Annotated in this window: 194 protein-coding genes, 1 tRNA gene, 1 rRNA gene and 4 pseudogenes; 111 read left to right on the top strand and 89 right to left on the bottom strand. The window is 71.4% G+C overall.

Going from position 1 to position 216,019, the window contains the following annotated elements; translation table 11 throughout:
- The first annotated feature begins 91 nt into the window (after positions 1-91).
- From rrf to IQ210_RS37045, 3 genes are all read left to right on the top strand, one after another.
- Positions 92-208, top strand: a 5S ribosomal RNA gene (gene rrf, locus IQ210_RS37035).
- A gap of 157 nt (positions 209-365) precedes the next feature.
- Positions 366-1,628 carry a hypothetical protein gene (locus IQ210_RS37040; protein ID WP_322657675.1) on the top strand — a complete coding sequence of 421 codons (1,263 nt, stop codon included), beginning with the start codon at positions 366-368 and terminating at the stop codon, positions 1,626-1,628.
- Positions 1,565-2,380, top strand: coding sequence for a tetratricopeptide repeat protein (locus tag IQ210_RS37045; protein WP_228049198.1), 816 nt, complete (start codon positions 1,565-1,567; stop codon positions 2,378-2,380). The genes IQ210_RS37040 and IQ210_RS37045 overlap by 64 nt, the downstream gene beginning before the upstream one ends.
- 55 nt (positions 2,381-2,435) lie before the next feature.
- Here the strand turns inward: IQ210_RS37045 and IQ210_RS37050 are convergent, their stop codons facing one another.
- Positions 2,436-3,728, bottom strand: coding sequence for a DUF1015 domain-containing protein (locus IQ210_RS37050; protein ID WP_194083626.1), 1,293 nt, complete (start codon positions 3,726-3,728; stop codon positions 2,436-2,438).
- Positions 3,729-3,800: 72 nt separating this feature from the next.
- Here IQ210_RS37050 and IQ210_RS37055 point away from each other — a divergent pair, with 72 nt between their 5' ends.
- The 4 genes from IQ210_RS37055 (at position 3,801) to IQ210_RS37070 (ending at position 7,865) form a co-directional block, all read left to right on the top strand.
- Entirely contained in the window at positions 3,801-4,829 is a 1,029-nt protein-coding gene (locus IQ210_RS37055) for an HAD hydrolase-like protein (RefSeq protein ID WP_194083627.1), read from the top strand.
- A gap of 68 nt (positions 4,830-4,897) precedes the next feature.
- Positions 4,898-5,941 (top strand): FecCD family ABC transporter permease, encoded by a 1,044-nt coding sequence (locus IQ210_RS37060; protein ID WP_194083628.1) that lies wholly within the window; start codon positions 4,898-4,900, stop codon positions 5,939-5,941.
- Positions 5,938-7,002 carry a FecCD family ABC transporter permease gene (locus tag IQ210_RS37065; RefSeq protein ID WP_194083629.1) on the top strand — a complete coding sequence of 355 codons (1,065 nt, stop codon included), beginning with the start codon at positions 5,938-5,940 and terminating at the stop codon, positions 7,000-7,002. The genes IQ210_RS37060 and IQ210_RS37065 overlap by 4 nt, the downstream gene beginning before the upstream one ends.
- Positions 6,999-7,865, top strand: coding sequence for an ABC transporter ATP-binding protein (locus IQ210_RS37070; RefSeq protein ID WP_194083630.1), 867 nt, complete (start codon positions 6,999-7,001; stop codon positions 7,863-7,865). The genes IQ210_RS37065 and IQ210_RS37070 overlap by 4 nt, the downstream gene beginning before the upstream one ends.
- Here IQ210_RS37070 and IQ210_RS37075 read toward each other — a convergent pair.
- Positions 7,849-8,196 (bottom strand): SCP2 sterol-binding domain-containing protein, encoded by a 348-nt coding sequence (locus IQ210_RS37075; RefSeq protein ID WP_097262188.1) that lies wholly within the window; start codon positions 8,194-8,196, stop codon positions 7,849-7,851. The genes IQ210_RS37070 and IQ210_RS37075 overlap by 17 nt on opposite strands.
- Before the next feature lie 42 nt (positions 8,197-8,238).
- Here IQ210_RS37075 and IQ210_RS37080 point away from each other — a divergent pair, with 42 nt between their 5' ends.
- The 5 genes from IQ210_RS37080 to IQ210_RS37100 all read left to right on the top strand — a co-directional run bounded on the left by IQ210_RS37080 (position 8,239) and on the right by IQ210_RS37100 (position 13,499).
- Positions 8,239-8,538, top strand: a complete 300-nt coding sequence (locus tag IQ210_RS37080; RefSeq protein ID WP_194083631.1) for a hypothetical protein — start codon at positions 8,239-8,241, stop codon at positions 8,536-8,538.
- A 7-nt stretch (positions 8,539-8,545) separates the two neighbouring features.
- A complete protein-coding gene (locus IQ210_RS37085) occupies positions 8,546-9,361 on the top strand; it encodes a TlyA family RNA methyltransferase (RefSeq protein ID WP_194083632.1) in 816 nt (271 codons plus the stop codon).
- Positions 9,358-10,263: an NAD kinase gene (locus tag IQ210_RS37090; RefSeq protein ID WP_079312609.1), complete on the top strand. Its 906-nt coding sequence runs from the start codon at positions 9,358-9,360 to the stop codon at positions 10,261-10,263. The genes IQ210_RS37085 and IQ210_RS37090 overlap by 4 nt, the downstream gene beginning before the upstream one ends.
- A gap of 159 nt (positions 10,264-10,422) precedes the next feature.
- A complete protein-coding gene (gene recN, locus IQ210_RS37095) occupies positions 10,423-12,141 on the top strand; it encodes a DNA repair protein RecN (protein WP_194083807.1) in 1,719 nt (572 codons plus the stop codon).
- A 221-nt stretch (positions 12,142-12,362) separates the two neighbouring features.
- Positions 12,363-13,499, top strand: a complete 1,137-nt coding sequence (locus tag IQ210_RS37100) for a glycosyltransferase family 4 protein (RefSeq protein WP_194083633.1) — start codon at positions 12,363-12,365, stop codon at positions 13,497-13,499.
- Here the strand turns inward: IQ210_RS37100 and IQ210_RS37105 are convergent.
- On the bottom strand, positions 13,496-15,124 hold the full coding sequence (locus IQ210_RS37105; RefSeq protein ID WP_194083634.1) for a PucR family transcriptional regulator: 1,629 nt from the start codon (positions 15,122-15,124) through the stop codon (positions 13,496-13,498). The two genes, IQ210_RS37100 and IQ210_RS37105, sit on opposite strands and share 4 nt — an antisense overlap.
- Before the next feature lie 223 nt (positions 15,125-15,347).
- Here IQ210_RS37105 and IQ210_RS37110 point away from each other — a divergent pair, with 223 nt between their 5' ends.
- Genes IQ210_RS37110 through IQ210_RS37120 form a run of 3 tightly spaced genes read left to right on the top strand, consistent with a single transcriptional unit; the run spans position 15,348 to position 19,604 of the window.
- Positions 15,348-16,865 (top strand): APC family permease, encoded by a 1,518-nt coding sequence (locus IQ210_RS37110; protein ID WP_194083635.1) that lies wholly within the window; start codon positions 15,348-15,350, stop codon positions 16,863-16,865.
- 14 nt (positions 16,866-16,879) lie between these two features.
- Positions 16,880-18,472 carry a flavin monoamine oxidase family protein gene (locus IQ210_RS37115; protein WP_322657599.1) on the top strand — a complete coding sequence of 531 codons (1,593 nt, stop codon included), beginning with the start codon at positions 16,880-16,882 and terminating at the stop codon, positions 18,470-18,472.
- A gap of 25 nt (positions 18,473-18,497) precedes the next feature.
- Positions 18,498-19,604, top strand: a complete 1,107-nt coding sequence (locus tag IQ210_RS37120) for an LLM class flavin-dependent oxidoreductase (protein ID WP_194083636.1) — start codon at positions 18,498-18,500, stop codon at positions 19,602-19,604.
- Here IQ210_RS37120 and IQ210_RS37125 read toward each other — a convergent pair.
- The 4 genes and pseudogenes from IQ210_RS37125 to IQ210_RS37140 all read right to left on the bottom strand — a co-directional run bounded on the left by IQ210_RS37125 (position 19,591) and on the right by IQ210_RS37140 (position 23,949).
- Positions 19,591-20,985, bottom strand: a complete 1,395-nt coding sequence (locus IQ210_RS37125; protein WP_194083637.1) for an FAD-binding oxidoreductase — start codon at positions 20,983-20,985, stop codon at positions 19,591-19,593. The two genes, IQ210_RS37120 and IQ210_RS37125, sit on opposite strands and share 14 nt — an antisense overlap.
- A gap of 101 nt (positions 20,986-21,086) precedes the next feature.
- On the bottom strand, positions 21,087-22,232 hold the full coding sequence (locus IQ210_RS37130) for an ArgE/DapE family deacylase (protein ID WP_194083638.1): 1,146 nt from the start codon (positions 22,230-22,232) through the stop codon (positions 21,087-21,089).
- Positions 22,233-22,308: 76 nt separating this feature from the next.
- On the bottom strand, positions 22,309-22,923 hold the full coding sequence (locus tag IQ210_RS37135) for a LysE family translocator (RefSeq protein ID WP_194083639.1): 615 nt from the start codon (positions 22,921-22,923) through the stop codon (positions 22,309-22,311).
- Positions 22,917-23,949 (bottom strand): annotated as a pseudogene (locus tag IQ210_RS37140) (pyridoxal-phosphate dependent enzyme). The gene IQ210_RS37135 and the pseudogene IQ210_RS37140 overlap by 7 nt, the downstream one beginning before the upstream one ends.
- Before the next feature lie 93 nt (positions 23,950-24,042).
- On the opposite strand from IQ210_RS37140, the gene IQ210_RS37145 reads away from it, so the two are divergent.
- Positions 24,043-24,921 (top strand): LysR family transcriptional regulator, encoded by an 879-nt coding sequence (locus tag IQ210_RS37145; protein ID WP_194083641.1) that lies wholly within the window; start codon positions 24,043-24,045, stop codon positions 24,919-24,921.
- Between the two features lie 6 nt (positions 24,922-24,927).
- Here the strand turns inward: IQ210_RS37145 and IQ210_RS37150 are convergent, their stop codons facing one another.
- Positions 24,928-26,730 (bottom strand): glycoside hydrolase family 15 protein, encoded by a 1,803-nt coding sequence (locus tag IQ210_RS37150; RefSeq protein WP_194083809.1) that lies wholly within the window; start codon positions 26,728-26,730, stop codon positions 24,928-24,930.
- A 510-nt stretch (positions 26,731-27,240) separates the two neighbouring features.
- Between IQ210_RS37150 and IQ210_RS37155 the strand changes: the two genes are divergently transcribed.
- The 12 genes and pseudogenes from IQ210_RS37155 to IQ210_RS37210 all read left to right on the top strand — a co-directional run.
- The gene (locus tag IQ210_RS37155) at positions 27,241-28,890 is read left to right on the top strand and encodes a CTP synthase (RefSeq protein WP_194083810.1); all 1,650 of its coding nucleotides are present in this window, start codon (positions 27,241-27,243) and stop codon (positions 28,888-28,890) included.
- Positions 28,891-28,975: 85 nt separating this feature from the next.
- On the top strand, positions 28,976-29,602 hold the full coding sequence (locus IQ210_RS37160; protein ID WP_079310588.1) for an NUDIX domain-containing protein: 627 nt from the start codon (positions 28,976-28,978) through the stop codon (positions 29,600-29,602).
- Between the two features lie 149 nt (positions 29,603-29,751).
- Positions 29,752-31,812 (top strand): tetratricopeptide repeat protein, encoded by a 2,061-nt coding sequence (locus IQ210_RS37165; protein ID WP_194083642.1) that lies wholly within the window; start codon positions 29,752-29,754, stop codon positions 31,810-31,812.
- A 144-nt stretch (positions 31,813-31,956) separates the two neighbouring features.
- Positions 31,957-33,072, top strand: coding sequence for an alanine dehydrogenase (gene ald / locus IQ210_RS37170; RefSeq protein ID WP_194083811.1), 1,116 nt, complete (start codon positions 31,957-31,959; stop codon positions 33,070-33,072).
- A gap of 412 nt (positions 33,073-33,484) precedes the next feature.
- Positions 33,485-34,621 (top strand): ParA family protein, encoded by a 1,137-nt coding sequence (locus IQ210_RS37175; protein ID WP_059196697.1) that lies wholly within the window; start codon positions 33,485-33,487, stop codon positions 34,619-34,621.
- Entirely contained in the window at positions 34,606-35,181 is a 576-nt protein-coding gene (locus tag IQ210_RS37180) for a hypothetical protein (protein WP_194083643.1), read from the top strand. Before IQ210_RS37175 ends, IQ210_RS37180 begins: the two co-directional genes overlap by 16 nt.
- 18 nt (positions 35,182-35,199) lie before the next feature.
- On the top strand, positions 35,200-36,180 hold the full coding sequence (locus IQ210_RS37185) for a segregation and condensation protein A (RefSeq protein WP_194083644.1): 981 nt from the start codon (positions 35,200-35,202) through the stop codon (positions 36,178-36,180).
- Positions 36,177-36,827, top strand: a complete 651-nt coding sequence (gene scpB / locus IQ210_RS37190; protein ID WP_194083645.1) for an SMC-Scp complex subunit ScpB — start codon at positions 36,177-36,179, stop codon at positions 36,825-36,827. The genes IQ210_RS37185 and scpB overlap by 4 nt, the downstream gene beginning before the upstream one ends.
- A gap of 11 nt (positions 36,828-36,838) precedes the next feature.
- Positions 36,839-37,957, top strand: coding sequence for a pseudouridine synthase (locus tag IQ210_RS37195; protein ID WP_194083646.1), 1,119 nt, complete (start codon positions 36,839-36,841; stop codon positions 37,955-37,957).
- 76 nt (positions 37,958-38,033) lie between these two features.
- The gene (locus tag IQ210_RS37200) at positions 38,034-38,993 is read left to right on the top strand and encodes a sigma-70 family RNA polymerase sigma factor (RefSeq protein ID WP_194083647.1); all 960 of its coding nucleotides are present in this window, start codon (positions 38,034-38,036) and stop codon (positions 38,991-38,993) included.
- On the top strand, positions 38,990-39,535 hold the full coding sequence (locus tag IQ210_RS37205; protein WP_194083648.1) for a TIGR03086 family metal-binding protein: 546 nt from the start codon (positions 38,990-38,992) through the stop codon (positions 39,533-39,535). The genes IQ210_RS37200 and IQ210_RS37205 overlap by 4 nt, the downstream gene beginning before the upstream one ends.
- Positions 39,536-39,579: 44 nt before the next feature.
- Positions 39,580-40,920 (top strand): annotated as a pseudogene (locus tag IQ210_RS37210) (DHA2 family efflux MFS transporter permease subunit); the annotation flags it as partial.
- Here IQ210_RS37210 and IQ210_RS47580 read toward each other — a convergent pair.
- Positions 40,887-41,879: a DUF72 domain-containing protein gene (locus IQ210_RS47580; protein ID WP_228049216.1), complete on the bottom strand. Its 993-nt coding sequence runs from the start codon at positions 41,877-41,879 to the stop codon at positions 40,887-40,889. The pseudogene IQ210_RS37210 and the gene IQ210_RS47580 overlap by 34 nt on opposite strands.
- Positions 41,880-41,953: 74 nt before the next feature.
- Between IQ210_RS47580 and IQ210_RS37215 the strand changes: the two genes are divergently transcribed.
- Both IQ210_RS37215 and IQ210_RS37220 read left to right on the top strand, forming a co-directional pair.
- Entirely contained in the window at positions 41,954-42,679 is a 726-nt protein-coding gene (locus IQ210_RS37215; RefSeq protein ID WP_194083650.1) for an NUDIX hydrolase, read from the top strand.
- Positions 42,676-43,695 carry an ADP-ribosylglycohydrolase family protein gene (locus tag IQ210_RS37220; RefSeq protein WP_194083651.1) on the top strand — a complete coding sequence of 340 codons (1,020 nt, stop codon included), beginning with the start codon at positions 42,676-42,678 and terminating at the stop codon, positions 43,693-43,695. The genes IQ210_RS37215 and IQ210_RS37220 overlap by 4 nt, the downstream gene beginning before the upstream one ends.
- Here IQ210_RS37220 and IQ210_RS37225 read toward each other — a convergent pair.
- From IQ210_RS37225 to IQ210_RS37235, 3 genes are read right to left on the bottom strand one after another with little or no spacing between them, the layout of a single operon-like run.
- A complete protein-coding gene (locus tag IQ210_RS37225; protein WP_194083652.1) occupies positions 43,692-44,105 on the bottom strand; it encodes a Rieske (2Fe-2S) protein in 414 nt (137 codons plus the stop codon). The genes IQ210_RS37220 and IQ210_RS37225 overlap by 4 nt on opposite strands.
- Positions 44,102-44,686, bottom strand: a complete 585-nt coding sequence (locus tag IQ210_RS37230; protein WP_194083653.1) for a DUF6529 family protein — start codon at positions 44,684-44,686, stop codon at positions 44,102-44,104. Before IQ210_RS37230 ends, IQ210_RS37225 begins: the two co-directional genes overlap by 4 nt.
- Positions 44,687-44,716: 30 nt before the next feature.
- A complete protein-coding gene (locus tag IQ210_RS37235; RefSeq protein WP_194083654.1) occupies positions 44,717-45,373 on the bottom strand; it encodes a hypothetical protein in 657 nt (218 codons plus the stop codon).
- Positions 45,374-45,525: 152 nt separating this feature from the next.
- Between IQ210_RS37235 and IQ210_RS37240 the strand changes: the two genes are divergently transcribed.
- From IQ210_RS37240 to der, 6 genes are all read left to right on the top strand, one after another.
- Positions 45,526-45,930: a YidB family protein gene (locus tag IQ210_RS37240; RefSeq protein WP_194083655.1), complete on the top strand. Its 405-nt coding sequence runs from the start codon at positions 45,526-45,528 to the stop codon at positions 45,928-45,930.
- Positions 45,931-46,057: 127 nt separating this feature from the next.
- The gene (gene aroH / locus IQ210_RS37245; protein ID WP_194083656.1) at positions 46,058-46,426 is read left to right on the top strand and encodes a chorismate mutase; all 369 of its coding nucleotides are present in this window, start codon (positions 46,058-46,060) and stop codon (positions 46,424-46,426) included.
- Positions 46,423-47,508 carry a prephenate dehydrogenase gene (locus IQ210_RS37250; protein ID WP_194083657.1) on the top strand — a complete coding sequence of 362 codons (1,086 nt, stop codon included), beginning with the start codon at positions 46,423-46,425 and terminating at the stop codon, positions 47,506-47,508. Before aroH ends, IQ210_RS37250 begins: the two co-directional genes overlap by 4 nt.
- A gap of 109 nt (positions 47,509-47,617) precedes the next feature.
- Positions 47,618-48,304 (top strand): (d)CMP kinase, encoded by a 687-nt coding sequence (gene cmk / locus IQ210_RS37255; RefSeq protein WP_194083658.1) that lies wholly within the window; start codon positions 47,618-47,620, stop codon positions 48,302-48,304.
- Between the two features lie 53 nt (positions 48,305-48,357).
- The gene (locus IQ210_RS37260) at positions 48,358-48,945 is read left to right on the top strand and encodes a lysophospholipid acyltransferase family protein (RefSeq protein WP_228049226.1); all 588 of its coding nucleotides are present in this window, start codon (positions 48,358-48,360) and stop codon (positions 48,943-48,945) included.
- An 80-nt stretch (positions 48,946-49,025) separates the two neighbouring features.
- Positions 49,026-50,507, top strand: a complete 1,482-nt coding sequence (gene der / locus IQ210_RS37265) for a ribosome biogenesis GTPase Der (RefSeq protein WP_194083660.1) — start codon at positions 49,026-49,028, stop codon at positions 50,505-50,507.
- A 62-nt stretch (positions 50,508-50,569) separates the two neighbouring features.
- On the opposite strand, the gene IQ210_RS37270 is transcribed toward der, so the two are convergent.
- Together IQ210_RS37270 and IQ210_RS37275 are read right to left on the bottom strand one after the other, a co-directional pair.
- Entirely contained in the window at positions 50,570-50,962 is a 393-nt protein-coding gene (locus tag IQ210_RS37270) for a hypothetical protein (protein ID WP_194083661.1), read from the bottom strand.
- 65 nt (positions 50,963-51,027) lie between these two features.
- On the bottom strand, positions 51,028-51,810 hold the full coding sequence (locus tag IQ210_RS37275) for a hypothetical protein (RefSeq protein ID WP_194083662.1): 783 nt from the start codon (positions 51,808-51,810) through the stop codon (positions 51,028-51,030).
- A gap of 419 nt (positions 51,811-52,229) precedes the next feature.
- Here IQ210_RS37275 and IQ210_RS37280 point away from each other — a divergent pair, with 419 nt between their 5' ends.
- Together IQ210_RS37280 and IQ210_RS37285 are read left to right on the top strand one after the other, a co-directional pair.
- Positions 52,230-52,856: a LysM peptidoglycan-binding domain-containing protein gene (locus tag IQ210_RS37280; protein WP_194083663.1), complete on the top strand. Its 627-nt coding sequence runs from the start codon at positions 52,230-52,232 to the stop codon at positions 52,854-52,856.
- 119 nt (positions 52,857-52,975) lie between these two features.
- Positions 52,976-53,608, top strand: coding sequence for a LysM peptidoglycan-binding domain-containing protein (locus tag IQ210_RS37285; protein WP_194083664.1), 633 nt, complete (start codon positions 52,976-52,978; stop codon positions 53,606-53,608).
- Here the strand turns inward: IQ210_RS37285 and IQ210_RS37290 are convergent.
- From IQ210_RS37290 to IQ210_RS37300, 3 genes are read right to left on the bottom strand one after another with little or no spacing between them, the layout of a single operon-like run.
- Positions 53,508-54,233 carry an ATP-binding cassette domain-containing protein gene (locus tag IQ210_RS37290; RefSeq protein ID WP_194083665.1) on the bottom strand — a complete coding sequence of 242 codons (726 nt, stop codon included), beginning with the start codon at positions 54,231-54,233 and terminating at the stop codon, positions 53,508-53,510. The two genes, IQ210_RS37285 and IQ210_RS37290, sit on opposite strands and share 101 nt — an antisense overlap.
- Positions 54,230-56,971: an ABC transporter permease subunit gene (locus IQ210_RS37295; RefSeq protein WP_194083666.1), complete on the bottom strand. Its 2,742-nt coding sequence runs from the start codon at positions 56,969-56,971 to the stop codon at positions 54,230-54,232. The genes IQ210_RS37290 and IQ210_RS37295 overlap by 4 nt, the downstream gene beginning before the upstream one ends.
- A 13-nt stretch (positions 56,972-56,984) precedes the next feature.
- On the bottom strand, positions 56,985-57,452 hold the full coding sequence (locus tag IQ210_RS37300; protein ID WP_194083667.1) for a hypothetical protein: 468 nt from the start codon (positions 57,450-57,452) through the stop codon (positions 56,985-56,987).
- A 123-nt stretch (positions 57,453-57,575) separates the two neighbouring features.
- Between IQ210_RS37300 and IQ210_RS37305 the strand changes: the two genes are divergently transcribed.
- From IQ210_RS37305 to IQ210_RS37320, 4 genes and pseudogenes are all read left to right on the top strand, one after another.
- Positions 57,576-58,127, top strand: a complete 552-nt coding sequence (locus tag IQ210_RS37305) for a hypothetical protein (protein WP_194083668.1) — start codon at positions 57,576-57,578, stop codon at positions 58,125-58,127.
- A complete protein-coding gene (locus tag IQ210_RS37310) occupies positions 58,096-59,397 on the top strand; it encodes an ABC transporter substrate-binding protein (protein ID WP_194083669.1) in 1,302 nt (433 codons plus the stop codon). Before IQ210_RS37305 ends, IQ210_RS37310 begins: the two co-directional genes overlap by 32 nt.
- Positions 59,398-59,508: 111 nt before the next feature.
- A pseudogene (locus IQ210_RS37315) lies at positions 59,509-59,853 on the top strand (hypothetical protein); the annotation flags it as partial.
- A 60-nt stretch (positions 59,854-59,913) separates the two neighbouring features.
- The gene (locus IQ210_RS37320; RefSeq protein WP_194083671.1) at positions 59,914-60,954 is read left to right on the top strand and encodes a helix-turn-helix transcriptional regulator; all 1,041 of its coding nucleotides are present in this window, start codon (positions 59,914-59,916) and stop codon (positions 60,952-60,954) included.
- Here IQ210_RS37320 and ctaD read toward each other — a convergent pair.
- Positions 60,953-62,524: pseudogene (gene ctaD, locus IQ210_RS37325) on the bottom strand (aa3-type cytochrome oxidase subunit I); the annotation flags it as partial. The gene IQ210_RS37320 and the pseudogene ctaD overlap by 2 nt on opposite strands.
- A gap of 394 nt (positions 62,525-62,918) precedes the next feature.
- Between ctaD and IQ210_RS37330 the strand changes: the two are divergent.
- Positions 62,919-63,134: an I78 family peptidase inhibitor gene (locus tag IQ210_RS37330; protein ID WP_194083672.1), complete on the top strand. Its 216-nt coding sequence runs from the start codon at positions 62,919-62,921 to the stop codon at positions 63,132-63,134.
- Between the two features lie 103 nt (positions 63,135-63,237).
- Here IQ210_RS37330 and IQ210_RS37335 read toward each other — a convergent pair whose 3' ends face one another.
- Both IQ210_RS37335 and IQ210_RS37340 read right to left on the bottom strand, forming a co-directional pair.
- On the bottom strand, positions 63,238-64,233 hold the full coding sequence (locus IQ210_RS37335; protein WP_194083673.1) for a phosphatase PAP2 family protein: 996 nt from the start codon (positions 64,231-64,233) through the stop codon (positions 63,238-63,240).
- A 238-nt stretch (positions 64,234-64,471) separates the two neighbouring features.
- Positions 64,472-65,725, bottom strand: coding sequence for a mannosyltransferase family protein (locus tag IQ210_RS37340; RefSeq protein WP_194083674.1), 1,254 nt, complete (start codon positions 65,723-65,725; stop codon positions 64,472-64,474).
- A gap of 260 nt (positions 65,726-65,985) precedes the next feature.
- Here IQ210_RS37340 and IQ210_RS37345 point away from each other — a divergent pair, with 260 nt between their 5' ends.
- Both IQ210_RS37345 and IQ210_RS37350 read left to right on the top strand, forming a co-directional pair.
- On the top strand, positions 65,986-67,581 hold the full coding sequence (locus IQ210_RS37345; RefSeq protein ID WP_194083675.1) for an MFS transporter: 1,596 nt from the start codon (positions 65,986-65,988) through the stop codon (positions 67,579-67,581).
- A 175-nt stretch (positions 67,582-67,756) separates the two neighbouring features.
- Entirely contained in the window at positions 67,757-68,947 is a 1,191-nt protein-coding gene (locus IQ210_RS37350; protein WP_194083676.1) for an acyl-CoA dehydrogenase family protein, read from the top strand.
- Between the two features lie 36 nt (positions 68,948-68,983).
- Here IQ210_RS37350 and IQ210_RS37355 read toward each other — a convergent pair whose 3' ends face one another.
- Positions 68,984-69,424, bottom strand: a complete 441-nt coding sequence (locus IQ210_RS37355) for a cell division protein SepF (RefSeq protein ID WP_079312542.1) — start codon at positions 69,422-69,424, stop codon at positions 68,984-68,986.
- A 299-nt stretch (positions 69,425-69,723) separates the two neighbouring features.
- Between IQ210_RS37355 and IQ210_RS37360 the strand changes: the two genes are divergently transcribed.
- Positions 69,724-70,899, top strand: a complete 1,176-nt coding sequence (locus IQ210_RS37360) for a DUF5685 family protein (RefSeq protein ID WP_194083677.1) — start codon at positions 69,724-69,726, stop codon at positions 70,897-70,899.
- A 15-nt stretch (positions 70,900-70,914) separates the two neighbouring features.
- Here the strand turns inward: IQ210_RS37360 and IQ210_RS37365 are convergent, their stop codons facing one another.
- Complete coding sequence (locus tag IQ210_RS37365) at positions 70,915-71,859, bottom strand: ABC transporter substrate-binding protein (protein ID WP_194083678.1); 945 nt, start codon at positions 71,857-71,859, stop codon at positions 70,915-70,917.
- A gap of 378 nt (positions 71,860-72,237) precedes the next feature.
- Between IQ210_RS37365 and IQ210_RS37370 the strand changes: the two genes are divergently transcribed.
- The 9 genes from IQ210_RS37370 (at position 72,238) to IQ210_RS37410 (ending at position 82,227) form a co-directional block, all read left to right on the top strand.
- Positions 72,238-73,095, top strand: a complete 858-nt coding sequence (locus tag IQ210_RS37370) for an amino acid ABC transporter permease (RefSeq protein ID WP_194083679.1) — start codon at positions 72,238-72,240, stop codon at positions 73,093-73,095.
- Positions 73,092-74,867, top strand: coding sequence for an FAD/NAD(P)-binding protein (locus IQ210_RS37375; RefSeq protein WP_194083680.1), 1,776 nt, complete (start codon positions 73,092-73,094; stop codon positions 74,865-74,867). The genes IQ210_RS37370 and IQ210_RS37375 overlap by 4 nt, the downstream gene beginning before the upstream one ends.
- Positions 74,868-74,937: 70 nt before the next feature.
- Positions 74,938-75,699: an amino acid ABC transporter ATP-binding protein gene (locus IQ210_RS37380; protein ID WP_322657623.1), complete on the top strand. Its 762-nt coding sequence runs from the start codon at positions 74,938-74,940 to the stop codon at positions 75,697-75,699.
- Positions 75,699-76,748 (top strand): LLM class flavin-dependent oxidoreductase, encoded by a 1,050-nt coding sequence (locus tag IQ210_RS37385; protein ID WP_194083681.1) that lies wholly within the window; start codon positions 75,699-75,701, stop codon positions 76,746-76,748. The genes IQ210_RS37380 and IQ210_RS37385 overlap by 1 nt, the downstream gene beginning before the upstream one ends.
- Complete coding sequence (locus IQ210_RS37390; RefSeq protein WP_194083682.1) at positions 76,745-78,037, top strand: NtaA/DmoA family FMN-dependent monooxygenase; 1,293 nt, start codon at positions 76,745-76,747, stop codon at positions 78,035-78,037. The genes IQ210_RS37385 and IQ210_RS37390 overlap by 4 nt, the downstream gene beginning before the upstream one ends.
- A 5-nt stretch (positions 78,038-78,042) precedes the next feature.
- A complete protein-coding gene (locus IQ210_RS37395) occupies positions 78,043-78,810 on the top strand; it encodes a DUF1684 domain-containing protein (protein ID WP_194083683.1) in 768 nt (255 codons plus the stop codon).
- Between the two features lie 211 nt (positions 78,811-79,021).
- Positions 79,022-79,924, top strand: coding sequence for a S1 family peptidase (locus tag IQ210_RS37400; RefSeq protein ID WP_194083684.1), 903 nt, complete (start codon positions 79,022-79,024; stop codon positions 79,922-79,924).
- 129 nt (positions 79,925-80,053) lie between these two features.
- The gene (locus IQ210_RS37405) at positions 80,054-80,911 is read left to right on the top strand and encodes a slipin family protein (RefSeq protein WP_194083813.1); all 858 of its coding nucleotides are present in this window, start codon (positions 80,054-80,056) and stop codon (positions 80,909-80,911) included.
- 233 nt (positions 80,912-81,144) lie between these two features.
- Positions 81,145-82,227: a S1 family peptidase gene (locus IQ210_RS37410; RefSeq protein WP_194083685.1), complete on the top strand. Its 1,083-nt coding sequence runs from the start codon at positions 81,145-81,147 to the stop codon at positions 82,225-82,227.
- A gap of 155 nt (positions 82,228-82,382) precedes the next feature.
- Here the strand turns inward: IQ210_RS37410 and IQ210_RS37415 are convergent, their stop codons facing one another.
- Positions 82,383-83,432 carry an ABC-2 transporter permease gene (locus IQ210_RS37415; protein ID WP_194083686.1) on the bottom strand — a complete coding sequence of 350 codons (1,050 nt, stop codon included), beginning with the start codon at positions 83,430-83,432 and terminating at the stop codon, positions 82,383-82,385.
- Positions 83,433-83,565: 133 nt separating this feature from the next.
- Here IQ210_RS37415 and IQ210_RS37420 point away from each other — a divergent pair, with 133 nt between their 5' ends.
- Positions 83,566-86,976 carry a DNA polymerase III subunit alpha gene (locus IQ210_RS37420; RefSeq protein WP_194083687.1) on the top strand — a complete coding sequence of 1,137 codons (3,411 nt, stop codon included), beginning with the start codon at positions 83,566-83,568 and terminating at the stop codon, positions 86,974-86,976.
- Complete coding sequence (locus IQ210_RS37425; protein ID WP_194083688.1) at positions 86,973-87,941, top strand: DNA polymerase Y family protein; 969 nt, start codon at positions 86,973-86,975, stop codon at positions 87,939-87,941. The genes IQ210_RS37420 and IQ210_RS37425 overlap by 4 nt, the downstream gene beginning before the upstream one ends.
- Positions 87,942-87,959: 18 nt before the next feature.
- On the opposite strand, the gene IQ210_RS37430 is transcribed toward IQ210_RS37425, so the two are convergent.
- Positions 87,960-88,334: a cupin domain-containing protein gene (locus IQ210_RS37430; protein WP_194083689.1), complete on the bottom strand. Its 375-nt coding sequence runs from the start codon at positions 88,332-88,334 to the stop codon at positions 87,960-87,962.
- 95 nt (positions 88,335-88,429) lie between these two features.
- Here IQ210_RS37430 and IQ210_RS37435 point away from each other — a divergent pair, with 95 nt between their 5' ends.
- Both IQ210_RS37435 and IQ210_RS37440 read left to right on the top strand, forming a co-directional pair.
- On the top strand, positions 88,430-88,873 hold the full coding sequence (locus tag IQ210_RS37435) for a MarR family winged helix-turn-helix transcriptional regulator (protein ID WP_194083690.1): 444 nt from the start codon (positions 88,430-88,432) through the stop codon (positions 88,871-88,873).
- Between the two features lie 172 nt (positions 88,874-89,045).
- Complete coding sequence (locus tag IQ210_RS37440) at positions 89,046-89,906, top strand: esterase/lipase family protein (RefSeq protein WP_194083691.1); 861 nt, start codon at positions 89,046-89,048, stop codon at positions 89,904-89,906.
- A 55-nt stretch (positions 89,907-89,961) separates the two neighbouring features.
- On the opposite strand, the gene IQ210_RS37445 is transcribed toward IQ210_RS37440, so the two are convergent.
- Positions 89,962-90,936, bottom strand: coding sequence for a lytic polysaccharide monooxygenase auxiliary activity family 9 protein (locus IQ210_RS37445; protein ID WP_194083692.1), 975 nt, complete (start codon positions 90,934-90,936; stop codon positions 89,962-89,964).
- 140 nt (positions 90,937-91,076) lie between these two features.
- Here IQ210_RS37445 and IQ210_RS37450 point away from each other — a divergent pair, with 140 nt between their 5' ends.
- Entirely contained in the window at positions 91,077-91,526 is a 450-nt protein-coding gene (locus IQ210_RS37450) for a GNAT family N-acetyltransferase (RefSeq protein ID WP_194083693.1), read from the top strand.
- A 12-nt stretch (positions 91,527-91,538) separates the two neighbouring features.
- On the opposite strand, the gene IQ210_RS48040 is transcribed toward IQ210_RS37450, so the two are convergent.
- Complete coding sequence (locus IQ210_RS48040; RefSeq protein WP_020139373.1) at positions 91,539-91,673, bottom strand: hypothetical protein; 135 nt, start codon at positions 91,671-91,673, stop codon at positions 91,539-91,541.
- Between the two features lie 173 nt (positions 91,674-91,846).
- On the opposite strand from IQ210_RS48040, the gene IQ210_RS37455 reads away from it, so the two are divergent.
- A complete protein-coding gene (locus tag IQ210_RS37455) occupies positions 91,847-92,473 on the top strand; it encodes a class I SAM-dependent methyltransferase (RefSeq protein WP_194083694.1) in 627 nt (208 codons plus the stop codon).
- A gap of 22 nt (positions 92,474-92,495) precedes the next feature.
- Here the strand turns inward: IQ210_RS37455 and IQ210_RS37460 are convergent, their stop codons facing one another.
- Both IQ210_RS37460 and IQ210_RS37465 read right to left on the bottom strand, forming a co-directional pair.
- Positions 92,496-92,999 (bottom strand): DUF402 domain-containing protein, encoded by a 504-nt coding sequence (locus IQ210_RS37460; RefSeq protein WP_194083695.1) that lies wholly within the window; start codon positions 92,997-92,999, stop codon positions 92,496-92,498.
- On the bottom strand, positions 92,980-93,909 hold the full coding sequence (locus tag IQ210_RS37465; RefSeq protein WP_194083696.1) for a GNAT family N-acetyltransferase: 930 nt from the start codon (positions 93,907-93,909) through the stop codon (positions 92,980-92,982). The genes IQ210_RS37460 and IQ210_RS37465 overlap by 20 nt, the downstream gene beginning before the upstream one ends.
- A 72-nt stretch (positions 93,910-93,981) precedes the next feature.
- On the opposite strand from IQ210_RS37465, the gene IQ210_RS37470 reads away from it, so the two are divergent.
- Entirely contained in the window at positions 93,982-94,350 is a 369-nt protein-coding gene (locus tag IQ210_RS37470; RefSeq protein ID WP_194083697.1) for a GntR family transcriptional regulator, read from the top strand.
- Positions 94,351-94,353: 3 nt separating this feature from the next.
- Here IQ210_RS37470 and IQ210_RS37475 read toward each other — a convergent pair whose 3' ends face one another.
- Both IQ210_RS37475 and IQ210_RS37480 read right to left on the bottom strand, forming a co-directional pair.
- The gene (locus tag IQ210_RS37475) at positions 94,354-95,076 is read right to left on the bottom strand and encodes a DUF72 domain-containing protein (RefSeq protein ID WP_194083698.1); all 723 of its coding nucleotides are present in this window, start codon (positions 95,074-95,076) and stop codon (positions 94,354-94,356) included.
- Positions 95,077-95,092: 16 nt separating this feature from the next.
- The gene (locus IQ210_RS37480; protein WP_194083699.1) at positions 95,093-96,187 is read right to left on the bottom strand and encodes a DUF5925 domain-containing protein; all 1,095 of its coding nucleotides are present in this window, start codon (positions 96,185-96,187) and stop codon (positions 95,093-95,095) included.
- Positions 96,188-96,345: 158 nt separating this feature from the next.
- On the opposite strand from IQ210_RS37480, the gene IQ210_RS37485 reads away from it, so the two are divergent.
- Positions 96,346-97,767, top strand: a complete 1,422-nt coding sequence (locus tag IQ210_RS37485; RefSeq protein ID WP_194083700.1) for a GH39 family glycosyl hydrolase — start codon at positions 96,346-96,348, stop codon at positions 97,765-97,767.
- 78 nt (positions 97,768-97,845) lie between these two features.
- Here IQ210_RS37485 and IQ210_RS37490 read toward each other — a convergent pair whose 3' ends face one another.
- The 7 genes from IQ210_RS37490 to IQ210_RS37520 all read right to left on the bottom strand — a co-directional run bounded on the left by IQ210_RS37490 (position 97,846) and on the right by IQ210_RS37520 (position 107,569).
- Positions 97,846-101,694: a lipopolysaccharide biosynthesis protein gene (locus IQ210_RS37490; RefSeq protein ID WP_194083701.1), complete on the bottom strand. Its 3,849-nt coding sequence runs from the start codon at positions 101,692-101,694 to the stop codon at positions 97,846-97,848.
- Positions 101,687-102,478: a polysaccharide deacetylase family protein gene (locus tag IQ210_RS37495; protein WP_194083702.1), complete on the bottom strand. Its 792-nt coding sequence runs from the start codon at positions 102,476-102,478 to the stop codon at positions 101,687-101,689. The genes IQ210_RS37490 and IQ210_RS37495 overlap by 8 nt, the downstream gene beginning before the upstream one ends.
- A complete protein-coding gene (locus tag IQ210_RS37500; protein ID WP_194083703.1) occupies positions 102,475-103,461 on the bottom strand; it encodes a glycosyltransferase in 987 nt (328 codons plus the stop codon). Before IQ210_RS37500 ends, IQ210_RS37495 begins: the two co-directional genes overlap by 4 nt.
- Entirely contained in the window at positions 103,458-104,279 is an 822-nt protein-coding gene (locus IQ210_RS37505; RefSeq protein WP_194083704.1) for a glycosyltransferase family 2 protein, read from the bottom strand. The genes IQ210_RS37500 and IQ210_RS37505 overlap by 4 nt, the downstream gene beginning before the upstream one ends.
- Positions 104,280-104,654: 375 nt before the next feature.
- Positions 104,655-105,752: a GNAT family N-acetyltransferase gene (locus IQ210_RS37510; protein WP_194083705.1), complete on the bottom strand. Its 1,098-nt coding sequence runs from the start codon at positions 105,750-105,752 to the stop codon at positions 104,655-104,657.
- A 1-nt stretch (position 105,753) separates the two neighbouring features.
- Positions 105,754-106,191 carry a hypothetical protein gene (locus IQ210_RS37515; RefSeq protein ID WP_228049186.1) on the bottom strand — a complete coding sequence of 146 codons (438 nt, stop codon included), beginning with the start codon at positions 106,189-106,191 and terminating at the stop codon, positions 105,754-105,756.
- Between the two features lie 166 nt (positions 106,192-106,357).
- On the bottom strand, positions 106,358-107,569 hold the full coding sequence (locus IQ210_RS37520) for a S8 family peptidase (protein WP_194083706.1): 1,212 nt from the start codon (positions 107,567-107,569) through the stop codon (positions 106,358-106,360).
- 316 nt (positions 107,570-107,885) lie between these two features.
- Between IQ210_RS37520 and IQ210_RS37525 the strand changes: the two genes are divergently transcribed.
- Positions 107,886-108,680, top strand: a complete 795-nt coding sequence (locus IQ210_RS37525; RefSeq protein ID WP_194083707.1) for an SGNH/GDSL hydrolase family protein — start codon at positions 107,886-107,888, stop codon at positions 108,678-108,680.
- A gap of 20 nt (positions 108,681-108,700) precedes the next feature.
- On the opposite strand, the gene IQ210_RS37530 is transcribed toward IQ210_RS37525, so the two are convergent.
- The 4 genes from IQ210_RS37530 to IQ210_RS37545 all read right to left on the bottom strand — a co-directional run bounded on the left by IQ210_RS37530 (position 108,701) and on the right by IQ210_RS37545 (position 115,036).
- On the bottom strand, positions 108,701-110,287 hold the full coding sequence (locus tag IQ210_RS37530) for a serine/threonine-protein kinase (RefSeq protein ID WP_194083708.1): 1,587 nt from the start codon (positions 110,285-110,287) through the stop codon (positions 108,701-108,703).
- 75 nt (positions 110,288-110,362) lie between these two features.
- On the bottom strand, positions 110,363-111,967 hold the full coding sequence (locus tag IQ210_RS37535) for a nickel/cobalt transporter (protein ID WP_194083709.1): 1,605 nt from the start codon (positions 111,965-111,967) through the stop codon (positions 110,363-110,365).
- The gene (locus IQ210_RS37540) at positions 111,964-113,340 is read right to left on the bottom strand and encodes a tetratricopeptide repeat protein (RefSeq protein ID WP_194083710.1); all 1,377 of its coding nucleotides are present in this window, start codon (positions 113,338-113,340) and stop codon (positions 111,964-111,966) included. Before IQ210_RS37540 ends, IQ210_RS37535 begins: the two co-directional genes overlap by 4 nt.
- A gap of 163 nt (positions 113,341-113,503) precedes the next feature.
- Entirely contained in the window at positions 113,504-115,036 is a 1,533-nt protein-coding gene (locus IQ210_RS37545; RefSeq protein ID WP_194083711.1) for a DUF4331 domain-containing protein, read from the bottom strand.
- Between the two features lie 209 nt (positions 115,037-115,245).
- On the opposite strand from IQ210_RS37545, the gene IQ210_RS37550 reads away from it, so the two are divergent.
- From IQ210_RS37550 to IQ210_RS37560, 3 genes are all read left to right on the top strand, one after another.
- Entirely contained in the window at positions 115,246-115,788 is a 543-nt protein-coding gene (locus tag IQ210_RS37550; RefSeq protein ID WP_194083712.1) for a sigma-70 family RNA polymerase sigma factor, read from the top strand.
- Entirely contained in the window at positions 115,785-116,627 is an 843-nt protein-coding gene (locus tag IQ210_RS37555; protein WP_194083713.1) for an anti-sigma factor, read from the top strand. The genes IQ210_RS37550 and IQ210_RS37555 overlap by 4 nt, the downstream gene beginning before the upstream one ends.
- A 126-nt stretch (positions 116,628-116,753) precedes the next feature.
- Positions 116,754-117,023, top strand: a complete 270-nt coding sequence (locus IQ210_RS37560; RefSeq protein ID WP_194083715.1) for a hypothetical protein — start codon at positions 116,754-116,756, stop codon at positions 117,021-117,023.
- 235 nt (positions 117,024-117,258) lie between these two features.
- On the opposite strand, the gene IQ210_RS37565 is transcribed toward IQ210_RS37560, so the two are convergent.
- Positions 117,259-118,041: an ABC transporter permease gene (locus IQ210_RS37565; protein ID WP_194083716.1), complete on the bottom strand. Its 783-nt coding sequence runs from the start codon at positions 118,039-118,041 to the stop codon at positions 117,259-117,261.
- Positions 118,038-118,982: an ATP-binding cassette domain-containing protein gene (locus IQ210_RS37570; RefSeq protein ID WP_194083717.1), complete on the bottom strand. Its 945-nt coding sequence runs from the start codon at positions 118,980-118,982 to the stop codon at positions 118,038-118,040. Before IQ210_RS37570 ends, IQ210_RS37565 begins: the two co-directional genes overlap by 4 nt.
- A 63-nt stretch (positions 118,983-119,045) precedes the next feature.
- Here IQ210_RS37570 and IQ210_RS37575 point away from each other — a divergent pair, with 63 nt between their 5' ends.
- Positions 119,046-119,762: a TetR/AcrR family transcriptional regulator gene (locus IQ210_RS37575; RefSeq protein WP_194083718.1), complete on the top strand. Its 717-nt coding sequence runs from the start codon at positions 119,046-119,048 to the stop codon at positions 119,760-119,762.
- Here IQ210_RS37575 and IQ210_RS37580 read toward each other — a convergent pair.
- Genes IQ210_RS37580 through hmgA form a run of 3 tightly spaced genes read right to left on the bottom strand, consistent with a single transcriptional unit; the run spans position 119,759 to position 123,033 of the window.
- Positions 119,759-120,913 carry a type ISP restriction/modification enzyme gene (locus IQ210_RS37580; RefSeq protein WP_194083719.1) on the bottom strand — a complete coding sequence of 385 codons (1,155 nt, stop codon included), beginning with the start codon at positions 120,911-120,913 and terminating at the stop codon, positions 119,759-119,761. The two genes, IQ210_RS37575 and IQ210_RS37580, sit on opposite strands and share 4 nt — an antisense overlap.
- A 26-nt stretch (positions 120,914-120,939) precedes the next feature.
- Positions 120,940-121,689 (bottom strand): GntR family transcriptional regulator, encoded by a 750-nt coding sequence (locus IQ210_RS37585; protein ID WP_194083720.1) that lies wholly within the window; start codon positions 121,687-121,689, stop codon positions 120,940-120,942.
- A gap of 27 nt (positions 121,690-121,716) precedes the next feature.
- A complete protein-coding gene (hmgA, locus tag IQ210_RS37590) occupies positions 121,717-123,033 on the bottom strand; it encodes a homogentisate 1,2-dioxygenase (RefSeq protein WP_194083722.1) in 1,317 nt (438 codons plus the stop codon).
- 150 nt (positions 123,034-123,183) lie between these two features.
- Here hmgA and IQ210_RS37595 point away from each other — a divergent pair, with 150 nt between their 5' ends.
- The 12 genes from IQ210_RS37595 (at position 123,184) to IQ210_RS37650 (ending at position 137,298) form a co-directional block, all read left to right on the top strand.
- Positions 123,184-123,789 carry a DUF4249 domain-containing protein gene (locus IQ210_RS37595; protein WP_194083723.1) on the top strand — a complete coding sequence of 202 codons (606 nt, stop codon included), beginning with the start codon at positions 123,184-123,186 and terminating at the stop codon, positions 123,787-123,789.
- The gene (locus tag IQ210_RS37600) at positions 123,786-124,406 is read left to right on the top strand and encodes a TetR/AcrR family transcriptional regulator (RefSeq protein WP_194083724.1); all 621 of its coding nucleotides are present in this window, start codon (positions 123,786-123,788) and stop codon (positions 124,404-124,406) included. The genes IQ210_RS37595 and IQ210_RS37600 overlap by 4 nt, the downstream gene beginning before the upstream one ends.
- A 94-nt stretch (positions 124,407-124,500) precedes the next feature.
- A complete protein-coding gene (locus IQ210_RS37605; protein WP_194083725.1) occupies positions 124,501-126,732 on the top strand; it encodes a molybdopterin oxidoreductase family protein in 2,232 nt (743 codons plus the stop codon).
- A 122-nt stretch (positions 126,733-126,854) separates the two neighbouring features.
- Positions 126,855-128,255 (top strand): CitMHS family transporter, encoded by a 1,401-nt coding sequence (locus IQ210_RS37610; RefSeq protein WP_194083726.1) that lies wholly within the window; start codon positions 126,855-126,857, stop codon positions 128,253-128,255.
- A gap of 25 nt (positions 128,256-128,280) precedes the next feature.
- Positions 128,281-129,510: an MFS transporter gene (locus tag IQ210_RS37615; RefSeq protein ID WP_194083727.1), complete on the top strand. Its 1,230-nt coding sequence runs from the start codon at positions 128,281-128,283 to the stop codon at positions 129,508-129,510.
- 102 nt (positions 129,511-129,612) lie between these two features.
- The gene (locus tag IQ210_RS37620) at positions 129,613-130,251 is read left to right on the top strand and encodes a hypothetical protein (RefSeq protein ID WP_194083728.1); all 639 of its coding nucleotides are present in this window, start codon (positions 129,613-129,615) and stop codon (positions 130,249-130,251) included.
- The gene (locus IQ210_RS37625) at positions 130,241-131,218 is read left to right on the top strand and encodes a class F sortase (RefSeq protein WP_194083729.1); all 978 of its coding nucleotides are present in this window, start codon (positions 130,241-130,243) and stop codon (positions 131,216-131,218) included. Before IQ210_RS37620 ends, IQ210_RS37625 begins: the two co-directional genes overlap by 11 nt.
- Before the next feature lie 172 nt (positions 131,219-131,390).
- Complete coding sequence (locus IQ210_RS37630) at positions 131,391-132,731, top strand: ABC transporter ATP-binding protein (RefSeq protein WP_194083730.1); 1,341 nt, start codon at positions 131,391-131,393, stop codon at positions 132,729-132,731.
- Positions 132,732-132,784: 53 nt separating this feature from the next.
- Positions 132,785-133,228: a DUF3574 domain-containing protein gene (locus IQ210_RS37635; RefSeq protein ID WP_194083731.1), complete on the top strand. Its 444-nt coding sequence runs from the start codon at positions 132,785-132,787 to the stop codon at positions 133,226-133,228.
- A gap of 99 nt (positions 133,229-133,327) precedes the next feature.
- Positions 133,328-134,716, top strand: coding sequence for an aldehyde dehydrogenase family protein (locus tag IQ210_RS37640; protein WP_194083732.1), 1,389 nt, complete (start codon positions 133,328-133,330; stop codon positions 134,714-134,716).
- A gap of 11 nt (positions 134,717-134,727) precedes the next feature.
- A complete protein-coding gene (locus IQ210_RS37645; protein WP_194083733.1) occupies positions 134,728-135,807 on the top strand; it encodes a Zn-dependent alcohol dehydrogenase in 1,080 nt (359 codons plus the stop codon).
- A 168-nt stretch (positions 135,808-135,975) separates the two neighbouring features.
- Positions 135,976-137,298, top strand: a complete 1,323-nt coding sequence (locus IQ210_RS37650) for an MFS transporter (RefSeq protein ID WP_194083734.1) — start codon at positions 135,976-135,978, stop codon at positions 137,296-137,298.
- Here the strand turns inward: IQ210_RS37650 and IQ210_RS37655 are convergent.
- The 3 genes from IQ210_RS37655 to IQ210_RS37665 form a co-directional block, all read right to left on the bottom strand.
- Entirely contained in the window at positions 137,290-138,213 is a 924-nt protein-coding gene (locus IQ210_RS37655; RefSeq protein ID WP_194083735.1) for a DMT family transporter, read from the bottom strand. The two genes, IQ210_RS37650 and IQ210_RS37655, sit on opposite strands and share 9 nt — an antisense overlap.
- Positions 138,214-138,322: 109 nt before the next feature.
- The gene (locus tag IQ210_RS37660; RefSeq protein WP_194083738.1) at positions 138,323-139,057 is read right to left on the bottom strand and encodes an ArsR/SmtB family transcription factor; all 735 of its coding nucleotides are present in this window, start codon (positions 139,055-139,057) and stop codon (positions 138,323-138,325) included.
- A 34-nt stretch (positions 139,058-139,091) separates the two neighbouring features.
- Positions 139,092-139,733, bottom strand: coding sequence for a TetR/AcrR family transcriptional regulator (locus IQ210_RS37665; RefSeq protein ID WP_194083740.1), 642 nt, complete (start codon positions 139,731-139,733; stop codon positions 139,092-139,094).
- An 89-nt stretch (positions 139,734-139,822) separates the two neighbouring features.
- On the opposite strand from IQ210_RS37665, the gene IQ210_RS37670 reads away from it, so the two are divergent.
- From IQ210_RS37670 to IQ210_RS37680, 3 genes are all read left to right on the top strand, one after another.
- On the top strand, positions 139,823-140,974 hold the full coding sequence (locus tag IQ210_RS37670; RefSeq protein ID WP_194083815.1) for an acyl-CoA dehydrogenase family protein: 1,152 nt from the start codon (positions 139,823-139,825) through the stop codon (positions 140,972-140,974).
- 79 nt (positions 140,975-141,053) lie between these two features.
- Positions 141,054-141,341 carry a YiaA/YiaB family inner membrane protein gene (locus IQ210_RS37675; protein ID WP_059196614.1) on the top strand — a complete coding sequence of 96 codons (288 nt, stop codon included), beginning with the start codon at positions 141,054-141,056 and terminating at the stop codon, positions 141,339-141,341.
- 96 nt (positions 141,342-141,437) lie between these two features.
- On the top strand, positions 141,438-142,061 hold the full coding sequence (locus tag IQ210_RS37680) for a TetR/AcrR family transcriptional regulator (protein ID WP_194083741.1): 624 nt from the start codon (positions 141,438-141,440) through the stop codon (positions 142,059-142,061).
- Between the two features lie 22 nt (positions 142,062-142,083).
- Here IQ210_RS37680 and IQ210_RS37685 read toward each other — a convergent pair whose 3' ends face one another.
- Positions 142,084-142,545, bottom strand: coding sequence for a MaoC family dehydratase (locus IQ210_RS37685; RefSeq protein WP_194083742.1), 462 nt, complete (start codon positions 142,543-142,545; stop codon positions 142,084-142,086).
- A gap of 90 nt (positions 142,546-142,635) precedes the next feature.
- Here IQ210_RS37685 and soxR point away from each other — a divergent pair, with 90 nt between their 5' ends.
- The gene (gene soxR, locus IQ210_RS37690; protein ID WP_194083743.1) at positions 142,636-143,121 is read left to right on the top strand and encodes a redox-sensitive transcriptional activator SoxR; all 486 of its coding nucleotides are present in this window, start codon (positions 142,636-142,638) and stop codon (positions 143,119-143,121) included.
- 115 nt (positions 143,122-143,236) lie between these two features.
- Here the strand turns inward: soxR and IQ210_RS37695 are convergent, their stop codons facing one another.
- The 3 genes from IQ210_RS37695 to IQ210_RS37705 all read right to left on the bottom strand — a co-directional run bounded on the left by IQ210_RS37695 (position 143,237) and on the right by IQ210_RS37705 (position 145,923).
- A complete protein-coding gene (locus IQ210_RS37695; RefSeq protein ID WP_194083744.1) occupies positions 143,237-144,304 on the bottom strand; it encodes an RNA ligase (ATP) in 1,068 nt (355 codons plus the stop codon).
- Between the two features lie 106 nt (positions 144,305-144,410).
- Positions 144,411-145,142 (bottom strand): 3-keto-5-aminohexanoate cleavage protein, encoded by a 732-nt coding sequence (locus tag IQ210_RS37700; protein ID WP_194083745.1) that lies wholly within the window; start codon positions 145,140-145,142, stop codon positions 144,411-144,413.
- Positions 145,143-145,320: 178 nt separating this feature from the next.
- On the bottom strand, positions 145,321-145,923 hold the full coding sequence (locus tag IQ210_RS37705) for a hypothetical protein (RefSeq protein WP_194083746.1): 603 nt from the start codon (positions 145,921-145,923) through the stop codon (positions 145,321-145,323).
- 221 nt (positions 145,924-146,144) lie between these two features.
- On the opposite strand from IQ210_RS37705, the gene IQ210_RS37710 reads away from it, so the two are divergent.
- Entirely contained in the window at positions 146,145-148,931 is a 2,787-nt protein-coding gene (locus IQ210_RS37710; RefSeq protein WP_194083747.1) for a penicillin acylase family protein, read from the top strand.
- Positions 148,932-148,949: 18 nt separating this feature from the next.
- On the opposite strand, the gene IQ210_RS37715 is transcribed toward IQ210_RS37710, so the two are convergent.
- Both IQ210_RS37715 and IQ210_RS37720 read right to left on the bottom strand, forming a co-directional pair.
- A complete protein-coding gene (locus tag IQ210_RS37715; RefSeq protein WP_194083748.1) occupies positions 148,950-150,266 on the bottom strand; it encodes a serine-threonine protein kinase in 1,317 nt (438 codons plus the stop codon).
- A 107-nt stretch (positions 150,267-150,373) separates the two neighbouring features.
- Positions 150,374-151,609, bottom strand: coding sequence for an exo-beta-N-acetylmuramidase NamZ family protein (locus IQ210_RS37720; RefSeq protein WP_194083749.1), 1,236 nt, complete (start codon positions 151,607-151,609; stop codon positions 150,374-150,376).
- A 189-nt stretch (positions 151,610-151,798) separates the two neighbouring features.
- On the opposite strand from IQ210_RS37720, the gene IQ210_RS37725 reads away from it, so the two are divergent.
- The 3 genes from IQ210_RS37725 to IQ210_RS37735 are packed head-to-tail and all read left to right on the top strand — an operon-like array spanning position 151,799 to position 154,868.
- Complete coding sequence (locus IQ210_RS37725) at positions 151,799-152,572, top strand: SDR family oxidoreductase (RefSeq protein ID WP_194083750.1); 774 nt, start codon at positions 151,799-151,801, stop codon at positions 152,570-152,572.
- Entirely contained in the window at positions 152,569-154,236 is a 1,668-nt protein-coding gene (locus IQ210_RS37730) for a class I adenylate-forming enzyme family protein (RefSeq protein WP_194083751.1), read from the top strand. The genes IQ210_RS37725 and IQ210_RS37730 overlap by 4 nt, the downstream gene beginning before the upstream one ends.
- 38 nt (positions 154,237-154,274) lie before the next feature.
- The gene (locus tag IQ210_RS37735) at positions 154,275-154,868 is read left to right on the top strand and encodes a TetR/AcrR family transcriptional regulator (RefSeq protein ID WP_194083752.1); all 594 of its coding nucleotides are present in this window, start codon (positions 154,275-154,277) and stop codon (positions 154,866-154,868) included.
- Here IQ210_RS37735 and IQ210_RS37740 read toward each other — a convergent pair.
- From IQ210_RS37740 to IQ210_RS37755, 4 genes are all read right to left on the bottom strand, one after another.
- Complete coding sequence (locus IQ210_RS37740) at positions 154,804-155,727, bottom strand: LysR family transcriptional regulator (protein WP_194083753.1); 924 nt, start codon at positions 155,725-155,727, stop codon at positions 154,804-154,806. The genes IQ210_RS37735 and IQ210_RS37740 overlap by 65 nt on opposite strands.
- A gap of 171 nt (positions 155,728-155,898) precedes the next feature.
- A complete protein-coding gene (locus IQ210_RS37745; RefSeq protein ID WP_194083754.1) occupies positions 155,899-157,113 on the bottom strand; it encodes an acyl-CoA dehydrogenase family protein in 1,215 nt (404 codons plus the stop codon).
- A 6-nt stretch (positions 157,114-157,119) separates the two neighbouring features.
- Positions 157,120-158,142: a phosphotransferase family protein gene (locus IQ210_RS37750; RefSeq protein ID WP_194083755.1), complete on the bottom strand. Its 1,023-nt coding sequence runs from the start codon at positions 158,140-158,142 to the stop codon at positions 157,120-157,122.
- A 167-nt stretch (positions 158,143-158,309) separates the two neighbouring features.
- Positions 158,310-158,606, bottom strand: a complete 297-nt coding sequence (locus tag IQ210_RS37755) for a hypothetical protein (RefSeq protein ID WP_194083756.1) — start codon at positions 158,604-158,606, stop codon at positions 158,310-158,312.
- A gap of 112 nt (positions 158,607-158,718) precedes the next feature.
- On the opposite strand from IQ210_RS37755, the gene IQ210_RS37760 reads away from it, so the two are divergent.
- The gene (locus IQ210_RS37760; RefSeq protein WP_194083757.1) at positions 158,719-159,699 is read left to right on the top strand and encodes an NADP-dependent oxidoreductase; all 981 of its coding nucleotides are present in this window, start codon (positions 158,719-158,721) and stop codon (positions 159,697-159,699) included.
- Here the strand turns inward: IQ210_RS37760 and IQ210_RS37765 are convergent.
- Together IQ210_RS37765 and IQ210_RS37770 are read right to left on the bottom strand one after the other, a co-directional pair.
- Complete coding sequence (locus IQ210_RS37765; RefSeq protein WP_194083758.1) at positions 159,696-160,022, bottom strand: DUF202 domain-containing protein; 327 nt, start codon at positions 160,020-160,022, stop codon at positions 159,696-159,698. The two genes, IQ210_RS37760 and IQ210_RS37765, sit on opposite strands and share 4 nt — an antisense overlap.
- On the bottom strand, positions 160,019-160,411 hold the full coding sequence (locus IQ210_RS37770) for a YidH family protein (RefSeq protein WP_194083759.1): 393 nt from the start codon (positions 160,409-160,411) through the stop codon (positions 160,019-160,021). The genes IQ210_RS37765 and IQ210_RS37770 overlap by 4 nt, the downstream gene beginning before the upstream one ends.
- Positions 160,412-160,473: 62 nt before the next feature.
- On the opposite strand from IQ210_RS37770, the gene IQ210_RS37775 reads away from it, so the two are divergent.
- Positions 160,474-161,247 (top strand): hypothetical protein, encoded by a 774-nt coding sequence (locus IQ210_RS37775; RefSeq protein ID WP_194083760.1) that lies wholly within the window; start codon positions 160,474-160,476, stop codon positions 161,245-161,247.
- Here IQ210_RS37775 and IQ210_RS37780 read toward each other — a convergent pair.
- Positions 161,229-161,744 (bottom strand): NUDIX hydrolase, encoded by a 516-nt coding sequence (locus tag IQ210_RS37780; RefSeq protein ID WP_194083761.1) that lies wholly within the window; start codon positions 161,742-161,744, stop codon positions 161,229-161,231. The two genes, IQ210_RS37775 and IQ210_RS37780, sit on opposite strands and share 19 nt — an antisense overlap.
- Before the next feature lie 47 nt (positions 161,745-161,791).
- Complete coding sequence (locus IQ210_RS37785) at positions 161,792-162,685, bottom strand: DMT family transporter (protein ID WP_194083762.1); 894 nt, start codon at positions 162,683-162,685, stop codon at positions 161,792-161,794.
- Positions 162,686-163,108: 423 nt separating this feature from the next.
- Here IQ210_RS37785 and IQ210_RS37790 point away from each other — a divergent pair, with 423 nt between their 5' ends.
- The 4 genes from IQ210_RS37790 (at position 163,109) to IQ210_RS37805 (ending at position 167,069) form a co-directional block, all read left to right on the top strand.
- Positions 163,109-164,059, top strand: coding sequence for a hypothetical protein (locus IQ210_RS37790; protein ID WP_194083763.1), 951 nt, complete (start codon positions 163,109-163,111; stop codon positions 164,057-164,059).
- A 30-nt stretch (positions 164,060-164,089) separates the two neighbouring features.
- Entirely contained in the window at positions 164,090-165,613 is a 1,524-nt protein-coding gene (locus tag IQ210_RS37795) for an APC family permease (protein ID WP_194083764.1), read from the top strand.
- 84 nt (positions 165,614-165,697) lie between these two features.
- Positions 165,698-166,465 carry a molybdopterin-dependent oxidoreductase gene (locus tag IQ210_RS37800; protein WP_194083765.1) on the top strand — a complete coding sequence of 256 codons (768 nt, stop codon included), beginning with the start codon at positions 165,698-165,700 and terminating at the stop codon, positions 166,463-166,465.
- Positions 166,449-167,069 (top strand): cytochrome b/b6 domain-containing protein, encoded by a 621-nt coding sequence (locus IQ210_RS37805; protein WP_194083766.1) that lies wholly within the window; start codon positions 166,449-166,451, stop codon positions 167,067-167,069. Before IQ210_RS37800 ends, IQ210_RS37805 begins: the two co-directional genes overlap by 17 nt.
- Positions 167,070-168,311: 1,242 nt before the next feature.
- On the opposite strand, the gene IQ210_RS37810 is transcribed toward IQ210_RS37805, so the two are convergent.
- A complete protein-coding gene (locus tag IQ210_RS37810; protein WP_194083767.1) occupies positions 168,312-169,709 on the bottom strand; it encodes a GntP family permease in 1,398 nt (465 codons plus the stop codon).
- A 46-nt stretch (positions 169,710-169,755) separates the two neighbouring features.
- A complete protein-coding gene (locus IQ210_RS37815; RefSeq protein WP_194083816.1) occupies positions 169,756-170,262 on the bottom strand; it encodes a gluconokinase in 507 nt (168 codons plus the stop codon).
- 148 nt (positions 170,263-170,410) lie between these two features.
- On the opposite strand from IQ210_RS37815, the gene IQ210_RS37820 reads away from it, so the two are divergent.
- Positions 170,411-171,112, top strand: a complete 702-nt coding sequence (locus IQ210_RS37820) for a FadR/GntR family transcriptional regulator (RefSeq protein WP_194083768.1) — start codon at positions 170,411-170,413, stop codon at positions 171,110-171,112.
- On the opposite strand, the gene IQ210_RS37825 is transcribed toward IQ210_RS37820, so the two are convergent.
- The 5 genes from IQ210_RS37825 to IQ210_RS37845 all read right to left on the bottom strand — a co-directional run bounded on the left by IQ210_RS37825 (position 171,109) and on the right by IQ210_RS37845 (position 178,840).
- Positions 171,109-171,489, bottom strand: a complete 381-nt coding sequence (locus IQ210_RS37825; RefSeq protein WP_194083769.1) for a YchJ family protein — start codon at positions 171,487-171,489, stop codon at positions 171,109-171,111. The genes IQ210_RS37820 and IQ210_RS37825 overlap by 4 nt on opposite strands.
- 11 nt (positions 171,490-171,500) lie before the next feature.
- A complete protein-coding gene (locus IQ210_RS37830) occupies positions 171,501-172,844 on the bottom strand; it encodes a M1 family metallopeptidase (RefSeq protein WP_194083770.1) in 1,344 nt (447 codons plus the stop codon).
- 68 nt (positions 172,845-172,912) lie between these two features.
- Positions 172,913-176,764, bottom strand: a complete 3,852-nt coding sequence (locus tag IQ210_RS37835; RefSeq protein ID WP_194083771.1) for a Pls/PosA family non-ribosomal peptide synthetase — start codon at positions 176,762-176,764, stop codon at positions 172,913-172,915.
- Between the two features lie 276 nt (positions 176,765-177,040).
- Entirely contained in the window at positions 177,041-178,594 is a 1,554-nt protein-coding gene (locus IQ210_RS37840) for a pectate lyase family protein (protein WP_194083772.1), read from the bottom strand.
- Positions 178,595-178,752: 158 nt separating this feature from the next.
- Positions 178,753-178,840, bottom strand: a tRNA-Leu gene (locus tag IQ210_RS37845).
- A 186-nt stretch (positions 178,841-179,026) separates the two neighbouring features.
- Between IQ210_RS37845 and IQ210_RS37850 the strand changes: the two genes are divergently transcribed.
- From IQ210_RS37850 to IQ210_RS37860, 3 genes are all read left to right on the top strand, one after another.
- On the top strand, positions 179,027-180,352 hold the full coding sequence (locus IQ210_RS37850; protein ID WP_059196582.1) for a M20/M25/M40 family metallo-hydrolase: 1,326 nt from the start codon (positions 179,027-179,029) through the stop codon (positions 180,350-180,352).
- A gap of 154 nt (positions 180,353-180,506) precedes the next feature.
- Positions 180,507-180,740 carry a chaplin ChpH gene (chpH, locus tag IQ210_RS37855; protein ID WP_194083773.1) on the top strand — a complete coding sequence of 78 codons (234 nt, stop codon included), beginning with the start codon at positions 180,507-180,509 and terminating at the stop codon, positions 180,738-180,740.
- A 126-nt stretch (positions 180,741-180,866) separates the two neighbouring features.
- Positions 180,867-181,694, top strand: coding sequence for a chaplin (locus IQ210_RS37860; protein WP_194083774.1), 828 nt, complete (start codon positions 180,867-180,869; stop codon positions 181,692-181,694).
- A 66-nt stretch (positions 181,695-181,760) separates the two neighbouring features.
- On the opposite strand, the gene IQ210_RS37865 is transcribed toward IQ210_RS37860, so the two are convergent.
- Positions 181,761-181,949, bottom strand: coding sequence for a DUF5703 family protein (locus tag IQ210_RS37865; RefSeq protein ID WP_079308592.1), 189 nt, complete (start codon positions 181,947-181,949; stop codon positions 181,761-181,763).
- 47 nt (positions 181,950-181,996) lie between these two features.
- Between IQ210_RS37865 and IQ210_RS37870 the strand changes: the two genes are divergently transcribed.
- Positions 181,997-182,686: a hypothetical protein gene (locus tag IQ210_RS37870; protein ID WP_194083775.1), complete on the top strand. Its 690-nt coding sequence runs from the start codon at positions 181,997-181,999 to the stop codon at positions 182,684-182,686.
- A gap of 147 nt (positions 182,687-182,833) precedes the next feature.
- Here the strand turns inward: IQ210_RS37870 and IQ210_RS37875 are convergent, their stop codons facing one another.
- Both IQ210_RS37875 and IQ210_RS37880 read right to left on the bottom strand, forming a co-directional pair.
- Positions 182,834-185,149 carry a helix-hairpin-helix domain-containing protein gene (locus IQ210_RS37875; RefSeq protein ID WP_194083776.1) on the bottom strand — a complete coding sequence of 772 codons (2,316 nt, stop codon included), beginning with the start codon at positions 185,147-185,149 and terminating at the stop codon, positions 182,834-182,836.
- Positions 185,146-186,132: an aldo/keto reductase gene (locus tag IQ210_RS37880; protein ID WP_194083777.1), complete on the bottom strand. Its 987-nt coding sequence runs from the start codon at positions 186,130-186,132 to the stop codon at positions 185,146-185,148. Before IQ210_RS37880 ends, IQ210_RS37875 begins: the two co-directional genes overlap by 4 nt.
- Before the next feature lie 176 nt (positions 186,133-186,308).
- Here IQ210_RS37880 and IQ210_RS37885 point away from each other — a divergent pair, with 176 nt between their 5' ends.
- Together IQ210_RS37885 and IQ210_RS37890 are read left to right on the top strand one after the other, a co-directional pair.
- Positions 186,309-187,364, top strand: a complete 1,056-nt coding sequence (locus IQ210_RS37885; RefSeq protein WP_194083778.1) for an LLM class F420-dependent oxidoreductase — start codon at positions 186,309-186,311, stop codon at positions 187,362-187,364.
- Positions 187,365-187,599: 235 nt separating this feature from the next.
- The gene (locus IQ210_RS37890; protein WP_194083779.1) at positions 187,600-188,388 is read left to right on the top strand and encodes a ferritin-like domain-containing protein; all 789 of its coding nucleotides are present in this window, start codon (positions 187,600-187,602) and stop codon (positions 188,386-188,388) included.
- Positions 188,389-188,398: 10 nt separating this feature from the next.
- Here the strand turns inward: IQ210_RS37890 and corA are convergent, their stop codons facing one another.
- On the bottom strand, positions 188,399-189,397 hold the full coding sequence (corA, locus tag IQ210_RS37895; protein ID WP_194083780.1) for a magnesium/cobalt transporter CorA: 999 nt from the start codon (positions 189,395-189,397) through the stop codon (positions 188,399-188,401).
- 62 nt (positions 189,398-189,459) lie between these two features.
- On the opposite strand from corA, the gene IQ210_RS37900 reads away from it, so the two are divergent.
- The 4 genes from IQ210_RS37900 (at position 189,460) to mshC (ending at position 192,938) form a co-directional block, all read left to right on the top strand.
- Complete coding sequence (locus tag IQ210_RS37900; protein WP_194083781.1) at positions 189,460-190,146, top strand: histidine phosphatase family protein; 687 nt, start codon at positions 189,460-189,462, stop codon at positions 190,144-190,146.
- Positions 190,147-190,215: 69 nt separating this feature from the next.
- The gene (locus tag IQ210_RS37905) at positions 190,216-190,806 is read left to right on the top strand and encodes a DUF3090 domain-containing protein (protein ID WP_194083782.1); all 591 of its coding nucleotides are present in this window, start codon (positions 190,216-190,218) and stop codon (positions 190,804-190,806) included.
- Positions 190,770-191,585, top strand: coding sequence for an SCO1664 family protein (locus IQ210_RS37910; protein WP_194083783.1), 816 nt, complete (start codon positions 190,770-190,772; stop codon positions 191,583-191,585). The genes IQ210_RS37905 and IQ210_RS37910 overlap by 37 nt, the downstream gene beginning before the upstream one ends.
- A 123-nt stretch (positions 191,586-191,708) precedes the next feature.
- On the top strand, positions 191,709-192,938 hold the full coding sequence (gene mshC / locus IQ210_RS37915; RefSeq protein ID WP_194083784.1) for a cysteine--1-D-myo-inosityl 2-amino-2-deoxy-alpha-D-glucopyranoside ligase: 1,230 nt from the start codon (positions 191,709-191,711) through the stop codon (positions 192,936-192,938).
- A gap of 66 nt (positions 192,939-193,004) precedes the next feature.
- On the opposite strand, the gene IQ210_RS37920 is transcribed toward mshC, so the two are convergent.
- On the bottom strand, positions 193,005-193,604 hold the full coding sequence (locus tag IQ210_RS37920) for a hypothetical protein (protein ID WP_194083785.1): 600 nt from the start codon (positions 193,602-193,604) through the stop codon (positions 193,005-193,007).
- A 40-nt stretch (positions 193,605-193,644) separates the two neighbouring features.
- Positions 193,645-195,375 (bottom strand): S8 family peptidase, encoded by a 1,731-nt coding sequence (locus tag IQ210_RS37925; protein WP_194083786.1) that lies wholly within the window; start codon positions 195,373-195,375, stop codon positions 193,645-193,647.
- Between the two features lie 274 nt (positions 195,376-195,649).
- Here IQ210_RS37925 and IQ210_RS37930 point away from each other — a divergent pair, with 274 nt between their 5' ends.
- On the top strand, positions 195,650-196,603 hold the full coding sequence (locus tag IQ210_RS37930; protein ID WP_194083787.1) for an SMP-30/gluconolactonase/LRE family protein: 954 nt from the start codon (positions 195,650-195,652) through the stop codon (positions 196,601-196,603).
- A 45-nt stretch (positions 196,604-196,648) separates the two neighbouring features.
- Here the strand turns inward: IQ210_RS37930 and IQ210_RS37935 are convergent, their stop codons facing one another.
- The 8 genes from IQ210_RS37935 to IQ210_RS37970 form a co-directional block, all read right to left on the bottom strand.
- On the bottom strand, positions 196,649-197,668 hold the full coding sequence (locus IQ210_RS37935; protein ID WP_194083788.1) for a PAC2 family protein: 1,020 nt from the start codon (positions 197,666-197,668) through the stop codon (positions 196,649-196,651).
- Between the two features lie 226 nt (positions 197,669-197,894).
- Positions 197,895-198,566 (bottom strand): FadR/GntR family transcriptional regulator, encoded by a 672-nt coding sequence (locus tag IQ210_RS37940; protein WP_194083789.1) that lies wholly within the window; start codon positions 198,564-198,566, stop codon positions 197,895-197,897.
- Between the two features lie 109 nt (positions 198,567-198,675).
- Positions 198,676-199,971 (bottom strand): amidohydrolase, encoded by a 1,296-nt coding sequence (locus IQ210_RS37945; protein WP_194083790.1) that lies wholly within the window; start codon positions 199,969-199,971, stop codon positions 198,676-198,678.
- Positions 199,968-200,720, bottom strand: coding sequence for a nucleoside phosphorylase (locus tag IQ210_RS37950; RefSeq protein WP_194083791.1), 753 nt, complete (start codon positions 200,718-200,720; stop codon positions 199,968-199,970). Before IQ210_RS37950 ends, IQ210_RS37945 begins: the two co-directional genes overlap by 4 nt.
- Positions 200,717-201,589 (bottom strand): ABC transporter permease, encoded by an 873-nt coding sequence (locus IQ210_RS37955; RefSeq protein ID WP_194083792.1) that lies wholly within the window; start codon positions 201,587-201,589, stop codon positions 200,717-200,719. The genes IQ210_RS37950 and IQ210_RS37955 overlap by 4 nt, the downstream gene beginning before the upstream one ends.
- Positions 201,589-202,629, bottom strand: a complete 1,041-nt coding sequence (locus IQ210_RS37960) for an ABC transporter permease (RefSeq protein ID WP_194083793.1) — start codon at positions 202,627-202,629, stop codon at positions 201,589-201,591. Before IQ210_RS37960 ends, IQ210_RS37955 begins: the two co-directional genes overlap by 1 nt.
- 1 nt (position 202,630) lies before the next feature.
- The gene (locus tag IQ210_RS37965; RefSeq protein ID WP_194083794.1) at positions 202,631-204,163 is read right to left on the bottom strand and encodes an ABC transporter ATP-binding protein; all 1,533 of its coding nucleotides are present in this window, start codon (positions 204,161-204,163) and stop codon (positions 202,631-202,633) included.
- Entirely contained in the window at positions 204,144-205,193 is a 1,050-nt protein-coding gene (locus IQ210_RS37970) for a BMP family ABC transporter substrate-binding protein (protein WP_194083795.1), read from the bottom strand. The genes IQ210_RS37965 and IQ210_RS37970 overlap by 20 nt, the downstream gene beginning before the upstream one ends.
- 293 nt (positions 205,194-205,486) lie before the next feature.
- Between IQ210_RS37970 and mtnA the strand changes: the two genes are divergently transcribed.
- On the top strand, positions 205,487-206,518 hold the full coding sequence (gene mtnA, locus IQ210_RS37975; protein WP_194083796.1) for an S-methyl-5-thioribose-1-phosphate isomerase: 1,032 nt from the start codon (positions 205,487-205,489) through the stop codon (positions 206,516-206,518).
- A 55-nt stretch (positions 206,519-206,573) separates the two neighbouring features.
- Here the strand turns inward: mtnA and mtnB are convergent, their stop codons facing one another.
- The 3 genes from mtnB to IQ210_RS37990 are packed head-to-tail and all read right to left on the bottom strand — an operon-like array spanning position 206,574 to position 208,512.
- Complete coding sequence (mtnB, locus tag IQ210_RS37980; protein ID WP_194083797.1) at positions 206,574-207,182, bottom strand: methylthioribulose 1-phosphate dehydratase; 609 nt, start codon at positions 207,180-207,182, stop codon at positions 206,574-206,576.
- Positions 207,179-207,916 (bottom strand): acireductone synthase, encoded by a 738-nt coding sequence (gene mtnC, locus IQ210_RS37985; protein ID WP_194083798.1) that lies wholly within the window; start codon positions 207,914-207,916, stop codon positions 207,179-207,181. The genes mtnB and mtnC overlap by 4 nt, the downstream gene beginning before the upstream one ends.
- On the bottom strand, positions 207,913-208,512 hold the full coding sequence (locus tag IQ210_RS37990; RefSeq protein WP_194083799.1) for a 1,2-dihydroxy-3-keto-5-methylthiopentene dioxygenase: 600 nt from the start codon (positions 208,510-208,512) through the stop codon (positions 207,913-207,915). Before IQ210_RS37990 ends, mtnC begins: the two co-directional genes overlap by 4 nt.
- 520 nt (positions 208,513-209,032) lie before the next feature.
- Between IQ210_RS37990 and IQ210_RS37995 the strand changes: the two genes are divergently transcribed.
- Genes IQ210_RS37995 through mtnK form a run of 4 tightly spaced genes read left to right on the top strand, consistent with a single transcriptional unit; the run spans position 209,033 to position 213,905 of the window.
- Complete coding sequence (locus IQ210_RS37995) at positions 209,033-210,136, top strand: substrate-binding domain-containing protein (protein ID WP_194083800.1); 1,104 nt, start codon at positions 209,033-209,035, stop codon at positions 210,134-210,136.
- Positions 210,123-211,643 carry a sugar ABC transporter ATP-binding protein gene (locus tag IQ210_RS38000; protein ID WP_194083801.1) on the top strand — a complete coding sequence of 507 codons (1,521 nt, stop codon included), beginning with the start codon at positions 210,123-210,125 and terminating at the stop codon, positions 211,641-211,643. Before IQ210_RS37995 ends, IQ210_RS38000 begins: the two co-directional genes overlap by 14 nt.
- Positions 211,644-211,677: 34 nt before the next feature.
- Positions 211,678-212,721: an ABC transporter permease gene (locus tag IQ210_RS38005; protein WP_194083802.1), complete on the top strand. Its 1,044-nt coding sequence runs from the start codon at positions 211,678-211,680 to the stop codon at positions 212,719-212,721.
- An 11-nt stretch (positions 212,722-212,732) separates the two neighbouring features.
- Positions 212,733-213,905: an S-methyl-5-thioribose kinase gene (gene mtnK / locus IQ210_RS38010; protein WP_194083803.1), complete on the top strand. Its 1,173-nt coding sequence runs from the start codon at positions 212,733-212,735 to the stop codon at positions 213,903-213,905.
- Here the strand turns inward: mtnK and IQ210_RS38015 are convergent.
- Positions 213,894-214,442 carry an SMI1/KNR4 family protein gene (locus IQ210_RS38015; protein ID WP_194083804.1) on the bottom strand — a complete coding sequence of 183 codons (549 nt, stop codon included), beginning with the start codon at positions 214,440-214,442 and terminating at the stop codon, positions 213,894-213,896. The two genes, mtnK and IQ210_RS38015, sit on opposite strands and share 12 nt — an antisense overlap.
- 163 nt (positions 214,443-214,605) lie before the next feature.
- Positions 214,606-216,019 (bottom strand): glycerol-3-phosphate dehydrogenase/oxidase (locus IQ210_RS38020; protein ID WP_194083805.1); only part of this gene is annotated, 1,414 nt, incomplete at its 5' end.

A 216,019-nucleotide genomic window follows, 5' to 3' on the forward strand; every position in this document is an offset into this window, starting at 1 on the left:
AGTTCTGAGGCAACGACCGTTGCCGGTTTTTTGAGCAGAACGCATCACTAATAACTACAGAGTGTGCTTGTTCGCTCGAAACCATTAGGGTTTCGGTGGTCATAGCGTGAGGGAAACGCCCGGTTACATTCCGAACCCGGAAGCTAAGCCTTACAGCGCCGATGGTACTGCAGGGGGGACCCTGTGGGAGAGTAGGACGCCGCCGAACAATCTTTGGAAGGACCCCTGGTCCCAGCGTTCAGCTGGGACCAGGGGTCCTTTTGTTTTTACAATGCTTGCAGTACCGAGACAGGAGTCACCAATGTCCACCAACTCTCCCGACGACCGACCGGAGCGCGACCAGCGGCGACGGGACAGTGGTGACCGTGGCGATCGCGGGGACCGGGGCGGATACCGCGGCGGCGACCGCGGTGACCGAGGCGACCGCGGTGGCTTCCGGCGCGACAACGACCGAGGCAATGACCGCAGTGGCGACCGTGGCGGCTATGGCCGGCGCGATGACAACCGGGGCGGTGGCTACGGTCGGCGCGACGACCGACGTGACGACCGTCGAGGCGATGACCGCGGTGACCGCGGAGGCTTCCGGCGTGACGACAGCCGTGGCGACAACCGCGGTGGCTTCCGACGCGACGACAACCGTGGCGACAACCGGGGCGGCGGCTACGGCCGGCGTGACGACCGTCGCGATGACCGGCGTGGCGACGACCGCGGGCCTCGCCCTGCGTTCCGGCGCGACGACCGTCCCAGTGGCCCGCGTCGGGACGACCGGGACCGCGGCTTCCGCCGTGACGGCGACCGTGACCGGCCCGCCTTCCGCCGTGACGACCGGGACCGGGGAGAGCGCCGCGACGAAGACCGCGGCCCCCGCCCGGCGTACCGGCGTGACGACAGCCGCGGCGACAACCGCGGCGGCGGTTACGGCCGACGCGATGACCGTGGTGACCGCGGGGACCGCGGTGGGTTCCGGCGTGACGACAGCCGCGGTGACAACCGGGGCGGCGGCTCCTACGAGCGTCGCGACGACCGGGGTGGCTTCCGTGGGCGGGACGACCGGGACCGTGACCGCGGGTTCCGTGGAGACGACCGAGGCGACCGCGGTGGCTTCCGGCGCGATGACCGGGGCGACCGCGGGGACCGTGGTGGCTTCCGACGCGACGACAACCGTGGCGACAACCGCGGCGGCGGTTCGTACGAGCGGCGCGACGACCGTCGCGATGACCGGCGTGGCGACGACCGCGGTCCCCGTCCGGCGTACCGGCGTGACGACAGCCGCGGTGACAACCGCGGTGGCGGCTCCTACGAGCGTCGCGACGACCGGGGTGGCTTCCGCGGCCGGGACGACCGGGACCGTGACCGCGGGTTCCGTGGAGACGACCGAGGCGACCGTGGCGGCTTCCGTGGCGGGCCCCGTCGTGACGACCGCGGTGGGCGGCCCGGCGGGTTCCGTGGGCGGGACGACCGGCGTGACGACAGCCGTGGCGGCTACGGCCGTGACGACCGGCGCGGCGGCTTCCGTGGGCGCGACGACCGGGACCGGGACAGGGACCGTGAGCCGATCAAGCGGCTGCCGATCCCCGAGGACGTCACGGGCGACGAGATCGACGGCGACGTACGCCAGGAGCTGCTGAGCCTGCCGAAGACGCTGGCGGAGGACGTGGCCAGGAACCTGGTGATGGTCGCCCGGCTCATCGACGAGGACCCTGAGCGCGCCTACGCCTACTCCAAGATCGCGCTGCGGCTCGCGTCGCGTGTCGCCGCCGTACGGGAGGCGGCCGGCTTCGCGGCGTACGCGAACCAGAAGTACTCCGAGGCGCTCGCCGAGTTCCGGGCCGCGCGGCGGATGACCGGCAGCGCGGAGCTGTGGCCTGTCATGGCCGACTGCGAGCGTGGGCTCGGGCGGCCGGAGAAGGCGCTGGACATGGCCGGGGCCCCCGAGGTGAACAAGCTGGACAAGGCCGGTCAGGTCGAGATGCGGCTTGTCGCGGCCGGTGCCCGGCGTGACATGGGGCAGTTGGACGCGGCCATCGTGACGCTGCAGAGCCCCGAGCTGGCCTCCAACTCGGTGCAGCCGTGGACCGCGCGTCTGCGGTACGCCTACGCCGACGCGCTGCTCGCCGCCAAGCGTGAGGGCGAGGCGCGGGAGTGGTTCGCCAAGGCCGTCGAGGCTGACCGGGACGGCAGCACGGACGCCTCTGACCGGCTTGCCGAGCTGGACGGTGTCGAGTTCGTCGACGCCTTCGACGAGAACGAGGCCGAGGCGGAGGCCGAGGGCGACAGCGAGGTCGAGAGCGGCGGTGACGTCGAGGTCGTCGAGGTCGTAGACGTGGAGGACGACGCGGACGACGCGGACGTTTCCTCGACGGACGACGACAAGGACTGACGTACAGACACGAAAGGGCGGGACCCCGGCGCCGGGGTCCCGCCCTTTCGTGTGTTCAGAGTTCCAGCGCGCGTAGGACCAGGCCGGAGGCCGGCTTCGGGCCGAAGGACGTCGACTTTCGGGGCATCGTCACGCCTTGGCGGGCCAGGTCGCGGACGACCTCCTCGCGGACCGGGTGCATGAGGACGGCCGTACCGCCGTCGCGTTCGGCCTTGCGGACGGTGGCCGCGGTGTCGTGGATGTAGGCGATGCGGGTGGGGTCGTCCTCGGGGATGTGCCAGACGTGGGCGAGGAGCGTGGCGTGCAGGACGGTCGCGTCCAGGGTGCGCCAGGCCGCTGGGCGGTCGGCCCGGATCGTGCGGGCGAGGAGGTCCGGGTCCGGGCGGTCGACGAGGTGGAAGGCGCCGTCGCCGGCGAGGAGGAAGGCGTTGCCCGCGCAGGCGGCGTCGGCCAGCACCTCCAGGGCCTCGGAGAGAGGGATGTCGAGGCGTCGTACGTGGAACAGGCCGTCGAGTGAGGCCAGGGCGTCCGCCACCGGCAGGCCGTGCAGGAGGCGGTGGATGGCGCGGACGCGGAGGGGGTAGCGGGCCGTGTCGACCAGGAGGACCAGGCCGTAGTCCCAGGGGCTGGGGGACGGGTTCTCCGCGCGGAGGCGGCGGTAGGTCGCCCAGCGGTGGTGGCCGTCGGCGATGAGGGCCTGGTGCCGGGCCAGGTCGGACTGGATGCGGGCCAGGTCCGCCGGGTCGGTGATGGACCACAGACGGTGGCTGTAGCCGTCCTCGGTGGTGGTGGAGAGCAACGGCTCCTGCTCGGCCGTACGTTCGACCACGGCCGTGGTGTCGGCGGCGGTGCCGTTGCCTCGGTACGTCAGGAGCAGGGGCTCCAGGTTCGCCGAGGTGGCGCGCATGAGGGCCGCGCGGTCGGCGACGACGTGCGGCATGACGTCCTCGTGGGGCAGGACCACCTGGTCCGCGGGGTCCGAGACGCGCAGGGCGCCGATGATGCCGCGTTGCAGCATGCCGGCGCCGTCGCGCTGCTCGTACACGTACAGGCCCGGCTCCGGGTCGGCGGCGAGGACGCCTTCGGCGAGCCAGCGGCGCAGGGTCGTGGCGGCCTGTTCGTTGCGGGCGGCGGGGGTGGTGGCCTGCGGGAGGATCAGCCGGACGATGTTGTGCGGGTCGTTGGACTGCAGGTGGTGGAGGCCGTCGGGGCGTACGACGACGTCGTACGGCGGTGACGTCACGGCGGCCAGGCTGCCGACCCGGTCGGGGTCGTAGCGGAGGCCTCGGAACGGGGTGAGTTCCAGGCCCCGGCGCGCCGTTGCTTCCGAGTGACCTGCGGTGTTCATCCCGGCATCGTACGTGTGTCAGTGGCGTGCGAGATGATCGGGGGAAAGCCGTCGAGCGAGGAGCGATGTGGAATGAGCCAGAGCGTCAGGACGAGGCCCGCGGGCAGTGGCCAGGCCCTGAGCGAGGCGTACGACACCGCGCTGCTCGACCTCGACGGGGTGGTGTATGCGGGTGGGAACGCGATCGTGCACGCGGTCGAGTCGCTGGCCACGGCTCGGGCCGGTGGGATGCACCTCGCCTACGTCACCAACAACGCGCTGCGGACGCCCGACACCGTGGCGGAGCATCTGACCGAGCTGGGGATACCGACCGGGGCCGATGACGTCATCACGTCCGCTCAGGCGGTGGCGCGGCTGATCAGTGAGCAGGTGCCGGCCGGTTCGCGGGTCCTCGTGATCGGTGGTGAGGGGCTGCGGGTCGCGTTGCGGGAGCGCGGGCTTGTGCCGGTGGAGTCGGCGGACGACGATCCGGCGGCCGTGGTGCAGGGGTTCGGTGGGCCCGACCTGCCGTGGGGGCGGTTCGCGGAGGCTTCGTACGCCGTCGCGCGCGGGGTGCCGTGGTTCGCGTCCAACACCGACCTGACGATCCCGAGCGGGCGGGGCATCGCGCCGGGCAACGGGGCCGCGGTGGAGGTCGTGCGGATCGCGACCGGGGCCGAGCCGCAGGTCGCGGGGAAGCCGCTGCCTCCGATGCACCGGGAGACGATTCTGCGGACCGGTGCCATGCGGCCGCTGGTGGTGGGGGACCGGCTGGACACGGACATCGAGGGGGCGTTCAACGGGGAGGTCGACTCGCTGCTCGTGCTGACCGGCGTGACGGACGGGGCGCAGCTGCTGGCCGCGCCGCCGCAGCACCGGCCGACGTATGTCGACGCCGATCTGCGGGGGTTGCTGACCGGGCAGCCCGAGGTCGTCGAGGCGGAGGGTGGTTTCCGGTGCGGGGGCTGGACGGCCACGGCCGGTAGCGAGCGGCTGGAACTGGACGGTGACGGGGAGGCGTTGGACGGGCTGCGGGCGCTGTGTGCGGCGGCCTGGACGGCGGCCGGAGACGGGGCATGCGAGCTGGACGGGGGGAAGGCGCTGGCGCGGCTTGGGTTGTAGCCGGGGTCTCCCTGTGAACCCGGGCAGCGGGATCGTGGCCGGATCGGAGGGTAGGCTAACCTAACTGCGTGTTGGTCGACAGTCCTCCCGAACAGCGCGCGGAAACCGCCCCCGCGCCCCCAACCCGCCGGGCGATACGTGTCCTTGGGTTGCTCGTGTCCGTCGTGATCCTGGTGCTCGTCGCGCTGGCGAGCATCGCGATCGGGGCGAAAGAGCTGTCGCTGGGGCAGGTGTGGCACGGCCTGTTCGAGGACTCCGGGACGTATGGCGACGTCGTCGTGACCGAGCGGCTGTGGCGGACCCTGCTCGGGTTGCTGGCCGGGGCCGCGCTCGGGCTCGCCGGGGCCGTCCTCCAGGCGCTCACCCGGAACCCGCTGGCCGACCCGGGGCTGCTCGGGATCAACGCGGGCGCGTCCGCGGCGGTCGTCACCGCCATGACGTACTTCGGGGTGACGAGCCTGAGGGGGTACGTGTGGTTCGCGTTCTTCGGGGCGGCGGCGGTCGGCGCGCTCGTGTGGTTCCTGGGCGGCAGCCGGGGAGCGACGCCGGTGCGGCTGGCGCTCGCCGGTACGGCGATCAGCGCCGCGCTCTACGGCTATCTCCAGGCCGTGATGATCACGGACGAGGCGGCGCTGGGCAAGATGCGCTTCTGGACGGTGGGTTCGCTGACCTCGGCGAGCGAGTCGACGATCCTCCAGGTCCTGCCGTTCCTCGCGGGCGGCACGCTCCTCGCCCTGGCCCTCGCCCGGCCGCTGAACGCCATGGAGATGGGCGACGACACCGCGCGGGCCCTCGGTGCCAACCTCAACCGGACGCGGGCCCTGTCGATGCTCGCGGCCGTCGTGCTGTGCGGGGCGGCGACCGCGGCCTGCGGGCCGATCGTGTTCGTCGGGCTGATGGTGCCGCACGTCGTGCGCTCCTTCACCGGGCCCGACCTGCGCTGGATCCTGCCGTACGCGGCCATCCTGTCGCCGGTGCTGCTGCTCGGCGCCGATGTCATCGGCCGGGTCGTCGCCCGGCCCTCGGAGCTTCAGGTCGGCATCGTGACCGCGATCATCGGTGGCCCGGTCTTCATCTTTCTCGTACGACGGCGGAGGACGGCACAGCTGTGAAGACCAACCGTGCCGAGCGCTCCCCGCGCGCCAACCGTGCCGTCAGGACGCCCGGCGGGCTGTCGGTCCGGCTCGACGTCCGGGCCTTCGTCGTCGTCCTCCTCCTGCTGGCCGCCGCGCTCGCCGCGAGCGTCGTGCTGATCGGCACAGGAGACTTCCCGATCCCGGCCGGGGACGTGCTCAAGACGCTGATGGGCGACGGGAACGCGGGCCAGGAGTTCATCGTCAACGAGCTGCGGCTGCCGCGTGTCCTCGTCGGGCTGCTGGTCGGGGCCTCGCTCGGGCTCGGCGGGGCGCTGTTCCAGGCCGTGTCGCGCAATCCGCTGGGCAGTCCGGACATCCTCGGGCTCGGGCAGGGGGCGACCGCCGGGGCGCTCACCGTGATCGTGCTGTTCTCCGGGAGCGCGGGCGAGGTCACCGTCGGAGCGCTGGTGGGCGGCCTCGGTGCCGGACTCGCCATCTATCTGCTCGCCTGGAAACAGGGGGTGCACGGATACCGGCTCGTCCTGGTCGGCATCGGGGTGTCCGCGATCCTCACGGCCGTCAACGGCTATCTGCTGACCAAGTCCACCATCACCGAGGCCGCCCAAGCCGTCGTCTGGATGACCGGCTCGCTCAGCGGGCGGGACTGGGAGCAGGTGTGGCCGCTGCTGTGGCTGTGCGCCGTGCTGGTTCCGCTGGTCCTCGGCAACGCGCGGGCGCTCAGGATGATGGAGATGGGCGACGACGTGTCCAACGCCCTCGGTGTGCGCGTCGAGCGCACCAGGGCGCTGCTGATGGTGGCCGCCGTGCTGCTCACCGCCACCGCCACCGCCGCCGCGGGGCCCGTCAGCTTCGTGGCGCTCACCGCGCCGCAGCTCGCCCGGCGGCTGACCCGCTCGCCCGGCCCGAACCTGCTGCCGTCGCTGTGCATGGGCGCGGCCCTGCTGGTCGCGGCCGACTTGCTGTCGCAGAAGGTCTTCGGCGCCGACCAGATGCCGGTGGGCGTGGTCACCGGTGTGCTCGGCGGCGTCTATCTGCTGTGGCTGCTGGTCACCGAGCGGAAGGCGGGCCGGATATGAGCGCCGCAGCCGCAGGCCGCACCGACCGCACCCTGAACAACCCAAGGAGCACCGTGAACCGCCTCTCCGCCGAGGACGTCACCCTCGCCTACGACCAGCGCGTCATCGCCGAGCAGCTGTCGGTGGAGATCCCCGACAACTCCTTCACGGTGATCGTCGGCCCGAACGCGTGCGGCAAGTCCACGCTGCTGCGGGCGCTGTCACGGATGCTGAAGCCGAGTCAGGGACGGGTGCTGCTCGACGGGCAGGTCATCCAGTCGATGCCCGCGAAGAAGGTCGCGCGGACCCTGGGGCTGCTGCCGCAGTCGTCGATCGCGCCGGACGGGATCACCGTCGGCGACCTGGTGGGCCGCGGCCGGTACCCGCACCAGGGGCTGCTGCGCCAGTGGTCGACCGAGGACGAGCGGGTCGTCCAGGAGTCGATGGCGCAGACCGGCGTCGCCGAGCTCGCCGACCGGTACGTGGACGAACTGTCCGGCGGTCAGCGGCAGCGCGTGTGGATCGCGATGGCGCTCGCCCAGCAGACGCCGCTGCTGCTCCTTGACGAGCCGACGACCTACCTGGACATCCAGCACCAGATCGACGTCCTCGACCTCTGTGCCGAGCTGCACGAGGAGCAGGGGCGCACGCTGGTGGCCGTCCTGCACGACCTCAACCACGCCGCGCGCTACGCCACCCACCTGATCGCCCTCAAGGGCGGCAGCGTCATCGCCGAGGGCGCGCCGAACGACATCGTCACGGCCGAGCTGGTCGAGGAGGTCTTCGGGCTGCACTGCCAGGTGATCGACGACCCGGAGACGGGGACGCCGCTGGTGGTGCCGGCGGCGCGGAAGGCACGCGCGGTGGTCAGAGAAGCTTCCTGAGCTGGAAGAGGTCCTTGAGGCCTGCCTCCAGTTTCACCCGGCCCGAGCCCCAGGCCTTGGCGAAGTTCAGCTCGCCGTTGACCAGCGCGACCAGGTCGTCGCCCTTCATGGTCAGTCTGATCTGGGCCTTCTCCTCGGGCGCGCCCTGGATCGTGTCCTGGACGACGATCCGGCCGCCCGTCATACGGCCCACGAAGGTGATGTCGAGGTCGGTGATCCGGCAGCTGACCGAGCGGTCCAGGGCGGTCGCGGCGGCGACGTCCCCTTCGGCGTGCTGCATGTTGTCCGAGAGCTTTTCGAGTGCGGCACGGCACTCCTCGATCGTGGCCATCGCGATCGACGGTACCCCAGGGCTTCGGGGTAGCGTCTGGGCATGAGCGACGCAGTACCGGAGACGGAGATCCCGGCGGCTTCCCAGGAGGCGGTGGAGCCGGCGTACGACCCCGCCGCACCCGCCCCGCTGGACGTCCCCCGCACCCCCACCGGCAACGCCGAGGTCGACGCCCAGCTGGAGCGGCTGGCCGACGCCGACCACCTCGCCACGGACGGACACGTCGAGGTGTACGAGGATGTACACCGGGGGCTGCGTGACACGCTGACCGCGCTCGACGCCCGCCCGGGACCACCGGCGCCCTCACCGTCGTACCAACAGCCGTACCGAAACAGGAGCTGAACCGAACGTGGCAGGAGTCGCACGTCGCCGTCTGGACGCGGAGCTGGTCCGCCGGAAGCTCGCGCGGTCGCGTGAACATGCCAGCCAGCTGATCGCGGCCGGGCGGGTCACCGTCGGCAAGACCGTGGCGACCAAGCCCGCGACGCAGGTGGAGACCGCGGCGGCGATCGTGGTGCAGAGCGACGACAACGACCCCGAGTACGTGTCCCGGGGCGGGCACAAGCTCGCGGGCGCGCTGGAGGCGTTCGTGCCGCAGGGGCTCGTCGTCGAGGGCCGGCGGGCGCTGGACGCGGGCGCGTCCACGGGCGGGTTCACCGATGTGCTGCTGCGGTCGGGGGCCGCGCACGTCGTCGCCGTGGACGTCGGTTACGGACAACTCGCGTGGACTCTGCAGAGCGATGAACGCGTCACCGTCAAGGACCGTACGAACGTACGCGAGTTGACGCTTGAAGCGATCGATGGGGAACCTGTGGATCTTGTCGTGGGGGATCTGTCCTTCATCCCTCTCGGGCTGGTGCTGCCCGCCCTGGCGCGGTGCGTGAAGCCGGACGCCGACCTGGTGATGATGGTCAAGCCGCAGTTCGAGGTGGGGAAGGAACGGCTGGGCAGTGGGGGAGTCGTACGGAGTCCGCAGCTGCGGGCGGAGGCCGTGCGCGGAGTTGCCGAGAAGGCGTGGGAACTCGGGCTCGGGGTGAAGGGTGTCACGGCCAGTCCGCTGCCCGGGCCCTCGGGCAATGTCGAATACTTTCTGTGGCTGCGTGCCGGGGCGCCCGCCCTGGAACCGGCCGACGTTGACCGTGCAGTGGCGGAGGGGCCTCGTTGACACAGAACCGAGCTCGTACTGTTTTCCTGCTCGCCCACACCGGTCGGCCTGCGGCGATCCGCAGCGCCGAGCTGGTGGTGAAGGGGCTGCTGCGCGAGGGCATCGGCGTGCGGGTGTTGGAGTACGAGGCCGCGGACCTGCCGCTTCCTGAGGAGGTGGAGCTCGTCAAGGAGGCGACTCCGCAGTGCCTCGACGGGTGCGAGCTGCTGATCGTGCTGGGCGGGGACGGGACGCTGCTGCGCGGCGCCGAGTTCGCCCGGGCGTCCGGGGTGCCGATGCTGGGCGTCAATCTCGGGCGGGTGGGGTTCCTCGCCGAGGCCGAGCGGGACGATCTCGACAAGGTCGTCGACCGGGTGGTGACCAAGTCGTACGAGGTCGAGGAGCGGATGACCGTTGATGTGGTGGTCCACAGCAACGGGGACATCGTGCACACCGACTGGGCGCTGAACGAGGCGGCGGTGCAGAAGGCGGGCGCCGAGAAGCTGCTGGAAGTGGTGCTGGAGATCGACGGGCGGCCGGTCACCGGGTTCGGGTGCGACGGGATCGTGCTGTCGACGCCGACCGGGTCCACCGCGTACGCGTTCTCCGCGGGTGGGCCGGTGGTGTGGCCCGAGGTCGAGGCGTTGCTGATGGTGCCGATCAGTGCGCATGCGCTGTTCGCGAAGCCGCTCGTGACATCGCCGGATTCTGTGTTGGCTGTGGAGGTTCTGCCGCACATTCCGCCGGGGGTGCTGTGGTGCGACGGGCGGCGGACGGTCGAGTTGCCGCCGGGGGCGCGGGTCGAGGTGCGGCGGGGGGCTGTGCCGGTGCGGCTCGCTCGGCTGCACCATGCGTCCTTCACCGACCGGCTTGTGGCGAAGTTCGCGTTGCCTGTTTCCGGGTGGCGGGGGGCGCCTCACTAGCCAGCTGTGGGGGCTGGTTGCGGAGCGTGCGCGGGTGCGGGTGGGTTGTGGTTGCTCGCGCAGTTCCCCGCGCCCCTGGGTATCTCCACTCCCCTGGGTGACAGGGTGCCTCGCACTCTCGCGCCCTTACCTCGTAAGGTCTTCACCGTGCTGGAAGAGATGCGGATACGGTCGCTCGGAGTCATCGACGATGCCGTCGTCGAGCTGTCGCCCGGGTTCACCGCTGTCACCGGTGAGACGGGTGCGGGCAAGACCATGGTGGTCACCAGCCTGGGGCTGCTGCTCGGTGGGCGGGCGGACCCGGCGCTCGTGCGGATCGGGGCCGACAAGGCGGTCGTGGAGGGGCGGATCACCGTCCCCGCGGGCGCCACGGCCGTCGTACGCGCCGAAGAGGCCGGGGCCGAGCTCGACGACGGGGCGCTGCTGATCAGCCGTACCGTTTCCGCCGAAGGGCGGTCGCGGGCGCACCTGGGCGGGCGGAGCGTGCCCGTGGGTGTGCTCGCCGAGCTCGCCGACGAGCTGGTCGCCGTGCACGGGCAGACCGATCAGCAGGGGCTGCTGAAGCTGTCGCGGCAGCGGCAGGCGCTGGACCGGTACGCCGGGGACGCCGTCGCCGTGCCGCTCGCCAAGTACGGCGAGGCCTACCGGCGGCTGCGGGCGGTCTCCGCCGAGCTCGACGAGATCACCACACGCGCGCGTGAGCGGGCCCAGGAGGCCGACATGCTGCGCTACGGCCTCGACGAGATCGCCGGGGTCGAACCGCGCGCGGGTGAGGACGCCGAGCTGGCCGAGGAGGCGGAGCGGCTCGGGCACGCCGAGGCCCTGTCGTCCGCCGCCACGGCCGCGCATGCGGCCCTCGCCGGGAACCCCGAGGACCCCGAGGGCATCGATGCCACGACGCTGGTGGCGGGCGCTCAGCGGGCTCTGGACGCCGTACGGTCCTACGACCCCGCCCTGGCCGCGCTCGCCGACCGGATCGGCGAGGTCGGGATCCTGCTGGGGGACGTCGCCGGGGAGCTGGCGGGGTACGCCGACGATCTCGACGCCGATCCGCTGCGGCTGGCGGCGGTCGAGGAGCGCAGGGCCGCTCTCACGGCGCTGACGCGGAAGTACGGCGAGAATGTCGCCGCGGTTCTGTCCTGGGCCGAGCAGGGGGCCGCGCGCCTCACCGAGCTGGACGGGGACGACGAGCGGATCGGGGAGCTCACCGACGAGCGGGACGCGCTGCGGGCCGAACTGGGTGGGCTGGCGCAGGCGTTGAGCGACGCGCGGGCGGAGGCGGCCTCGCGGTTCGCGGCCGCCGTGACCGCCGAGCTGGCCTCGCTGGCCATGCCGCACGCGCGCGTGTCCTTCGACATCCGGCAGACCGAGGACCCGGACGGTGTCGAGGTCGGCGGGCGGACCGTCGCGTACGGGCCGTCGGGTGTGGACGAGGTCGAGCTGCTGCTCGCGCCGCACCCCGGTGCTCCGCCGCGGCCCATCGCCAAGGGCGCCTCCGGCGGTGAGCTCTCGCGCGTGATGCTGGCCGTCGAGGTCGTGTTCGCGGGGACCGATCCGGTGCCGACGTATCTCTTCGACGAGGTCGACGCCGGTGTCGGCGGCAAGGCGGCGGTCGAGATCGGGCGGCGGCTCGCGAAGCTCGCCAAGTCCGCGCAGGTCGTGGTCGTCACGCATCTGCCGCAGGTCGCGGCCTTCGCCGACCGGCAGTTGCTCGTCGAGAAGACCAACGACGGGTCGGTCACGCGGTCCGGTGTGAAGGTGCTTGAAGGGGAGGATCGGGTACGGGAGTTGTCCCGGATGCTGGCGGGACAGGAGGACTCGGAGACGGCTCGGGCCCATGCGGAGGAGCTGTTGGCGGCGGCGAGGGCGGACGCGTAGCGCCGTGTGGCGGGTGGGGTGGTTGATTCACCCGTGTGAGTGACCCGCCCCACCTCCACCCCGAACCCGCACACCCCCGGCGTTCCCGGAACACCCGTACGTGCTGGCATCCTTGGGGCAGCACGTAGTACGCGTAGGAAGCGCGCGGTACACCCCTCCGCTCGATACCTTCTGTACGTTTCCTCGTGACCGCCCGACGCCGAACCAGGAGCCCCGGCCACGTGAGCCCCGTGAGCAGCCACTCACCGCACGGTCAGTCACCGCTGCGCACCGTGCAGGTGCTCGGCGGCGGCAACGCCGGTAGCAGTGCGCATGTGCGGTCCCTGGCCTCCGGGCTCGTCGCGAGGGGCGTGAAGGTCACCGTGTGCGCCCCCGTCGAGGCGGATCGCATCTACGACTTCACGGGGGCCGGTGCCGAGCATGTGCATGTGCCCAGGAGCAGCGATCCGGGGTCCGTGGCCGCGCTGCGGGCCGCCTGCGCCGACGCCGATCTCGTGCACGCGCACGGGCTGCACGCCTCCTTCCGTGCCGTCCTCGCGCTCAGCGGGCGGCGTACTCCGCTCGTCGTGACCTGGCACGACCGGGCGCACGCCGAGGGCGCGCGGGCCCATCTCGTGCGGCTGTTGGAGCGGCGGGTCGTGAAGGCCGCCTCCGTGGTGCTGGGGGCCACCTCCGCCCTCGTCGACCGGGCGCGCACCACCGGCGCCCGGGACGCGCGGCTCGCCGCCGTCGCCCTGCCCGGCGCCCGCAAGGCCGTGCGGCTGGAGGACCCCGACCGGCTGCGGCCCAAGGTGCGGGCCGAACTCGGCGCCACCGGGCGGCCGTTGCTGATGGCCGTCGGCTCGCTGGACCGGCATCGCGGGTACGACACGCTGCTGGACGCCTCACGCGCGTGGCGGGCGCTCGATCCCGTGCCGCTCGTCGTGATCGCCGGGGAGGGGCCGCTGCGGGCCGAGTTGCAGAGCAGGATCGAGGAGGAGGGGCTGCCGGTCCGGCTGATCGGACGGCGTGACGACGTCACCGAGCTGCTCGCCGCCGCCGACCTCGCGCTGCTGTCAAGCAGTTGGGAGTCGCGTTCCCTGCTGGCCCAGGAGGCCCTGCACGCGCGCGTGCCGCTCGTCGCGACCGACGTCGGCAGCATGCCCGAACTCGTCGGCGACGCCGCCGAACTCGTGTCGTACGGGGACGTCGAGGCGCTCGCGGACGTCGTCGTACGGCTGCTCGGCGATCCCGCGCGCTGCGAGGAGCTGCGCGAGAAGGGCGTACGGCAGGCGGCGACCTGGCCGACCGAGGACGAGACCGTCGCACAAGTCCTCAGTGTCTACGACGAGTTGACCCAGCCGCGCCCGCTGATCTAGGGGACGTGCCTGCGCGCCCGCAGCGCCAGGCTCAACGCCAGTACCGTCTGCGGGTCGTCGAGGTCCGTGCCCAGCAACTCGCCGATCCGGGCGAGGCGGTTGTAGAGGGTCTGGCGGTTGAGGTGGAGCTCGCGGGCCGTCTCCGCCTTGCGGCCGGCGTGGGCGAGGTAGGTCTCCAGGGTCGGCAGCAGCGGTGGCTTGGAGCGGGCGTCGTGGTCCCGTACCGGGCCGATCGCCCGGTCGACGAAGGCCGCCAGGTCGGGATGGTCGCGCAGGCGCCACAGCAGCAGGTCGATGTCGAGGCGGCGGGCGTCGTACCAGGGGCGGTCCGACAGGCCCTGGGCCGCCGTCGCCGTCTCGGCCGCGTGCCGCAGCCCCGCCGAGGCCGCCGCCCATCCGCCCGCGACACCGACCACCACGACCGGCGGCTGGGCTCCGGGCCGCTGCATCCCGGCACGTTCCACCCCGGCCCGCAGCGCCGCCGCGACCCGGTCCGCGACCGCCGACCGCTCCGACTCCGAACGCAGGCCCAGCAGCACCAGCACGCGGCCTTCGAGGGGTCGTACGCCCAGGAGGACCGGGACCCCCACCGAGGCCAGTTCCTCCGAGACCGCCCGCGCCAGGACCGCCCAGCCGCCGCCCGGGGACAGCGTGTCGCCGAGGCGCATGACCACCGGCAGCAGCGGGCTGCTCCCCGGCTTGAAGCCCAGCACGCGTGCCTGCGCGGGCGCGTCCTCCGCGGTGATCCGGCCCTCCGCGAGGTCGGTCAGGAAGTCGCCGCGGCCCCGCGCGGCCAGCTCCTCCTCCTGGCGGGCCTGCATGAGGACGACGGCGAGGATGCCCGCCGCCCGCTCGGCCGCCATCCGGTGCACGGGGACGAGAGGAGCGCGGACCGGGAGCAGGACCAGGCGGGCCCGTACCGACCCGGTGCCGGGCCCGCCGCCGGGGACGTCGACCAGCACGGACCCGGCCGGCGGGGCGTCCTTGTGCTGGCCGCGCAGCCCCTCCCACACCTGGAGCGGGTCCGCGCCCTCGGGCCCGGCACCGGCCGCGTAGAGGAGCTGGCCGTCCGTCGTCTCCAGGAAGACCGGGTTGTCGCTGAAGTCCGCCAGGATGCCCAGCACCTGGGGCACCCCGCCGCCGCCCAGCAGGGCCTCCGTACATCGGCGGTGGACCTCCTCGGCCCGCTGGAGCAGCGCGTAGTGGCCGTTGACGATCTCGGTGTGGATCTCCTCCGTGACCGTCACGAACGGCACCTCACGGTGGAGTTGGACCAGGGGGAGGCCGGTCGCGCGGGCCGTGTCGACCAGGGCCGCGGGGAGGCGGGCGAAGCGGGGGCCGAGTTCGATGACGAGGGCCGCGATGCCGCGCTCGGCGAGCGTGCGGACGAACGCCCGCTGTTCGGCCGGGCGGGTGCCGAGGCCGTAACCCGTGGTCAGCAGCAGTTCGCCGCCCTTCAGGAGGGAGGCGATGTTGGGGACCTCGCCCGCGTGCACCCAGCGCACGGACCGCCCGAGCCGGTCGGCGCCCGCGAGGATCTCGGGCAGGCCGCTGCGCAGGCCGGGCAGCTCCAGCGCCCGTTGAACGGTGATGCCGGCGCCCTGGCTGTCGAATCTGCTGTCCATGAGCCGGACGCTACCCGCGCGCATGCTTCGACGACATCTCCGGACGGTTACGGCGACGATCACCGCGGCCCTGTACACGACAATGCGTCGCGCCCCGGGCCCGATTGCACGACCGCGTGTCGCTTGTGGCATGCGTCACTCCGCCGCCACACTGACGCATCCGAAAGGCAAGGCGTATTTCGGCTTCGGATTTCGTTGCGCAAGCACGTTGAGAGGGGCGGGAATGGCAGAAAAACCCACGCGAGAGCCAGTGACACCCACGCGAGAGGTCCATCGGCTGAAGGCGAATTCCGTCGGTCTGGTGGGCGTCGTCTTCATGGCGGTGGCGACCGCCGCGCCGATCACCGCGATGACCGGCAACCTGCCGATCGCGGTCGGCTTCGGCAACGGCACGGGCGCACCGGCGGGCTATCTCTTCGCGACCTTGGTCCTGACCGTCTTCTCGGTCGGATACGTCGCCATGGCCCGGCGGATCACCGCGGCCGGGGCCTTCTACGGGTACATCTCGCACGGCCTGGGCCGGATCGCCGGCATGGCCTCGGGGATGCTGGCCGTGCTGGCGTACGTCGTCTTCGAGGCGTCGATCGTCGGCGTCTTCTCCTACTTCGCGAAGACCACGGTCGACGACCAACTGGGCGTCGACCTGCCCTGGATCGTGTACGCGGCGGCGATGCTGCTGGTCACCGCCGCGCTGGCGTACTTCGACATCAACCTGACCGCGAAGGCCCTCGGCGTGATGCTCATCGCCGAGATCGCCGTCCTCTTCGCGGTCGCCACCGCCGTACTCCTGCACGGCGGCGGCCCCGACGGCATCCCCATGGAGCCCATCAACCCGAAGAACGCCTTCACCGGCACCTCCGCCGGGCTCGGACTGTTCTTCGCGTTCTGGTCGTGGGTCGGCTTCGAGTCGACCGCGATGTACGGCGAGGAGAGCAAGGACCCCAAGCGCGTCATCCCGCGCGCGACCCTCATCTCGGTCGTCGGCGTCGGCCTCTTCTACATCTACGTGTCCTGGATGACCATCGCGGGCAACGGACTTGCGGGCTCGGTGAAGATCTCCTCCGGGACCAGCCCGCTCGACCTGTTCTTCGACCCGGCGCACTCGTTCATCGGCGCCTGGGCCGTCGACGCCTTCCAATGGCTGCTGATCACCGGGTCGTTCGCCTGCGGGATGGCCTTCCACCAGTGCGCCGCCCGCTACTTGTACGCCATCGGCCGCGAGGGCTTCCTGCACCCGGCCCTCGGCCACACCCACGCCAAGCACGGCTCGCCGTACATCGCGTCGTTCGTGCAGTCGGTCATCGCGGTCGCGCTCGTGGCCGCCTTCTGGCTGACCGGCCAGGACCCCTACATCCACCTCTACACGCTGCTCGCGATCCTCGGCACGATGGCCATCCTCATCGTGCAGACCCTGTGCTCCTTCGCGGTCATCGGCTACTTCCGCAAGCACCACCCCGAGGACCGCCACTGGTTCCGCACCTTCACCGCCCCGCTCCTCGGCGGCATCGGCATGATCGCGGTCGTCGGGCTGCTGGTGACGAACCTCGACACGGCGGCCGGCACGGCGGCCGACTCGCTGTTCTTCAAGGCCATCCCGTGGATCGTGGGCCTGGTCTTCTTCGGCGGCCTCGGTCTGGGCTTCTACCTGAGGGCCAGGCAGCCGGAGCGCTACGAGATCATCGGCCGGATCGTCCTGGAGGACGCGGCCGAGCGCACCGAGGAAACCCCCGTCAACGTCTGAGGAGCGTGTACGTCGTGTCCCGAACCCATGCGATGCACGTCCTGCGTTCCCTGTTCGCCGACCACGCCGCCGCGGAGCGGCTCGGGGTGCCCGTGGCGGAGGCGCGGGTGCGCCGCCGTACGGTCCTGAAGGGGGCCGCGCTGGGCGCCACGGCGCTGACGGCCGTCCCGACTCCCGCTGCCGCCTCCTCCGCACCCCGGATCGCCGTCGTCGGCGCGGGGATCGCCGGGCTGACCGCCGCGCTCACGCTCGCCGACGCGGGCTACGGCTGCACGGTCTACGAGGCCAACCCGAGCCGTGTCGGCGGCCGGATGTACACCCAGCGGGACCACTGGTCCTGGGGCCAGACCTCGGAGATCGGCGGCGAGCTGATCGACACCAGCCACAAGAAGATGCTGGAGCTGTGCCGCCGATTCGCCCTGCCCGTCGAGGACTTCCTCGGCGGCGGGCCCAACGGGGCCGAGGAAATACTGTGGTTCAACGGGGAGTACTACCCGCGCGCCCAGGCCGACGAGGACTTCAAGGACGTCTACCAGGCCCTCCACAAGGACCTCCAGGCGTCCGGCGAGGTGTTCTGGAACCAGACCACCGAGGCCGGCACCGCCCTCGACAACCTGTCCCTGTACGACTGGATCGAGTCCCGCGTCCCCGGCGGCCACGACTCGCCGCTCGGCCGGTTCTTCGACGTCGCCTACAACGTCGAGTACGGCGCCGACACCACCGACCAGTCCTCACTCGCCCTCGTCCTGCTCATGGGCTACCAGACCAACCCCGGCAACTTCAACGTCTGGGGTCTATCCAACGAGCGCTACCACATCGTCGGCGGCAACGACCAACTCCCGCACGCCATCGCAGACTTCCTGCCCGACGGCACGATCAGGCAGGGCTGGTCGCTCACCGCCGTCAAGGCCAACGCGGACGGCACACAGACCCTCACCTTCGCGGAGTCGGGAGCCGTCCGCACGGTCACGGCCGACCACACGATCCTGTGCGTGCCGCTCCCCGTCCTCCAGCAACTCGACCTCACCAAGGCCGGGTTCGACCCCCGGATGACCAACCTGCTGCGGGACGCCCGGATGGGGTACTGCACCAAGCTCAACATGCAGTTCTCCAGCCGCCCTTGGCGCGGCGCCGGCCCGTGGCCCGGGGTCTCCGCGGGCGACTGCTTCACCGACGGCCGGGTCCAGCAGACCTGGGACACCACCAAGGTCCAGTCCGGCACGGGCGGCATCCTCCTCCAGTACGGCGGCGGCAGCCTCGCCAAGTCGCTGACTCCCGCGGGGCCGTTCTCGTACGAGAGCGACCCGTACGTCAGCCGGCTCGCGACGAAGTACCTCGCGGACATCGACGCGTTCTTCCCGGGCACGTCGGCGGCCTGGACGGGGCGGGCCCAGTTGTCGGCGTGGCATCTCAACCCGTATGCGCTGGGCGCCTATTCGTACTGGCCGGTGGGCTATCTGCACCGGTACGCGGGGTACGAGGGGGTGGCGCAGGGCAACATCCACATCGGCGGTGAGCACTGCTCCTACGACTTCCAGGGGTTCATGGAGGGCGGGGCGACCGAGGGCGAGCGGGCGGCCAAGGAGGTGCTGGCAGCCGTGAGTTAGGGCCACCGGGCCTACGGTGGAGGGCATGGACTTCAGCGTGGTCGCCGTGGCACGGGAGGACGACAGCCCGGTCGACGAACCGTTGCGCATCGCGGCGGTCGCCGACCGGCTGGGGTACCGCGAGGTGTGGGCGGGGGAGGGGCCGACCTGGGACTCCTTCGCCCTCGCGGTGGCGATCGGACGGGCCACCGAGCGGGTCGCCCTGACCGCGGGGCCTGTTCCGGTGTCCGTGCGCGACCCGTACACCATCGCCCGCGGCGCCGCCTCGGTCGCGGCCCTCACCGGCCGCCGGGTCGGGGTGGCACTCGGCACGTCCAGCGCGCGGGTGGTGGAGGGCGTGCACGGGCGGGTACGCGAACGACCGGCGGCGGTGCTCGCGGAAACGGCGGAGGCGGTACGGGACCACCTGCGCGCCGCACTGGGGGAGCCGATCGGAGCCTCCCCCCGACACCTCCCGCCACCCAGCCAAGCGGCTGACCCATTCCGGCACCGGCTGCCTCCGCCCGGCGAAGCGGCCGGCCCCTTCCGGCGCAGGCTCCCGCCGCCCGGCGACGCCACCCGCCCCGGCGAAGCGGTCGCCCCCTTCCGGCGTCGGCTCCCGCCTCCCGGTGGGCCGCTCACCGTGGCCGCGTTCGGGGAGCGGGCGGTCGGGGTGGCCGCCGCGTACGCCGATCGGATGCTGCTCGACGTCGTCTCCCCGGAACAGGTCCGCGTCCTGCGCGCCAAGCTGGACGCGGCCGCCGACAAGGCGGGCCGTACGCCGCCTCCGCTGGCCGCGTGGCTGCCGGCGGCCGTCGATCCCGTGCCGGAATCGCTGGCCCAGGTGCTGGGGAGCATCGCGGGATATCTGACCGTGCCGGGCTACCGCGAGGTCTTCGCGGAGGCGGGCTTCGGAGAGGCGGTGACGCTCGCCGCGTCCGGCGCCGACCGGGAGACGCTGCTGCGGGCACTGCCTCCGGAAGCCGCCGGCACGGTGGGTCTCGTCGGTGACCTGGACGCCGTACGGGCGCGGATCGACGCCTACGCGGAGGCGGGGCTGGACGAGATCGCCCTCGTACCGGCGACCGCGGGGGACCCGGCGGGGGAGCGGACGTTGACGGCGCTGGTACCGCCGCCGGTCACGCCGGTCTGATGTTGTGGTTGAAGCGGAAGACGTTGTCCGGGTCGTACCGCCGTTTCAGGGCCGCCAGCCGGTCGGTGTTCTCGGCGCCGACCCCGGCCACCACCCGTTCGGCACCCTCGTCGCCGATGAAGTTGAGATAGACCGCGCCGGTGCTCCACGGCCGGGTGTCCGCGCGGACGTCCCTGACCCACTGGATCACCCGCTCGTCGTCCGCCGGGTCCTCCCACATCGCGAAGGGATGCACGGCCCACGGCGCGTCCCGGTACGGCACCGGGTACTCGCGCGGCCCGTCCGCGATCGCCCCGCCCTGCGGGAACAGGACATGGATCGTGCCGGTGGGCACCGGCATGGACGCCGCCCGCGCGCAGAAGGCGTCCAGGAACGCGTCCGGCGCCTCCCGCAGATACTCCGCCGACCAGTAGTTCCGCATCCCCGGCGGATCGTCGAGCATGCACTGGACATCCGCGTACGGCATCGCCCCGACGATCTCCGTCTCGTGCGGCAGCGCCAGCAGCGGCTCGGCGACCTTGCGCATGTCCGCCTCGGACCCGGCGTACGTCAGCAGCGCACCGCACAGCAGCGTGCCGACCAGGTGCGGCGGCACGAACTCCTCGGGCGGGCCGGTGAGATAGATGACGCCACCGCCCGCCTCGTTCGGCGCCGCGGCCATGATGTCGCGGTAGGTGCGGACGACCTCGGGGCCGAACTCCGGGAGGAACAGCAGGAACGCCATGGCGAACTCGGGCAGCTCGTGCAGCTTCAGGGTGAGCGCGGTCGCGATGCCGAAGTTGCCGCCGCCTCCGTGCAGCCCCCAGAACAGCTCCGGGTTGTCGTCGGCGCTCGCGTGCACGCGACGGCCGTCGGCGGTGACCAGGTCGACGCCGAGGAGGTTGTCGACGGCGAGCCCGCACCAGCGGTCCAGCCAGCCGGTGCCGCCCCCGAGGACGAACCCGCCGACGCCGGTGGTCGAGGCCCGGCCGCCGGTCGTGGCGAGACCGTACGGCTGGCACGCGCGGTCGAGGTCGCTCATCGTGGCGCCGCCCGCGATCCGTACCGCCTGTGCCGTGGGATCGACGGTGACCGCCCGCATGTGGCGCAGGTCGACCACCAGACCGCCGTCGTTCAGCGCCATCCCCGCCACACTGTGCCCGCCGCCGCGCACCGCGATCGACAGGTCCAGGTCCCGGCCGAACCGCACCGCCCGTACGACGTCGGCCTCGTCGACGCACTGGGCGATCACCGCCGGACGCCGGTCGATCATCGCGTTGAAGACGGTACGGGCCTCGTCGTAGCCCGTGTCCCCCGGGGCGAACACGTCGCCGACCAGTTCCTCGCGCAGCGCGGCGAGAGCCGTGCCGGCCTTCGAGGGAGAAGCAGATGGGGAGGCCATGGGGCGCCCCCTTTCGTGCAGGGGCAGATGGTTACAGCGTAGGCGGGGCGGGGGCGTCGGTCCTGTCAGGCCGGGGGACGTTCCCGAATGGTCAGAAACGTTCAGGCACAGAAATCGGCGATGGTGTCGGTGAGGATCTCGGTCAGGCGGTCCAGCGAGGCGAGTTCGACGTACTCGGTGGCCGCGTGGGCCCCCTCGCCGTCCACGCCGAAGAGCAGGCAGGGGATGCCGGCCCGGTCCAGCAGCGCGCAGTCGGTCCAGAAGGGCTCGGCGCGGATCACGGGAGGCCGGCCGAGGGCCTGCTCGGCATGGTGGGTGAGCGTGCGCACGATCGCGGCTTCGGGGTCGGCCTCGAAGGGCTCGCGGTGCAGGCCACGGGTGAGTCGGTGGCGGAAGTCGGGGACGGTGGTGGCGAGTTGGTCGAGTACGGCGGTCAGCTCGCGTTCTACGCTGTCGGCGCTCTCGCCGGGGACCGTGCGCCGCTCCAGCGTGATCCGGCAGCGCGCCGGGTAGGTCGACGGCTCCTCGCCGCCGTGGACGACGGAGGCGTGGACGGTGCCGGTGCCCAGCAGGGGATGCGCCGGACCGTCCGCCAGGCGCCGGCCCCACTCCTCCAGGGCGACCAGGAAATGCCCGGCCTTGGCGATGGCGTCGATGCCGAGATCGGGTCGCGAACCGTGGGCGGCCCGTCCCTCGACCTCCACGTCGAACCAGACGAACCCCTTGTGGGCGAGGGTGACTTCGAGATGGCTCGGCTCGGTGACGATCGCCGCGTCGGCGGTGAAGGACTCCAGCACCTCCGCCGTGCCCAGGCTGCCGTGCTCCTCGTCGGCGACGCAGGCGACGATCACGTCCCCGCGCAGCGGACCTCGGCTGACGGCGCGGGCGGCGGCAGTCATCATGGCCGCGATGCCGCCCTTCATGTCGAAGGTGCCGCGCCCGTACATCCGGCCCCCGTCGATCCGCGGCTCGAGCGGATCACCGTCGTAGCCGGAGAGGCCGACGGTGTCGAGATGACCGTTGAGCATGAGCGACCGCCCGCCACCGGTACCGCGCGCGACGGCGACGAGCGAGGGCCGGCCCGGACGCTTCTCCAGCCGGTGCACCTCGAAGCCTCGCGCGGCCAGCCACTCGCCGCAGAAGTCGGCGACGCCGGACTCACCCGCGCCACCGGGCACCAGGTCCGGGTTGACGGAGTCGACGGCGACCAGCCGGGCGAGCAGACGAGTGGGGTCCGAGGACGTCATGAGGATTCCTTCCGAAGGGGTTGTGCCGGTACGGCGCTCAGCCCGCCGAGTCGAAGGGGTTCTGCCGGTACGACGCTCAGCCCGCCGACGTCGCCACCACGACCCCGAAGCCGATGAGCACGACGCCCGTGGCCCAGGTGAGCGCACCGCGCACGCGCGGCCGCTGGAGTATCGGCCCGGCCTTGGCCAGTAGGAGGACGTAACCGCCGAGCCAGGCCAGGGTGAGCGCGGTGTGCAGCAGGACGAGGAGTGCCATGCCCCAGGCGGCGGGCAGTTGGGGCGGGGCCAGCGTGGGCAGCAGGCCGGTGTAGAAGACGGCGATCTTCGGGTTGAGGAGGTTGGCGACCAGACCGGTCCGCCAGGGGCTGCCCGAACCGGTACCGGCACCCATCGGGACGGCGACGGTCCGCCGGTGCCGCCACAGCGTCTGTGCCCCCAAGAACACCAGGTAGCCGGCGCCCAGGAGCCGGAGGCCCAGATACGCCCCCGGCGAGGCGGCCAGCACCGCCGCGAGCCCGGCCGCCGTCAGCGCGCCCCACACCAGCAGCCCGGACGCGATGCCGCCCGCCGTCCGCAGCGCGTCCCCCGGCCCGGCCGCGAGGGCCCGCCGCGTCACCACCGCCATGTCGGGCCCCGGTACGACGGTCAGCAGCCCGAGGACACCGACCGCGGCCGCCCAGTGCGTCAGCACGCGGGAGAGCCCTCGGTGCTCAGCAGCACGACCACGGAGGCCGCGTCCAGCCCCAGCGCCCTACGGCGTTCCTCCGCACCCGCACCGGTGAGCACCGCCCGTAGTCCGGCGAGCGAGGCCGCCCCGCAGGGCCCCGAGGAGACACCGAGGGCGGCGAGGTCAGCGGCCGCGCGGACACTCGCCGCGTCCGGTACGGCGACGGCGGCGTCGAGTCCGCCGTACAGGCAGGGCCAGGCGAGGCTGGACGGCGTACCGCAGTTCAGGCCCGCCATGACGGTGTCGCCGGTCGTGACGCTGACGGGCGCGCCCGCGTCGAGGCTCGCCAGGACGCAGGCCGCGGCCTCCGGCTCCACCGAGAGCAGCGCCGGTGGCTGCCCGGCGGGGCGGCTGCGGTAGTGAGTGACGACGGCCTGGGCCAGCGAGCCCACCCCCACCGGGACACAGACGAGGTCGGGTCCGGTCTCTCCCAACTGCTCGTCGATCTCGGCGCAGAGCGTGGCGTATCCCTCGACGATCCAGCCGGGGATCTCCTCGTAGCCGGGCCAGGCGGTGTCCTGGACCAGGATCGAGTCGGGCCCGTCGGCCGCCTCGGCCGCGAGCCGTACGGCCTCGTCGTACGGGCCCGACACCTCGGTGACCTTCGCGCCCTCGGCGGCGATGGCCGCCACCGCCTGCGCGGACACACCCCGCGGAACGAAGACGTGCGCACCCTGACCGGCAACACGGGCCGCCCGCGCCACCGCACGGCCGTGGTTGCCGTCCGTGGCCGTCACCAGGGTCACGGGACCCGGCTCCCGCTCGGCGAGGACGCGGTGGACGGCCCAGAACGCCCCCAGCGCCTTGAACGCGGGCAGCCCGAGACGGCTCGACTCGTCCTTGACGAAGACCCGGCCGACCGCCAACTCGGCGGCCAGGGACGGGAGTTCGGTCAGGGGTGTGGGTGCGTACCCCGGCGGGCGCGGGCGCACAGCGCCAGCTACGAGCGCCGGAGCGTACGCGCCAGAGCGGAGAAGGGTTCGTGGACACCCGCTCATGGTGTGCGGCGGCTCTATGGTCGGTCTAGCGGACCTTTCCGACCTATAGTCATCGGAAAACCCGATGATTCAGGGCGGGCCGCTCATGTTCGACCTCCACCGCCTCCGCCTGCTGCGCGAGCTCAAGCACCGCGGCACCCTCGCGGCCGTCGCCACCGCCCTCTCGTACGCCCCCTCCTCGGTGTCCCAGCAGCTCTCGCAGCTGGAGGCCGAGGTCGGGGTGCCGTTGCTCGAACCCGTGGGGCGGCGGGTGCGGCTGACCGAGCAGGCCGAGATCCTCGTCGCCCACACGGAGGCGGTCCTGGAGCGGCTGGAGCGCGCCGAGGCGGACATCGCCGCCTCCATGAGCGGGGGCGAGCTGGCCGGGACCCTGCGCCTCGCCTCGTTCCAGACGGCGGCGCTGGCCCTGCTCCCGGCCGCGCTGAACCTGCTGCGGGACCGGCACCCGGCGCTGCGCGTCCACGTCCGGCAGCTGGAGCCGGAGGTGGCCCTGCCCGCCCTCCAAGCCCGTGACTTCGACCTGGTCCTGGCCGAGGAGTACCCGGGCGACCCCGGCCCCCGGCCCGCCGAGCTGGAGCAGGAGGACCTGCTCGACGACCCTCTGCGCCTCGCGCTGCCCCACCCGGGCGCGTCGCTGGGCTCGCTCGCCGGTCATCCGTGGGTGATGGAACCCGAGGGCACGCCCGCCCGGCAGTGGGCCCTGCGCGAGTGCCGGGCGGCGGGCTTCGAACCCGACGTGCGGTTCGAGACCACCGACCTCCTGCTCCAGCTGCGGCTGGTGGAGCAGGGACACGCGGCGGCCTTCCTGCCCGACCTCGTCTGGTGCGGGCAGCCGCCGACCGTCCCTCTGCGGGCGCTGAGGCGCACACGACGCGTCTACACCGTCGTACGCCGTGGCCGGGGCACGCACCCGGCGATCGTGGCGTGCCGTGCCGCGCTACGGCAGGCAGCGGCACGCCCGTGACGGGAGTCAGCCCCCGTACGCCCCCGACGCCGTCAGTCGCAGGGCCGTGTCGATCAGCGGGACGTGGCTGAAGGCCTGCGGGAAGTTGCCGACCTGGCGCTTCAGGCGCGGGTCCCACTCCTCGGCGAGCAGCCCGAGGTCGTTGCGCAGTGCGAGGAGCTTCTCGAACAGCTTGCGGGCCTCGTCGACGCGGCCGATCATCGCGAGGTCGTCCGCCATCCAGAACGAGCAGGCCAGGAACGCGCCCTCGTCACCGGGCAGGCCGTCGACGCCCTCGCTGTCGCCCTCGGTCGGGTAACGCAGGATGAAGCCGTCCGGCGTGGACAGCTCGCGCTGGATCGCCTCGATCGTGCCGATGACCCGCTTGTCGTCCGGCGGCAGGAAGCCCATCTGCGGGATCAGCAGCAGGGAGGCGTCCAGCTCCTTCGAGCCGTACGACTGCGTGAAGGTGTTGCGCTCCTTGTCGTAGCCCTTCTCGCACACGTCCCGGTGGATGTCGTCGCGCAGCTCGCGCCAGCGGTCCAGCGGGCCGTCCGCGTCCCCGGACTCGATGAGCTTGATCGTGCGGTCGACGGCGACCCAGGCCATCACCTTGGAGTGCACGAAGTGGCGGCGCGGGCCGCGCACCTCCCAGATGCCCTCGTCCGGCTCGTCCCAGTGGTCCTCCAGGTAGCGGATGAGCTTGAGCTGGAGCAGGGACGCGTAGTCGTTGCGGGCCAGGCCCGTCATGTGGGCCAGGTGCAGGGCCTCGGTGACCTCGCCGTACACGTCGAGCTGGAGCTGGTGCGCCGCGCCGTTGCCCACCCGGACCGGCGCGGAGTTCTCGTAGCCCGGCAGCCAGTCCAGCTCGGCCTCGCCCAGCTCCCGCTCACCCGCGATGCCGTACATGATCTGCAGGTTCTCGGGGTCGCCGGCGACCGCCCGCAGCAGCCACTCGCGCCAGGCGCGAGCCTCCTCGCGGTAGCCGGTGCGCAGGAGGGAGGAGAGCGTGATCGCGGCGTCGCGGAGCCAGGTGTAGCGGTAATCCCAGTTGCGGACGCCGCCGATGTCCTCGGGCAGCGAGGTCGTCGGGGCGGCGACGATGCCGCCGGTCGGGGCGTACGTCAGCGCCTTCAGCGTGATCAGCGAGCGGACGACGGCCTCGCGGTAGGGGCCGTGGTACGTACAGTGCTCGACCCACTCGCGCCAGAAGTCCTCGGTGGCCTCCAGGGACTGCTCCGGCTCGGGCAGCGGCGGCGGGTTCTTGTGCGAGGGCTCCCACGAGATGGTGAAGGCGATCCGGTCACCCGGGGCGACCGTGAAGTCCGAGTACGTGGTCAGGGACTTGCCGTAGGTCTCGCAGTCGGTGTCGAACCACACCGAGTCGGGGCCCGCCACGGCGACCGTGCGCCCGTCGTGCTTGTGCACCCACGGCACGACCCGCCCGTACGAGAAACGCATCCGGAGGGCCGAGCGCATCGGGACGCGGCCCGAGACGCCCTCCACGATCCGGATCAGCTGCGGCGCGCCGTCACGCGGCGGCATGAAGTCGGTGATCCGGACCGTGCCGCGCGGGGTGTCCCACTCGGACTCCAGGATCAGCGAGTCGCCGCGGTAGCTGCGCCGGGCCGCGGTGGGCGGATCGGCGTCGGCGGCATGCGCGGGCCCCAGGCGCCAGAAGCCGTGCTCCTCGGTGCCCAGCAGGCCGGCGAAGATGGCATGCGAGTCGAAGCGGGGCAGGCACAGCCAGTCCACTGTGCCGTCCCGGCAGACCAGGGCGGCGGTCTGCATGTCTCCGATGAGTGCGTAGTCTTCGATGCGCCCGGCCACGTGCAACTCCAGTCGAACGGCCACGTCACCCCCTGGGAAAAAGGGGGCTGTCGCTAGTGCGGTCAAGGGGTCGTTGTAATGCGTCGTTGAGCGGTGAAGCAAAGCAGTCGCGGTGCCTCTGGGCAAAACGACAATCTCTTCTCAACGAACTGACGAGCTCACGTTGTTCCGGGGCTTACGGGCGGGGGGTGGTGCCGTGTTGCCGGGCGGGCTCGGCAGTGAATGTCCGAGCAGGATACGACGCACGTAGATGATCTGTGTGCCGCTCCGGGCAACGCGGGTGGGCCGAACGGGTGAGCAGCCGGTGAGAAACCCGTGACGGGTGAGGGTCCGTGTCGGCGCGTGCGCGGAGCGTGGCCGGAAGCCATCCCCCCGAGGCGCTGATACCCTGGTAGCCCGTGGACCGGTGGTGGACGAAACCCCCGACCGCAGCGACGGCGACGCCGGGAATCTCCGGTCACAGCGCCGCCCCGCACCCCAGATCGCGACCACGGGAGCCCCCTCTTGGCCATGCCGCCGAAATCTACGACGACCAAGCACATCTTCGTCACCGGGGGTGTCGCCTCCTCTCTCGGCAAGGGCCTGACGGCCTCCAGCCTGGGGATGCTGCTCAAGGCCCGCGGCCTGCGCGTCGTCATGCAGAAGCTCGACCCGTACCTGAACGTCGACCCCGGCACGATGAACCCCTTCCAGCACGGAGAGGTCTTCGTCACCAACGACGGCGCCGAGACCGACCTGGACATCGGACACTACGAGCGCTTCCTCGACCGTGACTTGGACGGCAGCGCCAACGTCACTACAGGCCAGGTCTACTCCACGGTGATCGCCAAGGAGCGGCGCGGCGAGTACCTCGGCGACACCGTGCAGGTCATCCCGCACATCACCAACGAGATCAAGCACCGCATCCGCCGCATGGCCACCGACGAGGTCGACGTGGTCATCACGGAGGTCGGCGGTACGGTCGGCGACATCGAGTCCCTGCCGTTCCTGGAGACGGTCCGCCAGGTCCGTCACGAGGTCGGCCGGGACAACGTCTTTGTGGTCCACATTTCCCTCCTGCCGTACATCGGCCCGTCGGGAGAGCTGAAGACGAAGCCGACCCAGCACTCGGTTGCGGCGCTTCGGAACATCGGTATCCAGCCGGACGCGATCGTGCTGCGCTGCGACCGCGAGGTCCCGACCGCGATCAAGCGCAAGATCTCGCTGATGTGCGACGTCGACGAGGCCGCCGTGGTCGCCTGCCCCGACGCCCGCTCGATCTACGACATCCCGAAGACCGTGCACGGCGAGGGCCTGGACGCGTACGTCGTCCGCAAGCTTGACCTGCCGTTCCGCGACGTGGACTGGACGACCTGGGACGACCTGCTGGACCGCGTCCACAACCCCGACCACGAGATCACCCTTGCCCTGGTCGGCAAGTACATCGACCTGCCGGACGCCTACCTGTCGGTCACCGAGGCGCTGCGCGCCGGCGGCTTCGCCAACCGGGCCCGCGTGAAGATCAAGTGGGTCACCTCCGACGACTGCAAGACCCCGGCCGGCGCCGCGGCGCAGCTCGCGGACGTCGACGGCATCTGCATCCCGGGCGGCTTCGGCGACCGCGGTGTGCTCGGCAAGGTCGGCGCGATCAAGTACGCCCGCGAGAACAAGATCCCGCTGCTCGGCCTCTGCCTGGGCCTGCAGTGCATCGTGATCGAGGCCGCCCGCAACCTGGCCGACATCCCGGACGCCAACTCCACCGAGTTCGACTCCGCCACCGCCCACCCGGTCATCTCCACCATGGCCGAGCAGCTCGACATCGTCGCCGGCGAGGGCGACATGGGCGGCACCATGCGGCTCGGCATGTACCCGGCGAAGCTGGCCGAGGGCTCGATCGTGCGTGAGGTGTACGACGGCAAGGAGTACATCGAGGAGCGGCACCGTCACCGCTACGAGGTGAACAACGCCTACCGCGCGGAGCTGGAGAAGAAGGCCGGCATCCTGTTCTCCGGCACCTCCCCGGACGGCAAGCTCGTCGAGTACGTCGAGTACCCGCGCGAGGTCCACCCCTACCTGGTCGCCACGCAGGCGCACCCGGAGCTGCGCTCCCGCCCCACTCGCCCGCACCCGCTGTTCGCCGGCCTGGTGAAGGCGGCCGTCGAGCGGAAGACCTCGAAGTAACACAACAGTTGTACGGTGGCCGGGGCGTTCGCATTCAAAAGGCGGCGCCCCGGTTTCTCTTTGAGCACGTGCGGAAGGACTGGGCATGACGATCAAGGACACTCCGGAGGAGTGGGAGATCCGGGCGACGGAGACCCCCTTCGTGGGCAACAAGACCTCTGTCCGCACCGACGACGTGGTCATGCCCGACGGCAAGGTCGTCCGCCGCGACTACCAGGTCCACCCCGGCTCGGTCGGCGTCCTCGCCCTCGACGACGAGGGCCGGGTCCTGCTGATCAAGCAGTACCGCCACCCCGTCCGCCAGAAGCTGTGGGAGATCCCGGCCGGTCTGCTCGACGTGCCCGGCGAGAACCCGCTGCACGCGGCCCAGCGCGAGCTGTACGAGGAGGCGCACGTCAAGGCCGAGGACTGGCGGGTGCTGACCGACGTCTACACCACGGCCGGCGGCTGCGACGAGGCCGTACGGATCTTCCTGGCCCGCGATCTGTCGGAGGCCGAGGGCGAGCGCTTCGAGGTGGAGCACGAGGAGATCGACCTGGAGTACGCGCGCGTGCCCCTCGACGAGCTCGTACGGGGCGTGCTGGCGGGCGAGCTGCACAACAACTGCCTGGTGGTGGGCGTGCTTTCGCTGGTCGCCGCGCAGCAGGGCGACGGCCTCGACGCGCTGCGCCCCGCGGACGCGCCCTGGCCCGCGCGTCCCTTCGAGTCCTGAACACTCCTGGTGTGACCATCGGTTGATCCGATCGGGCGACCTGCCCGCCGTGCTCCACCGGGAACGTTGCAGAGGGTGAACTACGCTCTGTAAATGCCCGTTCGGAGTCCCGGCGGGCTTGCGCGTGCGGTGGGACGGGAGTGTGGCCCGTGACGGATCAGGCGGTGGACACGAGCGGCGTTCAGCTGTCGGCCGAGGGTCAGTTCCTGGGCCGGACACGGGAGTTGAAGGAACTCCGCGCCGACATCGAACGGGCGGGCCTCGACACCCTCTCCGGCAAGAAGGCCCCACGCGCGCGTGTGCTGCTCATCGCGGGCCGCCCCGGCTCGGGCCGCACCGCGCTCGCAGAGGAGCTCGTACGACAGGTCGCGGACCGTTACGACGGCGTGCTCAAGGCCCGTCTCAGCGAGCCCGACGGCACCCCCGTCCCCGTCGAGCGAGCCGCCCGTGAACTGCTCGCCGCCCTGGACCGGCCGACCCCCGCGGGCGCCTGTGAGGACGACCTCACGGCGGCGCTCCGCGAGGCCCTCGCCGACCGCAGCGCGCTGCTCCTGCTCGACGACGCGGTCACCGCCGACCAGGTCGACGCCCTCCTCCCGGACACCCCGGAATGCCTGGTCGTCGCCGTCTCCGACGGCCCGCTCACCGGCATCTCCGACGTCCGCCCCTGCACCCTCGGCGGCCTCGACACCAAGTCCGCCCTGGAACTGCTCACCCGGCACACCGGCTCGGTCCGCATCACCGTCGACCCGCGCGCCGCCGAGGGCCTCGTCGAGGAGTGTCAGGCCCAGCCCGCCGCCCTGACGATGGCCGGCGGCTGGCTCGCCGCCCGGCCGAAAGCCGCCGTCGCCGACCTCGCCAAGCACCTGCACGCCGAGGGCGACGAGGGAACGCCCCTGACCCGGGTCTTCCGCCTCGCCTACGGCTCCCTGCCCAGCCCCGCCGCCCGGATACTGCGTCTGCTCTCCCTCGCCCCGGCCGGCCTGGTCGACCCGCACACCGCCTCCGCCCTCGCCGGCTGCTCGGTGGGCGGCGCCCGCACCACGCTGGACGACTTCGTCGCCCTCGGCCTGCTGCACGCCGTGGAGTCCCCGCTGCCGCAGTACGAGGTGCCGGCCTGTCTGCACCCCCTGCTGAAGTCCCTCGCCGAGACCCAGGACCGCCCCGCCGAGCTCCAGCTGGCCCGCGCCCGGATGCTGGAGCGGACGGTACGGCTGCTCCAGTCCTGCCGCGCCATCACCGAGACGGACAACCCCGAGGCCCGCGAGAAGCTCCAGGGCATGCCCCGCTCCCTGCGCTTCCCCAGTCCCCGGGCCGCTGAGGACTGGCTGCGCATCCGCAGGCCCGCCCTGCTGGCCTCGGCCCGCCTCGCCGTCGCCGACGGTGAGCTCGACACCCTCGCCAGGCGGCTGATGTCCCAGCTGGTCAGGGCGATGGTCGCGCACTTCGGCACCCAGGCCGCGGCCCCCGACCTGTACGGCCTCCACCGGCTCGTCCTGGACGTGGCCGAGCGCCGGGAGCTGCCCCGGGAGCAGGCGGCGGCGCTGCTGAACCTGGGCGACCTGGACGCGCAGACCGGGCGCACGGCCGACGCGCTGGCCCGCTATCGGGCCGCACTGGACGCCGGACGCCAGGCGAATGACCCGTATGCGACCGGCCGCGCGATGGAATCCGTAGGCGGCGCGCATCTGGAGCTCGGGGACTACGACCGGGCCGCCGACTGGTTCGGCCGCGCCCTCGCCCAGCGCCTGGCCCGCGACGAGCGCGCGGACGCCGCCCGGCTGTACGGCCGGATCGCCGCCGCGCACACCTACGCGGGCCGTTACGGCGAGGCGCTGCGGGGCTGGCGGGCCGCGGTCGCCGGATATCGCAAGGAGGGCGATGTCGCCGCCCACGCACGGGCGTTGAGCGAGCTGGCGCGCGTCCAGGAGTACGCCGGACGCCCCGAGGAATCGCTGCGCACCTGCCAGGAGGCGGTGGAGTGGGCGCGGCGCGCGGAGGACGTACGACTCCAGGCCGCGTTGCAGCTGAGGCTCGCCGACACCCTGGATCACCTCGGCGATCCCACCGCGGCGGCGCTGCACCGGGGGGCCGCGGAGCGGCTGCTGGGGGAGGAGGTTTCGGAGCCGGAAGCGGAACCGGAACGGCCTGATCCTTCGAAACAAGACGCTGATGCCTGCGAAATCCGTAGTACACCCGCAGTAGATTGATGCAATGAAAGGCTAGACAGCGGGAACACCTTCATTAGACTGGCTCTGCCGCACCTTCTCCTGCGGTGTCTCCCGGTGTGCTCATGCATGCCCGGGTATGTGTTCTATTGCCCCACATCCACTGAGCCAAGGACCGTGATCCACGTGAAGGTCGGCATCCCCCGCGAGGTCAAGAACAACGAGTTCCGGGTGGCCATCACCCCGTCCGGCGTGCACGAGCTGGTGCGCCACGGCCACCAGGTCGTCATCGAGCAGGACGCCGGTGTCGGCTCGTCGATCCCGGACGAGGAGTACGTCGCCGCCGGCGCCACGATCCTCGGCACCGCCGACGAGGTGTGGGCCACCGCCGACCTGCTGCTGAAGGTCAAGGAGCCCATCGCCGAGGAGTACCACCGCCTCCGCAAGGACCAGACGCTCTTCACCTACCTGCACCTGGCCGCCTCCAAGGAGTGCACCGACGCGCTCATCGAGTCCGGCACCACCGCCATCGCCTACGAGACGGTCGAGCTGCCCTCGCGCGCCCTTCCGCTGCTCGCCCCGATGTCCGAGGTCGCAGGCCGCCTGGCCCCGCAGGTCGGCGCCTACCACCTGATGCGCTCGGTCGGCGGCCGCGGCGTGCTCCCCGGTGGCGTCCCCGGCACCCAGCCCGCGCGTGCCGTCGTCATCGGCGGCGGCGTCTCCGGCTGGAACGCCACCCAGATCGCTGTCGGCATGGGCTTCCACGTCACGCTGCTCGACCGCGACATCAACAAGCTCCGCGAGGCCGACAAGGTCTTCGGCACCAAGGTCCGGGCGATCATGTCCAACTCCCTGGAGCTGGAGAAGGCCGTGCTCGACGCCGACCTCGTCATCGGCGCGGTGCTCATCCCGGGCGCCAAGGCCCCGAAGCTGGTCACCAACGAGCTCGTGGCCCGGATGAAGCCGGGAAGTGTCCTTGTCGACATCGCGATCGACCAGGGCGGCTGCTTCGAGGACTCCCACCCGACCACGCACGCCGAGCCGACCTTCCAGGTCCACGACTCGGTCTTCTACTGCGTCGCCAACATGCCCGGCGCGGTGCCCAACACCTCCACCTACGCGCTCACCAACGCGACGCTGCCCTACATCGTCGAACTCGCCAACCGCGGCTGGGTGGAGGCGCTGCGCCGCGACCCCGCGCTCGCCAAGGGCCTCAACACCCATGACGGCAAGGTCGTTTACCGCGAGGTCGCCGAGGCGCACGGCCTGGAGCACGTGGAGCTCGAGACGCTGCTCGGCTGAGCCGCTGACCTCGCCGAACGGTTAAGTCACCTTTTCGCGAAGGCGATACGTCAACATGGCGTGTCAACGACGCGCACCCGGCCGGACCTTGCCCGACAAGGTCCGGCCGGATGTGTGTATGGTCACTTTGCGACTCTCGGTCAACTCGCCTCGAACGTAACCCTTTGGTCGATTCGCACACCGGTGAAACCTGCCGTGCGACGGCCGTACGCCCTTGACAGAGGGATGTTTCATTGCCGACACATCGGGCCGGGTCCGGCGGATTGTGTTGCTGCGGACGCCCGACACGCCATAGAGTCGCCGACTGTCGGCATGGTGCCACGCTGACCTGTCTAGAAGTTTCCTGGTCACCAAGGAGGTAAGACGACTTGTGAATGAGTCGACATTTACTCCCGGGGGTGGTCAACCAGGAATGCCGGTACGGGATCAGGGTCCCGCGGGGTTCGAGGCTGTCGGCTCCGTTGCGGTGCGCACCTTCGCAGCCCACCAGAGTCACCAGACGACAGGGACGACTCTGTCAGCACACCAGAGCATGGATGGCCATCACGTGAACGCCATGGCCGGCGACGGAAGTGGCGCGCCCCACAACCACTTCGCCGACTACGACGAACTGCCCGAGGGGCACTTCTACGACCCCGACGCCGAGTACGAGCCGGACCCCGAGTACGCGGCCACGCTCGCTCCCGACGCTGCCCGTCAGCGCCGTGAGCGCATCGGCCCGACCGGTCGCCCGCTGCCGTACTTCCCGATCCCGGGCCCGCTGACCGACCACGGCCCCGCGAAGATCATCGCGATGTGCAACCAGAAGGGCGGCGTCGGCAAGACCACGTCGACCATCAACCTGGGTGCCGCGCTCGCGGAGTACGGACGCCGGGTGCTGCTCGTGGACTTCGACCCGCAGGGCGCGCTGTCGGTGGGTCTCGGTGTCAACCCGATGGAGCTCGACCTCACCGTCTACAACCTGCTCATGGAGCGGGGCATGGCGGCCGACGAGGTCCTGCTCAAGACCGCGGTCCCCAACATGGACCTGCTGCCGAGCAACATCGACCTGTCGGCGGCGGAGGTCCAGCTGGTCTCCGAGGTCGCCCGCGAGTCCACACTGCAGCGCGCCCTGAAGCCGCTCATGGCCGACTACGACTACATCGTGATCGACTGTCAGCCTTCACTCGGTCTGCTGACGGTGAACGCGCTGACGGCCGCGCACAAGGTGATAGTGCCACTGGAGTGTGAGTTCTTCGCCCTCCGTGGTGTCGCCCTGCTGACGGAGACCATCGAGAAGGTCCAGGAGCGGCTCAACCCCGAGCTGGAGCTCGACGGCATCCTCGCCACGATGTACGACTCGCGCACGGTGCACAGCCGAGAGGTCCTGGCCCGCGTGGTCGAGGCGTTCGACGATCACGTCTATCACACGGTCATCGGGCGCACGGTCCGCTTCCCGGAGACCACGGTCGCCGGTGAACCGATCACCACGTACGCCTCCAACTCCGTCGGTGCCGCCGCCTACCGCCAGCTCGCCAGGGAGGTGCTCGCCCGGTGTCACGCCGAGTGAGTCTGCCGGGGGCCGACGAACTCTTCCGTACGACAGGGGGAATGGCGCTCCAGCCGTCCACTCCGCGGCGGGGGGCCAACGGCGACGCCCGGGTGCCCGCTCCCGCCGGCGAGAGCGACGCAGCGGCGGCGGAGGACGCACCGCAGTCCGTACCCGCGCAGGGCGGGGACGGCGACGGGGCGGAGCACGTGGCCACGGAGCCGGCCGAGGCCGGTGAGTCCCGCAGCCGGGGAACCGCGGCAGAGCGCACCACGCGACGTCAGGACGCGCAGGAAGGTTCTGCCGCGGCCGCCGCCGCACCGCGCAAGCAGCGGGGCGGCGGCAGCAGGGCGGCAGCGCGCCGGCCCAGCGGCCGGGAGCGGCACGACGAGAAGATCACCGTGTACGTCTCCGCCGAGGAGCTCATGGACCTGGAGCACGCGCGTCTGGTGCTCCGCGGCGAGCACGGGCTGGCCGTCGACCGCGGGCGCATCGTCCGCGAGGCGGTCGCCGTGGTGCTGGCCGATCTGGAGTCCCGCGGGGACGCGAGCATCCTCGTACGACGGCTGCGCGGGCGGTAGCGGTAGCCTGCGGGGGCCATGACCTCGAACGACGTTCCCGCCCCCGCCTCCGGCACAGCTGCCGGTCGTCGGCGTGTGCTGGGGCGGGGACCGGGGGCGCCCGAGGCACCTGAGGTGCTTCCCGAGGCGCCTGAGGTGCCTGAGCCTGTCGTCGTGGAAGAGCCGGTCGCGGAAGAAGCGGCCGAATCCGACGACGGCGTCTTCAAGGTCCGGCTCGCCAACTTCGAGGGCCCCTTCGACCTGCTCCTCCAGCTGATCTCCAAGCACAAGCTGGACGTCACCGAGGTCGCGCTGTCGAAGGTCACCGACGAGTTCATGGCGCACATCCGGGCCATGGGACCGGACTGGGACCTGGACCAGACGACCGAGTTCCTGGTCGTCGCCGCCACCCTGCTCGACCTCAAGGCCGCCCGGCTGCTGCCCGCCGCCGAGGTCGAGGACGAGGCCGACCTGGCCCTGCTGGAGGCCCGGGACCTGCTCTTCGCGCGGCTCCTGCAGTACCGCGCGTACAAACAGATCGCGGACATCTTCAACCAGCGCCTCGATGAAGAAGCCCGCCGATACCCCCGTACCGTCGGACTGGAGCCGCACCACGCCGAACTGCTGCCCGAGGTCGTCATCAGCATCGGCCCGGAGGGGTTCGCGAAGCTCGCCGTGAAGGCGATGCAGCCCAAGCCCAAGCCCCAGGTGTACGTCGACCACATCCACGCCCCGCTGGTCAGCGTGCAGGAACAGGCCGGGATCGTCGTCGCCCGGCTCAAGGAGCTCGGCGAGGCCAGCTTCCGCGCGCTCGTCGAGGACACCGACGACACCCTCACCGTCGTAGCGCGGTTCCTGGCCCTCCTCGAGCTGTACCGGGAGAAGGCCGTCGCCCTCGACCAGGAGACCGCGCTCGGGGACCTGATCGTGCGGTGGACCGGCGGCGAGGGGGACGAGACGCCGACGGTGACCGACGAGTTCGACCGACCGCCCGAGCCGCCCAAGGAGGACAAGGCGTGAGCGAGGAGACCACCGACGTACCGGCCGGGCTGCGTACCGTCGCCGACCTCGAACTCAAGCCGGCTCTGGAGGCCGTCCTCATGGTCGTGGACGAGCCCGCGACCGAGGAGCATCTGTCGAAGATCCTCCAGCGGCCCAGGCGGCAGATCGGCGACGCGCTGCGGGAGCTGGCCGACGAGTACACCGTGCAGGGGCGCGGCTTCGAGCTGCGGCTCATCGCCGGGGGCTGGCGTTTCTACTCCCGGCCCGAGTTCGCGGCGGCCGTCGAGGGCTTCGTCCTGGACGGGCAGCAGGCCCGGCTCACCCAGGCGGCGCTGGAGACCCTCGCGGTCGTCGCCTACCGCCAGCCGGTCAGCCGCAGCAGGGTCTCCGCGGTGCGCGGAGTGAACTGTGACGGTGTGATGCGCACCCTTCTGCAGCGGGGTCTGGTCCAGGAGGCGGGCACGGAACCCGAAACAGGTGCGATCCTGTACACGACGACGAACTACTTCCTGGAGCGGATGGGCCTGCGCGGTCTGGACGAGCTCCCGGAGCTCGCGCCCTTCCTCCCGGAGGCGGAGGCGATCGAGGCCGAGACACTGGAAGGGGTTCCGTCGTTCGATCCGGACGCTCCTGACGCGCCGGACGGCCACGACGCAGACGACTAGACGGAAATTTGATGCGAAGCAGCAGCGGCAGGAACAGCAGCGGAAACAACGGCGGGAGCCGTGGTGGCAACAGCGGCGGCCGCGGCGGGAGCAGCGGTGGCCGCGGTAATTACCGCGGTGCCGGTAACTCCCGTGACGACAAGCAGGGCGGCCGGCCGAAGAAGCCCCGCCCCGAGGAGCGCCAGTACGACGTGGGCCCCGGCGCCTCTCCGCAGGGTCCGAAGTCGGGGCGCGGCGCCTCGGCGCGCGGTGGCGCCAAGGGCGGCCCCAAGCAGGGTGGCACCGGGCGCGGCCGTTGGGTGCCGGCGACCTCCCGTGAGTACGAGGCGCGTGCCGAGGAGCGCAACCGCGAGCGGTACGCGAACAAGAAGGACGTGAAGCTTCCCAAGACCTTCCCGGGCGCCGAGCAGGAGGGCGAGCGGCTCCAGAAGGTCCTCGCGCGCGCGGGCTACGGCTCCCGGCGGGCCTGCGAGGAGCTCATCGAGCAGGCACGGGTCGAGGTCAACGGCGAGATCGTCCTGGAGCAGGGCAAGCGCGTCGACCCGGAGAAGGACGAGGTCAGGGTCGACGGCCTGACCGTCGCGACCCAGTCGTACCAGTTCTTCTCGCTGAACAAGCCCGCCGGTGTCGTCTCCACCATGGAGGACAACGAGGGCCGCCAGTGCCTCGGCGACTACGTGACCAACCGGGAGACCCGGCTCTTCCACGTGGGCCGTCTCGACACCGAGACCGAGGGCGTCATCCTGCTCACCAACCACGGCGAGCTGGCGCACCGGCTGACCCACCCCAAGTACGGCGTGAAGAAGGTCTACCTCGCGCACATCGTGGGTCCGATCCCGCGCGACCTGGGCAAGCGGCTCAAGGACGGCATCCAGCTGGAGGACGGGTACGCGAAGGCGGACCACTTCCGGGTCGTCGAGCAGACCGGCAAGAACTACCTCGTCGAGGTCACCCTGCACGAGGGCCGCAAGCACATCGTGCGCCGGATGCTGGCCGAGGCCGGCTTCCCGGTCGACAAGCTGGTGCGCGTGGCCTTCGGCCCGATCACCCTCGGCGACCAGAAGTCGGGCTGGCTGCGCCGGCTGTCCAACACCGAGGTCGGCATGCTGATGAAGGAAGTCGACCTCTAAGCCTCTTCGGGTCGTCCCGCCGATGCGTTTTCGCTCCCTCGCCGGTCTGTACGTATGACCGGCGAGAGGAGTGGCCATGGGGGCGACGACGGACCGCGACGAGTTCGTACGGCTCACCGACCCGTACCGGCGCGAGCTGCTCGCGCACTGCTACCGGATGGTGGGCTCGGCCGACGAGGCCGAGGACCTGGTGCAGGAGACCTATCTGCGGGCCTGGCGGTCCTACGACGGCTACGAGGGCCGGGCGTCCCTGCGGACCTGGCTGCACCGGATCGCCACCAACACGTGCCTGACGGCCCTGGAGAGCCGTACGCGACGTCCGCTGCCCACGGGGCTCGGCGGCCCGGCAGAGGCGCCTGAGGAGCCGCTGAGGGCCCCCGCGACGGACGTCCCGTGGCTCCAGCCGCTGCCGGACGCGCTGCTCGACCCCGCGACGGTCGTGGCCGCTCGGGGCAGTCTGCGGCTCGCCCTGGTCGCCGCGCTCCAGCATCTGCCCGCGCGGCAGCGGGCCGTGCTCATCCTGCGGGACGTGCTCGCCTGGCGAGCGCCCGAGGTCGCGGCCCTCCTCGACACCTCCACCGCCGCCGTGAAGAGCAGCCTCCAACGCGCGCGTGCCCGCCTCGACGAGGTCGCGCCCGACGAGGACCTGGTCGAGGAACCCGACGGCGCCGCCGACCGCGAGGTGCTCGACCGGTACATGGCCGCCTTCGAGAACGCCGACATGGAGGCCCTCCTCGCGCTGTTGCGGGACGGCGTCGAACTGGAGATGCCGCCCCACCTGGAGTGGTTCCGCGGCCAGAAGGACGTGCTGCGGTTCCTGGAGGCACGCGCGCGTGCCAAGCGCGGGCTGCGGATGGTGCCCACGCGCGCGAACGGGCAGCCGGCGGCGGCCATGTACGAGCGGGGCACGGACGGTGTCCTGCGCGCGCACTCCGTGCAGGTGCTCACGCGCCGCGGTCGGGAGATCGGGCGCATCACGGTGTTCCTCGATCCCGCGCTGTTCGCCGTCTTCGGTCTGCCGGAGGTGCTGTCGTGAACGCGGGGGAGCTGCTGGAGCGTTCGCTGGCCTATGCGCTCGGGAGCGTCGCCGGGGTGGAGTCCATGGGGCTCGGCCGGGGCACGCCGTGCGCCGAGTGGGACCTGGGGGAGCTGCTCGGGCATCTCGACGACTCCCTCGACGCGTTGTACGAGGGGCTGACCGGCGGCCGGATCGGACTGCTGCCGCACGCCGACCGGGAGTGCGGCTTCCGCACACGCGCGTGCGCCGTGCTCGGCGCCTGGGCGGCCGGCGCCGAGGGCGAGGTGCTGGTCGGCGAACGGCCGCTGGACATACGGGTGATGGGCGCGGTCGGCGCCGTCGAGATCGCCGTGCACGGCTGGGACGTCGCCCAGGCGTGCGGCAGGGCCCGCCCTCTCCCGGCCGCCCTCGCGGCCGAGTTGCTGCCCGTCGCGCGGTGCGTGGTCGCGGCTGAGGACCGGGGCGTGCGGTTCGGGGAGCCGGTCACGGTGGCGGCCTCCGCGCCGCCCGACGTCCGGCTCCTGGCCTTCCTCGGCCGCCGCGATTCCTTTCCCCGATGAGCCCGGTCTGCCTTCCGTGAACGACACTCACGGAAGGCACCACGATGACCGAAGCAACCGAAGCACTCGAAGTCCCCCTCCGGGAAACCCATGCCCCACCCGCCCCACCCCATCGCGTCTGGACCGTCGCCCTCGCCGGGCTCGGCGCCCTGCTGTGTGCCCTCGACATCGTGGTCGTCGCCACCGCGCTGCCCGCGCTCCAGGCCGACTTCGGGGCGAGCCTGTCCGAGCTGGAATGGACGATCAACGCCTACAACCTCGTCTTCGCCTGCCTCACCCTGACCGGCGCCGCCCTCGGCGACCGGTTCGGGCGACGGCGGATGTACGTGACCGGACTGGCCGTCTTCACGCTCGCCTCGGCCGCCGCTGGCTTCGCCGGCGACTCCGGCCAGCTCATCGCCGCCCGGGTGGTGCAGGGCGCCGGGGCCGCCGTGCTCCTGCCGCTCACCCTCACCCTGATCAGCGAGGCGTTCCCGGCCGAGAAGCGGGGCGTGGCGATCGGCGTGTGGGGCGGGGTGACCGGGCTCGGGGTGGCCGCCGGGCCCGTGCTGGGCGGGGCCGTGACCGAGGGACTGTCCTGGCAGTGGATCTTCTGGCTGAACGTGCCTCTGGGGCTGGTGATGCTGCCCCTGGCCGCCCGCAAGCTCACCGAGAGCTTCGGGCCGCGCCCCCAACTCGACATCGTGGGCCTGGTGTTGGCGGCCGTCGGGCTGACCGGCCTGGCATGGGCGCCGGTGCGGGCCCCCGAGGCGGGCTGGGGGAGCGTGGAGGTCCTCGGCACCCTGGCCGCCGGGATCGTCTTCGTGGCCGCCTTCCTGAGGTGGGAGCACAAGGGCGCCCGGTATCCGATGCTGAGGCTCGCCCACTTCAAGGACCGCCGCTTCTCCACCGCCAACGCGGCGGCCTTCCTGGGCTTCGCCTCGCTGATCGGCGCCCTGTTCATGATCACGCAGTTCTTCCAGACCGGGCTCGGCTACGACCCCCTGGAGGCCGGCGTGCGCATCCTCGTCTGGAACGCCACCCCGCTGCTGATCTCCCCGATCGCGGGCGCCCTCGCCGACCGGTACGGCACCCGGCCCTTCATGCTGGCCGGCCTGCTCCTCCAGGGGACCGGGCTCGCCCTGCTGGCCTGGCAGGTGGAGCCCGGCGTCGGCTACGGCAGCCTCGTCGGCCCGCTGATCGTCGCGGGCGTCGGCATCTCCATGGTGTTCCCGAGCGTGGCCAACGCCGTGACCTCTGCCGTCCCCCTGGGTGACGCGGGGGTGGCGGCCGGCGTGAACAACGCGCTGCGCGAACTCGGCGGGGTCTTCGGTGTCGCCGTGGCCGCGGCGGTCTTCACGACGTACGGCGGCTACGGCTCGCGGACCGACTTCCTCGACGGCTGCGGACCGGCGCTCTGGGCGGCGGCGGGCATCGCGGCGGTCGGCGCCATGGTGGCGGTGTTCGCACCGTCCCGGGCCGCCGTGGAGTGAGCCTCCCGTGCCGCCGTGACGTGGGTGTCCTGGTCCAGCAGGCGCCGCATCGTCTCGGCGGCACGGACGGCCGCGGTGCCGCAGCAGTTGTTGAACAGCACGTGCAGTGCGTCGACCCGCCCGGCCAGGGAGCGCAACCGGGGCAGCCACTCGGCGAGTTCGGCCTCCCGGTACTCGTACCGGAACCGGTCCTCCTTGCTCCCCGCACCCCAGGACGCGCTGCGGCCGTGGAAGCGGACGACGGACAGCCGCGGCGAGGTGACGGGAGCGACGGGCGGGATCGAGGAGGGGAGCGTCTGCGCCATGTCGACGGCCACCGCCGCCATGCCGTACCGGGAGAGCAGCGCGGCGGTCACGTCCGCCCATTCGCTGCGCCACCAGCCGGGGTGCCGGAACTCCACGGAGACGGGCCAGCCGGCGGTCCGCTCGGCGCACTCCCGCAGAAACGCCCCGGCCCGCTGTCCCGGCCGGAACCACGGCGGGAACTGGAACAGCACGCCGCCGAGCCGGCCGGCCGCCCGCAGCGGCTCGATCCCCTCGGCGAAGCGCGCCCACACCGCGTCGAGCACCGCCGGGTTCCCGGGGTCGGCGGTCAGCCCGCCAGGCATCACCGCACCCCGGGTCGGATGACCAGTGAGCAGTGAGAACGCCTTGACGTCGAAGACGAACCCGGCCGGCGTCCGCTCCGCCCACAGCGCGCTGGTGCGGGCGTCGGGCAGCGCGTAGTACGCCGAGTCGACCTCGACGACCGGGAACCGCTCGGCGTAGTGCCGCAGCCGCCCCTCGGCGTCCCGTCGCCCCGGCGGATACCAGCCGCTGCCGGTCAACGCCCGGTCCGTCCACGAACACGTGCCCACAAGGATCTCGCCCATGCGGATGCGGTTACCCGGGTTGTGCGAACTCACCCAGCCTCTTTATAGTCGTACTGACTATTAAGAGAGGGGGGGTGGATGTGGCCGACTACGACAAGTACGCCTACGAGCCCTTCGCCGTCACCGTCGACCTCGCCGTCCTCACCCTGCGCGCGGGCGCCTTGCACGTCCTGCTCGTCGAGCGCGGACAGGAACCGTACGCCGGCCACTGGGCGCTGCCCGGCGGCTTCGTGCAGCCGGACGAGTCCGCCGAGACAGCCGCCCGGCGTGAACTCGCCGAGGAGACCGGCCTGCTCGACGTCTCCGGGCTGCACCTGGAGCAACTGCGCACCTACAGCGAGCCCGACCGCGACCCCCGGATGCGGGTCGTCTCCGTCGCCTTCGCCGCGCTGCTGCCCGACGCGCCCGAACCGCACGGCGGCAGCGACGCGGCCGACGCCCGCTGGGTGCCGTACGGCACGGCCCGGCCGCTCGCCTTCGACCACGACCGCATCCTGGCCGACGCCCACGAACGGGTCGGCGCCAAGCTGGAGTACAGCTGCCTCGCCACCGCCTTCTGCCCGCCCGAGTTCACCCTCGGCGAGCTCCAGCAGGTCTACGAGACCGTGTGGGGCACCACGCTCGACCGGCCCAACTTCCGCCGCAAGGTGCTCGCCACGCCCGGCTTCGTCGAACAGGTCCCCGGCGCCGCGAAGTTGACCGGCGGCCGCGGCAAACCGGCCGCCCTCTACCGCGCGGGACCGGCCACCGCCCTGCACCCGCCTCTCCTCCGACCGTCCAGGGAAGGACGCCCCGCATGACCGCCACCACCGTCAAGAAGCGCGCCGCGACCGGCACACTCATCGGGCTCGCCCTCGGGGACGCGCTCGGATTCCCGACCGAGTTCAACGACGTCCCCTCGATCCTCGCCAAGTGTGGGCCGTGGCGCGAGATGGAGCTGCCGGAGCGGGCGTTCGTCTCCGACGACACCCAGATGACGCTCGCTCTCGGGCACGGGCTGTGGACGGCGATGGACCGCGGGCTGCTCGGACCGCTGCGGCTGGAGCGGCCGCTGCGGGAGGAGTTCGTGAACTGGTACCAGTCCCCGGAGAACAACCGGGCGCCGGGGCGCACGTGTCTGACCGCCTGCAACCTGCTGAAGGACGAGGGCCGGCTCTGGCAGGACGCCAGCCAGATCCACTCCAAGGGCTGCGGCGCCAACATGCGCGTCGCCCCCATCGGGCTCGCCCCCGGACTGAGTGACGAACAGCGCTCCGGTGCCGCCCAGTTGCAGTCCGCGCTCACCCACGGGCATCCCACCGCGCTCGCCGCCTCCGACCTCACCGCGCACGCCGTACGGCTGCTCGCCCAAGGGGCCGAGCCGACCGGGCTGATCGGGCTGCTGCGGTCGTACGCCCTCGACAACCGCACCCGCTACCAGGAGCGTTGGCTGGGCGACCTGTGGACGCGAAGCCAGGACCCCTCGCCCGAGCACTTCATCGCGCGCGGCTGGGACGAGTGCCTGGCGATCCTCGACCGGCTGCGGGACGCCGTGCGTACCGTCTCGCCGGAGACCGACCCCTGTCTGGCCACCGGCGCCGGATGGATCGCCGAAGAGGCCCTGGCGACCGGGCTGTTGTGCTTCCTGCTCTTCGTCGACGAGCCGGTGACGGCGCTGCGACGGGCCGCGTGCAGCTCCGGCGACTCCGACTCGATCGCCTGTCTGACGGGCGCGTTCGCGGGGGCGTACCACGGGGCCGACGCCTGGCCCGTCGAGTGGGCGGACCGGATCGAGTACCAGAGCGAGCTGGTGACGCTCGGAGCCCTGTGGGACTAGGCGAGTCGGATCGAGTCGCCTTCGACGGCGATCTTCTTCTCGGCCAGGGGCTGGGTGGCCGGCGGGTGGGCCACCGAGCCGTCCTTGATGCTGAACTTGCTGCCGTGGCAGTTGCAGTTGATGGTGCCGTCCGAGACGCTCGCCACCGGGCACTGCTGGTGCGTGCAGATGTTGGTGAAGGCCTTGAACTCGCCCTTCTCCGGCTGGGTGACGACGACCTTCTCGTCCTTGAAGATCTTGCCGCCGCCGACCGGGATGTCGCTCGTCCTCGCCAACTCCGTACCGGCGGACGCCTCGACGGTGTCGGAGCCGGAGTCGTTCTCGTCGCCGTACTGGCCGCACCCCACGGTGAACGCCGCCGCGCTCGTCGCGAGGAGCACCGAACGCCGCGTCGGGCCTTGCATCGTCATGTCGTCACTCCGAAAGTGCGGAAGAACCAGAGGGCGGAGGTCAGCCAGATGATCGTGAGCGCGGCGAAGACGAGCCCGCCGACGATCGGCAGCAGCCAGTGGGGAAGGCGCTCCGAGCGGAGCAGGAGCATCTTGGCACTGAAGGCCCCGAAGAAGAAGCAACCCAGGAGGGAGTGCCAGAAAACGCGCGTTTCGTACGTCTGATAGCCGAGCGCGTAGAGGCAGTGCACCGCGACCGGCACGGCCACCAGGAAGGCCGCGCGGCCCGACCAGCGGTGCAGCGTCGAGGACCAACTCGGGCCCGGCAGCTTGCCGTACATCATCAGTGCCGAGGTGAACTGGACGAGCGCGAAGAAGATCGCGACCGTCGCCAGCCAGGACTTCACGGCTCCCGTGCTGCTGAAGCCGGCGAGGTTGAAGGCGGTGCCCGCCGGGTCGTGGACCTTGCCGTACACGCCGAGGGCGACCGCCACGGCGGCGGCGACCAGGGCCGGGACCAGATAGCGGGCCGCGCTCGGCCGGTGATGGTCGGGTGGCGGACTCGGGAATCCCTGCGTGGCGGCGTTCGGGTCGACGGTCATGTCGGCTCCCAGAGGGTGTGAAGGCGGCGATCAGGGGGTGACGGGGCGGGCCGTGAGCTGCTCGCCGTCGACCGTCACCGCGCCCGTCGCCGGGTCGATCTCGGGGGCGGGGGAGGGCTTGCCGTTCTTGGTGAGGATGCCGACCTGGGTGCCGTCCTTCAGGACGATCCAGCCGCCGTCGAACTTCGCGCTCCGCACGGTCGCCGTCGCCCGGTACAGGCCGGACGGCTTGATCGCCTTGTCCGCGGTGAACGTGTAGTGCCCGCCGCCGATGTCGACCGTGCCGCTGATCCTCTTGCCCTGCTTGAGCGTGCCGTTCAGCTCGGCGCCGCCCTTGCCGGTGAGCTTCATGCTGCCGTCGTCCTCGACGTCACCCTTGAGCCACGACTCCTTGTCCCGGCCGTCACAGAAGTACGCGATCGCCCGGCCGTCACGCAGGGACACGGCGACCGCCGAGGAGTCGTCGTCCGTGCGGCCGGCGTAGTCGGCGTTCGGGATCGGCGACTTCGAGGGCGAGGGTGACGGAGAGGGGGACCGGGTCGTGGGTGGCGGTGAGGCCTTGGGGCTCGGTGACTCCTCCACCGACGCCGACGTCTTCTTCTCGCCCGTCGTCGCGTTGAGCGACAGCATGAACAGGCCTACCAGCAGACCCGCGAGCAGCGTGAGCAGCGGTCCGGAACGCTTCATGAAGGGGCCTCCCCCGAGGCGAGCTTCCTGTCATGAGAGCGGAACACCGGCCCCGAGTCCAGGGGCGCATCGGTGTGTTTTCTCCCCAAGTAGCGGAGCTGTGACATTCGGGTGACATTGTCAGGGTCCGCACTCCCGAAAGGCTTTTGATCATGGCGGGAAACGATCTCGGTGGCCTGCTGGGCACTCTGCTCGGCTCGGGCAGCAGCTCCAACGGGGGCAACATCCTGGGCGCGCTGCTCTCCGCCCTCGGCAAGCAGGGCGGCAACGGCGGCAACCCGCTGGGCGGGCTGCTCGACACCCTCGCCAGGTCCGGTCTCGCCGAGCAGAAGGACTCCTGGCTCGGCAGTGGCGAGAACAAGTCGGTGACCGGCCCGCAGATCCAGCAGGCGCTGCCCGACGACACCCTCCAGCAGGTCGCCAAGGAGGCGGGCGTCTCCCCGGAGCGGGCCGCCGACGCGCTCGCCCAGGAACTGCCGCAGGCCGTCGACCGGCTGACCCCGAACGGCGAGGTCCCCGCCTCCCTGGAGGAGCTCATCAGGCAGCAGACCGTGTAGAGCACCGCGCCTGTCACGGTCTGTTGGACATCGACCGTGTCTCAGCGGGCGGGCGCCCCGCACCCGCCCCACGCGGGCTGACTAGGCTGGATGTACCAAGAGCCGTACATCAGCAAGGAGCATCGCCGTGGCGGTACGAGCGGTCCGGGGCGCCGTCCAGCTCGAACGGGACGAGGCCGGGCACATGGACGAGCAGGTCGGAGCCCTTCTCACCGCCGTCCTGGAGCGGAACGGCCTCACTGCCGACGATCTGATCAGCGTCTGGTTCACGGCCACGCCGGACCTGCACAGCGACTTCCCGGCCGCCGCGGCCCGCAAGCTCGGCGCCGGCTTCGCCGACGTACCGCTGATCTGCGCCCAGGAACTCGACATCGAGGGCGCCATGCCCCGGGTCGTACGCATCCTCGCGCACATAGAGTCCGACCGGCCCCGCGCCGAGATCAACCACGTCTACCTCGGTGCCGCCGCCGCTCTGCGCAAGGACATCGCCCAGTGAGAACCGCACTCGTCATCGGCACCGGACTCATCGGCACCTCCGCCGCGCTCGCGCTCGTCAGCCGGGGCGTCACCGTGCACCTCTCCGACCACGACCCCGAGCAGGCCCGTACCGCCGCCGCGCTCGGCGCCGGCACCGACGAGGCGCCCGAGGGGCCCGTCGACCTGGCGATCGTGGCCGCCCCGCCCGCCCATGTCGCCGGGGTGCTCGCGGACGCCATGCGGCGCGGCCTCGCCCGCGGCTACATCGACGTGGCCAGCGTCAAGGGCGGTCCGCGCCGCGAGCTGGAGGCGCTCGGCCTGGACCTCACGTCGTACATCGGCACGCACCCCATGTCAGGGCGGGAGAAGTCCGGCCCGCTGGCCGCCACCGGCGACCTCTTCGAGGGCCGCCCCTGGGTGCTGACGCCGACCCGGGACACCGACACCGAGGTGCTGAACCTCGCCCTGGAACTGGTCTCGCACTGCCGTGCCGTGCCGGTGGTCATGGACGCCGACGCCCACGACCGCGCGGTGGCACTGGTCTCCCACATGCCGCACCTCGTCTCCAACATGGTCGCCGCACGCCTGGAGAACGCCGAGGAGTCCGCCGTACGGCTGTGCGGGCAGGGCATCCGTGACGTGACCCGGATCGCCGCCTCCGAGCCCCGGATGTGGGTCGACATCCTGTCCGCCAACCCGGGGCCGGTCGCCGACCTGCTCTCCGACGTCGCCGCCGACCTGGAGGAGACGGTGCAGGCCCTGCGGGCGCTCCAGTCCTCCGACTCGGCCAAGCGGGGCGTGGGCGCCGTCGGCATCGAGGACATCCTGCGGCGCGGGAAGGCCGGCCAGGTGCGGGTACCCGGCAAGCACGGCTCGGCGCCGCGGGCGTACGAGATCGTGGCCGTCCTCATCGACGACCAGCCCGGTCAGCTGGCCCGCATCTTCGCGGACGCGGGACGGGCCGGGGTCAACATCGAGGACGTACGCATCGAGCATGCGACCGGCCAGCAGGCGGGCCTGGTGCAGCTGATGGTGGAGCCGCAGACGGCGCCGGTGCTGACGGCGGCGCTGCGCGAGCGGGGCTGGTCCATTCGGCAGTGAGTGCTCCAGCCCTCCGCCCGTAAGGAGGCCTCTGGCGAGCCAGTACCCTTGTGCGGGGCCCTCGAGCGCCCCGCAACCCCACCACACCGCACCAGGAAGGTGTCCCCCCGTGGAAAACGGCGCCGCCCAGCCCGTGATCGTCGCCATCGACGGTCCCTCCGGCACCGGCAAGTCGAGCACGTCGAAGGCCGTCGCCGCGCAGCTCGGTCTGAGCTACCTCGACACCGGCGCCCAGTACCGGGCGATCACGTGGTGGATGGTGACCAACGGGATCGACATCGAGGACCCGAGCGCGATCGCCGCCGTGGCGGGCAAGCCCGAGATCGTCTCCGGCACCGACCCGGCGGGCCCGACGATCACCGTCGACGGCACCGATGTCGCCGGACCGATCCGCACCCAGGAGGTCACCTCCCAGGTCAGCGCGGTCAGCGCGGTGCCGGAGGTGCGGGCCAGGATCACCGAGCTCCAGCGGTCCATCGCCGCCGGCGCGGAGCGGGGCATCGTCGTCGAGGGCCGGGACATCGGCACCACCGTGCTGCCCGACGCCGACCTCAAGATCTTCCTCACCGCCTCGCCGGAGGCGCGTGCCGCCCGCCGCAGCGGTGAGCTCAAGGGCGCCGACGTCAACGCCACCCGCGAGGCCCTGGTCAAGCGGGACGCTGCGGACTCCAGCCGGAAGACCTCGCCGCTCGCCAAGGCGGACGACGCGGTCGAGGTGGACACCACCGAGCTCACGCTGCCGCAGGTCATCGAGTGCGTCGTCACCCTCGTCGAGGAGAAGCGGGCCGGGAAGTGACCGCACCTTCGGAGCGCGGCGCCGAGGTCGGGCGGCGCATCGGCGTCGGCCTGATGTACGGGCTGTGGAAGCCGCGGGTGCTGGGTGCCTGGAAGGTGCCCGCGTCCGGGCCGGTGATCTTCGCCGTCAACCACTCCCACAACATCGACGGCCCGATGGTCATGGGCGTCGCGCCCCGGCCGACGCACTTCCTGATCAAGAAGGAAGCGTTCATCGGCCCGCTCGACCCGTTCCTGCTCGGCATCGGCCAGGTCAAGGTCGACCGCTCGGGCACTGACCGCACGGCCATCACCCAGGCCCTGGACGTGCTGTCCGCCGGGGGAGTCCTCGGCATCTTCCCGGAGGGCACCCGAGGCGAGGGCGACTTCGCCGCGCTGCGCGCCGGGCTCGCGTACTTCGCGGTCCGCAGCGGCGCCCCGATCGTCCCGGTCGCCGTACTGGGAAGTTCCGACAAGCGCGGACGGTTGATAAAGGGGCTGCCTCCGTTGCGCAGCCGTGTCGACGTGGTCTTCGGTGACCCGTTCGAGGCGGGCGACGGCTCCGGGCGGCGCACCCGCAAGGCCCTCGACGAGGCCACCGAGCGCATCCAGAAGCAGCTCACCGCGCACCTGGAAAACGCCAGGCGGTCAACCGGCCGCTAGGCGACACTGAGTAGTGGATCAAACCGACAGAATCCGGTTGGTCCACCGATCACCACGATGAACGACGAGGTACGGACTTCATGAACGACCACATCGACTCCGAGGGCTCTTTCACAGAGCACGACCACGGAGCGCTTGGCGACGCCGAGTACGCGGAGTTCATGGAGCTCGCCGCGGAAGAGGGCTTCGATCTCGAGGACGTCGAGGGCGCGATCGAGGAGGCCGGTCACGGACCGCTGCCCGTCCTCGCCGTCGTCGGCCGGCCGAACGTCGGCAAGTCGACCCTGGTGAACCGCATCATCGGCCGCCGTGAGGCCGTCGTCGAGGACAAGCCCGGCGTCACCCGCGACCGGGTCACCTACGAGGCCGAGTGGGCAGGCCGCCGCTTCAAGGTCGTCGACACCGGCGGCTGGGAGCAGGACGTCCTCGGCATCGACGCCTCCGTCGCCGCCCAGGCCGAGTACGCGATCGAGGCGTCCGACGCCGTCGTCTTCGTCGTCGACGCCAAGGTGGGCGCGACCGACACCGACGAGGCGGTCGTACGACTGCTGCGCAAGGCCGGCAAGCCGGTGGTGCTCGCCGCCAACAAGGTCGACGGCCAGAGCGGCGAGTCCGACGCGGCCTACCTGTGGTCCCTCGGCCTCGGCGAGCCGCACCCCATCTCCGCGCTGCACGGCCGCGGCACCGGCGACATGCTGGACGCCGTCCTGGAGGCCCTGCCGGAGGCCCCCGCGCAGACCTTCGGCGGCGCCGGGATCGGCGGCCCGCGCCGCATCGCCCTGATCGGCCGCCCGAACGTCGGCAAGTCCTCGCTCCTCAACAAGGTGGCGAACGAGGAGCGCGTCGTCGTCAACGAACTCGCGGGCACCACCCGCGACCCGGTCGACGAGCTGATCGAACTCGGCGGCGTCACCTGGAAGTTCGTCGACACCGCCGGCATCCGCAAGCGCGTCCACCTCCAGCAGGGCGCCGACTACTACGCCTCGCTGCGCACCGCCGCCGCCGTCGAGAAGGCCGAGGTGGCGGTCATCCTGATCGACGCCTCCGAGAACATCTCCGTCCAGGACCAGCGCATCGTCACCATGGCGGTCGACGCGGGCCGCGCGATCGTCCTCGCCTACAACAAGTGGGACACCCTCGACGAGGAGCGCCGCTACTACCTGGAGCGGGAGATCGAGACCGAGCTCGGCCAGGTGGCGTGGGCGCCCCGGGTCAACGTCTCGGCGCGCACCGGCCGGCACATGGAGAAGCTGGTCCCGGCGATCGAGACGGCCCTGGCGGGCTGGGAGACGCGTGTCCCGACCGGTCGGCTGAACGCCTTCCTCGGTGAGCTGGTCGCCGCCCACCCGCACCCGATCCGCGGCGGCAAGCAGCCCCGCATCCTCTTCGGCACCCAGGCCGGCACCAAGCCGCCGCGGTTCGTGCTCTTCGCCTCCGGCTTCATCGAGGCCGGCTACCGCCGCTTCGTCGAGCGCCGCTTGCGCGAGGAGTTCGGCTTCGAGGGCACCCCGATCCACATCTCGGTGCGGGTGCGCGAGAAGCGCGGAGCCAAGAAGAAGTAGCCGTACGACATGCTGAAGGGCGGCCCCCGTGGAGAGGGGGGCCGCCCTTCGTGCTCGCTTCCTCAGAAGCCCCGGCGCTGACCCGGCGGCAGTGCCGGTACGTGCTGCACCATCGTGCCGTGCTGCCCGACCTGGCCGACGCGCTGCCACTGCGACTGCTGCCCGACCCGGGCGCTGTGCGCCCCCGCGCTGTAGGCGCTGTACGAGCTGCTGAACGACCCCGGCCGGTGCCCGCCGTACGACTCCGAGCTCTGCGGGAGGTTCCCGAAGGCGGTGAAGTCCAGCTCGTCCTCGCCGCTGCGGTCACCCGGCAGCGTACGGAAGGACTTGACGTACTCGGCGTAGAGCGCGTCGTAGATCGGCGTGGCCGATGGGCCGCCCAGCGGGTCCGGGGCCGACCGCGACGACGGGATCGACTGGAAGGACGGGCGGCGGGGAACCTCGTATGCGTGCACGTATGTCCAAACGACCGCGGTGTTCAGGAGATGCGGTCGCGTTCAGGCGCACAGGGGCGTCGGGCTCAGGTCCCCGCGAGCGGGAGGGCCGAGGCGACCAACTTGCCGTTGGCCGCGGCCTTGTCGATCGCGCCGCGCAGCAGGTCCTCGCGCGGCTGACGGCCGATCGAGCCCACCGGCGCCGCGAACATCAGCACCTGCTGGTGCTTGTTGGCGGCGGCCCGCCAGCCCTCGGTGACCTGAAGCGGCTGGTGCGCCTGCCACCAGGCCACCGGCTGGCCGCCGTTGGCCGACGGCTGGAGCACCGCGTGCAGCTGGCCCATGGCGAGCAGCACCGACCAGCCGTGCAACACCGGGGGCACCTCGGACAGTTCGGTGACCGGCATGAAGCCCTGCTCGATGAGGAGCGGCAGGAAGTCGTCGCCCGCGCCGGTGGCGCCCGGGCGCACGATGGGGCCCGTCGGCTCGACCACGAGCGCCGGGTGCAACTCCCCGGCGATCAGCACCAGTCCACTGGTCACGCCGAGCACCGCCTGCTCGGGGGCGACCTTGTCGGGCTCCAGGTCGACGGTGTCGCCGGTGATGGACCGCACCGCTCCCTGGAGCTGCTCCTCGGTGACCTGGACGACCTGCGAGGGCAGGCAGGTGGCGTGGGCGAAGGCGAGGACCGCGGTCTCGTCGCCGATGAACAGGACGGTGCTGGTGCGCTCCGCTTCGGAGTCGCCCGGGGTGCGGCAGGACGTGCAGTCGTAACTGCCGGGGGCGTTGTCTCCGGCGAGCAGCCGGTCGGCTTCTTCGTCGCCGATCTCGGCGCGAACTTCGTCGCTGACGTCGAGCAAGCGCGGCACGGGTGACTCCCTCAGGAAGCGGTGCCCGGGTGGGTCCCGGGCTCATGAAGAAGACAACGGGTGATCTGTGGCGGGAGTCACGCTCCAGAGCGAACGGAATCGAACCATCCGGCGCAACGGGTCACCGTCGGCGCGGAATCGGGCACTCAGTGTCAAGTCCTTGGAAATCCAAGGAAGTTGGTTCGGTGAAGTGGGTCACAGATCATCGGGCCCACTGGTCGACAAATCAGGAAATCGGCGAATGAAGTGGGTGGCCGAAAAAAGTCGCTACCTTCGGTAACGGCGAACTGGCCTGGAATGACAAGGAGTTGGTTGATACCGGGCGGCCGCCCTCTCTACATTCCTCCGCCGTGTGCAACGAGCACCGCTCGGGTTCGTCCGCGCCATGGGGGACCCCGGGTCCTGTGAGAGGGAACTTCATGTCTGAATGTGCCCATACCACGCACGACAACGCTCGTAAGACTCCGGTTCGTACGACGGCGGTTCTCGCCGGGGCGGCCCTGCTCGCCCCGCTCGGACTGCTCGCCGCGACCGGCAACGCCGCAGCGGCGGACGACGGAGTGTGGGACCGCATCGCCCGGTGCGAGAGCGGCGGCAACTGGCACATCAACACCGGCAACGGCTACTACGGCGGGCTCCAGTTCTCCGCCGGCACTTGGCGCGCGTACGGCGGCACCGCCTACGCGGCGACGGCCGACCGGGCCACCAAGGCCCAGCAGATCGCGATCGCCACCAAGGTCCAGCGCGCCCAGGGTTGGGGCGCCTGGCCGACCTGTTCCGCCCGGGCCGGGGCGCAGGGCAGCGCACCCTCGGTCTCCTCCGGTTCCTCCGGTACCTCGTCCAAGCCGTCGAAGACGCCGGCCCGTTCCCAGAGCCACACCAACCGCGGCGCGTCCCGCGGCGACCACACCGTCCGCGCGGGCGAAACGCTGAGCACGATCGCCGCCCGCCACGGGACCACCTGGCAGCGCATCTATGCCGCCAACAAGGCCGTCATCGGCGGTGATCCCGACCTGATCGTGCCCGGGCAGCGACTCGAACTCTGAGCTGCTCCCCCCTCCCGGGCACGGGGCCCCATCCGGACGGTCCGCCGACCGGGTGGGGCCCCTGATCGCGCCGGTCGCGTATCCGCGGCCGTACGGGACGGGCTGCCTAGCGTGGGCCGATGTACCGCACACCGCTCCGCCTGCTCCTCGCCGCCTGCCTGCTCGCCGGTGCCGCCGTCCCGGCCCTCGCGTATGCGGCCCCGCCGCCCCCGGCCCCCGGCCCGTCCCCGACGACCGTGCCGTACGACTGCGCCCGCGACGGCTGGCCCTGGAGCTGCGTCGCCGAGTGCGAGAGCAGCGGCCGCTGGCACGCCGACACCGGCAACGGCTTCTACGGCGGACTCCAGTTCTGGCAGCCCACCTGGGAGGAGTTCGGCGGACTGACGTACGCCCCGCGCGCGGACCTCGCCACGCGGGCGCAGCAGATCGCCGTCGCCCAGGAGGTGCTGGCCGTGCAGGGCTGGGAGGCCTGGCCGGTCTGTTCGCGCCGGTACGGGCTCCAGGGCCGCATGCACACCGTGAAGCCCGGCGACACCCTCTCGGCGCTCGCCCGCACGTACGGCGTCAAGGGCGGCTGGAGGGCGCTGTACCGGGCCAACAAGGGCATGATCGGACGGTATCCGGGTCGGCTGAACCCGGGAACGTTGCTGGTCATTCCGAAGGGTTCGGGTGGGGCGAAGGGGGCGGGCCGGGCTGTGGCCGTGTTCGGGGCGCCGCTCGAATCGGCTCCCGTTCGGCCGCCTCTCCGCTGAACACGACCGCGCCGCGACGCAGTTCGTACACGAGGACGGGTGTGTGGGCTGATGTCCGGTCGCGCAGGGCCGGTGGCAGGCGTTGTTCCGCTACGACCACGCAGGCGTCGAGACCGGCCAGCAGGGCGTACGTGCGGGCGGCGACCGTGGGGGACATGCCCTGGGTGGGCTCGTCGACGAGGAGTACGCGCGCGTGGGCCAGCAGGGCGCGGGCGAGGGCGAGCATGCGCTGCTCGCCGCCGGAAAGGGTGCCGGCGCGGCGGGGGAGGAGGGCCTCCAGTTGGGGGTACGCCTTGAAGGCTGGGGAGTAGGCGGGCGCGGCCAGTTCGAGGTTCTCGCGGACGGTGAGGGAGCCGAACACCGCCTGGCGTTCGGGGACCAGGTGGAGGCCTCGGCGGGCGCGTTCGTGGGCGGGGACGCGGGTGATGTCGGTGCCGTCCCAGACGACGGCGCCGGCCGACAGGGGGACGGTGCCGGCGAGGGCGCGCAGGGCGGTGGTACGGCCGGAGCCGTTGCGGCCGAGGAGGACGGTGAGGCCGGGGGTGGGCGCGGCAAGGGTGACGCCGTGGAGGGCCTCCAAGGGGCCGTAGCGCACGCGCGCGTGGCGTAGGGCGAGGGTGGTCATGCGGAGGGCTCCTGGGCGGCGAGGGCGTCCAGGACGTGTTCCGGTGGGCCGGAGGCGATGATGCGGCCTGCGGCCATGACGTGGACGACGTCCGCGAGGTCGGCCACGAGGTCGAGGTCGTGCTCGACGACGAGCAGAGCGGTGCCGTCGGCGGCGAGGGCCTTCAGGACGCGGGCCAGTGCGGTCACTTCGGCGGTGTCGAGGCCGGCGGCGGGTTCGTCGAGGAGGAGGACGCGGGGGTTGCCGGCGAGGGCTCTGGCGAGTTCCACGCGGCGGAGGGTGCCGGTGGGGAGGCCTGCGGCGGGGAGGGTGCTGAGGGGGCCGTCGAGGGCGAGGAGTCTGAGGGCGTGGCGGGTGGCGGTGGCCGGGTCGGGGGTGTGGGTCTGTTCGGCGCCTACGCGGACGTTCTCGGTGACGGTGAGGGTGGGGAAGACGGCGAGTTGTTGGAAGGTGCGGGTGATGCCGAGGCGGGTGCGGGCGTGGGCGGGGAGGTGGGTGATGTCCCTGCCGGCGTAGCGGACCTGGCCGTGGGTGGGGTGGTGGGTGCCGGCGAGGCAGTTGAAGAGGGTGGTCTTGCCGGCGCCGTTGGGGCCGATGACGGCGGTGATGCGGCCGGGGTGGACGGTGAGGTCGACTCCGTCGAGGGCGGTGAAGGTGTCGTAGCGGGCTGTGAGGTCGTGGGTGGTGAGCACGCGGCCTGCGGCCGCGTGGTGTTTCCCACCCACACCACCCGTGCGGGTTTCGTGGCCGGGTGCGGGTGGCCCTTGTGGGGGTTGAGCGTCGTTGGCGGGTGCGGGACTGTTGTGGCTCTTGCCTGTGTTGCTCGTGCGGGCTTCTTGGTCAGGTGCGGCAGCGCGGCGATCAGTTGAAGCCGTTCGTTGTTGCGTCGTCCTGACCCGTCTCCGTGCCTTCACACCCACCGGCGTCAGCCGCACCCCTCCCCGCAACCGCAGCCTCCCCACCCCCGCCCGCAACGCCTCGTACGGCCCCCCGGGGAACCGGCCCACCAACACCGCCAGCACCCCGATCAACGCCGCCGCCACCCCGCCCCTCGCCCCCGCGTCCAGGCCGACCAACAACGCCGCCGCGGTCAACGCGCCGAGCGTGCTGTCGGCGCCCAGGACCGTGACCGCGGCGAACCAGAGGAGGCCGCGGACCGGGTCGAAGGCGCCGGGGTCGAAGGCGCGTACGCCCATGCCGAGCATGCCGCCGCCCAGGGCCGCCAGCGCCGCGCCCGCGACGAACGCCAGGAGCTTCAGGGACGGGACCTGGACGCCCGCCGCCGACGCTCCCGCCTCGTGGTCCCGCATCGCCGCCAGCGCTCGGCCCGTACGGCCCGTGCGGAGCAGGCGGGTTGCCCACAGGGCTGCCGCCAGCAGTGCCAACTCAAGGACGTAGTAGGCGCGGTCTCCCTCGAAGCCTGCCGGGCGGCCCAGTGTCAGGCCCGCCGTGGCGTACGGCTGGGCGAAGACGAAGCGGCTCACCCCCACGCCCACCGCGAACGTCGCCAGCGCCAGGGCCAGGCCGCGGCGGGTGATCGCCGGCCAGCCGGTGAGGAGGCCCAGCGGGGCCACCAGGAGGACCGCCAGGGCCAGCGCCGGGAGTTCGGGGAGCTGCGGCAGCCCGGGGAAGCGGCCCGCCGACAGCAGCGCCGTGAACAGGGCGCCCAGGCCCGCGTACGCCGCCTGGCCGAGTGAGATCTGGCCGCCCCTGCCCGTGACCACCACCAGCGACAGCAGCACCACCCCCAGCGCCGGCACCTGCACCGACGTATGCAGGTCCGAGCCCGCGAAGCCCAGGGGGAGGAGGAACAGCACCACGGCCACGATCCACACGCCCGGCGGCGTCGGCACGCGCGCGGTCGCCGTGCGGGGCAGGGCGTCCCGGGTGCCGATGCGGGGGAGGGCCAGGGCCGCGAGCAGCAGGGCCACTACGAAGAGGTTCGCGCCCACCGCTTGGAGCAGGGGCTCACCCCAGCCGGTCGGGTGCAGACGCGTCAGTTGGCTCTGGCCCACTCCGATGGCCAGGGCCACCACGACCGCCACCGGCAGGCTGCGCATGCGGGCCGCCACCGCGACGGCCACCACCTCCATGACCAGCAGCGGCAGGCCGTACGGGTCCAGGCGTACGTACGGCGCCAGCAGCACGCCCGTCAGGCCCGCCGTGAACGAACCGAACGCCCAGCCCGCCGCCGCCACCCGGTCCGCGTCGATACCGCCCAGCACGGCCAGCCGGCGGTCGTCCACCACCGCACGCAGCTCCCGGCCGAAGCGCGTCCAGCGGATCACCGCGCCCACACCCGCCGCCAGCACCACCACGACCGTCAACTGGCCCCACGGGTCCGACGACACCAGCTCCGGCGCGTCGTCCCGCGCGCCCTGGCCCCACAGCAGCGCCGCCCCGCCCACCAGCAGCACGAACACCCCGATGGAGGCGACCAGCGTCTGCGCGGGATCGCCGCCGAGGACGGACAAGGGCCGGAAGACCCAGCGTTCCAGGACCACTCCCAGGGCCGGGGCCAGCAGCAACAGCGTCACCGCCGCCCCCGCCCACAGCGGCCAGCCCCACTCCACCACGCACTGCCGCAGCACGTACGCGCACACCATGGCGATCGCCCCGTGCGCGAAGTTGAGGACGCCCGTCGCGCGGTACGTCACGATCAGGCCGATCCCGGTCAGCGCGGCGGCGCTGCCCACCGAGAGGCCGGCGAGCGTGAGGTCGTAGGTGAGGGACGACATCGGCCGCGGGGCTTCAGTCGGTCTCTTCGGCGGGCTCGCAGATGGGGCAGGCGCCCAGCTCGCCGCTCGCCACCAGCTTCGCGTCCACCGGCACGGCCTCCACCTTCCCGGCCACCAGAGGGCAGTCCGCGCGATGCCACAGCGTGCCGCCCGGCACCATCAGCAGATCCCCGCTGATCGCGAGGGGAGTCGTCGCCGGCTCCGGGGGACTCTCCGGCTCGGCGGCCACCAGGAGGCCGTACAGCTCCTCCACGCGCGCGGCGGCGATCGTGTCCCGGCCGCGCGCCAGCAGCACCGCGCCCGCGACGATCAGCGCGGCGCCGGGCACCGTGCAGGAGGCCAGATAGGGCAGCTGGCGTTCGGCGAACCGCTCGCCCGAGACGCCGTACCAGCCGAGGACGCACAGCACCGCGCCCGCGGCGAGCGCGGCCCAGCCGGCCCACTGGACGGGGTGCACGGTCCGCAGTCGCGCTGTCCGCATCTCTGGCTCCCACATGTCGCGTGCCTGTCCATGCCAGCCAATCTTTTGCACTATGCCTTCTGGAAGCTGACCCTGAAAGCACCGGGCGCACATGGCCCGGACCGACACCCGGTGGTGAGCCAGATGGTTCTCGGGAGCGACCGCAAGTGGGGGAACGGCAGCCGAGGGCTGGTGGCGGTGGTGTTCGTCCTCGCCGCGTCCCTCACGGCGTGCAGCGACGACAGCGGGGGCGGCAGCGACAGCCCGCCGCCCAGCCCGACTCCGGAGACGACGACGAGCGCGCCCGCCAGTCCCTCCGCGAGCGGGCCGGCTGACAAGGCGGCGGCCGAGAAGGAGGTCAAGGAGAACTGGCGGAAGTTCTTCGACCCCAAGACGTCCACCAAGGACAAGCAGGCCGTCCTGGAGAACGGCGACAAGATGGGCCCCGTCCTCGCGGCCTTCAGCGGCGACGACCGCGGCGGACAGGTCGAGGCGCAGGTCACCAAGGTGGAGTTCACCTCGCCGACCGAGGCGACCGTGACGTACACGCTGCTCCTGAACGGCGCCACCGCCCTGCCGGACGCCTCCGGGAAGGCGGTCGAGCAGGACGGCACTTGGAAGGTGTCCGTCACGACGCTGTGCGCGCTGGTCCAGCTGAGCGGGAATGCGACGGCGTCGGCCCTGCCGGGCTGCTGAGGCCGCGGCCGCGGCGCTGCTGCTCGCCCTGACGGCGGCGTGCGGCAGCAGGCTCCCGGAGAGCGACTTCGAGCACCGCGGCGACCGGAGCACGCCGGCCCAGGAGGCGACCCCGATCCGCGTGGGCATCGTCAGCAGCGCCACCAGCCCGGTCGGCGGCGACACCTTCACCGGCCCCCGCGACGGCGCCAAGGCCTACTTCGAGCGTCTCAACGCGCGCGGGGGCATCGACGGGCGCCCCGTCGAGGTGCGGGAGTGCGACGACGGCGGCAGCGGCGTCGGCAACAACACCTGCGTCCACCGGCTGATCGACGAGGACAAGGTCGTCGCCCTCGTCGCCACCACGTCCCTCGACTACGCGGGCGCCTCCCGCGTCTCCCACGCGCGCGTGCCCGACATCGGCGGCCAACCCATAGGGAACGCCTACGACACCTGGCCGCACCTCTACGGCATCTACGGCAGCCTCGCGCCCCGCGACGGCACCACCGGCTGGGACGGACAGCAGTACGGCGGCACCGAGGTCTACCGGTACTTCAAACGCGAGCAGGGGGCCCGTACCGCCGCCGTCGTCTCGTACAACCAGGCCGCCTCCGCCGCCTACGCCCGGCTCGTCGTCCAGGGGCTGAAGGCCGAGGGGTACGACGTGGTCAACGAGCAGGTCGACTTCGCGCTGCCCAACTTCCGTGCCGTCGCGGCCGACCTGAAGGACCGGGGCGTCGACCTCGTGTTCGACGCCGTCGACACGCACGGCAACGCCCAGCTGTGCAAGGCGATGGACGACGCCGGCGTCCAGGTCACCGCCAAGGTCACCAACGTGCAGAACTGGACATCCACCGTCGCCGACGACTACAAGGACTCCCCGCGCTGCCGCAACGCCCTGTGGGCCACCGGCTCCAGCCGGAACTACGAGGACACCGGCCAGGCGGCCGTACGGGAGTTCCGGGACGCCACCGAGGGGCTGAAGACGCACTCCCAGTGGCAGCTGGAGGGCTGGGCGGCGGCGATGTGGTTCACGGACGCGGCCAAGGCGTGCGCGAAGGCGGGGAGCGGCGTCACGCGCGCGTGCGTCGACGGGTTCATGAACCGCAGCGAGGACTACACCGCCGACGGACTGCTGCTCCCGGTCCGCTTCGAACGGCTGGCCGAGCCGCCCAAGACCCGCCGGACCTGCCTCTCCGTCGCCCGCTGGCAGGACGGGAAGGGGTGGGTCTCCCAGGGGGACATGAACGACACCTGCTTCGACGTGCCGCAGCTTGCCTATCGGCAGTAAGGCCACCGAAAGCCACGGCAGTAAGCCCGCAAAAGCCTCGGCAGCAAGGCAACCAAAAGGCAAAATCGTGGGTCTCACCAGACAGCACAGCCGAGGAAGGATCCGTACCGCATGACAACGTTGGCCCGGCCGACGGCGCCCCTGCGCGCCGACTGCATTGCCGACACCGCGGGCGGGCTGACCTTCGACGTCACCGTGGACGGGAGGGGCGGCACCGCCCACCTCGTGCTGCGCCGACGCGACGGGCACGAGGAGGTGTTCCTGCCGCTGACCCCGGCGGCGGACGGCAGACTGCGCGCCGCCCTGCCGAGCAGCGTCGGCCTCCCGGAGGGCTGCTGGGACGCCTACGCGCGCGTGGACGGCGGCGAGCGGCGGCTGATGCCCGGCGTCATGGACCTCACGGCCGCCGACGGCCGGGTGCCGTACGAGACACGGCACGGCAACCTCAGTCTTCGCTGCGGTCAGTGAAGGCATCGCGGACAGCAGCTGTCCGCGATCGCTGGCAGACTCGGCCCCATGTTGGAGACCTCGGCACGACTCCTGCGCCTGCTCTCGCTCCTCCAGGCCCACCGCGAATGGTCCGGCGCCGATCTCGCCGACCGCCTCGGCGTCACCCCGCGCACCGTGCGCCGGGACGTCGACCGGCTGCGCGAGCTGGGCTACCCCGTCAACGCCAGCCCCGGCACCGGCGGCGGCTACCAGCTGGGCGCGGGCGCCGAGCTGCCGCCGCTGCTGCTGGACGACGACGAGGCCGTCGCCGTCGCCGTCGGCCTGCGCACGGCCGCCGGGCAGGGCATCGAGGGCATCGGCGAGACGTCCGTCCGTGCCCTCGCCAAGCTGGAGCAGGTCCTGCCGAACCGGCTGCGCCGCCGGGTGGGCGCCCTCAACGCCTTCACCGTGCCGATGCTGCGGGGCCCCCAGCCGTCCGGCGTCGACCCGGCCGTGCTGACCGAGCTCGCCAACCTCTGCCGGGACGCCGAGCGGCTGCGCTTCGAGTACAGCGACCACGGCGGCACCCCCACCCGCCGTACCGTCGAGCCGCACCGCCTGGTGTGCACCGAGCGCCGCTGGTACCTGGTCGCCTGGGACCTCGACCGCGACGACTGGCGGACCTTCCGCGTCGACCGCATCACGCCCAAGCCACCGCACGGTCCCCGCTTCGCCGCGCGCACGCCACCCGCCGAGGACCTCGCCGCGTACGTCTCCCGAGGTGTCTCCACGCGCGCGTACGCGGCCCATGCCGTCATCCGCCTGCTGGTGCCGATCGAGGAGGCCGCCGAGCGGATCTCACCGAGCGCGGGACAGCTGGAGGCGGACGGACCGGACGCCTGCGTCCTGCGCACCGGGGCCGCGAGCCTCGACGTGATGGTCATTCACGTGATGATGACCGGCTTCGAGTTCGAGGTGCTGGAGCCCGCCGAGCTGACGGAGGCGATCAGGACGGCTCACGGCCGGCTTGCTCGCTCTCTGGCTCGGGCTGCGGAGCGAACGCCGCGTACTCGGGATGGTGCAGATCGAACGCCGGGGACTCGGAGCGGATCCGCGGCAGCGTCGTGAAGTTGTGCCGCGGGGGCGGGCAGGACGTCGCCCACTCCAGCGAACGGCCGTAGCCCCAAGGGTCGTCGGTGTCGACCTTCTCGCCGTACTTGGCGGTCTTCCACACGTTGTAGAGGAACGGCAGCGTCGAGATGCCGAGCAGGAACGCGCCGATCGTCGAGATCGTGTTGAGGGCGGTGAACCCGTCGGCGGCGAGATAGTCGGCGTACCGGCGCGGCATGCCCTCCGCGCCCAGCCAGTGCTGCACCAGGAACGTGGTGTGGAAGCCGACGAACAGCGTCCAGAACTGGATCTTCCCGAGCCGCTCGTCGAGCATCTTGCCGGTGAACTTGGGCCACCAGAAGTAGAAGCCGCCGAAGATCGCGAAGACGACCGTGCCGAACACGACGTAGTGGAAGTGCGCGACGACGAAGTACGAGTCGGAGACGTGGAAGTCCAGCGGTGGTGACGCCAGGATCACCCCGGTCAGACCGCCGAACAGGAACGTCACCAGGAAGCCGCACGCCCACAGCATCGGCGTCTCGAAGGACAGCGAGCCCTTCAGCATGGTGCCGATCCAGTTGAAGAACTTCACGCCCGTCGGCACGGCGATGAGGAACGTCATGAACGAGAAGAACGGCAGCAGCACAGCGCCCGTGACGAACATGTGGTGCGCCCACACCACGATCGACAGCCCGGTGATCGCCATCGTGGCGCCGACCAGCGTCAGATAGCCGAACAGCGGCTTGCGGCTGAAGACCGGCAGGATCTCGGTGATGATCCCGAAGAACGGCAACGCGATGATGTAGACCTCGGGATGCCCGAAGAACCAGAACAGGTGCTGCCACAGCAGCGCCCCGCCGTTGGCCGACGCGAACACCTGCGAGCCGAAGCGGCGATCCGCCTCCAGCACCAGCAGCGCCGCCGCCAGCACCGGGAACGCCATCAGGATCAGGATCGACGTGAACAGCGTGTTCCAGGTGAAGATCGGCATCCGGAACATCGTCATGCCGGGCGCGCGCATCCCGATGATCGTGGTGATGAAGTTGACCGCGCCGAGGATCGTGCCGAACCCGGCCAGCGCGAGCCCCATGATCCACAGGTCGGGGCCGACGCCCGGCGAGCGTTCCATGCTGTTGAGCGGCGCGTACGCGAACCAGCCGAAGGCCGCCGGCCCGGACGGCACCAGCAGCGAGCCCATCACGATGAGCCCGCCGAACAGGAAGAACCAGTACGACAGCATGTTCAGCCGCGGGAACGCCACGTCCGGCGCGCCGATCTGCAAGGGCATCAGCTCGTTGGCGAAGCCCGCGAAGCTCGGCGTCGCGAACAGCAGCAGCATGATCGTGCCGTGCATCGTGAACAGCTGGTTGAACTGCTCGTTGTCGAGGAGCTGCAACCCCGGCCGGGCCAGCTCGGCGCGCATCAGCAGCGCCATGACGCCGCCGGCCAGGAAGAACACGAACGACGTGATCAGGTAGAGATGACCGATCTTCTTGTGGTCGGTGGTGGTCAGCCAGTCGACGACGACCCGGCCGTGGTTCCTGCTCCGCACGGGTCGCACCGTCGTCTGCACGGTCTCGGTACCCATCGCTGGATCGCCCCTTCGCTTGTCGCGCCTCGGGTCACGTCATGATGCTCGCGTCGCCGCGCACAGCGACAGAGGGCGTACGGGGGTTGTGTGGTGGACCCGTGTTTTTCCTATGCGGTGTCAGACCCACCGGCCGCGCCCGGAATCGCAAGGAAAAGGCTCCGGCGACACATCTCCTGGCACTTTCCGGCCGGTTATTCGAGGAGCGTCCGCGACACGCGGGAATTACGTTCGATTACGCGCGGAAGGCCTAGGGAACCGCTCGTACGTGTGACGCGCAGGTGGGGAAACGGCTGTCGGGATCTTGTGACAGAAGCGTGACCGGAGAAGGACCGGTGACCGACAGTGCTCTGATCCCTGGCCCGGGCGCGCGCGGAGGGCCTAGCGTGGCCGTATGGCACCGATACCGAAACCGCCCGCCGAACCCCACGACAACCCGGACGCCTATGTGGGTCTGGAGCAGGACCGCGCCGAGCGGCTCGCGCGCGAGAAGGGCTGGTCGACGGTCCGCTCGCTGCCGCCCGGAGCGATCATCACGATGGAGTACCGGAGCGGTCGCCTGAACTTCGAGGTGAAGGACGGGCGCGTGGCGCGCTCCTGGAAGGGCTGAGACATCCCGGCGGTCATACGACGACGGCCCCCACTCGGTGAGGAGTGGGGGCCGTCGCTGCGGGGTGGGTGTGTGCGTACCGTCCCCGCTGTCCGCCGGTGGCCTATCCGCCTGTCAGGGGGCGGGCCGCCGAGGCTGTGCCGCGTGCGACGCGGTCGGGATGGGGCGGCCGGCGCGGGCCGACCGGGGTGACCGGGGTGCGCTCCGAGCGGGCCGTGTGCGGGCCCGGCGCCAGATAGGCGGGCGCCCGGGTGGAGCGGGCCGCGGGCTCGCTCTGCGGCGCGGTGCGCGGCTTGAGCGGGACCGGGACCTCGACCGGCTTGACGGCCGTGGGGACTGCGCGGCGGGCCCGCCAGCGGTCGCGCAGGTCGAAGAGGGCGGTCTCGGTGCGGGTGATGAGGGGCTCGCACCAGGGCAGGGCCAGCAGGACCAGCAGACCCGCGGTCCAGCCGAGCATGACGTCGCTCAGCCAGTGCGTACCGAGGTAGACGGTGGCGAGGCCGACGCCGAGCGAGGTCACCGCGGAGACGGCGGACAGCCATCTGCGGGCTCTCGGAGTGGAGGCCAGATAGGCCAGGATTCCCCAGGTCACCACGGCGTTCGCGGTGTGGCCGCTGGGAAATATATCGCCGCCCAGACCCATCTCGTTCGAGCCGATGGTGGTCGCGTAGTGCGGTCCGAGGCGGCCCATGCCGAGCTTGGCGGCGCCCACCGTGATGTTCAGCAGGAGCAGCGAGGCACCGAGGGTGAGCAGCGGGCGCAGGGTGTGCTGCCGCCAGGAGCGCCAGCCCAGCCAGGCCGCGACCATCACCGCGGTCGGGCCGCGCTGGCCGAGCACCACGTAGTAGTCCACGAACCAGTGGATCTCCGACCACTGCTGGTACGGCCGGAAGAACATGACCTGCCAGTCCAGCCGGACCAGCCACGACGTGTCCACCACGAGCCACACGATCGCCAGGTAGAACAGCAGGGTTCCGGCGAGCAGCGCGACCCGGTGCCGGGACATCCGCGGCACGTCGAGATGAGCCGGTCGTTCCGGCTCACGGTCCAGTCTGGCGAACACCCGGTCCAGACGGGTGAGGTTTCGTTCGGTACGCACCCAATCGACGTTACAGCGAGTGAGCTCTGTTCCCGGTCGAATCCACGGCTTTGTGATGACGATGTGATGTGGGATTCCTCTCAGGAGGAGGTTTATTTCCGAGGAATCCACTATCGGGTCCCGCCCGCCCCTTCAATTCCTTTGATCATTCCGGGTTCCGGTTTATTGCCGCTTATGAATTCGTTCACCGAATCATGGCGCGGAATTCTCCCGGCGCTCATCGGGCACCGGGAGTCGATCATGGCGGACCCGAGCCGTTCAGCCAGAACGCCCCGTACACCGCCGACGCCACGGCCACACCGGCGACCACCAGGGCCGACCTGGACGTCCGCAGCCGGGCCAGCGCCAGGGCGAGGGGCAGCAGCAGCGGGAAGGCGGGCAGCAGAAGGCGCGGTTTCGAGCCGAAGTAACTCGACGCGCACAGCGCGAGGGCGGTGACGACACCGGCGTACACCAGGAGCGGCAGCGGTTGGCCCTGCCGCACGCAGACGACGTACAGCCACACCACCAGCCCGACCCCGACGATCAGACCGATGCCGGCGAGGGCCGACGGGAACGACGTGAACTTGTCGGCGACGAAGCGGGCGAAGGCGTAGCCCCCGTCGAAGCCGTTGCGCCAGCCCGCCTGGACGTCGAGATAGCCGAGAGGGCCCTTGCCGGTGTGGTGGCCGACCCACAGGACGTATCCCGCGGCGCCGAGGGGGGCGAGGAGCATGCCGAGGGCGCGGCGCCAGGCCGGTGCGCCCCCTCCTGTCGAGTCGGCGGTGGGGGAGGGGGCGTGTTCCGTGCCGTGGGCGCCCTGTGCGGAGGCCGCGCTTCGGTCCCGCACGAACGAGGGAGCGCGGGCGGCGGCCCGGTCCCGCAGGAAGGCGGCGATGCCCGTCGCCCACACCGCCGCGACCACCGCCAGGCCCACCGGCCGGGTCAGGCCCGCCAGCGCCGCGAGGGTGCCCGCCGTCAGCCAGCGGCCGGTCAGGACGGCGTACAGGGACCAGGCGGCGAGCGAGGTGAACAGCGACTCGCTGTACGCCATCGACTGCACGATCCCGACCGGCAGCACCGCCCAGACCAGCACGGCACAGATCCCGGCCCGGCGCCCGTACACATGGTCCGCGACCGCGAAGATCCCCCAGGCCGCGGCGAGCGAGGCGAGCAGGCTGACGGCGAAGCCGGCGTCGGCGTACGACAGCGGTGTCACTGCCGCGACGCCCCGCTCCAGCCACGGGAGGAGCGGGAAGAAGGCGAGGTTCGAGTGCACGTCGCCGTTGGGGAGGCGGACCTCGTAGCCGTATCCCAGCTCGGCGACCCTCGTGTACCAGAGGGCGTCCCAGCGGGCCGTCAGCAGCGTGTACGCGCTCTTGTCGCGCGCCGCGCTCCACAGGGCCAGCGTGAGCAGGCCCAGGGCGCGGACGGCCGCGTACCCGAGGAGGGCCGGGGCCGCGCGGCGCAAGGCGTTTCCGGGTGGCGCCACGCGCGTCTCAAGATCGGTCACGGGCCCGATTATCGACCGCCCGGTGAACCGCGAGCGCCGCAGGGGCGTGTTCGCAGGGGAGGGGGAGTGGCGTACGCCACACGTGTTCTCCGCGGAGTGTGAGAGGTCCACCACTTGGCCGAGACGTGAACTCGCGTACGCTGACGTGTCACTCGCCTTCGTTGCGCGGGCCGGAGATCACCGCTCCTCCGGCCGAGATCACGGGGAGTCCCCACCCCGTGTGCCCGCCGAACGCGAGGGAACATCTGGGAGGTACGTACATGTCCGGGACGACCACGGCCGCCGCAGCGCTGCGCCGTCGGGCGGCCGGGGCCGGTGCCAACCGCTGGGTCGTCCTCGTCGTCCTCTGCGTGAGCCTGCTCCTGGTCGCGGTCGACGCGACCGTGCTCCATGTGGCGGTCCCCGCCGTCACCGAGGACCTCAAGCCCGGCGCGATAGAGCTGCTCTGGATCGTCGACGTCTACCCCCTCGTCTGCGCCTCGCTGCTGATCCTCTTCGGCACGCTCGGCGACAAGGTCGGCCGCAGACGCGTCCTCCTGCTCGGGTACGCCCTCTTCGGCGTCGCCTCCGGTCTGGCCGCCCTTGCCGACAACGCGCAGGTGCTGATCTTCGCGCGGGCGCTGCTCGGCGTCGGCGGCGCGATGATCATGCCCGCGACGCTGTCGATCCTCCGCCAGGTCTTCCCCGACCGGCGCGAGCGGGCGCTGGCGATCGGCATCTGGAGCGCGGTGGCCGCGGTCGGCGCGGCGGTCGGCCCGCTGCTCGGGGGCTTCCTGCTGGAGCACTTCTGGTGGGGCTCGGTCTTCCTGGTCAACATCCCGCTCATGCTGGTCAGCCTGCCCGTCGGGCGGCTGCTGCTGCCCGAGTCGAAGGGCAGCGGGCAGGGGCCCTGGGACGTGGTCGGTGCGCTGATGGCCGCGGCCGGACTGTTCGGGGTCGTGCTGGGCGTGAAGCGGCTCGGCGGCGGCGAGATCGACGGGATCACCGCGGTGCCGCTGGTGGTGGGCGTCGTGCTGCTGGTTCTTTTCGTACGACGACAAAGGCGCCGTACGCATCCGCTGGTGGACCTGCGGATGTTCGCGCGGCCCGCGTTCTCCACCTCTGTGTGCTGCATCGTGCTGGCGATGCTGGCGCTGGTGGGCCTTGAGCTGATCGCGGCGCAGTATCTCCAGCTGGTGCTGGGGCTTTCGCCGCTGGAGACGGGGCTGCGGCTGCTGCCGTTGACCGTTGCGGCGATGGCGTCGGGGCTTGCCGGGGCGCGGATGCTGCGGCGGTTCGGGCCGCGGCGGATGGTGTGCTTCGGGTTCTGTCTGACGGCCGTCTCGGTGCTGACGCTGCTCGCGATGGGCGGCGAGGACAACGCGCCGCTGCTGTTGTTCGGGTTCGTGCTGCTGGGCTTCGGCCTGGAGACGACGCTGTTCGGGGCGTACGAGTCGATGCTGAGTGAGGCTCCGCCGGAGCAGGCGGGTGGGGCGGCGGCGATCGGGGAGACGTCGTACCAGCTGGGCGCGGGTATTGGTATCGCGCTGCTCGGCAGTGTGATGAACGCTGCGTATACGCCTGGACTGTCGTCCGTGCAGGGGGTGCCGGCGTCGGCTTCGGCTGCGGCGGGGCATTCGCTGGGCGAGGCGTACGAGGTTGCCGGGCGGTTGGGTGGGTCCGCCGGTGAGACCCTGCGTCAAACGGCTCGGGACTGTTTTGTGCACGGGCTGCATGTGACGTTGCTGGTGAGTGCGGGGTTGTTGCTGCTGGGGGCGGTGATGGCGTTGCGGTTGCCGCGGATCATGCAGTGCGAGGCGGTGGCGGTCGAGGTGCCTGCGCCTCGGGACGTCATGGAGTCCCGCGTCTCCGCGTAGCTCTCCCACCCGCGCACCGCCCGTGACTGTCGGCTGGAGGGTGGGCGTTTCCTGTGGGGGTGGTTCGCCGTTGGCGGCTGCGGGTGCTTCTACTGGACGGGCGTCACACCGCCCCGTAACGTCTGGGCCCAGTTCTGATTAGCGGTGCTAGTTTTCTGTGTCGGAGGGTGTTCTCATGTCCGCGTCCTCGAAGTTGCCTCCGTTCGACCCCGCCGATCCGCTCGGTATCGACGATCTGCTGGAGCCTGAGGATCTCGCCGTCCGGGACACCGTGCGGGCCTGGGCTGCGGATCGGGTGTTGCCGTATGTCGCCGAGTGGTACGAGAGCGGGGAACTGCCCGGGATTCAGGAGCTTGCCCGGGAACTCGGCGGGATCGGGGCGCTCGGGATGTCGCTGGAGGGGTACGGGTGTGCCGGGGCCAGCGCGGTGCAGTACGGGCTCGCCTGTCTGGAACTCGAGGCCGCCGACTCCGGGATTCGCTCCCTCGTCTCCGTGCAGGGCTCCCTCGCCATGTACGCCATTCATCGGTTCGGGAGCGAGGAGCAGAAGCAGGCCTGGCTGCCGCGCATGGCCGCCGGTGAGGTCATCGGCTGCTTCGGGCTGACCGAGCCCGACCACGGGTCCGACCCCGCGTCCATGCGGACGTACGCGAAGCGCGACGGCACCGACTGGGTGCTCAACGGGCGGAAGATGTGGATCACCAACGGCTCGGTTGCGGGCGTCGCCGTGGTGTGGGCGCAGACCGAGGAAGGGGTGCGCGGGTTCGTCGTGCCGACCGACTCGGCCGGGTTCTCCGCGCCCGAGATCAAGCACAAGTGGTCGCTGCGGGCGTCCGTCACCAGTGAGCTTGTTCTCGACGACGTACGGCTGCCCTCGGACGCCGTGCTGCCGGAGGTCGTCGGGCTCAAGGGGCCGCTGAGCTGTCTGTCGCACGCCCGGTACGGGATCGTGTGGGGCTCGATGGGGGCCGCGCGGAGTTGTCTGGAGGCCGCCGTCGAGTACGCGAAGACGCGGGAGCAGTTCGGGCGGCCCATCGGCGGGTTCCAGCTGACCCAGGCCAAGCTCGCCGACATGGCGGTCGAACTGCACAAGGGGATTCTGCTCGCCCATCATCTGGGGCGGCGCATGGACGCCGGCCGCCTGCGTCCCGAGCAGGTCAGCTTCGGCAAGCTCAACAACGTGCGTGAGGCCATCGAGATCTGCCGGACCTCGCGGACCATCCTCGGTGCCAACGGGATCTCCCTCGAATACCCCGTCATGCGGCACGCGACGAATCTGGAGTCGGTGCTGACGTACGAGGGGACCGTCGAGATGCACCAACTGGTACTGGGCAAGGCGCTCACCGGGCTGGATGCCTTCCGGTGAACCCTGCGCGGGGCAGGGCCGGTGAGCGGCCCTGCCTCAGCTCTGGTTGAAGAAACCGTCCGTGCGGTGCGCGGCCGGGTCGCCGTTCACGATCTCCGTGTTGGCGGGGGTCAGCAGGAACACGCGGGTCGAGACACGCTCGATCGAACCGCGCAGTCCGAAGATCAGGCCGGCCGCGAAGTCGACGACCCGCTTGGCGTCGGCCGGCTCCATCGCCGTCAGGTTCATGATGACGGGAACCCCGTCCCGGAAGAGCTCGCCGATGGCGCGCGCGTCCCGGAAGCTGTCCGGGGTGACCGTCCCGATCCGACGGCCCTTCTCCTCGGCCACGTCCGAGGCCACCTTGACCCGGGGGTCGGTGACCCAGGCATCCCCGGCCTCGGTCCCCTCGGAGTATCCGTCGTCGTCGTAGTAACGCTCGTCATCGTTGTCGTCAACGAGGCCCAGCCAGGCACTCGCCTTGCGCACCGATCCCATGGACGCCTCCTCTCACAGCGGTCTGTTTTGCTTTCCGCATCCCTATGGTCATCCATGATGCGGACGTCGCGCCAAGTGGATAGACGCCGCGCGGGGGGTTTGTGACGGTACTGGTGCACAGCGAATCCGTACAGAGCCCGGGTGCCCCAAGGGTCGTTTCCCATACGGCTGCTGACTGTGAGTGAAATATGATTCTTCGCGGCGTATGGGTGAGGGACGGGGCGTACGGGTGAACGACGCGGTCGGCGCGATCGATACGATGCCGCCGCTGAACGTCGTACGCACCACGGGGGATCGCCATGTTCGGAATCGTCAGACCCTGCCGTCATCGGCTCGGTGAGCATCTCAAGACCCAGTGGATGGCGCATTTGTGCGGGCTGTGTCTCGCGCTGCGCAAGGACCACGGGCAGTTCGCGCGGATCGTCACCAACTATGACGGGCTTCTCATATCGGTTCTGACGGAGGCTCAGGCCGTTCCGGGCGGTGGGGGGAGGCGTACGGCGGGGCCCTGTCCCCTGCGTGGAATGCGTACCGCGTCCGTCGCCAACGGTGAGGGGGCGCGGCTCTCCGCCGCCGTCTCGCTGGTGCTCGCCTCGGCCAAGGTCCGGGACCATGTCGCCGACGGGGACGGGCTGCTGGCCCGCAAGCCGGTCGCGCTCGCGGCGCGCCGGGTGGCGTCGAGCTGGGGTGCGGCGGGGGCCCGTAGCGGGTCGGCGGTAGGGTTCGACACCGCCGTGCTCGTCGACGCCGTCGACCGGCAGCTCGGCATCGAGACGCTCGCCGGACCCGGGACGCCGATCCTGACCGTCACCGAACCGACCGAGACCGCGACCGCCGCCGCCTTCGCGCACACGGCCGTTCTGGCCGGACGGCCCGGCAACGCCGCACCGCTCGCCGAGGCGGGACGGCTCTTCGGGCGGCTCGCGCATCTGCTGGACGCCGTGGAGGACAGGGAAACTGACGCCGCGTCGGGCGCCTGGAACCCACTGACGGCCACGGGGACCTCGCTGACGGAGGCGCGGCGGCTCGCCGACGACGCCGTGCACGGGATTCGGCTGGCGCTGCGGGAGGTCGAGTTCGCGGACGCCAAGTTGGCGCATGTGCTGCTCGTGCATGAGCTGCGGGGCTCTGTCGATCGGGCGTTCGGTTCGTCGTCGTGCGGGCACGGGGGCGGTACGGCGGTCATGTCGTCGCCCTACGCGCCGCCCGGTCCCGGCGGTCCTGGGTTCCCGCCCCCGGAGCCGCCCCGCCGGGACCGGCGTGGGCTGCTCGCGGGGTGTGCGGTGTGGATGGGGCTCGCCTGCACGTGCCAGATGTGCTGCGGGGAGTTCGAGGACCCCTGGAGCCGGCAGCGCCGCGAAGGGCTGTGCAATCAGTGCGACGGGTGCGGTGACTGCGGTGATTGCTGCAGCTGCTGCGATTGCTGCGGGAACTGCTGCGACGGTTGCGACTGCGGGTGTGACTGCGGCTGCTGAACCGTCCTTGAGTCCTCAGTCCTTGAGCTCCGGCGGTGAGATCTCCGACTTGGTGATCGCCGAGCCCGAGGTACCCCACTTCTTCAGGATCTCGGCGTACGTCCCGTCCGCGATCAGCTTGTTGACCGCCGCCTGGAACGCCGGTGTCAGCTTCGTGTCCTTCTTGAAGGCGAAGCCGACGTCCAGGCGGTGGTACTCGTTGAGGAACTTGACGCCGCTCTGGTGGGCCACGGCGTAGCGCAGGCCGTTGATGGTGGACATCACCACATCGCTTCGGCCCTGCTGGAGCGAGGACCAGATGGCGCCCTGCTCGTTGTAGGTCTGCACCTTGTACGCCTTGTCGCCCGCGTCCGTGCACAGGTGCTTGTTCTCCTCCAGCGTGGCCTCGAAGGTGGTGCCCGCGCTGGTGGCGATGTTGAGGCCGCACAGCTGCTTGAGGTCGGTGACCTTGGTGAGCTCGCTGTCCTTGCGGGTGGCGAAGCCCTGGCCGTCGTTGATGTAGGTGACGAAGTCGATCGTCTTGCGGCGCTCGTCGGTGACGCCGAAGTTGCCGACGCCGAGGTCGTACTTGCCGCTGTCGAGGGCCGGGAGGATCGCCTCGAAGCTGGCCTGCTGGGTGTCGAGTTTGATGCCGAGCACCTTGGCGACGGCGTTCGCGAAGTCGATGTCCTGGCCGGCGAGGGTCTTGCCGTCGTCCAGGATCGACGTGCCCGGCGGCTGGCCGGAGACGCTGACCGCGAGGGTCAGGCTCGTGGTGCCGGACGGCAGCAGCTTCGCCGCCGCGTCGTCCTTCTTGATGGCGGAGACGACGTCCGTCGTGGGGATCTCGTCCGACTTCGCCGCGGCGTTCACGGCGTCGTCGTCGGTGCCGGAGCCGCAGGCGGTGAGGAGCAGCGTCGCCGCGGAGATCGCGATAAAAGGGGTGATAAGTCTGTTTCGGGCGCGCGAAGGCGTACGCATGGCGGGACTGTCTCCTGTGAGCGAGGAAGCGCTGAGTGAGGGGAGGGCGCGTGTGAAGGCGAGGAAGGAGAAGAGAAGAGGGTGGAGCAGGTGAATGCGCAAAAGGCGCCCCGGACGTCGGGGCGCGCAGGGGGTCAGCTCAACAGGAAGAGGACCACACGCGACCGAGGTCGATGTGGGAGCGCTTGACCAGCCACTGCTGTGGATGCATGGGCCAAGTGGAACAGGCATCCGGTTGTCCGTCAACTGACTTGAGACGTACGGCTCACAGTGTGGACAGCCTTGACAGTGAGGGGAAACCGCCCCGTAGTCTCGAAAGGCGGCCCTGCTGAGGGGCTCGGCCGTATGTGAAGGCGCCCGTCCACACGGAGCTTTCGCATGTCCTCCGACACCCTCGCCAAAGCCCCCGCCGCCCCGGACATACCCGAGGGCGCGGATTCCCTGCGGATCGTCCCGCAACGCCGCCTCGGCCAGTGGATCGCCGCCGTCGCCGTACTGGTGCTGCTCGGCCTCGCCGCCAACTCGGTCCTGCGCAACGACGCGTTCCAGTGGGACGTCGTCGCCGACTACTTCACCTCGCGGTCCGTGCTCCGCGGACTGTGGCTCACCCTCTGGCTGACCGCCGTCGTGATGGTGCTCGGCTTCGCCCTCGGCACCCTGCTCGCCGCCGCCCGGCTGTCCGCCAACCCCGTGCTGAGAGCGGTCAGTTGGGGGTACGTCTGGCTGTTCCGGTCGATCCCGATCCTGGTGCAGCTGCTCCTCTGGTTCAACATCGGGGCGCTGTACCCGCAGATCCTCGGCGTGAAGACCGTCGATCTGCTCGGACCGGTCACCGTCGCCGTCATCGGGCTCACCCTGCACGAGGCCGCGTACGCCGCTGAGGTGGTGCGTGGCGGCATCCTCTCCGTCGACCGGGGACAGGTCGAGGCCGCGCAGGCGCTCGGGCTGAGCAGGTGGCGGCGCTGGTGGCGGATCGTGCTCCCGCAGGCGATGCGCTCCATCGTGCCGCCCGCCGGGAACATGCTGATCGGCACCCTCAAGGGCACCTCCATCGTCAGCGTCATCGCCGTACAGGACCTGCTCTACTCGGTGCAGCTCGTCTACCACCGCACCTACGAGGTCATCCCGCTGCTGATGGTGGCCACCGTCTGGTACACGGTCGTGACCTCGGTGCTCAGCGTCGGCCAGTACTACGTGGAGCGGTACTACGCGCGCGGCTCGGAGGCGGCGCGATGAGCCGGGGGACGCTGGTGATCGTCGGGGCCGGGCCGCGGGGGACCGGTCTGATCGAGCGGATCGCCGCCAACGCGCCTGAGCTGTACGCCGGTTCGGGCCTGTCCCGTGAAGGCTTCGACATCCATCTGGTGGACCCCTATCCGCCGGGTGCCGGGCGCATCTGGCGGGAGGCGCAGTCGCCGCTGCTGTGGATGAACTCGCACGCCGAGGACGTCACCATGTTCACCGACGAGACGGTGACCATGGAGGGACCCGTGCGCCCCGGACCCACCCTGCACGAGTGGGCCGGCATCGACGGCTCCGTCTTCGCCGACCGGCAGCTCCAGGGCGCCTATCTGCGGTGGGTGCACGAGCGGGCGGTGGCGGACCTGCCGGACAGCATCCGGGTCCACCATCACCCACGCCGCGCCCTGCGGATCAGCGGTCCGCGCGAGGGACGTCAGCAGGTGTGGCTGGAGGGCCGCCCGCGCCCGCTGCTCGCCGACCTGGTGGTGCTCTCCCTCGGCCATCTCGATGCCGAACTCGACGCCGAACAGGGTGACTTGGCGGCCTACGCCGAGAGGCATGGGCTCGTCCATCTCCCGCCCGACTTCACCGCCGACAGCGACCTGTCCGCGCTCGCGCCCGGCGAGCCGGTCCTCGTACGCGGCTTCGGGCTGGCCTTCGTCGACCTGATGGTGCTCCTCACCGAGGGGCGCGGCGGGCGGTACGAGGGGGACACCTATGTGCCCTCGGGGCGGGAGCCGGTGCTGTACGTCGGCTCGCGGCGCGGAGTGCCGTACCACTCGAAGATCGGGTACGAGTGGACCGGCGAACGCCCGCCGCTGCCCCGGTTCTTCGGGCCCGCCGAGGTGGATCAACTGCTCGCGCGCCCCGGCGGGTTCGACTTCCGGCGGGACGTGTGGCCGCTGGTGGAGAAGGAGTTGGGGTTCGCCCACTACCACCGGCTGTTCGACGTCCACCCCGAGCGGACCTCCGGCGCCTGGGCCGACTTCGAGGAGAAGTACGCGGCGGCCGAGGGCGAGGCGGAGCTCGGGGCGCTGGTGGCGTCCGCCGTGCCCGACCCCGCCGACCGGCTGGACCTGACGGCGCTCGACCGGCCGCTGGAGGGGGTGCGCTACGGGTCGTACGAGGAGTTCCAGGAAGGGCTTCGGGGGTATGTGGAGCGGGATCTGAGCAGGCGTCACGATCCCTCGTACAGCCCGGACCTGGCGGTCTTCCTCGGACTGCTCTCCGTCTACGGGCAGTTGATCCGGCTCGGGGGCGTCCCGCCCTGGTGGCACGGGTTCTTCAGCTATCTGGCCTCCGGGCCGCCCGGACCCCGGCTGCGGCAGCTGCTGGCGCTGTCGCGGGCCGGTGTCCTGAAGTTCGTCGGCGCCGACATGAGCGTCACCGCCGAGGGCGGGGTGTTCCGGGCGACGAGCGCGACCGTGCCGGGAGCCTTCGTCGAGGCGCGGGCGCTGGTCGAGGCGCGGCTGCCCGAACCCACCGTCGGACGGGCCCGGGACACGCTGCTGCGGGAACTGCACGCCGACGGGGCCGCCGAGACGCCCGACGGGCTGCTCCGGGTCGACCCCGCCGACGGGCGGATCCTCGACCGGAACGGCCGGCCGCACCCCCGGCGGTTCGCGCTCGGCCCCTACACCGACGGCCGTACCCCCGGCGCCTTCACCCGGCCCCGCACCGGCGGGCCCGCCTTCCGGCAGAACGACGCGACCGCGCGGGCGGCGCTGCTGTTCCTGGGCGCACTGACCGGACGGGCGGCGGCATGAGCACCCGGGCCCGCTGTACGGGCGGTCCGCCCCAGACCCCCCACCCCTACGTTCGCGAGGAACCCCACCCATGACCGTCATGGTCGACATCAGGTCCGTCCACAAGAGCTTCGGCTCCCTGGAAGTGCTCAAGGGCATCGACCTCGCCGTGCGCACCGGCGAGGTCACCGTGATCCTCGGACCGTCCGGGTCCGGCAAGTCGACGCTGCTGCGCACCATCAACCATCTGGAGAAGGTGGACGGCGGCGCCATCAGCGTGGACGGCGCGCTGATCGGCTACCGGCGTGCGGGCGACCGGCTGTACGAGCTGCCCGAGCGCGAGGTGCTCCGGCAGCGCACGCGGATCGGCTTCGTCTTCCAGAACTTCAACCTGTTCCCGCACCTCACCGTGCTGGACAACATCATCGAGGCGCCGGTCTCCGCGCTGAAGCGCCCCCGCAAGGAGGCCGTCGACACCGCGCGCCGGCTGCTCGACCGGGTGGGGCTCGCGGAGAAGGCCGACGCCTACCCCCGGCAGCTCTCCGGCGGGCAGCAGCAGCGCGTCGCCATCGCGCGGGCGCTCGCGCTGGAGCCGAAGCTGCTGCTGTTCGACGAGCCGACGTCCGCGCTCGACCCCGAGCTGGTCGGTGAAGTCCTCGACGTCATCAAGGACTTGGCGCATCAGGGCACGACGATGATCGTCGTCACGCACGAGATCGGGTTCGCCCGCGAGGTCGCCGACACGGTGGTCTTCATGGACGACGGACGGATCGTCGAGCAGGGCCCGCCGGGCGACGTACTGGACAACCCGCGACACGACCGCACGCGGGCCTTTCTCTCGAAGGTGCTCTGATGCTGCATCTCTCCGCCGCCGTCGACCAGCCGTCCGTGTACGACGCCGCCTCCTACGTCGACCTCGCCCGCCTCGCCGAGCACGGCGTCCTCGACTTCGTGACGCTGGACGACACCTTCGCCCGGCCCGGGCTCGACGCGCTGTCCGTGCTGTCGCGGGTGGCGCCCGCCACCAACCGCGTCGGCCTCGTCCCGACCGTCACCACCACGCACACCGAGCCCTTCCATGTGCAGGCCGCCGTCGCCACCCTCGACTGGGTCAGCCGGGGCCGGGCGGGCTGGCGGCTCGATGTCTCCACCACCGAGGGCGAGGCCCGGCTCTTCGGCCGCCGGCACGCCGCCCCCGCCGAGGAGTTGTGGCGGGAGGCCGGGGAAGTGGCCGACGTGGCCGCGCGGTTGTGGGACAGCTGGGAGGACGACGCCGAGATCCGGGACGTGCCGACCGGCCGCTTCATCGACCGGGACAAGCTGCACCACGTCGACTTCGAGGGCTCGGGCTTCTCCGTCAAGGGTCCCTCGATCGTGCCCCGGCCGCCGCAGGGACACCCCGTCCGGGTCGTCGACGCGACCGAGGGGCTCGCCCGGCGTACTGCCGCCCGGTACGCCGACGTGGCGCTGGTGCGGGTGGCGAACGCCGCGCAGGCCGGTGCCGTACGGGACCAACTCCGCAAGGAAGCCGCCAGGTTCGGCAGGAACCCGGACGGGCTGCGGGTCCTCGCCAGCCTCCTCGCCGACCTCGGCGACGGCGAGCACGCCGCCGAGCCCGGCCATGGCGGAGGAGGGCCCCGGCAGACCGCGCAGGGCCCGCTGTACCGGGGCGGCCCCGTCGACCTCGCCGAGCTGATCGCCTCCTGGCACGGGTCCGGCGCCGTCGACGGCTTCCATCTCACGCCCGCCGCGCCGCGCCGCGACCTGGAGCGACTCGTCAACGGCACGGTTCCGCTGCTCCAGCACCGGGGCCTGTTCCGCACCTTCTATCCGGGCAGCACGCTCCGGGACCACCTGGGTCTCGCGCGGCCCGCCAACCAGTACGCGGGGGAGGCCTCATGACGAAGCAGATCCATCTCGCCGCCCACTTCCCGGGAGTCAACAACACCACCGTTTGGGCCGATCCGCGGTCGAGGTCGCAGATCGAGTTCTCCTCCTTCGAGCACCTCGCCCGCACCGCCGAGCGCGGGCTGTTCGACTTCTTCTTCCTCGCGGAAGGGCTGCGGCTGCGTGAACACAAGGGCCGCATCCACGACTTGGACGTCGTCGGCCGCCCGGAGTCCCTCACCGTGCTGAACGCGCTCGCCGCCGTCACCGAGCGGCTGGGACTCGCGGCGACGGTCAACGCGACCTTCAACGAGCCGTACGAACTGGCCCGCAGGCTGGCCACCCTCGACCACCTCAGCGGGGGCCGGGCCGCCTGGAACGTGGTGACCTCCTCCGACGCCTTCACCGGCGAGAACTTCCGGCGCGGCGGCTTCCTCGACCGGGCCGACCGGTACACCAGGGCCGCCGAATTCGTCGCCACGGCACGGGAGTTGTGGGACTCCTGGACCCCGGACGGCCTGTCCCGCCCGTTCGCCCACCGGGGGCGGCACTTCGACATCGCGGGCGAGTTCACCGTGCCGCGCTCCCCGCAGGGGCATCCGGTCGTCATCCAGGCCGGGGACTCCGACGAGGGCCGGGAGTTCGCGGCCGCCACCGCCGACGTGATCTTCACGCGGCAGAGCTCACTGGAGGCGGGGAAGGCCTTCTACGCCGATGTGAAGAGGCGGCTCGCCAAGTACGGCCGCGCGCACGGCGACCTGAAGATCCTGCCCGGCGTCTCCGTCGTCCTCGGCGACACCGCCGCCGACGCCCGGGAGAAGGCCGCCGAGATCCGGCGCCGACAGACCTCCCCGCAGACGGCGTTGCTCACCCTGGAGCAGATCTGGGGCGCCGACCTGTCCTCGTACGACCCCGACGGACCGCTCCCCGACTTCGACCCCGTGCCGGACTCCGGCATCACCCAGGGGCGGACCCGGCGCGGCGACACGGTCGCGATCGCGGAGAAGTGGCGGGCGTTGGCGCAGGAGAAGGGGTTGTCCATCCGGCAGACCGTCATCGAGGCGGGCGGCCGGCAGTCCTTCGTCGGCACCCCGCAGGCGATCGCCGCCGAGCTCGACGCGTTCGTGCAGGCCGATGCCGCCGACGGCTTCATTCTCGTACCGCATCTCACCCCCGGCGGGCTCGACGAGTTCGTGGACCGGGTGGTGCCGCTGCTCCAGGAGCGCGGCGTGTTCCGCACGGAGTACGAGGGCAGCACCCTGCGTTCCCATCTCGGGCTCGCAGAACCGGCATGGAAAGGCTGATCAGGATGACCACGGACGCGTTCGACGCGTGGAAGCAGTGGCACGAGGACCGTGTCGAGTCGGCCTCCGCGCCCTATGGGCCCCTCTCGCTCGCCGGCACCTACTGGCTGGAGGACTGTCCGGACGGCCGACTTCCGGACATCCCCGGGCTCTGGCGGACCGACGGCGACGCGGTCCTGCTGACGGCCGACGAGGCCGACGGGCTGACCCTGGACGGGCGGCCGGTGAGCGGTGAGACACGGCTCGCGGCGGACACGGGCCATCTCGCGCTCGGTGAGCGGCAGTTGGTGGTGCTGGTCCGTGAAGGGGTGTGGGGCGTACGGGACTTCGACCCCGCCTCCGAGGCGCGGCGCGCCTTCCGCGGCATCGAGGCCACTCCCTACGATCCGCGCTGGTCAGTGCCGGGGCGCTTCACGCCGTACGACGAGGACCGCACCGTACGCGTACCGAACGCGGACGGCCGGGAGCGTGGCCTCGGGCTCGGCGGGGAGCTGGCGTTCGCCCTCGACGGGCGGGAGTTCACGCTCCAGGTGACGGTCGAGGCGGACGGCTCGCTGTGGGCTGTTTTCGGCGATACGACGAGCGGGACGAGCAGCTTCCGTTTCCGGTTCCTGCGGCCCGCCGCGCCCGACGCCGAAGGGCGGACGACGGTCGACCTCAACCGGGCGCTGCTGCCGCCCTGCGCCTTCGCCGACCACTTCATCTGCCCGTTCCCGCCGCCCGGGAACACCCTGGAGGTCGCCGTCGAGGCGGGGGAGCGGAACCTGCTCTGAGGGATGGCCAAGTCTTGGCCGACACATGGGTGGTTCAAAGGTTGACGGCCGAAAGGCGCCCTTGCGTCTACCGGTCGTTCGGCCGAATACTCCCCCCAGCGCTTGTCAGGGGCACGGCGTGTTCGGAATCCGGACATTCGGGGCCCCTGGCTGCGCCTCACGGGCCCCGACCCCACGCGGGCCCCCGACTTCCCATGTGGAGGAACGACAAGTGAGGATCAAGCGCACCACCCCCCGCAGCGGTATCACGAGACGGACCCGGCTGATCGCCGTTTCCACCGGACTCGTGGCCGCCGCCGCGATCGCGATCCCCAACGCGAGCGCATCGGACGTGTCCACCTTCAGCACCACCCAGCTCAAGAGCGCCAGCAACTCGGTGCTCAAGGCCGACATCCCGGGCACCGCCTGGGCGGTCGACAGCAAGACCAACCGTGTCGTCGTCACCGTCGACAGCACGGTCTCCAAGGCGGAGATCGCCAAGATCAAGCGGCAGGCCGGCGCCAACGCCGACGCGCTGACGATCAAGACGACACCGGGCAAGTTCCAGAAGCTGATCTCCGGCGGCGACGCCATCTATGCGAGTAGCTGGCGCTGCTCGCTGGGCTTCAACGTCCAGGACAACAGCGGGAACTACTACTTCCTGACCGCCGGTCACTGCACCGACGGCGCGGGCACCTGGTGGTCGAACTCGTCCCACTCGACCACGCTCGGCAGCACCGCCGGCTCCAGCTTCCCGACCAACGACTACGGCATCGTGCGCTACACGAACTCGTCGGTCACCAAGTCGGGCGCCGTGGGCAGCCAGGACATCGCCAGTGCCGCCACGCCTTCCGTCGGCACCACGGTGTACCGCCGCGGCTCCACCACCGGCACGCACAGCGGCCGGGTCACCGCCCTCAACGCGACCGTCAACTACGGCGGCGGCGACATCGTCTACGGCATGATCCAGACCACGGTCTGCGCCGAGCCCGGCGACTCCGGCGGCCCGCTGTACGGCGGCACCGTCGCCTACGGTCTGACCTCCGGCGGCAGCGGCAACTGCTCCTCCGGCGGCACGACGTTCTTCCAGCCGGTCACCGAGGCGCTGAGCGCCTACGGCGTCCACGTCTACTAGGCCTCCGGCCTGACGGGCCCCCGTACGTGACTCGCGTACGGGGGCTCCCCCTTGGTCGTGCGGCGGAGTTACCTTCGGACTACAGGCAGTACTCCCTGTGGACGCCCACGACGGACCCTGGGGGCCGTGATGGTCGAGGAGCTGGTGGCGGCGGGAGTGACCCTCGCGTCCGCCGGAGCGGTGTACGCGATGGCCGCGGCGCGGGTCGTCAAACAGTACGAACGGGGCGTGGTGTTCCGCCTCGGCAAGCTCCGGCCGGAAGTGCGCGGGCCGGGGTTCACGATGATCGTTCCGGGCATCGACAAGCTCCGGAAGGTCAACATGCAGATCGTGACGATGCCGGTGCCGGCACAGGAGGGCATCACCCGGGACAACGTCACGGTACGGGTCGACGCCGTCGTCTACTTCAAGGTGACCGCGCCCGCCGAGGCGGTCGTACGCGTCGAGGACTACCGGTTCGCCGTCTCGCAGATGGCGCAGACCTCGCTGCGGTCCATCATCGGCAAGAGCGAGCTGGACGATCTGCTGGCCGACCGCGAAAAGCTCAACCAGGGGCTGGAGTTGATGATCGACAGCCCGGCCGTGGAGTGGGGCGTCACCATCGACCGCGTCGAGATCAAGGACGTCTCCCTGCCCGAGACCATGAAGCGCTCCATGGCCCGGCAGGCCGAGGCCGACCGGGAGCGGCGGGCCCGGGTCATCAACGCCGACGCCGAGCTCCAGGCGTCGAAGAAGCTCGCCGAGGCGGCCAAGGAGATGTCCGAGCAGCCGGCGGCGCTGCAACTGCGGTTGCTCCAGACGGTGGTGGCGGTCGCGGCGGAGAAGAACTCGACGCTGGTGCTGCCCTTCCCGGTGGAGCTGCTGCGGTTCCTGGAGAAGGCGCAGCAGGGGCATGCCGTGGCGCCGCAATCGGTGCAGGAGCAACGGCCGTCTCCCACGCCCCGTTTGGAGTCGGGCCACGAGGGGTCGAATTCAGGACAGGACTAGACCTCACGGGCTGGTGAAGGGTTACTCGCTCGTAGTGTTTGCAGTGTGAATTCCCCTGGCCTGACTGTTCACGGTCAAGGCAAGAGGGGCGCGCAACCGCGTTCTACGCGCGTCCGGAAGTCAACCTTGTGCACTCCCTGTGGGGTTCGGAAGAGTAGGCGCTCGTCAACCAGCCTTCCGGCCCACGAGGTCCCCACAACCGACCGGGCCGACCCCCCACAGGAGGACGCGAGTTGAAGCACCGACGCATACCCAGGCGGCGGGCCGCCGCGGCAGGTGCGGGCATCGCCGCACTGGTCGCCGCGGGAGTCACCTTCCAGACTGCGAACGCCAGCGAGCCCGCGAACGACCCCACACCGAAGGTCCTTTCCGCCCTCGCGGCCGGAAACCTCGCCTCGTCGCTCGACAAGGAACTCGGCACCGACGCGGCGGGAACGTACTACGACGCGAAGAGCAAGGCGCTCGTCGTCAACGTCCTCGACGAGGCCGCGGCCTCGGTCGTCGAGGAGGCCGGCGCCAAGGCCCGGGTCGTGGAGAACTCCCTCGCCGAACTCAGAAGCGCCCGTACGACGCTCAAGGACGACGCGACCATCCCGGGCACGTCCTGGGCGACCGACCCGACCACCAACAAGGTCGTCGTCACCGCCGACCGCACGGTCTCCGACGCCGAGTGGACCAAGCTCACGAAGGTCGTCGACGGGCTCGGGGCGACGGCGAAACTCCAGCGCACGAAGGGGGAGTTCAAGCCCTTCATCGCCGGTGGCGACGCGATCACCGGTGGCAGCGGGCGGTGTTCGCTCGGGTTCAACGTGAACAAGGGCGGCGAGGCGTACTTCCTCACCGCCGGGCACTGCACCGAGGCGATCTCCACGTGGTCGGACTCGAGCGGCACGGAGATCGGCACCAACGAGGTGTCGAGCTTCCCCGACAACGACTACGGGCTCGTCAAGTACACCGCGGACGTCGACCACCCGAGCGAGGTGGACCTCTACAACGGGTCCGCGCAGGCGATCACCGGGGCGGCCGAGGCGACGGTCGGGATGAAGGTCACGCGGAGCGGGTCGACCACGCAGGTTCATGACGGGACCGTCACCGGGTTGGACGCCACCGTGAACTACGGGAACGGTGACATCGTCAACGGGCTGATCCAGACCGACGTGTGTGCGGAGCCGGGGGACAGTGGTGGGTCGCTGTTCTCGGGGAGCAACGCGATCGGGCTGACGTCGGGGGGCAGCGGGGACTGCACCTCCGGTGGGGAGACGTTCTTCCAGCCGGTGACTGAGGCGCTGTCGGCCACCGGTACGTCCATCGGCTGACCGTGCGCTGTGGTGCGGGTGGTTTGTTCTCCCACCCGCACCACCCGTACAACTTTCGTCGTCGGGTGCGGGTGGCCCCTGTGGGGGTCGCCCGCCGTCGGCGACTGCGGGCTCCATGGCCGGCTGTCGAGCTTCGTCGGCCGGCTGTGGAGCCTTTACGGCGTCTGAGTCGGCAACGGTGCGCCCTCGCGCCGCGCGCGCAGCACCGACGCCCCCATCGTGATCACGATCCCGGCCGCCGCCCATGCCGACAGGACCAGCAGGGACGCGGTTGTGTCGTTGCCCTTGAAGTACGCGATCGAGCGGGCCACCCAGGTGCCCGCGCCCGGTGGCAGGGCCGGGCCGATCGCCTTCCAGAACGGTGGCAGCATCGGCAGCGGGAAGGCGCCGCCCGCGCTCGGGTTGCCGGCGATCACCACGAGCAGGATCGCCAGGCCGATGCCCACGATCCCGAACATGCCCTGGAGGGCGAGGGTCGCCGCCCCCACCGCGAACGTGACCAGCGCACCGAGCCCCCAGAAGGCCATGACGCTGCCGGGCAGCGCGTCCAGGATCGGCCCCACGATCACCGCGCCGCCGATCCCGCCGGCGATCGACACCAGCGCCATCACGACCAGCCGGATCGCCGCGCGGCGCGGGTTGGCGGGCCGGGCGCCGGTGCTGATCGCGAGGATCGACGCGGTCAGATAGCCGCCGACGCACCAGCCGACCACGACATAGAACGACGACAGTCCGTCGAAGTCGGTGGAGGAGGCGGGGGCCACGTCCACCGTACGCAGGCTCCGCTGCTGGGAGGCCTCCAGCGCGGTGAGGTACTTCTCCAGGGTGGTGGCGAGGACCGTGCCGCCGCCGCTCGCGACGAGGAGCGTGTCCTTCGGCCCGGCCACGTTGATGATCAGGGCCCCGTCGATGTCCCGGTTCATGATCTGCTTCCGGGCCGTCGCCTCGTCGGCCACCGCGCGCGGGTCCAGGGGCGAGCCGGGCAGCTGCTCCAGCCGGGTCACCGCCTGCTGGGCCGCGGCCCGCGGCGCCACCACCCCGAAGGGCACGTCCTTCGGCTTGGGATCGTGCAGCGCTCCCACGTAGGAGGCGATGAAGAGCAGCTGGAGGGCGAGCACCCCGAGGACGAGCAGCGTGGCCCGTGGTGTGACCGCGTCCTTCACCTCGGCGAGGAGGCCGCCGTTCTGGGTGCCGTTCTGTGTCATGTCCCCACAGTCCGAGGCGGCGGACGTTTTCGCAGGTGGGAGGCGGCCGAACGGTTATCGCACAGACGTTCGGGATTGGGGGTATGGTGGGGGTGAGGCAGTTGGGAACTGATGTTCGAAAATGGAGGCGCGGGTGCCCGGGTTCACGCATCTGCACACCGTCTCCGGGTTCTCCCTGCGCTACGGCGCCTCACACCCGGAGCGGCTCGCCGAGCGTGCCGCCGAGCGGGGCATGGACGCCCTCGCCCTCACCGACCGCGACACCCTCGCGGGCGCGGTCCGCTTCGCCAAGGCCTGCGCCAAGGCGGGGGTACGGCCGCTGTTCGGCGCCGAGCTGGCCGTCGAGGAGTACGAGCCGGTACGACAGGAGCGGCGCCGCGCCCCCGTCCGCGGCGGCGCCTTCATCGACGAATCGACCCCCCGCGTCACCTTCCTCGCCCGGGACGGCGCCCGCGGCTGGGCCGACCTGTGCCGCCTGGTGACCACCGTCCACACCGCCGCCGACACCCCCCTGCTGCCCTGGGCCGAGAACAGCGGCGACGGCCTGACCGTCCTGCTCGGCCCTGACTCCGACGTCGGCCGCGCCCTCGCCGCCGGACGCCCCGACCGGGCGGCCCGGCTCCTCGTCCCCTGGCGGGAGCGGTACGGCGACGCCCTGCGCCTGGAGGCCGTCTGGCACGGCCGCAAGGGAACCGGCCCCGGCTCGCTGCGGCTGGCCGCCCGTACCGTCGGCTTCGCCGCCGAGCAGCGGGTACGTCCCGTGCTCGGCAACGCCGTCCGGTACGCCGACCCCGGGCAGGGCCCGGTAGCCGACGTCCTGGACGCCGCCCGCCGGCTCGTCCCCGTCGGCGCCGCCAAGGAGCTGGACTCCGGCGAGGCCTGGCTCAAGGACGCGCCCGCCATGCTGGCGGCGGCCGAGCGGATCGTGGAGGCCGCGGGCTTCCGGCGCGACACCGCGCACCGGCTGCTGGAGCAGACCCGGGCGACGGCCGCCGAGTGCCTGGTCGACCCCGAGGACGACCTCGGCATCGGCACCGTCCACTTCCCCGAGCCGCACCTCGTCGGCGCGGGCCGCCGCACCGCCCAGCGCACGCTCGCCTCCCGGGCGGCGGCCGGGATGTTGCGGAAGGGATACGCGGGCCGGTACGCCTACTGGGAGCGGATGCACCAGGAGCTGGACATCATCGCCCACCACGGCTTCGCCTCCTACTTCCTGACGGTCGCTCAAGTGGTGGACGACGTACGGGAGATGGGCGTCCGGGTGGCGGCCCGAGGCTCCGGAGCGGGGTCCCTCGTCAACCACCTCCTCGGCATCGCCCACGCCGACCCGGTCGAGCACGGGCTGCTGATGGAGCGGTTCCTGTCCAAACGGCGGCTCGTGCTGCCCGACATCGACATCGACGTGGAGTCCGCGCGACGCCTGGAGGTCTACCGCGCGATCATCGACCGGTTCGACACCGAACGGGTCGCGACGGTCGCGATGCCGGAGACGTACCGGGTGCGGCACGCGGTCCGGGACGTGGGCGCGGCTCTGTCCATGGACCCCGCCGACATCGACCGCATCGCCAAGTCTTTCCCGCACATCCGCGCCCGCGACGCCCGCGCCGCGCTGGAGGAGCTGCCCGAACTCCGGGCGCTGGCGGGGGAGAAGGAGAAGTACGGGCGGCTGTGGGAGCTGGTCGAATCGCTCGACGCCCTCCCGCGCGGTGTCGCCATGCACCCGTGCGGGGTGCTCCTGTCCGACGCGTCCCTGCTGAGCCGTACGCCGGTCATGCCGACCAGTGGCGAGGGCTTCCCCATGTCCCAGTTCGACAAGGACGACGTCGAGGACCTCGGGCTGCTCAAACTCGACGTGCTCGGCGTGCGGATGCAGTCGGCGATGGCACACGCGGTCGCGGAGGTGGCGCGGGCGACGGGGGAGAGGGTCGACATCGACGCGATCGCCCCCGGCGACCCGGCGACGTACCAACTCATCCGGTCCACCGAGACGTTGGGCTGCTTCCAGATCGAGTCGCCGGGTCAGCGGGACCTGGTCGGGCGGCTCCAGCCGGCCACCTTCCACGACCTCGTCGTCGACATCTCGCTCTTCCGGCCGGGTCCGGTCGCCGCCGACATGGTGCGGCCGTTCATCGAGGCGCGGCACGGACGGGCGCCCGTCAGATATCCGCACCCGGATCTGGAGGAGCCGCTGAAGGGGACGTACGGGGTCGTCGTCTTCCACGAGCAGATCATCGACATCGTCGACATCATGACCGGCTGCGGACGCGGCGAGGCCGACCGGGTGCGGCGCGGGCTGTCCGACCCGGAGTCGCAGGGGCGGATCAGGTTCTGGTTCGCGCAGCACGCGGCGGCCCGGGGCTATGACGCGGAAACGATTCAGCGGACCTGGGAGATCATCGAGGCCTTCGGCTCGTACGGCTTCTGCAAGGCGCACGCGGTCGCCTTCGCCGTCCCCACCTACCAGTCGGCGTGGCTGAAGGCGCACCACCCGGCCGCCTTCTACGCCGGGCTGCTCACGCACGACCCCGGGATGTATCCGAAGCGGCTGCTGCTGGCGGACGCGCGGCGGCGCGGGGTGCCGATCCTGCCGTTGGACGTGAACAAGTCGGCGGTCGCCCATCGTATCGAACTGGTGTCTGATTCAGGGGTGTGGGGGCTGCGGCTCGCGCTCTCCGACGTGCACGGCATCAGCGAGGCCGAGGCGGCACGGATCGCGGACGGACAGCCGTACGCCTCGCTGCTGGACTTCTGGGATCGGGCGCGTCCCAGCAGACCGCTGGCTCAACGGCTCGCGCAGGTAGGGGCGTTGGACGCCTTCGGCGCCAACCGGCGTGATCTGCAACTGCACCTGACCGAGCTGCACCGGGGCGCCCGGGGCGGCGGCGGTGGCCAACTGCCGCTGGCCGGTGGGAAGAAGACCGCGTCCGCCGGGCTGCCCGACCTCTCCTCCGCCGAGAAGCTCAGCGCCGAGCTGGGGGTGCTGTCCATGGACGCCTCGCGCAACCTCATGGACGACCACCGCGATTTCCTGGGCGAGTTGGGCGTGGCCAGCGCGCGCCGGCTGCGGGAGGCGCGGCACGGGGAGACCGTCCTCGTCGCCGGCGCCAAGGCGGCCACCCAGACGCCGCCGATCCGGTCCGGCAAGCGGGTCATCTTCTCCACCCTGGACGACGGCACCGGCCTGGTCGACCTCGCCTTCTTCGACGACTCCCACGACGCCTGCGCCCACACCGTCTTCCACTCCTGGCTGCTGCTGGTGCGCGGGACGGTGCAGCGGCGCGGCCCGCGCAGCCTCAGCGTGGTGGGCACCGCCGCCTGGAACCTCGCCGAACTCGTCGAACTCCGCGCCGAGCAGGGCCTCGACGCGGTGGCGGCACGGCTGGCGGAGCCGATGCCGGAAGCCGGCGGGGATTCCACCGGCGGCCGGCGCATCCAGATGCCGACGGGATACGAACTGCATCCGTGGGCCGATCTGCGACCTGCGGGTCAAGAGCCTTCACAGGTACGGAAGTTGTGGCACCAGAGTCCGGGGAGTGCGGGATGACCATCCTCTGCGTACGTTTCCAGCTGCCGCCGGCGCACGAGGCGGCCCTGCCGGGGCTGCTCGGCCTGCTCGAGGACTTCACGCCCGTCGTGGAGGCGCTGCCACCGGACGGGGCGCTGGCCGATCTGCGGGGCGCCGAACGGTACTTCGGGCGCGACGCCGTCGAACTGGCCTCGGTGATCCGGGTCCGCGCGCTCGCCCACCACGGCGTCGACTGCGCGATCGGCGCCGGTCCCGGCCCAATGCTGGCCCGCATGGCGCTGCGGGACGCCCGGCCCGGGGTGACCCGCGCGGTCACCGAGGGGGAGGTGGCGGACTTCCTCGACGGGAAGCCGGTGGCCGCGCTCCCCGGCGTCGGCACGGCCACCGCCCGCACCCTGTGCGAGTACGGCCTCGACACCCTGGGCCGGGTCGCCGCCGCCCCCCTGTCCACGCTCCAGCGCCTGGTCGGCGCGAAGGCGGGCCGCGAACTGCACGAGAAGGCGAACGGCGTCGACCGCGGCCGGGTCGTCCCGAACGGCGTCTCCCGCTCACTGGCCACCGAACGCCCCTTCACCCGCGACGAGTTGGACCCCGACCGGCACCGCCGCGCCCTGCTCTCCGCCGCCGGTGAACTGGGCGCCCGGCTCCGCGCCCTGGACAAGGTCTGCGGCGCCCTCACCCTCACCGTGCGCTACGCCGACCGCTCCTCGACCACCCGCACCCGCACCCTGAAGGAACCGACCGCCCACTCGGCCGCGCTGACCAGGACGGCCTACGAGATGTACGAGGCGCTCGGCCTCCAGCGGGCCCGGGTCCGGGCGATGTCCCTGCGCGCCGAGACCCTCGGCCCCGCCGAACAGGCCTCGCACCAGCTGACCTTCGACCCCACGGACGACAAGCTCCGCCGCATCGAGGAGGTCGCGGACCGCGCGCGAGCCAAGTTCGGCCCGCACGCGGTGATGCCGGGGACGCTGGCGGCGTAACACCTCTTGTAGAAATGGTCAGTTGGCCCACGGCGGAGTGATGACCGTGCCGTCGGCCATCTCCGCCGACAGGCCGATGGACGTGGTGACCCAGGTGACGGCGGTCGCGTCGGTCGGGTTCTCGACGCTCAGGGTCGCGCCGGGGTTGACGATCACGGTGTCGCCCGCGGTGACGCGGTGGATGTCGCCGTCGAGGGTGATCAGCAGCTCGCCGGCGAGGAGATGGAGGATCTCCTCGCGGTTCACCGTGTGCGCCGGGGCCTTCGTCCCGGCCGGGATCTCCCCGCGCCAGGCGCAGAGCTCCTTGCTGCCGCTGAGGGGAGTGGCGAACGAGACGAACCGGGCGCCGTGGATCTCGTGGGTGACGGCTTCGGACGGGTGGATGACTGACATGGGAAACCCCCGGGAGCAGATGGTCAAGCAGGTTGACTATATGCTCCTATGGTCAAGCTGCTTGACCATTTCGTCAAGGGTGTTTCAATGCACCCGTGCAGAACTCCGAAGCCCTCGCCCTGACCGCCGTCCTGCTCGCCGCCGCGGGCGAACTGACGCAGCGCATCAACGACGGCGTCGTCGCGCGTGGATTCGAGGGGCGGCCCGCCTACGGGTTCGCGTTCACCCGGCTCTCGGCCGGCGGCGCCACGGTCACCGAGCTTGCCGCGCATCTCGGGGTGACCAAGCAGGCCGCCAGTCAGCTCGTCGACGAGCTGGTGCGCAAGGGGTATGTGGAGCGGCAGGCGCATCCGGGCGATGCGCGGGCCCGGCTCGTGGTGCTCACCGAGCGGGGGTGGGCGTGCACGCGGGCCGCCGAGGAGGCCGCCGCGGACGCCGTCCGGCCGTGGGTCGAACTGCTCGGCGAGAGTGAAGTGCGGGCGTTGCGTGATCAATTGGCGCGCATCGCGCCCTATGGTCCGATCAGGCCCGCCTGGTGACGGTTCATCTGCAGTCTCGCTCGTCTCTTGCTAGCACTGGAAGTTTTTACTGACGCGTAACTTCACACTTCCACTACTCGTCCGTAACTTGACGAATGAACAGCATCCTCGTGATCCGGATCACAGGGCGTAAAGCCGTCGCAACTCCCTTGAGCCGCAAGGAGATCACCCGATGCTGCCCTGGAAACGACTGCTCAGACCCCTGACCGCGCTGCTGCTGACCGCCGCGGTCGCCGTCGTCCCCGCCACCACCGCCCGCGCCGCCGACGCCCCCCACTCCGGCTGGAACGACTTCTCCTGCAAGCCCTCCGCCACCCACCCCCGCCCCGTCGTCCTCGTGCACGGCACCTTCGGCAACTCCGTCGACAACTGGCTCGGCCTCGCGCCCTACCTGAAGAACCGCGACTACTGCGTCTACTCCCTCGACTACGGCCAACTCCCCGGCGTCCCCGTCTTCAACGGCCTCGGCCCCATCGACAAGTCGGCCGAACAACTCGCCGCCTTCGTCGACAAGGTCCTCGCCGCGACCGGCGCCGCCGAGACCGACGTCGTCGGCCACTCGCAGGGCGGCATGATGCCCCGCTACTACCTCAGGTTCCTCGGCGGAGCCGCCAAGGTGAACGCCCTCGTCGGCATCGCGCCCAGCAACCACGGCACCACCCTCAACGGCCTCACCCACCTGCTGCCGTACTTCCCGGGCGCCGCCGACCTGCTCTCCACCAGCACCCCCGCCCTCGCCGACCAGGTCGCCGGATCACCCTTCCTCGCCAAGCTCAACGAGGGCGGCGACACCGTCCCCGGCGTCAAGTACACCGTCCTCGCCACCAAGTACGACGAGGTCGTCACCCCGTACCGGAGCCAGTTCCTCAGCGGCACCGGCGTCCGCAACGTCGTCCTCCAGGACCTGTGCCCGCTCGACCTCTCCGAGCACGTGGCGATCGGCCTGTTCAGCCTGATCGCCTTCCACGAGGTGGCCAACGCGCTCGACCCGGCGCACGCCACGCCGACGACCTGCGCCTCGGTCCTCGGATAACGCACGGTCGGGGTCTGTCCGACCTGAGCCGCCGGACAGACCCCGACCCCCGTGGCTAGCGGCCCTGTCGGCCGCCGCTCACCGCGCGCCGGCGCACCGATCCGAAGAGGATCGCCGCGCCGGCCGCGAGGACGGCCGCGCCGCCCATCGCGACGTACGCCGTGCTGCTGTCGCCGCCCGTCTCGGCGAGGTCCTGGCCGGCACTGGCCGCCTTCACGTCGGTGACCGGGGTCGTGGCCGGCTCTGCCGACGTGGACGCGTCCTGGTCGCCGTGCCCGCCGTGCTCGACCGTCGACTTGTCCGCGCCCTCCTCGATCTGCTCCTCGGACGGGGCGGAGGCGCTCGGGGCCGGGGACGCGCTGCCCGTCGTACCGCTGCCGCTACCGCTGTTGGTGCCGCCGTACGTCACGTCCGAGCAGGAGTAGAACGCCTCCGGGCTGTCCGAGCGCTGCCAGATCGCGTACAGCAACTGGGCGCCGGAGCGCTCCGGGAGGGTGCCGGAGAACGTGTAGTAGCCGTTCGCCGCGACCGGGTCGGTGGCCGTCGCCACCGGGTTCGCCAGGTCCAGGTCGTCCCAGGCGAGCGGCTGCGTCGGGTCGTAGCCCTCCTTGGTCAGGTACACCTTGAAGGTGCCCTTGTGCGGGGCCGTCACGCGGTACTTGAAGGTGTACGACCCACTGCGCACGCTCGTCGCCGGCCAGTCCGCGCGGGCCAGGTCGAGGCCCTTGAACTCGTCGGCGTTCGCGCTGCACAGCTTGCCGTCCGGGATGAGGGTCTGGTGCTGCCCGTTCGCGTCGCCGATGCGGACGCCGTTCCAGTCGTAGAGCGCCTGCGTGCCGCCCGCCGCGACCGCGGCCTTGCAGGCGTCCGACTTCGGGCTCTCGGGGCCCTCCGCGTAGCACTGGGCGACCCGGCTGACCGGATCGCCCAGCGTGCCGTGCGCCGACGCGGGCGCCGCGGCGAGCGCGGTGAGGGCGAGCGGGGCCAGGCCGAGAGCGGCGGCGGTGGCGGCCGTACGGCGTGCGGGCATGGCGGAACTCCTCGGAAACGGTGCTGACGGGTGCCGGATCCAAGAAACCCTGAAATCGCTCGCTCGTGGCGGCCGGGAACGATCTTTATGGCCCGCTTAAGGGACTGCTGAGACTGAGATCAGGTAGGTAGCGTGCGCGCATGACGAACCAGGAGATTCGACTCGCCGGCCCGGCCGACGTACCGCGCGTGAAGTCCGTGACCGACGCCGCCTACCACCACTACATCGAGCGCATCGGTGTGGTGCCGCAGCCCATGGAGCGGGACCACGCGGCGGCCGTGGCGGCGGGCCAGGTGTACGTCACCGGCGATCCCGTGACCGGCCTGGTGGTCGTCGAGGAGCGCGCGGACCATCTCTACCTCGACAACATCGCTGTCCACCCCGACGCCCAGGGCACGGGCGTGGGAGGACGGCTGCTGCGGTTCGTGGACGCACACGCGCGTGCGCTCGGCCTGCCCGAGGTCAGGCTCTACACGAACGCGCTGATGTGGGAGAACCAGAAGATCTATCCGAAGTACGGCTACGAGGTCGTGGAACGGAGAGTGGACGGGCCTTACGACCGCGTCCACTATCGCAAGCGACTCGGCTGAGCCTGTCTGCCGTCAGCCGTCCGGCCACCAGGTGCGTGCGATGTCCTTTCGCACCTCCGGACGTCCTGCGGGGCGCTCTTCGGCCTCCTCGCGGATCCGGCGGGCGTCCGTCCTCTTCAGGGGCTTCTGCACGGTTGTACGGCGCATGGCTGCCTCCTTCAAGGCCTACCGAGTTCCGCGTTCTCACGGAGGTAGACCCTTTCGGGGAGAGTTACTCATCGGCGGCGTTCTGTCAGTGGCGGTCATCACGATTTCGACTGACTTTCGAGCGATGTTCCGGTGCCGTCTGATTGTCAGTGGCGGATGCCAGTCTGGTGACCATGACCGATCACAGTGGATTCGAAGCCGACGCGTGTGCGGATGGGTTGGATTGGAATGCGCAGGCCGCCTCCTTCGACGAGGAGCCGGACCACGGCCTGCGTGACCCGCAGGTGCGGACCGCCTGGGCCGAGCGGCTGCGCTCCTGGCTGCCGGGCCGGGCCTGTGACGTACTCGACCTCGGCTGCGGCACCGGCAGCCTGTCGCTCCTCGCGGCCGAACAGGGACACCGCGTCACCGGAGTCGACAGCGCCCCCGCGATGGTGGACCTCGCCCGCGCGAAACTCGCGGGCCGTGACGCCGCGTTCCTCGTCGGTGACGCGGCGGCACCGCCGGTGGGGGAGCAGCGCTTCGACGTCGTCCTCGTACGACACGTGCTGTGGGCGCTCCCCGACCCCGGCCGCGCCCTCCGTCACTGGCGGCAGCTGCTGCGCCCCGGCGGCCGACTGGTCCTCGTCGAGGGCCGTTGGGGCACGGTCAGCCCGGTCGGCATACCCGCCGCCCGCCTCACCGCCCTCGTCGAACCGCTCGCCGGGCAGGTGCGCGTGGAGCGGCTGTCCGACGATCCGCTGCTGTGGGGGAAGACGGTGGAGGACGAGCGGTATGTGGTGGTGGCCACGGCGGCCTAGGGCCTGTCCGGCGGATCAGGTCCTAGGTGAGGAGCGCGGTGAGGCCGTCCTCGGTGCGGGCCCGCTTCTCCAGGTCGTCGAGGGCGGCCACCGCGGCCGTCGCCGCCTCGGGGTCCCGCTCCGCGAGACCGCTCTCGGCGAACTCGTCCTCGTCCAGACGCAGGACGTCCGTGCCGTCGGCGGAGCGCCACAGGTCGAGGTCGAGATCCTCCACGACCAGCTCGGCGCCGTCGCGCACGGCCGGGCGGGTCACGTCGCAGTACCAGCCCTTGAGCGTGCCGTCGCCGGTGCGGACCTCCTTCACCGCGTACCAGCGGTCCCGCCAGTAGTGCTCCGTGAACACGTCCCCGGGCTCGAAGCGGACGAAGCCGAAGTCGCGGACGCCCTCGCCCGCCCAGGCGGCGCGGACGGTGATGTGGTTGCCGTCGTCGCCCAGCAGTGTGCTCCGGTAACGGATCTTCGTGCGCCCCGCCTTGACCAGGACGACCTCCAACTCGCCCGCCTGCTCAGCCGAGTTCCCGGACATACCGAACCTCCGTCGCCGCCGTCTCGTATCCGAACCACTTGTTGATCGCGATCATCGGGCCGTTGCCCGTGTCGTTGCCGGTGACGGCCTCCGTGAACCCCGCGGCGCGGGCGCGGTGCAGGGAGTCGTTCTTGGCGAGCTTGGCCAGGCCCTTGCCGCGGAAGTCACGGCCGGTGCCGGTCATGACGGTGCCGTAGCGGGTGCCGCCGTCGGTGCGGGCCATGCTGAACGCGGCGGGACGGCCGTCGACGACGGCGACCGTGGTCAGTTCCTGGCTGATCAGTGGGTGGTGCCAGGTCTCCCGCAGCCAGGCCTCGTAGTCGGTGAACTCGTTGTCGACGTCGCCCGGTTCGTCCGCGATCGTCGCCGCGTCCAGTTCGAACAGCGGGCGCGGGTCGGCGGCGAAGTCCGTGCCCGTGCGCAGCTCGACACCGGGGGGCGGGACCTGCAACGGGGGCAGTGTGCCGTTCGCGAGGTCCAGGCGGAGGAAGTACGCGGAGCGGCTCGCGTGGTAGCCACGGCGTTCGGCGAAGGCGCGGTTGGCCGGCTCGTCCAGGACCCATGCGTACAGCCTGCTCGCGCCGAGTGCGGCGAGGTGCTCCTCGGCGGCGTTCACCAGCAGGGTGCCGGCGCCGCGCCGCGTCCGCTCCGGGTGCACGTACACATTGACGTACCCCTGGCCGGGCTCCGGGCTGTCGTACACGAGCCCCACCTGAGCCGTGCCGATCACCTCGCCGTCCTCCTCCGCGACGAGGGGGCGGTAGTGGGCGTCGGTGTGCATATGGGCCAGGTCGTAGGCCACGGAGTCGGGCGTGTAGATCATGAACGGGAGAGCGCTCTCGCGGACCCGGACGAAGTCCTCCAGGTCGGCTCGGGCCTCGGGGTGAAGGTCGCGCACGGTGGTAGCCATATGGCCGCAGACTAGGGCGGCGAGCTCGGCGACTGCCTCCCATTTTCCGGCCGGTGCGGAAGAATCGGGGACGTGACCTTGAAGATCGACATCGACGACAGCGCGCCGCCGTACGAGCAGGTGCGGGCGCAGATCTCCGAACAGGCGCGGTCGGGGGCGCTGCCGGTCGGGTACCGGCTGCCCACGGTGCGGGGACTGGCCGAATCCCTCGGACTCGCCGCGAACACCGTCGCCAAGGCGTACCGGGCGCTGGAGAGCGATGGGGTGATCGAGACGCGGGGGCGGAACGGGACGTTCGTCGCGGCGGCGGGAGCGGCGGCGGAGCGTGAGCTGGCGTCGGCGGCGCAGGCGTACGTCGAGCGGGCGCAGCGACTGGGCGCGGACCGGGACGCCGCGCTGGCCGCGGTGCGGGACGCGTTGCGGGCGGGGTACGACGCCTGAGTCTCAGTGGACCAGGGTTTCGAAGGTTCTCGCGTTCTCCACCGCCGCCGCGTTCGGGTCGTTGTTGAAGTACGCGTACACGTCCTCCTTCGTCGACCAGGTGTCCTCGATGCGGTCCGCCCATGTCTTCAGTGAGCGGCTGCCGTAGCGCGGCCAGTCCTTCGCCCGGCCCTCGTGGAAGCGGACGTAGCCCCAGTCGGTCGTCCGCCACAGCGGGGTGACCGGGTGGGCGCGGACGTCGGCCCAGCACAGGGCGGCGGAGCGGGACTCCAGGACCTCGCGGACCTCCGGCGTCCACCAGGACTCGTGCCGGGGCTCGACCGCGACCCGCGTTCCCGAGGGGAAGCAGGCGAGGCAGGCGTCCAGGAGTTCCGCGTCGGCCTTCAGGGTCGGCGGGAGCTGGAGGAGCACCGGACCGAGGCGGGCGCCGAGCCCTTCCGCGTGGCTCATCAGCCGGTGGACCGGCTCCTCGGGGTCCTTCAGGCGCTTGATGTGCGTGAGATACCGGCTCGCCTTCACCGCGACCACGAAGTCCGCCGGCACCCGCTCCCGCCACGCCGCGAAGTTCTCCCGGGACGGCAGCCGGTAGAAGGCGTTGTTGATCTCCACGGTCGGGAAGTGCGCGGCGTACTCCTCCAGCCAGAGCCGCATCGGACAGCCGGCCGGATAGAGGGCGCCGCGCCAGTCCTTGTACTGCCAGCCCGACGTACCGACGTACCGGGTCATACCTCCATGGAACCACTCACAGGTACAGGCCCGCGTCCACCCCGTCCCGCGGCTCCGGCAGCGCCGTCGGGGACGTGCCCCGGCGCAGCGCGTACAGCTCCGCCAGCGTGGCGCCGTCGCGGCCCACGCCCTCCTCCGAGCCCAGCCAGCCCACCGCCTCCGCCCGGGTCAGCCGGCCCACCTCGATACGGGCCAGACAGCGGCCGGGGCGGACCACCGCCGGGTGCAGCCGCTCCAGGTCCTCGTTGGTCGTGACACCCACCAGGACGTTGCGCCCCTGGCCCAGCAGACCGTCGGTGAGGTTGAGCAGCCGCGACAGCGCCTGCCCGGCCGTGTGCTTGGCCTCGCCGCGGATCAGTTCGTCGCAGTCCTCCAGGAGCAGCAGCCGCCAGCGGCCCTTGCCCGTCGCGTCGTCCTCGCCGATCGCGATGTCCATCAGATAGCCGACGTCGGAGAAGAGCCGCTCGGGGTCGAGGACGCAGTCCACCTGGCACCAGTCCCGCCAGGAACGGGCCAGTGTGCGCAGCGCCGAGGTCTTGCCGGTGCCCGGCGGGCCGTGCAGCAGGAGCAGCCGGCCCGCGATGTCCTCGGGCGTCGTCTTCATCAGGCGGCCCATCGCGTCCGCGACCGGCGCGGTGTAGTTCTCCCGCACCTCGTCCCAGGTGCCCGCGGAGATCTGCCGGGTTGTGCGGTGCGGGCCGCGGCGCGGGGAGACGTACCAGAACCCCATCGTCACGTTCTCCGGCTGGGGTTCGGGCTCGTCGGCCGCGCCGTCCGTCGCCTCGCCCAGCACCTTCTCGGCCAGCTCGGCGCTGGTCGCCGTCACGGTGATGTCGGCGCCGCGGTTCCAGCGGGAGACCAGCAGGGTCCAGCCCTCGCCCTCCGCGAGCGTCGCGCTGCGGTCGTCGTCGCGGGCGATGCGCAGCACCCGGGCGCCGTCCGGCAGCAGGGACGCGCCGGACCGTACGCGGTCGATGTTGGCCGCGTGCGAGTACGGCTGCTCGCCCGTTGCGAAGCGGCCGAGGAACAGCGCGTCGACGACGTCGGACGGCGAGTCGCTGTCGTCGACGTTGAGCCGGATCGGCAGAGCGTCGTGTGGGTTCGCAGACATGCCGCCATGATCCGGCACGAGCACGCCGATCGCACCCGGTTTCCGTAGTGCGTCCGGAGTGTCGGATGGGACCTTTTGCGTCCGCTCCGTCCTGTTACAGAGCTGTGCATTTACAAGACCTGCCCCAGGTGCGCTTCCCGCGTCTACTGTTGCCCTTGATGGGACGTCATGGGTGGAATTCGGGGGCACTGCGGTGGCGGCTCACCGCACTGCTCGGTGTGGGCGCGGCCGCTCTGGCCCTGGTCGTGACCCTCCTCAACACGCTGCCCGGCGACGGCGCGAGCACCGACGGCACCACGAGCAACGGCAGCAGGGCGCACGGCACCCCCACCAGCACACCGGACGCCGAGACCCCGGACGTCGGCTGGGGCTTCACCCACACCCAGTACAGCGCCGACGAGGGCAGCTCCACCGCCGTCGACCGGGTCGAGGGACGGATCGCGGACGTCGGCGGGCTGCCGCAGAACCAGCACCTCATGGGCTGGGGCGCCGACAACCCCGAGCCGGTCAAGGGGCGTTACGACTTCGAGGACATGGACCGGCGCATCGACTTCATCCGCGCCTCCGGCTCCACCCCGGTCGTCACGCTGTGCTGCGCCCCGGACTGGATGAAGGGCGGCGAGCCGGGCGTCGGCAACACCGACTGGAGCCAGTCCGCGCTGGAGACCGCCCCGCAGCCCGCGCACTTCAAGGACTTCGCCGCGCTCGCCGCGACCGTCGCCAAGCGCTACCCGGACGTCCGCCACTTCATCGTCTGGAACGAGTTCAAGGGCTTCTGGAACGACTCCGAGGCCCGCTGGGACTACGAGGGCTACACCAAGCTCTACAACCTCGTCTACCAGGCGCTGAAGAAGGTCAACCCGGACATCATGGTCGGCGGTCCGTATCTCGTGATGGACAGCGTCGACCCGCGCTCGGGGGACGCGTCCAAGACCTTCAAGGGGCCGTGGGGCGCCATGGACCAGCGCATCCTCGACGCCTTCGACTACTGGAACAAGAACAAGGCCGGCGCCGACTTCGTGGTCGTGGACGGCTCCAGCTACACCAACGACGACGAGATGCTGCCCAACGAGTTCGCGGCGACCGACAAGTTCACCGCCGTCAGCCGGTGGGTGCGGCAGCAGACCGGCAACCTGCCGCTGTGGTGGGCCGAGTACTACGTCGAGCCCGCCGACGCCCAGGACGAGCGCGAGGGCTGGTCCGAGGACCGCCGGGTCGCTGTCCAGGCCGCCGGCATGATCGCTCTCGCCAAGGGCGGCACCACGTCCGCGCTCTACTGGAACCCGGAGAACGAGAAGGGCACGGACTGCGCGGGCTGTCTGTGGACGCCGACGAGCGGGAAGGACGGCGGGCAGCAGCTGCCCATGTTCGACCTGGTCAGCCGGTTCAGCAAGGCGTTCGGGCAGGGGACCGGCTTCACGACGGTGTCGGTCGCGGCGGACGACGTGCCCAACGTCCGTGTCCTCGCCACCGACAAGACGGTGCTGGTGGTCAACACCCTGGACCGGCAGATCAGCGCGAAGGTCGACGGACAGCGCTTCGACATGGCGGCCTATGAGGTCAAGTGGCTCAGCCGCTAGGCAAGTAGCCCAGCCAAAAGGCAAGTGGCTCACCCAATGACTGGATGAGCCACTCGACCTCATAAACGCCCCGCAGGGCTACTTCATCGTCAAGAACCGCTGCACCAGCGAAGCGAACAGCACCGCCAGCAGCGGCAGCGAGAACCAGAAGCTGCTCTGCAACCACCGCAGTTGCCGCACCCCCGGCCGCACCGCGACCCGGACCACCTCACGCGCGGTCAGCAGCACGATCAGCGCCAGCGCCGCGAGCCCGCCCACCACCGACCACGGCGTCCAGGTCACCTGCGGCCCGATCGGCCCCGGGTCCGCCTTGGCCACCTTGCCCGCGGGCTGCTTGGCCAACGAGTACATGGTGACGTCCGCGTTGACGAAGACCTTCTTCAACTCGGCCCGCTTGTCGAGGTTCTCGACCAGCCGCGGCTCCCAGGTCTTCGAGTAGCCGACGTCCATCTCCAGATACGTGACCTGACTGCGGTTGATCATCAGATACGAGTTCGGGCCCGCGTCCCGCAACGCCTTGACCAGGCTGGACACCAGCACCGGATCGGTGGGCGCCAGCGTCGGCACGTACTCGACCTTCTCCATGTCCCGCGCGCCCCACGGCATCGCCGGCGTCACGTTGTTGACCGTGTCGTTGCTCAGCCACAGCAGCCGTACGGTCGGATCGTCATGGGCGTACACGTACTCCATGGCGGTGACCTCGCCGGGCCTGATCCGCTCGAACGGCTCGTTGCCCCAACGGGCCACCAGGAAGCCGAACATGAGCAGCAGACCCGCCAGCACCGCGGCCATCGGCGCCAGGCTCACCCGGTCCTTGTCGCGTTCCTTCGCCGTGATGCCGGTGCGCGGGAACAGCGCGAGCCCCATGAGCAGGGCGGCGCCCGGCAGGGCGAACATGAAGACGCGCAGGGCCATCTCGCCGCCGTACGACTGCATGCCGAAGCCGAGGAACGGCACGAAGGTCAGGACGAGCAGCGAGCGCTCCCGGTAGTGGTGGTCGCGGCGGCGCCACCAGCCCCAGCAGGCGAAGGCCATCACACCGCCGGCGAGGGCCACGCGCGTGTAGAGGACGAGCTTGTGCGAGGAACTGCCGCCCTCGATACGGCCCGACACCGACGACGACACATTGCCGCCGACGCCGCCGACCCCGCCGAACAGGTCGTCGAAGTGCCCCGACCAGTACGGCTCGGCCATGAAGCCCACCCACACCGCCACCAGCACGGCGAACAGGATGGGCAGGCCGCGCAGTTCGGACTTGCCGATCAGGACCAGGGCCGCCAGGACGCCCAGCATCACGAACGGGGTGAGCTGGTGGGCCGGGACGCTCGCCGCGAACAGGCCTATGACGACCATGAGGAGGACGGCCCGTTGACGCCGGTTGGTTGGCTCGACCTCGACCTCGCCGGGGCGCTTCTTCGTCCAGATCACACGCGGGGCGCGGAAGTAGACGAGCAGGATCGCCGCGAAGACCAGGTAGAGGAGGTAGGTGAAGCCCTGTGGGGAGAAGTAGTCCTGGCCGACCCAGCCGGACAGCACGAACACCCACAGGCCGGTCCACTTGGCCTTCCAGCTCGCCCGCATCGAGCGCACCAGCAGGAACATCGGGGCCAGATAGAGGAGTTGGATGGCCAGCGGCCACCAGCGGATGAGCTCGGTGAAGTCCGTGACCCCGCAGGCCTGGGCGACGAACGCGGCCGCCGCGAAGAAGCCCGGCCAGCTCCAGCGGGCGTCCAGGTCGGGCACCGCCGACCCGGTCCGGTCGATGTAGTCGAGGAAGCCGAGGTGCTGCCAGGCGGTCGCGAAGCGGGGTTCCGTCTCGATCACCGCGGGCAGCGCGTGCAAGGACACCACGGTCGCGAGCAGCGCGATCAGTAGCAGTGCCTTGTGCTCGTGGTCCAGCCACAGCAGCGAGCCGAAGGAGATCACGAGCAGTCCGGCGCCGACCAGGGTGGTCATCGGCAGCACCGAGATCAGCCCGAGCCCGCCCATCTGATCGAGGTCGGTCTCGCCGAGCCGCAGCGCGGGCACCCAGTAGAGCAGGAGCGCGGCGGTCAGCAGACAGCCGAGGATCACCCCGACGCGGGTGGGGTGGAGCCGGTCACGCCAGGTGAGCGCGGGGCCGGCAGCGGGTGCCGGGCCCTCCTCGGGGACGCCCGCGCCGAGTCGTACGGTCGACCGCTCCGGCCCGAACTCTCCCAGCCGTGCGGTGCCTTCCTCCCGTACATCTGTTTCGAACGGCGCGTCCACCTCCACCTCTGCCGGCGTCTCCACCGGCCCGAGCGACGCCTCCGACCCCGGTTCCCGTGCCTCCACCGGCAGGCCCAGCTCGGGCAGCTTCTGCGCCCAGGTGGGCCGGTGCGGTGCCGGGCGGACGACGGGGATGCCGGTGGGCGGGGTGCCGGGGCCGGGGCGGACGTCCGGGCGGCGTTCCAGGTGGTCGAAGTCGACGTGGATGCCGAGGGCGAGGGTGTCCTGGTCGAGCGCCCAGGCGGGCCCGCGCCTGCGGGCGCCCGGCGGGACCGGGGCCTCGCGTGCCCCCAGGTCGGCGAGGTCGCCGTCGGGGGCCGCGTCCTCGGGGACGGCACCGGGCGCGGCCCGCACGGTCTTGTACAGCTTCGGCGCGGCGATCGCCACGATCACCGCGAGCGAGGAGATCTCGGCGACGCCCGCTCCGGTGAGTCCCATGCGGGGGAGCAGGAGCAGCGTCAGGCCGAGCACCAGCGCGCACAACAGGCCCTGCAACCAGGCGAGTCCGGCGGTGCGGCTCTGCGCGCGCAGCACCGCGAAGTACGTCTCCATGACGACCCGCAGCACCGCGCCGACCGCGAACCAGCGCAGCAGCGGCGTGGCCGCGTCGGCGTACCCGGAGCCGAAGACGCCGAGGATCCAGGGCGCGCCGAAGAACAGCACCCCGGCGACCGGCAGCATGATCCGCGCCATGCGCTTGAGCGCCGCCCGGGTGTTGGCGGCGAGCCGCCCCGGGTCGTGCGAGCCCTCGACGGTCAGCGAGGCGCCCATGTTGATGGCGAGCAGGTTGCAGGTGCCGCCGATGGTGGTGGTGATGTAGAAGTACGCGTTGTCCTCGGAGCTGACCTGGGAGGCCACGATCACCGGGACGAGATAGACGACCGCCAGCGAGAACAGCGAGCCGGTGTAGTCGCCCGCGAGGAACCTGCCGACCTCCTTGAGCGTCGGCGGCCGGGCGTGCTCCTCGGTGGCCTTCACATGCTTGGGCACCAGCCGCCGGAACACCAGCCAGCCAAGCGGCAGCACCGACACCGCGATCGCCGCGACCCACGACACGAAGACACCGGCCGTCGGGATCGCCACCGCGAACGCGACCAGCAGCCCCAACTTCACCGCGGAGAACACGGTGTTGCCGAACGGCACCCAGATCGCGCTGCGCAGCCCGGTCAGCACCCCGTCCTGGAGGGTGAGCAGGTTCCAGGCGACGACGGCCGCGATGAAGCCGAGCCCGTTCACCGTCCCGTGCAGGAAGCGGTACGAGGGACCCCACACGTCCAGCGTCAGCAGGAAGACACCCGCGGCGAGCGCCACGAGCACCGAACTACCCGCGTACGTACGGAAGATGAGCCGCCCGGTGGCCCGGCCCGAGACCGGGATGAAGCGGGCCAGGGCGCCGGTCAGGGTCACCGCGGTCAGACCCGCGAGGAACTTCATCGCGGCGATCGCGGCGGAGCCCTGGCCGACCGCGGACTCGGAGTAGTAGCGGGCGGCGGCCAGCCAGAAGCCGAGGCCGAGCACGGCGGAGATGCCCGTGTTCAGCATCAGGGCGTAGGCGTTGCGGAACAGCTGGTTGCCGCCGGACGAGCGCCCCATCCCGGGCAGGCGCAGCCGGCGCCCCGACTGCTCGGGCGCCTCGGTCGCGGGCTCGGTCGACTCGGTGGTGGTCGTCGTGTCAGACACGGGAACGGATGGCCTTCCGGCGGACCTGGCGTGCTCTTCGGACCATGGCGTACCCCTTGGTGAACGCGCGGTCCCGGGCGAAGTTGCGGGCGATGGCCCGGCCTTCGATCAAGCGCTGGAACTCCTCGGCGTCCGTACTGCGGCGTACGGTGACCCGCAGCAGCGCGTACGGCCCCTGTCGGCGCCGCGCGAGTCCGTTGCCGACGGCGAGGGCCTGGGCGTACCCCGTCTCGCGGACCTGCTCGCGGACGCGGCGGCTGGAGTAGCCGTAGGGGTAGGCGAACGAGACCGGGACGGTGCCGAGTTCGTCGGCGACGATCTCCTTGCAGAGGATCAGTTCGCGGCGCAGGCTGTCGTCGTCGAGCTGGTCGAGCTGCGGGTGGGTGTGGCTGTGCCCGCCGATCTCCACGCCCTCGGCGGCGAGTTCACGCACCTGCGGCCAGTCCAGCATGGTGTCCAGCGCGTGACCGTTGTCGTGCGGGCCGCGCAGCCACGCCGTCGACACGAACAGGGTGGCGGCGAAGCCGTGCTTGGCGAGCACGGGCAGCGCGTGCCGGTGGACGCCCTCGTAGCCGTCGTCGAAGGTCACCAGGACCGGACGCGCGGGCAGCGGGCGGCCGTCGCGCCAGTGCGCCGCCAGCTGGGCCGTGGTGATCGGCGTGTGGCCCAAGTCCGCGATGACGCCCATCTGTTGGGCGAAGGCCTCGGGCGTCACCGACAGCTCGCGGGTGGCGTCGTTCGGGTCGGTCGCGATGGAGTGGTACATGAGGATCGGCACGCTCATCTCGGTCCCCCCTCGATCGGCGCCACCTGGAACGTGGCGTCCCCCTTCCGGGTCCGTACGCTCCCCACCACGTACCCACCGGCGGCCGTCAGCACCCCCGCGACGATCGCGCCCGCCCGCCCCGCGCCGCCCGGCCGGGCCAGCACGGCGTCGCGCAGCCCGCGCACCACCCCGGCGGGCAGCACCCGGGTGGCGTACCGGCGTTCGGACTCAAGTCCCTTGTCCGCGCCCACACTTCGGGCCACCAGCGCTTTTGACAGGCCCTCGGCGTAGGCGCGCGTGCGGAAGTACCCGAAGTGCTCACGCGCCTCGGGCACCCGGTGGTGGATCACCGCGCGGTCGTCGATCAGCAGCACCGCGTCCGGCCTGGCCCGGGTGAGCCGGATGCACAGCTCCGTCTCCTCGCAGCCCAGCGGCCGCTTGTCGCCGTCGCGTCCGATGCCGGTGGCGAATCCGCCGGCCGCGTCGAACGCCGTACGCCGGAAAGAGGCGTTGCCGCCCAGGACGTTGCGCACCCGCACCCGGCCCTCGGGCAGACCCTTGTAGGTGCAGCCCACCACCCAGTCGAACTCCGCCGGGAACCAGGCGGGACGGCGGCCCGACGCCCAGATCGGCAGGGTGCGCCCGCCGACCGCCATCACCTTGGGGTCGGCGTACCCGGCGGCGAAGTGGCGCAGCCAGTCGCGCTCGGCGACGGCGTCGTCGTCGAGGAAGGCGATCACCTCGCCGTACGAGGCGGCGATGCCGGTGTTGCGGCCCGCGGACAGGCCCCGGGGGCCCTCGTTGGCGAGCACCCGTACGTCCGCGACCTCCTTGTACTCCTTGGCCAGCCGGTCCAGGAGCGCCGCGTTGTGGTCGACGACCAGCAGCGTCTCCCGCGCCGGGTACGACTGCGCCCGCACCGAGGAGACCGCCGCGAGGATGTCCTCCCAGCGGTCCTCGGTGTAGACGCAGATCACGACGGAGATGTCGGGACCGCTCAAGACACCTCTCCCCGGACCGAGTCGAGCAGCGGGGAGTGGTGGGCCTGGCGGCGCAGCTCACGCCGGTTGGAGCGCTCGCCGAGGATCACCTTGAGCACCCGGAACCCGTCGCGCACCGCGCGCAGATTGCTCGCGCCGTGGATGCGGAGGTACTCGTAGCTCGGTATCTCCTGCACCTTGAGGCCCGCCTTGACCACCCTGATGTTGATCAGGGTCTCGATCTCGAAGCCCGTGCAGTCGAGGTCGATCTTGTCGAGGCAGTGCCGCCAGAACGCGTTGTATCCGTAGCAGAGATCGGTGTAGCGGGCGCCGAACTTGCGGTTGACGATGGTGCACAGGGCCCAGTTGCCGAGCTTGCGGATGAAGGTCATGTCGTCGGTGCCGCCGCCGTTGGCGAAGCGGGAGCCCTTGGCGAAGTCCGCGCCCGAGACCAGGGCGGAGACATAGCTGAGGATCTCGTGCCCGTCGGCCGAGCCGTCCGCGTCGACCATCACGATGATGTCGCCGGTGCACGCCTCGAACCCGGTGATCAGCGCGTCGCCCTTGCCCTTGCCGGACTGCCGGACGACCTTGACCTCCGGCCACAGCTCGCGGGCCACTTCGACGGTGTCGTCCGTGGAGTTGCCGTCGACCAGGACCACTTCGTGGATCCAGTCGGGCAGCGTCTTGAAGACGTACGGAAGGTTCTCCGCCTCGTTCATGGCGGGGATCACGACACTCACCGGCGGCGCGATGGCCAGGTGAGTGGAGACGGGCCGGTACTTGCCGGCCGTGGACACATCCTGGCCCGTTGACGCAGGGCGCAGAACTGAGCTCATGAGTCTGGTTCCCTCTCGTCCGGCTGGACCGCCCGCCCCTGGGCGGCCCGGCTGTTGTCCGGTTCGAAAGGGGGGTTGTTTCACCTACGGCATGCCGAAAGGGATCTCCGAGCACGCCCGGGTGAGCTGGCAAAGCCGGCCGACGGCGAAAACGGCCGCCGGTCGCGCGGCACGACTCGGTCACAGTTGCGGTCACCGAGCACGGCACCCCCCTACCGCGCCCCGCGCCGGTCTGTCGCGGTCCTTGAGCCCTCCCCTAGTACCGCTGACGACGGACCGATGCGGGTGAGATGTACGACGGTATTGACGATTGAACCCGTATGGCAAGACCTGGAACCAGGCCTCACGTTTTTGTTGGTTTGACCGTTACGGAACCTATTGGTTGTACGAACGGAGCCTTCCGATTTTCTTGAGCATCCGGTCCGCCGGCGCGAACAGCTCCGGCCGTGACTGGACGGTGGTGCGCAGCGCCCGGACGGGGGCGCGGCGCGCCCGGTGCCCGATCGCGACCGGGTGACGCCGGGTCACCCACCCCTCCGACACGGTGATCTCCCGTGTCTTCAGGGAGTCCTTGTACTCCTTCTGCCCCCGGCCGAGATCGAGGTACGCGATCCCGTCGGCGGCGGCCGCCTCGGCCATCCGCAGATGCAGGACGAGCCCCGGCGAGTACTTCGCGTACCCCGGGTCGTACGCCGGGAACCAGCACGCGAGCACCCGCTCCGTGCGCAGCCCGAAGTGCGCCGCGATCGGCCGCTCGTCCGCGTAGAGCACCGACAGGATGCCCGCGAACGGCTCGGAACGCGTGTGGAACAGCTGCTCCACGAGCCGGCTGATCCAGTCGTGGGCGAACCGGTCGCTGCGCCCGGTCCTGCGGTACTGCGCGGACTTCCAGCCCATCAGGGTGCGCAGCACCGCCGGGTCGCGCTCGTCGTGGACGTACCGCACCCCGCCGGCGTCCCGGCCGAGCCTGCGTTCCTTCGCGAGCGTGGTCCGGGTGAACTTCGGCGCCTGGGACCGCAGATGGCGCAGATAGGCGTCGTAGCCCTGGTCGACGTCCATGACCGGGGACGGGAAGCTTCCCCGGGCGCCCGCGGCGAACGGCTCCTGGCCCTCCACCAGGTGGTCGAACTCCCAGACGGCGAGCCCGCAGGCGCGCAGCAGCTCCCGCGCGTCCCAGGTGAAACCGGGCCGGTGGACGAGCCCCTGGGCGTCCGAGACGCCGAGGCCGACGGCCCGGCCGACTCCGGTCGCGGTCCGGTGGAAGGCGAAGAAGGCGGCGGGCTCGCCGTCCTCCCGTACGACCGCGATCCGTACGCCCCGCCGGCACCGGCCGACGGCGAGCGCGAACTCGGGGGACAGGAACGGGTTCGCCAGCTCGGGCGAGCCCTGCAGATGCGCCTTGGACTGCAACGACGTCCACGCCGCCCGGTCGGCGGCGCTCAGCTCGCCGGGGCGGTACACACTGATGTCCACGTCAGGGAGTCCGTCCCGTCGTCGTACGGCCGCGTCGCCGCCGTACCCACACCAGCAGCAGGAGCAGCGCGCTGATCGCGGTCACCGCCACGACGCCGCCGCGGTAGGACCACCGGTGGGTGGCCAGCATGCCCTGGGCCACCAGCATGTTGACGACGACCGAGCCGGCCAGGGCGGTGAGTACCCGGGCGAGCGGTTCGAGGCCGCGCAGCGCGGCGGCGAGGGCGACGGCGGGCGCCGTCAGCAGGAAGAACAGGGTGAACGGGCCGCGCAGCGGCGAGTCCGCGCCGGTCAGCGCGAGCAGCGCGCCGAACCCGCCGACGGCCGTCGCGGCGCCCGCGAGCAGCGGCGAGAGGTCTCTGACCGAGCCTCTGCCCGCCGCTGGCCCCGCGCCCTCGGCACGAGCCCTTGAAGATGTCCTGATACGTATGGTCTGCATTGGCGACTTTGCCCCCCGAAGCGCCGGATGCCGGGCTTCAATGTGACCCAGGCCCCTGGCGGCCGTCAAGGGCCGGAGGGCCCTGTGCGGGGGATGGTACGGACAATGAGACAAGTGTTCCCCGGAGGCGCAAGTCGCCCCCGGGGAACGGTCGTTCAGCTGCGCGCTACGGGACGAGCTTGAGGAGCTTGTTCGGCGAGCCGCTGCCCGCGCTGGTGACCACGCCGGAGGTGGCGCCGTTCACCAGGGCCGAGGCGACCGTGGCCGGGGTGGCCGAGGTGTGGCCCGCGAGATAGACCGCAGCGGCGCCCGCGACGTGCGGGGTCGCCATCGACGTGCCGGAGAGCGTGGCGGTGGCGGTGTCGCTGGTGTTGTAGCCCGCGATGATCGACGAGCCGGGCGCGAAGATGTCCAGCGTGGAGCCGTAGTTCGAGTAGCTGGCCTTGGCGTCCGTGCTGGTGGTGGCGCCGACCGTGATCGCGCTGGCGACGCGGGCCGGGGAGTACGAGGAGGCGTTGGCGGAGCTGTTGCCCGCCGCGACCGCGTAGGTCACACCGCTCGCGATGGAGTTGGCGACCGCGGTGTCCAGCGAGGTGGAGGCGGAGCCGCCGAGCGACATGTTGGCGACGGCCGGGGTGGTGTGGTTGTTGGTCACCCAGTTGATGCCCGCGATCACACCGGCCGTGGTGCCCGAGCCGCTGTTGTCCAGCACCCGCACCGCCACGATGTTCGCCTTCTTGGCGACGCCATAGGTGGTGCCCGCGATCGTGGTGGCCACATGGGTGCCGTGGCCGTTGCCGTCGGAGGCGGTGGTGTCGCCGTCGACCGCGTCGTAGCCGTAGGACGCACGGCCGCTGATCTGGGTGTGGGTGATGCGCACGCCGGTGTCGATGACGTAGACCGTCACGCCGCTGCCCGCGGTGTCCGGGTAGGTGTACGTGCCGGAAAGCGGAAGCGCGGCCTGGTCGATGCGGTCGAGGCCCCAGGGGGCGCTGGACTGCGTGGTGTCGGCGAGCTTCACGACCTGGTTCTGCTCGACGTGGGCCACGGCCGGGTCGGCCGCGAGTCTCCTGGCCTCGGTCGCGGAGAGGGTGGCCGAGTAGCCGTTCAGCACCGTTCCGAACGTCTTCTTGACCGTGCCGCCGTACTCCTTGACCAGGTTCTTGCCCGCGGCCGAGGTCGCCTTCAGGCCGGCGGACCCGGTCTTGAGCGTGACGATGTAGCTGTCCTTGATCGCTGTGGGGGAGTCGGCGGCAAGGACCTTGCCCTCGGCCGGGGCGGCCTGGGCGGGAAGGGTGGTGAGCCCACCGACGAGGGCGGCGGTCGCCAGACCGGTTATCGCGGCGAACCGGAGCTTCTTGCTACGCAGTTGTGCCATTACGAGGGAGTCCTCCTCATAGGCGACGCGCGCCGGGGTCGGGCGCGCGTCAGTGGGGGGTGCGCGCGTGATCGCGCACACGACCCGGAACGTCGCGTTCCCGTCTCGGGCTGAGTAAAGAGTGGGTCATCTACAGGGGTTGCTCAAGGGAGTTGAGCACCCGTCAACAAATCTGTCATGCCCACGTAATCAAACACACTGCGAACACACAGGGTCGCGGTGTGTAAGCCCTGAAAAGTCTTGGCATGGACACTTCCCGTCAACACGCGTAGTTGCTACGACGGTTGTGGCAGAGATCCTGCTAAAGGGAGGTTCCATGAGACGTTCCCGATTTGCCGCTTACGTCACCACGCTCCTCCTCGCCGTCGGCGCCGCCCTCACCGGGGCGACCTCGGCCCAGGCGGCGACCGGCCCCTATGTGGCCCTCGGCGACTCCTACTCGTCCGGGGTCGGCGCCGGCAGCTACATCTCCTCCAGCGGCGACTGCAAGCAGAGCACGAAGGCCTACCCCTACCTCTGGGCCGCCGCCAACTCACCCTCGTCGTTCAGCTTCAAGGCCTGCTCGGGCGCCCGAACGGGTGATGTTCTGGCGAACCAGCTGGGCACCCTCAACACCAGCACGGCGCTCGTCTCGATCAGCATCGGCGGCAACGACGCCGGCTTCGCCGACGTCATGACGACCTGTGTGCTCCAGTCCGACAGCTCCTGCCTGTCCCGCATCAACACCGCCAAGGCGTACGTCGACTCGACGCTGCCCGGCCAGCTCGACAACGTCTACTCGGCGATCAGCAGCAAGGCCCCCAACGCCCGGGTGGTCGTTCTCGGCTACCCGCGCTTCTACAAGCTCGGCACCTCCTGCGTGGGCCTGTCCGAGACCAAGCGCTCGGCGATCAACGGCGCCGCGGACTACCTCGACGCCGCCATCGCCAAGCGCGCCGCGGACCACGGCTTCACCTGGGGCGACGTCCGCGGCACCTTCACCAACCACGAGATCTGCTCCGGCAGTTCCTGGCTGCACAGCCTGAACTGGCTCAACATCGGCGAGTCGTACCACCCCACCGCGGCCGGCCAGTCCGGCGGCTATCTGCCCGTCATGAACAGCGCGGCCTGAGCCTCACTCGGCCTGAGTCCTCACTCGGTAGGAGTGGCAGAGGGGGAGGCCCCGCCCGTCGGGGTCTCCGTCTCACAAGTCACCGAGAAGGGAACGGAGTTCGACGTCCGGTGCTGCGGATCGCGCACCTCGACACTGATCTCGTTCTGATACGTCCCGCTGTCGTCGTACGTCGTCACGAACGCCGTGTCCTGCCGCGATTTGCCGCCCCCTTCCGGGAACGACAGCGTCTTCCAGCCCTGGTCCATGACCTTGCCGTCCTTGGACTTCCAGCGGTACGTCACCTCCGCCGGCAGCCGCCCCACCGTGATCGTCGCCGTGAAGGAGGGCGCCTCGGACTGCGCCGGCGGACACGTCCCCGCGTACTCCGTGTTCGCGCCGGACAGCACGACCTGCACGCTCTGCGGCGCGGGCGCGCTCGTGGTGGGCGTGGCCGGCTCGGACGACGAGGGCGGCGGCGCCTCCGTGTCCTGCCCCGGCGAACTGGCCGTGGTCTCGCTCCGGCTGGTGCTGCTCCCGGTGTTGGCGTCGCCACCGCCGTCGTCCCGGTTGAGCAGGGCGTACGTCAGCCCCGCGACCGCCAGCGCCAGGGCGGCGACGCCCGCGATCAGGACGACCGCGGCACGGCGGTTGCGGTCGGGAGGCTCGGACGCCGTCGCCGGCGCGGCCCGCGTGGGAGCCGTGGGCGGCAGCGGTGCCGTCGGCGGCTCCTCGCGGTACCCGGCGACCGTCGGTGTATACGGAACGGGAACGGGCGGGACCGCCCCGGTGCGGGGGGTGCCTCCCGCACCGATGATCCGCAGCTCCTGCTCGGCGCGGTCGGCGGGCAGCCGCTCGGCCGGGTCCTTGCGCAGCAGCCCCTCGATGACGGGGGTGAGGGGACCGGCCCGGTGCGAGGTCGGCAGCTCCTCGTCGACGATCGCGCGCAGCGTGCTCAGCGGGGTGTTCTGCCGGAACGGGGAGTTGCCCTCGACCGCCGCGTACAGCAGCACGCCCAGCGACCACAGGTCCGACTCCGGACCCGGCGTACGGCCCAACGCCCGCTCCGGGGCCAGAAATTCGGGCGAGCCGATCACCTCACCGGTCATCGTCAGCGCCGAACTGCCCTCGACCATGGCGATGCCGAAGTCGGTGAGCACCACCCGCCCGTCGTTCGACATCAGCACGTTGGCCGGCTTCACGTCCCGGTGCAGCACCCCCGCCTCGTGCGCCGCGCGCAGCGCGGAGAGGATCTCGGCGCCGATGTGCGCCGCCCGCTGCGGCGACAGCGGGCCGTCGGCGTCCAGCACGTCGGCGAGCGACACGCCCCTGACCAGCTCCATGACGATCCAGGGGCGGCCGTCCTCGGTGGCCACGTCGTACACCGTCACCACGTTCCGGTTGGCGACCCGGGCCGCGGCCCACGCCTCCCGCTCCAGGCGCGCGTACATCCGCTCCACCTCGGAAGTCGCCAGCCCGGCCGGTGCCCGCACCTCCTTGACGGCGACCTCGCGGTGCAGCACCTCGTCGCGGGCGCGCCACACGGTTCCCATGCCGCCCTCGCCGAGCGGGGACAGCAGGCGGTACCGTCCGGCGATCAGACGTTCACGGCCCGGTTCTTCGGACACGGGCGTCCCCCATTCGCAACGTTCGCAGCGTTCGCGACTCCGCGTGACTTCGCGTGATTTCTCCCCAAAAGTAGCTCAGCCGAGTGCGGATGCCGCCCCCTTGAGCACCAATCCAGCCCCGAGCGCCACCACGAGGAACGCCGACAACAGGGGCGCGTGCCGGCGCACGAGTGCCGTGAACGGATGCGTGGTCCAGCGGGGGCGCCGGTCCAGCAGCCGATTCATCCCGGTACCCAGCCTGACGACGGCGAACCCCGCCGCGGTGAGCGTGAGGGCGAGCCCGACGCCGTACGCGACGACGAGCAGGAACCCGAACCAGGCCTGCCCGAGCGCCATCGCACCGACGAGCACGACGACCGCGGAGGGACTGGGGACGAGGCCGCCCGCGAAGCCGAGGAGGATCGTGCCGCGGAGGGTGGGAGCGGTGGAGTGGCTGTGGGTGAAGCCGCCGTGCGTGTGCGTGTGTGTATGCGTGTGAGAGTGACCGTGGTCGTGGGAGTGGTCATGACCGTGGTCGTGGGAGTGGTCATGACCGTGGTCGTGGGTGTGGCCATGGGCAGGTGCGTGGCCGTGAGGGTGGTCGTGGCCGCCGACCAGCGCCAACTCGCGCTTGGGGGCCGGGGCGGGCGCATGCGCGTGCCCGTGTGCGCGCTGGTGCCAGGCCCGTCGTACGAGGGTCAGCCCCGCTCCCGTCACCAGCGCCCCGCTCGCCACGCCCAGCCAGGTGATCACCGAGGGCGCCGCTCCCGAACCCGCGGTCACCAGGAGGCCCAGGGCGACAACGCCGAGGGTGTGGGTGACCGTGACCGACGCGGCCAGGGGCATGACGTCCTTGAGGCGGGCCTTGCCGCCGCGGGCGGTGGCGACGGCGGCCATGAGGGTCTTGCCGTGGCCCGGTGCGAGCGCGTGGAGGGCGCCGAGGGCGACGGCGATGAACAGGGCGAGCGCGGCGAAGCCGATGGTGAGGTCGTGGCGGGCGACCAGGGAGTCCAGCGCCCGGGTCCAGCGGTCGGCGCCGCGCGGGAGGACGGAGGCGGCAGGGGCGTCCGCGCGGTCCTCGGTCAGGGCGGGGCCGCCGGGCCGGACGCGTACGGACGCGGTGGTGGTGTCGGCGGGGGAGGAGAGCAACTTCCCGGGGTAGCTGGTCAGTTCGTGGGAGACCGAGGTCTTCGGCACGTCCGACGCGGTGAGCGTCATCCGGTCGCCGCGGGCGGTGATCTCCCGCCAGCCGGGCCCGGATTCCGTGCCCGCGCTGTGGAAGGTCAGCGCCACGGTCGCGTCCTCGGGGAGCGGCGCCGTCAGCTCGCACTCCACGCGGAGGGTCTCTAGTCCGGCCTGCCCAGGCCGCACCGTCGCCTTGCTGCTCCTGACGCTCAGCGTCACCGCGGCGCCGGCGACCGTGACCTCGCTGCCCTGCGCGGCCGTCTCGCAGCGCTGTCGGGCCCACCCGGTCATGCCCTGCTTCTCGATGTCCGGCTTCGCCTGGGTCGCCGGGATCTCGGCGAGGTCCTCGACGTGGTCGACCCGGAGCTGACCGGGAGCGGCGACGAGACCGTCGTAGCGGTTGACGGTGAAGTTGCCGAGGGGGTGCGCGCTCGCGCCGGCGGAAGGGACGAGCACGAGCGCGCACACGGCCGTCAGGACGGCCGCACCGGAGGCGAACAGACGACGGGACCTCACTTGGCCGCCTCCAGCGTCTTCAGTGCCTTACGGGCCTCGGCCGCGCCCAGCGTCGAGAAACCGGGGTTCAGCTTCAGGGCGGCCTCGAGGTGGGTGCGGGCGTCGGCGGTGTGGCCGGTCGCCCGCTCGATCATGCCGCGGTGGTAGAGGAACGCGGCGTTGCGGTAGCCGGTGGCGGTGGCCCGGCGGGCGTAGGGGAGGGCTTCTGCGTCCTTGCCGTTGACGTGCAGGGCCCAGGCGAGGGCGTCCGCGGTGTGCACGGTGTGCCGGAGTTTCCACTCGGCGCGGGCCGCGCGCAGCGCCGCGGCCTTGTCGCCGTGGTCGGCGGCGGCGAGGGCGGTGTCGAGGTCGGCGTTGACGCCGTTGGCGCGGGCGAGGGCGGTCCAGGCGTCGACGAGCGCGTACTGGTCGTCGGCCTTCTCCTGGTCGCCGGCCTGCTGGTACAGCTCGCCGAGCTCGACGAGCGGGCCGGGCAGCGGGTAGCGGGCGACGACGTCCTCCATGTTCTTGATCGCGTCGGCCTTGTCGCCGCTCGCGGCCTGGGCGCGGGCCCGGCCTTCGAGGGCGGGGACGTAGTCCTCGTCGGCGGCGAGCGCGCGGGCGTAGTAAGTGAGGGCGGCCTCGTAGTCGCCCTGGTTGAAGGCGAGTTGGCCGAGCTGGGCGGCGACGTAGGCCACGTCACCCGGGGCGGTCGCGGAGGCGAGGGCCTGCTTCAGGACCCGCTCGGCGGTGGTGACGTCGCCGCGCAGCTCCCGTACGTACGCGTACCGCGTGAAGACCGGGACGCCGGGCTTGCGGGCGTCGGCGGTGTCGGCGGCCTTCGCGGCGTCGGCGTAGCGGCCGAGTTCGACGAGGGCGTCGACGCGGGAGGACAGGGCGCGTTCGTCGTAGGGGTTCTGCCGCAGCACCTGGTCGGCGTACTTCAGGGCGTCGGCGAAGTCGTGCCGGGCGGCGGCGAGGGCGGCGCGGCCGGCGAGGGCCTGTTCGTTGTCCGGCGCCAGCTTCAGCGAGCGCGCCAGGGCCTTGTCGGCCTGCGGGTAGCGGGACGGGTCGCCCTTGGTGCGGGCCTGTTCGACGTAGGCGAGACCGAGGGTGGCCCAGCCGCCGAAGTCCTTGGGCTGGGACCGGAGATGGTCCTGGAGGGAGGCGATGCTCGTGTCGAGGTCGGCACCGGTGAGCAGCGCCGGGGACACGGCGCTCGGCGCGGCGGCGGCCGTCGTCGTACCGCCGCCGTCCCGCAGCGCGCCGACGGCGATGGACCCGGCGGTCAGCGCGACGGCCAGCAACACGGCCGACCCACCGAGCCGCACCCGCCGCCCGACGGCACCCTCGGCCGCCGTCTCAGACTCATCGGCGTTCGTACGCGAGGCCATTGCCCTCTCCTAGTTACGAGTTGATGCAGCGTGCGGCGCGGCCCGCACCGTGGGGGATGGAGTACGTGCGGGCCGCGCCAGTTGAAGGGGGACGACTGCGGATACCTAGGGGCGCGGGGAACTGCGCGACCAGCCCCCACACGCCCGCACCCGAAGAACCGACCTAATACGCCCTGGTCCTCATCCGCCGCCACCACATGAGGCCACCCCCGATGAGCAGGATCCCGGCGGCACCCGCACCGGCCGACGCGGCGATCAGCGTCGTGTCGTCCGACCCGGCGGCCCCCGCCGGCTGCAACGCGTCACCAAGCTGGTTGCGGACGTCGGCCCCATCCGTCGTGCCCTTGGCAAGCGGCCCGCGTGACCCCTCGGTCGGCAGGGCGACGTACGGGAACGACTTCTCGAAGTCCTTGTCGTTCTTGTCGACCGCGTCGCCCAAGTCGTTCTTGGAACCGACCAGTTCACCCTCGACGACCTGGAGCGAGGCGTCGATCACGTCGTCGGTCAAACGGCGCCCGTTCGGGAACCCGGCGTTGTCGCCATCAAGCACACCGAGCCGCTTCGGAGAATCGGTGGGCTTGATGGACGTGTTGAGGCGCAGCTCCTCCGCCGCGCGGACATGGGGCGGCTGGTTCAGCCCCTTCACCCCCTTGAGGAACACGTCCACGAGGTCGTTGCGCGGCTCGGCCGGCGCTTTGATCTTGTAGATCGCCTCGATGAGCTTGGGCAGCTCGGGGTTGGTCACGTTCTTCAGGAACTGGGCGTCGTCCCACGGCGAGGACGCGTTGAACTTGTCCTTGTCCTTGAGCGGGTTGACGACCTCGTTCACCAGCGGGTTGCCGAGGCGCGAGACCTGCGAGTAGTAGCCCTGCGCGTTCCTGCGCTGGGTCGTCGACCAGATGCCGACGATCGGCTGGTCCTTGGACTCGGTGATCATGTCCGTCGGGACCTGCAGGGCTATGGAGTTGACGTTGTAGCCCTTGAGGGTGTCGTTGCCGACCTCGGTGAGGTTCCCGCCGTACAGCAGGTCGAAGACGCGCAGGTCCAGGAAGAACGGATCGTCGGCCTGGCCCGCGAACGACGTGGAGTCACCGGGCAGCTTGTAGACGGCCTGGTCGCGCAGCTTCTCGTAGTTCGGCATCGACGCCTTGCCGACGTTCGACGGCGCCACCGGAACGTCGTCGGCGACCTTCGTCTTGTACTCGACCTTCTGGTTCTTCAGCCGGAACAGGTCGATGTCGTACGTCTGCGTGATGTTCAGGTCGGGGTCGTCGAGGCTGTCGACGACACCGGTGTTGTAGAGGAACGTCTTCTTGTTCTTCGTATGAGTCTTGAAGGTGAAGCGGTAGAGCAACTCGCCCTGTCCGTCACCGTTGTTGTCGATGTGGATGTCGTACTGGGCGTCCTCGGCGAACTGGTAGAAGTTCGGCCCGCCCGCCGGGTCCTCGAAGGGGATCCAGTTGGCGACGATCGTCGTGCTGTCCGGCTTGTCCGGGCTGACGAACGCGTACACGTCCGTGTTGTCGTACTGCGGGTCGCCCGAGATCAGCGGGGCCTCCCGGTGACTGGAGGCGGAGGCCGCCCCCGGTTCCAGCGTGGCCACGCCGGCGGCTGCGAGCCCCCCGGCGGCCAGCGCAGCGCAGACGAGGGTCGCGAGGCTCCTGCGCCCCGCACCGCTCCTGGAGTTAGGTGTCATGCCGTCCGTCCTCAGTCCCAACTTGCCTGACGCTGGGGGATTCGGAGCAGGGGGCGGGCCGGATTGGTCGAACCTGAAAACTTATTTCCTCGCAGCTCGACCCGCGTTTTCGGCCTTCTGATCCGTAACCCCATCCGGAGGTGTGTTCGTTGCGAATACCTCGTGGGACGGGACGACCCAGATGCGGGCTCGCGGGAGGGGGAGACGAGTTGGAGGCGGACGAGCTTCTGGTACTCGTGGCCGGCGGTGACCAGAAGGCATTCGAGAAGCTGTACGGACTGGTGTCCGGGCCGGTGTTCGGCCTCGTACGGCGTGTGGTGCGCGATCCGGCGCAGTCCGAGGAGGTGGCCCAGGAAGTGCTGCTGGAGCTCTGGCGGTCCGCCGCGCGGTTCGACCCGGGCCGGGGCAGCGCCCTGTCCTGGGTCCTCACCCTCGCCCACCGGCGGGCCGTGGACCGGGTGCGCAGTGCCCGCGCGGCCGGCGAGCGCGAGCAGCGGGAGGCCCGGCGGGCCCACCACACCGCCTTCGACCAGGTGACCGAGGAGGTGGAGGCGGGGCTCGAACGGGAGTGGGTGCGCCGCTGCCTGGACCGGCTCACCGACCTCCAGCGGCAGTCCGTCACCCTCGCCTACTACGACGGCTACACGTACCGTGAAGTCGCCGAGCGGCTCTCGCTGCCGCTGGGCACCGTCAAGACCCGGATGCGCGACGGACTGACCCGACTGCGCGAGTGCCTGGGAGGTGTGGCGTGAGCCTGCTCGACAAACTGCTGCGCCGCGACGACCCGCACTCGCTGGCCGCCCCCTACGCCCTGGACGCGCTGGAGCCGGCCGAGCGGACGCGCTTCGAGAAGCACTTGAGGAACTGTCCGGTCTGCGCCGCCGAGGTCCGCGCGCTGTCCGAGGACGCGGTCCGGCTGGCCTGGTCGACGGCCGCCCCGGCACCGCCCGCGATGCGCGACCGGGTGCTGGCCGCCGTCCGCACGACCGCGCAGGAACAGCCGGTACGCGCGCACGAGCCGCAGTTGCCGGCGCATGTCTGGGGAACCCAGGCGCCGCCTGCTCGCTCTGGGGGCCCCTCCCACGCTTTCGGCAGTGGGGGAGCGCCCCGCGCGCGCCGCCCGCTCTTCGTGCCCTTCGCCACCGCCACGGCCGCCGCCGCCCTCGTCGTCGCCTCGCTGTTCGCCGTACAGGCGAACCAGACGCAGGACCAGCTGAACGCCGAGCGCGCCCAGGCACGTGAGATCGCCCACGTTCTCGCAGCTCCGGACGCCCGCGCCAGCACCGGCAAGGACGCCCGGGGCCGCAGCATCGGGGTGGTCGCCTCCGCGGCGGAGGGACAGGCGGTCGTCACCCTGAGCGGATACGACGACATCCCGAGCGGCCGCGTGAACCAGTTGTGGCTCATGCGCCCCGACGCGCAACCGCGCTCCCTCGGGCTCTTCGACGCCGACACGCCCTTGGTCGCGAGCGGTCTCGACAAGTCCGCCACATCACTCGCTGTAACCGTCGAGCCCGATGGTGGCTCAGCGCAACCCACCAGCCAGCCAGTTGTCCAACTCGCCCTGAAATCGGTTGGATTCGGAGAGTAATCAAAGAGGGGTCGTCAACACCCTTATGGGGAAGGTGAATCCTGTGACCTCGATACACGAGTGCCCCGTGGGGGCGATAGGGTTACCCTGCCCGGGCCGGGTGGACTCGTACGGGTGGGGAGTGACATGGAACAGATAACAGTGCGCAGCAGGGCCAGGGTCCCTGCGATCACCTGCGGGAGCAGCGCGACCAGTTCGCGTCTCGACCGCCATCTCGCGGTGCTCGGGGGTCCCGTGGTGCCGCAGCAGAAGACGGCCGAGGCCACCACGCTGATGCGGGAGCTGACAGCGCGTGAGCCCGTACGCAACCACAGCGACCAGAAGGCGCGGGTCCGCCGCGTCTCGCTGTTCGCGCCGCTGCGCCGACTGCGTCGTTCGCTGTTCGGCGGGCGCTGAGCTCCCGACTCGCGCTCGGGCGGTCGCACCGGTCCGGCACGGCGCCGCGACCCCGTCGTCCGTCATCCCCACGGCATGCGGCACCCTCCGGGGTGACCGCCCGGCGCGAGTACGCAACATCCCCCCAGCCCGCATGAACTCGTCGACGACGCCCACCCGTTGACGAAGAAGCCCCGGATTCACCCGGGGCTCTCCTGCGGCATGACCGCTCAACTCACCCTTCGGCCACCGGAGTTCACCCCTCGCCGCGCGCGTACCGGCGCACCCCCAGCGGCACGAACACCGCCAGCAGCACCGCGCACCAGGCGAGCGAACCGGCGACCGGATGCGCCACCGGCCAGGCGGCACCCTCCGGGACCGGCGCGTTGCCGAACAGGTCCCGCAGGGCCGTGGTGAGCGCGCTGATCGGATTCCACTCGGCGATCGTGCGCAGCCAGCCCGGCAGGTTGTCGGTCGGGATGTAGGCGTTGGACAGCAGCGGCAGCATGAACGTCGCGCTGCCCAACTGGCCGGCCGCCTCCTCGCTCCGCGTCAGCAGCCCGAGGAAGATCCCAGCCCAGGTGCACGCGAACCGGAACAGCAACAACAGCCCCACCGCCGCCACCGCTTCGAGCGCCGACCCCTCGATCCGCCACCCCACCGCGAGCCCGACGAGCAGGAACGGCACCGTGCCGACGGCCGTGACGATCACATCCGCCGTCGCCTGCCCCACCGGTACGGCGGCCCGGCTCACCGGCAGCGTCCGCAGCCGGTCCGTCACACCCCGGTGCACGTCCTGCGCGGCTTGGAACATGCCGGTCATGATCCCGTTGGCGGCGGTAGCCACCAGCAGCCCCGGCACCAGGAACGAGCGGTACTCCGCGCCCGGCATCGCCAGCGCGCTGCCGAAGACATAGCCGAAGAACAGCAGCATGCTGATCGGCATCGTCTGGGTCAGGATCACCAGCGCCGGGTTGTTGCGGACCCGCAGCAACTGGCGGCCCAGCATGGCCGTGCCGTCGAAGGCGAGGGTGCTCATGCGGCGACCTCCTGCTCGGCCGTCAGACGCAGGAACACGTCGTCCAGCGTGGGTGGTTCGAGACTGGCGTCGATCAACGGCACCCCGGCCGCGTCCAGTTCGCGCACCAGTCGGGGCAGGGTGAGCGTGGTGTCCCGGGTGACCGCGCCGACGGCCACCCGCTCGTGGTCGAACGTCGGCTGTCCGCCGGTGAGCCGGTCGAGCACGCCCGCCGCCTCCACCAGGACCTCCGGGTCCGCGACGACGACCTCGACGTAGGTGCCGATGACCGCCTTGAGCTGGGCCGGCGATCCGGTGTGCGCCACCAGGCCCCGGTCCACCAGCGCGATGTCGTCGGCGAGCTGGTCCGCCTCCTCCAGGTACTGCGTGGTCAGCAGGACCGTCGTGCCGTCCTGCTTCAGCTCGCGGACCGCGTCCCAGATGGCGCCGCGGCTCGCCGGGTCGAGGCCGGTCGTCGGCTCGTCCAGGAAGAGGATCTCGGGGCGGCGGACGAGACTCGCCGCGAGGTCCAGACGGCGGCGCATCCCGCCGGACCAGGTGGACGCGGGCCGGTCGGCGGCCTCGGCCAGCCCGAAGCGCTCCAGCAGCTCGGCCGCCCGCTCGTTCGGCGCCCGCATCCGGTGCAGCCGGGCGAACAGCCGCAGGTTCTGCCGCCCGGTGAGGTCCCCGTCGACCGACGCGTACTGCCCGGTCACGCCTATGGCGCGCCGTACGGCCGCGGCCTCGCGGACCAGGTCGTGCCCCGCGACCCTGGCCGACCCCGCGTCCGGGCGCAGCAGCGTCGTCAGCAGCCGTACCGCCGTCGTCTTGCCCGCCCCGTTCGGCCCGAGAACCCCGCAGACCGTGCCCCGCGGGACGGCGAGGTCGAGCCCGCGCAGGGCACGCACCTCACCGAACCGCTTCTCCAGACCCTCACTAAGTACAGCGTACGTAGTAGTCATGGGTCGACCATAGCGCACTACGTACGCTGTACGTAACTAGGATGGTGGCCGAGGTGATGATCGATGGCGGGCCGAGCGGCCGTACCCGAAGTGATCTGGGCGCGCCCCGAGCGCACCGGCCGTGGGCCGAGGCCGGCGTACACCCGCGCCGACATCGCGGCGGCGGCGGTGCGGATCGCTGACGCGGAGGGCCTGGACGGGGTGTCGATGCGACGGGTCGCGGCCGAGCTGGGCTGCGGGACCATGTCGCTGTACAACTACGTCCCCCGTAAGGAGGACCTGTACGAGCTGATGATCGACGCGATCGGTGCGGAGCATGTGATCCAGGAGCCCTCGGGGGACTGGCGTGCGGACATGCTCCGTAACGCGATGGAGACGCGCGCGATCATGCATCGGCACACGTGGGTGCCGCGGCTGATGTCAGGGGTGTACGGGTTCAGCCCCAACAGCCTGCGCTACCTGGAGCACTGCCTGGAGTGCCTGGAGCCGCTCGACCTGCCGTACGCCACCAAGACGGAGCTTGTCGCGCTGCTCAACGGGGTCGTGACGACGTACACCTCGAACGAGATCGCGACGGCCGAGCGGACGCGTTCCATGCCGTGGTCCGAGGAGGAGGAGAACGCCGTGCGGATCGCCTACCTCGGGAGTCAGGTGGCGACCGGGGCGTATCCGAGGCTGGCGGCGGCGTTCATGGAGCAGAGTGGGCCGATCGATCTGGAGGGGGTGTTCAGGAGGGCGTTGGAGCGGGTGTTGGACGCGTTCGATCCGGAGAGGCGTTAAAGCAGGGTGAGTTGACCCTCAGGTCCCTCTTCATGACCATCAAGCACTGATGCCGGCCCGCGCGCCCAGTCCTGCACCGGCAGTACGCCAGCCTTCCGCAGGTCCGCCGTCCTGATGCCGGACGTCAACTCCTCCTCCAGCGGCTCCACTTCCGCCAGCAGCGCCAACACCGTGATCAGCTCCAGCAGTTCCGATGTCCACGCCTGTGTCCAGGTCGCCGGGCGGATCGCCCCCAGCGTGCCCGGCTCGGATTCTGCCGTCCTTGCCGTGAACCACTCCTCCAGGACCCGTACCCCAGCCACCTCGTAGTCCCACGCCTCCGGCGGTACCGGGGAGATACGGCCCTCGTCGAGGTGGAGGGTCTCCTCGTCGCGGTCGTAGTGCAGGGTGAGGGGGCGGGACGGCAGGGGAGCGCGGACGTAGGGGCGGCGGCCGCCCGGCAGCTTGGGGCGTTCGCCGTCGCGGCGCATCAGCCACAGCAGGCGGTGGCCCGACTCCACGCCCCGCGCCCAGAGTTCGGGATCATCGGTGAGCGGGACGGTGAGGTCGGGCCGGATCGCGGTCATGATCCAGGCGAGGACGTCGAGGGGGGAGGGCTGGTGGTCCAGACGCTCGCCCAGGTACGCCAACAGCCCCGGCGCCAGGTTCGGTTCGGCGCCCCCGGGTCGGCGGTACAGCGGGCGCACGCGGCCAGGCCGCAGCAGCGGGAACAGCGACGTGGCGACCAGCAGCGGGCCGGAGCCGCCGCCCGCCGTCTCCGCCACGAACACCTGGTCGTCGTCCGTCACCCGCCACAACTCCGGGCGGGCGGTGTCGATCAGACGGTGGTCGGGGATCAACCACTGCTCGTCGAAGGGGGCGTACAGGACACGGACGGGCTCGGGGCAGGGGCCGGTCGCCCGGATCAGCTTCTCCGTGCCGCCCGTCCGGCCCGGCAGCTGCCCGACCGCGGAGCGGAGGTGGCGGGAGCGCGTCGGTTCGAAGAGGGCCTCGCGGTCCGGTCCCTCGGCCTTCAGCAGGGCGTCCCAGCGGGCTTTCAGGGACGCGGAGTCGGGGCCCGCCGGCCACCCCCGACCAAGCCGCGGCGGTGCGACGGACCACGGCATGAGGTCCGCGAGCAGCGGAGCGTCGTCGTGCGTCACGCTGGGCATCGTACGACCTCGATACGACACCGGGGTCAGGTCGCCTCCAAGGTCACCGTGAAGGAGAAGCGGTCGCCGCGGTAGTGGATGACCGCCGCGTCCAGGACCTGCCCTTCCGGGTCGTAGGTGACACCCGTGTAGTGCAGGATCGGGCTGAGCAGCGGGACTTGGAGGAGCTGGGCCGTCTCCGGGTCCGCCAGGCGGGCCTCCACGGTGTCCGTGATGCGGCTGATGTCCGCGCCGACGACATCGCGCAGCACCTTGGTCATCGGCCAGCGGACGAGGTCCTCGGGGTCGATGCGGGCGGCGAGTTCGGGGCGGACCCAGTTGCGGGCGTGGTTCGTCGGCTCGCCGGTCTTCTCGTCCGAGCGCAGCCGGTGGTACGTCCCCACCTCGTCCAGCTCGGGGAAGTACTCGGCGAGTTCGGGCGGCACCGGCCCCCTGCCGTGACCGAGCAGCTCCGTGGTCATGCCGGACTGCTGGGCCACGATCGCGTCCACCGAGCCGAGCAGCCGCACCGGCGCGGTCCGCAGCGCCTTCGGCTCGATGAACGTGCCGCGCCGGCGATGGCGGGTGATCAGCCCCTCGTCCTCCAGCTCCTTCAGCGCCTGCCGCATGGTCAGCACGCTCACCCCGTAGTGCCCCGCCAGCTGCTCCTCGGTGGGCAGCCGCAGCGGGTCCTGGGGCGAGCGGCCCAGTATCGAGGCGCGCAGCGACTGCGACACCTGATACCAGAGCGGCAGTTTGCGGTTCAGGACGATCGAGTCCGGGGCGAAGGAGGTCACAGGGCCATCCGTACCGGTCGGGGATCTTCAGTGCAAGGGGCGGAAGTGCCGCTCCATGCCCTGCCACACGTCGTCGTAGTGCCGTTGCAGATGGTCCGCCTGGGCCGCGTGCGCGGTGAGCGTCACCGGCCACCGCGTCTCGAACATGAACGCCAGCCCGTCGTCCATCTTCTGCGGCTTCAGCTCGGCCGCGCTCGCCTTGTCGAAGGTGTCCCGGTCGGGTCCGTGCGCCGACATCATGTTGTGCAGCGAGCCGCCGCCGGGCACGAAGCCCTCCGCCTTGGCGTCGTAGGCGCCCTCGATGAGGCCCATGTACTCGCTCATCACGTTCCGGTGGAAGTACGGCGGCCGGAACGTGTCCTCGCCCACCAGCCAGCGCGGCGCGAAGACGACGAAGTCGACCCCGGCGAGACCGGGGGTGTCGCTCGGCGACGTCAGCACCGTGAAGATCGACGGGTCCGGGTGGTCGTACGAGATCGTCCCGATGACGTTGAAACGGCGCAGGTCGTAGACGTACGGCACGAGGTTGCCGTGCCAGGCGACCACGTCCAGCGGGGAGTGGTCGTACGTGGCCGTCCAGAGGTTGCCGCAGAACTTGTTCACCACCTCCACCGGGCCCTCGACGTCCTCGAACGCGGCGACCGGTGCCTTGAAGTCCCGGGCGTTCGCCAGGCCGTTGGCGCCGATCGGGCCGAGGTCGGGGAGGCGGAAGGGGGCGCCGTAGTTCTCGCAGACGTAGCCGCGGGCCGACGCGTCGAGGAGCTCCACCCGGAAGCGGACGCCGCGCGGGATCAGGGCGACATGGCCGGGCTCGGCGTGCAGCAGCCCGAACTCGGTGCGCAGCAGGAGGCCGCCGCGCTCCGGGACGATCAGCAGCTCTCCGTCGGAGTCGCTGAAGACGCGGTCCATGGAGTCGGTGGCGTGGTAGAGGTGCACGGCCATGCCAGTGCGCTGGGCCGCGTCGCCGTTGCCGCCGAGGGTCCACAGGCCGGCCAGGAAGTCGGTGCCCTCGGTGGGCTCGGGGAGGGGGTTCCAGCGCAGCCGGTTCGGGTCGGGGACGGACTCGGTGAAGGGGGCCGTACGGAGCCGGCCGTTGTGGGTGTGGGTGAACGCCGGGTGGGCGGCGGAGGGGCGGATGCGGTACAGCCAGGAGCGGCGGTTGTGCGCGCGGGGCTCGGTGAACGCCGTGCCGCTCAGCTGCTCCGCGTACAGCCCGAGGGGGGCGCGTTGCGGTGAGTTGCGGCCCTCCGGCAGCGCCCCCGGGACCGCCTCCGAGCTGTGCTCGTTGCCGAACCCGGAGAGGTAGGTGAGTCCCTCCGCGGTCTTCCGCGCGTCCCCGCTCATGATCGCTCCCTTGCGCTCTGATTCCTATGGTTAACCGTAGGATTGCGGTTTCGCCTCCGCAAGGGGTAGTGAGGCCCTCCTCATCAGGGAGGAGGAGAACCCACCTCCAGGGGGATCCGACTTCCGGACGGCTGTTCTACGCTCCCGGTCATGACGTGGACGCGGGCCCTCCCGGCCGCGCTCGCGGTCTGTGTCCTAGTGCTGACCGGAACCGCGAGCTGCGACTCCGGCGATGCGGGGCAGAAGGAGAAAGCGGTCTCACCCTCACCGGTGGGCAAGGTCCTCAAGGACACCGACGAGGAGGGGCGGCACTACCGCGAGGTGGACGGCAAGGACGCCCCCGAGGTCGGCATCGAGGTCCAGCCCGACACCGACGACAGCTGGGACGTACGCCTGACCCTCACCCGCTTCCGCTTCTCCCCGGCGGGCGCCGAGCCGAGACCCGTGGAGGGGCGCGGGCTCGTCTACCTGTACGTCGACGGCGGCCTCGTCACCCGGCTGCGCACCCCCGAGTACCGCATCCCCGGCGACCTCGTCCCGCGCGGCACCCACACCGTCACCGCCCGGCTCTACGCCGACGACGGCACCGTGTGGGCGGTCGACGGCGACCCGGTGGAGAGCACGGCGGACATCACGGTGTCGGGCGCGGAGGGCTCACCGGACGCCTCGGTCTCCCCGGACGTGCTGAGTGCACCGGGCACGTATGTGCGTACTGGGGGGCGAGCTTCACCGGACCGCGGCGGAAAGGCATCATGAAGCCCGTGCCCCACGCGACTTCCGCGACATCGCTCCGCCGTGCGCCCGTGCAGCGGCGCAGCGCCGAACGGCTGACCAGGATTCTCGACGCCTGCGCCGACCTCCTCGACGAGGTCGGCTACGACGACCTGAGCACCCGGGCCGTCGCCCAGCGGGCCGGCGTCCCCATCGGCTCCGTGTACCGCTTCTTCGGCAACAAACGGCAGATGGCCGATGCCCTGGCCCAGCGCAACCTCGAACGCTTCAGTGAACAGGTCGGCGAACGTCTCCAGGGCGCCGACGGAGGCTGGCGGGACGCCCTGGACGCCGTCCTCGACGAGTACCTCGCCATGAAGCGCACCGTGCCCGGCTTCTCCCTCGTCGACTTCGGCAACCAGATCCCCGTGGGCGCCCGCGCCGAACCCAACCACCGCGTCGCCGACCGCCTCACCGAACTCCTCGCCGGCTATCTCCACCGCGACCCCGACGACGACCTGCGCCGCACCTTCCTCATCGCCGTGGAGACCGCCGACACCCTCGTCCATCTGGCGTTCCGGGTGGCGGCGGACGGGGACGAGCGGATCATCGCGGAGGCCCGGGAGATGCTCCGGGCCTACCTCGCGCGCGTGCTGGACTGACCGCCGCCCGCACGGCCCCCGCGCAGGGGCTCCCCTCCATGCCAACTGGTCGGTATGCTCGGCCGGGACAGGCACCGCTGCCCCGGGAGGACCCGTGTCCCGCACCGCCCTGCGTATCTGCCCCCTGTGCGAGGCCACCTGCGGCCTGACCCTCACCATCGAGGGGACCCGGGTCACCGGCGCCCGCGGCGATCGCGACGACGTGTTCAGCGAGGGCTTCATCTGCCCCAAGGGCGCCTCCTTCGGCGCCGTCGACGGCGACCCCGACCGGCTGCGCACCCCGCTGGTCCGCAAGGACGGCGAGCTGCGCGAGGCCACCTGGGAGGAGGCCTTCGACGCGGTCGCCGCCGGCATCCGCCCGGCCGTCGAGCGGTACGGTCCGAACGTCGTCGGCGTGGTGCTGGGCAACCCCAACGTGCACACCATGGCCGGCGCCCTCTACCCGCCGGTGCTGCTCGCCGGCCTCGGCACCCGCAGCGTCTTCACCGCCTCGACGGTCGACCAGATGCCCAAGCACGTCTCCAGCGGGCTCCTCTTCGGCGACGCCAACGCCATCCCGGTGCCCGACCTCGACCACACCGACCATCTGCTCCTCATCGGCGCCAACCCCCTTGAGTCCAACGGCAGTCTGTGCACCGCCCCCGACTTCCCCGGCAAGCTCAAGGCGCTCAAGGCCCGCGGCGGCACCCTCACGGTCATCGACCCGCGCCGCACCCGCACCGCCAAGCTCGCCGACCGCCACCTCGCGATCCGCCCCGGTGCCGACGCGCTGCTGCTGGCGGCGATGACGTACACCCTCTTCGAGGAAGACCTCGTCGACACGGGGGAGTTGACCCCGCATCTCCAGGGGCTCGACGAACTCCGGGACGCCGTACGGGACTTCACCCCCGAAGCCGTCGCCGACGCCTGTGACGTCGACGCCGGCACCATCCGCACCCTCGCCCGCGAACTCGCCGCCGCCCCCACCGCCGCCGTCTACGCCCGCATCGGCAGCTGCACGGTGCCGCACGGCACGCTGGCCAGCTGGCTGGTCGACGTGCTGAACATCCTGACCGGGAACCTGGACCGCCCGGGCGGCGCCCTCTTCCCGCAGGCCGCCACCGACCGCACACCCCGGCCCGCCGGACCCAGCCACGGCTTCACGCTCGGCCGCTGGCACTCCCGGGTGAGCCGGCACCCCGAGGCCAAGGGGGAGCTGCCGATCTCCGCGCTCGCCGAGGAGATCGACACCGCGACGGAGGAGGGCGAGCCGATCCGGGTGGTCGTCACCGTCGCCGCCAACCCCGTCCTCTCCGTGCCCGACGGAGACCGGCTCGACAAGGCCCTCGGCGGGCTCGACTTCATGGTCAGCGTCGACCCGTACCTCAACGAGACCTCGCGCCACGCCGACGTCGTGCTGCCCCCGCCGCCGCCCTCGCAGAGCCCGCACCACGACTTCGCCTTCAACACCCTCGCCGTCCGCAACCAGGTCCGCTACACCCGCCCCGCGGTCCCGCTGGAGCCCGGCCGGATGGCCGAGACCGAGATCCTGGCCCGGCTCGTCCTCGCCGCGACCGGCATGCACGGCGCCGACCCCTCGGCCGTGGACGACCTGGTCATCGGGCAGACCCTCGGCAAGGCGGTCAAGGAGCCGTACTCCCCGGTGCACGGCCGTGACGCCAAGGAACTCGCCGGGCTGCTGACCGGCGTCTCCGGCCCCGAGCGACGGCTCGACATGATGCTGCGCCTCGGCCCCTACGGCGACGGCTTCGGCGTACGACCGGACGGGCTGAGCCTGGAGAAGCTGCTGGCGCATCCGCACGGCATCGACCTCGGGCCGCTCGCCTCGCGGCTGCCGCAGCCGCTGAAGACCCGCAGCGGGAAGGTGGAGCTGCTGCCGCAGCCGATCGCCGACGATCTGCCGCGCCTGCGGGAGGCGGCGTCCGAGCGGTCCGCCGGGCTGGTCCTCGTCGGCCGTCGCCATCTGCGCTCCAACAACAGCTGGATGCACAACGTCCCCGCCCTCACCGGCGGCACCAACCGCTGCACCCTGCACATCCATCCCGAGGACGCCGCCGGCCTCGGGCTCGTCGACGGACAGCCGGTCGGGGTGAAGGGCGCCGGGGGAGCGGTGACCGCGCCCGTGGAGATCACCGACACCGTGCGCCGGGGCGTCGTCAGCCTCCCGCACGGCTGGGGCCACGACCGCCCCGGGACCCGTATGAACCACGCCGCCCAGGACCCCGGTGTCAACGTGAACCAGCTGCTCGACGGCCGTCTCCTGGACCCGCTGTCAGGCAACGCGGTCCTCAACGCCGTACCGGTCGAGTTGATCACAAAGCTGTGACCTGCAGTTTTGCGCTTATTGCTCGCACGTCAACGTCTTGTTAACACCGCTCGACGGCACCTAACGTCCATCGCACCGCCGGCCCTGGTGGGAGTTCAAGGGCGAACGTTAGGTATCCACTCATGTTGACCATCCTCGGCTTCGCCATGATCGCGACCTTCCTGGTCCTGATCATGATGAAGAAGATGTCGCCGATCGCGGCGCTCGTGCTGATCCCGGCACTCTTCTGTGTGTTCGTCGGTAAGGGCGCCAAGCTCGGTGACTACGTCATCGACGGCGTCACCAGCCTCGCCCCGACCGCGGCGATGCTCATGTTCGCGATCGTCTACTTCGGTGTGATGATCGACGTCGGCCTCTTCGACCCGATCGTGCGGGGCATCCTGAAGTTCGCGAAGGCCGACCCGATGCGGATCGTCGTCGGCACCGCGATCCTCGCCGCGATCGTCTCCCTCGACGGCGACGGCTCGACCACCTTCATGATCACCGTCTCGGCGATGTACCCGCTCTACAAGCGCCTGAAGATGAGCCTGGTCGTGATGACCGGTGTCGCCGCCATGGCCAACGGCGTGATGAACACCCTGCCGTGGGGCGGCCCGACCGCCCGCGCCGCCACCGCGCTCAAGCTCGACGCCAGCGACATCTTCGTCCCGATGATCCCGGCGCTCGCCGTCGGCCTGCTGGGCGTCTTCGTCCTCTCCTACTTCCTGGGTCTGAAGGAGCGCAAGCGCCTCGGTGTGCTGACGCTGGACGAGGTGCTCGTCGAGGAGAAGGAGTCCGAGACGGTTCTCGTGGGCGCCGGTTCCGGTTCCACCGGCAAGACGGTCACCGGCGGTTCCGGCTCCGGCTCCGGCACCGACGCCGAGGACGGCGACGAGGAGCGCTTCACCGTCCTCGACCCCAACCGCGCCACCCTGCGTCCCAAGCTGTACTGGTTCAACGCCCTGGTCACCGCCACCCTGCTGACCGCCATGATCATGGAGTGGCTGCCGATCCCGGTGCTGTTCCTGCTCGGCGCCGCGCTCGTCCTCACGGTCAACTTCCCGCACATCCCCGACCAGAAGGCCCGGCTCGCCGCCCACGCCGACAACGTCCTCAACGTCTCCGGCATGGTCTTCGCCGCCGCCGTCTTCACCGGCGTCCTCCAGGGCACCGGCATGGTCGACCACATGGCCCGCTGGATGGTCGACGTCATCCCCGAGGGCATGGGCCCGCACATGGCCCTCGTCACCGGCATCCTGAGCCTGCCGCTCACCTACTTCATGTCCAACGACGGCTTCTACTTCGGCGTCCTGCCGGTCCTCGCCGAGGCCGGCGCCGCCCACGGCGTCTCGCCGCTGGAGATGGCTCGCGCCTCCCTCGTCGGCCAGCCGCTGCACATGTCGAGCCCGCTCGTCCCGGCCGTCTACGTCCTGGTCGGCATGGCCAAGGTCGAGTTCGGCGACCACACGAAGTTCGTGGTCAAGTGGGCCGCCCTCACCTGCCTGATCATCCTCGGCGCAGGCATCCTCTTCGGCATCATCTGAACCACCCTCGATGGAGGACTCGCACATGGCGCCCGGTGGGAACCGCGGCTGGCTGCTCCGCCTCGTCATCGCCTTCAGCTTCGCGCAGGGGGCGGTGTCGATGGCCCGGCCCGCCGTCTCCTACCGGGCCCTCGCGCTGGGCGCCGACGAACAGGCCATCGGCATCATCGCGGGGGTCTACGCCCTGCTCCCGCTGTTCGCCGCGGTCCCGCTGGGCCGGCGCACCGACCACGGCCGCTGCGCACCCCTGCTGCCCGTCGGCGTGGTCCTGATAGCGGGCGGCTGCGCACTGAGCGGTGTCGCCAACTCCCTGTGGGCGATGGCGATCTGGAGCGGGGTGATGGGACTCGGCCACCTCTGCTTCGTGATCGGCGCCCAGTCGCTCGTCGCCCGCCAGTCCGCGCCGCACGAACAGGACCGCAACTTCGGCCACTTCACCATCGGCGCCTCCCTCGGCCAGCTCGTCGGCCCGGTCGCCGCGGGCGCGCTCATCGGCGGCAAGGACATGGCCGGCACCAGCGCGCTCGCCCTGCTCGTCGCGGGGGCGGGTGCCGCGGTCGCGTTCACCTCGCTGTGGCGCATCGAGGACCGTACGGCGGTCAAGTCCCGTACGGAGCAAGGCGATCGGGTGCCGGTCGGGCGCATCCTGCGCGCCCGGGGCGTCCCCGCGGGCATCTTCATCAGCCTCGCCGTCCTCTCCGCGACCGACATCCTCACCGCCTACCTCCCGGTGGTCGGCGAGCACCGCGGCATCGCCCCCTCCGTGATCGGCCTCCTGCTCAGCCTCCGCGCGGCGGCCACCATCGCCTGCCGGCTGGTGCTGACCCCGCTGCTGCGGCTGCTGGGCCGCGCCATGCTGCTGACGGTCACCTGTCTGCTGGCCGCCGTGCTCTGCGCGGGCATCGCCCTGCCGGTACCGGTGTGGGCGCTCGCGCTGATGCTGGCCGTGCTCGGCTTCTGCCTCGGCGTCGGACAGCCGCTGTCCATGACGACGGTCGTACAGGCGGCCCCCGACGGCGCCCGCTCCACCGCCCTCGCCCTGCGCCTCACCGGCAACCGCCTCGGCCAGGTCGCCGCACCGGCCACGGCGGGCCTGGTCGCGGGGGTCGTGGGCGCGGCCGCGCCGTTCGTGATGCTGGGCGCGCTGCTGCTCCTGTCGGCGGGGGTGGCGCTGCGGTCGCCGGCGCGGCCCGCCGAGGCGGCGCCGGGGGTCCGCCGTTCGGGAGCGGCGGTGGGCCGTAAGGAGGACGCCTGACGGTGTGTCGGCGCGGGGTACCCCGCATGAGGTGGCGGATATGACAGAGAGTCAGGCGCGATGCGATTCGTATGAAAATCGCCAGACTCGGAGGAAATGCGCATGCTCATCGCCGCCCGTCCACGCCGCGCCAGCGGCCGTACCGCAGCCCTCGCGGCGCTCACCGTCGCCGGCACCGTCCTGATCGGCGTACCCGGCACCGCCGCGGCGGCTCCCGGCGACAACGGCGACGTCAAGATCCACAAGGCCGAATCGAGGCCCGTCGACCCCAGCGACGAGGACCAAAGAGACGAGCCGAAGGTCTGCAAGTTCTATCTGGCCGCCTTCAACTTCGACTCGCGCGAACACTTCACCTACACCATCGACGGGCAGGGGCAGGGGCCGAACGCGGGCACCGGACACCTCTCAGGCGACGGCACGGCAGACGTGAACGGCGCCGCGCGCACCGAGGATCTGACGCTGTCCGACGGGCTGTACAAGCTCGTCTGGAAGGGCGACAACTGGACGGGCGCGGGCAAGCAGAAGGTGTTCACCGTCGACTGCACGAACCCCACGCCGACTCCGACATCGACCAGGCCGGGCGGCGGTCCGGGCGGCCCCAACGGCGGCCCGCCGGCCGGCGGCGGCGGACTCGCCAAGGACGCGGCGATGGGGCCGGTCGCCGGTGCGGCGGTCGTGGGTCTGGCCGCGGCCGGCGGTGCGGTGTGGTTGCGGCTTCGCCGTCGCCCGCATGGCGCGTAGCAGTCCCAGGTGCGCGCCTCGGCGCGGGCGCCGGCACGAGCCACGCCGCCCGACGCGCGCCTACCGGCTGGCGCGGACGGCGGCGGTGGCCGGGTGCCTGATCCTGGCCGGCGTGCTGTGGACGCACGACGAGGATCCCGGTGGTGCGGCGGCGCCCGTCGAGACGGTCGCCGCCGCCGGGCGGGGGGAGGCGATGGGGTCGGCTGCCGAGGGAGGGCCGGGTTCCGCCGGGGCCCCGGGCGTACGAGCCGGGGCGGGCGCCGTACAAGAGGAGCTGCCTGCCAGGGGCACCGGCCTGCACCTCCCGCCGACCGCCTCGGCCGCCCCCGGTGCGGACACGGCTCGGCGCGGGCCGACCGCTTCCGAGGCGAAGAGCGGAGGCCGCCCGCCGGCCACCACCGACGCGCGCCGGGCCCCGGCCCAGCCGGCCCGCCCCGGCGGGCAGGGCGTACGCCCGCCCCGTCACCGGACGACTCCGGCGCTCCGCCCCCTGCCGCGCTCCCGGGCCACCCGGCTCCTCATCCCCTACCTGGACGTCGACGCCCCGGTCACGGACCTGCGCCTCGACCGGCACCGGCGCCTGGAGGCGCCGCCGGGTGACGATCCGAACCTCGTGGGCTGGTACAAGGACGGCCCCGCTCCCGGCGGACAGGGAACCGCCGTGGCCGTGGGCCATCTGGACACCGACACCGGCGGCGCGGTCTTCGCGGGCCTGTCCGAGCTGAAACGCGGACGCCTGGTCGAGGTGCGGCGGGCGGACGGACGTACCGCCGTCTACACCGTCGACGCCGTCCGGGAGTACGAGAAGGCGCACTTCCCCGACCGGGAGGTGTACGGCGCCCGAGGCCGCCCCGAGCTGCGGCTCATCACCTGCGGTGGCACCTACGACCGCAGAAAAGGCTATTCGGGCAACCTGGTCGTCTTCGCCCACCTGGTGGCGGTCCGGGAGGCCCCCGCCCGGCACTGAATCTGGCCGTCCGGTTTCTCACCTGCTGGACCGTGCCGTCCGATCCTGCCCATTCTCTTCCCCCGGCCGCACACATTCCGTTAACTTCCGTGACCCATAGGCCCCGTGCGACTCGCCCGGGGCATTCGGCCACGGAGCAACAGCGCTCAGTCAGCCCCCGGGGGCACCTGCCATGACACGCGCCATCTCTCTGCACGACGTGAGCAAGAGCTATACGCGAGGCACCCGGGTGGTGGACCGGCTGACGCTGGACATCGCCCCGGGCGAGTTCCTCGTGCTGCTGGGACCCTCGGGCTGCGGCAAGTCCACCGTCCTCAGGATGATCGCCGGGCTCGAGGACATCGACGAGGGCGACCTGCTCCTCGACGGCGAGTTCGCCAACGATCTCCCGCCGTCCGGCCGGGACATCGCGATGGTCTTCCAGAACTTCGCCCTGTACCCGAGCATGACCAGCCGCGACAACATCGGCTTCCCGCTGCGCATCGAGACCCCCGGCGCGGACCCGCGCCCCCGTGTGGACGCCACCGCCCGCATGCTCGGCATCGAGGAACTCCTCGACCGCTTCCCCGCCCAGCTCTCCGGCGGTGAACGCCAGCGCGTCGCCATGGGCCGGGCCATCGCCCGCCACCCCTCCGCGTTCCTGATGGACGAGCCGCTGTCCAATCTCGACGCCAAGCTCCGCAACCATCTGCGCGCCGAAATATCCGCGCTCACCCGCGAGTTGGGCGTCACCACGGTCTACGTCACCCACGACCAGGCCGAGGCCATGTCGCTCGGCGACCGGGTCGCCGTCCTGCGCGGCGGCGTCCTGCAACAGGTCGGCAGCCCGCGCGAGGTCTACGCGCTGCCCCGTAACGTCTTCGTCGCCGCCTTCATCGGCACCCCGCGGATCAACCTCCTCCAGGGCCTGGTCCGCGCCCCGTTGGACGGTGCGATGACCATCAGCCTCGGCAAGCAGTACCTCCGGCTGCCCGAACCCCTGTCCCTGGACCACCAGTTGCTCCGCGTCCAGCAGGGCCGCGAGGTCATCGTCGGCCTGCGCTCCGAGGCGGTGCGCATCGCCAAGCCGTCCGCGGCCCGCCCCGGCGAGATGCCGCTCACCGGCCTTGTGGAGCACGTGGAGTTCCAGGGCCACGAGAACCTCGTCCACTTCAACACCGGCTCCCGCCCGGCCGTCGTACCCGATCTGGAGGCCCCGCGCCCCGCCGCCCGCCCGGCCCGGCGCCGCCGTCGCGACGGCGGTCCCGGCGTGCTGGACCGCCTCCGGCAACGCGCCGACGCCCTGCGCGCGGGCCCGGTGGTGGTGCTCGACGAGCCGTTGGACAACGCGCCCGTGACGCCTCCGGACGGCCGCCTCCCCGGCGACCTGATCGTCCGCACCACGCCCGACCTCCAGCTCCGCCACGGCATGCACGTCCCCCTCCTGGTCGACCTCGCCCACCTGTTCGTCTTCGACCAGCACGGCGAGCGCATCAGCCCGGCCCCGGCCCGGCTGCCCGACCTGGAGGAGTGAATCCCGGCGCGGTGTCCGGGTGCGGAGGGGGAGGGCCCGCTAGGCATACGTCCATGAACGTGCACTTCACCCGGACCCGCGCCACCCTCACCGCCGTCGGCCTCCTCCTGGCCGTCGGCGCCCCCACCGCGTACGCCACGCTCGACGACGGCACCCCGCAGCGCGGCGAGCCCTACGTCGAGACCTCCCTTTTCTTCGGCACCGCGCGCCCCGACGGCGGCCCGGCCGTCACCGACCGGCAGTTCATGAGCTTCGTGGACAAGGAGGTCACCCCGGACTTCCCGGACGGGCTGACCGTGCAGAACGGCCGCGGACAGTGGCGGGACGCGAGCGGGAGGATCGAGAAGGAGCGGTCGTACGAGCTGATCCTGCTGTACCCGGTGGCGCGGGCGGGCGCGAGCGACCGGAAGATCGAGGAGATCCGGCGGGCGTACGAGAAGGCCTTCGGCCAGGAGGCGGTGGCAAGGGTCGACGACCGGGCCAGGGTCAGCTTCTGATGGCATGAGGGCATATGAGCGTCTGGCATTCGAAAACTAACGTCGCTAGTTTATGAGCCGGACGACGACATGGTCACGCCCCCGCCGGGAGGACGCACGATGAAGGCACACGACGGCATGTACATCGACGGCACATGGCGGCCCGCCGCCGGCCGGGACACGATCGAGGTCGTGAACCCGGTCGACGAGCAGGTGATCGGCCGGGTCCCGGCCGGCACCGCCGAGGACGTCGACACCGCCGTGCGGGCCGCCCGTGCCGCCCTCCCGGCCTGGGCGGCCACCCCGCCCGCCGAGCGGGCCGCGCGCCTGTCCGCGCTCCGGGACGTCCTCGTGGCCCGCAAGGACGAGATCGCCGAGACGGTCACCGCGGAGCTGGGCTCGCCCCTGAAGTTCTCCGAGAACGTGCATGCCGCCGTCCCGATCGCGGTCGCCGGCTCGTACGCCGAACTCGCCGCGACCCACGCCTTCGAGGAGAAGGTCGGCAACTCCACCGTCCTCCACGAGCCCATCGGCGTGGTCGGCGCGATCACGCCCTGGAACTACCCCCTGCACCAGATCGTCGCCAAGGTCGCCCCGGCCCTCGCGGCGGGCTGCACGGTGGTCCTGAAGCCCGCCGAGGACACCCCGCTCGTCGCCCGGCTCTTCGCCGAGGCGGTCCACGAGGCGGGCGTACCGGCAGGCGTCTTCAACCTCGTCACGGGCCTCGGCCCGGTCGCGGGCCAGGCCCTCGCCGAGCACCCGGGCGTCGACCTGGTCTCCTTCACCGGCTCCACCGCGGTCGGCCGCCAGATCGCCGTCACCGCCGGAGCCGCGATCAAGAAGGTCGCCCTCGAACTCGGCGGCAAGTCCGCCAACGTGATCCTGCCGAGCGCCGACCTCGCCAAGGCCGTGAACGTCGGCGTCGCCAACGTGATGTCCAACTCCGGCCAGACGTGCAGCGCTTGGACCCGCATGCTCGTGCACTCCGCCCAGTACGACGAGGCCGTGGCGCTCGCCACGACCGCCGCCGCCAAGTACGGCGACCGCATCGGCCCGGTCGTCAACGCCAAGCAGCAGGCGCGGGTGCGGAGTTACATCGAGAAGGGCGTCGCGGAAGGCGCCCGGCTGGTCGCCGGAGGCCCCGAATCCCCGCGCGAACAGGGCTACTTCATCGCCCCGACCGTCTTCGCCGACGTCACGCCCGAGATGACCATCGCCCAGGAGGAGATCTTCGGCCCCGTCCTGTCGATCCTCCGCTACGACGACGAGAACGACGCCCTGCGCATCGCCAACGGCACGGTCTACGGCCTCGCCGGCGCCGTCTGGGCCGGCGAGGAGACGGAAGCGGTGGCCTTCGCCCGCCGGATGGACACCGGGCAGGTCGACATCAACGGCGGCCGCTTCAACCCCCTTGCCCCGTTCGGCGGTTACAAGCAGTCCGGCGTCGGCCGCGAACTCGGCTCACACGGACTCGCCGAGTACCTCCAGACCAAGTCCCTCCAGTTCTGAGGAGCGCATCCATGGTTCGCGCAGCAGTCCTTCCCGCCGTGGGCGCCCCGCTGGAGATCACCGACATCGAGCTCCCGGACCCCGGCCCCGGCCAGGTCCGCGTCCGCCTCGCCGCCGCCGGCGTCTGCCACTCCGACCTGTCCCTGTCCAACGGCACCATGCGGGTCCCGGTCCCGGCGATCCTCGGCCACGAGGGCGCGGGCACGGTGGTAGCCGTGGGCGAGGGTGTCACGGGGGTGGCACCGGGTGACGGGGTCGTCCTCAACTGGGCGCCCTCCTGCGGCCGTTGCCACGCCTGCTCGCTCGGCGAGGTCTGGCTGTGCGCCAACGCCCTCAACGGCGCCGCCGACGTCCACGCCCGCACCGCGGACGGCACCGACCTCCATCCCGGCCTGAACGTCGCCGCGTTCGCCGAGGAGACGGTCGTCCCGGCGTCCTGCGTCCTGCCGCTCCCCGACGGCATCCCGCTCACCGACGCGGCCCTCCTCGGCTGCGCCGTCCTCACCGGCTACGGTGCCGTCCACCACTCGGCACGCGTCCGCGAGGGCGAGACGGTCGCGGTCTTCGGCGTCGGGGGAGTGGGCCTGGCGACGCTCCAGGCGGCCCGCATCGCGGGCGCGTCGAAGATCGTCGCGGTCGATGTCTCGCCGGAGAAGGAGGAGTTGGCGCGCGCCGCCGGGGCCACGGACTACGTGGTCGCCTCCGACAACACCGTCCGTGAGATCAGGGGTCTCACCGGCAAGCAGGGCGTGGACGTGGCCGTCGAGTGCGTGGGCCGCGCCACGACCATCCGCACCGCCTGGGACTCCACCCGCCGCGGCGGCCGTACGACGGTCGTCGGCATCGGCGGCAAGGACCAGCAGGTCACCTTCAACGCCCTGGAGATCTTCCACTGGGGCAGGACCCTGGCGGGCTGCGTCTACGGCAACTCCAACCCCGCCGAGGACCTGCCGGTGCTCGCCGAACACGTCCGTACGGGCCGCCTGGACCTGGGCGCTCTCGTGACGGAACGGATCGCCCTGGACGGCATCCCGGCGGCCTTCGAGAACATGCTCGCGGGCAAGGGCGGCCGGGCACTGGTCGTCTTCTAGGGCTCTACGGCGTCTGTGCCCCCGGCCGACCCGAGGCCGGGGGCACAGACATGCCCACCAGCCCCTTGAGTGCTCCGGGCAACCTTCCCGCACACCCATTGCCTCCATACCGTCCGGTTAGTATGTTCGCCGCCAACGTCCCCACCGCACCCACCGGAGTGTGCACGCATGGACATGGCCCCCTCCGCTCCCTCCCTCCCCACGACCGCCCTGCCCACGGTCAACCGCCGCCGCGTCGCCACGGCGGCCGCCCTCGCCTCGGCCGTCGAGTGGTACGACTACTTCGTCTTCGGCATAGCCGCCGCCCTGGTCCTCGGCGACCTGTACTTCCCGGCGGGCAGCTCCACCGCCGGTGTCCTCGCCTCCTTCGCGACCTTCGCCGTGGGCTTCCTGGCCCGCCCGATCGGCGGCATCGTCGCCGGTCACCTCGGCGACAAGCGCGGCCGCAAGCCGATGCTGGTCCTGGCGCTCACGCTCATGGGCCTCGCCACGACCGGCATCGGCCTGCTCCCGACGTACGACACGATCGGCGTCGCCGCGCCGATCCTGCTGGTCGCCCTCCGCGTCGTACAGGGCATCGCGGTCGGCGCGCAGTGGGGCGGCGCGATGCTGCTGGCCACCGAGTACGCCCCCGAGGGCAAGCGCGGGATCTACGGCAGCGTCGTCCAACTCGGCGTCCCCATCGGAGTGGTGACCGCCAACACGGTCTTCCTGCTGGCCGGCGCGTTCACCACGGACACCGGGTTCGCGGCCTGGGGCTGGCGAGTCCCGTTCCTGATCGGCCTGTTCGTCCTCGCCCTCGCCTGGTACATCCACGCCAAGGTCGAGGAGACCCCCGAATTCCGGGAGGCCGAGCGGGCGTTGGCCGAGAAGGAGAAGTCGGAGCAGAGCTCCCCGCTCCGCACGATCCTGCGCGGCCACCTCGGCACGGTCCTCCTCGCGGGCGGCTCCTTCGCCGTGAACACCGCGACCTTCTACATCCTCATCACCGGCGTCCTCGACTACACGACCCGTGAACTCGACATGAAGAAGAGCGCGGTGCTCACCGTCTCGCTCTGCGTCAGCCTCACGCAGCTCGTCCTGATCCCGGCCGCGGCGGCACTCTCCGACCGCTACGGCCGCATCCGGATCTACACCATCGGCGCGATCGGCATCGCCGCGTGGGCGATCCCGCTGTTCCTGCTGATCGACACCGGCTCACTGCTCTGGCTCGCGGTCGCCACCTTCGTCGCCAGCTGCTTCCTGAGCATCATGTACGGACCCCAAGCCGCCCTGTTCGCCGAGCTGTTCACGCCGGAGATGCGCTACACCGGCGCCTCCCTCGGCTACCAGATCGCGGCCGTGGCGGGCGGTGGCCTGGCGCCCTTCCTGATGGTCCTGCTCCTGGAGGCGACCGGCACGTCCATGGCGGTGTCCGGCTACATCATCGCCCTCTCCGTCATCGCCCTGATCTCCATCAAGGTCCTTGCGGGCAGGGCCCGTTCACACTGAGTCGGAGACCTTCGCGGGCTGCGGCGCAACAACCGCCGCGGCCCGCGACCGGGACACGGCGACCCCCGCGAGACACAGCACCCCGCCCGCCAGCGTCAGCAGCCCCGGCACCTCCCCGAGCGCCACCCAGGACATCAGCACGACCAGCGCGGGAACCGCGTAGGTGGTCGCCCCCATCCGGCTGGCGGTCGTACGGGCGAGGGCGTAGGCCCAGGTGGTGAAGGCGAGCGCGGTGGGAAAGACACCGAGATAGACCATGTTGAGCGTCGCGGAGACGGGGGCGTCGGCCACCTGGCGGACCAGCTGCCCGGCGAACGGCAGACACACGACGGCCCCCACGAGACAGCCGTACGTGGTGACTTGCAGCGCACTCGCCGACCCGAGCGCCGGCTTCTGAGCGACGACGCCACCGGCGTAAGCGACCGCTGCCAGCAGACACAGCACCACCCCGAGAACGGACGACCCACCCCCACCCGACATCGACAGCCCCACGGTGACGGCCCCCGCGAACGACACCGCCATCCCGGCGAGCAACCGCGGCGGCATGGCATCGCCGAGCAACCGGGCCCCGAGCAGCGCGATCAGGATCGGCCCGATGTTCACGACGAGGGCGGCGGTACCGGCATCGACTTTCTGCTCGCCCCAGTTAAGAGCAACCATGTAGAACCCGAACCACAGCAGCCCGGACACGGCGATACCGGGCCAGGCGGCTCGGGGCGGGGGCCCTTCCCGACGTATGACACAGATGACCCCCAGCGCGACGACACCCGAGAGCAACCGCCCGAGCGCGAGCGCACCGGGGGAGTAGGCGTCCCCCGCACTCCGGATGGAGACAAAGGCGGAGGCCCAGAGCAGAACGGTGACGACGGCGGCGCCGGTGGCGAGCAGATCAGGACGACGGGGGACGGACATCATGCTCCTGAGGCTAGGAAGGTTCGGTGTCTGGGGCTGGCGGAATTCGGACCGTGAGTATCTGCGGGTGGGTTGTGGCTGGTCGCGCAGTTCCCCGCGCCCCTGAAAGCCTTCAGCGCAACGCCGATGGTGCGATGCCCAGCAGTTCCGCCAAGGCCCGCTCTCCCTCCGTTGTCACCTTCACCGCCCGCTCCGACCCGATCCGCACACACCACCCCACCTCCAGGGCGTGTCGACACAAGGCCGCCCCAGCCGCCCCGGCGAGATGCGGCCGCCGCTCGGTCCAGTCCAGGCACCCCCGCGCCAGTGGCCGCCGGCTCGAACGGTCAAGCTGGATACCCGCACTGTCGAACCAGGCCAGCCCCGCGTCCGTGATGGCGAACCCCGTGTCCTGTCTCAGGAGTTGACGCTCAGTCAGCGCATCGGTCACCACGATCCCGAGCCGCCCGGCAAGATGGTCGTAACAGGTCCGACCCCGCGCCATCGCGGACCCCGCACTGGACTCCCGCAGACTCCGCGGCCGCACCACCACCTCCGGCGCCACCTGCGCCGACAACTCCTCCACCAACTGCGCGACCCGCGCGTCAGCGAGCCGTACATACCGGTGCCGCCCCTGCCGCTCCTCCGCGAGCAGCCCGCCCGCGACGAGCTTCCCGAGATGCTCGCTCAGCGTCGACGCGGCGACACCCGCGTGCCGGGCGAGCTCACTCGCCGTCCACGCCCGCCCGTCGAGCAGCGCCAGCAGACACGCGGCCCGCGTCTCGTCGGCGATGAGCCCGGCGAGCCGGGCCAGCTGGGTCGCCTGGGGGTTCCTGGGGTGGTCCCTGGAGGTCATGCCTCCCAGCATGGAACACGAACACTTCGGCGGACACCGAAGCGTGCTACGCGGGCCGCCTGACCTGCTCGTACTGCAACGCCAACCCGTCCAGCAGCGCGGCGACCCCCGTCTCGAAGGCCCGCTCGTCGATCTTGTCCTGCTGCTCGGCGAGGAGGTGGGCCTGGCCGAGGTGCGGATAGTCGGCGGGGTCGTACGCGCTCTGGTCGTCCACGAAACCCCCGGCGAAGGAGCCGAGCGCGGAGCCCATGATGAAGTACCGCATCAGCGCGCCGATGGAGGTGGCCTGCGAGGGCGGCCAGCCGGCGTGGACCATCGCGCCGTAGACGGCGTCCGCGACCCGTAGTCCGGCGGGGCGTCGGCCCGGCCCGTGGGCGAGGACGGGGACGATGTTCGGGTGCTCCCGCAGGGCGGCGCGGTAGGAGACGGCCCAGTCGTGCAGCGCGGTCCGCCAGTCGCGGCCGTCCTCGAACATCGACAGGTCGACCTGCGCGCTCACCGAGTCGGCGACCGCCTCCAGGATCTCGTCCTTCGTGCGGAAGTGGTTGTAGAGGGAGGGCCCGCTGACTCCCAGCTCGGCGGCGAGTCGCCGGGTGGAGACGGCCGCGAGGCCCTCCGCGTCCACGAGGGCCCGAGCCGTCTCGACGATCCGGTCGGTGCTGAGGAGGGGCTTGCGCGGTCGGGCCATGGCGCACATAGTAGGGCTGCACCTGGAAACTAGCAGTGCTAATTTAAATGTACGCCTTTCATATGTCTTTCCAGTGGGGTGATCTCGTGGTGAACCTGGGACTCAGCGAGGAGCAGGAGGCCGTACGGCAGCTCGCCCGGGACTTCGTGGCGCGCGAGATCGCCCCGCACGTCATCGCCTGGGACCGCGCCGAGGAGGTCGACCGGGGGATCGTGAAGAAGCTCGGCGAGGTCGGCTTCCTGGGGCTGACGATCGACGAAGAGTACGGCGGCTCGGGCGGCGATCATCTGGCGTACTGCCTGGTGACCGAGGAGCTGGGCCGCGGCGACTCCTCGGTGCGCGGGATCGTCTCCGTCTCCCTCGGCCTGGTCGCCAAGACGATCGCCGCCTGGGGGAGCGAGGAGCAGAAGCGGCGGTTGCTGCCGGGGCTGACCTCCGGGGAGCATGTCGGCTGCTTCGGGCTCACCGAGCCGGGCACCGGCTCCGACGCCGGGAACCTCACCACGCGCGCCGTGCGCGACGGCGACGACTACGTCATCAACGGCACCAAGATGTTCATCACCAACGGCACCTGGGCCGACGTCGTGCTGCTGTTCGCCCGCTCCACCGACGCTCCCGGCCACAAGGGCGTCTCCGCCTTCCTCGTCCCGACCGACACCCCCGGCCTGAGCCGCCGCACCATCCACGGCAAGCTCGGTCTGCGCGGCCAGGCCACCGCCGAGCTCGTCCTGGAGGACGTGCGCGTCCCCGCCTCCGCGCTGCTGGGGGAGGAGGGCAAGGGGTTCACGGTCGCCATGTCGGCGCTCGCCAAGGGGCGGATGTCGGTCGCGGCGGGCTGCGTCGGCATCGCCCAGGCCGCCCTGGACGCGGCCGTGAAGTACGCCGGCGAGCGCGAGCAGTTCGGCAAGCCGATCGCGAGCCGCCAGCTGGTCCAGGAGCTGATCAGCGACATCGCCGTGGACGTCGACGCGGCCCGGCTGCTGACCTGGCGGGTCGCCGACCTCATCGACCGCGGCCTGCCCTTCGCCACCGAGTCGTCCAAGGCCAAGCTCTTCGCCTCGGAGGCCGCGGTCCGCGCCGCCAACAACGCCCTCCAGGTCTTCGGCGGCTACGGCTACATCGACGAGTACCCGGCGGGCAAGCTGCTGCGCGACGCCCGCGTGATGACCCTCTACGAGGGCACAAGCCAGATCCAGAAGCTCGTCATCGGCCGCGCGCTGACCGGCGTCTCGGCCTTCTGAGGCGTTCTGAGTACGCGCGTCGGCGGGCCTGAGTATCTCGGCGGATGTGGCGCGCGCCGCGTCCGCCGAAGCTGTCCCCATGAGTGACACACCGGTCAAGCAGCAGAGCACGGCGGCCTTCTACGGCCAGGCCGTCGCCTCCTTCGCCGTCGCCATGGCGGCGACCGCCATCGGCATCTTCCGCCTCGACGCCAACGCCTGGGTGCGCGGCTTCCTCGCCATCGCCGTCCTGTACCTCGTCACCTCCGCCTTCACGCTGGCCAAGGTCATCCGGGACCGCCAGGAGGCCGGGCAGATCGTCAGCCGCGTCGACCAGGCCCGCCTGGAGAAGCTGCTCGCCGAGCACGACCCGTTCGAGAAGCTCTGAGCCGAGTTGCTGAACTGCGACGGTATCGGGACTAAGCGCTCGCTCACCTGGGGCGGTATGGTGGTGCCTCGGTACGTGGAGAGGGGCGAGCAAGCGATGAGTACGGCGGAGGAGACGGCCGGCGGCGAGACGTCGGCGTGGGGCGAGGTCACGCCCGACGCGGCACGGCGGCTGCTGATCGCCGCGGTGGAGGCCTTTGCCGAGCGCGGCTACCACGCCACGACGACGCGGGACATCGCGGGCCGCGCGGGCATGAGCCCCGCCGCGCTCTACATCCACTACAAGACCAAGGAGGAGCTCCTCCACCGCATCAGCCGGATCGGCCACACCAAGGCGCTGGAGATCCTGCAGGCCGCGTCCCGCCGCGAGGGCACCGCCACCGAGCGGCTCGCCGACGCGGTCAGCTCCTTCGTCCGCTGGCACGCGGGCGGCCGTACCACCGCCCGGGTCGTCCAGTACGAGCTCGACTCGCTCGGCCCGGACGCCCGCGAGGAGATCCTCGCGCTGCGCCGGCAGTGCGACGCCGAGGTGCGCGCGATCATCGAGGACGGTGTGGCGTCCGGCGAGTTCGACGTCCTGGACGTCAAGGGCACCACCCTCGCCGTGATGTCGCTCTGCATCGACGTCGCCCGCTGGTTCAACGTCGACGGCCCCTGGACCCCCGACGAGGTCGGCGCGCTCGACGCCGACCTCGTGCTGCGGATGGTGGGGGCCAAGTAGGGGTCCTGAGGGCCGCGGGTCCTCAGAGGTAGTAGCGCGACACGGACTCCGCCACGCATACGGGCTTGTCCCCGCCCTCGCGCTCCACGCTGAACGCGACGGTCACCTGGACCCCGCCCGCCACGTCCTCGACCCCGCTGATCTTCGCCGTCGCCCGCAGCCGGGAGCCGACGGGGACGGGGGCCGGGAAGCGGACCTTGTTGGTGCCGTAGTTCACGCCCATCTTCACGCCCTCGACCTTGATGAGCTGCGGTCCGAAGAGCGGGAGCAGGGACAGCGTGAGGTACCCGTGCGCGATGGTCGTGCCGAACGGGCCCGCGGCCGCCTTCTCCGGGTCGACGTGAATCCACTGGTGGTCACCGGTGGCATCGGCGAAGAGGTCGATCCGCTTCTGGTCGACCTCCAGCCAGTCGGTGTACCCCAGCTGCTCGCCCACCGCCGCCTTCAGCTCGTCGGCGCCCGCGAAGATCCTCGGCTCTGCCATTTCCGCCTCCTCGTCCCAAACTCTAAGCGACTGCTTAGCATGGTCGGCCTCGGGGGCCGTGTCAACGGAAGCCTGGGTAGGGTTCGAGGGGTGCCCCAGATTCCCGAGAAGATCCACGAGCTCACGGTCGGCCAACTCGCCGCGCGCAGCGGTGCCGCCGTCTCCGCCCTGCACTTCTACGAGTCCAAGGGTCTGATCAGCAGCCGCCGCACCACCGGCAACCAACGCCGCTACTCCCGTGACGCGCTGCGCCGGGTCGCCTTCGTACGGGCCGCGCAACGCGTGGGCATCCCGCTCGCCACGATTCGCGAGGCGCTCGCCGAGTTGCCGGAGGAGCGGACGCCGACGCGGGAGGACTGGGCGCGGTTGTCGGAGGCGTGGCGGTCCGAACTCGACGAGCGGATCAAGCAGTTGAACCGGTTGCGGGATCACCTCACGGACTGCATCGGGTGTGGGTGTCTGTCGTTGGAGTCGTGTGTGTTGTCCAATCCGGATGACGTGTTCGGAGAGCGGCAGGGGGCGGGGTCGCGGCTGCTGGTTGAGAAACGGCGCGACCGTGAGGAGCGGTGCGGCTGAGGGGGCGGGGGTTGTGTGCGTTGCCGGGTGCGGGTGTGTTGTGGCTGGTCGCGCCCACGCGGCGGAGCCGCAGATCGATACAGCCCCGCGCCCCTTTACGGCGTTGCAGTCGACCTCACTCGAATTCCGTGCCGCCCTTCCTCGTCAGGTACGCCGGGCTCACCGCCTTCGCAATTGCCCTGCCGCCCGTCACCTCGCTGTAGCGCTCTGTTGCCGGACGGATCACCACGCCCTCCCTCAGGTGCAGCTCGCGGCCCGACACCGTCTCTCTCCCGCTCGCCACCTCCAGCACACGCTCGATGTCGTACGGCCCCTCGTACAGCCTGGGCACCAACGGCAGGTCCCCCTCCAGGAGTTGCGTCGGGTTCAGCCACCGCACCTCGCCGTCGATCTCCGCGGAGACGTCGAAGACCGCGTACCCGAGGGTGTCCCGGCGGCCGTCGGCGCCGTAGGTGAGGTCCTGGACGCCCGCGCCGTAGACCTCGCCGAAGATGCCGACCCGGCTCGCGCCGAGGCGGGTGGCCAGGCGGGCGGCGGCGTCGGCGACGCCGTGGCCCTGTACCGCTCGCCAGTACAGGTTCCGCGGGTCCGCCTTCAGGGCCAGGGACTTGGCGCCGAAGCCCTTCGAGGAGACGTACACCCGCTCGTCGGCCGCGACATAGGTGACCAGGCACGCCGAGCCGTGCAGCATCTCGGTGAGGACCACCGGCTCGCCCGGGGTGAAGACGTCCGGGTAGCGCTGGATGTTCTCGATGTCGACCCAGGGCAGCAGGTCGGGCGCGGACTCCACCTCGCCGCTCATCGTGGGCGGGATCGGGGGCACCCACTTGGTGATGCCGAGCAGTTCCGCGAAGTCGGTGCCGTCCAGGGCCGCCCGCGCCAGGTCGACGCCGTTCAGCGCCGCGGGCCGGCACACGATGCCCTGCGAGAGCTCGCCGCGCAGCCGTACCGCCTTGACCCGGTCCGCGTTGCCGCCGGCCAGCCGTCCGGTGAGGCCGAGTTCCTCGATCAGCGCGGCGGGCAGCACGGCCTGCTCGGGGATGTACACGGCCGCGTCGCCGGTGCGGTAGGCACCCTTGGCGACGACGGCCCGGTACAGGCCCACCTGGGCCAGTTCGAGCGCGTCGGCGTTCGGGTGTTCATGGACGGTCAGCACTTCGGCGGTGACGCGCAGCGTCGACATCGGGGTTCCTCGTTCCTGTGCTCAGGTGCGTTTCATCGCCTCCAACTGTCCGTGTGCGAAAGGGGTGGAGCGAGGGGATTTGTGACTGGTACCGTCGCCGGTCCGGTCACGACGAGCGTCTCGCCCAGCCGTACTGGACCAGCCCCGCCGCCACCAACTGGGCGTTGGACGCCGCCGGTTCACCGTCCGGGAGCAGCAGGGTGTCCTCCAGGCCGATGCGCGTCGCCAGGCCCAGGCGTCCGGCCAGCCGCAGCACCGGCCATGCCCCGCCGTCCTCGCCGTGCAGCAGCACCGGGCGGCCGTGGGGTGCCGTGCCGAGGTCGGACAGCAGGGCGCGGGCCGTGTCCTGGGCGGTGTCCGGCGAGGTGTCCGTCACCTCGGCCAGCACGCGCAGCACGCTCGGGCCGAGCGGTGACTTCGCGAACCGCGCCGCCCCGTCCGTACCGGACCAGATCCCGGCCTCCACGCCCACACCCCGGTCGATCAGCGCGGCGGCCAGCTCCTCGGCGCCCGGCTCGTGCCAGTTGACCGAGGCGTGGTCGGGGAGCACCGTCCAGCTCCGGATCCGCTCCAGTCGGGCCTCCGGGTCGGGTTCCGCCCAAGCGCCCGTGGTGACACCGACCGGGACCGACACCCGCGCCCGTATTGCCTCGAGGGTCGTCGCGAGCACCCGTGGTGACAGCGTGTCGCCACCGCAAGGCGTCTTGGGGTGGACATGGATGTCCGTCGCCCCAGCCGCGACGGCCGCCGCCGCGGACTCTGCCAACGCCTCCGGCGACAGCGGCACCACCGCACCGTCGGCCGCCCCTCGGGGCCCGTTGAGACACACCTGAACCATGACTCGATGGTGCCAGCCGGCACCGACATCGGCCCGGGCGTGGGCCGTTCCTGTGGACAACCGGCTCGATGTGGAAAACCCGGGCGACCGTCATGACCGTCACGCGCCGTCGAAGAGGAGAATCACGCGCCGTCAAAGAGGGGGTGCGGCATCCCCGGCGCACCCCCGGTCGCACCACTCAGGCGGACATCAGCAGCCGTCCACGCCTGGACGACGCCAGGGCCTCGGGTGTCAGCACCGGACGGGGGACCACGATCCCGCAGTCCGTGCAGACCGGGCCCGAGGAGGGTTCGTGGGCCAGGTCGTACTTCCAGATCAGCCGCTCCCCGCGGCACACCGGGCACACCGCTCCCGGTTCGCGTTCCAGCGCGGAGATCAGTTTGCGCAGCACCTCGGCCAGCGGTTCACGGGGGTGGAGCCGCGGGTCGTCGCACCAGGCGACACCGAAGCCGCCCCAGGTCAGCCGGTGCCAGTCGTCGACACTGCCCGGCCTGCGCAGGCCGTCGTGCTTCTCCTTCTTGCGTCGCTCGGCGAACTCGACCTCGTAGGCCAGCCAGACCGAACGCGCCTCCTCCAGCTCGTCCAACGCGGCCACGAGCCGCGCCGGATCGGGGGACCGGTCCTCGGGACCGAATCCGGCCCGGGAGCACAAGTGGTCCCAGGTCGCCCTGTGCCCGTAAGGAGCGAACCGCTCCAGGCACTTGCGCAGTGAGTAGCGTCGCAGCGCCAGATCACACCGCGGATCTCGCACCTGTCTCGCCAGACTCCGGAAACCGGCCATCGCCCTGCACCTCCGTCACACCTGCACCTGTACTTCGGTCACTTCGGCGTCGTCGAACGGACGTCGCCGAATAGACGTATCGACAAGCGATTTGGCTCCATCCGATTTCCGATGACCCCCATTCGCCTCCGGATCGGGTACCAAAACTTGACGCATGTTCATCTTCAATCCCGGGGATACCGGCGGTAACGTCCGGCCCACCCCCGTCGGTAGGAGCTGCCATGCCTCGGCGCACCTCACGCACCGCTCTCGACAGACTGAGAACTCCCGGCAGACTCACCGGGTTCCTGAAGACCGCATCCGTATGCGCCCTGATTGCCGGTCTTTTGTCCCCTCTTGGCCAAGTCGCGTCAGCGGCCGAGGCCACGGCCGCCAACGACTACTGCGGCAGCCAGTGCTCCGACATCCTGCCGCCCGGCGAGAACGGCAACGCCACCCTCGCCCAGATCCTCCTCAACCAGGCCTTCGGCACCCAGCCCGACCACGCCGAGGACCAGCTCGGCCCCTACGCGAACCTCGCCAAGGGCTACTCGTCGCTCACCAACGCCACGATCAACACCTTCTTCAACGACGCCTCGTTCGGCGTGGCCTCCGACCAGGTCGCCTCCACCCTGAACCCGGCAGGCCGCACCGACGTGACGATCGTGCGGGACAAGAAGACGGGTGTGCCGCACATCACCGGTACCACCAGATACGGCACCGAGTTCGGCGCGGGCTATGCGGCGGCCCAGGACCGGCTGTGGCTGATGGACGTCTTCCGCCACGTCGGGCGCGGCCAGCTCACCACCTTCGCCGGCGGCGCCCCCTCCAACCAGGGCCTGGAACAGCAGTTCTGGCGCAACGCCCCCTACAGCGAGGCCGACCTCCAGGCGCAGATCGACAACGCCGTCGCCAACAACGGCACCAGAGGCCAGCAGGCCCTCGCCGACGCCAACGCCTACATCGCGGGCATCAACGCCTACATCGACGCCTCCGACAGCGGCCGCTACTTCCCCGGCGAGTACGTCCTGACCGGCCACAAGGACTCCGTCACCAACGCCGGCACCATCGACCACTTCAAGCTCACCGACCTGGTCGCACTGGCCTCCGTCATCGGCGCCCTGTTCGGCTCCGGAGGCGGTGGCGAGGTCAACAACGCGATATCGCTGCTGGCCGCGCAGGAGCAGTACGGCGTGACGAAGGGCACCGAGGTCTGGGAGTCCTTCCGCGAGCGCAACGACCCCGAGGCCGTCCTCACCGTCCACAACGGCGAGAGCTTCCCGTACGCCACCAAGCCCACGACTCCGCAGGGCGAGGCGCTCCCCGACGCCGGCACGGTGGCCACCGAGCCGCTGATCTACGACCCGACCGGCACCGGCGGCGACCAGAGCGCCTCCGCGGCCGCCGCCACGGCCACCGCGAACGCCCTCACCTCCGCCAAGCGCGGCATGTCGAACGCCCTCGTGGTCAGCGGCGCCCACACCGCGAGCGGCCACCCGGTCGCCGTCTTCGGCCCGCAGACCGGCTACTTCGCCCCCCAGCTCCTCATGCTCCAGGAGATCCAGGGCCCCGGCATCAGCGCGCGCGGCGCCTCCTTCGCGGGCCTGAGCATGTACGTCGAACTCGGCCGCGGCCAGGACTACTCATGGTCCGCCACGACCTCCGGCCAGGACATCATCGACAGCTACGCCGTCGAACTGTGCCAGGACGACTACCACTACCTGTACCACGGCACCTGCACGGCCATGGAGAAGATCGAACAGAAGAACTCCTGGGCGCCCACCACGGCCGACGGCACGGCAGCCGGCTCGTACACCATGCGGGTCTGGAAGACGAAGTACGGCCCCGTCGCCTACCGGGCCACCGTCGGCGGCAAGAAGGTCGCCTACACCACGCTGCGCTCGTCGTACATGCACGAGGCCGACTCGATCATCGGCTTCCAGATGCTCAACGACCCCGACTACGTGAAGAGTCCGCAGACCTTCCAGAGCGCGGTGCAGCACATCAACTACACCTTCAACTGGTTCTACGCCGACTCCACGCACACCGCGTACTACAACAGCGGCGACAACCCGGTGCGCGCGAGCGGCGTGGACGCGGAGTTCCCGGTGTGGGCGCAGGCGTCGTACGAGTGGAAGAACTGGAACCCGACGACCAACACCGCCGACTACACGGCGGCTTCGGCCCACCCCAACTCCATCGACCAGGATTATTACATCTCCTGGAACAACAAACAGGCGAAGGACTACACGACCGCGCCCTGGGGCGACGGCTCGGTGCATCGCGGCAACCTCCTGGAGGACCGTGTGAAGAAGCTCGTCGCCGCGGGCGGGGTCACCCGGGCCTCGCTGGTGAAGGCGATGGCCGACGCCGCCCTCGCCGACCTGCGCGCGGAGGACGTGCTGCCCGACCTGCTGAAGGTGATCAACAGCAGTACGGTCACCGACTCCACGGCCGCGGCGGCGGTGACCAAGCTCCAGACCTGGCTCACCGCGGGCGGCAAGCGCACGGAGACGTCGGCGGGTTCGAAGACGTACGCCAACGCGGACGCCATCCGCATCCTGGACGCCTGGTGGCCGCTGCTGGTGGAGGCCGAGTTCAAACCGGGCCTGGGCAGTGACCTGTACACCGCCTTCCAGGCCAACCTGCCGGTGGACGAGTCGCCTTCGGCCGCGCACGGCCCGACCGGCTCACACGCGGGCAGCTCCTTCCAGTACGGCTGGTGGTCCTACGTCGACAAGGACATCCGCGCGGTGCTCGGCGAGACCGTGCAGGGACCGCTGGCGAACAAGTACTGCGGCGGCGGCAGCCTCAGCGCCTGCCGGGACATCCTGATCAGCACCCTGAAGACGGCGGCCGGCAAGACCGCGGCCCAGGTCTACCCGGGTGACGACCTGTGCTCGGCGGGCGACCAGTGGTGCGCCGACTCGATCGTCCAGCGCACCCTGGGCGGCATCAAGCACTACAACATCAGCTGGCAGAACCGGCCGACCTACCAGCAGGTCGTGGAGTTCACCTCACACCGGTGACCTTCGGGTGGCGGCGGGTCAGCGGATGCGGCCCGCCGCCACCACCACCTGCGCCAGCTCCCGGTGCACGATGTCGCTGTGCGCCCCGGCCGGCGCCTTCCCGTCCTTCACCACCGACGCCGCGTCGATGTTCACGCACCCCGACGTCGGCAACGTCGTCCTCAGCGCGTCGGCGAGCTTCCACGCGCGCGTGCCCGGCACCGCCTGCACCCCGTCGTGGCCCATCGCCCCCCACTTGACGCCCAGCATCCGCCCGAGGTCCATGGCGGCCCCCTCAGCGTCCCCGGCCATGCGCGAGGCCAGCGGATACATGGTGCTCAACGCCGAGTCGAAGCGCGAGAAACAGCACACGAGCGGGCCGTCGATGCGGTTCTGCTGCCCCTGCAACACCCCACCCGCGCGCGCGTCGTGCGGCAGCCGGGCGGCGAACGCGTAGTGCGAGAAGGCCCCTTGGAGCAGCGTCACCGACTTCACCGTGCGCACGCCCTCGGGCAGCCCGCGCAGCGCGAACGACACCAGCCGCCCGCCGAAGCTGTGTCCGACGAGATGCACCCGCACCTCGGGCCTCTTCGCGGCGAGTTGCCCGATGACCCGCCCGAGTCCCCGCTCACCGACCGTCCCCGCGCGCCGTTTCATCGCGTAGTACGTGGCCTGCCGCAGCAACTCGTGCGCCCCGTCCCAGGGATTGGGGATCGAGAATCCCTCCGTCACACCGTCCGGCGCCTCGACCGCGGCGAGCCCCCGCGCGAAGTCCTCGCACACCCCGGCCGCGGGCCCGGAGAACATGTCCGGCTCGCTCTGCGGCACGCCCTCCGCGAGGGTGTCCGCCCCGAACAGCGCCTGCGGCCCCGCGGGGACCACTTCGACCAGCAGCCGCACCAGCCGCCCGAACTCCTCCAACTCGGCCTCCTCGCGCGGCTGCTGGTCCAGCAGCCGCGCGATCTGGTCGATCACGGTGGCCCGGCCGGGGAAGGTCTCCAGCAGCGCGTGGCGGGTGTCCTTGTCCAGCGCCGGACGCCGCGTGGTCTCGGCCGCCACCGACCTCGGGAAGTCCGGGATCGGCTCGTCGGAGAACCTCATCGACGGCCACACCACCCCGACGTACCCGAGCTTGGCCTTCGGCGCGAGCTCCGGGATCGGCGCGAAGAAGCGGCTGTAGAGCCTCGTCGCCCCCGAACGGTCGTTGTTCCAGCCGTGCGCGAAGACGATCAGATCCTTGACACCGTGCTCCGCGACACCGGCCAGCAGCCGGTCCCGCCGTGCGCCGTCCGGGTCACCGTCCGCGTCGAAGGTCAGCTCCCAGTACGGGCTCACGCTCATCGCCGGATCCGCCATGACAGGCCCCCTTGTCCCCCGAAGTGGTGCGATGCCGTCGCATCGTCCTCCTGTGGGGCGAAGTTGGCCATACTTCACGAGTCAACTGCCCTGTTCGGGCCGGGGGATCATCTGTACAGCAGGTACTCCTTACGGATACGGCGGAACGCGGCCAGCTCCTCCCGCCAGCCCGCCACCACGTCGTCGACGCCCGTGCCCGCGTCGATCGCGGTCCGCACCTGCGTGGAACCGGTGAGCTTGTCGATCCAGTTGTCGGACCGCCACGCGAACCCGCTCCACACGCGCTTGGCCGTCACCAGCAGCCCGATCCCGGTGCGGACGGGGTCGTACGCCGCCCGGTCGTGCACATGGATCTGCACTCCGCCGACCGTCCTGCCCTGGAACTTGGAGAACGTCGGCGCGAAGTACGCCTCCCTGAAGTGCACGCCCGGCAACCCGAGTTCGTTCGCGGCGGCGGCCCACCGCCCGTCGATCCCCTCCGCGCCCAGCAGTTCGAAGGGGCGGGTGGTGCCACGGCCCTCGGACAGGTTCGTCCCCTCGAAGAGACACGTCCCCGAGTACACGAGCGCGGTGTCCGGGGTGGGCATGTTGGGGCTCGGCGGCACCCAGGGCAGGGCTGAGGCGTCGTAGAAATCCGAACGCCTCCATCCCGTCATCAGTACGGTGTCCAGCGCGACGGGCGCGGTCAGGAACTCCCCGTTGAACAGCCGCGCCAGCTCGGCGACCGTCATGCCGTGCGCCTGCGAGATCGGCTGCCGGCCGACGAAGGTCGCGAACTCCTTGTGCAGGACCGGGCCTTCGGCGGAGCGGCCGGTGACGGGGTTCGGGCGGTCGAGCACCACGAACCGCTTCCCGGCGAGTTGGGCCGCCTCCATGCAGTCGTAGAGCGTCCAGATGTACGTGTAGAAGCGCGCGCCCACGTCCTGGATGTCGAAGACCACGGTGTCGACGCCGGACGCGGTGAAGACGTCGGCGAGGGGTTGGCCGCTCTTCAGGTACGTGTCGTAGACGGGGAGCCCGGTGGCGGGGTCGTCATAGCGGCCCTCGGAGCCGCCGGCCTGTGCGGTGCCTCGGAAGCCGTGCTCCGGGCCGAAGACGGCCCGTAGGTCCACCTTTGGGTCGGCGTGCATGACGTCGACGATGTGGCGGGCGTCTCGGGTGATGCCGGTGGGGTTGGTGACGATGCCTACGCGTTGGCCGTCGAGGAGGGCGTAGGCGTCGGCTGCGAGGCGTTCGAAGCCGGTGCGGAGGTGGCGGTGGGGGGCCGCGGAGGCGGGGGGTGCGGAGGAGAGGGCGGTTGCTGCCGTGGTCGCAGCGAGGAGTGCTCGTCTGGATAGGCGCATGGGGTGCACGGTATTGCTCCCGCAGGTTGTGTGGAAGGTGCGGGCAATTCGTGGCTTGTCGCGCCCACGCGGCGGAGCCGCAAATCGATACAGCCCCGCGCCCCTGAGCGGCATGACCTCACCTCTTCCTAGAGACATACCGACCGGTTAGTCTGGGCCTCTCCGTAGAGCCGCAGTCGAAGGAGATTGATGGTGGAAGCCTTGCAGGGTGCCGGTGTCGTCGTCACGGGGGCCGGAGGGGGCATCGGGGCCGCCCTCGCCCGGCGGTTCGCTGCCGAAGGGGCCCGGGTCGTCGTCAACGATCTCGATGCCGGTCGGGCCAAGGCTGTTGCCGAGGAGATCGGTGGCATCGCGGTCGCCGGGGACGCCTCCGCCGTCGTTCCCGACGCCCTCGCCGCGCTCGGTGGGACCGTCGACGTCTACTGCGCCAACGCCGGTGTCGCCTTCGGCGGTCCGGACGTGGACGATCTCGCCGACGCCAAGGCCTGGGAGCTGTCCTGGGACGTCAACGTCATGGCACACGTGCGTGCCGCGCACGAACTGCTGCCGGGGTGGCTGGAGCGGGGGAGCGGGCGGTTCGTGTCGACCGTGTCCGCGGCCGGACTGCTCACCATGATCGGAGCCGCTCCGTACGCCGTCACCAAGCACGGGGCGTACGCCTTCGCCGAGTACCTGTCGCTGACCTACCGGCACCGCGGGATCAAGGTCCACGCCATCTGCCCCCAGGGCGTGCGCACCGACATGCTCGCCGCCACCGGCACCGCGGGCGACCTGGTGCTCAAGCCGACCGCGGTCGAGCCGGAGGACGTGGCCGAAGCGCTGTTCAAGGGCATCGAGGAGGACCGTTTCCTGATCCTTCCGCACCCCGAGGTCGCCGCCTACTACCAGGCCCGCGCCGCCGAGCCCGACCGCTGGCTGGCCGGCATGAACCACATCCAGCAGAAGTGGGAGGAGGCGCGGTGACCGACTCCCGCTACGCCGCCAAGCCCTGGGTCGCCCTCCTGAACGACGCCCAGCGCGCGCCGATCGATCCCCCCGACTCCCTGGTGCACGCCCTGCGGAAGGCGGCCTCCGAGGTCCCCGACCGCACCTTCCTCGCCTACTTCGACGGCCGGCTCAGCTACCGCGAGGTCGACGAGCTGAGCGACTCCGTCGCCGGGCATCTCGCCGCGCGCGGCCTGGAGCGCGGCGACCGTGTGGCGATCCTGCTGCAAAACTCCCCGCACTTCGTGATCGCCCTGCTGGGTGCGTGGAAGGCGGGCGCGACCGTCGTGCCCGTCAACCCCATGTACAAGGCGGGGGAGGTCACCCACGTCCTGCGGGACGGCGAAGTGGCCGCGCTGATCTGCTCCGACCGCGCCTGGGAGTCGTATCTGCGCGAGACGGCCGCCGACTCGCCGGTGCGGATCGTGCTCACCGGGTGCGAGCTGGATTTCCAGACGCGGAACGACGCGCGCGTGCTGACCTTCGAGCGGCTGCCGCAGGCCGCCGACGCCGAGGACCTGACGGCGGTGGCGCGGGCGGGGCTCAAGGCGCCGGAGGGCCGCGACCCGGGGCCGTCCGACATCGCCCTCATCAGCTACACCTCCGGCACCAGCGGGGCTCCCAAGGGGGCCACCAACACGCACGCCAACATCATGTACAACGCCGAGCGGCAGCGGACCGGCCTCGAACTGCCCGAGGCGCCCGTGTACTTCGCGCTGGCGCCGCTGTTCCACATCACCGGCATGGTCTGCCAGCTCGGCGCCTGTCTGAACAGCGCGGGCACGCTCGTGCTGGCGTACCGCTTCGAGGCGGGCGTCGTCCTCGACGCATTCGCCGAACACGGCCCGCACTACACGGTCGGCCCGTCCACGGCCTTCATGGCGCTGGCCGCGCACCCGGCGGTCACTCGCGACCACTTCACCTCGTTCCGGATGATCTCCTCTGGCGGGGCCCCGCTGCCGCCCGCGCTGGTGGAGAAGTTCCGGGCCGGCTTCGGGCCGTACATCCGCAACGGCTACGGCCTCACCGAGTGCACCGCCCCCTGCGCCTCCGTGCCGCCCACCCTGGAGGCCCCCGTCGACCCGGTGTCCGGGACGCTGGCCGTGGGTCTGCCGGGGCCCGACACGGTCGTACGGATCGTCGACGACCAGGGCGCCGAGCTGCCCTTCGGCGAGCAGGGCGAGATCGTCGTCCGCGGCCCGCAGGTCGTGCCCGGCTACTGGCGGCGCCCCGACGCCACCGCCGAGACCTTCCCCGACGGCGAGCTGCGCACCGGCGACATCGGGTTCATGGACGAGCAGGGCTGGCTGTACGTCGTCGACCGCAAGAAGGACATGATCAACGCGTCCGGCTTCAAGGTCTGGCCGCGCGAGGTCGAGGACGTCCTCTACACCCACCCGGCGGTGCGCGAGGCGGCCGTCGTCGGCGTGCCGGACGGGTACCGCGGGGAGACCGTGAAGGCGTACATCAGCCTGCGTCCGGGGGCCGACACGGACCCGGATGAACTCGCGGTGTACTGCAAGGAGAGACTGGCCGCCTACAAATACCCGAGGCAGGTGGAGATACTGTCCGACCTGCCGAAGACGGCGACTGGGAAGATCCTCCGGCGGGAACTGCGTTCCCGCGGGCAGGGCGAGCAGTAGAACGCGCAGGAGCGAACGGAAGGGCAGGTGGCGGCCAAGTGGCCAGGACGAACGACGGGGACGGTACGCCCGTCCCGCAGCGGCTGCTGGCTGCCGCCACCCGGCTCTTCGCCGAGCAGGGCTACGACCGCACCTCCGTGCAGGAGATCGTCGAGGCGGCCGGCGTCACCAAGGGGGCGCTGTACCACTACTTCGGCTCCAAGGACGACCTCCTGCACGAGGTGTACGCGCGCGTGCTGCGCGTCCAGCAGGAGCGCCTCGACGCGTTCGCGAACGCCGACGAGCCCATCGAGAAGCGGCTCAGAGGCGCGGCGGCGGACGTCGTCGTGACGACCATCGAGAACCTCGACGACGCGTCGATCTTCTTCCGCTCCATGCACCACCTGAGCCCGGAGAAGAACAAGCAGGTGCGCGCCGAGCGCCGGCGCTACCACGAACGCTTCCGCGCGCTGGTGGAGGAGGGCCAGGAGAGCGGGGTCTTCTCCAAGGCGCCCCCGGCCGACCTGGTCGTGGACTACCACTTCGGCTCGGTCCACCACCTGTCGACCTGGTACCGCCCCGACGGCCCTATGGGCCCGCAGGAAGTCGCCGACCACCTGGCCGACCTGCTGCTGCGGGCACTGCGCCCGTGAGGTGATCGAGGAGGGCCCCGGCCGCCGGATTGCGCGGCCTGGCGCCCCGCCCGGCCAGCACCACCGTGCGCCCCGGCTCCGGCTGCCGGATCGTCACGCACGGCAGCCCGGCCCGCTCCCCGATCGGCCGTGGCACGAACGCCACCCCGATCCCGGCCCGCACCAGCTCCACCAGCAGCCCCGCCTGGGTGACGTCGCAGGTGATCCGGCGCTCCAGGCCGCAGTGGGCCGCCAGCCGCCGTACGGCCGTCTCCAGGCCCGTCCCCGCCCGGAAGTCGACGAACGGCTCCTCGGCGAGGTCCTTGATGAGCGTGCGGCCGGCCCTGGCCAGCGGATGCCCCGGCGCGGTGATCAGCACCAGCTCCTCGTGCCAGGTCGCGTACGCCGTCAGCCCCTCGGGCAGCTCCCGCGCGTCCGGAGCCAGATACGCCAGGTCCAGCTCCCCGGCGCGCAGCGCCTCGGTCAGCTCGCTCACCGTGGCGTCCCGCACGGACACCTGGATGCCGGGGAAGTCCTGGTGGAACGCGGCGAGTTCGGCGGGGAGGTCGACGCAGGTCAGCGTCTGGATGGTGCCGATCGCCACCCGTCCGGCGGCCAGCCCCGCCACGGCGGCCACGGCGTCCCGCGCGGCGTCGGCCCCGGCCAGCAGCGCGCGGGCCTGCGGGAGCAGCGCCCGGCCCGCCTCGGTGAGCACCACCCGCCGTCCGGTGCGGTCGAACAGATCGGCGCCCAGCTCCCGTTCCAGATTGCGGATCGAGGTGCTGAGCGCCGACTGGACGATGAGTTCGGCACGGGCGGCCGCCGTGAAGCTGCCCTCGGTGACGACCGCCATGAAGTGGCGGAGCTGACGCATCTCCATCCATCTATCGTAGAGATGGCGCCCAGCGAATCCATCTGTTGGACCGCTGACCGGCCCGCGAGCCAGGCTGGACGCATGACTCGCAGACCGACTCTCTGGCTCCGCCTCGTCTCCTTCGTCCACGCCCTCGCGCGCGCGGACCACCACTACTCGGGCGGCTATTGACAGCTGCTAGAGGTACTTCTTCAACTCCCGTCGCGCCAGCGACCGCTGGTGCACCTCGTCCGGGCCGTCCGCGATCATCAGCGTCCGCGCCCCGGCGTACAGCTCGGCCAGCGGGAAGTCCTGGCTGACGCCGCCCGCGCCGTGCAGCTGGATCGCGCGGTCGATGATGTCGACCACCGCGCGCGGTGTGGCGATCTTGATGGACTGGATCTCGGTGTGGGCGCCCCGGTTGCCGACGGTGTCCATCAGCCAGGCCGTCTTCAGGACCAGCAGCCGCAGCTGCTCGACCGTCACACGCGCGTCGGCGATCCAGTTGTGCACCACGCCCTGCTGGGCCAGCGCCTTGCCGAAGGCGTTGCGGGACACGGCCCGCCGGCACATCAGCTCGATGGCCCGCTCGGCCATGCCGATCAGCCGCATGCAGTGGTGGATACGGCCCGGACCGAGGCGGGCCTGCGCGATGGCGAAACCGCCGCCCTCCTCGCCGATCAGGTTCGCGACCGGCACGCGCGCGTGGTCGAAGATCACCTCGGCGTGACCGCCGTGGTAGTGGTCCTCGTACCCGAAGACCTTCATGGCCCGCTTGACCGTGACGCCCGGGGTGTCGCGCGGGACGAGCACCATGGACTGCTGGCGGCGGATGTCCGCGCCGTCCGGGTCCGTCTTGCCCATCACGATGAAGATCTTGCAGTCCGGGTTCATCGCCCCGGAGATGTACCACTTGCGGCCGGTGATGACGTACTCGTCGCCGTCCCGCTCGATGTACGTGGTGATGTTGGTGGCGTCCGAGGAGGCCACCTCCGGCTCGGTCATCGCGAACGCCGAGCGGATCTCACCGGCCAGCAGCGGCTCCAGCCACTGCTTCTTCTGCTGCTCGTCGCCGAACTGGGAGAGCACCTCCATGTTGCCGGTGTCCGGCGCCGCGCAGTTCAGCGCGGTCGGCGCCAACTGCGGGGAACGGCCGGTGATCTCGGCGAGCGGCGCGTACTGGAGGTTGGTCAGTCCGGCACCGTACTCGGCGTCGGGCAGGAAGAGGTTCCACAGGCCCTGCCTGCGCGCCTCCGCCTTCAGCTCCTCGACCACGGCGGGAGTGTCCCAGGGCGACGCCAGCGCAGCCCGCTGCTCCTCCGCCACCGCCTCGGCCGGGTAGACGTACTCGTCCATGAAGGCGAGCAGCTTGGCGCGCAGTTCCTCGGTGCGCGCGTCGAACGCGAAGTCCATGGCGGGTCAGCCTTCCTGAAGGGTGGTGAGGCCGTGCTGGATGAAGACGGGGACGAGGTCGCCGATGCGGTCGAAGCCGCGGCCGACCGTCTGGCCCAGGGTGTAGCGGTAGTGGATGCCCTCCAGGATCACGGCGAGCTTGAACCACGCGAACGCCGTGTACCAGGAGACCTGGGAGACGTCGCGCCCTGAGCGGGCCGCGTAGCGCTCGATCAGCTCCGCGGGGTCCGGGTGCCCCGGTGCCTCGGCGGTGGTGGAGACGGGGGAGTCAGGCATGCCCAGCGGCAGGCTGTACATGACCAGCAGACCCAGGTCGGTGAGCGGGTCGCCGAGCGTGGACATCTCCCAGTCGAGGATCGCCTTGATGCGGTCGTCCTCACCGATGAGCACGTTGTCGAGTCGGTAGTCGCCGTGGATGACCGTGGCCGCGGGGGAGGCCGGCAGCCGGCGGCCCAGCGTCGCGTGCAGCTCGTCGATGCCGGCCAGCTCACGGTTGCGGGAGGCGTCCAACTGCTTGCCCCAGCGGCGCAGCTGACGGTCCAGGAAGCCCTCGGGCCGGCCGAAGTCGGCGAGACCCACCTCGGCGGGGTCCACCGCGTGCAGCTCGACGAGCGTGTCCACGAGCGCCAGCACCGCGTCACGCGTGCGTGCCGGACCGAGCGGGATCAGCTGGTCGGCGGTGCGGTACGGGGTGCCCTCGACGAACTCCATGACGTAGAACGGCGCCCCGAGCACCTCCTCGTCCTCGCACAGCAGCAGCGGCTCGGGCACCGGCACGTTCGTCGGGTGCAGCGCGCTGATCACCCGGTGCTCGCGCTTCATGTCGTGCGCCGTGGCCAGGACATGGCCGAGCGGAGGCCGCCGTACGACCCAGCGCGAGGTGCCGTCGGAGACGGTGTACGTGAGGTTCGACCGTCCGCCCTCGATCAGCCGGCCGGTCAGGGGGCCGCTGACCAGACCGGGCCGCTCACGGTCGAGCAGACCGCGCAGCCGGTCGAGGTCGAGTCCGGGCGGATGGTCGGGGCTCATACATCGCTCCTACGGGCAGGTGAACAGGTCCGCAACTCATGATGCCGACCGGTCGGTATGCCGTCCAGTGGGTAGGGCGAAAGTGATCCGAGCCACGATAAGCCGACGGCTCCCCGCGCGGTACGACGGGGAGCCGTGGAGCTGCTTTCTGCGTGCTTTCCGCGTGCTCAGTGATCGTCCCAGTGACCGTCGTGCGGGGCGTGCCGGTGGCCGTCGTGCAGATAGTCGACGTGGTCGCCGTGCAGCACGCTCTCGTGGCCGCAGTCCTGACCGTGCCGGTGGTCGTGGCCCTCGTGCGGGACGTGCCCGGAGGGCTCGCACTCGTCCCAGTGGCCGCCGTGCTCGCGGTGCAGGTGGCCGTCGTGCGCGTAGTCGACGTGGTCGCCGTGCCGGACCTCGGCGTGTCCGCAGCCGGGGCCGTGGGTGTGCGCGTGGGAGACGTGCTCGTGGTGGAGGGTGGTCATGGTGCTCACCTTCGGAGATGTTGCCGATGACGTCGGACAGGCTGCCACGCGAACGCCGCATATCCGGGCATCCCGCTTGCGTGGCGTCCGACTACCCCGGAGGGTCGGTGCCATGAAGGCCATCAGCTACGCACGCTACGGCGGCCCCGAGGTCCTCGCCTACGGTGATGTCCGCGACCCCAAGGTCGGCGTCGACGCGGTGCTGGTCAAGGTCCGCGCGGCGGCCGTCAACCCGGTCGACTGGCACTGCCGCGAGGGACATCTGGACCGCATCCTCGACCCGGTGTTCCCGGTGGTCCCCGGCTGGGACGTCTCCGGCGTCGTGGTCGGACTCGGCGTCTCCGTCACGGAGTTCGCGGTCGGCGACGAGGTGATCGGCTACGTCCGCGAGGACTTCCTGTCCCGCGGCACCTTCGCCGAGTACGTGGCCGCCCCGGTGCGCACCCTCGCCCGCAAGCCCCGCAACCTCTCCTTCGAGGAGGCGGCCGGCCTGCCGCTGACCGGACTGACGGCCTACCAGGTGCTCGTCAAGGCGCTCCAGGTCAAGCGCGGCGAGACGGTCCTCGTGCACGCCGCGGCCGGCGGCGTCGGCTCGATCGCGGTCCAGCTCGCCCGGCACTTCGGCGCCCGCGTCATCGGCACGGCGAGCCCGCGCAACCACGACTTCGTACGGAGCCTCGGCGGCGAGCCGGTCGAGTACGGCGAGGGCCTGGCCGAACGGGTGCGCGGGCTGGCCCCCGAGGGCGTCGACGCGGCGTTCGACACCATCGGCGGCGACACCCTCACGGTCTCGGCCAACCTCCTCGCCCCCGAGGGGCGCCTGGTCTCGATCGCGGACGGCGAGGTCGTCGCCTACGGCGGCCGCTACTACTGGGTCCGCCCCGACGCCGACGACCTCCAGCGCCTGTCCGAGCTCGCGGAACAGGGCGTGGTCTCGGTGCACGTGTCGGAGACCTTCCCGCTGGAGCAGGCGGCGGAGGCACAGCGGCTGAACCAGGAGGGGCGGACGAGGGGGAAGATCGTGGTCACGGTGGGCTGGGAGACGGAAGGCGAGGAGGAGGGCCAGCAGGACCAGGAGGACCAGGGGCGCTAGAAGACCAGCGCCGCCCCGCACACCGCCACGGCCACCGTGCACAGCGCCGCGGCCGTGGCATGCCGCGGGGTGAGCGCCGCCGGGGTCCCGGTCGAGGCGAGGGCGCGGATACGGCGGTGCGCGAGCAGCAGGAAGCCCAGCCAGAGGACGGTGCACAGGGCGCACGCGACGACGCCGACCGCCGACACCCCGCCGTGCAGCGCGGTCTTCACGGCGAGCACGGCGGAGACGGTGCCGGACAGGGTCGTACGACGCCACGCGAGCCGCGTGCGCTCCGGCTGGAGCCCGGGGTCGCGTCCGGCGTCCGTGACCGCCGCGCTCACCCCTCCCACCCGACGAGCACGACGACGACCATCGCGAGCGCGACGACCGCCACGACCACGCTCAGCAGCGCCGGGAACCGCGAGACCGGCAGATCCTCGCCCCGGCGCATCGCCCGCTCGCAGCGCATCCAGTGATTGACCGCGCGCAGGGAGCACAGCACACCGGCGCCCAGCAGCGCGAGCGCCAGCCCGACCCGCCAGCCCCAGCGCAGGTCCGGCAGGAACTGGTCCACGGCGAAGCCCCCGCCGATCAGCGCGAGCGCGGTGCGCAGCCAGGCCAGGAAGGTGCGCTCGTTGGCCAGCGAGAACCGGTAGTCGGGCGTACCGCCCTCCTCCCGCACCTCCTCGGGCGCGAACCAGAGCCGGACGTTCCGTGCGAATTCGATCACGCGCAGGACCCTACCGGGCGGGGACGGAGGCGTTGTCAGTGGCGGTCGCTACGGTTCGGGGCATGGATCTTCCCTCGCCGCTCGCCGGGTACGCGGCGCCCGGTCACGCCATCGCCCCCGCCGAGCACCTGCTCGACCTGCCGGGGTTCTGGCCGGTGTTCTACGCGCCGGTCTGGGACGAGTTCGCGGCGGAGCCCGAGGTCTTCGGCGCCGACGCGGCGGACGTCGACGAGGCGGCCGAGGTCCTGTACGGGGCGGAGGAGGTCTGGCCGGCGTTCCGCGTTCCGCTCGCCGGCGGGCATGTGCTGTGGATCGTCCACCGGAACTTCCCGGGCGAGGCCGGCACGGACTATCTGATCACGCACCCGGACTGGGTCCGGCACGCCGATCTGGCCGCCATCGACGGGCATTTCAGCGGGCCGGGACTGTCCTGGCCGGAGCTGCTGGCCGTGGCCGGGTCGGCGCCCGACGGGGTCGAGGGCGTGCGGGACGCGGACCGACGCCTGCTTCTGCTGCTGCCCGCCTTCGGCGACGCGGACGTGCCGGTCGCGGCGGCCGTGGAGCGCATATCCATGGCGCTGCGGGCCGTGGGAGTGGCTCCCGAGGCGGCGCCCGAGGTGGCCGAGCGGCTGCTGGATCACGACTTCTGGGACGGGCCCACCTGGACGTTCCAGGGCCCGAGCCCGCTCAGCGGCGGCGCCGCGACCGAGCCGAGCCCGCTCGCCGTCTGCGACGGCGGCCACAGCCCGCGCGCGGTACCGCTCGGCTCAGGGCTCACCGCGTCCCAGGCCCACGCCTTGGCCGACGCCCTGCGGGGTCAGCCGGCCGCCCGGTGAGCCCGCAGCCGCGCGTACGCGTCCAGCCCGTCCGGCACCCACTCCCACTCCGTGAGCCGCCGCTCCACCTCGTCCTCCGTCAGGAAGTCGTGCCAGGCGACCTCCTCCACCTGCGGGCTGACCGGCAGCTCGCAGCGGACCTCGTACACCGCCGACCACCAGCTCCGCCGGGCCCCGCCGTCGTACAGGAACTTGAAGAGGAAGGCCGGCTTCGGCAACCCGCTGACGCCCAGCTCCTCCTCGGCCTCGCGCAGCGCCGCGTCGTCGTAGGACTCACCCGCGCCGACCACTCCGCCGACCCACATGTCGTACAGGGAGGGAAAGACCAGCTTGGTCGGGGTACGCCGGTGCACGAAGAGCCGGCCGTCCGCGTCCCGCGCCTGGATGAAGACGCAGCGGTGCCGCAGCCCACGGGCGTAAGCCTCACCGCGCGGGGACTGTCCGACGACCTGGTCGTGCTCGTCGACGATGTCGAGGATCTCGTCAGCAGCGCTCATGGGCCCATCCAAGCAGGCCGAGTGAACACGCCGCCGAGCGATCGGCCTCAGTTCGGCTGAAGCCGCCGCGCCCGAGCCGGCTCCGCCGCCCCGCACGGCATGGCCGGGTGCAGGCCGAGCAGCACGATGCCGACCACGACCGCCGCGAGCCCCACCGCCTCCCACGCCAGTGCTCCCGTGTCGGTGCGCAGGCGGTCGCCGAGGAAGCCGACGCCGCAGATGATCCCGGCGAGCGGCTGGGCGGCGGTGAGGGCGGGCAGGGACATGCGGAGGGAGGCCGTCTCGAAGGCGCTCTGGACGAGGACCAGGCCGGTCACGCCGAGCGCGAGGACGGCGTACGGCTGCCAGCCGGTGAGGACCTCCATGAGGCCGCCCTCGGAGAAGCGCTGGCCGGTGACCCGGGTGAGGGCGTCCTGGACGCCGTAGAGGAGTCCGGCCGCCACCGCCAGCAGGGCCGGCCCGGAGCTCAGCCGTGAGCGCTTGGCGTACGTCGTCAGCAGCAGCGCGAGCCCGATCATGGCGCCGATGATCAGCCAGTGCCGGAAGGGGTCGGTCACCGCGGAGCCACCGCGCGGCTCGCCCGCCACGATGAACGCCGTCACCCCGCCCGCGAGCAGCAGCAGCCCCGCCCAGCCCTGGCGGCCCAGCGGCTGCTTGGTCTGGTGCCGGGAAAGGGCCATGGCGAAGAGGAGGTTCGTTGCCAGCAGCGGTTCGACCAGGGAGATCTCACCCTGCCCCAGCGCGATCGCGCCGAGGACCATGCCCGCCACCATCAGACCGATGCCGCCGAGCCAGCGCGGCACCCGCATCAGGTCGAGGAGCAGCCGGGGTGAGAGGAAGTCGTTCAGGGGCGCTCGCTGAGCCGCGTTCTGCTGGAGGACGAAGCCGATGCCCAGGCAGCAGGCCGCGCTCACGGCGAGAACCAGAACCAGAACCGACACGCTGCGTACCTCGATCACTCGGCCGGGCCACGGGGCGGGTTAGGGGCCGACTGTAGCGCCGTTGAGCCCGGCCTGCTCCCGGGAGTACCCGGATCCGGGCGGTTGACTCGGTCACGTGCGGGGGCCCGCGACCTTTCCGCCATGGTGAGTGCCCCGGTCGCGCGGCGCCATGGTCTGCGCCACATTCAGGCCGGTCGCGGGTGCGCGGACGTACGGTGAACATTCACAACTGCCCCACTGATCCCACAAGTTGACGCGTGTAACACCCGTTCCGACCTTGACGGGAACCATTGGCTGCGGGTTTGCTGTCCGTGATCAGTTGCCCACGCCCTGATGATCAGCTCCGTTGGTCAGCGCCCCGTGGGCCAGTTGCCCCTGCCGAACAGCCGACGTCGAGCCACGTCGCACGAGGAAGTCTCCGCGGTGTCACCACCCCCGCCACCCCTCGGCCGCAGCCGCCGACGCGCGGCCCAGGCCTTCGACGCCGCCCTCGACGACGCCGAACTCGGCGCCGCCCGCGCCGCCCTGGCCCAGGGCCGCTGGCAGGCCGCCCGCACCCTGCTCGCCCACACGGGCGACGAGTGGGATCTGCGCGGCCACCGTGTGACCGTCCTCGCCATGGAGCCGTACAGCGCCGCCTGGACCCGCGACTGGCTGCTCGCCGAGCCCGAGTCCGCCGACGCCGCCGTCCTGCTCGCCCTCGCCCAGGTCCAGCGCGCCCTGCGCGGCAAGGAGAAGCCCGACCGCGCCCGCGAGGCCTGCCGCACCGCGGCCGACCGGGCGCCCGCCGACCCCACCCCCTGGTTAGGCATGCTCATGCTGGAGCAGGGCTCGACCGCCGCCGAGAACGCGGTCCGCCTCTTCGAGCAGATCCGCGCGCGTTACGCCGACCACCACCACGCCCACCACCTGATGGTCGCCCGCCTCGCCGAGCACCGCGCCGCCGCCGGGCCCGACCCGCTCCACGAGGTCTACGACTTCGCCAACTGGGCCGCCGAACAGGCCCCCGCCGACTCACCGCTCGCGATCCTCCCGGTCATCGCGCACGCCGAGCGCTACCGCGTCCTCGCCACCGCCGGACACGAGCCGCCCGACCCGGCCGCTTCCGGCCACTGGGTCGGCCGCCGGGCCCGCCAGGTGATGAAGTCGGCCTTCGACTGGTGGCTGGAGTGGGAGCACGAAGGGCACCCGCGTCGCCTCGTCGACCTCAACTTCCTCGCCCACGCCAAGGTCTGCGAGGGCCGCGGAGCCGAGGCCGCCGCCCTCTTCCACCGCATCGGCGAGCACCCCACCCCGGCCCCCTGGTCGTACCCCGACCGCGACCCCTACCCCGCCTTCCGTGCCGCCCGCGACCACGCGCTCGGCACGGTGTAACGCCCCCGAACCCAGCTAAGGACGGTCCCGATGACCACGAGCAGAGCCAGCGCCGGCGACGGCATCAGTACCTACAAGGGCCAGGAACGGGCCCTGCGCGCCGACCGCCTGGGCACCGGCGGCCTGCTGCTCTCCGTCCTCGCCGCGACCGCCCCCCTCATGGTGGTCGCGGGTGTCATGCCCACCACATTCGCGGTGATGGGCATCGTCGGACAGCCGCTGCTCTTCGTCGCCCTCGGCGTCATCCTGATCCTCTTCAGCGTCGGCTACGCCGAGATGAGCCGGCACGTCCACAACGCCGGCGCCTTCTACGCCTACATCTCCCGCGGCCTCGGCGGCACCGCCGGCGCGAGCGCGGCCCTCGTCGCCCTCGTCGCCTACAACGCCCTCCAGGTCGGCATCTACGGCATCTTCGGCTTCGAGGTCTCCGGCCTCTTCGCCACCTACGCCGATCTGGACATCGCCTGGTGGATACCGGCGCTCGCGGCCGTCGCCGCCGTCGGCGCGCTGGGCTGGCTGAAGATCGACGTCAACGCGAAGGTGCTCGGCGTCCTGCTGGTCATCGAGGTGGCCCTGGTCGTCATCTTCGACATCGCCGCCGTCGCCGACCCCGCCAAGGAAGGCCTGTCCCTGCACGCCTTCAATCCGGACACCCTCACCGGCGCGGGCGTCGGCACCGCGCTCTGCTTCTGCATCGCCGCCTTCCTCGGCTTCGAGCAGGCGCCCGTCTACGCCGAGGAGACCAGCCGCCCGCACGTCCTGGTGCCGCGTGTGATGTTCCTCGCGGTCGGCGGTGTCGCCGTCTTCTTCGCGCTCAGCAGCTGGGCCCTCACCGTCGCCACCGGCCCCTCGCAGATCGTCGGCGAGTCCCAGAAGCAGAGCGCCGGACTGCTCTTCGGCCTCACCGAGTCCCGCCTCGGCGGCACCTTCACCGACGTCCTGCACGTGCTGTTCGTGACCGGCATGTTCGCGGCCATGGTCAGCTTCCACAACGTCGTCGCCCGGTACGCGTTCGCCATGGGCCGCGAGGGTCTGCTGCCGCGCGCCTTCGGCCGTACCACGGGTTCGAGCGGCGCCCCCGGCACCGGCTCGCTCCTCCAGACCGCCGTCTCCGCGGTGATCGTGATCGCCTTCGCGGTCGCCGACGACAAGCCGACCGGCGACCCGACCGAGCCCGTCCTGCACCTGTTCACCTGGGGCGGCAACATCGGCGCCCTCGGGGTGATCGTGCTGATGGCCGCGGCCTCCTTCTCGGTCGTCGTGTTCTTCGCCCGCCGCGGCGCCGCCGGCGCCCAGGCCTGGCGGCTGGTCACCTCCGCGATCGCCGGGATCGCCCTGCTCGTCATCGCCGGCTACACGGTGAAGGACTTCGACGTCCTCGTCGGCGCCGGCCCCGACTCGTCCCTGAGCTGGGTGCTGCCCGGCATCATCGGCGCGGCCGTGGTCGTCGGCCTCGTCCAGGGCCTGTACCTGCGCTCCCGCTCGCCGGAGGCCCATGCCCGGATCGGCCTGGGCAACGAGGCGTTCCAGCTGGACAAGGCGGCCTCTTCTTAAGAAGGCGTGAGAAGTGGTTACGGAAATCTGACGGGCACCCGCGAACCCTGGTCCGCCGGGGTTCGCGGGTGTTCGAATGAGTACGTGAATCCGGAACAACCCGAGCCGGACGGCCCGCGCCCTCAGGCGCAGGACCGGCACCCCGAAGCCGCCGGCCGCCCCATCGGCCGCCGCGTCCTCCTCGGCACCCTCGGCCTCGGTGCCCTCGGCGTGGTCACCGCGCCCACCCTGCAACGCGGCCTGGAGGCCTTCCTCGGCAGCGCCGCCGACAAGGACCCCACCGGCCTCACCGGCCTGCTCCCCAACGGCGGCGGCTTCCGCTACTACTCGGTCGCCTCCTCCGTCCCGCACAAGAACGCCGCGAACTACCGCCTGCGCATCGACGGCCTCGTCGACCGCCCGGCCACCTACACCCTCAACGACCTGCGGGCGATGCCCCAGACCCGGATGGTCAAGGACGTCCAGTGCGTCACCGGCTGGCGGGTCCCGGACACCCCGTTCGAGGGCGTACGCCTGTCCCAGCTGCTCGACGCCGCCGGGGTACGGGCCGAGGGCACGGCGATCCGCTTCAGCTGCTTCGACGGCACGTACACCGAGAGCCTCACCCTCGACCAGGCCCGCCGCGCCGACGTCCTGGTCGCCCTGCGCATGCAGGACAAGGACATCGGCCACTCCCACGGCGGCCCGGTCCGCCTCTACGTGGCCCCCATGTACTTCTACAAGTCCGCCAAGTGGCTCTCCGGCATCACCGTCACCAAGGACGTGCAGCCCGGCTACTGGGAGGACCGCGGCTACGACGTCGACGCCTGGGTGGGCCGTTCGAACGGACGGGACGATGACCCTACGAGCTGACGCCCCGCCTCAGACCCACGTCCGCCGCTTCGGCCGCACGCAGCGCTGGGTGCACCGCAGCACGGCCGCCCTGATGGGCGTCTGCGTGGCCACCGCCGCATGCCTCTACATCCCCGAGTTCGCCGAGCTCGTCGGCCGCCGCGAACTGGTCGTCCGCATCCACGAGTGGGCGGGCCTCGCCCTCCCGGCCCCCGTCCTGGCGGGCCTCGCCTCCCGCGCCTTCCGCGCCGACCTCGGCTTCCTCAACCGCTTCGGCCCACACGACCGCGTGTGGCTCCGCGCGGCCCTGCACCGCGACAAACGGCGCTCCTCACGCCCGGCGGGCAAGTTCAACGCAGGGCAGAAGATCTACGCCGCCTGGATCGCGGGCGCCTCCCTGGCCATGCTCGGCACGGGCCTGCTGATGTGGTTCACGCACCTCACCCCGATCCAGTGGCGCACCAGCGCGACCTTCGTCCACGACTGGCTGGCCCTGACGATCGGCATCGTCCTCGCGGGCCACATCGGCATGGCCCTGGGCGACCCGGAGGCCCGCCGCGGCCTGCGCACGGGCCTGGTCAGCAAGGAGTGGGCCGACCGGGAGCACTCGTTGTGGCGACACTGACCCGGTAGGTGTCACCACCACATCAGGCGCTACGACGGTAAAGACCCCCTCAGCCCGCACCTCCACGCCCCCGAACTGAACGACCACGTCAACGTCCTTGGGCAGCCCGCCCGGCTCGAACATGGGCACCACCACATCCACCACCACCCGGCCACCACCGCCCGCCGACTCCAGCACGGGCGCACCATCCGCTGAGGCCAGCACCGGCGGCCCGCCCGCCGAGCCCACCGCGGCCGCACCGTTCGCAGATCCCGGCACGGCTGCACCCTCTGTCGACCCCAGCACCGGCGGACCCTCCGGCAGTCGCCCGTCGATCAGTACCCGCCCGTCCCGCAGCAGTTCGGCCGGGTCGAAGTAGACGCCGGTCAGTTCTACCGCCACCGTCTCGCCGGGTCGTGCCTCGCCGTCGCCGCCGGTGTCGACGCCGGCCAGGCGGTAGGCGCAGGCGGGGGCACCGATGGAGGAGGTCTTCAGCTGCACGGTGCCGCCGGGGTGCCGGCGGTGGAAGTCGAGCAGGCCGCCCAGGACGGTGTACGCGGCCCGCCCCTTGCAGGTGTCGGCCCGCCCGGCGAGGGCGGTGTATTCCTCGGCCGCCGACGCCCAGCTGCCGCCTTTGCCCTGCACGGCGAGACAGGCCGAGGCGAGGCCGCGCAGCAGCCGCCACTCCGGGTCCGCCGACGCGGCCGGGATGCCGTCGAGGACGGCCCGGCACTCGGTGGGGGCGCGGAGCCGGTCGTACACGCTCGACGGGTCCGAAATGCCGTCGGTGTTCGGTGAGTTCGGGCCGGGCGGCAGCCACGGCGGGCTCTGGAGGAGCCGGTTGCCCGGCGAAGGCGCGGGGGTGGGGGAGGGGGCGGTGCTCCCGGGCCCGCGCGGGCTGTCGGTGACGTCCGGGGTGTGCGCGTGCCCGTCGGGCGACGGCCGGGCCGGCGTGAGGGACGGCAGCGGTGCCGCCCGGCGTCCCGAGGGAGTGGGGCTCGACGGACCGGCGGTGACGATTCCGCCGCCCCCGTACCCTCTGTCCGGCGTGTCACTTCCGCCCCCGCTGAAGGCCGCGGCGGCCACCGCCACCGCTCCGGCCAGGAGCAGCCCCGAGACACGCATCCCGAGGGAAACCGCCATGACGCCCCCCACGACGACGGTAGGCCCCTGGGGCCAGAAACCCAGGGGCCTACCATCATCGGTCCACCGACGCCCGGTTGGAAGCCGGTGACCTCATCCTCGTACCGCGCTCTCGTGTCGCTAGATGATCAGCGACAGCAGCAGCACCACACCGCCCGCGACCACCGAGATGATCGTCTCCATCACGGACCAGGTCTTGATGGTCTGGCCGACGTTCAGGCCGAAGTACTCCTTGACCAGCCAGAACCCGGCGTCGTTGACATGGCTGAAGAACAGCGAGCCGGCGCCGATGGCGAGGACCAGCAGGGCCGTGTGGGTCGTCGACATGTCGGCGGCCAGCGGGGCCACCAGACCGGCCGCGGAGACCGTGGCCACCGTCGCCGAACCGGTCGCGAGCCGGATGGCCACCGCGATCAGCCAGGCCAGCAGCAGCGCCGGGATCGACCAGTCCTTGGAGATGTCCAGGATCATCTGGCCCACGCCGGTGTCGATCAGCGTCTGCTTGAAGCCACCGCCCGCGCCGACGATCAGCAGGATGCCCGCGATGGGCGCCAGCCCCTTCTCGACCAGCGGCGTGAGCCGCTCCTTGCCGAACCCGGCGGGCCGCAGCAGCGTGAAGATGCCGAGGAGCACGGAGGCGAGCAGGGCGATCAGCGGCGAACCGATGACGTCGAAGACCCGCTGCGTGGTGTTCTCGGGGTCGTCGATCACGATGTCGACCAGCGCCTTGGAGAGCATCAGGACGACGGGGAGCAGGATCGTCGCCAGCGTCGGGCCGAAGCCGGGACGCTTCTCCAGGTCCTCCGAGGCACGCTGCGGAATCATCCGGTCCGGAGCCGGGACGTCCACCCAGCGGGCGGCGTACCGGGAGAACAGCGGACCGGCGATGATCACCGTCGGGATGGCGACGAGGACGCCGAGCGCCAGCGTGACACCGAGGTTGGCCTTGACCGCGTCGATCGCGACCAGCGGGCCGGGGTGCGGCGGGACCAGGCCGTGCATCACGGACAGACCGGCGAGCGCCGGGATGCCGATGCGCATCAGCGAGTAGTTGCCGCGCTTGGCGACCATGAGCACGACCGGGATCAGCAGCACGACGCCGACCTCGAAGAACAGCGGCAGACCGATCACCGAGGCGATGAGCACCATGGCCCACGGCATCGACCGGCCGCCCGCCTTGGCGAGGATCGTGTCGACGATCTGGTCGGCGCCGCCGGAGTCGGCGAGCATCTTGCCGAGGATCGCGCCCAGCGCGATCAGTACGCCCACACCGGCGACGGTGGTGCCGAGACCGCCGGTGAAGCTGGTGATGACCTTGTCGAGCGGCGCCCCGGCGAACGCGCCCAGCGCGAGCGAGCCGATGGTCAGCGACAGGAAGGCGTGGAGCTTGAACTGGGTGATGAGCAGGACGATGACGGCGATGCCCGCCAGGACGGCGATGCCCAGCTGAGCGTGACCGGCCGAGGTGATGGGCTCGACGGGGTCCGCTGCCAGCATCTCGACGCTGAGTCTGGTCACGGGAGTTCCCTTGCAGGTACGGGGATGGGGGAGGGGAGGCGGGGAGTTACGAGAGCTCGGCGAGCGCCTTGGCGGCGCGTCCGGTGATCTCCTCGGGGCTGCCGGCCACGTCCACCACGACACCCGGCTCGTCCTCCTGGAGCGGCTGGAGGGTGGCGAACTGGGAGTCGAGCAGCGCGGTCGGCATGAAGTGCCCCTGCCGATGGGACATGCGGTCCTCGATGAGGGCGCGGTCGCCCGCGAGGTGCACGAACACGAGACCGGGAGCGGCGGCGCGGAGCCGGTCGCGGTACGACCGCTTCAGCGCCGAGCAGCTGACCACCCCGCCGAGCCCCGCCCGCCCGTGCGCCCAGTCGCCGATGGCGTCCAGCCACGGCCACCGGTCGTCGTCGGTGAGCGGAGTACCGGCCGACATCTTGGCGATGTTGGCCGGCGGGTGGAAGTCGTCGCCCTCGGCGTACGGGACGCCGAGCCGAGCGGCGAGCAGCGGACCGATGGTGGTCTTGCCGGTGCCCGCGACGCCCATCACCACGACGACATGGGGGGTGTTCATCACTGCCTCACTGTCCGTTGTCTTCATCGACAGGTCGACGCCCTCGGGCGTCGACGACACTGAAACTCATTAGGTACGACGAATTCAAGAGTCTGTGACAAATAAGTCTGACTTTTTGTTCCCGTGACGTGCCCCGTACGCTGAGTGCATGAGCACACCGGGCCGGGGGCTGCACGGCCAAGTACTGGACACCCTCGGACCTGCGATCACCGCGGGCGAGTACCCGCCGGGCAGCGTTCTGCGCACCGACGAACTGGCACAGCAGTTCGAGGTCTCAAGGTCGGTGATGCGCGAGGCGGTCCGCGTCCTGGAGTCCATGCACCTCGTCGAGTCCCGCCGCCGCGTGGGCGTGACGGTCCGCCCCAAGTACGAGTGGAACGTGTACGACCCTCAGGTCATCCGCTGGCGCCTGGCCGGCGCCGACCGCCCCCAGCAACTGCGCTCGCTGACGGTCCTGCGCTCGGCGATCGAACCGGTCGCGGCGGGCCTGGCGGCGAAACACGCCACGGCGGAGCAGTGCGCCGAACTCACCGAGTGCGCCCTGGGCATGGTGGCCCACTCACGCGGCCACCAGCTGGAGGGCTATCTGGTCCATGACATGGCTTTCCACCGGGTGATCCTCACGGCGTCGGGCAACGAGATGTTCGCCCGTCTCGGTGACGTCGTGGCCGAGGTCCTCGCGGGCCGCACCCACCACGAGGTCATGTTCGAGGACCCCGACCCGGCCGCCGTCACCCTGCACGTCCAGGTCGCGGAGGCGGTCCGCGAGGGCGACGCGGTACGAGCGGAGGAACTGACCCGCGAGATCACGGTGGGCGCGCTCCAGGAGCTGGACATCCTGGCCCCCTAGTCCAGGGTGGGGAACTCCCCGTCGACGTACACCCACGCCCCGTCCACCCGCTCGAACCGACTGCGCTCGTGCAGCGAGCCACCCCGGTAGGACGCCCGGAACTCCACGATCCCGGTGCTGTGGAAGGCGGACCCGTCCCCCGTGCCCAGGATCTCAAGGCCCGTCCACCGCATCCCCGGATCGAGGTCGAGCCGCGCCGGCCGCGTCCGCGGATGCCAGGTCCGCAGCAGATACGGCGCGTCCAGCCGCACGAAGGCGCAGTAACGGGACCGCATGAGCGCCTCGGCGGTCGGCGCGGCGGCGGCACCGGAGTGGTAGCGCCCGCAGCACTCGTCGTAGGACCTGGGCAGGCCGCAGGGGCAGGTACGCGCGTTCATGGCACCCATTCTCAGCCCGCCGCCCGAGTCTCCGGCATCGGCAGCGGCGGCAGCTCCGCCCCGTACACCCACGCGTCGAAGACGTCGTCCAGCGGCTCGGACGCGAACCGCGCCACATGCGCGGTGAACGTCGTGGTCGTCACCGCCCCGCCCCGGTGCAGCCCCGCCCAGCCGCGCAGCATCCGGAAGAAGGCGTCGTCGCCCATCGCGCAGCGCACCGCGTGCAGGGTCAGCCCGCCGCGTTCGTAGAGCCGGTCGTCGAACATCGACTTGCGGCCCGGGTCCGCCAGCCGCAGGTCCTGCGGCAGCCCCGACAGCAACCGGTGTGCTGCGGCGGCTAGTTGCTGGGCACTACGGCCGCCCGAACGCTCCGACCACAGCCACTCCGCGTACTTCGCGAACCCCTCGTTGAGCCAGATGTGCCGCCAGTCGGCGATCGAGACACTGTTGCCGAACCACTGGTGCGCCAGCTCGTGCGCCACCAGCCGCTCCGAACCCCGCGCCCCGTCCACGTGGTTGGCGCCGAACAGCGACAACCCCTGTGCCTCGACGGGGACATCGAGCTCCTCCTCCGTCACCACCACCGCGTACTCGTCGAACGGGTAGGGGCCGAACAGCTCCTGGAAGAGGTCCATCATCTGTGGCTGCCGCGCGAAGTCCCGGGAGAACTCGGGAAGCAGCTGCGCCGGGATGTGCCCGTGCTGCGGCACCCCGCCAGGACCCGGATCACCCAGCAGCACCGTCTGGAACTTGCCGATCGCCAGCCCCACCAGATAGCTGGAGGTCGGCGCCGACTGCTCGTACACCCAGGTCGTCGTGGACGCACGGGTCGTACGGGTCAGCAGCCTGCCGCCCGCGACCACCGCGTACGCCGACGGCGTGGTGATCGAGATCTGGTACGACGCCTTGTCCGCGGGCCGGTCGTTGCACGGGTACCAGGACGGCGCCCCGATCGGCTGGCTCGCCACCAGCGCCCCGTCCTCCAGCTCCTCCCAGCCCAGGCCGCCCCACGGGCTGTTGACCGGCTTGGGATTGCCCGACCAGTGCACCTCGACGGTGAAGGCCGCGCCCGGCCGCACCGGCTTGGCGGGGCGGACGCGCAGCTTGCCGCCGCGGTGCGTGTAGTGCGGCTGACGCCCGTCCACCCGCACCCGCCCGATCCGGAAGTCGGCGAGATTCAGGAAGAACTCGGTGAGCGGCGAACGCCCCGCTATGCCGTTGATCCGGGCCGTGCCGGACAGCCGGTTCGGGCCCGGACGGTAGTCCAGCGCGAGCTCGTACCGGTGCACCCGGTACCGCGCGTCACCGTTGTCCGGGAAGTACGGGTCGGACCCCGCCGCCTGCTGAACCGCCACTGGTGTGTCTACTCCCTGCGCCGTACTGCCACTCTGACCGCCGCCCATGGGCTCCGAGTGGCCCGCGCTCAGGGACGCCATGCCTCGATCGGATTGCCGAGCCAACGGGTGTCGTCGGGGACGGACTCCGCGGCCATGACGAGCGACGCGGGACCCAGGGTCGTACGGGCCCCGATCATGCTGCCGGGCAGCACGATCCCGCCAGGACCCAGCGTCGCGCCCTCACGGAGGACCACAGTATCCGTCCGCAAGATCCGGTCGTGGAAGAGGTGCGTCTGGAGCACACAGCCCCGGTTCACCGTCGCCGCGTCCTCCAGCGTCACCAGGTCCGTCTCCGGCAGCCAGTAGCTCTCCACCCAGACACCCTTGCCGACCCGCGCCCCGAGCCCCCGCAGCCACGCCGTCATCAGCGGCGTACCCGGCACCGAACCCGCCAGCCACGGCACCGCCACGACCTCGACGAACGTGTCCGCGAGCTCGTTGCGCCACACGAAGGAACTCCACAGCGGATGCTCCCCGCTGCGATGCCGCCCCACCAGCAGCCACTTCGCGACGATCGACAGCAGTGCCGCCGCGACACCGGCCGCGAGCAGCATCAGACCTGACAGGGCCCAAGCCCACACACCCAGCGCGCACAGCGCCGCCACCGTCAGCACCCCGATCGCCGCCGAGCAGAACACCGGCACGATCCGGCACAGCTCCACCAGGCCGCGCGCCCACAGCAGCCGCGCAGGCGGGTCGTACGTCCGGCTCTGGTCGCCGTCGGCCGCTCTGCGCGGCAGCTTCACCGGCGGCAGCCCCAGATACGAGCTGCCCTTCTTCGCCTTCTTCGGCGTCGCCGACAGCACGCCCACCAGCCCGCCGTCCGGCACGGACCGCCCCGGCGCGGTCATCCCCGAGTTCCCGAGGAAGGCCCGGCGCCCGATCTCGGCCCGCCCGATCCGCATCCAGCCGCCGCCCAGCTCGTACGGCGCGGTCAGCGTGTCGTCGGCCAGGAACGCCCCCTCGCCGACGGTCGTCAGACTCGGCAGCGCGAGCACGGTCGACACCTCGGCCCCGCGCCCGATGCGCATCCCGAGCAGCCGCAGCCACACCGGCGTGACCAGCCCGGCGTACAGCGGGAACAGCGTCTCCCGCGACCGGTCCATCAGCTGCGTCACCGTCCACGCCTGCCACCCGACCCGGCTGTGCGTCGGATGCGTCCCCTCCCGCAGCCCCAGACTCAGCAGCCGCACACCGACGAGGATCAGCAGCGCGTACGCCGCCCCGAAGGCCAGCGTCGCCGGTACGAGGGCCAGCGCGGCCCCCGTGAGCGGCGCGTCCGGCGTGAAGAACACCCGGCCCACCAGGAACGCGGCCGCCCCCGCCAGCACCGGCAGCGCGCTCAGCCCGAAGCCGCTCACGCCGTACATCACCCGCCAGTACGTCCCCCGGCGCGGCCGTTCCTTGGGCCAGTTCCGCTTGGCCTTGCCCAGCTTCACCGCGGGCGCGCCCGCCCACCGCTGACCGGTGGGAATCTGCCCGGTGACCGCCGAACCAGGCGCCACCTCGGCCCGCTTGCCGACCCGCGCGCCCGGGAAGAGCATGCTGCGTGTCCCGACGACCGCGTGCGCGCCCACCTTGACCTGGCCGATCTCCAGCCGGTCACCGTCCAGCCACCAGCCGGAGAGGTCCACCTCGGACTCGACGGCCGCGCCTCGCCCGAGCTTGAGCATGCCGGTCACCGGCGGCAGCGAGTGCAGGTCGACGTCCGGGCCGACCTTGGCGCCCAGCGCCCGCGCGTACCGCTCCAGCCACGCGCCGGTCAGCCCGGTCGCCCCGCTGAACTCGGCCAGCCGCTCCGCAGTCCAGAGCCGCAGATGCACACTCCCGCCGCGCGCGTACCGCCCCGGCCGAACTCCCCGCAGCAGCAGCCGCGCCCCGCCCGCCGCGATCGCGAGCCGCCCGGGCGGACTGAACAGCACCAGCGCCCCCGCCCCGACCAGCCACCAAGGGGCGGTCGGCAGCCAGGCGTACGGCAGCACGTTCCCCAGCGCGGCCAGCACCACGGTCCAGCGCAGCCCCAGCAGCGTGAACAGCGGCACCAGCAGCAGGAGTTGCAGCACCTTCGCCCGCACCGGAACCGGTGCCACGAACCGCGTACCGCCGTCGTCCTGCGCCGACTTCTCCAGCCTGCGGGCCAACTTCCGCAGCACCGGCTGCTGGTAGATGTCCAGGACGGCCGCGCTCGGGTAGCGGGTACGCAGGCGCGTGGTCAGCTGCGCGGCGGCGAGGCTGCCGCCGCCGATCGCGAAGAAGTCGTCGGAGGCGCTGCTCACCGGGATGCCGAGGACTTCCGCCCACTGCTCGGCGAGCCAGGCCTCGGTGCCGTACAACTGCTCGGCGGGACCGGAGGTTTCGAGGTTCTCCAGCGGCCAGGGCAGGGCGTTGCGGTCCACCTTGCCGCTGGTCCGCGTCGGCAGCTCGTCGACCGGCGCGAGCAACGGCACCAGCGCGGCGGGCAGTTCGGCGCGCAGCTTCTCGACGGCCGTCGCCGGGTCCCAGCCGTCCTGCGTGACGACATACCCGACGAGCAGCTGATTGCCGCTGCGCGCGGTCCGTACGGCCGCCGCGGCACCGGCGACACCGGGCAACGCCTGCAACGCGGCGTCGACCTCACCCAGCTCGATCCGTCGCCCGCCGAGCTTGATCTGCTCGTCGGCCCGCCCGAGGAACACCAGCCCCTCGGGCTCCGCTTTCACGAGATCCCCGCTGCGGTACGCCCGTTCCCAGCCCAGCGATTCCAGCGGCGCGTACTTCTCCGCGTCCTTCTCGGCGTCCAGATAGCGCGCGAGCCCGACGCCGCCGATCACCAACTGCCCACTGGCGCCCATGGGTACGGGCTCCCCGGCCTCGTCGACGACCGCCAACTCCCAGCCGCGCAACGGCAGTCCGATCCGGATCGGCTCCTCGCCGGTCATCAGCGCCGCACAGGCCACGACGGTCGCCTCGGTCGGCCCGTAGGTGTTCCACACCTCGCGCCCCTCGGTGACCAACCGCTGCGCCAGCTCGGGCGGGCACGCCTCACCACCGAAGATCAGCAGCCGCACGTCGTTGAGGGTCTCCGGCTCCCAGAGCGCGGCGAGCGTCGGCACCGTGGAGACCACGGTGATCTCCTGCTCGACCAGCCAGGGCCCGAGGTCGGCCCCGCTCCTGACCTGCGAGCGCGGCACCGGCACCAGACAGGCCCCGTACCGCCAGGCCAGCCACATCTCCTCGCAGGACGCGTCGAAGGCGACCGACAGGCCCGCCATGACCCTGTCACCCGGACCGATGGGCTCGTCGGTCAGGAACAGCGCGGCCTCGGCGTCCACGAACGCGGCGGCACTGCGGTGACTGACGGCGACACCCTTGGGCTTGCCGGTCGACCCGGAGGTGAAGATGATCCACGCGTCGTGCTCGACCCCGGGCCGCGCGGCGGGCACCTCACCGCGCCCGGTGACGGTCAGCTCGTGCCCGGCCCCGACGACGGCCCGTACCTCCGCCTCCCCGAACACCAACCCGGCCCGCTCGTCCGGGTCCTCGGCGTCCACCGGCACATAGGCGGCACCGGCGGCGAGTACGGCGAGAATCGCGACGTAGAGATCATTGGTCCCGGACGGAACCCGCACCCCCACCCGGTCCCCGAGCCCGACCCCGGCCTCCGCGAGCCGCCGCCGCAGCCGCTCCACCTCGACGGCCAGGGCGCGGTAGGTGAGGCACGTCGCGCCGTCGTCCAGGGCGGGCTCGTCGGCGTAGGAGCGCACGCACGCGTCGAAGATGTCGACGAGCGTGCGCGGAGAGGCCGCGGGGCCCCCGGAGAAACGGGCCGTGTCCCCGAACCGCTCGCGGATCTCCTCATCGAGCAGGCCGAGAGCACTGCTCTCGTGAATGGCTGCCATCGGTCCTCGCGTCTCGATCCCGGAAGCCTCCGGGGCGCTGGCGGGCCCGCAGGTCTGCCTGGGGTTGTCCGGGTCCAGCTCCGTAACAAGCCGGAAATTTTAGTACGACGCTAGGTCCGGGCCCCTGGGACGGCCACTGGAGAGGCCCGTCCGGGTGGGTACCCGAACGGGCCGCACACCGCCTGACCTGCGACTCCTGGCAGCGGACGAGACATGCCCCACATCGGCCGCACATCACCCAAGAGCTCCGAGAACAGGCGGAGTTGGTGCAATTGTTTACTGGGCGTACGTCTCGAATTCAGCGATCTGTGGGGTGCCGTTGGCGCTGGTGATCGAGAAGGTGAGCTTCTTCAGCGAGGTCGAGGCGAACGAGATGGTCCCCGCGCCGCTACCGGAGGCCAGAACGGCGCCCGTGTCACCGTTGAGGACCTGCCAGGAGCCGATGCGGCCCGCAGCGGCCGACGTCTCCTTGATGACGGCCTTCGAGACGGTGGTGGCCGAGCCCCACTTGATGGAGACGCTGCCGGTCGAACCGCTCGGTGACCAGTAGGTGCTCGTGTCACCGTCACGGACGTTGCCGTAGCTGGTGCCGTCGGCCTTGCTGGAGCCGTCGGAGCCGGCGCCGATGCTGAGGTTGGTCCCGGTGGGAGCGGTGGGAGTGGCGGTGGCCGTCGGTGTCGCCGTGGCCGTCGGCGTCGCGGTCGCCGTGGGTGTCGTCGCCGTGCAGCTGCCGTCCGACACCGCCAGCCCCGTCCCCGCGCCGGCCGTCTTGGCCACGATCGCCGGGACGCAGGACGCCTGGTCCAGCGTGTAGGCGTACGGGATGCTCACTGAGGTGTTGGACACCGGGTTCGGGCCCGCCGGGTTGTTCTCGTCCCCGGGGGCGGACCAGGTCACGTTGTCGAAGACGTTGCCGCTGACCTGCCAGTACCCGGCCAGGTCCGTGTAGAAGGTGCCGAGGACGTCCTTGGAGTCCTCGAAGTAGTTGTTGTCCACCTTCGCCTTCGCGCCGGCCCGGGAGTTGATGCCGGACTCGTTCAGGCTCACGTAGTGGTTGTTGTACATGTGCGCGATGCCGCCGCGCAGCAGGGGCGCACGGGAGTCGATGTTCTCGTACAGGTTGTGGTGGAACGTGACATAGCTGCTGGAGAGATCGCTGTCGCTGGAGTTGATGAGCCCGCCGCGGCCCGAGTTGCGCAGCGTGCTGTACGACAGCGTGACGTACCGGGTGTTGGCCTTCAGGTCGAACAGGCCGTCGTAGCCCTCCGATTCGCCGCCGGAGGCGAGGAGCGAGACGTGGTCGACCCAGACGTTGTGGACGTCGCTCTCCATGCCGATGGCGTCCCCGCCGTTGGAGGTGGGCGAGCCCGACTTCTTGACGTTCCGGACCGTCACGTTCTGGATGATGATGTTGCTGGACTCCCGGACGTGGATGCCCAGTTGGTCGAAGACGGCCCCGCTGCCCACGCCGACGAGCGTGACGTTGCTGATCTGCTTCAGCTCGATCACCCCGTCCGCGGTGTTGCAACTGGCGCCGGACACCTTGCTGGTGTTGGCGTGGTTGATGGTGCCCTCGACCTGGATGGTGATCGGGGTGCTGCTGCTGGCCCGGCCGCACAGGGCCTGGTGGATCTGGGTGCCGGTGGTGGCCTTGACGGTGGTCCCGCCCGCGCCGCCGGTGGTCCCGCCGTTCTGTGTCGCGTAGCCGGTGGCGCCCGGGGTGGCCGCGGAGGCCTCCGGCATCACCAAGGCCGTGCCGGCCGCGGCCACCAGGCCGAGCCCGGCCATCGCGGCGTACAGCTTGGGGGAACGTGCACGTGCTCGTCTCATCCGCTTCATCCCTGTTCGTCCCTGAAGGGGGGTGCTGGATGGTGCTGTGTGTCAGGGAGTGGTCACCGCGGACGGCGCGGAGGTTGCCGACCTGGCGGCGGAGATTTCACGAATGTGCTGGGAAAAGCAGAAAACCCCTGATCAACAGGGGTTTCAGCTGGTGTCCGAGGGGGGACTTGAACCCCCACGCCCGATAAAGGGCACTAGCACCTCAAGCTAGCGCGTCTGCCATTCCGCCACCCGGACAAGGTGTCTGTCGTGCGGGGTTTCCCTCGCGGCGACAGAGGAAACATTACCAGGCTTTCGAAGTGCTCCGATCACCCCCTCGCTCCCACGTGAACGGCGTGTGACGGACCGGGTCCGGTCTTGGGCGCGGCCCGTCGGAGAGAGAGGATGAGGGGACCACCAGCAGGTACAGCGGGAGGAAGCAGCGTGAGCGGGACGGACACGACCAGGCACGTCACCGGCGAGGACGAGGTCGTGGACCTCTGCCGCGAGCTGATCCAGATCGACACCAGCAATTACGGCGACCACTCGGGGCCGGGGGAGCGCAAGGCGGCCGAGTACGTCGCCGAGAAGCTCGCCGAGGTGGGCCTCGACCCGCAGATCTTCGAATCCCACCAGGGGCGCGCCTCCACGGTCGCCCGCATCGAGGGCGAGGACCCCTCCAAGCCCGCGCTGCTCATCCACGGCCACACCGACGTCGTCCCGGCCAACGCGGCGGACTGGACCCACCACCCCTTCTCCGGCGAGGTCGCCGACGGGTGCGTGTGGGGCCGTGGTGCGGTCGACATGAAGGACATGGACGCGATGACCCTCGCGGTCGTCCGCGACCGGCTGCGCAGCGGCCGCAAGCCCCCGCGCGACATCGTCCTCGCCTTCCTCGCCGACGAGGAGGCCGGCGGCACGTACGGCGCCCGGTACCTCGTCGACAAGCACCCCGACCTCTTCGAGGGCGTCACCGAGGCGATCGGCGAGGTCGGCGGGTTCTCCTTCACCGTCAACGAGAACCTGCGGCTGTACCTGGTGGAGACCGCCCAGAAGGGCATGCACTGGATGCGGCTCACCGTGGACGGCACCGCAGGCCACGGCTCGATGACCAACACCGACAACGCCATCACCGAGCTGTGCGAGGCCGTCGGCCGGCTCGGGCGGCACAAGTGGCCGGTGCGGGTCACCAAGACCGTGCGGTCCTTCCTCGACGAGCTCTCCGACGCCCTCGGCACCGAGCTCGACCCCGAGAACATGGACGAGACCCTCGCCAAGCTCGGCGGCATCGCCAAGATGGTCGGCGCGACGCTCCAGAACTCGGCGGCGCCCACCATGCTCGGCGCCGGCTACAAGGTCAACGTCATCCCCGGCCAGGCCACCGCCCACGTCGACGGCCGCTTCCTGCCCGGCTACGAGGAGGAGTTCCTCGCCGACCTCGACCGCATCCTCGGACCGCGCGTGCGCCGCGAGGACGTGCACGGCGACAAGGCGCTGGAGACCGACTTCGACGGCCGGCTCGTCGACGCCATGCAGACCGCGCTGAGCGCCGAGGACCCGATCGCGAAGGCCGTGCCCTACATGCTCTCGGGCGGCACCGACGCCAAGTCCTTCGACGACCTCGGCATCCGCTGCTTCGGCTTCGCGCCGCTCCAGCTGCCGCCGGAGCTCGACTTCGCGGGCATGTTCCACGGCATCGACGAGAGGGTGCCCGTGGAGGGGCTGAAGTTCGGCGTGCGCGTGCTGGACCGGTTCATCGACGCGTCCTGAGACGCCTCCTGAAGTTGACGTTGCTTATCGGGCGCACGTACGACCACGACTGAGAAGGGTGAATGCGCTCATAAGCTCGTAGCTCCATTACTCCCTCCTCGTTACAGGTGATGCGATCCGCTACTTGGGATCGCATTGCCAACAAGGAGGAATAATGATCAAGAAGGTCGTCGCCGCCGCGGCTGCCACTGGTGGCCTGGTTCTCGCGGGCGCGGGCCTCGCTGCTGCCGACTCGGGTGCTCAGGGTGCCGCGGTGCACTCCCCGGGCGTCCTGTCCGGCAACGTCGTCCAGGTGCCGGTTCACATCCCCGTGAACGTCTGCGGCAACACGGTCTCCGTGATCGGCTTGCTGAACCCCGCCTTCGGCAACACCTGCATCAACAAGTGACGTTGTGCCTCGCCCCATGAGGGGCTGAGCCCGTCGGCCTCGGAGCGCGCGCCATGCGCTCCGGGGCCGACCGGTCTTTTCACGAGGATCGCAGGTCGGAATCGACAAGGCAGGGGGAATTCAGGAATGCGACAGGTAACCCGCAAAGGCCTGATGACGGTGGCGGCCGCGACCGGCGTGCTCGCCGCGGCGGGCGGCGCCGCGCACGCCGACTCGGGGGCGGCCGGTTCCGCGTCGAACTCACCCGGCGTGCTGTCGGGCAACACGGTGCAGGCGCCGGTGCACGCGCCGGTGAACGTGTGCGGCAACACGGTCGACGTCGTCGGGGTGCTCAACCCGGCGGCCGGCAACAAGTGCGCCAACCAGGGGGGATCGTCCGGCTCCGGCGGGTACGGCGACTCCGGCGGACACGGGGGTTCCGGTGGCGGTTCGTCGTCCGGCGGGCACGCCTCGGACTCGCCGGGCGTCGGCTCGGGCAACCACGTCGAGGCGCCGGTCGACGTCCCGGTCAACGTCTGCGGCAACAGCGTCGACATCATCGGCGTCGGCAACTCCACGACGGGCAACGACTGCGGGAACGGCGGCGACGGCTCGGGCGGCGGCCACCCGGGCACTCCTCCGGGCGGTGGCGGTCACCAGACGCCGCCTCCCGGCGGCCCGGACCAGCCGGGCAACCCTGGTACGCCCGGCAACCCTGGCACGCCCGGTACTCCGGGCAACCCCGGAAACCCGGTCGAGCCGGGTCAGCCCGGGACCCCGGGCACCCCGCCCGCGTCGGGCGGTGGGACGCCGGGCGGCAACCACCCGGGGACCCAGACGGTCACCCAGCCCCACGGTGACGCCCAGCTCGCCCACACGGGCAGCGACCTGCCGCTGGGCCTGACCCTCCCGGTCGGGGCGGGCGCGCTGCTGGCGGGCGCGGTGCTCTACCGCAAGGCCCGTGCCGCGGCGTAGCGGAGCGGACACGGAACGGAGCGGGCCCCGCAACTGCGGGGCCCGCTCCGTTCTCCCGGCCTCACCTCACCAAGTGGCCCGCACCTGGCGGATGATCCTGCGGCGCAGCCGCACCTTGCGGCTTCCGTCACGCAGCAGGCTCAGGCGGTCCAACTCCCAGTGTCCGTACTCGGCATGGTCCGTCAGCAGACGTGTGGTGTCCTTGCGGGAGACCCCGCGCGGTACGTACACGTCGACAAATTCGTATTCCGGCATCGCATCTATTGTGCGGGCTGGGGCCCGGTACGGATAGCGTCTGCACTATGTCTGATGCTGTGCAGCCCACCGCTGCCGAGGTACGTGCCGCCGCCGACGCGGTCAAGACCGCGCTCGACCGCCACCTGGCCGCGGTCGAACGCCGGTCGGGGGAGGACGACGAGGCCGTCTACGAGGCGTTCAACGAACTCGCCGCGGCCGCCGAGGCGTACGACGAGCTGCTCTACGACCGCTACGACGAGGTCACACCCTTCGAGATCCCCGGCGCGGAGGAACTGCCGCCGTACGCGGGTCCAGAGGAACCGAACGCGCTGAGCGTGCTGATCCGCCGCGACTACGCGGTCGCGGAGCCGCAGCGGCTGCTGGCACAGGCCCAGCGGATCGAGGCGGCGGACCCCGACGGGGAGGCCTCCGGCGCGGCGGGCTCCGGCACGGTGCACGGGGCGCTGGGGTTGCTGTTCGGTGAGTACGAACCGGACGAGATCGCCTCCCGGCACAAGGAGTTCGGCCTGGAGGAGGGCGACTCCACGCTGTGGGTGACCGCGGCGGAGGAGCCGGCCGAGCCGGGTGAGTGGCTGGAGGCGCCGTTCGACGGGGTCGATCCGCAGCAGGTGGTGTGCCGGTTCGATGTGAGCGCGGTCTTCGACGACGAGATCGACGACGGTGCGGATGACGACGAGCTGGATGAGCTCGACGCGGATCTGGATGAGGACGAGGATCTGGAGGCCCACCGCTAGCGCTGGGCTTGAGCGGCGGTGGTCACGGAGGTGGGTTTCCGTGACCACCGCCGGTTTTTGCACGGGTTCGCCGTGGGGGCGGCGATGTGTGCGTGACTGCGGGACGGTGGGGGCTGGTCGCGCAGTTCCCCGCGCCCCTTAGGTGCGTCAGCTCGACGCCAACTGTGGGGTGAGCAGCACCTGTAGGCGGGTTGTGCGGGGCTTTGCCTCGATTTCTGCCACTGCCCTGGGGAGGGCCTGTTCTGCGCCGTGTACCACTGACAGGTGGCGGGAGGCTCTGCTGAAGGCTGTGTAGACCCAGGGGCGGGTCAGGGACTGGGTGGCGTCGCCCGGGAGGACCACCACCACCGCCGGCCAGCGGCCGCCGGCCGCCTGGTGGGCGGTCAGGGCCCAGCCGTGGCGGACGGACTGGTCCACGCGGTCCTTCGGGACGACGACGGCCTCGCCCGAGCAGGTCAGGTGCAGGCCCTCCGCGTCGGCCTTCACCACTTTGCCCGGCAGGGTGCGGCCCGGGGCGGGGGAGTAGGCGACGCGGTCGCCGGGGTCGAAGCCGCCGAAGCGGCCCGGGCCCGGGTTGAGGCGCTCCTTGAGCGCGGCGTTGAGGGCGCGGGTGCCCGCCGCTCCGCCGTGGCCCGGAGTGATGACCTGGGTGTCCTCGGGCGGGACGCCGATCGCCCGCGGCACCGAGTCGGCGACGAGCTGCACGGTCCGGTGCACGGCCTCGCCAGCGTCCCGCACCGGCACGATCACGACCTCCTTGCCGGGGGCCTCGACCTGGTTCAGCTCGCCGATGCCGATACCGGAGACCAACTCGCCCAGCGGACCGGGGTCGGGGAGCCGGGAGGCCACCTGGGGGCAGACCCGCGCGGCCAGCAGATCGGCGAACACCCGCCCCGGCCCCGCCGACCACAGAACCCCCGGGTCTCCGGCCAGCAGCAGCCGCGCCCCATCCGGCAACGACTCCGTGAGCAGCGCCGCCGTCTCCACGTCCAGTTGCGGCGCGTCGAGCACGACGAGGAGGTCCAGGTCGAGGGCGCCGTCGGCGTCCCGGCCCGGGCCCTCGGCGCCGGACAGGAGACCGCTGACCGTCGTCACGGTCGTCGCGCCGGGGACCAGGGCCGCGAAGCGGTCGCGCCCGAGCGGGCCGTGGGCCGTCGCCCAGGCACGCAGGCCGAGTTCCTGAGCCGCCTGGAGCAGTGCCGCCGGTTCCGCCAGGGACGCCTCCCCGCCGGTGTGCAGGACCAGGCCGTGCGCCGCGACCGCGCGGATCAGCTCACCGGCCGACGCCTGCGCGGCGCCCGCCGCACGCTCCCAGTCCTCGGCCGATCCGTCCTGCTTGGGCGTCGAGTTGATCAGCCGGGCCAGTCCGTCGGCGAGGCTCTCCTCGGCCAGCGCGTACCGCTCCAGGCCGACCAGGACGCGGACCGGGCGCTCTTCGTCCTCGTCCTCGGGCTCCGGGGCACGCGGGTCGAGGGCGTCCTGGAAGACCAGGGCCTCGGCCTCCGCGAGGGTGTTCTGCACGGCCGCGTCGGCGTCCGGCACGCCCTGCTTGCCCAGCGCGGCGACGAGCGTGGGCAGTTCGAGGGCGGTGTGCCCGGCCAGTGCGGCCTGCTCCAGCAGCCAGACGGTCACGGCACGGCCCCGGCGCTCGTCGTCCGGGCCGCACTCCGCGCCCAGCAGCGCCCGCGCGAACCCGTCGGCCTGCTCCGGCCGTACCCCGGTGACGCGCAGCAACTGCCAGGGATCGGCGCGCAGCTGATCGGCCGCGCCCTCCCCGAGAGCCGCGGCCACCTGCGGGACGAGCGCTTCGGGGGCGCCGCCCTCGGTCAGGACGCCGCGCACGGACGCGACGGTCTCGGCAGCGGGGGCCGCGGGTACGTCCGCGGCGACGGGCTGGGGGCGCTGCACGGGTTCCGGGGCGGGCCGGCGCGGTGCCGGGGGTTCGCTGAAGACCGCCGCCACCGGCTTGGCCCCGCTCTCCACCGCCCGCACGGCGGCGAGCAGATCGGCGGCCTTGCCGCTGAGCTTCGCGCCGCTCTCGACGGGCCCCTGCTTCTCGGCCTTCCGCCGCGCGATGCGCTCCCGCTCGATCTTCTGTGCCGCGAGCTCGGCCTCTGCCTCGGACAGCTGGGGAGCGGCCTCGCCGTCGCTTCCGGCCGCAGTTCCGCTTCCGGTGGCCGTCTCGCCTTCGGCCGCGGTCTCGTCCTCGGCCCCGGCCGAAGTTGCGCTTCCGGTGGCTGTCCCGCCTTCGGCCGCAGTCTCGTCCTCGGCCCCGGCTGAAGTTCCGCTTCCGGAGGCCGTCTCGTCCTCGGCCGCGGTCCCGTCCTGCTCGCCGGCGGCCTCGGGTGCCTCCTCCGTGACCTCGTCGGCCTGGGCGGCCTCGCTCTCGGCGGCACCGGCCTCTCCGGTCGCCGTCGCCTCCTCCGGCTCGGTCTCCTCCGTCGGCCCCGGCTCCGTGCTCACAGCGTGCTCCAGTCGTGATCGGGATAGCGGTGCACGGGCGCCGACACGTCGTCGAGCGCCCGGCAGATCTCGTCAGGAAGACTAAGGGCCTCCACTGACAATGCCGCCGTGAGCTGCTGCGCGTTGCGCGCGCCGACGATCGGGGCGGTCACCCCGGGCCGGTCGCGGACCCATGCGAGGGCCACCTGGAGCGGGGTCACCGCGAGCCCGTCGGCCGCGGTCTGCACGGCGTCCACGATGCGGCTCGCCGTGTCGTCGAGGTACGGCGCGACGAACGGCGCCAGATGCTCGGAGGCGCCCCGCGAGTCGACGGGCGTGGCGTCCCCCCGGTACTTGCCCGTGAGCACCCCCCGGCCCAGCGGGGAGGAGGGCAGCAGCCCGATGCCCAGGTCCAGCGCGGCCGGCAGCACCTCGCGCTCGACGCCCCGTTGGAGCAGGGAGTACTCCAGCTGCGTGGCCGCCAGCCGGGTCCGGGTGCCCGGTGCCGCCAGCTGCCAGGTCGCGGCCTTGGCGAGCTGCCAGCCGCAGAAGTTGGAGACGGCGGCGTAGCGCGCGCGGCCGCTGCTGACCGCCAGGTCGAGCGCCTGGAGGGTTTCCTCCAGCGGGGTTTCGGGGTCGTAGGCGTGGACGTGCCACACGTCGACGTAGTCCGTGCCGAGGCGGGTGAGGGAGGCGTCCAGCGCGGAGAGCAGATGGCCGCGCGAGCCGTCGAAGCGGCGGTCCGGGTCCGGCACGCTGCCCGCCTTGGTGGAGATGACCAGGTCCCGGCGCGGGACCAGGCCTTCTATGAGGCGTCCGAGCAGATACTCGGCCTCCCCGTCGCCGTACACGTCCGCCGTGTCGACGAGGCTGCCGCCCGCTTCCCAGAACGTCTTCAAGAGGTCCGCGGCGTCGTGCTCGTCGGTGTCCCTGCCCCACGTGAGGGTGCCGAGTCCGATACGGGACACACGCAGGCCGGTGCGGCCGAGATGCCTCTGCTCCATGAGCGCCGACATTACTGGCCTGAACCAGTGGTGTGGGGGCCTGTGGACAACCAGTTTCCCTGATCGTCACGGCATCGCTGTGGGCGGAAGAACACGACCGCGAACTGCCCCGATCCATGACCCCGCGCTAAGGTCGGCCCACAAGGGACGTTACTGATCGGTAAGGGGAATCGGCCATGCAGCTCGGCATCAACCTCGGTTACTGGGGCGCCGGAATGGACGCGGACAATCTCGCCGTCGCCCAGGAGGCCGACCGCCTCGGGTACGCCGTCTGCTGGGCCGCCGAGGCCTACGGCTCCGACGCGGCCACCGTGCTCAGCTGGGTCGCGGCGCAGACCGAGCGCATCGACGTCGGCTCGGCCATCTTCCAGATCCCGGCCCGCCAGCCCGCGATGACGGCCATGACCGCCGCCACCCTCGACTCGCTCTCCCGCGGCCGTTTCCGCCTCGGCCTCGGCGTCTCGGGGCCGCAGGTCTCCGAGGGCTGGTACGGCGTCAAGTTCGACAAGCCGCTGGCCCGCACGCGTGAGTACGTCGAGATCGTGCGCAAGGCGATGACGCGCGAGCGGCTGTCCTACGACGGCGCGCACTGGACGCTGCCGCTGCCCGGCGGCCCCGGCAAGCCGCTCAAGCTGACCGTGCACCCGGAGCGCGAGCACATCCCGCTCTACATCGCCGCGATCGGCCCCAAGAACCTGGAGCAGACCGGTGAGATCGCCGACGGCGCGCTGCTGATCTTCCCCTCCGCGGCGCACCTGGAGGAGACCACGATCAAGTACCTGCGGGCCGGGCGGGAGAAGGCCGGGAAGACCCTCGAAGGCTTCGACGTCCACCCGACGCTGCCGCTCGCGCTCGGCGAGGACAAGGACGTGGCCACGCTCGCCGACACCTTCCGCCCCTACACGGCCCTGTACGTGGGCGGCATGGGCAGCGCCAAGCAGAACTTCTACAACCAGCTCGCCCAGCGCATGGGCTTCGAGGCGGCCGCCGCCGAGGTCCAGGAGAAGTACCTCGCGGGCGACAAGCAGGGCGCCGCGGCGGCGATCCCGCACGACCTGATCGACCAGACGACGCTGCTCGGTTCCGTGGACCGCATCGCCGACCGGATGAAGGAGTACGCGGCGGCCGGTGTCACCTCGCTGAGCCTCGCTCCCGCGGGCTTCACGCTCGACGAGCGGATCGCCGCGCTCCGCGCCGGCTCCGAGGCCCTGGAGCGGGCCGGACTCGCGTAACACCGGCTTCAGGAGGCCGGAAGTTTCTGCGGCCGTGGTGGGGGCTCGGGGGTCTTCCCCGCCACGGCCGTCACGCAGAACAACGCGCGCGTGCCCGCCGGGTTACGCCCCGGACGTGACCCCGTGGGTCCTCCTTTTGGCGGAGTTGTCCGACACAGCTGTTGCAGCACCTCTCTCGCCGCATTTGACTCGTTCTTTGCGGATTGCCGCGGAGTCCCGCAGAGAGGTGCCCACGATGCTTTCGGCCAAGAGTCTGTTCACCGAGATCCTCGACAACGACGATTCCTTCCGCCTGTTCTGCTCCATCGCCGCCAGCGGCGAGTCGCAGGGCGGCTGGGAGAACGCCCGCATCGCCGCCCTGGTCCCGGAGAGCGAGCGCGAACTCGCCCCCAAGATCACCCGGCACGGCGCCGACGAGGACAAACACGGCCGGATCTTCAACGCCCTGATGAAGAAGCGCGGCCTCGACCCCGTACCCGTACCCCCCGAGACCGACTACACGATGCTCCTGGAGCGCAACGGCATCGGTCTCGCCCACGACAAGCTCAAGGCCGACCAGCCGCTCACCGTGCAGGACATCGTGACCTACCTCGCGCACAGCAGGGTCACCGAACAGCGCGCCTCCGAGCAGATGGAGCTGCTGCGCAAGCACTTCGCCGACCACCCCGACCTCGGGCGGGCGGTGAAGATGATCTCCAACGACGAGGACAACCACCTCGCCTACTGCCACGAGGAGTTGCTGCGCTTCGCCTACGCGGGCCACGGCCGGGACATCCAGCGCATCCTCCGGGAGTGCGCGCTCGCCGAGATCCGCGTCTACCGCGACGTCAGCCTCGCCGTCATGGCCCACATGGGCCGCATCCTCGGCTGGCCCAAGGCCAAGTCGGCGGTCCTCGCGGCCGGCATCCACGCCGTGTACGCCTACGAACGCGCCGCGGGCTGGCGCCGCATGGTCTCCCTGAAGATGCCCGAACGCCGCGACGCGCTCGGCGGCCCGGCCACCGCCGCCCCCGAGTTCGCCTGAGCGCCGCGTCCTAGAGCCAGCCCCTGCGCTTGAACGTCCGGTACAGCAGGACCTCCAGGACGGCCATCAGCGCGATCACCGCCGGATACGACCACACCCAGTGCAGTTCCGGCATGTGGTCGAAGTTCATGCCGTAGATCCCCGCGATCATCGTGGGGATCGCGGCCATGGCCGCCCACGCGGAGATCTTCCGCATGTCGTCGTTCTGCCGGACGCTCATCTGCGCCAGATGCGCCGACAGGATGTCCGACACCAGCCGGTCCAGGCCCTCCACGGACTCGTTCACGCGCGTGAGGTGGTCGTTGACGTCACGGAAGAAGGGCCGCGCCTTCTCGCTGACGAACGGCACCGAGCCGCCGAACTGGCCGAGCCCCGCCAGCCGGGTCAGCGGCAGCGCCAGCGGGCCGGTCGCCCGGCGGAACTCCAGGATCTGCCGCTTGAAGGTGTAGATCCGCGACGCCGTGGTGCGCGAGCCGCCGCCCCCGTCCGGCGAGAACACCTCCGCCTCCAGCTCCTCCAGATCCGTCTGGAGCTCGGTCGCCACCTCCACGTAGTGGTCGACGACGGCGTCCGAGACCGCGTACAGCACCGCCGTCGGGCCCTTGTGGAGCATGTCCGGCTCCTGCTCCAGACGCCGCCGTACGGCCTTCAGCGGGGCGCCCTCGCCGTGCCGGACGGTCACCACGAAGGAGTCGCCGAGGAACAGCATCACCTCGCCGCTGGACACCCGGTCGCTCTTCGGCTCGTACACCACCGGCTTCAGGACGAGGAACAGCGAGTCGTCGTAGACCTCCAGCTTGGGCCGCTGATGGGCCTTCAGGGCGTCCTCGACGGCCAGCGGATGCAGCCCGAACTCCTGGGTCACGAGGTCGAACTCCCGCTCCGACGGCTCGTGCAGCCCGATCCAGACGAACCCGCCCGCGGCCCGCGCCTCCTCCAGGGCGTCGGAGAGGTCGTCGGGGCCCTCGGTGCGGTGTCCGTCGCGGTAGACGGCACAGTCCACGATCACGGTGCGTATTCTCCCGTCACTCGCCCGCCGGTGCACGCGCGCGTGCGCCTACCCTGGGCCGCATGCCCACGCTGATCCTCGTCCGGCACGGACGATCCACCGCCAACACCGAGGGACTGCTCGCCGGGTGGACCCCCGGTGTCGCCCTGGACGAGCGCGGCCGGACCCAGGCCGCCGCGCTGCCCCAGCGGCTCGCCGAGCTGCCCCTTGCCGAGATCGTCAGCAGCCCGCTCCAGCGCTGCCAGGAGACGCTCCAGCCCCTCCTGGACGCCCGGCCCGGGCTGACCGCCCACACCGACGAACGGATCGGCGAGTGCCACTACGGCGACTGGTCCGGCCGCAAGCTCGCCGAGCTCAAGGACGAGCCCCTGATGGAGGTCGTCCAGGCCCATCCGTCGGCGGCCGCGTTCCCCGGCGGCGAGTCGATGCGGTCCATGCAGACCCGCGCCGCCGAGGCGGTACGGGAGTGGAACGCGCGCGTGGAGCGCGACCACGGCCCCGACGCCGTCTATCTCATGTGCTCGCACGGCGACATCATCAAGTCGCTCGTCGCGGACGCGCTCGGACTTCATCTCGACCTCTTCCAGCGGATCTCCGTCGAACCGTGTTCCATCACCGCGATCCGTTACACCCGTCTGCGCCCGTTCCTCGTACGCCTCGGCGACACCGGTGACTTCGCCTCCCTGGCCCCCCGCGAGACACCTCCCGCGGACGACGCCCCCGTCGGGGGTGGTGCGGGCGCACCGTGATCGTCGGGCGCAGTAGGGTGAAGCGGTCGCAAGTGCGGCGCACCCATCCACGACTCCAGGAGACAGGACGTGTCCCGTCAGGTGTTCCTCTACGACCCCCCGGACCGCTTCGTGGCCGGTACGGTCGGACTGCCCGGACGCCGTACGTTCTTCCTCCAGGCCACCGCCGGCTCCCGGGTGACCAGCGTGGCCCTGGAGAAGACCCAGGTCGCCGCCCTCGCCGAACGCATGGACGAACTGCTGGACGAGGTCGTGCGGCGCAGCGGCGGCAACGCCTCCGTCCCGGCCATGGCACCCACCGAGATCTCCGACACCGCCCCGCTGGACACCCCCGTCGAGGAGGAGTTCCGCGTCGGCACCATGGCGCTGGCCTGGGACGGTGAGGAGCAGCGCATGATCGTCGAGGCGCAGGCCCTCGTGGAACTCGACGCGGAGTCCGAGGAGGACCTCGCCGAGGCCGAGGAAAGGCTCCTCCAGGACGAGGAGAACGGCCCCCCGATGCTGCGGGTCCGGCTCACCGGCGCGCAGGCGAGAGCCTTCGCCAAGCGGGCCCTGGACGTCGTCAACGCCGGGCGGCCGCCGTGCCCGCTGTGCAGCCTCCCGCTCGACCCGGAAGGACACGTATGTCCGCGCCAGAACGGATACCGCCGCGGAGCGTGACCACGGCAGAGCTGCTCACCCGCGGTGAGCTGACGGTGCGCGGACAGATCCGGGACGCCTCCAACGCGGTGCTGTACTGCTCCGTGGCGCACGACGGCCAGGAGGCCTTCTGCGTCTACAAGCCCGTCCGCGGCGAGCGCCCCCTGTGGGACTTCCCGGACGGCACCCTCGCCCAGCGCGAGGTCGCCGCCTACGAGGTGTCCGAGGCGACCGGCTGGGACCTCGTACCGCCCACCGTGCTGCGCGACGGGCCCTACGGCGAGGGCATGGTCCAGCTGTGGATCGAGGGCGAGCCCGGCGCCGAGCTGCTCGCCCTGGTCGACGGCGAGGAACCCGAGCCCGGCTGGAAGGCCATCGGCTTCGCCGAGGTCGGCGAGGGAAAGACCGCGCTGCTGGTCCACGCCGACGACGAACGGCTGCGCCGACTGGCCGTCCTGGACGCCGTCATCAACAACGCGGACCGCAAGGGCGGCCATCTGCTGCCCGCCGGGGACCGCCTTTACGGCATCGACCACGGCGTCACCTTCAACGTCGACAACAAGCTCCGCACGCTGCTGTGGGGCTGGGCGGGCGAGCCCCTGACGGGGGAGGCGGTCGACGTCCTGAAGGGCCTCAAGGAGGCGCTCGGCGCCGAGGGAGCCCTGGCCGCGCGTCTGGCCGTACTCATCACCCCCGCCGAACTCGACGCCACGCGCGCGCGGGTCGATGAACTGCTCGCCACCGGCAAGCACCCGGAGCCGAGCGGTGAGTGGCCGGCCATTCCCTGGCCGCCGGTGTAGCGGCGGCCGTTCCCCGACCGCCGGTGTCGCTGCACACTGGACGACAGCGCGCAAGACCGCCTTACCGGCCATCCGGCCCGGTCCGGTTCGTATACGGAACATCCGTCCGGTTAGGCTCATGACATGCATGCCTGGCCCGCTTCCGAGGTCCCCGCCCTGCCTGGTCAGGGCCGCGACCTGAGGATCCACGACACCGCGACCGGCGGTCTGGTCTCCCTCGACCCCGGTCCCGTCGCCCGTATCTACGTCTGCGGCATCACGCCGTACGACGCGACCCACATGGGTCACGCGGCGACCTACAACGCGTTCGACCTCGTGCAGCGCGTGTGGCTCGACACCAAGCGGCAGGTTCACTACGTCCAGAACGTCACCGACGTCGACGACCCGCTCCTGGAGCGCGCCGAGCGGGACAGCGTCGACTGGGTCGCCCTCGCCGAGAAGGAGACAGCGCTCTTCCGCGAGGACATGACCGCCCTGCGGATGCTCCCGCCGCAGCACTACATCGGCGCCGTCGAGGCGATACCGGGGATCGTCCCGCTCGTCGAGCGGCTCCGGGACGCGGGCGCCGCCTACGAACTCGAAGGCGACATCTACTTCTCCGTCGAGTCCGACCCGAACTTCGGCAAGGTCTCGAACCTCGACGCCGCCGCCATGCGGCTGCTGTCCGCCGAGCGCGGCGGCGACCCCGACCGGGCGGGCAAGAAGAACCCGCTCGACCCGATGCTGTGGATGGCCGCCCGCCCGGGCGAGCCCAGCTGGGACGGCGGCTCGCTCGGCCGCGGGCGCCCCGGCTGGCACATCGAGTGCGTCGCCATCGCCCTCGACCACCTCGGCATGACCTTCGACGTCCAGGGCGGCGGCTCCGACCTCGCCTTCCCGCACCACGAGATGGGCGCCTCCCACGCCCAGGTGCTCACCGGCGAGTTCCCCATGGCCAAGGCGTACGTCCACGCCGGCATGGTCGCCCTGCACGGCGAGAAGATGTCCAAGTCCAAGGGCAACCTCGTCTTCGTCTCCGCGCTGCGCCGCGAGGGCGTCGACCCGGCCGCGATCCGGCTCGCCCTGCTCGCCCACCACTACCGGGCCGACTGGGAGTGGACCGACCAGGTGCTCGAGGACGCGGTCGCGCGGCTCGGACGGTGGCGTGCCGCCGTCTCCCGGCCCGACGGCCCGGCCGCCGAGGAACTCGTCGAGGAGATCCGCGAGGCCCTCGCGAACGACCTCGACGCCCCGGCCGCGCTCGCCGCGGTCGACCGCTGGGCGGCCCGCCAGGAGGAGTCCGGCGGCACTGACGAGAGCGCCCCCGGCGTCGTCTCGCGCGCGGTGGACGCGCTGCTCGGCGTCGCCCTGTAGTTCGCGCTCGCAGGCACTGAGAAGGGCGCCTCCCCGCCACAGGGAGGCGCCCTTCGTGTCACCCGGTCAGATCTTGCGGATCTGGATGCTGCGCAGGATCTGCGGCGTGGCCGAGTCCCAGATGCCGATCACCTGGTGACCGAAGGCGAACGCCTCCTGGACTTGGTCGTGGGTCTGCGGGCCGGGGTTGAACAGGACCCTCAGCTGACCGCCGACCACCAGCCCGATCACGCTCGGCTGCCCCGGCAGCGGCTGGACGACGTCGATGTAGCCGTTCGCGATGCCGGCCTGGAAGGCCTGCGTCTGCACCTGCTGCTGCACGTACTGCACGGCGGCCTGGGCGATCTGGTGGATGTGCTGCTGCACCTGCTGCTCGACCTGTTGCTGCTGCTGTTGCTGGCCCATCTGCTGCTGGCCGAAGCCCTGCTGCTGGGCGAAGGGCTGCTGGCCGAGCTGCTGGAGCAGCTGCTGGTAGGGCTGCTGCTGGCCGAGCTGCTGGAGCTGCTCCAGCGAGCCGCCGCCCATGCCGTACGGCTGCTGCTGGCCGAAGCCCTGCTGGCCGAACGGCTGCTGCTGTTGCTGCTGGTACGGAGAGGTGCTCGGGAACTGCTGACCCTGCTGTCCTTGCTGTTGTCCCAGTTGGCTCATCTGCGGGGTGGTGCTCATACGGGTGTCACCTTCCCTTGATGGTTGGGATGTGCCGACGTCAGCCCGTCACGACCAGGCCGACGATCTCGTCGTCCGCGAACCACACGCGGACGTCGGGCCGTCCCCCCGCGAAGGCGGAGTGCACCGCCTGGCGGATCTCCGGGGACGGATGGTTCAGGTTCCGCCAGCCGCCGGCCACGAACAGCCGGAGGCGCGGCGGGAGTTCGCGCGGATACGGCAGCAGCTCGTCCCAGTACCGCTCGGCCTGGCCCGAGCCGACCGCGTGCGGCAGCAGATGGGTGACCGCCGCCTTGATGTCGGGCCGGTTGCCGATCCGCTGGGACGCGGGCCGGCCCGGCGCGTCCTGCTGCGGTGACCCGGTCGCCCGGAGCATCGCGCGGGCCCGCTCCGGGGACATCGGCGCCTGGGCGGCCGCCTTGAGCATGCCCTGGAGCGCGGCCAAGGCGCCGACCACCATCGGCGAGGCCGAGGAGGTCCCGGAGAACGTGTCCGTGTACCAGGCGATCTCCTCGGGCCCGCCCTGGAGGTCGCCGGGCCGGTCCCAGAAGCCGCCGGTGGTGGTGACCTCGCGGCCCCAGCCCTGGGCGTCCACGCGGGCGCCGTAGTTGGAGAACGCGAGCCGGGAGCGGTCCGGGCCGTGGTCGCGGCCGTGCGTGCCGGGCGGCGGGGCGCCCGCGCCGACCAGGACCGCGCCGGAGGACTGGTTGGACGGGTTGAACGGGTTGCGCCACCACTCCGGGAATTCGTCGGGGCGCCGCTCGTAGACGGCGTCGTCGAGGGACTCGGCCCCGTTGCCCGCGGCCGCCACGACGAGCACGCCCTTGGCGGTGGCGTACCGGACGGCCGCGAAGTCGTCCGGCCACCATTCGAGGGCGACGTAGCCCTTCTGGTCGTCGCGGTCGGCGAAGTCCAGCCGCGGGCCCGGGCGGTGCAGCTCGATCAGCACGATGTCGCCGGGGCCGAGCCGGTCCGCCGCCGCGTGGATCGCGGCCGCGGTGCCGATGCCCTGGAAGGACGCGGCCGCGGTCACCGCGTCCGGTACGACGCCTGTGACGCCGTACTCGGTGCGGTCGCCGCCGATCACGCCGATCACCGCGGTGCCGTGGTTGCGCCAGGCCACGTCGGTCAGCGGGGTGCCGACCACGACACCGGCCAGCTTGGCGGCCAGGTCCTCGTGACCCAGCTGCCAGGAGCCCTCGACGTCGATCACGGTCACGCCCTGCCCGGTGCCGCCGGGCCGCTGCCAGGCCCAGTGCGCGTCGATCCCCTCGGGGGCCGGGCCCAGATAGCCCTGCCGGCTGCTGAAGTCCGGGGTGACCGGGGTGCCCTCCTTCAGCCGACCGCTCTCCTCGCCGACCTGCCCCAGGGAGGCGGGGACGGCGCCCGGCTTCACGTACGCGGTGTCGATGCCCGGCAGCGCGGCGATCCGCGAGCGCAGTTCCTCGGCGCGGCTGCGGTCGCCGCGGACCCGGTAGAACAGCGCGAGGTCGGGCACGTTCTCGGCGTTCGCCGTCGCCGACTGCTGAAGCCTCTCCTCGCTGCCGAACAGGGGCTCCAGGGTGAGCTGTTCGTCGCTGAGGAACATGTTGAGGGCCGAGACGTCGGCGCCCGCCGCCGACCGTACGCCCTCGGCCCCGGCGCGCAGCCGGGCCTCGGGACGGGCGACGACGATCAGTTCCTGCTCGGCCCCTCGATAGGTGAATCCCGCTCCGTCGGGCCCCGGCCCGGACGCTCCCGGGCCCTGCGCCGGCTGTACCTGGTCGCTCATCGGGTTCCGCTCCCTTCGGTCCTTGCGGGTGCCTGGTTGCGGGTCGTGCGCCTCCGGGGGACAACCAAGCACCGGAACGGCCCCTCGTCCACCCCGTGTTCGCCAACTCGGTTTGAAAACAAGTTGAATTGGGTAACGCGTGCAATCCGTCCTGAAACAGATGTCACGCCGCAATCCGGCCAAAGGCTGCGGAGGTGACGGTCATGTGATGGGGTGAGAGCGTCTGTTGACCGTTCGGCCGGTGATCGCCGGCCCCTTGGCAGAAGGACGCACAGTGGCACCCACAGCACGTTCCTTCGCACGTAGAAGACTCCTCACCGCAACCGCGGCGCTGACGGGAGCGGCGCTGCTCGGCGGCACCGCGCACGCGGCCGAAACGCCGAAACCCGACTGGCCCGACCAGTTCCCGCTGCCCGACGGCTTCCAGCCCGAGGGCATCACCATCGGCGGCAAGCCCTTCGCCTACTTCGGCTCCCTCGCCAACGGCGACATCTACCGGGCGAACCTCGCCACCGGCCGCGGCTCCGTCGTCAGCAAGGGCCTCGGCGCCGGACATCCCACCGTGGGCCTCAAGACCGGCCACGGCAGGCTGTTCCTCGCCGGCGGCGACAGCGGCGAGATCCGCACGGTGGACCTCCGCTCGGGCGCCATCGAGAAGGTGTACGCCACCGGCGGCACCTTCGTGAACGACGTGATCCTCACCCCGGGCGCCGCCTGGTTCACCGACTCCTTCAAGGCCCAGCTCTACCGCGTGGCCCTGGGCAGGCACGGCGCGCCCGGGGCCCTGACGACCCTGCCCCTGTCCGGCGACTGGGTCCAGGGCACCGACTTCACCGCCAACGGCATCGAGCGCACCCCCGACGGCCGCGCCCTGCTGGTGGTGAACTGCTTCGCCGACGGCGGCACCCTCATGCGGGTCGACCCGCGCACCGGAGCCGCGACCGCCGTCGACCTCGGCGGCGCCAAACTCCCCAACGGCGACGGCATGTTGCTCCTCGGCCGGACCTTCTACGTCGTCCAGCAGGCGCAGAACGCCATCGACGTCTTCCACCTGAACGCGGCGGGCACCAAGGGCACGGCGATCACCCGGATCACCGACCCGCGCTTCCGCATCCCGACGACCGTCGCGGCCTGGGGCGACCGGCTCTATCTGCCCAACGCCCGCTTCGACGTGGAGATTCCGACACCGGAGACGGACTACGACGCGGTGGCCGTACCGCGAGTGTGACGTACGAAGGGCGGTGCGCGTCCGGCGCACCGCCCCTGTCCGTACTCACTCCTCCGACGAATCTCCCGGGTCCTCGCCGTCGGCCCCCGCCTCCGTACCCGGCTCGGGGTCCGTGTCCGCGCTCGGCTTCGGCGGCTTCGGCGGTCTCGTACGACCGCTGGGGTTGTCCCGCAGATACGACGTGCCGTCGCCGCTCTCCGTCGCGTGCCCGCCCGGCGGGCTGCCGCCGTCCCGGCGCCGCAGATACCGCTCGAACTCGCGGGCGATCGCCTCGCCCGACGCCTCCGGCAGCTCGGCGGTGTCCCGGGCCTCCTCCAGCGTCTGCACGTACTCGGCGACCTCGGTGTCCTCCGCAGCCAGCTGGTCCACGCCCACCTGCCAGGCGCGCGCGTCCTCGGCCAGCTCGCCCAGCGGGATACGGACGTCGATCAGGTCCTCCAGCCGGTTGAGCAGGGCCAGCGTCGCCTTCGGGTTCGGCGGCTGCGACACGTAGTGCGGCACGGCCGCCCACAGCGACACGGCCGGGACGCCCGCGTGCGTGCATGCCTCCTGGAGGACGCCGACGATGCCCGTGGGCCCCTCGTACTTGGTCTCCTCCAGGTCCATCCGCTGGGCCAGGTCCGGATCGGACGTGGTCCCGCTGATCGGGACCGGACGCGTGTGCGGGGTGTCACCGAGCAGAGCGCCCAGGATCACGACCAGCTCCACGCCCAGTTCATGGGCGAAGCCCAGCAGCTCGTTGCAGAACGAGCGCCAGCGCATGGACGGTTCGATACCTCGGACCAGTACGAGATCGCGCGGTTTCTCGCCGCCGACCCGGACCACGGACAGCCGCGTCGTGGGCCAGGTGATCTTGCGTACTCCGGCGTCCATCCACACCGTGGGCCGGTTCACCTGGAAGTCGTAGTAGTCCTCGGCGTCCAGCGCCGCGAACACCTCGCCCTTCCACTCCCTGTCCAGATGCGCGACCGCGGTGGAGGCGGCGTCGCCGGCATCGTTCCAGCCCTCGAACGCGGCCACCATGACCGGGTCGATCAGCTCGGGAACCCCCTCGAGCTCGATCACCCAGTGCCTCCTTCCGACGTGCCCTCCCGTACGCCCCAACCTTACGGCGTCCAGCGGGGGCGTCCGCAGCCCCCTTGCACGGGGGAGTGAACGCATCACTGCCCCATTAGCCACCCCGGAACACCCCGCGGTCATCCGAGCTGTACCGAATCACCCTGCACGGATGTCACGCGAGGCGGTCAGTGACCCGGGTAGACGTCGGATGACGACAGGCGGTCGAGTGGGGTCACAGTGACGCGCGTAGCCACTGCTCCACGCTCGCGATGTGCACCGTCGCCCACGAGCGCGCCGCCTCCGCGTCCCGGTCCCGCAGGGCGGCGAGGATCATGCGGTGCTCGTGCAGCGTGCGGCTGACGGCGTCCTCCTGGGTCAGGCCGCGCCAGATCCGGGCCCGGGTGGTCGGCCCGGACAGACCGTCGAGGAGGGAACAGAGCACCGAGTTGCCGGAGCTCTGCACGATGCCCCGGTGGAAGTCCAGATCGCAGGCGACCAGCTCCTCCACCGACGGGTTGTCGCCGAGCCTGTCCAACTGGGCCGAGAGGGCGTTCAGTTGCTGCTCGCTCACCCGGGAGGCGGCCATCGCGGTCGCGGCTGGCTCCAGGATGCGGCGCACGGCGAGGAACTCCAGGACCGTGTCGTCGCGGTGGAAGTCGACGACGAAACTCAGGGCCTCCAGGAGGAGTTGGGGGTCGAGGCTCGTCACGTACGTGCCGTCGCCCTGTCGCACGTCCAGGATGCGGATGAGCGACAGGGCGCGCACGGCCTCGCGCAGGGAGTTGCGGGACAGCCCGAGTTCCGCGGCGAGTTCGGACTCCTTGGGAAGCCGGTCGCCGGGGCGCAGGGCGCCGGAGACGATCATGCCTTTGATCTTCTCGATCGCCTCGTCGGTCACTGCCATGGCCGGCCTCCCTGTGGTTCACGCGCATGTCCGTCGAGACATCCGATGTCTCACGTCATTATGGGGGTCGGCGGGCCGTTCGGGAGGGGAAATTCCCCGGTCAGGACGGTCAGACCAGTGCTTCCAGGTCTGAGATCACGGCCGGCTCGTCGAGCGTCGTGAGCACCCGGTCCCGCATCAGCACCCGCCCGTCGACCACGGTGTCCCGCACGTCCGCCGAGTGCGCCGCGTACGCGAGCGTCGACCACGGGTCGTGCAGCGGCCGCAGATGCGGGGCGTTCAGGTCGAGGACGACGAGGTCGGCGCGCTTGCCCGCCTCCAGCGAGCCCAACTGGTCGGCGAGCCCCAGCGCCCGCGCACCCTCGATCGTCGCCATGCGTACGGCCTGTTCGGCGCCGACGAGGGTGGGGTCGCCGCCCGCCTTGTGCACGAGCGCCGCCTGCCGCACCGCCCCGAGCACGTCCAGCGTGTTGGAGCTGACGGCCCCGTCCGTGCCGAGCCCGACGGTCACCCCGGCGCTCAGCAGCCGCGGCACCGGCGCGATCCCGCAGCCCAACTTCAGGTTGGAGACGGGACAGTGGGCGACCGAGGTGCTGGTGCGGGCCAGCGCCGCGATCTCCGGGCCGGTCAGGTCCACGGCGTGCGCGAGCAGCACGTCGTCGCCGAGCAGCCCGAGCGAGTCCAGCAACTCCACAGGGCGCTTGCCGTACTTGACCTCGACGGTGGCCACCTCGGTGGCGTTCTCGGCCGCGTGGATGTGGACCAGGGCGCCGAACTCCCGCGCCAGGGCGAAGATCTCGACGAGCTGGTCGGGGGAGAGGGTGTACGTCGAGTGCGCGAACACCACGGGCCGGTGGCCGGGCCGGGCCGGGCCACGCGCCGCCAGATCCCGTCGCGCCCACTCCAGCCGGTCCTCGTACGCGATCGCGTCCGACAGCCCGGGTACGTCCATGAAGGTCGGCCCGGTGTGCAGCCGCCAGCCCGTCTCGCGCGCCACCTGTTCGGCCGCCTCGTGGAACCAGTACATGTCGAGCGCGGAGGTCACCCCGGCCCGTACGCTCTCGGCGACCGCGAGGCGTACCGCCGCCGCCACGTTCTTCGGCGCCAGCAGCTCGGCCTCGGCGGGCAGCACCCGCTCCAGGAAGCCCTGAAGGGTGACGTCGTCGGCGACACCGCGCATGAGGGTCATCGCGAGGTGGGTGTGCGTGTTGACCAGACCCGGGAGGACGAGACAGCCCGCCGCGTCAATGCGCTCCGCGGCTGTGAATCGCGCTTTCAGCTCCTCGGCCCGACCGACCGCGACGATCTCGCCCTCGTGGACGGCCACCGCCCCGTCCCGTACGAAGGTCCCGGCCTCGTCGACGGTCAGGACGTCACCGCCGTGCACCAGCAGATCGATGCTCACAGTCCGTACTCCTCGGCCAGCAGCCGCAGCGCCTCCAGCGACACCACCGCCCCCTTCTCGACACCGGCCGCGACCACGTCACGGTGCGGGTCGTAGACGCTGATGCCCTCGTCGTCCACCAGCTCGTCCGCGTTCGCCCCGTCCACCACCAGCACGCCACCCGCGACGAGCCCGCGCAGCGACGCCGTGACCAGAAGGGCGGAGAGCTCCATCTCGATGGCGGCGAGGCCGGCCCCGTCGTAGGAGAACAGCGGCAGCAGCCCGGGCTGGAACGCCGCCCGGGTCCAGACGACCCCGCGATGGTGCGGGGCGTCGGCGGCGCGGGCCGCGCGCTGGAGCGCGAAGACGGCCTCGGGGGAGGAGACCGCCGGGTACTCCGGCGGCAGCAGCTGCTGGGTGACCCCGTCGTCACGGACGGCCGCCTCCGCGATGACCAGGTCGCCGTCCGCGATCCCCGGCTTCATCGCACCCGCCGTACCGAACCGCAGCAGCACCCGCACGCCCGCGTCCGCGAGCTCCTGGAACAGCAGGATCGCGCCCGGCCCGCCCACCCCGTGCGAGGCGACGACGACCGGCAGGCCCTTCCAACTACCGCTGAACACACGGTATTCGCGGTGGTACGACACCTCCTCGGCGCCGTCGAGCAGCGCGGCGACGGCCGCGGCGCGCGCCGGGTCGCCGACGACGACCGCGTGGGCCGGCAGGCCGGTGCGGGGTATGCGGGTGATGGGCAGCAGATCCTGTGTCATGAGGCGGCTCCGGTGGACGACGGACGGACACGGCGACGACGGCGTGCCGTGGTGAGGAAGAGGGCGCCGAGCGTGACGACGTACGGCGCGGCGTCGGTGGCCTGTTGGGGCAGACCGAGGCCCTGGAGGCGGAAGCCGGCCGCCTCGGCGAGGCCGAAGAGCAGCGCGGCGAGCAGGACGCCCAGCGGCAGGGCGCGGCCGAGCATGACGGCGACGACGGCGATCCAGCCACGGCCCGCGGTCATGTTCTCGGTGAACAACGTGACGTTGCCGAGCGCGAGTTGGGAACCGGCCAGTCCGCACAGGACGCCGGAGAGCAGCACGGCCGCGTACTTGTACTTCGCGGGGCTCACCCCGAGTGTCGCCGCCGCGTCCGGCGCCTCGCCGACCCCGCGCAGCCTGAGCCCCCACACATGCCGGGACAGCATGACCGCGGCCACCCCGACCGCCGCCCACGACAGATAGGCGAGCGGGCTCAGGCCGCCGATCAGCGGCAGCCCGGCGAGTGACGGATCGTCAAAAGTGCCCTGCACACCGAAGACCGTACGCAGCAGGAAGCTGGTGAGGCCCACGGCGAGGAGGTTCATGGCGACGCCGAGAACGACCGCGTCCCCGCGCAGAGTCACGGTCCCCACCGCGAGGATCAGCGAGTACGCCGCCGCCGCGAGCGCCGCCGCCAGCACGCCCAGCCACGGGCTGCCGGTGAACCAGCTCGTGGCCACCGCCGTGAAGCAGCCCATCAACATCATGCCTTCGAGGCCGATGTTGAAGACGCCCGCACGCTCGCAGATCGCACCGCCCAGCGCGGCCAGCAGGATCGGGGTCAGCGCGCGCAGTGCCGACATCAGGAGATCGGAGTCGAAGAACATCACACCGCCTCCTTACGACGGTTGAACCACCGGCTGGGGAAGCTGAGTCGGGCCGCGAGGAACACGATCACGATCGCCTGGAGCACCTGCGTCAGCTCGCGCGGCACCTCCGTCGTCCGCTCCATCGCCAGGCCGCCGACCTGGAGGACGGCGAAGAAGAAGGACGCGACGACCGTGCCCAGCGGGGCGGCCGTCGCCAGCAGCGCGGCGGTGAGTCCCGTCCAGGTGTAGCCCGGTGCGGTCAGCGAGCCGTCCACGAAGCGGTACGGGAAGCTCAACACCCCGATGGCGCCCACGAGTCCGGCGGTCGCGCCCGACACGGACATCAACTTCAGGGTCAGGCCCCGGCGTTCGACACCCGCGTAGGCGGAGAAGCGCGCGTTGAGACCCGTCATACGGATCTCGTACCCGATCGCCGTCCGCTTGTCCGTGAACCAGTAGGCGGCCGCCGCGAGGACGACCAGAACCAGCCCCCAGGTGACCGTGGAGTCCCCGAACGCGGGCAGCGCCACCCCGTCCGGCAGGGCGCGGGTCTGCGGCAGGCTGGAGCCGGGCTCCTTGAGCGGGTAGCGCGCCAGATAGGAGGCGAGCGACATCGCCGGGTAGCTCAGCAGCAGGCTGCTGACCAGGAGCGGGACACCGAAGTGGTTCTCGCACAGGGCGGCGAGGGTGGCGTAGGCGGCGCCCGCCGCCATGCCCGCGAGGAGGGCGAGGACGACGGTGAGGGGTGCCGGCAGCGGGGAGTAGATGCCGGTGACGGCCGCCGTGATGCCGCCGAGGACCAGCTGGCCGTCGCCGCCGAGGTTGATGAGCCCGGCCCGCAGCGGGATCGCCAGGGCGAGCGCCATGCCGAGCACGCTGGTGCCCGTGGTCAGCGTGGAGCCGATGCCGTCGGCGCCCAACGAGCCGGTGAGGACCGCCTCGTAGGACGCGATCGGGTCCGCGCCGGTGCCGACGAGGAACAGCGCGCCGATGAGGACGCCCGCGAGCACGGAGAAGGTGATGGGGGAGCGCAGGGCTCCGAGTATCCGGTTGTTCATGTCAGTCGACGGCCTCCACCGTGACGGCTTCCCTTGAGGCGCCGCCCGCCATCGCGAGACCCAGCGTCCGTTCGTCCGCCTCGTCCTTGTCGTACGACGCCGTGATCCGGCCCTCGTACATGACCAGCACCCGGTCCGCCAGGCCCCGGATCTCGCTCAGTTCGGCCGAGACGAGGAGCACGGCGTGACCGGCGTCGCGGTAGGCGATCAGCTGGTCGTGGATGTTCTGGATGGCGCCGATGTCGACGCCGCGGGTCGGCTGCTCGACGAGCAACAGCGGTGCCTCATGGGCGAGTTCGCGGCCGATGAGGAGCTTCTGGAGATTGCCGCCGGACAGCGCGGAGGCGGGCACCTCGGGGGCGGACGCCTTGATGCCGAAGCGTTCGGTCAACTGCCGTGCGTGCGCCCGGACTCCGGCCGGGGGCAGCAGCCCGCGGGACGACAACGACGTACGGTGATGTCCCATCGCGAGGTTCTCGGCGACGGACGCGGCAGGGGCCGTACCGACCGCGTGGCGGTCTTCCGGGACATACGCCAGGCCTTTGAGCCGGCGTTCGGTGGCCGAGGCGTGGGTGATATCGGCGTCGAGCAGGGTCACTTGCCCGGTGCTTGTCGGCCGCAGTCCGGCCAGCGCCTCGATCAGCTCGCTCTGGCCGTTGCCCGCGACGCCCGCGATGCCGACGATCTCGCCCGCCCGCACCGTGAGCGAAGCCTCGCGCACCCCGTCGGTGGCGAGGCCGGACACGCCCAGGACCACGTCACCCGGCGTCCCCGGGGCGTGGATGCGGTCGAGTTCGACCGCGCGGCCGGTCATCGCGGCCGCGATCTCGTCGGCGGAGGTCTCCGCGGTGACCAGGCGGGCCACCACCCGGCCGTCCCGCAGCACGGTCACGCGGTCGCTGCCTTCGAGGACCTCGCGCAGCTTGTGCGTGACGAGGATCACCGTACGGCCCTGCGCGGTCAGCGACTTGAGGACGGTGAACAGCGCGTCCGCCTCGGCGGGCGTGAGCACCGCCGTCGGCTCGTCGAGGATCAGCGTGCGGGCGCCGCGGTGCAGCAGCTTGAGGATCTCGACGCGCTGGCGCAGACCGACCGGCAGGTCGCCGACGCGGGCGTCCGGGTCCACGGCCAGACCGTGTTCCTCGACGAGTTCACGCACCCGACGGCGGGCCGCGGCCCGGTCCACCAGGCCGAAGCGGCGCGGCTCGGCGGCGTAGACGACGTTCTCGGCCACGCTCAGCGAGTCGAACAGCTTGAAGCTCTGGTGGACCATGCCGAGTCCGGCGGCCATCGCGTCGCCGGGGCTGGCGAAGTCCGCCTCACGGCCGTCGACGCGGACCGATCCGGCGTCGGCGCGTGTCATGCCGTACAGGATCGACATGAGTGTGGACTTGCCCGCGCCGTTCTCGCCCATGAGGGCGTGGATCTCGCCGCGGCGGACGGTCAGGTCGACGGCGTCGTTGGCGAGCGTGCCGGGGAACCGCTTGGTGATTCCCCGGAGCTCGACCGCCGGATCAGCTTGCGGCGGGGTCATCGACCGTCAGCTTCCCGGACACGATCTGGTCGCGCAGTTCCTTGACCTTCGCGAGGACGTCCGTGTGGTCGGCGATGACGCACTTCGACGTCTCGACGCCGTCCTCCAGGCCGGTCAGGCTGATGCCGCCCTCCTTGAGGCCGTACGAGACGGTCGTGCCCGCCTTGCCGTCGAGCACCGACTCGATGCCCTTCTCCACGGCCACGTCGGTGCGCTTGATCACGTTGTCGACGACCGTGCCGGGCGCCGCGGTGCACTGGTTGACGTCGACGCCGTACGCGTAGGCGCCCTTGGCCTTGGCGGCCTCGAAGACGCCGTAGTTGCCGGCCGCCGCGGCCGCCATGAGCTGGTCGTAGCCCTTGGCGAGCAGGGTGCCCGCCTGCTCCTTGGCGCGGGCCGAGTCGTCGAACGGCGACTGGCCGCCGACGAAGCGCGTGTCCGTCGTGGTCTTCGGCGCGACCTTCTTGGCGCCGGCCGCGAACGGGTCGCTGTAGCGGCGGAACTGGGGCGTGTCGAGGACGTCGACCGCGCCGACCTTGCCCGACTTGCTGAGCAGGCCCGCCTCGGCGCCTGCGAGGTAGACGCCCTCGTGCTCACGGAAGACGGCGCAACTCACGTTCTTGAAGGTCTTCGTGGTGCAGGCGTCGATGATCAGGAACTGCTGCTTCGGGTTCTTCTCGGCCTGCTGGGCGACGATGTCGGCGAACTCGAAGCCGACCAGCACGATGACGTCCGGCTTGGCGTCGACCGCGGCCTGCACGTTCTGCTGCTGGGAGGCGGTGTCGGTGGACTCGTAGACCTTCTGCGAGCCGTCGTGCTTCTTCGCCGCGGACTCGATGCCGCTGACGGCGAGCTTCAGGAACTCGTTCTGGCCCACGGCGTCCGGGGTGACCAGCGTGAACGACGTGTCGCTGCCCGCGCTCGCGCTGCCGGAGTCGTTCTTCGCGGCGGCGTTGCAGGCGGTGGCCGCGGTGACCATCAGCGCGGTGGCGGCGGCGACCTGGAGGGTACGGCGGGATCTGCGGAGCATCGAGGGAGACCTTCCGGATACGGCGATGCGCGCTCCGTCGGGAGCGCGTGAGGGTGGATGGGGGACGCTGCGGGGACGGGGGTCAGCGTCGACAGCCGTCGCCGGCACACCGGCCGAAGTCGAGGAAACGGCGCTTGGTCAGCAGCACGGGCTTTCCTCCTTCGTCTCGGTCTGCGGACTGATCGCTGGACAGTAGCATTCGTTTCTGGACACCTGCTCGACTGTCTCGAACTATGGTTCGTGCAGGTCATGTACGGTGGCGGAGACCACCGGAACATCAGGAGTGTCCCGATATGCCCCAGGAATTGCGCGCGGTCGAGTGGACCGGGGAGAGCCTCGCCCTCATCGACCAGACCCTGCTGCCGCAGCGCACCGCGACCATGGATGTCCGCGATGTGGACACTCTGGTCGACGCGATCCAGCGCCTCGTGGTGCGCGGCGCGCCGGCCATCGGGGCGGCGGGCGCGTACGGTGTCGCGCTCGCGCTCATCGAGGGGGAGCGCGAGGGCTGGTCGGTGGAGGAGGTACGCGCGGCCGTCGCCCGCGTCCGCGAGGCCCGCCCCACGGCCGTCAACCTCATGGTGTGCGTGGACCGCGTCATGACCCGCTTCGACGAGGGCCTCGACGCGGTGCTGGAGGAGGCCGCCGCCGTCCAGCGCGAGGACGTCGAGGCGAACCGCGCGATGGGTGCCTTCGGCGCCGACTGGCTGCTCGAACTGGTCGGCGAGGACCGGCCGTTGCGCATCCTGACCCACTGCAACACCGGCGCCCTCGCGACCGCCGGCTGGGGCACGGCACTCGGCGTCATCCGCGAACTCCACGCGCGCGGACGCCTGGAGGTCGTGTACGCCGACGAGACGCGCCCGCTGCTCCAGGGATCGCGGCTCACCGCCTGGGAGTTGGTCCAGGAGGGCATACCGCACTACGTCCAGGCCGACGGGGCCGCCGCCGGCACCGTCCTGCGCGGCGAGGTCGACGCGGCGATCGTCGGCGCGGACCGCATCGCGGCCAACGGCGACACCGCCAACAAGGTCGGCACGGTGGGCGTCGCGCTCGCCTGCGCCGACGCGGGCATCCCGTTCCTGGTGGCCGCGCCGACGACGACGGTCGACCTCGCCACCAAAACCGGCGACGACATCCACATCGAACTCCGCGGTGAGGATGAGGTGTTGGAGTGGGGCGGGGTGCGGACGGCGCCCGCCGAGTCGCGCGGCCACAACCCCGCGTTCGACGTGACGCCGGGGCGGCTGGTGACGGGGCTGGTGACGGAGCGGGGCGTGCTGGAGGTGTCCGCCGGTCAACTGCCGGGCGATCACCTGAAGTAGAGCCTTTGGTAACAAGAAAGGGACCCCCGAGCTCGGGGGTCCCTTGTCCTTCAGGTCAGCGCTGCGAAAGCTCCAACTCCAGCAGCCACTCCACCACTTCGGTGTGGTGCCGCGCCTGACGCGGATCGGCTCCCCACACGTACAGCCCGTGCCCGGCCACGACCACCGCGGGCATCCGCGGATCCCGCGCCGCCTCCAGCCGGTCCCCGAGCACCTTCATGTCCTGGCTGTTGGCGATGACCGGCAGTGTCACCTCGACGTCGTGCGCGGGCTGCCCGACGCCCTTCAGCATCTCCAGGTCCTTGAACACGATCCCGCCCGGCTCGCGCCGCCCCATGGCCACAGATGCCACCGTGTGGACGTGGACGACGGCCCCGGCCCCGGTCAGCGCGGCGACCCGCGCGTGCAGCTCGGCCTCGGCGGACGGCTTGCCGCCCTGCACTGCGGCGCCCTGCCCGTCCACCAACACCACGTCCGCGGGCGTCAGTTCGCCCTTGTCGTGGCCGCTCGCGGTGACCGCGAGCCGCAGCGGGTCGCGGGTGAGCACCACGGACAGGTTGCCGGAGGTGCCCCGCATCCAGCCGAAGGAGGCGAAGCGGGCGGACTCGGCGGCGAGGACCGCCCCCGCCTCCTCCAGGTCGAGTGCGCTGATCTCGGCGGTCATGCGGTGCTCCCGGTGGTGCCTGTGGTGGTGCTGACGGTGATCTCGTCGAACGTCCCCGCCTGCGCGTGGTCGCCGACGCCTTGCTCGTAGTACGGCTCCCCGGGCCGCCGGACGCCGACCGCGTGCCAGCCGGCCGCGCGGGCCGCGTCCAGCTCGCCGGGGCGGTCGGAGAGGAAGAGGAGCCTGGACGGCGCGACGCCGGTCGCCGCCGCGATACGGCGGTAGGACTCCGGCTCCTGCTTGGGCCCCGCGTTCTCGGTGTCGTACAGCCCCGAGACGAGGGACGTCAGGTCGCCCTCCGGGCTGTTGGTGAACCACGCCCGCTGCGCGGCCACCGACCCGGACGAGTAGACGTACAGCCGCAGCCCCGCCTCGTGCCAGGCGCGCAGCTGCGGTACGACGTCGTGATAGAAGTGCGAGACGAGGTCGCCGCGGGTAAAGCCCTCGGACCAGATGATGCCCTGGAGGGTCTTCAGCGGGGTGGCCTTGCGGTCCTCGTCGAGCCAGGCGTTGAGGGCCTTCTCGACGGCCGCCGCGTCCGCGTCCGGGTCGCCGAGTTCCTCGCGGACCTGGGCGACGGCCCGCTGGACGTCCGGATCACCGCTCCGCTCGGAGAGCAGTGCTCCGAAACGTGAGCGGGAGTACGGGTAGAGGACGTCGACGACGAAGCCCGTGGCGCTCGTGGTGCCCTCGATGTCGAGCACCACGGCGTCCACGTCGTACACCAGGCTCATGCGGAGGCCTTGTCCGCCTCGTAGCCCGCCGCGATCGTGTCGTAGTCCGGGAAGCGGGACGCGATCGTCGAACCGGTGAAGTTGCCGATCCAGCCGTCCTCCTCGTGGAAGAAACGGATCGCGGTGAACGACGGGCTGGTGCCCATGTCGAACCAGTGGGTGGTGCCGCGCGGCACGCCCAGCAGGTCGCCCTTCTCGCAGAAGACCGCGTGCACCTCGCCGTTCACGTGCAGGTAGAAGATGCCGGAGCCGGAGACGAAGAAGCGGACCTCGTCATCGTCGTCGTGCGTGTGCTCCTGGAGGAACTTCTCGCGCGCGGCCTTCGCCTTCGCCGGGAACTCCGGGTCGTCGCTGGGGTGGAGGCCGAGGACGTCGACGGTGGTGAAGCCCTCCTCGGCGTTCAGCTTCTCGATCTCCGGGCCGTACGCGGCGAACACCGTGTCGCTGTCGGCGTCGAAGGGCACGTCCTCGCGGATCGGCCACTGCTCGTAGCGCACACCGAGCGGCTTGAGCGCCTCGGCGATCTCGGCGGGGTCCGAGGTGCGGCGGACCTGCGTCTCGGGGCCGGACTCGGACCAGGTGGTCAGCAGCGTCATGGGAACAACTCCAGGAGTCTGGAAGGAAAGTCCGGATACCGAGACAAGCACCGGACGGGCGGGGGAGGAAGAGGGACGGCGGCGAAACGCGGCGGGACAGTCGGTCAGCCGCGACACAGCGCACGACAACAGCGGCGCATGCAGGGCATACGCAGCGCGTTCGCGCGGGGTGTCGTCATCGGGGCCTCACTGTGCCGGGTCGGGTGCCGGTCCCGCGATGGTAACCCGGCATGTCAGGTCAATCGGGTGTGACGTAGTCGTTGTCTCATCTGCTGAGAAACCGCTTCCACGCCTTTGACGGATGGCTGAAATCGTTCTCATGATCTGCGTATGAAGACGCTGCTGCTTGTACGGCGGCTGTACGTGGACCTGCTCCGGACGACCACCGCCAGCTGTCGCTGACCCCTCCCGGAGCTCCGCCCTGCCCTCCTTCCGCGGTGGCGCATTCCCTTTCTGCTCGCGCTCCGGGCCCGGCACCCCCTTCATCCGCTCTGCACCACCCCGCACCTGGAGCCCCACCATGTCCCGCACCCGTCTGCCCCTTGCCGCGCTCTCCCTCGCGTCCCTCTCCGCGCTCGTGCTCTCCGGCTGCTCGCAGTCCACCGACGCCTCCAAGTCCAAGGACGCGGGCGACACCGCCGCCTCCGCGTCGGCCGCCACCGGCAAGAAGCCCGCCCCGTTCAGCGCGGGCGCGGTCAAGGTCGCCCTGGTCCGGCAGAGCGGCGCCGGCGACTACTTCGAGCAGTGGGGCAACGGCGCCAAGGCGCAGGCCAAGGCCCTCGGCATCGACCTGACCGTGTACGACGCCCAGGCCGACAACGCCAAGCAGGCCACCGACCTGTCCTCGGCCATCAACTCCGGCGCCAAGGCGATCATCATCGACCACGGCTTCCCGGCCACCATCCAGCCGGAGATCGACAAGGCCGTGAAGAAGGGCATCAAGGTCGTCGTCTACGACGTCGAGACGGCCACCCAGGGCGTCGTCTCCACCAAGCAGGACGACGCCAGCATGGCCCAGGCCGTGCTCGACGTGATGGCCGAGAAGGTCGGCAAGGACGCCAAGGTCGGCTACGTCAACGTCGCCGGGTACGCCGCCCTCGACAAGCGGAACACCGTGTGGACGAAGGAACTCGCCGCGCAGGGCTGGAAGCAGGAGTTCAAGGTCGGCAAGGTCACCGACTCCACGGCCACTGACAACGTTCCCCTCGTCTCCGCCGCGCTCACCCAGCACGGCGACGTCGCCGGTGTCTTCGCCCCCTACGACGAGCTCGCCAAGGGCACCGTCCTCGCCGTGCAGAACAAGAAGCTCCAGGACAAGGTGAAGGTCTTCGGCGCGGACGTCTCCAACGCCGACATCCAGCAGATGACCGCCGCCGACAGCCCCTGGGTCGCCACCGCCGGCACCGACCCGTCCGCGGTCGGCGCCGCCGTCGTCCGCACCACCGCCCTCGAACTCGCCGGTCAACTGAACAAGACCTCCGTCGAGTTCCCGGCCGTCGCCATCACGCAGGACTTCCTGCGCGAGAAGAAGATCGAGAACATGGACCAGCTGCGCGAGGCGCTGCCCGCGCTGAACCTGTCCCAGGTCTCGACCGCGGACTGGATCTCGAATGTCGCCCACTGAGACGGCTGCTGTTTCCCTGGCCGATGTCAGCATGGCCTTCGGCGGCAAGACGGTCCTGGAGTCCGTCTCGCTGGACATCGCACCGGGCAGCGTCGTCGCGCTGCTCGGCGCGAACGGCGCCGGCAAGTCCACGCTGATCAAGATCCTGTCCGGCGTGCACACCGACCACGGCGGCGAGGTGCGGGTCGCCGGTGAGCCCGCGGCACTCCAGTCGCCGCTGGCCGCCCGGCAGTTGGGCATCCAGACCGTGCACCAGCGCATCGGCGAGGGCATCGTGCCCGGCCTCACGGTCGCCGAGAACCTCGTCTTCGAGGAACTCGCCCAGCGCCGCGGCAACCCCTTCCTCAACGGCGCCAAACTGCTGGCCCGCGCCCGCGAGATCCAGGCCGGCCTGGAACTGGGCTGGAGCGACGCACTGCTGAAGAGAGACGTCACCGAACTCGGCATCTCCGACCGCCAGTTGCTCATCCTCGCCCGCGCCCTGGCCACCCGCCCCCGCCTCCTTATCCTCGACGAGCCGACCTCCGCGCTGTCGGCGGCCGAGGCGGAACGCCTCTTCGCCCTCGTCGAGAAGATGCGCGACGACGGCATCGCCGTCCTCTACGTCTCCCACCGCCTCGGCGAGATCGACGCCCTCGCCGACCGGTTGGTCGTCCTGCGGGACGGCCGTCTCACCGAGGACCAGGCCAAGCCCTTCGACTGGGACGCGGCCCTGCGCGCGATGCTCGCGCAGGCCCAGGAGGCGACCACGGCCCGGCCGGTGCGCGAAGGCACTGCCGGTGAGGTCGCGCTGTCCCTGCGCGGGGTACGGCTCTTCGAGGGCCGCACACCTCTCGACCTGGACGTCCGTGCGGGCGAAGTAACCGGCGTCGTCGGCCTGTTGGGCGCGGGCAAGACCGAGCTGGCCCGCGGCCTGTTCGGCGCCGAGCCCTTCGCGGCGGGCGCCGTCGCGCTCGACGGCAAGGACTTCGCGCCCCGCAGGCCGGCCGACGCCATCCGCGCCGGCATCCACCTGGTCCCCGAGGACCGGCACGCCGACGCCCTCGTCCCCGGCTGGTCGCTCGCCCAGAACATCTCGCTGCCGTTCCTGAAGTCCCTGTCCCGGCTCGGCCTCGTCAACACGGCGAAGGAGGACGCACTGGGCCGCGACACCATCGCCGCCCTCGGTGTCGTCACCCGCGACGAGCACAGCACCGTCGAGGAGCTGTCCGGCGGCAACCAGCAGAAGGTCGTCGTCGGCCGCTGGCTCGCCGAGACACCCCGTGTCCTCATCCTGGACGAGCCGTTCCGAGGCGTGGACATCGGCGCCCGCCGGGACATCGGCCGCCGCGCCCGGACCCTGGCCGCCGAGGGCGCCGCGGTGCTCGTCCTGTCCGCCGACGTCGACGAGGTGCTGGAGGTCGCCGACCGGGTCGTCGTGCTGGCCGCCGGCGAGATCCACCTCGACGCCTACGGCGAGGACGCGGAACGCGACCGCGTGATCCAGACCATCTCGGCGTCGGTGTGACGCCCGCGCCCGCCGCCGCTGAAGGAAGCACCCCATGACCACAGCCCAGAGCACCCCGGCGAAGACGGCGACCCCGTCCACCACGGCCACCCCGGCCGCCCGCGTCCAGAACGCCGTCATCAAGTACGGCTTCATCTTCGTGACGGTCGCCCTCTTCCTCTACTTCGCGCTCAGTGAGGGCTCCTTCCGCGAGTCGGCGACCCTCCTCGACACCCTGCGCTATGTCTCCGTCGCCGCGATCCTCGGCCTCGGCGTCACCCTCACCATGGCCGTCGGCGGAATGGACATGTCCGTCGGCGCGGTCGCGGGCCTCGGTGTCTCGGTCGCCGCCCAGACGATGGTCGTCTACAACCAGATCGGCACCGTTGCGATCGTCGCGGTGCTCGCTGCGGGCGCCGTGGTGGGTCTGCTCAACGCCCTGCTGATCGTCGTCCTGAAGATCCCCGACATGCTGGCGACCCTGGGCACCCTGTTCATCGTCCAAGGACTCAAACTCGTCCTGGTCGACGGCCAGTCCATCACCCCCGGCATGACCCTGGACGACGGCACCACCGCGCCCGGCAAGTTCACCGAGGGCTTCCTGAAGATCGACCGGGGCACGGTCCTCGGCATCCCCATCTCGGTCCTCGTCTTCGGCGGACTGACCGTCGCCGCCTGGGTCTTCCTCGCCCGCACCCGCTGGGGCCGGGTGCTGTACGCCATCGGCGCCAACCCCGAGGCGTCCCGGCTGGCCGGCATCCGCGTCGGCGCGTACCGGGCCCTCGCCTACGTCCTCTCCGGCGTCCTCGCCTCCGTCGGCGGCCTGATCCTGGCCTCCCGCATCGGCCAGGGCGACGTGTCCGCCGGCACCTCGCAGCTCCTGGAGGCCGTGGCGGTCGCCCTGGTCGGCACCTCCGTCCTCGGCAAGGGCCGCCCGAACGTCTGGGGCACGGCCCTCGGCGCGGTCCTGATCGGCATCATCACCACCGGCCTGACCATCAAGGGCCTGCCGTACTACACCCAGGACGTCGTCGAGGGCGCGGTCCTCATCCTCGCCCTGGTCTTCAGTTTCACGTTGTCCAAGCGCCGCACCGCATAGGGGAGTTCACGATGGGTTACCGCATCCTGGAGACCGAGGACATCCCGGCGTACCTGCGCGAGCGCGGCCACTGGGACGAGGCCGCCGACCCGGACGTCCGCGAGGTCTCCGACGGCAACATGAACCGCGTCTTCCTGGCGACCTCACCCGCCGGCACCCGCAGCCTCGCCGTGAAGCAGGCCCTGCCCTGGGTCCGCGTGGCGGGCCCGTCCTGGCCGATGAACCCGGACCGCGCCGACGCCGAGGCCCGCGCCTACGACCAGGTCGCCAAGGTCGCCCCGGACAAGATCCCGGCGATCCACGGCTACGACCCCGAGAACTACGCCCTCGTCATGGAGGACATGTCGGACCTGGAGGTCCTGCGCACGCTCCTCAACGAAGGCGCGGCGTACGGCCCGAACACTTCGGCCCGGGTGGGCGAGTTCGTCGCCCAACTGTCCTTCGCCACCAGTGACTTCGGCATGCCCTCCGCCGAGCGCAAGGCCCTGATCGCGGCCTCGGTCAGCCCCGAGCTGTGCAAGATCACCGAGGACGTGGTCCTCTCCGAGCCGTACATCGAGCACGAGCACAACCACTGGCACGAGGACCTCGCCGACCTGGCGGCGGAGTTCCGCGCGGACGCGAGGCTCCGCACGGAGGTGGCCGACCTCAGGCATCTCTTCATGACCAGCGCACAGGCCCTCCTCCACGGCGACCTGCACACCGGCAGCATCATGGTCGGCGACCGCGAAGGCGCCCCGGTCGTGCGGGTCTTCGACCCCGAGTTCTCCTTCGTCGGCCCGATCGGCTACGACCTCGGCCTCTACTGGGCCAACGTACTGGTGTCGGAGGAACGGGCGCGGGCACTGGGCACGTTGTCCGACCACGCGGACCAACTCCGGCTGTCCTGGGAGGCGTTCGAGACGGAGTTCCGTCGCCTCTGGCCGACCCGTGTCGACACCTTCTTCGACGACGCCTACCTGGACCGCTTCCTGCGCCGGGTCTGGACGGAGTCGGTCGGCTACGCGGGCACGGAGATCGTCCGCCGCATCATCGGCTTCGCCCACCTGACCGACCTGACGACCCTCCCGGACCCGGCACCGGCGTCCCGGAGGGCGCTGCTGCTGGGCCGTGAACTGATCGTGCGCCGCGAGGAGTTGCGGGACGTGGCCGCCGTACGCGAGGCCGTCGCCTCACTCGGCTGACTCGGCGTCGAACCACTCCTTGCCGGCGGCCCAGTGCCGCACCCAGCCGGCGAAGCCGGGCGCGGCGGTCGTATGACCGAACTCTGCGCCGAACGGCAGGGCACCCACATCGGTGACGTGCCATATGTGACCCCGGTGGGGGCCACTGACGACCAGGTGCCAGTCCATGCCGCAGCCGTCCGTGCCGAGGTTGAGCGAACCCTGGTGGACGACCTGCTCGACGACGGCGTCGGGGTCCTCGTGGCCCCCGTCGTCGTCCTCCCATATCCAGGGCTCGGCGAGGGGAAAGGGACGGCCCAGATCCTGTCCCTTGGCGCTCTCGGCCAGCCCCACCAGCCCGTACTCCGGCGGCCCTTGGAACGACCCGTCCGACACCTCCGCCACGAAGGTCCGGTACGGCTCCGGCAACGTCACGCTGTGCTCCGCCTCGAAGGCGCGCACCGCCTCCCACCCCAGCGCCGAGGCACCCTCCTCATCCACGGCGAACGCCTCGCGCAGCGCGGCGAGTTCCTCGGGGACGGCCCGTTCGATGTTCATGCGCCCATGAAAACAGCCGCCACTGACAACGCGGCATGCGAAAGGGGCGGCTCCATCGGCGTGGAGTCGCCCCTCTCGCGTACCGGCCCCATAGGGGAGGAGGGCCGGGTCTCGGTCAGGTCGGCTCCCGTCAGGAGGAACCGCGCCCTTCGAGTCGTAGCGCCTACTTCTTGTCGAGCAGGTCCTGCACCTTCGCCCGGACGTCGTCCGTCGCCAGGCCCCGGATCGTCAGCGTCGTACGGCGGCGCAGCACGTCGTCCGCCGTCTCGGCCCACTCGGTGTCACGGGCGTACACGACCTGCGCCCAGATCTCGGGGGCGTCGGGGTGGACGCGCTCGCCCAGCTCCGGGTTCTCGTTCGCCAGGCGGGCGATGTCGAAGGCGAGGGAGCCGTAGTGGGTGGCCAGGTGCTTCGCCGTGTCGGCGGCCATGCGCGGACCCGGCGCCGGGTTGTCGACCAGCAGCCGGTGCGCGACCGCGCGCGGGTTGGCGACACCGGGCAGCGGGAGCTTCTTCGGCAGGGACGCGATGGGCTCGAAGTCGTCGCCCAGCGGAGCGCCCGGCAGCGCCTCCAGCTTCTGCATGACCGTACGGCCGATGTGCCGGAACGTCGTCCACTTGCCGCCCGCGACGGACAGCATGCCGCCCTTGCCCTCGGTCACGACGGTCTCGCGCTTGGCCTTGGCGGTGTCGCCGGGCCCGCCCGGCAGCACGCGCAGACCTGCGAAGGCGTACGTGATGAGGTCACGGTCGAGCTGCTGGTCCCGGATGGAGAACGCGGCCTCGTCCAGGATCTGCGCGGTGTCCTTCTCGGTGACCTTGACGTCCGCCGGGTCGCCCTCGAACTCCTCGTCCGTGGTGCCCAGCAGCAGCATGTCCTCCCAGGGCAGGGCGAACGTGATGCGGTACTTGTCGATCGGCGTGGCCAGCGCGGCCTTCCAGGGGGAGGTGCGCTTCAGGACCAGGTGCGCGCCCTTGGAGAGCCGGATGGAGGGCGCCGCGTTCGGGTCCTCCATCTTGCGCAGGTGGTCGACCCACGGGCCGGTCGCGTTCAGCACGAGCCGGGCGTTCACGCCGAACTCGTCGCCGGACAGCCGGTCGCGCAGCTCGGCGCCCGTCACCCGGCCCTGGGTGAACCGCAGCCCGGTCACCTCGGCGTGGTTCAGGACGACCGCGCCCGCCTCGACGGCCGCACGGACCGTCATCAGCGCCATGCGGGCGTCGTTCATCTGGTCGTCGCCGTAGACCGCGACGGCCTTGAGATTGTCGGTGCGCAGCTCGGGCACGTCCTGCGCCGCCTTCGCGGGGGACAGGAGGTGACCGACGCCGTCACCGAACGCGGAGAGCGCGGAGTAGGCGAAGACGCCTGCCCCGAGCTTCGCGGCGCCGTGCGGCCCGCCCTTGTACACGGGCAGGTAGAACGTGAGCGGGTTCGCCAGGTGGGGAGCCACCTGGCGAGACACCGCACGGCGCTCGAAGTGGTTCTCCGCCACCAGCTTCACCGCGCCGGTCTGCAAGTAGCGCAGACCGCCGTGGAGCAGCTTGGAGGAGGCGGAGGAGGTGGCGCCGGCGAAGTCA

The sequence above is a fragment of the Streptomyces justiciae genome (genome assembly GCF_015163075.1).
In the GTDB taxonomy this organism is placed as follows: domain Bacteria; phylum Actinomycetota; class Actinomycetes; order Streptomycetales; family Streptomycetaceae; genus Streptomyces; species Streptomyces justiciae.

Coding starts and splice junctions, on each gene's coding strand:
- IQ210_RS37050 (WP_194083626.1), bottom strand. CDS start 3,728: ATGAACACCGCAGGTCACTCGGAAGCAACGGCGCGCCGGGGCCTGGAA.
- IQ210_RS37055 (WP_194083627.1), top strand. CDS start 3,801: ATGAGCCAGAGCGTCAGGACGAGGCCCGCGGGCAGTGGCCAGGCCCTG.
- IQ210_RS37070 (WP_194083630.1), top strand. CDS start 6,999: ATGAGCGCCGCAGCCGCAGGCCGCACCGACCGCACCCTGAACAACCCA.
- IQ210_RS37075 (WP_097262188.1), bottom strand. CDS start 8,196: ATGGCCACGATCGAGGAGTGCCGTGCCGCACTCGAAAAGCTCTCGGAC.
- IQ210_RS37080 (WP_194083631.1), top strand. CDS start 8,239: ATGAGCGACGCAGTACCGGAGACGGAGATCCCGGCGGCTTCCCAGGAG.
- recN (WP_194083807.1), top strand. CDS start 10,423: ATGCGGATACGGTCGCTCGGAGTCATCGACGATGCCGTCGTCGAGCTG.
- IQ210_RS37105 (WP_194083634.1), bottom strand. CDS start 15,124: ATGGACAGCAGATTCGACAGCCAGGGCGCCGGCATCACCGTTCAACGG.
- IQ210_RS37110 (WP_194083635.1), top strand. CDS start 15,348: ATGGCAGAAAAACCCACGCGAGAGCCAGTGACACCCACGCGAGAGGTC.
- IQ210_RS37120 (WP_194083636.1), top strand. CDS start 18,498: ATGGACTTCAGCGTGGTCGCCGTGGCACGGGAGGACGACAGCCCGGTC.
- IQ210_RS37125 (WP_194083637.1), bottom strand. CDS start 20,985: ATGGCCTCCCCATCTGCTTCTCCCTCGAAGGCCGGCACGGCTCTCGCC.
- IQ210_RS37130 (WP_194083638.1), bottom strand. CDS start 22,232: ATGACGTCCTCGGACCCCACTCGTCTGCTCGCCCGGCTGGTCGCCGTC.
- IQ210_RS37145 (WP_194083641.1), top strand. CDS start 24,043: ATGTTCGACCTCCACCGCCTCCGCCTGCTGCGCGAGCTCAAGCACCGC.
- IQ210_RS37155 (WP_194083810.1), top strand. CDS start 27,241: ATGCCGCCGAAATCTACGACGACCAAGCACATCTTCGTCACCGGGGGT.
- IQ210_RS37160 (WP_079310588.1), top strand. CDS start 28,976: ATGACGATCAAGGACACTCCGGAGGAGTGGGAGATCCGGGCGACGGAG.
- IQ210_RS37175 (WP_059196697.1), top strand. CDS start 33,485: ATGCCGGTACGGGATCAGGGTCCCGCGGGGTTCGAGGCTGTCGGCTCC.
- IQ210_RS37185 (WP_194083644.1), top strand. CDS start 35,200: ATGACCTCGAACGACGTTCCCGCCCCCGCCTCCGGCACAGCTGCCGGT.
- IQ210_RS37195 (WP_194083646.1), top strand. CDS start 36,839: ATGCGAAGCAGCAGCGGCAGGAACAGCAGCGGAAACAACGGCGGGAGC.
- IQ210_RS37200 (WP_194083647.1), top strand. CDS start 38,034: ATGGGGGCGACGACGGACCGCGACGAGTTCGTACGGCTCACCGACCCG.
- IQ210_RS47580 (WP_228049216.1), bottom strand. CDS start 41,879: ATGGGCGAGATCCTTGTGGGCACGTGTTCGTGGACGGACCGGGCGTTG.
- IQ210_RS37220 (WP_194083651.1), top strand. CDS start 42,676: ATGACCGCCACCACCGTCAAGAAGCGCGCCGCGACCGGCACACTCATC.
- IQ210_RS37225 (WP_194083652.1), bottom strand. CDS start 44,105: ATGACGATGCAAGGCCCGACGCGGCGTTCGGTGCTCCTCGCGACGAGC.
- IQ210_RS37230 (WP_194083653.1), bottom strand. CDS start 44,686: ATGACCGTCGACCCGAACGCCGCCACGCAGGGATTCCCGAGTCCGCCA.
- IQ210_RS37235 (WP_194083654.1), bottom strand. CDS start 45,373: ATGAAGCGTTCCGGACCGCTGCTCACGCTGCTCGCGGGTCTGCTGGTA.
- IQ210_RS37240 (WP_194083655.1), top strand. CDS start 45,526: ATGGCGGGAAACGATCTCGGTGGCCTGCTGGGCACTCTGCTCGGCTCG.
- IQ210_RS37260 (WP_228049226.1), top strand. CDS start 48,358: ATGTACGGGCTGTGGAAGCCGCGGGTGCTGGGTGCCTGGAAGGTGCCC.
- der (WP_194083660.1), top strand. CDS start 49,026: ATGAACGACCACATCGACTCCGAGGGCTCTTTCACAGAGCACGACCAC.
- IQ210_RS37280 (WP_194083663.1), top strand. CDS start 52,230: ATGTCTGAATGTGCCCATACCACGCACGACAACGCTCGTAAGACTCCG.
- IQ210_RS37285 (WP_194083664.1), top strand. CDS start 52,976: ATGTACCGCACACCGCTCCGCCTGCTCCTCGCCGCCTGCCTGCTCGCC.
- IQ210_RS37290 (WP_194083665.1), bottom strand. CDS start 54,233: ATGACCACCCTCGCCCTACGCCACGCGCGCGTGCGCTACGGCCCCTTG.
- IQ210_RS37295 (WP_194083666.1), bottom strand. CDS start 56,971: ATGTCGTCCCTCACCTACGACCTCACGCTCGCCGGCCTCTCGGTGGGC.
- IQ210_RS37300 (WP_194083667.1), bottom strand. CDS start 57,452: ATGCGGACAGCGCGACTGCGGACCGTGCACCCCGTCCAGTGGGCCGGC.
- IQ210_RS37305 (WP_194083668.1), top strand. CDS start 57,576: ATGGTTCTCGGGAGCGACCGCAAGTGGGGGAACGGCAGCCGAGGGCTG.
- IQ210_RS37310 (WP_194083669.1), top strand. CDS start 58,096: ATGCGACGGCGTCGGCCCTGCCGGGCTGCTGAGGCCGCGGCCGCGGCG.
- IQ210_RS37320 (WP_194083671.1), top strand. CDS start 59,914: ATGTTGGAGACCTCGGCACGACTCCTGCGCCTGCTCTCGCTCCTCCAG.
- IQ210_RS37330 (WP_194083672.1), top strand. CDS start 62,919: ATGGCACCGATACCGAAACCGCCCGCCGAACCCCACGACAACCCGGAC.
- IQ210_RS37345 (WP_194083675.1), top strand. CDS start 65,986: ATGTCCGGGACGACCACGGCCGCCGCAGCGCTGCGCCGTCGGGCGGCC.
- IQ210_RS37350 (WP_194083676.1), top strand. CDS start 67,757: ATGTCCGCGTCCTCGAAGTTGCCTCCGTTCGACCCCGCCGATCCGCTC.
- IQ210_RS37355 (WP_079312542.1), bottom strand. CDS start 69,424: ATGGGATCGGTGCGCAAGGCGAGTGCCTGGCTGGGCCTCGTTGACGAC.
- IQ210_RS37360 (WP_194083677.1), top strand. CDS start 69,724: ATGTTCGGAATCGTCAGACCCTGCCGTCATCGGCTCGGTGAGCATCTC.
- IQ210_RS37365 (WP_194083678.1), bottom strand. CDS start 71,859: ATGCGTACGCCTTCGCGCGCCCGAAACAGACTTATCACCCCTTTTATC.
- IQ210_RS37370 (WP_194083679.1), top strand. CDS start 72,238: ATGTCCTCCGACACCCTCGCCAAAGCCCCCGCCGCCCCGGACATACCC.
- IQ210_RS37375 (WP_194083680.1), top strand. CDS start 73,092: ATGAGCCGGGGGACGCTGGTGATCGTCGGGGCCGGGCCGCGGGGGACC.
- IQ210_RS37380 (WP_322657623.1), top strand. CDS start 74,938: ATGACCGTCATGGTCGACATCAGGTCCGTCCACAAGAGCTTCGGCTCC.
- IQ210_RS37385 (WP_194083681.1), top strand. CDS start 75,699: ATGCTGCATCTCTCCGCCGCCGTCGACCAGCCGTCCGTGTACGACGCC.
- IQ210_RS37390 (WP_194083682.1), top strand. CDS start 76,745: ATGACGAAGCAGATCCATCTCGCCGCCCACTTCCCGGGAGTCAACAAC.
- IQ210_RS37395 (WP_194083683.1), top strand. CDS start 78,043: ATGACCACGGACGCGTTCGACGCGTGGAAGCAGTGGCACGAGGACCGT.
- IQ210_RS37405 (WP_194083813.1), top strand. CDS start 80,054: ATGGTCGAGGAGCTGGTGGCGGCGGGAGTGACCCTCGCGTCCGCCGGA.
- IQ210_RS37415 (WP_194083686.1), bottom strand. CDS start 83,432: ATGACACAGAACGGCACCCAGAACGGCGGCCTCCTCGCCGAGGTGAAG.
- IQ210_RS37425 (WP_194083688.1), top strand. CDS start 86,973: ATGACCATCCTCTGCGTACGTTTCCAGCTGCCGCCGGCGCACGAGGCG.
- IQ210_RS37430 (WP_194083689.1), bottom strand. CDS start 88,334: ATGTCAGTCATCCACCCGTCCGAAGCCGTCACCCACGAGATCCACGGC.
- IQ210_RS37440 (WP_194083691.1), top strand. CDS start 89,046: ATGCTGCCCTGGAAACGACTGCTCAGACCCCTGACCGCGCTGCTGCTG.
- IQ210_RS37445 (WP_194083692.1), bottom strand. CDS start 90,936: ATGCCCGCACGCCGTACGGCCGCCACCGCCGCCGCTCTCGGCCTGGCC.
- IQ210_RS37450 (WP_194083693.1), top strand. CDS start 91,077: ATGACGAACCAGGAGATTCGACTCGCCGGCCCGGCCGACGTACCGCGC.
- IQ210_RS48040 (WP_020139373.1), bottom strand. CDS start 91,673: ATGCGCCGTACAACCGTGCAGAAGCCCCTGAAGAGGACGGACGCCCGC.
- IQ210_RS37455 (WP_194083694.1), top strand. CDS start 91,847: ATGACCGATCACAGTGGATTCGAAGCCGACGCGTGTGCGGATGGGTTG.
- IQ210_RS37460 (WP_194083695.1), bottom strand. CDS start 92,999: ATGTCCGGGAACTCGGCTGAGCAGGCGGGCGAGTTGGAGGTCGTCCTG.
- IQ210_RS37465 (WP_194083696.1), bottom strand. CDS start 93,909: ATGGCTACCACCGTGCGCGACCTTCACCCCGAGGCCCGAGCCGACCTG.
- IQ210_RS37475 (WP_194083698.1), bottom strand. CDS start 95,076: ATGACCCGGTACGTCGGTACGTCGGGCTGGCAGTACAAGGACTGGCGC.
- IQ210_RS37480 (WP_194083699.1), bottom strand. CDS start 96,187: ATGTCTGCGAACCCACACGACGCTCTGCCGATCCGGCTCAACGTCGAC.
- IQ210_RS37485 (WP_194083700.1), top strand. CDS start 96,346: ATGGGACGTCATGGGTGGAATTCGGGGGCACTGCGGTGGCGGCTCACC.
- IQ210_RS37495 (WP_194083702.1), bottom strand. CDS start 102,478: ATGAGCGTGCCGATCCTCATGTACCACTCCATCGCGACCGACCCGAAC.
- IQ210_RS37505 (WP_194083704.1), bottom strand. CDS start 104,279: ATGAGCTCAGTTCTGCGCCCTGCGTCAACGGGCCAGGATGTGTCCACG.
- IQ210_RS37515 (WP_228049186.1), bottom strand. CDS start 106,191: ATGCAGACCATACGTATCAGGACATCTTCAAGGGCTCGTGCCGAGGGC.
- IQ210_RS37520 (WP_194083706.1), bottom strand. CDS start 107,569: ATGGCACAACTGCGTAGCAAGAAGCTCCGGTTCGCCGCGATAACCGGT.
- IQ210_RS37525 (WP_194083707.1), top strand. CDS start 107,886: ATGAGACGTTCCCGATTTGCCGCTTACGTCACCACGCTCCTCCTCGCC.
- IQ210_RS37540 (WP_194083710.1), bottom strand. CDS start 113,340: ATGGCCTCGCGTACGAACGCCGATGAGTCTGAGACGGCGGCCGAGGGT.
- IQ210_RS37545 (WP_194083711.1), bottom strand. CDS start 115,036: ATGACACCTAACTCCAGGAGCGGTGCGGGGCGCAGGAGCCTCGCGACC.
- IQ210_RS37560 (WP_194083715.1), top strand. CDS start 116,754: ATGGAACAGATAACAGTGCGCAGCAGGGCCAGGGTCCCTGCGATCACC.
- IQ210_RS37565 (WP_194083716.1), bottom strand. CDS start 118,041: ATGAGCACCCTCGCCTTCGACGGCACGGCCATGCTGGGCCGCCAGTTG.
- IQ210_RS37570 (WP_194083717.1), bottom strand. CDS start 118,982: ATGACTACTACGTACGCTGTACTTAGTGAGGGTCTGGAGAAGCGGTTC.
- IQ210_RS37575 (WP_194083718.1), top strand. CDS start 119,046: ATGGCGGGCCGAGCGGCCGTACCCGAAGTGATCTGGGCGCGCCCCGAG.
- IQ210_RS37580 (WP_194083719.1), bottom strand. CDS start 120,913: ATGCCCAGCGTGACGCACGACGACGCTCCGCTGCTCGCGGACCTCATG.
- hmgA (WP_194083722.1), bottom strand. CDS start 123,033: ATGAGCGGGGACGCGCGGAAGACCGCGGAGGGACTCACCTACCTCTCC.
- IQ210_RS37595 (WP_194083723.1), top strand. CDS start 123,184: ATGACGTGGACGCGGGCCCTCCCGGCCGCGCTCGCGGTCTGTGTCCTA.
- IQ210_RS37600 (WP_194083724.1), top strand. CDS start 123,786: ATGAAGCCCGTGCCCCACGCGACTTCCGCGACATCGCTCCGCCGTGCG.
- IQ210_RS37610 (WP_194083726.1), top strand. CDS start 126,855: ATGTTGACCATCCTCGGCTTCGCCATGATCGCGACCTTCCTGGTCCTG.
- IQ210_RS37615 (WP_194083727.1), top strand. CDS start 128,281: ATGGCGCCCGGTGGGAACCGCGGCTGGCTGCTCCGCCTCGTCATCGCC.
- IQ210_RS37620 (WP_194083728.1), top strand. CDS start 129,613: ATGCTCATCGCCGCCCGTCCACGCCGCGCCAGCGGCCGTACCGCAGCC.
- IQ210_RS37625 (WP_194083729.1), top strand. CDS start 130,241: ATGGCGCGTAGCAGTCCCAGGTGCGCGCCTCGGCGCGGGCGCCGGCAC.
- IQ210_RS37630 (WP_194083730.1), top strand. CDS start 131,391: ATGACACGCGCCATCTCTCTGCACGACGTGAGCAAGAGCTATACGCGA.
- IQ210_RS37635 (WP_194083731.1), top strand. CDS start 132,785: ATGAACGTGCACTTCACCCGGACCCGCGCCACCCTCACCGCCGTCGGC.
- IQ210_RS37640 (WP_194083732.1), top strand. CDS start 133,328: ATGAAGGCACACGACGGCATGTACATCGACGGCACATGGCGGCCCGCC.
- IQ210_RS37645 (WP_194083733.1), top strand. CDS start 134,728: ATGGTTCGCGCAGCAGTCCTTCCCGCCGTGGGCGCCCCGCTGGAGATC.
- IQ210_RS37650 (WP_194083734.1), top strand. CDS start 135,976: ATGGACATGGCCCCCTCCGCTCCCTCCCTCCCCACGACCGCCCTGCCC.
- IQ210_RS37655 (WP_194083735.1), bottom strand. CDS start 138,213: ATGATGTCCGTCCCCCGTCGTCCTGATCTGCTCGCCACCGGCGCCGCC.
- IQ210_RS37660 (WP_194083738.1), bottom strand. CDS start 139,057: ATGCTGGGAGGCATGACCTCCAGGGACCACCCCAGGAACCCCCAGGCG.
- IQ210_RS37665 (WP_194083740.1), bottom strand. CDS start 139,733: ATGGCCCGACCGCGCAAGCCCCTCCTCAGCACCGACCGGATCGTCGAG.
- IQ210_RS37675 (WP_059196614.1), top strand. CDS start 141,054: ATGAGTGACACACCGGTCAAGCAGCAGAGCACGGCGGCCTTCTACGGC.
- IQ210_RS37680 (WP_194083741.1), top strand. CDS start 141,438: ATGAGTACGGCGGAGGAGACGGCCGGCGGCGAGACGTCGGCGTGGGGC.
- IQ210_RS37685 (WP_194083742.1), bottom strand. CDS start 142,545: ATGGCAGAGCCGAGGATCTTCGCGGGCGCCGACGAGCTGAAGGCGGCG.
- IQ210_RS37695 (WP_194083744.1), bottom strand. CDS start 144,304: ATGTCGACGCTGCGCGTCACCGCCGAAGTGCTGACCGTCCATGAACAC.
- IQ210_RS37700 (WP_194083745.1), bottom strand. CDS start 145,142: ATGGTTCAGGTGTGTCTCAACGGGCCCCGAGGGGCGGCCGACGGTGCG.
- IQ210_RS37705 (WP_194083746.1), bottom strand. CDS start 145,923: ATGGCCGGTTTCCGGAGTCTGGCGAGACAGGTGCGAGATCCGCGGTGT.
- IQ210_RS37710 (WP_194083747.1), top strand. CDS start 146,145: ATGCCTCGGCGCACCTCACGCACCGCTCTCGACAGACTGAGAACTCCC.
- IQ210_RS37715 (WP_194083748.1), bottom strand. CDS start 150,266: ATGGCGGATCCGGCGATGAGCGTGAGCCCGTACTGGGAGCTGACCTTC.
- IQ210_RS37720 (WP_194083749.1), bottom strand. CDS start 151,609: ATGCGCCTATCCAGACGAGCACTCCTCGCTGCGACCACGGCAGCAACC.
- IQ210_RS37725 (WP_194083750.1), top strand. CDS start 151,799: ATGGTGGAAGCCTTGCAGGGTGCCGGTGTCGTCGTCACGGGGGCCGGA.
- IQ210_RS37740 (WP_194083753.1), bottom strand. CDS start 155,727: ATGGAGATGCGTCAGCTCCGCCACTTCATGGCGGTCGTCACCGAGGGC.
- IQ210_RS37745 (WP_194083754.1), bottom strand. CDS start 157,113: ATGGACTTCGCGTTCGACGCGCGCACCGAGGAACTGCGCGCCAAGCTG.
- IQ210_RS37750 (WP_194083755.1), bottom strand. CDS start 158,142: ATGAGCCCCGACCATCCGCCCGGACTCGACCTCGACCGGCTGCGCGGT.
- IQ210_RS37755 (WP_194083756.1), bottom strand. CDS start 158,606: ATGACCACCCTCCACCACGAGCACGTCTCCCACGCGCACACCCACGGC.
- IQ210_RS37760 (WP_194083757.1), top strand. CDS start 158,719: ATGAAGGCCATCAGCTACGCACGCTACGGCGGCCCCGAGGTCCTCGCC.
- IQ210_RS37775 (WP_194083760.1), top strand. CDS start 160,474: ATGGATCTTCCCTCGCCGCTCGCCGGGTACGCGGCGCCCGGTCACGCC.
- IQ210_RS37780 (WP_194083761.1), bottom strand. CDS start 161,744: ATGAGCGCTGCTGACGAGATCCTCGACATCGTCGACGAGCACGACCAG.
- IQ210_RS37795 (WP_194083764.1), top strand. CDS start 164,090: ATGACCACGAGCAGAGCCAGCGCCGGCGACGGCATCAGTACCTACAAG.
- IQ210_RS37805 (WP_194083766.1), top strand. CDS start 166,449: ATGACCCTACGAGCTGACGCCCCGCCTCAGACCCACGTCCGCCGCTTC.
- IQ210_RS37815 (WP_194083816.1), bottom strand. CDS start 170,262: ATGAACACCCCCCATGTCGTCGTGGTGATGGGCGTCGCGGGCACCGGC.
- IQ210_RS37820 (WP_194083768.1), top strand. CDS start 170,411: ATGAGCACACCGGGCCGGGGGCTGCACGGCCAAGTACTGGACACCCTC.
- IQ210_RS37825 (WP_194083769.1), bottom strand. CDS start 171,489: ATGAACGCGCGTACCTGCCCCTGCGGCCTGCCCAGGTCCTACGACGAG.
- IQ210_RS37835 (WP_194083771.1), bottom strand. CDS start 176,764: ATGGCAGCCATTCACGAGAGCAGTGCTCTCGGCCTGCTCGATGAGGAG.
- IQ210_RS37840 (WP_194083772.1), bottom strand. CDS start 178,594: ATGAGACGAGCACGTGCACGTTCCCCCAAGCTGTACGCCGCGATGGCC.
- chpH (WP_194083773.1), top strand. CDS start 180,507: ATGATCAAGAAGGTCGTCGCCGCCGCGGCTGCCACTGGTGGCCTGGTT.
- IQ210_RS37860 (WP_194083774.1), top strand. CDS start 180,867: ATGCGACAGGTAACCCGCAAAGGCCTGATGACGGTGGCGGCCGCGACC.
- IQ210_RS37865 (WP_079308592.1), bottom strand. CDS start 181,949: ATGCCGGAATACGAATTTGTCGACGTGTACGTACCGCGCGGGGTCTCC.
- IQ210_RS37870 (WP_194083775.1), top strand. CDS start 181,997: ATGTCTGATGCTGTGCAGCCCACCGCTGCCGAGGTACGTGCCGCCGCC.
- IQ210_RS37880 (WP_194083777.1), bottom strand. CDS start 186,132: ATGGAGCAGAGGCATCTCGGCCGCACCGGCCTGCGTGTGTCCCGTATC.
- IQ210_RS37885 (WP_194083778.1), top strand. CDS start 186,309: ATGCAGCTCGGCATCAACCTCGGTTACTGGGGCGCCGGAATGGACGCG.
- IQ210_RS37890 (WP_194083779.1), top strand. CDS start 187,600: ATGCTTTCGGCCAAGAGTCTGTTCACCGAGATCCTCGACAACGACGAT.
- IQ210_RS37900 (WP_194083781.1), top strand. CDS start 189,460: ATGCCCACGCTGATCCTCGTCCGGCACGGACGATCCACCGCCAACACC.
- IQ210_RS37910 (WP_194083783.1), top strand. CDS start 190,770: ATGTCCGCGCCAGAACGGATACCGCCGCGGAGCGTGACCACGGCAGAG.
- mshC (WP_194083784.1), top strand. CDS start 191,709: ATGCATGCCTGGCCCGCTTCCGAGGTCCCCGCCCTGCCTGGTCAGGGC.
- IQ210_RS37920 (WP_194083785.1), bottom strand. CDS start 193,604: ATGAGCACCACCCCGCAGATGAGCCAACTGGGACAACAGCAAGGACAG.
- IQ210_RS37925 (WP_194083786.1), bottom strand. CDS start 195,375: ATGAGCGACCAGGTACAGCCGGCGCAGGGCCCGGGAGCGTCCGGGCCG.
- IQ210_RS37940 (WP_194083789.1), bottom strand. CDS start 198,566: ATGGCAGTGACCGACGAGGCGATCGAGAAGATCAAAGGCATGATCGTC.
- IQ210_RS37950 (WP_194083791.1), bottom strand. CDS start 200,720: ATGACACAGGATCTGCTGCCCATCACCCGCATACCCCGCACCGGCCTG.
- IQ210_RS37955 (WP_194083792.1), bottom strand. CDS start 201,589: ATGTTCTTCGACTCCGATCTCCTGATGTCGGCACTGCGCGCGCTGACC.
- IQ210_RS37960 (WP_194083793.1), bottom strand. CDS start 202,629: ATGAACAACCGGATACTCGGAGCCCTGCGCTCCCCCATCACCTTCTCC.
- IQ210_RS37965 (WP_194083794.1), bottom strand. CDS start 204,163: ATGACCCCGCCGCAAGCTGATCCGGCGGTCGAGCTCCGGGGAATCACC.
- IQ210_RS37970 (WP_194083795.1), bottom strand. CDS start 205,193: ATGCTCCGCAGATCCCGCCGTACCCTCCAGGTCGCCGCCGCCACCGCG.
- mtnA (WP_194083796.1), top strand. CDS start 205,487: ATGCCCCAGGAATTGCGCGCGGTCGAGTGGACCGGGGAGAGCCTCGCC.
- mtnB (WP_194083797.1), bottom strand. CDS start 207,182: ATGACCGCCGAGATCAGCGCACTCGACCTGGAGGAGGCGGGGGCGGTC.
- mtnC (WP_194083798.1), bottom strand. CDS start 207,916: ATGAGCCTGGTGTACGACGTGGACGCCGTGGTGCTCGACATCGAGGGC.
- IQ210_RS37990 (WP_194083799.1), bottom strand. CDS start 208,512: ATGACGCTGCTGACCACCTGGTCCGAGTCCGGCCCCGAGACGCAGGTC.
- IQ210_RS37995 (WP_194083800.1), top strand. CDS start 209,033: ATGTCCCGCACCCGTCTGCCCCTTGCCGCGCTCTCCCTCGCGTCCCTC.
- IQ210_RS38000 (WP_194083801.1), top strand. CDS start 210,123: ATGTCGCCCACTGAGACGGCTGCTGTTTCCCTGGCCGATGTCAGCATG.
- IQ210_RS38005 (WP_194083802.1), top strand. CDS start 211,678: ATGACCACAGCCCAGAGCACCCCGGCGAAGACGGCGACCCCGTCCACC.
- mtnK (WP_194083803.1), top strand. CDS start 212,733: ATGGGTTACCGCATCCTGGAGACCGAGGACATCCCGGCGTACCTGCGC.
- IQ210_RS38015 (WP_194083804.1), bottom strand. CDS start 214,442: ATGAACATCGAACGGGCCGTCCCCGAGGAACTCGCCGCGCTGCGCGAG.